The organism is Streptomyces sp. NBC_00252, from assembly GCF_036187565.1.
GTDB lineage: Bacteria > Actinomycetota > Actinomycetes > Streptomycetales > Streptomycetaceae > Streptomyces.
Genome location: NZ_CP108087.1, coordinates 4,648,290 through 4,874,616, shown reverse-complemented (window position 1 = coordinate 4,874,616; position 226,327 = coordinate 4,648,290). Strand labels below are relative to the sequence as shown.

Annotated in this window: 209 protein-coding genes, 1 tRNA gene, 5 pseudogenes and 1 riboswitch (2 of these 216 only partly in view); of the genes and pseudogenes, 122 read left to right on the top strand and 93 right to left on the bottom strand. The window is 70.8% G+C overall.

Annotated features, from left to right (window positions below; all coding sequences use genetic code 11):
• Together OHT77_RS21215 and sigJ are read left to right on the top strand one after the other, a co-directional pair.
• On the top strand, nt 1–125 hold the 3' portion of the coding sequence (locus OHT77_RS21215; protein ID WP_328830117.1) for an SDR family oxidoreductase. Its footprint begins 655 nt before the window's first position; only the last 125 of its 780 coding nucleotides appear in the window; its start codon lies beyond the left edge, outside the window; the stop codon is at nt 123–125.
• Nucleotides 122–1,111 (top strand): RNA polymerase sigma factor SigJ, encoded by a 990-nt coding sequence (sigJ, locus tag OHT77_RS21210; RefSeq protein ID WP_443048081.1) that lies wholly within the window; start codon nt 122–124, stop codon nt 1,109–1,111. Before OHT77_RS21215 ends, sigJ begins: the two co-directional genes overlap by 4 nt.
• A gap of 153 nt (nt 1,112–1,264) precedes the next feature.
• Here the strand turns inward: sigJ and OHT77_RS21205 are convergent, their stop codons facing one another.
• A complete protein-coding gene (locus OHT77_RS21205) occupies nt 1,265–1,900 on the bottom strand; it encodes a ScbR family autoregulator-binding transcription factor (RefSeq protein WP_328830115.1) in 636 nt (211 codons plus the stop codon).
• 169 nt (nt 1,901–2,069) lie between these two features.
• On the opposite strand from OHT77_RS21205, the gene OHT77_RS21200 reads away from it, so the two are divergent.
• Together OHT77_RS21200 and OHT77_RS21195 are read left to right on the top strand one after the other, a co-directional pair.
• Nucleotides 2,070–3,305 carry an MFS transporter gene (locus OHT77_RS21200; protein ID WP_328830114.1) on the top strand — a complete coding sequence of 412 codons (1,236 nt, stop codon included), beginning with the start codon at nt 2,070–2,072 and terminating at the stop codon, nt 3,303–3,305.
• A gap of 347 nt (nt 3,306–3,652) precedes the next feature.
• Nucleotides 3,653–4,102, top strand: coding sequence for a hypothetical protein (locus tag OHT77_RS21195; protein WP_328830113.1), 450 nt, complete (start codon nt 3,653–3,655; stop codon nt 4,100–4,102).
• A gap of 15 nt (nt 4,103–4,117) precedes the next feature.
• Here OHT77_RS21195 and OHT77_RS21190 read toward each other — a convergent pair.
• Nucleotides 4,118–4,447 (bottom strand): annotated as a pseudogene (locus tag OHT77_RS21190) (hypothetical protein); the annotation flags it as partial.
• Nucleotides 4,378–5,331, bottom strand: a complete 954-nt coding sequence (locus tag OHT77_RS21185; RefSeq protein ID WP_328834296.1) for an NADP-dependent oxidoreductase — start codon at nt 5,329–5,331, stop codon at nt 4,378–4,380. The gene OHT77_RS21185 and the pseudogene OHT77_RS21190, both read right to left, overlap by 70 nt.
• A gap of 168 nt (nt 5,332–5,499) precedes the next feature.
• On the opposite strand from OHT77_RS21185, the gene OHT77_RS21180 reads away from it, so the two are divergent.
• The gene (locus OHT77_RS21180) at nt 5,500–6,108 is read left to right on the top strand and encodes a TetR/AcrR family transcriptional regulator (protein ID WP_328830112.1); all 609 of its coding nucleotides are present in this window, start codon (nt 5,500–5,502) and stop codon (nt 6,106–6,108) included.
• Nucleotides 6,109–6,159: 51 nt separating this feature from the next.
• On the opposite strand, the gene OHT77_RS21175 is transcribed toward OHT77_RS21180, so the two are convergent.
• The 7 genes from OHT77_RS21175 to OHT77_RS21145 form a co-directional block, all read right to left on the bottom strand.
• Entirely contained in the window at nt 6,160–7,212 is a 1,053-nt protein-coding gene (locus tag OHT77_RS21175; protein WP_328830111.1) for an alpha/beta fold hydrolase, read from the bottom strand.
• A gap of 208 nt (nt 7,213–7,420) precedes the next feature.
• Nucleotides 7,421–7,963, bottom strand: coding sequence for a hypothetical protein (locus OHT77_RS21170; RefSeq protein WP_328830110.1), 543 nt, complete (start codon nt 7,961–7,963; stop codon nt 7,421–7,423).
• 73 nt (nt 7,964–8,036) lie between these two features.
• Nucleotides 8,037–8,723, bottom strand: coding sequence for a response regulator transcription factor (locus OHT77_RS21165; protein ID WP_328830109.1), 687 nt, complete (start codon nt 8,721–8,723; stop codon nt 8,037–8,039).
• Nucleotides 8,720–10,132: a sensor histidine kinase gene (locus tag OHT77_RS21160; protein ID WP_328830108.1), complete on the bottom strand. Its 1,413-nt coding sequence runs from the start codon at nt 10,130–10,132 to the stop codon at nt 8,720–8,722. The genes OHT77_RS21165 and OHT77_RS21160 overlap by 4 nt, the downstream gene beginning before the upstream one ends.
• 155 nt (nt 10,133–10,287) lie before the next feature.
• Complete coding sequence (locus tag OHT77_RS21155; protein WP_328830107.1) at nt 10,288–10,710, bottom strand: DUF5958 family protein; 423 nt, start codon at nt 10,708–10,710, stop codon at nt 10,288–10,290.
• Between the two features lie 297 nt (nt 10,711–11,007).
• Nucleotides 11,008–11,478, bottom strand: coding sequence for a DIP1984 family protein (locus OHT77_RS21150; RefSeq protein WP_328830106.1), 471 nt, complete (start codon nt 11,476–11,478; stop codon nt 11,008–11,010).
• A gap of 133 nt (nt 11,479–11,611) precedes the next feature.
• On the bottom strand, nt 11,612–11,944 hold the full coding sequence (locus tag OHT77_RS21145; RefSeq protein WP_328830105.1) for an EthD family reductase: 333 nt from the start codon (nt 11,942–11,944) through the stop codon (nt 11,612–11,614).
• A 193-nt stretch (nt 11,945–12,137) separates the two neighbouring features.
• On the opposite strand from OHT77_RS21145, the gene OHT77_RS21140 reads away from it, so the two are divergent.
• The 3 genes from OHT77_RS21140 to OHT77_RS21130 all read left to right on the top strand — a co-directional run bounded on the left by OHT77_RS21140 (nt 12,138) and on the right by OHT77_RS21130 (nt 13,842).
• Nucleotides 12,138–12,650: a helix-turn-helix domain-containing protein gene (locus tag OHT77_RS21140; RefSeq protein ID WP_328830104.1), complete on the top strand. Its 513-nt coding sequence runs from the start codon at nt 12,138–12,140 to the stop codon at nt 12,648–12,650.
• A gap of 68 nt (nt 12,651–12,718) precedes the next feature.
• Entirely contained in the window at nt 12,719–13,375 is a 657-nt protein-coding gene (locus OHT77_RS21135; protein ID WP_328830103.1) for a hypothetical protein, read from the top strand.
• 131 nt (nt 13,376–13,506) lie between these two features.
• Complete coding sequence (locus tag OHT77_RS21130; protein ID WP_328834295.1) at nt 13,507–13,842, top strand: DUF2516 family protein; 336 nt, start codon at nt 13,507–13,509, stop codon at nt 13,840–13,842.
• A 174-nt stretch (nt 13,843–14,016) separates the two neighbouring features.
• Here the strand turns inward: OHT77_RS21130 and OHT77_RS21125 are convergent, their stop codons facing one another.
• From OHT77_RS21125 to OHT77_RS21115, 3 genes are all read right to left on the bottom strand, one after another.
• On the bottom strand, nt 14,017–15,513 hold the full coding sequence (locus OHT77_RS21125; RefSeq protein ID WP_328830102.1) for a PP2C family protein-serine/threonine phosphatase: 1,497 nt from the start codon (nt 15,511–15,513) through the stop codon (nt 14,017–14,019).
• A 282-nt stretch (nt 15,514–15,795) separates the two neighbouring features.
• Nucleotides 15,796–16,899: a C40 family peptidase gene (locus OHT77_RS21120; RefSeq protein WP_328830101.1), complete on the bottom strand. Its 1,104-nt coding sequence runs from the start codon at nt 16,897–16,899 to the stop codon at nt 15,796–15,798.
• A gap of 227 nt (nt 16,900–17,126) precedes the next feature.
• On the bottom strand, nt 17,127–17,939 hold the full coding sequence (locus OHT77_RS21115) for a class I SAM-dependent methyltransferase (RefSeq protein ID WP_328830100.1): 813 nt from the start codon (nt 17,937–17,939) through the stop codon (nt 17,127–17,129).
• A 309-nt stretch (nt 17,940–18,248) separates the two neighbouring features.
• Between OHT77_RS21115 and OHT77_RS21110 the strand changes: the two genes are divergently transcribed.
• The 4 genes from OHT77_RS21110 to OHT77_RS21095 all read left to right on the top strand — a co-directional run bounded on the left by OHT77_RS21110 (nt 18,249) and on the right by OHT77_RS21095 (nt 22,930).
• Complete coding sequence (locus OHT77_RS21110; protein ID WP_328830099.1) at nt 18,249–18,959, top strand: LAETG motif-containing sortase-dependent surface protein; 711 nt, start codon at nt 18,249–18,251, stop codon at nt 18,957–18,959.
• A gap of 318 nt (nt 18,960–19,277) precedes the next feature.
• On the top strand, nt 19,278–20,615 hold the full coding sequence (mshA, locus tag OHT77_RS21105) for a D-inositol-3-phosphate glycosyltransferase (RefSeq protein ID WP_328830098.1): 1,338 nt from the start codon (nt 19,278–19,280) through the stop codon (nt 20,613–20,615).
• A complete protein-coding gene (locus OHT77_RS21100) occupies nt 20,608–21,129 on the top strand; it encodes a YbjN domain-containing protein (RefSeq protein ID WP_328830097.1) in 522 nt (173 codons plus the stop codon). Before mshA ends, OHT77_RS21100 begins: the two co-directional genes overlap by 8 nt.
• A 124-nt stretch (nt 21,130–21,253) precedes the next feature.
• The gene (locus OHT77_RS21095; RefSeq protein WP_328830096.1) at nt 21,254–22,930 is read left to right on the top strand and encodes a glycosyl hydrolase family 28-related protein; all 1,677 of its coding nucleotides are present in this window, start codon (nt 21,254–21,256) and stop codon (nt 22,928–22,930) included.
• A gap of 1 nt (nt 22,931) precedes the next feature.
• Here OHT77_RS21095 and OHT77_RS21090 read toward each other — a convergent pair whose 3' ends face one another.
• Entirely contained in the window at nt 22,932–23,579 is a 648-nt protein-coding gene (locus OHT77_RS21090; protein WP_328830095.1) for a class I SAM-dependent methyltransferase, read from the bottom strand.
• Nucleotides 23,580–23,588: 9 nt separating this feature from the next.
• The gene (locus OHT77_RS21085; protein ID WP_328830094.1) at nt 23,589–24,428 is read right to left on the bottom strand and encodes a helix-turn-helix transcriptional regulator; all 840 of its coding nucleotides are present in this window, start codon (nt 24,426–24,428) and stop codon (nt 23,589–23,591) included.
• A 49-nt stretch (nt 24,429–24,477) separates the two neighbouring features.
• Between OHT77_RS21085 and OHT77_RS21080 the strand changes: the two genes are divergently transcribed.
• A complete protein-coding gene (locus OHT77_RS21080) occupies nt 24,478–24,936 on the top strand; it encodes a DUF2000 domain-containing protein (RefSeq protein WP_328830093.1) in 459 nt (152 codons plus the stop codon).
• Nucleotides 24,937–25,045: 109 nt separating this feature from the next.
• Here the strand turns inward: OHT77_RS21080 and OHT77_RS21075 are convergent, their stop codons facing one another.
• Complete coding sequence (locus OHT77_RS21075; protein WP_328830092.1) at nt 25,046–26,311, bottom strand: MDR family MFS transporter; 1,266 nt, start codon at nt 26,309–26,311, stop codon at nt 25,046–25,048.
• A 169-nt stretch (nt 26,312–26,480) separates the two neighbouring features.
• Between OHT77_RS21075 and OHT77_RS21070 the strand changes: the two genes are divergently transcribed.
• Nucleotides 26,481–27,242 carry a phosphoglyceromutase gene (locus OHT77_RS21070; protein WP_266771017.1) on the top strand — a complete coding sequence of 254 codons (762 nt, stop codon included), beginning with the start codon at nt 26,481–26,483 and terminating at the stop codon, nt 27,240–27,242.
• 85 nt (nt 27,243–27,327) lie between these two features.
• Here the strand turns inward: OHT77_RS21070 and OHT77_RS21065 are convergent, their stop codons facing one another.
• Both OHT77_RS21065 and OHT77_RS21060 read right to left on the bottom strand, forming a co-directional pair.
• Nucleotides 27,328–27,507: a hypothetical protein gene (locus OHT77_RS21065; protein WP_328830091.1), complete on the bottom strand. Its 180-nt coding sequence runs from the start codon at nt 27,505–27,507 to the stop codon at nt 27,328–27,330.
• A gap of 617 nt (nt 27,508–28,124) precedes the next feature.
• Nucleotides 28,125–28,433, bottom strand: a pseudogene (locus tag OHT77_RS21060) (site-specific integrase); the annotation flags it as partial.
• A 103-nt stretch (nt 28,434–28,536) separates the two neighbouring features.
• On the opposite strand from OHT77_RS21060, the gene OHT77_RS21055 reads away from it, so the two are divergent.
• From OHT77_RS21055 to OHT77_RS21040, 4 genes are all read left to right on the top strand, one after another.
• Nucleotides 28,537–29,022 (top strand): DUF4265 domain-containing protein, encoded by a 486-nt coding sequence (locus OHT77_RS21055; RefSeq protein WP_328830090.1) that lies wholly within the window; start codon nt 28,537–28,539, stop codon nt 29,020–29,022.
• A 500-nt stretch (nt 29,023–29,522) separates the two neighbouring features.
• Nucleotides 29,523–30,215, top strand: coding sequence for a hypothetical protein (locus OHT77_RS21050; RefSeq protein ID WP_328830089.1), 693 nt, complete (start codon nt 29,523–29,525; stop codon nt 30,213–30,215).
• 30 nt (nt 30,216–30,245) lie between these two features.
• Nucleotides 30,246–31,847, top strand: coding sequence for a hypothetical protein (locus OHT77_RS21045; protein ID WP_328830088.1), 1,602 nt, complete (start codon nt 30,246–30,248; stop codon nt 31,845–31,847).
• Nucleotides 31,848–31,849: 2 nt separating this feature from the next.
• Nucleotides 31,850–32,548 carry a nucleotide-binding protein gene (locus tag OHT77_RS21040; protein ID WP_328830087.1) on the top strand — a complete coding sequence of 233 codons (699 nt, stop codon included), beginning with the start codon at nt 31,850–31,852 and terminating at the stop codon, nt 32,546–32,548.
• A gap of 78 nt (nt 32,549–32,626) precedes the next feature.
• On the opposite strand, the gene OHT77_RS21035 is transcribed toward OHT77_RS21040, so the two are convergent.
• Complete coding sequence (locus tag OHT77_RS21035) at nt 32,627–33,511, bottom strand: macro domain-containing protein (protein WP_328830086.1); 885 nt, start codon at nt 33,509–33,511, stop codon at nt 32,627–32,629.
• 119 nt (nt 33,512–33,630) lie between these two features.
• Between OHT77_RS21035 and OHT77_RS21030 the strand changes: the two genes are divergently transcribed.
• Both OHT77_RS21030 and OHT77_RS21025 read left to right on the top strand, forming a co-directional pair.
• Nucleotides 33,631–35,016 (top strand): macro domain-containing protein, encoded by a 1,386-nt coding sequence (locus OHT77_RS21030; protein ID WP_328830085.1) that lies wholly within the window; start codon nt 33,631–33,633, stop codon nt 35,014–35,016.
• Between the two features lie 289 nt (nt 35,017–35,305).
• Nucleotides 35,306–35,851 (top strand): GIY-YIG nuclease family protein, encoded by a 546-nt coding sequence (locus OHT77_RS21025; RefSeq protein WP_328830084.1) that lies wholly within the window; start codon nt 35,306–35,308, stop codon nt 35,849–35,851.
• Here OHT77_RS21025 and OHT77_RS21020 read toward each other — a convergent pair.
• Nucleotides 35,841–36,125: a ribosomal protein L7/L12 gene (locus OHT77_RS21020; RefSeq protein WP_328830083.1), complete on the bottom strand. Its 285-nt coding sequence runs from the start codon at nt 36,123–36,125 to the stop codon at nt 35,841–35,843. The genes OHT77_RS21025 and OHT77_RS21020 overlap by 11 nt on opposite strands.
• Nucleotides 36,126–36,213: 88 nt before the next feature.
• Between OHT77_RS21020 and OHT77_RS21015 the strand changes: the two genes are divergently transcribed.
• Nucleotides 36,214–36,612: a DUF3883 domain-containing protein gene (locus OHT77_RS21015; protein WP_328830082.1), complete on the top strand. Its 399-nt coding sequence runs from the start codon at nt 36,214–36,216 to the stop codon at nt 36,610–36,612.
• 124 nt (nt 36,613–36,736) lie between these two features.
• Nucleotides 36,737–37,285, top strand: a complete 549-nt coding sequence (locus OHT77_RS21010) for a hypothetical protein (protein WP_328830081.1) — start codon at nt 36,737–36,739, stop codon at nt 37,283–37,285.
• Between the two features lie 69 nt (nt 37,286–37,354).
• Here the strand turns inward: OHT77_RS21010 and OHT77_RS21005 are convergent, their stop codons facing one another.
• The 5 genes from OHT77_RS21005 to phoU form a co-directional block, all read right to left on the bottom strand.
• Entirely contained in the window at nt 37,355–38,731 is a 1,377-nt protein-coding gene (locus OHT77_RS21005; RefSeq protein WP_328830080.1) for a S53 family peptidase, read from the bottom strand.
• 187 nt (nt 38,732–38,918) lie between these two features.
• Nucleotides 38,919–39,110, bottom strand: a complete 192-nt coding sequence (locus OHT77_RS21000; protein WP_328830079.1) for a hypothetical protein — start codon at nt 39,108–39,110, stop codon at nt 38,919–38,921.
• A 150-nt stretch (nt 39,111–39,260) separates the two neighbouring features.
• Nucleotides 39,261–39,509, bottom strand: coding sequence for an SCO4226 family nickel-binding protein (locus tag OHT77_RS20995; protein ID WP_328830078.1), 249 nt, complete (start codon nt 39,507–39,509; stop codon nt 39,261–39,263).
• A 171-nt stretch (nt 39,510–39,680) separates the two neighbouring features.
• Nucleotides 39,681–39,836, bottom strand: coding sequence for a hypothetical protein (locus OHT77_RS20990; RefSeq protein ID WP_019062518.1), 156 nt, complete (start codon nt 39,834–39,836; stop codon nt 39,681–39,683).
• A gap of 122 nt (nt 39,837–39,958) precedes the next feature.
• On the bottom strand, nt 39,959–40,648 hold the full coding sequence (phoU, locus tag OHT77_RS20985) for a phosphate signaling complex protein PhoU (protein WP_266771033.1): 690 nt from the start codon (nt 40,646–40,648) through the stop codon (nt 39,959–39,961).
• A 258-nt stretch (nt 40,649–40,906) separates the two neighbouring features.
• Between phoU and OHT77_RS20980 the strand changes: the two genes are divergently transcribed.
• Together OHT77_RS20980 and OHT77_RS20975 are read left to right on the top strand one after the other, a co-directional pair.
• Nucleotides 40,907–42,160 carry a sensor histidine kinase gene (locus OHT77_RS20980; RefSeq protein WP_266771034.1) on the top strand — a complete coding sequence of 418 codons (1,254 nt, stop codon included), beginning with the start codon at nt 40,907–40,909 and terminating at the stop codon, nt 42,158–42,160.
• Nucleotides 42,157–42,837: a response regulator transcription factor gene (locus tag OHT77_RS20975; protein ID WP_009340348.1), complete on the top strand. Its 681-nt coding sequence runs from the start codon at nt 42,157–42,159 to the stop codon at nt 42,835–42,837. Before OHT77_RS20980 ends, OHT77_RS20975 begins: the two co-directional genes overlap by 4 nt.
• A gap of 97 nt (nt 42,838–42,934) precedes the next feature.
• Here the strand turns inward: OHT77_RS20975 and OHT77_RS20970 are convergent, their stop codons facing one another.
• Nucleotides 42,935–43,576 carry a DUF461 domain-containing protein gene (locus OHT77_RS20970; protein ID WP_328830077.1) on the bottom strand — a complete coding sequence of 214 codons (642 nt, stop codon included), beginning with the start codon at nt 43,574–43,576 and terminating at the stop codon, nt 42,935–42,937.
• Nucleotides 43,577–44,164: 588 nt separating this feature from the next.
• Between OHT77_RS20970 and OHT77_RS20965 the strand changes: the two genes are divergently transcribed.
• From OHT77_RS20965 to OHT77_RS20940, 6 genes are all read left to right on the top strand, one after another.
• Nucleotides 44,165–44,647, top strand: coding sequence for a CarD family transcriptional regulator (locus OHT77_RS20965; RefSeq protein ID WP_003953493.1), 483 nt, complete (start codon nt 44,165–44,167; stop codon nt 44,645–44,647).
• Nucleotides 44,648–44,979: 332 nt separating this feature from the next.
• Entirely contained in the window at nt 44,980–45,732 is a 753-nt protein-coding gene (ispD, locus tag OHT77_RS20960) for a 2-C-methyl-D-erythritol 4-phosphate cytidylyltransferase (protein WP_328830076.1), read from the top strand.
• Nucleotides 45,722–46,216, top strand: coding sequence for a 2-C-methyl-D-erythritol 2,4-cyclodiphosphate synthase (gene ispF / locus OHT77_RS20955; protein ID WP_328830075.1), 495 nt, complete (start codon nt 45,722–45,724; stop codon nt 46,214–46,216). The genes ispD and ispF overlap by 11 nt, the downstream gene beginning before the upstream one ends.
• A gap of 112 nt (nt 46,217–46,328) precedes the next feature.
• Nucleotides 46,329–47,729 (top strand): cysteine--tRNA ligase, encoded by a 1,401-nt coding sequence (gene cysS, locus OHT77_RS20950; protein WP_328830074.1) that lies wholly within the window; start codon nt 46,329–46,331, stop codon nt 47,727–47,729.
• Between the two features lie 111 nt (nt 47,730–47,840).
• On the top strand, nt 47,841–48,782 hold the full coding sequence (gene rlmB, locus OHT77_RS20945; RefSeq protein ID WP_266771041.1) for a 23S rRNA (guanosine(2251)-2'-O)-methyltransferase RlmB: 942 nt from the start codon (nt 47,841–47,843) through the stop codon (nt 48,780–48,782).
• Nucleotides 48,783–48,900: 118 nt separating this feature from the next.
• Nucleotides 48,901–50,550, top strand: coding sequence for a DoxX family protein (locus tag OHT77_RS20940; protein WP_328830073.1), 1,650 nt, complete (start codon nt 48,901–48,903; stop codon nt 50,548–50,550).
• A 144-nt stretch (nt 50,551–50,694) separates the two neighbouring features.
• Here the strand turns inward: OHT77_RS20940 and OHT77_RS20935 are convergent, their stop codons facing one another.
• The 3 genes from OHT77_RS20935 to OHT77_RS20925 form a co-directional block, all read right to left on the bottom strand.
• A complete protein-coding gene (locus tag OHT77_RS20935; RefSeq protein ID WP_328830072.1) occupies nt 50,695–51,426 on the bottom strand; it encodes a nucleotidyltransferase family protein in 732 nt (243 codons plus the stop codon).
• 96 nt (nt 51,427–51,522) lie between these two features.
• Nucleotides 51,523–51,978, bottom strand: coding sequence for a hypothetical protein (locus tag OHT77_RS20930; protein WP_266771047.1), 456 nt, complete (start codon nt 51,976–51,978; stop codon nt 51,523–51,525).
• A gap of 224 nt (nt 51,979–52,202) precedes the next feature.
• Nucleotides 52,203–53,339, bottom strand: coding sequence for an ABC transporter ATP-binding protein (locus tag OHT77_RS20925; RefSeq protein ID WP_328830071.1), 1,137 nt, complete (start codon nt 53,337–53,339; stop codon nt 52,203–52,205).
• Between the two features lie 283 nt (nt 53,340–53,622).
• On the opposite strand from OHT77_RS20925, the gene OHT77_RS20920 reads away from it, so the two are divergent.
• A tRNA-Thr gene (locus tag OHT77_RS20920) sits at nt 53,623–53,696 on the top strand.
• A gap of 47 nt (nt 53,697–53,743) precedes the next feature.
• On the opposite strand, the gene OHT77_RS20915 is transcribed toward OHT77_RS20920, so the two are convergent.
• Nucleotides 53,744–55,549 carry a helix-turn-helix domain-containing protein gene (locus tag OHT77_RS20915; RefSeq protein WP_328830070.1) on the bottom strand — a complete coding sequence of 602 codons (1,806 nt, stop codon included), beginning with the start codon at nt 55,547–55,549 and terminating at the stop codon, nt 53,744–53,746.
• Nucleotides 55,550–55,783: 234 nt separating this feature from the next.
• On the opposite strand from OHT77_RS20915, the gene OHT77_RS20910 reads away from it, so the two are divergent.
• From OHT77_RS20910 to OHT77_RS20820, 19 genes are all read left to right on the top strand, one after another.
• Nucleotides 55,784–56,170 (top strand): hypothetical protein, encoded by a 387-nt coding sequence (locus tag OHT77_RS20910; RefSeq protein WP_328830069.1) that lies wholly within the window; start codon nt 55,784–55,786, stop codon nt 56,168–56,170.
• A gap of 86 nt (nt 56,171–56,256) precedes the next feature.
• A complete protein-coding gene (locus tag OHT77_RS20905; RefSeq protein ID WP_328830068.1) occupies nt 56,257–56,415 on the top strand; it encodes a hypothetical protein in 159 nt (52 codons plus the stop codon).
• Nucleotides 56,416–57,456: 1,041 nt separating this feature from the next.
• Nucleotides 57,457–59,172, top strand: coding sequence for a 2-isopropylmalate synthase (gene leuA / locus OHT77_RS20900; RefSeq protein ID WP_443048077.1), 1,716 nt, complete (start codon nt 57,457–57,459; stop codon nt 59,170–59,172).
• A gap of 86 nt (nt 59,173–59,258) precedes the next feature.
• Nucleotides 59,259–60,029 carry a thioesterase II family protein gene (locus tag OHT77_RS20895; protein WP_328830066.1) on the top strand — a complete coding sequence of 257 codons (771 nt, stop codon included), beginning with the start codon at nt 59,259–59,261 and terminating at the stop codon, nt 60,027–60,029.
• 54 nt (nt 60,030–60,083) lie between these two features.
• Nucleotides 60,084–60,350: a phosphopantetheine-binding protein gene (locus tag OHT77_RS20890; protein ID WP_328830065.1), complete on the top strand. Its 267-nt coding sequence runs from the start codon at nt 60,084–60,086 to the stop codon at nt 60,348–60,350.
• On the top strand, nt 60,347–61,591 hold the full coding sequence (locus OHT77_RS20885) for a cytochrome P450 (protein ID WP_328830064.1): 1,245 nt from the start codon (nt 60,347–60,349) through the stop codon (nt 61,589–61,591). Before OHT77_RS20890 ends, OHT77_RS20885 begins: the two co-directional genes overlap by 4 nt.
• A 131-nt stretch (nt 61,592–61,722) precedes the next feature.
• On the top strand, nt 61,723–61,935 hold the full coding sequence (locus tag OHT77_RS20880; RefSeq protein WP_328830063.1) for an MbtH family NRPS accessory protein: 213 nt from the start codon (nt 61,723–61,725) through the stop codon (nt 61,933–61,935).
• A complete protein-coding gene (locus OHT77_RS20875) occupies nt 61,875–62,711 on the top strand; it encodes a thioesterase II family protein (RefSeq protein WP_328830062.1) in 837 nt (278 codons plus the stop codon). Before OHT77_RS20880 ends, OHT77_RS20875 begins: the two co-directional genes overlap by 61 nt.
• Nucleotides 62,708–64,507 carry a non-ribosomal peptide synthetase gene (locus OHT77_RS20870; RefSeq protein WP_328830061.1) on the top strand — a complete coding sequence of 600 codons (1,800 nt, stop codon included), beginning with the start codon at nt 62,708–62,710 and terminating at the stop codon, nt 64,505–64,507. Before OHT77_RS20875 ends, OHT77_RS20870 begins: the two co-directional genes overlap by 4 nt.
• Complete coding sequence (locus OHT77_RS20865) at nt 64,504–65,733, top strand: cytochrome P450 (protein WP_328830060.1); 1,230 nt, start codon at nt 64,504–64,506, stop codon at nt 65,731–65,733. The genes OHT77_RS20870 and OHT77_RS20865 overlap by 4 nt, the downstream gene beginning before the upstream one ends.
• Complete coding sequence (locus OHT77_RS20860) at nt 65,730–66,467, top strand: thioesterase II family protein (protein ID WP_328830059.1); 738 nt, start codon at nt 65,730–65,732, stop codon at nt 66,465–66,467. The genes OHT77_RS20865 and OHT77_RS20860 overlap by 4 nt, the downstream gene beginning before the upstream one ends.
• An 89-nt stretch (nt 66,468–66,556) precedes the next feature.
• Complete coding sequence (locus OHT77_RS20855; protein ID WP_328830058.1) at nt 66,557–67,555, top strand: TauD/TfdA family dioxygenase; 999 nt, start codon at nt 66,557–66,559, stop codon at nt 67,553–67,555.
• A gap of 48 nt (nt 67,556–67,603) precedes the next feature.
• A complete protein-coding gene (locus tag OHT77_RS20850; RefSeq protein ID WP_328830057.1) occupies nt 67,604–68,680 on the top strand; it encodes a thioesterase domain-containing protein in 1,077 nt (358 codons plus the stop codon).
• A 5-nt stretch (nt 68,681–68,685) separates the two neighbouring features.
• Nucleotides 68,686–68,916, top strand: a complete 231-nt coding sequence (locus OHT77_RS20845; protein WP_328830056.1) for an MbtH family protein — start codon at nt 68,686–68,688, stop codon at nt 68,914–68,916.
• Nucleotides 68,913–77,219, top strand: coding sequence for a non-ribosomal peptide synthetase (locus tag OHT77_RS20840; protein WP_328830055.1), 8,307 nt, complete (start codon nt 68,913–68,915; stop codon nt 77,217–77,219). Before OHT77_RS20845 ends, OHT77_RS20840 begins: the two co-directional genes overlap by 4 nt.
• Entirely contained in the window at nt 77,216–78,520 is a 1,305-nt protein-coding gene (locus tag OHT77_RS20835; RefSeq protein WP_328830054.1) for an MFS transporter, read from the top strand. The genes OHT77_RS20840 and OHT77_RS20835 overlap by 4 nt, the downstream gene beginning before the upstream one ends.
• Nucleotides 78,517–79,179, top strand: a complete 663-nt coding sequence (locus OHT77_RS20830) for a hypothetical protein (protein ID WP_328830053.1) — start codon at nt 78,517–78,519, stop codon at nt 79,177–79,179. Before OHT77_RS20835 ends, OHT77_RS20830 begins: the two co-directional genes overlap by 4 nt.
• Complete coding sequence (gene gntD, locus OHT77_RS20825; protein WP_328830052.1) at nt 79,179–80,201, top strand: guanitoxin biosynthesis L-enduracididine beta-hydroxylase GntD; 1,023 nt, start codon at nt 79,179–79,181, stop codon at nt 80,199–80,201. The genes OHT77_RS20830 and gntD overlap by 1 nt, the downstream gene beginning before the upstream one ends.
• Nucleotides 80,202–80,555: 354 nt before the next feature.
• Nucleotides 80,556–81,341, top strand: a complete 786-nt coding sequence (locus tag OHT77_RS20820; RefSeq protein WP_328830051.1) for a helix-turn-helix transcriptional regulator — start codon at nt 80,556–80,558, stop codon at nt 81,339–81,341.
• Nucleotides 81,342–81,399: 58 nt separating this feature from the next.
• On the opposite strand, the gene OHT77_RS20815 is transcribed toward OHT77_RS20820, so the two are convergent.
• A complete protein-coding gene (locus OHT77_RS20815; protein WP_328830050.1) occupies nt 81,400–81,714 on the bottom strand; it encodes a hypothetical protein in 315 nt (104 codons plus the stop codon).
• A gap of 76 nt (nt 81,715–81,790) precedes the next feature.
• Here OHT77_RS20815 and OHT77_RS20810 point away from each other — a divergent pair, with 76 nt between their 5' ends.
• A complete protein-coding gene (locus OHT77_RS20810) occupies nt 81,791–82,105 on the top strand; it encodes an NIPSNAP family protein (RefSeq protein WP_328830049.1) in 315 nt (104 codons plus the stop codon).
• Here OHT77_RS20810 and OHT77_RS20805 read toward each other — a convergent pair.
• The 3 genes from OHT77_RS20805 to OHT77_RS20795 form a co-directional block, all read right to left on the bottom strand.
• A complete protein-coding gene (locus OHT77_RS20805; protein WP_328830048.1) occupies nt 82,092–82,622 on the bottom strand; it encodes a VOC family protein in 531 nt (176 codons plus the stop codon). The two genes, OHT77_RS20810 and OHT77_RS20805, sit on opposite strands and share 14 nt — an antisense overlap.
• A gap of 81 nt (nt 82,623–82,703) precedes the next feature.
• Nucleotides 82,704–83,183 carry a GNAT family N-acetyltransferase gene (locus tag OHT77_RS20800; RefSeq protein WP_266771107.1) on the bottom strand — a complete coding sequence of 160 codons (480 nt, stop codon included), beginning with the start codon at nt 83,181–83,183 and terminating at the stop codon, nt 82,704–82,706.
• A gap of 43 nt (nt 83,184–83,226) precedes the next feature.
• Nucleotides 83,227–84,531, bottom strand: coding sequence for an MFS transporter (locus tag OHT77_RS20795; RefSeq protein WP_328830047.1), 1,305 nt, complete (start codon nt 84,529–84,531; stop codon nt 83,227–83,229).
• A gap of 244 nt (nt 84,532–84,775) precedes the next feature.
• Here OHT77_RS20795 and OHT77_RS20790 point away from each other — a divergent pair, with 244 nt between their 5' ends.
• Nucleotides 84,776–85,714, top strand: a complete 939-nt coding sequence (locus OHT77_RS20790; protein WP_328830046.1) for a LysR family transcriptional regulator — start codon at nt 84,776–84,778, stop codon at nt 85,712–85,714.
• 8 nt (nt 85,715–85,722) lie between these two features.
• Here the strand turns inward: OHT77_RS20790 and OHT77_RS20785 are convergent, their stop codons facing one another.
• Complete coding sequence (locus OHT77_RS20785) at nt 85,723–86,727, bottom strand: aminoglycoside phosphotransferase family protein (RefSeq protein WP_443048076.1); 1,005 nt, start codon at nt 86,725–86,727, stop codon at nt 85,723–85,725.
• On the opposite strand from OHT77_RS20785, the gene OHT77_RS20780 reads away from it, so the two are divergent.
• Together OHT77_RS20780 and OHT77_RS20775 are read left to right on the top strand one after the other, a co-directional pair.
• Nucleotides 86,726–87,379, top strand: coding sequence for a rhomboid-like protein (locus OHT77_RS20780; RefSeq protein WP_328830044.1), 654 nt, complete (start codon nt 86,726–86,728; stop codon nt 87,377–87,379). The genes OHT77_RS20785 and OHT77_RS20780 overlap by 2 nt on opposite strands.
• 9 nt (nt 87,380–87,388) lie before the next feature.
• A complete protein-coding gene (locus OHT77_RS20775; RefSeq protein ID WP_328830043.1) occupies nt 87,389–88,819 on the top strand; it encodes an NAD(P)/FAD-dependent oxidoreductase in 1,431 nt (476 codons plus the stop codon).
• A gap of 292 nt (nt 88,820–89,111) precedes the next feature.
• Here OHT77_RS20775 and OHT77_RS20770 read toward each other — a convergent pair whose 3' ends face one another.
• Together OHT77_RS20770 and OHT77_RS20765 are read right to left on the bottom strand one after the other, a co-directional pair.
• The gene (locus tag OHT77_RS20770; protein WP_328830042.1) at nt 89,112–90,638 is read right to left on the bottom strand and encodes an MFS transporter; all 1,527 of its coding nucleotides are present in this window, start codon (nt 90,636–90,638) and stop codon (nt 89,112–89,114) included.
• Between the two features lie 101 nt (nt 90,639–90,739).
• Nucleotides 90,740–91,705, bottom strand: coding sequence for a zinc-binding dehydrogenase (locus OHT77_RS20765; protein WP_328830041.1), 966 nt, complete (start codon nt 91,703–91,705; stop codon nt 90,740–90,742).
• Nucleotides 91,706–91,853: 148 nt separating this feature from the next.
• On the opposite strand from OHT77_RS20765, the gene OHT77_RS20760 reads away from it, so the two are divergent.
• Nucleotides 91,854–92,528, top strand: a complete 675-nt coding sequence (locus OHT77_RS20760) for a pentapeptide repeat-containing protein (protein ID WP_328830040.1) — start codon at nt 91,854–91,856, stop codon at nt 92,526–92,528.
• A 243-nt stretch (nt 92,529–92,771) separates the two neighbouring features.
• On the opposite strand, the gene OHT77_RS20755 is transcribed toward OHT77_RS20760, so the two are convergent.
• Nucleotides 92,772–93,272 carry a hypothetical protein gene (locus OHT77_RS20755; protein WP_328830039.1) on the bottom strand — a complete coding sequence of 167 codons (501 nt, stop codon included), beginning with the start codon at nt 93,270–93,272 and terminating at the stop codon, nt 92,772–92,774.
• 104 nt (nt 93,273–93,376) lie between these two features.
• Between OHT77_RS20755 and OHT77_RS20750 the strand changes: the two genes are divergently transcribed.
• Entirely contained in the window at nt 93,377–94,873 is a 1,497-nt protein-coding gene (locus OHT77_RS20750) for a M1 family metallopeptidase (RefSeq protein ID WP_443048075.1), read from the top strand.
• A gap of 102 nt (nt 94,874–94,975) precedes the next feature.
• On the opposite strand, the pseudogene OHT77_RS20745 reads toward OHT77_RS20750, so the two are convergent.
• From OHT77_RS20745 to OHT77_RS20735, 3 genes and pseudogenes are all read right to left on the bottom strand, one after another.
• Nucleotides 94,976–95,485 (bottom strand): annotated as a pseudogene (locus OHT77_RS20745) (GNAT family N-acetyltransferase); the annotation flags it as partial.
• Between the two features lie 244 nt (nt 95,486–95,729).
• Nucleotides 95,730–96,986 (bottom strand): DUF1266 domain-containing protein, encoded by a 1,257-nt coding sequence (locus OHT77_RS20740; RefSeq protein ID WP_328830038.1) that lies wholly within the window; start codon nt 96,984–96,986, stop codon nt 95,730–95,732.
• Between the two features lie 536 nt (nt 96,987–97,522).
• Nucleotides 97,523–98,098, bottom strand: a complete 576-nt coding sequence (locus OHT77_RS20735; protein ID WP_200717071.1) for a TerD family protein — start codon at nt 98,096–98,098, stop codon at nt 97,523–97,525.
• A gap of 176 nt (nt 98,099–98,274) precedes the next feature.
• Between OHT77_RS20735 and arfB the strand changes: the two genes are divergently transcribed.
• A complete protein-coding gene (gene arfB, locus OHT77_RS20730) occupies nt 98,275–98,703 on the top strand; it encodes an alternative ribosome rescue aminoacyl-tRNA hydrolase ArfB (protein ID WP_266771131.1) in 429 nt (142 codons plus the stop codon).
• Nucleotides 98,704–98,806: 103 nt separating this feature from the next.
• Complete coding sequence (locus OHT77_RS20725; RefSeq protein ID WP_328830037.1) at nt 98,807–99,748, top strand: sigma-70 family RNA polymerase sigma factor; 942 nt, start codon at nt 98,807–98,809, stop codon at nt 99,746–99,748.
• Nucleotides 99,749–99,780: 32 nt separating this feature from the next.
• Here OHT77_RS20725 and OHT77_RS20720 read toward each other — a convergent pair whose 3' ends face one another.
• The gene (locus OHT77_RS20720) at nt 99,781–100,263 is read right to left on the bottom strand and encodes a GNAT family N-acetyltransferase (protein WP_328830036.1); all 483 of its coding nucleotides are present in this window, start codon (nt 100,261–100,263) and stop codon (nt 99,781–99,783) included.
• 59 nt (nt 100,264–100,322) lie between these two features.
• The gene (locus OHT77_RS20715) at nt 100,323–100,895 is read right to left on the bottom strand and encodes a flavin reductase family protein (RefSeq protein WP_328830035.1); all 573 of its coding nucleotides are present in this window, start codon (nt 100,893–100,895) and stop codon (nt 100,323–100,325) included.
• Nucleotides 100,896–101,200: 305 nt separating this feature from the next.
• Between OHT77_RS20715 and cdgB the strand changes: the two genes are divergently transcribed.
• On the top strand, nt 101,201–102,859 hold the full coding sequence (gene cdgB, locus OHT77_RS20710) for a diguanylate cyclase CdgB (RefSeq protein ID WP_266771139.1): 1,659 nt from the start codon (nt 101,201–101,203) through the stop codon (nt 102,857–102,859).
• A gap of 115 nt (nt 102,860–102,974) precedes the next feature.
• Nucleotides 102,975–103,952, top strand: a complete 978-nt coding sequence (locus OHT77_RS20705) for a carbohydrate-binding protein (protein WP_328830034.1) — start codon at nt 102,975–102,977, stop codon at nt 103,950–103,952.
• A 62-nt stretch (nt 103,953–104,014) separates the two neighbouring features.
• Here the strand turns inward: OHT77_RS20705 and OHT77_RS20700 are convergent, their stop codons facing one another.
• From OHT77_RS20700 to OHT77_RS20690, 3 genes are all read right to left on the bottom strand, one after another.
• Nucleotides 104,015–104,944 carry a 1-phosphofructokinase family hexose kinase gene (locus OHT77_RS20700; RefSeq protein WP_328834293.1) on the bottom strand — a complete coding sequence of 310 codons (930 nt, stop codon included), beginning with the start codon at nt 104,942–104,944 and terminating at the stop codon, nt 104,015–104,017.
• Nucleotides 104,945–105,060: 116 nt separating this feature from the next.
• Nucleotides 105,061–106,260 (bottom strand): N-acetylglucosamine-6-phosphate deacetylase, encoded by a 1,200-nt coding sequence (gene nagA / locus OHT77_RS20695; RefSeq protein WP_328830033.1) that lies wholly within the window; start codon nt 106,258–106,260, stop codon nt 105,061–105,063.
• A gap of 35 nt (nt 106,261–106,295) precedes the next feature.
• On the bottom strand, nt 106,296–107,240 hold the full coding sequence (locus tag OHT77_RS20690; RefSeq protein WP_328830032.1) for an ROK family protein: 945 nt from the start codon (nt 107,238–107,240) through the stop codon (nt 106,296–106,298).
• Between the two features lie 109 nt (nt 107,241–107,349).
• Here OHT77_RS20690 and OHT77_RS20685 point away from each other — a divergent pair, with 109 nt between their 5' ends.
• The 3 genes from OHT77_RS20685 (at nt 107,350) to otsB (ending at nt 109,834) form a co-directional block, all read left to right on the top strand.
• On the top strand, nt 107,350–108,615 hold the full coding sequence (locus OHT77_RS20685) for an extracellular solute-binding protein (RefSeq protein WP_443048074.1): 1,266 nt from the start codon (nt 107,350–107,352) through the stop codon (nt 108,613–108,615).
• 61 nt (nt 108,616–108,676) lie between these two features.
• On the top strand, nt 108,677–108,928 hold the full coding sequence (locus tag OHT77_RS20680) for a DUF3263 domain-containing protein (protein WP_266771149.1): 252 nt from the start codon (nt 108,677–108,679) through the stop codon (nt 108,926–108,928).
• Between the two features lie 42 nt (nt 108,929–108,970).
• Nucleotides 108,971–109,834 (top strand): trehalose-phosphatase, encoded by an 864-nt coding sequence (gene otsB / locus OHT77_RS20675; protein ID WP_328830030.1) that lies wholly within the window; start codon nt 108,971–108,973, stop codon nt 109,832–109,834.
• 40 nt (nt 109,835–109,874) lie between these two features.
• Here the strand turns inward: otsB and OHT77_RS20670 are convergent, their stop codons facing one another.
• Together OHT77_RS20670 and OHT77_RS20665 are read right to left on the bottom strand one after the other, a co-directional pair.
• A complete protein-coding gene (locus OHT77_RS20670; RefSeq protein ID WP_328830029.1) occupies nt 109,875–111,287 on the bottom strand; it encodes an alpha,alpha-trehalose-phosphate synthase (UDP-forming) in 1,413 nt (470 codons plus the stop codon).
• A gap of 101 nt (nt 111,288–111,388) precedes the next feature.
• Nucleotides 111,389–112,333 (bottom strand): glucosyl-3-phosphoglycerate synthase, encoded by a 945-nt coding sequence (locus OHT77_RS20665; protein ID WP_266771155.1) that lies wholly within the window; start codon nt 112,331–112,333, stop codon nt 111,389–111,391.
• Between the two features lie 168 nt (nt 112,334–112,501).
• Nucleotides 112,502–112,658: riboswitch (SAM riboswitch) on the top strand.
• 17 nt (nt 112,659–112,675) lie between these two features.
• On the opposite strand from OHT77_RS20665, the gene thrC reads away from it, so the two are divergent.
• The 6 genes from thrC to OHT77_RS20635 all read left to right on the top strand — a co-directional run bounded on the left by thrC (nt 112,676) and on the right by OHT77_RS20635 (nt 119,336).
• Entirely contained in the window at nt 112,676–113,992 is a 1,317-nt protein-coding gene (gene thrC / locus OHT77_RS20660; RefSeq protein WP_328830028.1) for a threonine synthase, read from the top strand.
• An 86-nt stretch (nt 113,993–114,078) separates the two neighbouring features.
• Nucleotides 114,079–114,354 carry a MoaD/ThiS family protein gene (locus OHT77_RS20655; RefSeq protein WP_266771159.1) on the top strand — a complete coding sequence of 92 codons (276 nt, stop codon included), beginning with the start codon at nt 114,079–114,081 and terminating at the stop codon, nt 114,352–114,354.
• A gap of 452 nt (nt 114,355–114,806) precedes the next feature.
• Nucleotides 114,807–115,013: a cold-shock protein gene (locus OHT77_RS20650; RefSeq protein ID WP_019057200.1), complete on the top strand. Its 207-nt coding sequence runs from the start codon at nt 114,807–114,809 to the stop codon at nt 115,011–115,013.
• A gap of 362 nt (nt 115,014–115,375) precedes the next feature.
• Nucleotides 115,376–117,004 carry a chaperonin GroEL gene (gene groL, locus OHT77_RS20645; RefSeq protein WP_033281228.1) on the top strand — a complete coding sequence of 543 codons (1,629 nt, stop codon included), beginning with the start codon at nt 115,376–115,378 and terminating at the stop codon, nt 117,002–117,004.
• Between the two features lie 251 nt (nt 117,005–117,255).
• Nucleotides 117,256–118,386, top strand: coding sequence for an NADH:flavin oxidoreductase (locus OHT77_RS20640; protein ID WP_328830027.1), 1,131 nt, complete (start codon nt 117,256–117,258; stop codon nt 118,384–118,386).
• Nucleotides 118,387–118,466: 80 nt separating this feature from the next.
• Nucleotides 118,467–119,336, top strand: a complete 870-nt coding sequence (locus OHT77_RS20635) for a metallophosphoesterase family protein (RefSeq protein ID WP_328830026.1) — start codon at nt 118,467–118,469, stop codon at nt 119,334–119,336.
• Between the two features lie 207 nt (nt 119,337–119,543).
• On the opposite strand, the gene OHT77_RS20630 is transcribed toward OHT77_RS20635, so the two are convergent.
• Nucleotides 119,544–120,110, bottom strand: a complete 567-nt coding sequence (locus OHT77_RS20630; protein WP_328834292.1) for a hypothetical protein — start codon at nt 120,108–120,110, stop codon at nt 119,544–119,546.
• A 170-nt stretch (nt 120,111–120,280) separates the two neighbouring features.
• Here OHT77_RS20630 and OHT77_RS20625 point away from each other — a divergent pair, with 170 nt between their 5' ends.
• Together OHT77_RS20625 and OHT77_RS20620 are read left to right on the top strand one after the other, a co-directional pair.
• Nucleotides 120,281–121,348 (top strand): tyrosine-protein phosphatase, encoded by a 1,068-nt coding sequence (locus tag OHT77_RS20625; protein WP_328830025.1) that lies wholly within the window; start codon nt 120,281–120,283, stop codon nt 121,346–121,348.
• A gap of 126 nt (nt 121,349–121,474) precedes the next feature.
• Complete coding sequence (locus tag OHT77_RS20620) at nt 121,475–122,143, top strand: class I SAM-dependent methyltransferase (protein ID WP_328830024.1); 669 nt, start codon at nt 121,475–121,477, stop codon at nt 122,141–122,143.
• 37 nt (nt 122,144–122,180) lie between these two features.
• Here OHT77_RS20620 and OHT77_RS20615 read toward each other — a convergent pair whose 3' ends face one another.
• From OHT77_RS20615 to OHT77_RS20605, 3 genes are all read right to left on the bottom strand, one after another.
• Complete coding sequence (locus tag OHT77_RS20615) at nt 122,181–123,590, bottom strand: PTS transporter subunit EIIC (RefSeq protein ID WP_328830023.1); 1,410 nt, start codon at nt 123,588–123,590, stop codon at nt 122,181–122,183.
• Nucleotides 123,591–123,606: 16 nt separating this feature from the next.
• The gene (murQ, locus tag OHT77_RS20610; RefSeq protein ID WP_328830022.1) at nt 123,607–124,542 is read right to left on the bottom strand and encodes an N-acetylmuramic acid 6-phosphate etherase; all 936 of its coding nucleotides are present in this window, start codon (nt 124,540–124,542) and stop codon (nt 123,607–123,609) included.
• 159 nt (nt 124,543–124,701) lie between these two features.
• Nucleotides 124,702–125,613 carry a MurR/RpiR family transcriptional regulator gene (locus tag OHT77_RS20605; protein WP_328830021.1) on the bottom strand — a complete coding sequence of 304 codons (912 nt, stop codon included), beginning with the start codon at nt 125,611–125,613 and terminating at the stop codon, nt 124,702–124,704.
• A gap of 75 nt (nt 125,614–125,688) precedes the next feature.
• Here OHT77_RS20605 and OHT77_RS20600 point away from each other — a divergent pair, with 75 nt between their 5' ends.
• A complete protein-coding gene (locus OHT77_RS20600; protein WP_328834291.1) occupies nt 125,689–126,108 on the top strand; it encodes a hypothetical protein in 420 nt (139 codons plus the stop codon).
• A complete protein-coding gene (locus OHT77_RS20595; RefSeq protein WP_328830019.1) occupies nt 126,105–126,371 on the top strand; it encodes a DUF4031 domain-containing protein in 267 nt (88 codons plus the stop codon). The genes OHT77_RS20600 and OHT77_RS20595 overlap by 4 nt, the downstream gene beginning before the upstream one ends.
• Before the next feature lie 5 nt (nt 126,372–126,376).
• On the opposite strand, the gene OHT77_RS20590 is transcribed toward OHT77_RS20595, so the two are convergent.
• A complete protein-coding gene (locus OHT77_RS20590; RefSeq protein ID WP_328834290.1) occupies nt 126,377–127,447 on the bottom strand; it encodes a GNAT family N-acetyltransferase in 1,071 nt (356 codons plus the stop codon).
• A 73-nt stretch (nt 127,448–127,520) separates the two neighbouring features.
• The gene (locus tag OHT77_RS20585) at nt 127,521–128,183 is read right to left on the bottom strand and encodes an HD domain-containing protein (RefSeq protein ID WP_328830018.1); all 663 of its coding nucleotides are present in this window, start codon (nt 128,181–128,183) and stop codon (nt 127,521–127,523) included.
• 44 nt (nt 128,184–128,227) lie between these two features.
• Between OHT77_RS20585 and OHT77_RS20580 the strand changes: the two genes are divergently transcribed.
• Nucleotides 128,228–128,911 carry a maleylpyruvate isomerase family mycothiol-dependent enzyme gene (locus tag OHT77_RS20580; protein ID WP_328830017.1) on the top strand — a complete coding sequence of 228 codons (684 nt, stop codon included), beginning with the start codon at nt 128,228–128,230 and terminating at the stop codon, nt 128,909–128,911.
• Between the two features lie 106 nt (nt 128,912–129,017).
• On the top strand, nt 129,018–129,710 hold the full coding sequence (locus tag OHT77_RS20575; RefSeq protein WP_328830016.1) for a copper homeostasis protein CutC: 693 nt from the start codon (nt 129,018–129,020) through the stop codon (nt 129,708–129,710).
• 35 nt (nt 129,711–129,745) lie between these two features.
• Here the strand turns inward: OHT77_RS20575 and OHT77_RS20570 are convergent, their stop codons facing one another.
• Entirely contained in the window at nt 129,746–131,785 is a 2,040-nt protein-coding gene (locus OHT77_RS20570; protein ID WP_328830014.1) for a HelD family protein, read from the bottom strand.
• A 305-nt stretch (nt 131,786–132,090) separates the two neighbouring features.
• Between OHT77_RS20570 and OHT77_RS20565 the strand changes: the two genes are divergently transcribed.
• Nucleotides 132,091–132,273, top strand: coding sequence for a hypothetical protein (locus OHT77_RS20565; protein ID WP_328830013.1), 183 nt, complete (start codon nt 132,091–132,093; stop codon nt 132,271–132,273).
• 50 nt (nt 132,274–132,323) lie between these two features.
• Here the strand turns inward: OHT77_RS20565 and OHT77_RS20560 are convergent, their stop codons facing one another.
• Complete coding sequence (locus OHT77_RS20560) at nt 132,324–133,967, bottom strand: DNA repair helicase XPB (protein WP_266771187.1); 1,644 nt, start codon at nt 133,965–133,967, stop codon at nt 132,324–132,326.
• Nucleotides 133,968–134,102: 135 nt separating this feature from the next.
• Here OHT77_RS20560 and OHT77_RS20555 point away from each other — a divergent pair, with 135 nt between their 5' ends.
• Nucleotides 134,103–134,633 (top strand): NUDIX hydrolase, encoded by a 531-nt coding sequence (locus OHT77_RS20555; RefSeq protein ID WP_328830012.1) that lies wholly within the window; start codon nt 134,103–134,105, stop codon nt 134,631–134,633.
• On the opposite strand, the gene OHT77_RS20550 is transcribed toward OHT77_RS20555, so the two are convergent.
• The gene (locus OHT77_RS20550; protein WP_328830011.1) at nt 134,578–137,205 is read right to left on the bottom strand and encodes a helicase C-terminal domain-containing protein; all 2,628 of its coding nucleotides are present in this window, start codon (nt 137,203–137,205) and stop codon (nt 134,578–134,580) included. The genes OHT77_RS20555 and OHT77_RS20550 overlap by 56 nt on opposite strands.
• Before the next feature lie 811 nt (nt 137,206–138,016).
• Here OHT77_RS20550 and OHT77_RS20545 point away from each other — a divergent pair.
• Nucleotides 138,017–139,006: a hypothetical protein gene (locus OHT77_RS20545; RefSeq protein ID WP_328830010.1), complete on the top strand. Its 990-nt coding sequence runs from the start codon at nt 138,017–138,019 to the stop codon at nt 139,004–139,006.
• 60 nt (nt 139,007–139,066) lie between these two features.
• Nucleotides 139,067–139,711, top strand: coding sequence for an HAD family hydrolase (locus OHT77_RS20540; protein WP_443048073.1), 645 nt, complete (start codon nt 139,067–139,069; stop codon nt 139,709–139,711).
• On the opposite strand, the gene OHT77_RS20535 is transcribed toward OHT77_RS20540, so the two are convergent.
• Nucleotides 139,690–139,938 carry a hypothetical protein gene (locus OHT77_RS20535; RefSeq protein WP_019057238.1) on the bottom strand — a complete coding sequence of 83 codons (249 nt, stop codon included), beginning with the start codon at nt 139,936–139,938 and terminating at the stop codon, nt 139,690–139,692. The two genes, OHT77_RS20540 and OHT77_RS20535, sit on opposite strands and share 22 nt — an antisense overlap.
• 151 nt (nt 139,939–140,089) lie before the next feature.
• On the opposite strand from OHT77_RS20535, the gene OHT77_RS20530 reads away from it, so the two are divergent.
• Entirely contained in the window at nt 140,090–140,473 is a 384-nt protein-coding gene (locus OHT77_RS20530; RefSeq protein WP_019057239.1) for a cold-shock protein, read from the top strand.
• Between the two features lie 162 nt (nt 140,474–140,635).
• Here OHT77_RS20530 and OHT77_RS20525 read toward each other — a convergent pair whose 3' ends face one another.
• From OHT77_RS20525 to OHT77_RS20510, 4 genes are all read right to left on the bottom strand, one after another.
• Nucleotides 140,636–141,496, bottom strand: a complete 861-nt coding sequence (locus OHT77_RS20525; protein WP_328830008.1) for a 1,4-dihydroxy-6-naphthoate synthase — start codon at nt 141,494–141,496, stop codon at nt 140,636–140,638.
• Complete coding sequence (locus tag OHT77_RS20520) at nt 141,480–142,190, bottom strand: futalosine hydrolase (protein ID WP_328830007.1); 711 nt, start codon at nt 142,188–142,190, stop codon at nt 141,480–141,482. The genes OHT77_RS20525 and OHT77_RS20520 overlap by 17 nt, the downstream gene beginning before the upstream one ends.
• Nucleotides 142,160–142,624 carry a DUF2771 domain-containing protein gene (locus OHT77_RS20515; RefSeq protein WP_266771202.1) on the bottom strand — a complete coding sequence of 155 codons (465 nt, stop codon included), beginning with the start codon at nt 142,622–142,624 and terminating at the stop codon, nt 142,160–142,162. The genes OHT77_RS20520 and OHT77_RS20515 overlap by 31 nt, the downstream gene beginning before the upstream one ends.
• A gap of 73 nt (nt 142,625–142,697) precedes the next feature.
• Entirely contained in the window at nt 142,698–144,122 is a 1,425-nt protein-coding gene (locus OHT77_RS20510) for an MFS transporter (protein ID WP_328830006.1), read from the bottom strand.
• A 355-nt stretch (nt 144,123–144,477) separates the two neighbouring features.
• On the opposite strand from OHT77_RS20510, the gene OHT77_RS20505 reads away from it, so the two are divergent.
• The 5 genes from OHT77_RS20505 (at nt 144,478) to OHT77_RS20485 (ending at nt 151,170) form a co-directional block, all read left to right on the top strand.
• On the top strand, nt 144,478–145,404 hold the full coding sequence (locus tag OHT77_RS20505) for a DUF3027 domain-containing protein (protein ID WP_328830005.1): 927 nt from the start codon (nt 144,478–144,480) through the stop codon (nt 145,402–145,404).
• Between the two features lie 37 nt (nt 145,405–145,441).
• Nucleotides 145,442–145,996, top strand: coding sequence for a Uma2 family endonuclease (locus OHT77_RS20500; protein WP_328830004.1), 555 nt, complete (start codon nt 145,442–145,444; stop codon nt 145,994–145,996).
• A gap of 74 nt (nt 145,997–146,070) precedes the next feature.
• Nucleotides 146,071–149,196 carry a sacsin N-terminal ATP-binding-like domain-containing protein gene (locus tag OHT77_RS20495; protein ID WP_328830003.1) on the top strand — a complete coding sequence of 1,042 codons (3,126 nt, stop codon included), beginning with the start codon at nt 146,071–146,073 and terminating at the stop codon, nt 149,194–149,196.
• 125 nt (nt 149,197–149,321) lie between these two features.
• The gene (locus tag OHT77_RS20490; RefSeq protein ID WP_328830002.1) at nt 149,322–150,101 is read left to right on the top strand and encodes a calcium-binding protein; all 780 of its coding nucleotides are present in this window, start codon (nt 149,322–149,324) and stop codon (nt 150,099–150,101) included.
• A gap of 217 nt (nt 150,102–150,318) precedes the next feature.
• Nucleotides 150,319–151,170 (top strand): hypothetical protein, encoded by an 852-nt coding sequence (locus OHT77_RS20485; RefSeq protein ID WP_328830001.1) that lies wholly within the window; start codon nt 150,319–150,321, stop codon nt 151,168–151,170.
• Between the two features lie 111 nt (nt 151,171–151,281).
• Here OHT77_RS20485 and OHT77_RS20480 read toward each other — a convergent pair whose 3' ends face one another.
• The gene (locus OHT77_RS20480) at nt 151,282–153,678 is read right to left on the bottom strand and encodes an HAD-IC family P-type ATPase (protein ID WP_328829999.1); all 2,397 of its coding nucleotides are present in this window, start codon (nt 153,676–153,678) and stop codon (nt 151,282–151,284) included.
• Between the two features lie 113 nt (nt 153,679–153,791).
• On the bottom strand, nt 153,792–154,073 hold the full coding sequence (locus OHT77_RS20475) for a DUF2530 domain-containing protein (RefSeq protein ID WP_328829998.1): 282 nt from the start codon (nt 154,071–154,073) through the stop codon (nt 153,792–153,794).
• A 132-nt stretch (nt 154,074–154,205) separates the two neighbouring features.
• On the opposite strand from OHT77_RS20475, the gene OHT77_RS20470 reads away from it, so the two are divergent.
• Nucleotides 154,206–155,600 (top strand): NCS2 family permease, encoded by a 1,395-nt coding sequence (locus tag OHT77_RS20470; protein WP_328829996.1) that lies wholly within the window; start codon nt 154,206–154,208, stop codon nt 155,598–155,600.
• A gap of 19 nt (nt 155,601–155,619) precedes the next feature.
• On the opposite strand, the gene OHT77_RS20465 is transcribed toward OHT77_RS20470, so the two are convergent.
• A complete protein-coding gene (locus tag OHT77_RS20465; RefSeq protein ID WP_328834289.1) occupies nt 155,620–155,808 on the bottom strand; it encodes a ribbon-helix-helix protein, CopG family in 189 nt (62 codons plus the stop codon).
• Between the two features lie 148 nt (nt 155,809–155,956).
• On the opposite strand from OHT77_RS20465, the gene OHT77_RS20460 reads away from it, so the two are divergent.
• The 3 genes from OHT77_RS20460 to thpR all read left to right on the top strand — a co-directional run bounded on the left by OHT77_RS20460 (nt 155,957) and on the right by thpR (nt 158,518).
• Nucleotides 155,957–156,394, top strand: coding sequence for a MarR family winged helix-turn-helix transcriptional regulator (locus OHT77_RS20460; RefSeq protein WP_026150457.1), 438 nt, complete (start codon nt 155,957–155,959; stop codon nt 156,392–156,394).
• 124 nt (nt 156,395–156,518) lie between these two features.
• Nucleotides 156,519–157,790 (top strand): MFS transporter, encoded by a 1,272-nt coding sequence (locus tag OHT77_RS20455; protein ID WP_266771223.1) that lies wholly within the window; start codon nt 156,519–156,521, stop codon nt 157,788–157,790.
• 155 nt (nt 157,791–157,945) lie between these two features.
• Complete coding sequence (gene thpR, locus OHT77_RS20450; RefSeq protein ID WP_328829995.1) at nt 157,946–158,518, top strand: RNA 2',3'-cyclic phosphodiesterase; 573 nt, start codon at nt 157,946–157,948, stop codon at nt 158,516–158,518.
• 230 nt (nt 158,519–158,748) lie between these two features.
• Here the strand turns inward: thpR and OHT77_RS20445 are convergent, their stop codons facing one another.
• Together OHT77_RS20445 and OHT77_RS20440 are read right to left on the bottom strand one after the other, a co-directional pair.
• Nucleotides 158,749–159,741 carry an aldo/keto reductase gene (locus OHT77_RS20445; protein ID WP_266771229.1) on the bottom strand — a complete coding sequence of 331 codons (993 nt, stop codon included), beginning with the start codon at nt 159,739–159,741 and terminating at the stop codon, nt 158,749–158,751.
• A 217-nt stretch (nt 159,742–159,958) separates the two neighbouring features.
• Nucleotides 159,959–160,729 (bottom strand): SGNH/GDSL hydrolase family protein, encoded by a 771-nt coding sequence (locus tag OHT77_RS20440; protein WP_328829994.1) that lies wholly within the window; start codon nt 160,727–160,729, stop codon nt 159,959–159,961.
• Nucleotides 160,730–160,900: 171 nt separating this feature from the next.
• Here OHT77_RS20440 and OHT77_RS20435 point away from each other — a divergent pair, with 171 nt between their 5' ends.
• Nucleotides 160,901–161,890, top strand: coding sequence for a WD40 repeat domain-containing protein (locus OHT77_RS20435; RefSeq protein ID WP_328829993.1), 990 nt, complete (start codon nt 160,901–160,903; stop codon nt 161,888–161,890).
• A 160-nt stretch (nt 161,891–162,050) separates the two neighbouring features.
• Nucleotides 162,051–163,613 carry a cellulase family glycosylhydrolase gene (locus OHT77_RS20430; protein WP_328829991.1) on the top strand — a complete coding sequence of 521 codons (1,563 nt, stop codon included), beginning with the start codon at nt 162,051–162,053 and terminating at the stop codon, nt 163,611–163,613.
• A 31-nt stretch (nt 163,614–163,644) separates the two neighbouring features.
• Here the strand turns inward: OHT77_RS20430 and OHT77_RS20425 are convergent, their stop codons facing one another.
• From OHT77_RS20425 to OHT77_RS20385, 9 genes are all read right to left on the bottom strand, one after another.
• Complete coding sequence (locus OHT77_RS20425; protein ID WP_328829990.1) at nt 163,645–164,346, bottom strand: transmembrane-type terpene cyclase; 702 nt, start codon at nt 164,344–164,346, stop codon at nt 163,645–163,647.
• Nucleotides 164,347–164,463: 117 nt separating this feature from the next.
• Nucleotides 164,464–165,279, bottom strand: a complete 816-nt coding sequence (locus tag OHT77_RS20420; protein ID WP_328829989.1) for an acyl carrier protein — start codon at nt 165,277–165,279, stop codon at nt 164,464–164,466.
• A 258-nt stretch (nt 165,280–165,537) separates the two neighbouring features.
• On the bottom strand, nt 165,538–166,656 hold the full coding sequence (gene serC / locus OHT77_RS20415; RefSeq protein ID WP_328829988.1) for a phosphoserine transaminase: 1,119 nt from the start codon (nt 166,654–166,656) through the stop codon (nt 165,538–165,540).
• 147 nt (nt 166,657–166,803) lie between these two features.
• Nucleotides 166,804–168,024 (bottom strand): cytochrome P450 family protein, encoded by a 1,221-nt coding sequence (locus tag OHT77_RS20410; RefSeq protein ID WP_328829987.1) that lies wholly within the window; start codon nt 168,022–168,024, stop codon nt 166,804–166,806.
• A 118-nt stretch (nt 168,025–168,142) separates the two neighbouring features.
• Nucleotides 168,143–169,348 carry a cytochrome P450 gene (locus OHT77_RS20405; protein ID WP_328829986.1) on the bottom strand — a complete coding sequence of 402 codons (1,206 nt, stop codon included), beginning with the start codon at nt 169,346–169,348 and terminating at the stop codon, nt 168,143–168,145.
• Nucleotides 169,345–169,986 (bottom strand): GTP-binding protein, encoded by a 642-nt coding sequence (locus tag OHT77_RS20400; RefSeq protein ID WP_328829985.1) that lies wholly within the window; start codon nt 169,984–169,986, stop codon nt 169,345–169,347. Before OHT77_RS20400 ends, OHT77_RS20405 begins: the two co-directional genes overlap by 4 nt.
• Nucleotides 169,967–170,311 carry a DUF742 domain-containing protein gene (locus OHT77_RS20395; protein ID WP_266771248.1) on the bottom strand — a complete coding sequence of 115 codons (345 nt, stop codon included), beginning with the start codon at nt 170,309–170,311 and terminating at the stop codon, nt 169,967–169,969. The genes OHT77_RS20400 and OHT77_RS20395 overlap by 20 nt, the downstream gene beginning before the upstream one ends.
• Nucleotides 170,308–170,715: a roadblock/LC7 domain-containing protein gene (locus OHT77_RS20390; RefSeq protein ID WP_266771250.1), complete on the bottom strand. Its 408-nt coding sequence runs from the start codon at nt 170,713–170,715 to the stop codon at nt 170,308–170,310. Before OHT77_RS20390 ends, OHT77_RS20395 begins: the two co-directional genes overlap by 4 nt.
• Nucleotides 170,712–172,376, bottom strand: a complete 1,665-nt coding sequence (locus OHT77_RS20385) for a sensor histidine kinase (RefSeq protein WP_328829983.1) — start codon at nt 172,374–172,376, stop codon at nt 170,712–170,714. The genes OHT77_RS20390 and OHT77_RS20385 overlap by 4 nt, the downstream gene beginning before the upstream one ends.
• A 267-nt stretch (nt 172,377–172,643) precedes the next feature.
• Here OHT77_RS20385 and OHT77_RS20380 point away from each other — a divergent pair, with 267 nt between their 5' ends.
• The 12 genes and pseudogenes from OHT77_RS20380 to OHT77_RS20325 all read left to right on the top strand — a co-directional run bounded on the left by OHT77_RS20380 (nt 172,644) and on the right by OHT77_RS20325 (nt 188,053).
• The gene (locus OHT77_RS20380; RefSeq protein WP_328829982.1) at nt 172,644–175,469 is read left to right on the top strand and encodes an FAD-binding and (Fe-S)-binding domain-containing protein; all 2,826 of its coding nucleotides are present in this window, start codon (nt 172,644–172,646) and stop codon (nt 175,467–175,469) included.
• The gene (locus tag OHT77_RS20375; RefSeq protein WP_328829981.1) at nt 175,466–176,227 is read left to right on the top strand and encodes a metallophosphoesterase family protein; all 762 of its coding nucleotides are present in this window, start codon (nt 175,466–175,468) and stop codon (nt 176,225–176,227) included. Before OHT77_RS20380 ends, OHT77_RS20375 begins: the two co-directional genes overlap by 4 nt.
• 30 nt (nt 176,228–176,257) lie before the next feature.
• A pseudogene (locus tag OHT77_RS20370) lies at nt 176,258–176,740 on the top strand (ABC transporter ATP-binding protein); the annotation flags it as partial.
• 72 nt (nt 176,741–176,812) lie between these two features.
• Nucleotides 176,813–177,787: an EamA family transporter gene (locus tag OHT77_RS20365; RefSeq protein ID WP_401316358.1), complete on the top strand. Its 975-nt coding sequence runs from the start codon at nt 176,813–176,815 to the stop codon at nt 177,785–177,787.
• Between the two features lie 154 nt (nt 177,788–177,941).
• The gene (locus OHT77_RS20360) at nt 177,942–178,736 is read left to right on the top strand and encodes a TIGR03084 family metal-binding protein (protein WP_328829977.1); all 795 of its coding nucleotides are present in this window, start codon (nt 177,942–177,944) and stop codon (nt 178,734–178,736) included.
• Nucleotides 178,733–180,436, top strand: a complete 1,704-nt coding sequence (locus tag OHT77_RS20355) for an acyclic terpene utilization AtuA family protein (protein ID WP_328829975.1) — start codon at nt 178,733–178,735, stop codon at nt 180,434–180,436. Before OHT77_RS20360 ends, OHT77_RS20355 begins: the two co-directional genes overlap by 4 nt.
• Nucleotides 180,433–182,031: an acyl-CoA carboxylase subunit beta gene (locus tag OHT77_RS20350; protein ID WP_328829974.1), complete on the top strand. Its 1,599-nt coding sequence runs from the start codon at nt 180,433–180,435 to the stop codon at nt 182,029–182,031. Before OHT77_RS20355 ends, OHT77_RS20350 begins: the two co-directional genes overlap by 4 nt.
• An 8-nt stretch (nt 182,032–182,039) precedes the next feature.
• Nucleotides 182,040–183,890 (top strand): acetyl/propionyl/methylcrotonyl-CoA carboxylase subunit alpha, encoded by a 1,851-nt coding sequence (locus OHT77_RS20345; RefSeq protein ID WP_328829973.1) that lies wholly within the window; start codon nt 182,040–182,042, stop codon nt 183,888–183,890.
• A gap of 70 nt (nt 183,891–183,960) precedes the next feature.
• On the top strand, nt 183,961–185,091 hold the full coding sequence (locus tag OHT77_RS20340) for an acyl-CoA dehydrogenase family protein (protein ID WP_328829972.1): 1,131 nt from the start codon (nt 183,961–183,963) through the stop codon (nt 185,089–185,091).
• A gap of 45 nt (nt 185,092–185,136) precedes the next feature.
• The gene (locus OHT77_RS20335) at nt 185,137–186,705 is read left to right on the top strand and encodes a 4-coumarate--CoA ligase family protein (RefSeq protein ID WP_328829971.1); all 1,569 of its coding nucleotides are present in this window, start codon (nt 185,137–185,139) and stop codon (nt 186,703–186,705) included.
• Nucleotides 186,702–187,439 (top strand): enoyl-CoA hydratase family protein, encoded by a 738-nt coding sequence (locus OHT77_RS20330; RefSeq protein WP_328829969.1) that lies wholly within the window; start codon nt 186,702–186,704, stop codon nt 187,437–187,439. Before OHT77_RS20335 ends, OHT77_RS20330 begins: the two co-directional genes overlap by 4 nt.
• Nucleotides 187,427–188,053 carry a TetR/AcrR family transcriptional regulator gene (locus tag OHT77_RS20325; protein WP_328829967.1) on the top strand — a complete coding sequence of 209 codons (627 nt, stop codon included), beginning with the start codon at nt 187,427–187,429 and terminating at the stop codon, nt 188,051–188,053. The genes OHT77_RS20330 and OHT77_RS20325 overlap by 13 nt, the downstream gene beginning before the upstream one ends.
• Nucleotides 188,054–188,144: 91 nt before the next feature.
• Here the strand turns inward: OHT77_RS20325 and OHT77_RS20320 are convergent, their stop codons facing one another.
• The gene (locus OHT77_RS20320; RefSeq protein WP_266771263.1) at nt 188,145–189,257 is read right to left on the bottom strand and encodes a citrate synthase 2; all 1,113 of its coding nucleotides are present in this window, start codon (nt 189,255–189,257) and stop codon (nt 188,145–188,147) included.
• A gap of 172 nt (nt 189,258–189,429) precedes the next feature.
• On the opposite strand from OHT77_RS20320, the gene pdxH reads away from it, so the two are divergent.
• From pdxH to OHT77_RS20305, 3 genes are all read left to right on the top strand, one after another.
• On the top strand, nt 189,430–190,113 hold the full coding sequence (pdxH, locus tag OHT77_RS20315) for a pyridoxamine 5'-phosphate oxidase (RefSeq protein WP_405880445.1): 684 nt from the start codon (nt 189,430–189,432) through the stop codon (nt 190,111–190,113).
• Between the two features lie 337 nt (nt 190,114–190,450).
• Entirely contained in the window at nt 190,451–190,897 is a 447-nt protein-coding gene (locus tag OHT77_RS20310) for a GNAT family N-acetyltransferase (RefSeq protein WP_328829965.1), read from the top strand.
• 136 nt (nt 190,898–191,033) lie between these two features.
• The gene (locus tag OHT77_RS20305) at nt 191,034–192,455 is read left to right on the top strand and encodes a PAS domain-containing protein (RefSeq protein WP_328829964.1); all 1,422 of its coding nucleotides are present in this window, start codon (nt 191,034–191,036) and stop codon (nt 192,453–192,455) included.
• 69 nt (nt 192,456–192,524) lie between these two features.
• Here the strand turns inward: OHT77_RS20305 and OHT77_RS20300 are convergent, their stop codons facing one another.
• Nucleotides 192,525–193,280 (bottom strand): SIS domain-containing protein, encoded by a 756-nt coding sequence (locus tag OHT77_RS20300; protein ID WP_328829963.1) that lies wholly within the window; start codon nt 193,278–193,280, stop codon nt 192,525–192,527.
• Nucleotides 193,281–193,563: 283 nt separating this feature from the next.
• Between OHT77_RS20300 and OHT77_RS20295 the strand changes: the two genes are divergently transcribed.
• Complete coding sequence (locus OHT77_RS20295) at nt 193,564–194,256, top strand: metal-dependent transcriptional regulator (protein WP_019057324.1); 693 nt, start codon at nt 193,564–193,566, stop codon at nt 194,254–194,256.
• A 620-nt stretch (nt 194,257–194,876) separates the two neighbouring features.
• Entirely contained in the window at nt 194,877–195,734 is an 858-nt protein-coding gene (locus tag OHT77_RS20290) for an alpha/beta fold hydrolase (RefSeq protein ID WP_328829962.1), read from the top strand.
• 135 nt (nt 195,735–195,869) lie between these two features.
• Here the strand turns inward: OHT77_RS20290 and OHT77_RS20285 are convergent, their stop codons facing one another.
• From OHT77_RS20285 to OHT77_RS20275, 3 genes are all read right to left on the bottom strand, one after another.
• Nucleotides 195,870–197,477, bottom strand: a complete 1,608-nt coding sequence (locus OHT77_RS20285) for a transporter (RefSeq protein ID WP_328829961.1) — start codon at nt 197,475–197,477, stop codon at nt 195,870–195,872.
• On the bottom strand, nt 197,474–198,244 hold the full coding sequence (locus OHT77_RS20280) for an ABC transporter ATP-binding protein (RefSeq protein ID WP_328829960.1): 771 nt from the start codon (nt 198,242–198,244) through the stop codon (nt 197,474–197,476). Before OHT77_RS20280 ends, OHT77_RS20285 begins: the two co-directional genes overlap by 4 nt.
• A gap of 84 nt (nt 198,245–198,328) precedes the next feature.
• Nucleotides 198,329–198,991, bottom strand: a complete 663-nt coding sequence (locus tag OHT77_RS20275; RefSeq protein WP_328829959.1) for a bifunctional DNA primase/polymerase — start codon at nt 198,989–198,991, stop codon at nt 198,329–198,331.
• A 256-nt stretch (nt 198,992–199,247) separates the two neighbouring features.
• On the opposite strand from OHT77_RS20275, the gene OHT77_RS20270 reads away from it, so the two are divergent.
• Both OHT77_RS20270 and OHT77_RS20265 read left to right on the top strand, forming a co-directional pair.
• On the top strand, nt 199,248–200,633 hold the full coding sequence (locus tag OHT77_RS20270; RefSeq protein WP_328829957.1) for a transcriptional regulator: 1,386 nt from the start codon (nt 199,248–199,250) through the stop codon (nt 200,631–200,633).
• Between the two features lie 200 nt (nt 200,634–200,833).
• A complete protein-coding gene (locus tag OHT77_RS20265) occupies nt 200,834–202,561 on the top strand; it encodes a hypothetical protein (RefSeq protein ID WP_328829956.1) in 1,728 nt (575 codons plus the stop codon).
• Nucleotides 202,562–202,661: 100 nt separating this feature from the next.
• Here the strand turns inward: OHT77_RS20265 and OHT77_RS20260 are convergent, their stop codons facing one another.
• On the bottom strand, nt 202,662–203,972 hold the full coding sequence (locus OHT77_RS20260; protein ID WP_328829954.1) for an ABC transporter substrate-binding protein: 1,311 nt from the start codon (nt 203,970–203,972) through the stop codon (nt 202,662–202,664).
• Nucleotides 203,973–204,089: 117 nt separating this feature from the next.
• Between OHT77_RS20260 and OHT77_RS20255 the strand changes: the two genes are divergently transcribed.
• Together OHT77_RS20255 and purU are read left to right on the top strand one after the other, a co-directional pair.
• Nucleotides 204,090–204,590, top strand: coding sequence for an SCO4402 family protein (locus tag OHT77_RS20255; RefSeq protein WP_266771278.1), 501 nt, complete (start codon nt 204,090–204,092; stop codon nt 204,588–204,590).
• A 120-nt stretch (nt 204,591–204,710) separates the two neighbouring features.
• A complete protein-coding gene (gene purU, locus OHT77_RS20250) occupies nt 204,711–205,592 on the top strand; it encodes a formyltetrahydrofolate deformylase (protein ID WP_328829953.1) in 882 nt (293 codons plus the stop codon).
• Between the two features lie 404 nt (nt 205,593–205,996).
• Here purU and OHT77_RS20245 read toward each other — a convergent pair whose 3' ends face one another.
• Together OHT77_RS20245 and OHT77_RS20240 are read right to left on the bottom strand one after the other, a co-directional pair.
• Complete coding sequence (locus tag OHT77_RS20245; RefSeq protein WP_328834287.1) at nt 205,997–207,184, bottom strand: zf-HC2 domain-containing protein; 1,188 nt, start codon at nt 207,182–207,184, stop codon at nt 205,997–205,999.
• Between the two features lie 386 nt (nt 207,185–207,570).
• On the bottom strand, nt 207,571–208,152 hold the full coding sequence (locus OHT77_RS20240) for a sigma-70 family RNA polymerase sigma factor (RefSeq protein WP_328829952.1): 582 nt from the start codon (nt 208,150–208,152) through the stop codon (nt 207,571–207,573).
• 325 nt (nt 208,153–208,477) lie between these two features.
• Here OHT77_RS20240 and OHT77_RS20235 point away from each other — a divergent pair, with 325 nt between their 5' ends.
• A complete protein-coding gene (locus OHT77_RS20235; protein ID WP_328829950.1) occupies nt 208,478–208,864 on the top strand; it encodes an STAS domain-containing protein in 387 nt (128 codons plus the stop codon).
• A 121-nt stretch (nt 208,865–208,985) separates the two neighbouring features.
• A complete protein-coding gene (locus tag OHT77_RS20230) occupies nt 208,986–209,498 on the top strand; it encodes an EF-hand domain-containing protein (protein WP_328829949.1) in 513 nt (170 codons plus the stop codon).
• Here the strand turns inward: OHT77_RS20230 and OHT77_RS20225 are convergent.
• Nucleotides 209,477–210,994: a class I adenylate-forming enzyme family protein gene (locus OHT77_RS20225; RefSeq protein WP_328829948.1), complete on the bottom strand. Its 1,518-nt coding sequence runs from the start codon at nt 210,992–210,994 to the stop codon at nt 209,477–209,479. The two genes, OHT77_RS20230 and OHT77_RS20225, sit on opposite strands and share 22 nt — an antisense overlap.
• An 86-nt stretch (nt 210,995–211,080) precedes the next feature.
• On the opposite strand from OHT77_RS20225, the gene OHT77_RS20220 reads away from it, so the two are divergent.
• The 4 genes from OHT77_RS20220 to OHT77_RS20205 all read left to right on the top strand — a co-directional run bounded on the left by OHT77_RS20220 (nt 211,081) and on the right by OHT77_RS20205 (nt 215,295).
• The gene (locus OHT77_RS20220) at nt 211,081–212,277 is read left to right on the top strand and encodes an amidohydrolase family protein (RefSeq protein ID WP_328829947.1); all 1,197 of its coding nucleotides are present in this window, start codon (nt 211,081–211,083) and stop codon (nt 212,275–212,277) included.
• Entirely contained in the window at nt 212,277–213,410 is a 1,134-nt protein-coding gene (locus OHT77_RS20215; protein ID WP_328829946.1) for an acyl-CoA dehydrogenase family protein, read from the top strand. Before OHT77_RS20220 ends, OHT77_RS20215 begins: the two co-directional genes overlap by 1 nt.
• Nucleotide 213,411: 1 nt before the next feature.
• Complete coding sequence (locus tag OHT77_RS20210; RefSeq protein WP_328829945.1) at nt 213,412–214,314, top strand: acyl-CoA dehydrogenase family protein; 903 nt, start codon at nt 213,412–213,414, stop codon at nt 214,312–214,314.
• Nucleotides 214,315–214,824: 510 nt separating this feature from the next.
• A complete protein-coding gene (locus tag OHT77_RS20205) occupies nt 214,825–215,295 on the top strand; it encodes an ATP-binding protein (RefSeq protein ID WP_328834286.1) in 471 nt (156 codons plus the stop codon).
• Between the two features lie 339 nt (nt 215,296–215,634).
• Here OHT77_RS20205 and OHT77_RS20200 read toward each other — a convergent pair whose 3' ends face one another.
• Nucleotides 215,635–216,570: a cyclase family protein gene (locus OHT77_RS20200; RefSeq protein WP_328829944.1), complete on the bottom strand. Its 936-nt coding sequence runs from the start codon at nt 216,568–216,570 to the stop codon at nt 215,635–215,637.
• Nucleotides 216,571–216,665: 95 nt separating this feature from the next.
• Between OHT77_RS20200 and OHT77_RS20195 the strand changes: the two genes are divergently transcribed.
• The 3 genes from OHT77_RS20195 to OHT77_RS20185 all read left to right on the top strand — a co-directional run bounded on the left by OHT77_RS20195 (nt 216,666) and on the right by OHT77_RS20185 (nt 219,890).
• A complete protein-coding gene (locus tag OHT77_RS20195; protein ID WP_328829943.1) occupies nt 216,666–217,583 on the top strand; it encodes an SDR family oxidoreductase in 918 nt (305 codons plus the stop codon).
• 109 nt (nt 217,584–217,692) lie between these two features.
• Nucleotides 217,693–218,841, top strand: coding sequence for an acyl-CoA dehydrogenase family protein (locus OHT77_RS20190; protein WP_328829942.1), 1,149 nt, complete (start codon nt 217,693–217,695; stop codon nt 218,839–218,841).
• Complete coding sequence (locus OHT77_RS20185; RefSeq protein ID WP_328829941.1) at nt 218,841–219,890, top strand: Zn-dependent alcohol dehydrogenase; 1,050 nt, start codon at nt 218,841–218,843, stop codon at nt 219,888–219,890. Before OHT77_RS20190 ends, OHT77_RS20185 begins: the two co-directional genes overlap by 1 nt.
• 117 nt (nt 219,891–220,007) lie before the next feature.
• On the opposite strand, the gene OHT77_RS20180 is transcribed toward OHT77_RS20185, so the two are convergent.
• Nucleotides 220,008–221,051, bottom strand: a complete 1,044-nt coding sequence (locus OHT77_RS20180; RefSeq protein ID WP_328829940.1) for a GlxA family transcriptional regulator — start codon at nt 221,049–221,051, stop codon at nt 220,008–220,010.
• A 72-nt stretch (nt 221,052–221,123) separates the two neighbouring features.
• Between OHT77_RS20180 and OHT77_RS20175 the strand changes: the two genes are divergently transcribed.
• The gene (locus OHT77_RS20175) at nt 221,124–222,479 is read left to right on the top strand and encodes an MFS transporter (RefSeq protein WP_384870180.1); all 1,356 of its coding nucleotides are present in this window, start codon (nt 221,124–221,126) and stop codon (nt 222,477–222,479) included.
• A 3-nt stretch (nt 222,480–222,482) separates the two neighbouring features.
• Here the strand turns inward: OHT77_RS20175 and OHT77_RS20170 are convergent, their stop codons facing one another.
• From OHT77_RS20170 to OHT77_RS20145, 6 genes and pseudogenes are all read right to left on the bottom strand, one after another.
• Nucleotides 222,483–222,776 carry an SCO0607 family lipoprotein gene (locus OHT77_RS20170; RefSeq protein ID WP_328829939.1) on the bottom strand — a complete coding sequence of 98 codons (294 nt, stop codon included), beginning with the start codon at nt 222,774–222,776 and terminating at the stop codon, nt 222,483–222,485.
• 116 nt (nt 222,777–222,892) lie between these two features.
• Complete coding sequence (locus tag OHT77_RS20165) at nt 222,893–223,498, bottom strand: flavin reductase family protein (protein ID WP_328829938.1); 606 nt, start codon at nt 223,496–223,498, stop codon at nt 222,893–222,895.
• Nucleotides 223,499–223,804: 306 nt separating this feature from the next.
• A pseudogene (locus OHT77_RS20160) lies at nt 223,805–224,349 on the bottom strand (SMI1/KNR4 family protein).
• A gap of 40 nt (nt 224,350–224,389) precedes the next feature.
• Nucleotides 224,390–224,884, bottom strand: coding sequence for a nucleotidyltransferase domain-containing protein (locus tag OHT77_RS20155; RefSeq protein WP_328829937.1), 495 nt, complete (start codon nt 224,882–224,884; stop codon nt 224,390–224,392).
• 113 nt (nt 224,885–224,997) lie between these two features.
• The gene (locus OHT77_RS20150; RefSeq protein WP_328829936.1) at nt 224,998–225,801 is read right to left on the bottom strand and encodes an enoyl-CoA hydratase/isomerase family protein; all 804 of its coding nucleotides are present in this window, start codon (nt 225,799–225,801) and stop codon (nt 224,998–225,000) included.
• Nucleotides 225,798–226,327, bottom strand: partial view of an acetate--CoA ligase family protein gene (locus tag OHT77_RS20145; protein ID WP_328829935.1) — the end only. The gene runs 1,696 nt beyond the window's last position; only the last 530 of its 2,226 coding nucleotides appear in the window; its start codon lies beyond the right edge, outside the window — the gene reads right to left on this strand; its stop codon occupies nt 225,798–225,800. Before OHT77_RS20145 ends, OHT77_RS20150 begins: the two co-directional genes overlap by 4 nt.

Here is a 226,327-nt window from a genome sequence, read left to right as displayed (position 1 = left end):
CGGCGATGACGGGGGACGGGCTGTTGCCGGTCGACGACAGCGGGCCTCGGGGCGTGGAGACGTTCGACGCGTGGCTCGCCCGGTGTGTGGTGCGGGGCGGGCCGTCGTCGGTACGGGGAGGATGATCGCCGCTGTGTCCACGTCACCCGGATCGGACCGAGAGAACGATCAGCGCACGGGCCAAGGCCCGGACCCCACCCTCGGGTCGCTCATGGCCGAGCGGCGGCACCTGCTCAACCTCGGGTACCGGATGCTCGGTTCGGTGCAGGATGCCGAGGACGTCGTACAGGAGACGTACGCCCGTTGGTACGCGCTGTCCGAGGAGGCGCAGCGGGCGATCGACGTGCCGATGGCCTGGCTGACCCGGGTCGCCTCACGGATCTGCCTCGACCAGCTGGGGTCAGCGCGGGCCCGGCGGGAGCGGTACACGGGCGAGTGGCTGCCGGAGCCGGTGCGGCACGGTGCGCGGTGGGCCAGTACGGGGGGTTCGGGGGCGGACGATCCCGCCGACCGGATCACCCTCGACGAGTCGGTCAGCATGGGGATGCTGGTGCTGCTCGACTCGATAACTCCCGCCGAGCGCGTGGCCTTTGTCCTGCACGACGTGTTCGGGCTGCCGTTCGCCGAGATCGCCGAGACGGTCGGCCGTACACCCGCCGCCTGCCGCCAACTCGCCTCCACCGCCCGCCGACGCCTCGCCCACCGGCCGCCCGGCAGCAGTACGGCGGCGGAACACGGCCGCGTCGTCACGGCGTTCCGCGAGGCCTGCGAGACCGGTGACCTCGACGCGCTCGTCGCCCTCCTCGACCCGGCCGTCGAGTCCCGCAGCGACGGGGGCGGCAAGGTGCGCGCCGCCCTGCGCCCGGTCATCGGCCGCGACAAGGTCGCCCGCCTCTTCCTCGGCCTGATGCGGCGGGAACCCGAGATGGAACTCGTCGAGGACGACGTGAACGGGACGCCGGGGGTGGCGGTACGGATCGACGGGACGACGTTCGCCGTGCTCGCGGTGGGTGTGCGGGGCGGGTTGATCACCGACCTGTGGCTGGTGGTGAATCCGGACAAGTTGGGGGCGTGGAATGGGGAGCGGGGGATGGGGGGAGGGCGGGGGTGATGGGGTTGACGGGGCTGGTGGGGTTGGAGTGGGTGGGGCTGTGGTGGGCGGGGCTTTCTGAGGGTGGCGCCCGTTTGCAATCGGCCCGCGTCACCCGCTCGCCGTCGGCCCGTGGCCCGTGTCGGCCAACCCGTGTCGGCCAACCCACGTTGGTCAGCCCGTGCCGGACAGCTCCAGCTCAGGTGATCCCGCCGGAACAAGTCCCGCCACTGCCCTGGGAGTTGTGAGCCCGGGGAGGATCTGCTGCCACCACTTGGTCAGCCGGTCGTGGAGGTCGCGGCGGTCGCAGGTGACATGGGAGAGCATCTGGATGCCGGTGAAGGAACCCACGACGCTCGCCGCCACGTCCTCGGGGGTCAGCTCCGCGCGGAGTTCGCCGGCGCCCTGTGCGCGGGCCAGGTCGCGGGCGAAGACGCGCAGCCACCAGTCGTAGGCGTTGGAGTCGTGCGACTGGAACGTGCCCTGCTCGACCGTGAGCCGGATGCTCGCGCGGAAGAGGACGTCGGTGCGCAGCCGGTGGGCCAGTTCGTGGGTGAGGTCGATGACCTGCTGCATCGGGGACGCGGAGGAGCTGCGCGGCTCGGTCGGCAGTTCCAGCTGGGAGGCCATCACCCCCTGCGCGATCTCCTCCTTCGACTTGAAGTGGAAGTACATGGCGCCCTTCTTGACGCCACTGCGTGCCTGGATCTCGTTGATGCTCGCGGCCGCGTAACCACGCTCGTCAAACACTTCGGCCGCCCCCACCAGCAGCCTCCGTCGTGTGGCGATCGCCCGCTCCTGTTGCGCCATGAGGGTGTGACTTCCTTGCTTGATCCATCACTCGGAAACCAAACATACGGTGGGTATTGTACGTGGCTACAAATAGCTGTCACGTGGACTTCTCCCTTAGAAACAAACCAAACGTTTGGGTAATGTGGCCCACCGTCCACGCCTCCTCCCGTACGACCCGGAGACCTCCGTGACACCCTCGCCCCCCTCCCGCCCGGACACGGCGACGGCACCGGCCGGCGGTCCGGTCGTCGCGTCCCCGCGCCCTTCCCCCTCCGGCGGCCTCCGCGGCTGGCTCGCGGTCGTCGCCGTGGGCATGGGCGTGTTCGCCTTCACCACCACCGAGATGGTTCCGATCGGACTGCTCCCCGCCATGAGCCGCGACCTGAGCGTCTCTGAGGGCACGGTCGGCCTGTCGGTGACTCTGTACGGCGCGATCGCGGGCCTGTTCGCACCCGTGCTGACGGTGGCGACCCGCAGGCTCGACCGGCGGCTGCTCCTCCTGGTGGTCCTGAGCGTCTTCGTCGCCGGGAACGCCTTCACCGCGCTGTCGTCGTCGTACGCGGTGCTCATGGTCTCGCGGCTGCTGACGGGCTTCGCGCACGGCGTGATGTGGTCGATCGCCGCGAGCATCGCCATCCGCCTGGTGCCGCCGGGCCAGGCGGTGCGGGCCACGGCCGTCGTCTTCAGCGGCATCTCCATCGCGTCGGTCGTCGGCGTGCCGTTCGGCACCCTCATCGGCCAGTCCGACTGGCGCACGGCGTTCTGGGCGATCTCCGGAATCGGAGTCGTCATCCTCGCCGCCGTCGCGTTCCTGCTGCCGTCCCTCGAACCCCGCGCGGTGGTACGCCTGTCCGAACTGCCCAAGCTCCTGCGCTACGGCAACCTCCGCATCGCCACCCTCGTCACCGCGGCGATGGTGATCGGCCACTTCGCCGCCTACACCTACGTCGCCCCCTTCCTCGAACAGGACGCGGGCATCCCATCCGGCTGGGTCAGCGGCCTGTTGCTGCTGTACGGGGTGGCCGGCGTCGTCGGCAACTTCGCGGGCGGCGCCGCGGCGGTGCGTGCGCTGCGCACCACCACGCTCACCTGCATCCTGCTGCTCGCCACCGCCGTCGTCCTGCTCGTGGCCAACGGCCGTTGGCATCCCGGCACGATCGTCCTGCTGCTGGTCTGGGGCATCGCCTACACCGCGCTCCCGGTCTGCCTGCAGACCCTCGTCTTCGCCAGCGCCCCGCAGGCCCCCGAGGCGGCGACGTCGCTGTACATCTGCGCCTTCAACATCTCCATCGCGCTGGGCGCGCTGGTCGGCGGCTCGGTCGTGGACGCGTCCGGGCCGTCCTCGGTGATGTTCCTCGGGGCCGGATTCAGTGTGCTGGCAGCGTTGTTGATGACCCGTTATCGCGTCGGCGGGTCCGAGTAGCCGGCCTTGGGGCGGGGGCGGGGCGGGGGTCGGGGGGCCTTGTGTGCGAGTGCCGCCTCTGGTCCGCTCTGGCGAGTCTCGGGTCGGGTGGATTCTGGTCGATCCCGCTCAGGTCGGTTCCGTTCGGCTCGCTCGGGCTGAGCGGTTCGTGCTGCGCGGACTAGGAGCTGTCCGATAGCTCGTGTGGGCTGATCGGAGCCGTGGCTCAGGCGCAGATGAGTTTCTCCAAAGGAGTCGTCGGGCTCGCTGGCACTGAGAGCTGGTCGCCAATCCGCTCGCCCTTGCCTGGGTCGGTCGGTTGAGGAATTTGGTTGTGGTGGAGAAGGCGGATGCGGTGATACTCCAGCATGAGCAGAGACGCCGAGGTCATCGTGCTCGCCCGCTGGTCGGACGAGGTGATGGAACCGCTGACCCGGGACGACCCGGAACGAACGTGGCGAGGTCGCTTCGTCCCGATAGCGGGACACTGGGGTTACGAGTTCGGGTGGGCCCTGGAGTTCGAGAAAATTCGTGCCCGCACGGGCCTGCTCAGGCACCTGGAGTCGCTGCCGTGGCCGTATCCGCAGACCGTGCAAGTTCTGCTTCGCGACCAGGACGACGACTGCTTTGGGCTATGGATGTTCCAGGAGGGCCGCCTGGTGGAAGTCACCATTCCGCGCACCGAGCGTTTCCACCAACCGGCGCCGCCCAATGAGGACTTCGAACCCGACCCGGGCGTGCTGCTGCGCACCGACCACAACACGGCTCTGCCCGAGCAGACTCCGGAAGCACGCCGCGACACCCGCTCGCCCTGGTAGACCGAGTTCGACGTTTCATCTCGGCCCATAAGCTCTGAACGAGGTGTTTCGCTCCGGACGGAGCCACAGGTGGATCGCGGCCACGGTGACCGTCCCGTGGAAGGCGTAGGCCCATTTGTCGAAGCGCGTGGTGGCGGCTCGGAAGTTCTTGAGGTTGTTGATGGTTCGCTCGACCTCGTTGCGGCGGCGGTAGATCGTCTTGTCGAAGCCTGTGGGCCGGGCTCCTTGGCTGCCGCGGCGCCGGGCAGGGCGATCCGGCGTCTCTGTCCGTGTGGTCAGTCGGAGTCGGCCCCGGGTAGCAGCAGGAGTTTTCCGTGGGCGTGGCCGGTCAGGCTGATGTCGAGGGCCTTGCGCCAGTCCGTGAGGGGGAAGGTTCCGGCGATCGGCACGGTGAACCTGCCTTCGGCGGCGAGTCGTGCGAACTCGGGGAAGACGGTGAAGCGGTCCTCGTCGGTCCGTATCGCGGGGTCTTCGTGAAAGCTGTCGCGGACCCCGAGTTCCGCCGCCGCGGCCAGGTCGGAGCAGGTCAGCACCCGTTGGGGGTCGCCGTCGACGATCTCGACGAGCTGGGGCAGGGCGCTGCTGGGCGGTGCGGTGTCGAAGGCGACGTCGACCCGGCCGGCGTCGAGGGCCTTGACCCGTTCGGCCAGGCCGTCGCCGTAGCCGACCACCGTCGCTCCGAGGGCGCGCAACCGCTCGGCGTAGGTCTCGCCGGCGGTGGCTATCACCCGGGCTCCGCGGATGAGGGCGATCTGAACGGCCGCGTAGCCGATGGTGGTTCCGGCCCCGTTGATCAGGATCGTGGTGTCCTCGGTCAGGCCGAGTCGGGCGAGGTGCCAGGACGCGGTGCTCAGTGCCATCGGGAGCGTGGCGGCCTGGATGAGGTCGAGCCCCTCGGGTACGGCGAACCAGCGGTCGAGTACGGCCCGGTCCGCCGCGCCCGCGCTCGGCTGGCCTGCGAAGTCGGCGGTGCCGAACACGCGGTCGCCGACGGCCACGTCCGAGACGCCCGTGCCGACGGCCTCGACGGTGCCCGAGACATCGTAGCCGATGCCGCGCGGCAGGGTCCTCGGGAAGAGTCCGCGGCACAGGGCCCAGTCGGCCGGGGCCAGTCCGCACGCGTGGACGGCGATGCGGATGCGGTCGGGCCCCGGCTCGGGCACGGGAGCGGTCTCCAGGCGGAGGACGTCGGCGGGCTCGCCGTTCTCGTGGAAGCGGACGGTGCGCATGGTGTGCGGTGCGGAAGTGGGTGTGGGGGCGGGTGCGGCTGTGGGGTCGGATGCGGACGCGGGTGTGGGCATGAGGTCTCCTTCTGGGCTAATCGGAACGTGTTCCGTTTGGCTCGGGGTCTAGGCTAACCCCATGAACGCCCCAACCGGAACGCGATCCGTTTAGAGATGACCGCCGAACCGTCCCCGGCTGCCTCCCCGCAGCCGCGCGCCGACGCCGTACGCAACCGAGAGACTGTGCTCGCGGCGGCCACCCGCGCCTTCGCCACCTCCGACACCGAGCCGTCCATGCGTGAGATCGCCCGGCAGGCCGGCGTCGGCATCGCCACCGTCTACCGCCATTTCCCGACCCGGGAAGCGCTCGTCGACGCCGTCTACCAGGACCAGGTCGTCCGACTGACGGCCGGGGCGCGGGAGTTGCTCGCCCGCCATTCGCCCGCGCGGGCACTGCGGCTGTGGATGGACCTGTTCGGGGAGTGGGTGGCCACCAAGCACGGCATGACCGACACCCTGCTCGCCATGGTCGACGCGGGCGCGATCTCCCTCGCGCACACCCGCCAGGAACTCCTCGCGGCCATCGCCACGATCCTCGACGCGGGCGCTGCCGCCGGGGACGTCCGGGCCGACGTCCGCCCCGGGGACGTCTCCGCCGGCATCCTCGCCATGCTCGCCGTCGGTCCCCGGTCCGGCGACCCCGACCAGACCCGCCGCCTGCTCGACCTCCTCATGGACGGCCTCAGGCCGCACCGAGGTGCCGCCGACGGACTGTCCAGCTGACGCGGACTGCCGCCTGTGGAGACCCCCGAGGCTGGGACGACTGTTGTCATGTCATTCGACGCCCGACGCCTTGGTGAACCGGGTCACCAGGGAGACGAACCGGCCGGCGTCCTGGACGAGCATCGCGTGGCCGGCGGCGGGGAACATGACCCGCGTGGCGTGCTTGGCCCGGTGGGTGATGATGCTCGCGTTGCCGGGCGGGGTGATCCTGTCGAGGGAGCCGTTGGTGATCAGCATCGGGATGGTGCTGTCGGGGAGCTTGTCCCAGGTGCCCTCGAAGGACTCGTACGCCTGCCCGGCCTGGTACTGACGCAGCAGCGTCTCGTCGCCGACCTTCTCCGGCGGGAGCAGACCGAGCTGCTCGATGTACGCGGCCCGCGCGGCGGTGGCGTCGGCGGGGAAGAGCAGGTTCATCAACTGCGGGCCCGTGGTCTTGGGGCTGTTGAGCTCCTTGGCCACGGCGGCCGGCGTGTTGATGGCCTCGCTGCCGCCGAGGTCGCCGCCTGAACTCACGAGCGCGCTGATCGCACCCGGGTGGAGCGCGGCGACGGTCAGGCCGATCTCGCCGCCCATCGACCAGCCGAGCAGCGCGGGGTGTCGTAGACCCAGCGCCTTGATCAGACCGATGGTGTCGTCGGCCATGAGCGGGATGGTGTCGGGGACCGAGGTGTCGTCGCTCGTGTAGCCGACGCCGCGGTTGTCGAAGATCGTGACGTGGTAGTGCCGCCCGAGCCGGCTCAGCAGGTCGACCGTCCAGTCGCTCATCGTGCCGGTGTCGCCCATGACCATGACGAGGTCGGGGCCCGAGCCGAACTGGCGGTAGCCGATCCGGATGCCGTCGACCGGGACCTGACGCACCGGCCCGAGGAAGGCGGCCTTGCCGGTCGGGGCGGAGTGCGGGACGGGGGCGGACGCGGTGGTGGTGGCGGTCGTGGTGGTGGCTTTGGCCGTGGCATGCGTGCTCGAAGTGCTCGATGTGTTCGAGGCGCCGGTCGAGTGCCTGCCGCCGGACGAACAGGCGACCGCCGCGAGGGCCACCGTGGCGGCGACCACGGCCAGCCGGGGGCGGGTGAGGGCACGCGGGGTGCGGTGCGATGCGGACATGGGGAGCCTCCGGGCTGATGGGGTGCGGGTGGGGTGTTGAGCGAGGTGGGCGGGGTGTCGAGCGGGGGGTGTTGAGCTGGGCGCGATGTGGGTGCGGTGCGCGGTCCGGGCGGTGTGCCGCGGGCAACTGCGCAGGATGAGCGTCCTACCCGAGCTGTCGCGCGGCCCAGGCCCACGCCCAGGCCCAGGCCCAAGCCCACGCCCACGCTCAGGCGTAGACACCCGCCCGGGACGCCGTCCGCCTCGCCTCGCGGTCGGCCTGTGCCTGGAGCAGTTGGCCGCGGACGATGATCGTGCCCAGGCGGACGACGACCTCGCCGACCGCCATCAGGAGCAGGGCGACGACCCAGGCCTGTCCGCTGGTGATGTCGTGCGCGGCGGAGAAGCTGGTCAGGTGCGCGGCGCCGGAGGCGTGCGTGGACCACACCGTGAAGCCGAGGCGGAAGCTCATGCTGATGATCCAGAGGGCGGCGGCGCTGCGGGTGGCCTTGATGAGCACGTGCCCGCCGGCGTGCCGGACGCGGGTGAGCAGACCTCCGGCGAGGCCGAAGACGACCCCGGTGACGGCGAAGACCGCGGCCAGCGGTACGTCGTTGCCGGCGGTCGGGATGTCGGTCAGGTAGTTGCTCGCGGCCCAGGCGATCATGCCGAGCGGGAGCAGGATGGTGCGGGTGGTCAGCCGCTCCTCGCGCAGCTGGCGGAGGACGATGAGCAGGAGCGCGATGTCGATGAACCAGTCGGTGGTTGTCATGTCTCAGAGCTTCCGCCGACGCGCCCCGAACTCCTTCAACCCAGGGGTGTAACCCGGGTTGAGATCCCCGCCGTCACTGCTCGGTGTTGTCCACCAGGCCGAAGCGCCAGGCCCAGGCGATCAGCGCGCCGCGATCCTCCAGCGCCAGCTTGGCCAGGACGTGGTTGAGATGCGTTTTCACCGTGGCCAGGCTGACGACCATCTCGCGTGCCACCTGCCGGTTGTTCAGGCCCTTCGCCAGGAGCCGTACGACGTCGATCTCCCGCCTGGTCAGCCCCTCGGCCTCGGGCGGAAGCGCCGCCGGTGACGACGCGGGCGCGGCGGCGGGCGCCTTCGGCTCCGTCACGACGAGCTGCACGAGCCGCCGTTGCACGGCCGGGTCGAGCACGGTCCGGCCGGCCGCCACGTCCCGGACCGCGGTGAGTACGGCCTCGCCGGTCGCGTCCTTGGTCAGGTAGCCGAGCGCGCCGGCCCGCAGCGCGGGCATCACCGCGTCGTCGTCGGCGAACGTCGTCAGGATCAGCACCTGTGTCCCGAGGCCCGCCGCGAGTATCTCGGCCGTCACCTGCGCGCCGTCGAGCCCGGGCATCCGCAGGTCGACGAGGGCGACGTCGGGCCGCTCCGCCACGGCGACCCGTACCGCCTCGTTCCCGTCGCCGGCCTGCCCGACCACCTCGATGTCCGCCGCCGAGGTCAGCAGCAGCACGACCCCGTCCCGCACGACCGCCTGGTCGTCCGCGACCAGCACCCGAATCGTCACGCGTCCGCCTTCCCGTCCGCCGTCATGCCGCCGGAGTCAGTGCCAGGTGTGCCAGTGCCGCCGGAGTCAGTGCCAGGTGTGCCAGTGCCGCCGGAGTCAGTGCCAGGTGTGCCAGTGCCGCCGGAGTCAGAGCCAGATGTGCCAGTGCCGCCGGAGTCAGAGCCAGATGTGCCAGTGCCGCCTACGACAGCGCCGCCCGCTGCGGCACCATCATCGGACGCGGTGCCTTCCGCGACGCCGGCGTCCTCCACGACCGGCACCCGGAGCGCGACCCGCCACCCCGGTCCTACGGGCGCGGGTCCTGCGGTCACCGTGCCGCCGACGGCCTCGATCCGCTCGGCCATGCCGCGCAGCCCCGTGCCGCTGCCCTGCACCCCCGACGGGCCGCGCCCGGCCGGCAGCCCGTGGTCCCGTACGACGGCGCGCAGTTCGGAGCGCTCCCACACCAGGTCCACGTCGATGGCGCTGCCGGTCGCGTACCGTGCCGCGTTCGTCATGGCCTCCTGCACCGCCCGGTACACCGCGTGCCCGGCCTCGGGCGTGAGCCGACCGGCCCGGCCGCTGACACGCAACCGCGCCTCGCCCGGGAAGCCCCTGGTCAGACTGTCGACATCGGCCACGCCTCGCAGTGGTACGGAACGCAGCGCACCCACAGCCGCGCGGGCCTCCTGCACTCCGTCGCGCGCGAGTTCGGCGGCGCGGTCCAGCGGCCCGGTCAGTGTCGCCGGGGCACCGTCGCGCCGTGCGACCGCCCTGACAGCCTGCAACTGCATGGACAGTCCGGCGAGGCTGTGCGCGAGTACGTCGTGCATCTCGTGGGCGATGCGCCTGCGCTCCTCGAGGGCCGCGGCCTCCTGCCGGGACGCGCGGGACGCCTCCACCTCGGCCAGCAGCGCGACCGCGCGGTCCCGCTCGGCCTGGAGCGCGGCGTGCTCGATCGAACGGTCGGCGAGCAGCCACACCCCGACCGCCGACAGCAGGCCCGCCACGCTGCCGAAGATCACCATGACCGCGACGCCGAAGCCGACCGCGAGCAGCGCGACGCAGGCGTTGCGCACCGGCCCGGCCGGGATGCACATCGGCAGCACGGCGGCGGCGGCCAGCACGGGAACCTCGCCCAGCCCGGCGGGCACGAGAGCCATGATGGCGAAGCCGGTCCCGATGGTCAGCGCGACCCCGAACCAGGTCAGCGGCGTCGGCTCGGCCCGGCCGCTGAGCACCATCCCCAACTCCGCGCAGAGCCCCAGCACGGCGACGACGACCTTCAGCGCCGTCCCGTCGGCCGCGATCACCGAGACCACCACACAGGCGACCAGCGCACCCGCGCCGATCACGTCACCACGCTCGAAGATCCGCCCCCGCCCGGGCCCAGCCGCGGACCGGACCACGCCGGGCCACATACTCACCATCCCCCGCGCTCCGTTCCCCATCGGCACGCCCGCCACGACGCACACACGCCCGCCGGCACACGGCGGCGAGCATATACGCGGCATCGACACGGGACGTTTGCCACCGCCCGTCCCCAAAGTCCTGGCGAAAGGAGCTGACCCCGACCTGATGCTCGTCAGTTCAGGCGGAACCCACCTCGTGGGGCGTCGACAGACAGGTGATGCCATTCGTGGCCGCAACCGTCGGAGCAGAAGCGCTCCCGTCGGCGTCCGTCGGCGACGGCCAGCACCGCGATGAGCAGCCGGAACGACTTGAGGCGCTCGTCGTGGGGGGTGAGGCCGGCGATCTTCCCGAGTTGCCGGTCCATCGGCCCTCGTGCGATCAGCACCGCCGGTGTGTGCGTGGCGCGAAGTCCGGCACGTCGGACACTTTCCGGGCCGTCCTCGGTGGTGGCGCGGGCCTGAACGCAGAACTGTGAGAGGAGGCGCAGAGTGGTGGACTGCTCCTCGGCGGAGAGGCTCTCGAACCACTGGATGCCCTGAGACATCGGCCGAAGCTCCTGGGCGAGCTGGTTGAGAATGACGTAGGGATCAGCCATGCGCACACCCCCGTCGCCCTCGGTTCGCCGTCGTCCACGGTGCTGAGACGTGCAGGCCGGTGCTGCGATGTGGAGGCCCCGAACCCGCCCTCGCCGCTTCGGATCTGCACGTGGTGATGTGCTGTGCGCTGTGCACCTTTACCTGTACGCCGTGCTGAGCTGCGCTGTTGATGGGGAGTCGAACCCCGCGTTGCTCTTCACGCGCCAGGAGTGGGCCGGAAGACCGCCGGCCCTCGGTGTGTGCCCGCCTCCGAAGCTGCTACCTGCTCCACATCGCTCGCCCCGCCTGCCGGACTTTCAGTCCAGCAGGTCCACCTCCCAGTTCGTACGCTGGATCCGCACGTCGACCTCGCGGATCTCCCGCGCGAGAACATCCGCCTGACCGCGCAGTTCCGCGACCGGAAGCGCGGAGAGCATCATCAGCTCGGAGCGGAGCTGTCGGCCGTATCCCCGGTCACCGCTGCCCGCCGCCGCGTCCGCCGCCGCGGTGACCACGGAGTGACGCAACCGCAGGACGTCCCGGCGGGCGAGGGCGTCGGTGAGCGTGCCGTCGGGACCCATCTCTACGGTGGCGTTGGTGCGGTTGATCCGCCGGATCAACGTTTCGAGGGTGCTCAGCACCTCACCGGCCTCGGCCAGCAACTGGGCGGCGTCCTCGGCGGGCACCTCCCCCTCCTGGTACCGCGCACTGCTGACGACCCGCGCTCGCAACTGCTCCACACGGCGCGTCGCTTCCGCACGTTCCGCCAGTGCCTCGGCAAGCTTCACTGTCTCCCCCTCCCCTCCATGAGCTCGCCCGAGTATAGGAGGGCGACCCGGCTCGCACGCACGTGGATTTTGCTCCAGAGGGGCCCTGACCAGCCGCTGGAGTGAGAGCGGAGCGGACACGGGCCGGCCGGTGTCACACGAAGGTGACGGTGTCGTCGACGCGTGCGGAGTGGATGCCGACCGAGGTCTCACGCATGTAGCGCTCGCGCAGTTCGTGGGCCTTCTTGTAGGCCTCGGTCGACAGCGCTTCCGCCATGGCTTCCTGCGAGTCGAAGCTGATCTGGACGATGGCGTCGATCGGGTCCTCCGCCCCGTCGGCGGCGAGGTCCGTGAGGTGGAACTGCTGGTAGGCGCGAGTCTGCGGGAGCGCCTGGTACGTCGGTCCGTACTCGTGCTTCATGAAGTGCCGGAAGTCCTCGGTGGAGACCTCGGGCTTCTTCCGGATGACGGTCATCAGAGTGATCACGGCCTGTCCCTTCGCGGTGCGCACTGCGCCTCGGGAAATATCACCACAGCACCGCGTGGCGCTCCGCGCTGTGCTCAGCAGTGGCCGACCGGAACGCTCGGTGGCCAACTGGAGTCCTCCGTCACACGTGGCATGGCGCACTTTTGCAAGCAGGTGCTTGCAATAGTTAGCGGAGGTGAGGCAAGGTGGAGGCATGGCAACGCTCAACGTCGGCAATCTCGGGGAGTATCTGCGTGAGCAGCGGCGCACTGCGCAGCTGTCTCTGCGGCAGCTCGCCGATGCCGCCGGGGTGTCGAATCCGTATCTGAGCCAGATCGAGCGCGGGCTGCGCAAGCCGAGCGCGGAGGTGTTGCAGCAGGTCGCCAAGGCGCTGCGGATCTCCGCCGAGACGCTGTACGTGCGGGCCGGCATCCTCGACGCCGAGCGGGACCGGGACGAGGTCGAGACGCGTGCCGTCATCCTCGCCGATCCCACGCTCACCGAACGGCAGAAGCAGGTGCTGCTTCAGATCTACGAGTCCTTCCGCAAGGAGAACGGGTTCGAGATCGCCGAGGTGAGCGACGGCCTGGACCTCGGTCCGGGGCTCGGTCTCGGTGTGGCCGACGGCAGCGGTGCCGAACCGCCGGAGCGGACGGCGAGACCGGGCGACAGCGGTACCGGCGGCGACGGTGCAGACCACACCGGGCCGCAGGAGACCGCCGGTTGACCCGCGGACGTACACAACACAAAACCCTCAGCTGATAGCGACTGATAGCGACCGGGAGGTCCATCACCATGGCCATCACCGATGACCTGCGCAAGACCCTGAGCGATCCCACCCCCCTCTACTTCGCCGCCGGCACTGCCGACCTCGCGCTCCAGCAGGCCAAGAAGGTTCCCGGCCTGGTCGAGCAGTTGCGGGCCGAGGCGCCTGCCCGGATCGACGCCGTGCGCGGCACCGACCCGAAGGCCGTGCAGGAGAAGGCCGCCGCCCGCGCCAAGGAGGCCGGTGCCAAGGCCAAGGAGGCGCAGGAGACCTTCCAGACCAAGGTCAACGACTTCATCACCAGCCTCGACGGTGACTTCAAGAAGCTCAGCAGCAACCTCGACGCCGACCTGAAGAAGTTCGGCGAGTCCGCCCAGGACTTCGCGCTGCGCGGGGTCGGCGTCGCCGCCGAGTACGCGGTCAAGGCGCGCGAGGCGTACGAGAAGGTCGCCGAGCACGGCGAGCAGGCCGTGAGGACCTGGCGCGGCGAGGCGGCCGACGAGATCGAGGAGCTGGCCGTCGCGGTCGAGCCCGACCCCGAGCCCGTCGTGAAGCCGGTGGCCGAGCCCGTCGTGGTGAAGGCCGAGACCCCGGCCCCGGCCGCCCCGGCGAAGAAGCCCGCCGCGAAGAAGGCCCCGGCCCGCAAGACCACCACCGCGAAGAAGCCCACGCCGCCCGCGAAGTGACACGTACGGGTGATCGGTAACGGGTCGGGCACTCATGGAGTGCCCGGCCCGTTCTTCGGGTAGCGGGAATCCGGTTGCCGGTACGGTGACCGCACAGGAACTGGCCGAGTCGGGTGGTGGACGTAGTGCTGATGCAGGGCTTCGCAGGGTTCATGTGGCTGTTGAGTGTCGCCCTGATCATTTTCAGCGGCTTCGCGCTCGTCGACGCGGCCACGCGTCGTGAGGACGCCTATCGCGCGGCGGACAAGAAGACCAAGCCGTTCTGGCTGATCATCCTGGGGCTCGCCTTCGTGGTGAACCTCATCTTCAACATCCTGTCGTTCCTGCCGATCATCGGCCTCGTCGCGACCATCGTGTACATGGTCGACGTCCGCCCGGCCCTCCGCGGCCTCCCCGGCGGCGGCCGCAGCCGCAGAGGCGGCTCCAGCAGCGACGGCCCCTACGGCCCGTACAACGGCGGCCGCTGAAGCCGTACGGCGACCACCGCACCGACGCCGTACGGCGACCACCGCACCGACGCCGTACGGCGACCACCGCGCCCACGCCGTACGGCGACCACCGCGCCCACGCCGTACGGCGACCACCGCACCGACCGCTCGCCCCACCCGCCGCGCTCGCGGCGGAGCTATAGCGCTATAGCGCTACGGCGTCCGGTCCAGCATCAGCACCGCCACGTCGTCCGTCAGCTCGCCGCCGTTGAGGTCGCGGACCTCGTTGACCGCGGCCCGGAGCAGTTCCTCGCCCCGCAGGCCCTCGGCGAGCTGGCGGCGGACCATGGCCACCATGCCCTCCTGGCCGAGCCGTTCACGGCGGCCCTCACCGACCCGGCCCTCGATCAGGCCGTCGGTGTACAGCATCAGACTCCACTCCGCGCCCAGCTCGACCTGCATCCGCGGCCAGCGGGCGCCGGGCAGCAGGCCGAGGGCGGGGCCGTTGTTGTCGAAGGGGAGAAGTTCGGCCGGGCGGCCGGGGCAGGCGAGCAGCGGGGACGGGTGGCCGGCCAGGCACAGGCCCGCGCGGCGGCCGTCGGGGGCGATGTCGACCGTGCAGAGCGTCGCGAAGATCTCGTCGTCGGACCGCTCGTGCTCCAGGACCTGCTGCAGCGTGCCGAGCAGCTGGTCGCCGCAGAGGCCCGCCAGGGTCAACGCGCGCCAGGCGATGCGGAGTTCGACGCCGAGCGCGGCCTCGTCGGGGCCGTGCCCGCAGACGTCGCCGATCATCGCGTGCACGGTCCCGTCGGGGGTGCGCACGGTGTCGTAGAAGTCGCCGCCGAGGAGCGCGCGGGAGCGGCCGGGGCGGTAGCGGGCGGCGAAGCGGAGCGGGGAGCCCTCCAGGAGGGGGGTGGGCAGCAGGCCGCGTTCGAGGCGGGCGTTCTCCTGGGCGCGCAGCTTGGACTCGGTGAGCTTGCGCTCCGCGCGGTCCGAGCGCTTGCGCTCCACGGCGTAGCGGATCGCGCGGCTGAGCAGCCGGCCGTCGAGTTCGTCGCGGAAGAGGTAGTCCTGGGCGCCCACGCGGACCGCCTCGGCGCCGCGCTCGGTGTCGCCGGACGCGGTGAGGGCGAGGACGGCGTGGTGCGGGGCGAGCCGGAGTACGTGCTTGAGCACGGCGAGCTCGTCGTCGCTGCCGTCCGCCGCGCGGGTCGGGGCGGGCAGCGCGAGGTCGAGCAGGATGCAGTGCACGTCGTCGGTGAGCAGCCGCTCGGCCTCGGTGAGGTTGCGGGCGGTGCGGACCCGGATCGGTTTGCCGGTCGGGTCGAGCAGCTCGGGCACGACCGGCGAGCCGCCGGGGTCGTCCTCGATCATCAGCAGGGTGAGGTGGCCGACGGGAGCGGCGTGGGCGGGGGAGTGGGCAGGGCGGGGCGCGGCCTCGGCCGGGTCGGCCTTCGCGCCGGTCTCGGCGCCGTCGGCCTTCTCGTCGTCGGTCGTGTCCTGCGGGCGCGGGGCGTCCACGTCTCCGGAAGCGGGTCCGGACACGGTCGTGGAGCTGCCTCCGGCGCTGCCGCCGGGGCTGTCGCCCGAGCTGTCGCCGGTGATGCCTCCGGAACGGTCTCCGAAGGGTCCGCCGATCGCGGGCTCGGCCGGCGCCTGACCACTTTCCGCGGCCGGGATCGCTCTCTGCCGCGGTATGGGTGCGGGCATCGTCCTGGTTCCTTCCCTCCCCCCGAGGGCACGGCGGGGCGAGGGACCTCGACCCACCGACGGGGACCATAGCGGTAGTGGGCGCCGTAAAGGAATGGTGTGAGACAGGTCGCCTGGCAGGCGGCCACTGTCATATGCCGTGTTCCGTACGGGAGTTGGGCGAGGCGGCTCTTACCTCGGAATGACGAAGGTCACGCCGGGTGGGGGTTTGGTGCGAGGGGTGCGTGCGCTGGGTCACATGGCCCCGGTCACCGGCCGGCGTACGACCGCTGACGGGACGTATCACGCATCCGGGCGCACAACACCCAATATCGGCATGGAGCCCGCCCCTGCCACCGTGACCGTCCGCCCCGGTCGCGGGGCGTGGATGATCGCGCCGTCGCCGATGTACATGGCGACATGGCTGGCGTCGTGGAAGTAGATGATGAGGTCGCCGGGGCGCATGTCCTTCACGGCGACGTGCGGGAGCTGCTTCCACTGCTCCTGCGAGGTGCGCGGGATCGGGTCGCCCGCGCTCGCCCAGGCCTGCGAGGTCAGCCCCGAGCAGTCGTACGTCGACGGGCCCTCGGCGCCCCATTCGTACGGCTTGCCGAGCTGGGCCGTCGCGTACGCCACCGCGGCCTTGCCCGCCGAGGTCGCCTTGCCGGTGGCGTCCTTGAGGGCGCCGGAGTCGAGCCAGGCGGTCTGTGCCTTCAGGGCGGCCTGCTGCTCCAGCTTGGCCAGCCGCTCCTTCTCCTGCTTCTCCAGCTGGGACTCGAGCTTCTCGGCCGCCGCGATCTGGGTCGTGATCTTCTTCTTGGCGGTGGCCTTGGCCTGGCGGTTCTTCTCCAACTGCTGCCACTGGGCGGAGGCGTCGGCGGTGTACTGCTTCAAGTCCTGCTGGGTGCGGGTCAGTTCGGCGATCAGGCCCTTCGTGGCGCGCTGCCCCTGGAGCACCCGGCCCGTACCGTCGAGGAATGCCTGCGGGTTGTCGCTCAGCAGCAGCTGCGCCTCGTCCGGGATGCCGCCCGTGCGGTACTGGGAGCGGGCCGCGGCGCCGGCGCGGTCCTTCAACTCGTCCAGTTTCTCCTGGCCCTTGACGATCTTCTTGGCCAGCTCGACGATCTCCGCGGACTGCTTCTTCGTCTGCTCCTCGGCCGCGTTGTAGGCGTCGGTGGCGACGGAGGCGTCGTGGTAGAGGGTGTCGAGCTTGGTGCGTACGGCCTCAAGGTCCTTGTTGCTCACGGGCGTCGAGGACGCGGACGGGGTCGCCGAGGGGGTCGGCGTGGGTGCCGGGCTCGCGAACGCGGTGCCGGGTGCCGCGAGTACGGTGACCGCGCAGACGACCGCCACGGCCGTAGTGATCAGGGCCCGCCTGGCCGTGCCCCTGTCCGTCCCCGTGCTCATCCCCTGCCCCCACATCCACGTCAGCCGCCTGTGACCGCAATCTGATTGCCCGTCAGTAACTTACGGACGCCTGGGGGATCGTGCCATGTCCCTACAGAAAACGACAGAGGTAGTACTTCCCGTACTTCTCTCCCTTCCTTCCAGGTCACGCCCGGTGACGATCTCCCCGTTCGTGTGACGTACGGCCGCCGGGGATCGTTCCCCACGCACCCCACCCGCAACCGGATTCACCCGCGTGGCGTCAACGCCCCCCAGGACACGGTGACTTCGCCCTGCCGCCAGCGCACCGGTCCGTCCGTCACCGGCCAGTCCGCGGTGAGGTCCCGTACCGCGCGGATCCAGCGTTGGCGGGCGCCGTAGGAGGCGTAGGGGGCGGCGGTGGCCCAGGCGCGGTCGAAGTCGCGGAGGAAGGCGTGCACCGGTTCGCCGGGGACGTTGCGGTGGATGAGGGCCTTGGGGAGGCGTTCGGCGAGGTCGGAAGGCCGTTCCAGGGAACCGAGGCGCGCGGCGAAGGTGACCGTGCGGGGTCCCTCCGGTCCCAGCGCGACCCAGACGTGCCGTCGCCCGATCTCGTCGCAGGTCCCCTCGACGAGGAGCCCGCCCCGGGAGTCCGCTGTCGCCGGCGCGAGTCGTCCGCACAGGTGCGCCCACACCTCGGCGACCTGGGCCTCGTCGTACTGCCGCAGGACGTTCGCCGCGCGGATCAGGCACGGGCGCTCCGGGAGCGGGATCTCGAACCCGCCGTGCCGGAAGGTGAGGCCGTCGCGCTCATAGGGTTTCGCCGCGGCGACCCGTACGGGGTCGATCTCGATGCCGACGACGTGGGTGTGCGGGGCGACGGTTCGCAGGCGCGTCAGGAGTTCTACGGCGGTCCAGGGGGCGGCGCCGTAGCCGAGGTCCACGGCGACGGGGGCGGGGGTGCGGCGCAGCTCGGGGCCGTGCGTGGCCGCGATCCAGCGGTCCATGCGGCGGAGGCGGTTGGGGTTGGTGGTGCCGCGCGTCGCCGTTCCTATGGGGCGGGTCGCTGCGCGGGCTTTCATGGGTACGAGGGTATGCGGGGTGGGGGTGGGCCGGGGTGTCGGCCGGGTTGGGGGTGGGGGGTTCGGTTGTGTGCGGGGTGCGGGTTCGGTGGGGGCTGGTCGCGCAGTTCCCCGCGCCCCTTAGGGGGATGAGGTGGGCCGGGGTTTGCCTGTCTGGGGGGCATGCGCATGACCATGGCGTGACCATTCTTAGGGTCGCCCCCGGCCTTTCCTTCGCCGCGTCTTGACTCGGGGGGCCGCAACCCTGACAGGGGGCTCGCAGGTCTTGTAAGCGCGTCCGACCCCGGGCTCCCCAACGTAAGGACAAACGTGTCCCTCTCCCCCCGTGCCGCCGGAGCGGCCCGCGTCGCAGGCACCTCGGTGGCCGCGGTCGTGCTCTCCGTCGCCGCCTCGCACACCGCGCTCGCGTGCAGCATCGGTGACTTCACCGCGACCGCCCTCTGCGACGCCCACGACAACGGCGTCATCCGCGTCACGGACAAGGACGCGAGCGGCACCCCGGCCAAGATCAGCCTGTACCTCCAGCTGAGCATGCCCGGCGGGGAACGGTGGTCGGACACCCAGACCATCCAGCACCCCACCGCGGAAGGCACCAGCGTCGACCTCAACCCGCAGGGCTGGTACCCCGGCGTCTCCTACCGCGTCCACGTCCAGGCCGGCGACCAGGTCGACGCCGACATCACCCCGCTGGTGGTCATCCCGGACGTGACGTGCGGGGCGGCGGCATCGGCCTCGGCGTCCGTATCCGCCGAACCGTCGACGTCCTCGACACCCTCCCCCGCCTCTTCCACGACCCCGAGCGCCACCCCCACCTCATCCCCGTCCTCCACCGAGAGCAGCAGCCCGGTACCCGCAGCAAGCAGTGCCCCGTCCCCCGCGGGCGGCGGCACCCACCTCGCCGACACCGGCGCGAGCAACGGCACGACGACATTCGCGGGCACCGCGGCGGCCCTGCTCGTTGCGGGCGGCGGCATCGCCATCACCCTGCGCCGAAGGACGACGACACGCGGCTCCCGCTGACAGACAAACCCGGGCCCACCCCAACCCCCTAAGGGGCGCGGGGAACTGCGCGACAAGCCCCCACGCACCCGCACCCCGCACACAACCGAACCCCCACCCCCAACCCGGCCGACACCCCCAACCCACCCGTACCCCGCAAACAACCCAAGCCCCCCGGCCCCCCAACGCCCCGCCACCTCGAACAGTTGCCCGACCCCCGGCAACGTCTCGGCAAAATCCTCCGGCACCGGAATGCGACCCCCCGCCCCCGACGTTGCAGAAACCCGGAGGGACCCCACGCCCTCCCTCAGGCATGCCCGCAGCGAGGAGGAACGCCACGTGAGCCAGTACGGGAGCAGGCTCGGGCGCCGTTCCGCGGCCTCGTCGTCGCGGTTGCGGCTGCACCGCAGACCGCGCCGGGTCGCCATGCTCTCCGTACACACCTCACCGCTGCACCAGCCCGGCACGGGCGACGCCGGCGGCATGAACGTCTACATCGTGGAGCTCGCGCAGCGCCTCGCCGCGATCAACATCGAGGTGGAGATCTTCACCCGGGCCACCACCGCCGCCCTCCCCCCGGCCGTCGAACTCGCCCCCGGTGTCCTCGTGCGGCACGTCGACGCGGGCCCGTACGAGGGCCTCGCCAAGGAGGAACTCCCCGCCCAGCTCTGCGCGTTCACGCACGGAGTGATGCAGGCGTGGGCCGGCCACCGCCCGGGGTACTACGACCTCGTCCACTCGCACTACTGGCTCTCCGGCCACGTCGGCTGGCTCGCCGCCCAGCGCTGGGGCGTCCCCCTCGTGCACGCGATGCACACGATGGCCAAGGTCAAGAACGCCAACCTGGCCGACGGCGACACCCCCGAACCCGCCGCCCGCGTCATCGGCGAGACCCAGATCGTCAGGGCCGCGGACCGGCTGATCGCCAACACCGCCGAGGAAGCCGACGAACTCGTCCGGCACTACTCCGCCGACCCCGCCAAGGTCGCCGTCGTGCACCCGGGCGTCAATCTCGAACGCTTCCGCCCGGCGGACGGCCGCGCCGCCGCCCGCGCCCGCCTCGGCCTCCCGCAGGACGCCCTGATCCCCCTCTTCGCCGGCCGCATCCAGCCCCTGAAGGCCCCTGACGTGCTGCTGCGCGCGGTCGCCGTGCTCCTCGACGAGCGGCCCGACCTGCGCTCGAACATCGTCGTCCCGATCGTCGGCGGCCCCAGCGGCAGCGGCCTCGCCAAGCCGGAGGGCCTGCAGAAGCTCGCCGCGCGGCTCGGCATCGCGGACGTCGTACGGTTCCGGCCGCCGGTCGGGCAGGAGCAGCTCGCGGACTGGTTCCGCGCCGCGTCCGTGCTGGTCATGCCGTCGTACAGCGAGTCCTTCGGGCTGGTCGCCATAGAGGCGCAGGCGGCCGGTACGCCGGTGCTCGCGGCCTCGGTCGGCGGTCTCCCGGTCGCCGTGCGCGACGGCGAGACCGGCTTCCTGATCAAGGGCCACGACCCGGCCGCCTACGCGCGCGTGCTGCGCGACCTCGCCGACGACCCGGCGCGCGCGCCCCGCATGGGCGAGGCCGCCGCCCGGCACGCGCAGTGCTTCGGCTGGGACACGGCCGCCGCCGCCACGGCCGACGTCTACACGGCCGCGGCACAGGCCCACCGCCGTCACGTACGCTCGCACCATGGGTGAGTCAGCAGCGGACCAGGAGCGGGCGGCGCAGGTCATCGAGGGTTTCCTCAAGGGAGCCGAACTCGACTGGGAGAGCCCGGAGTCGGGCACGTTCGTCGTCCAACTCCCCGGTACCCGCAAGCTGTCGACGACCGTCTCCCTCCTCGTCGGCCGCCACTCCCTCTCGCTCAACGCCTTCGTCGTCCGCCACCCGGACGAGAACGAGACGGCCGTCCACCGCTGGCTCCTGGAGCGCAACCTCAAGCTGTACGGCGTGAGTTACGCCGTCGACCAGCTCGGTGACGTGTACGTCACCGGGCGGCTGCCGCTGTCCGCCGTCACCGACGCCGAGATCGACCGTCTCCTCGGCCAGGTCCTGGAGGCCGCGGACGGCAGCTTCAACACCCTCCTGGAGCTGGGCTTCGCCACCGCGATCCGCAAGGAGTACGCGTGGCGGGTGTCGCGGGGGGAGTCGACGCGGAATCTGGACGCGTTCACACATCTGACCCAGCGTCCGACCGAGCCGACCGACTGATCCCGGCTCACTTCCCTCTGTTCGGCATCTTCCGCTGCTTCGCGCCTCCGTGGCATGCTCACGGCTGACGCAGATCTGAACGTCGTTCACATCCATGAAGAGCCGCATGGGAGGGCGTACGGACATGAGCAATGCCCGCTTCACCAGACGAGCCCTGCTCGGCACCGCGACAGCCGTGGCGCTGGGCGCGGCGACCGGCGCGGCACGAGCGGCCACCGCCGCCCAAGTCCCGTCCCTCTGGCGGGAGTTCACCCGCACCCCCTACACCCATCCGCAGATCCCGTACATCGGCGGAGCGGGCGCCCGACGCCACCCCCGGCGCCCCCTCGTCCTCGACGTCCGCCGCTACGGCGCCGATGGGGGTGCCCCCGGTCGAGCGAAGTCGAGACTGGGGGAGGACGGCGTGACCGACTCCGCCCCCGCGATCAACCGTGCCATCGCTGCTGCCGGCAGGGCCGGCGGTGGCACGGTGCTCATCCCGCCCGGCACCTTCCGCATCGACGACGTGATCCGCGTCGGCCACTCCGGGGTCGTCCTGCGCGGCGCCGGCAGCGGTCGTACGAAGCTCTACGCGACGCGGAACCTGACCGAACTGATCGGCGTCTACGGTTCCCGCTACGGCGGCGACAAGTCGTCCTGGTCCTGGGCCGGCGGCCTCATCTGGCTTGCCCCGACGGCGCGTTGGGACTCCCTGGTCGCCGCGATCCGGGCGAAGGCCTGGCCCTTCGAGGGCTGGACCGGCAACAAGCGTGACGAATGGCGGCAGTTGACGACCGTCGAACCGGCCCGGCAGGGAGCCTGGACGGTGACGGTGGCGGATCCCTTTCCACTGCGGCCCGGTGAACTCGTGTTGCTCCGGCTCTCCGACGACTCCGGTCACACCCTCCTGGAGCACATGGCGGGCGGCGGCCCCGGCCCCGAGGCGTACTACTGGGACGACAAGACGAAGCTCCTGTCGTACGTCCCCTACGAATGGCCCGTCCGCGTCGCCCACGTCCACGGCCGCAAGGTGACCCTCGAACGCCCGCTGCCCTTGGACCTCCGCCCCGAGTGGAACCCCCAACTCACCACCCACGTCGAGGAGTTGACGGGTTCCGGTGTCGAAGGCCTCACCCTGGAGGCCGTCGAGACCCCGCAGCAGCCCCACCTCCTCGACAAGGGCTACAACGGCGTCGTCCTCCAATGCGCCTACGACTGCTGGGTCGACGACGTCACGGTCCGGCACGTCGACAACGGCTTCGGCCTGGTCGCGGCCTCCGCGTGCACCCTGCGCCGGACGACGGTGGCGGGCCGCGGCTCCCACCACCCCTACTTCTGCCGCGAGGGCTCGCACGACAACCTCGTCGAGGACTTCACCATCGAGCAGCGCACGGTTCCGGCCCCGGCCAACACCCAGCTCCACGGCATCAACGTCGAGGGCCTGTCCTCGTACAACGTCTGGTCGCGCGGCGACATGCGCATGGGCACCTTCGACAGCCACCGCGGCCTGCCCTTCGCCAACGTCCGTACCGACATCACGGTGAACAACGACGGCCGCCACGGCGGTGACGCCAACGCCGGGCCGCTCTTCGGCGCCCGCTTCACCCACTGGAACATCCGCGTCACCAACGGCCGCGCCGGGCTGATGAAGCTCGACCAACTCGCCCCGTACAGCGCCACGGTGGGCCTCAACACGGTCACCGAGTTCGACCAGATCGACGTCCCCGACTTCACCGGCGACCTGCACACGCGCCTTGAGCTCTACGGCACGACGGATGTCGTACGGCCGCGGAACCTGTACGAGGCGCAGCGGCGGCTGTAGGTCAGCTGCGGCGGAGGACGTCGTAGCCGATGAAGTCGAACATGCGGGTGGCGGTGGGGAGTTGGCGGGGTGCGGCGGTGAAGCGGTGGGCGCCGACGGACTGGGGGATCGACGGGTCCGACAGCCACAGGCGCTCGAAGCCGCGCTCCTCCAGCCAGGCGCAGACCTGGGGGACGAGGTCGGGGAGCAGGTCGCGGCTGCGGGTCCAGACGAGTGTGCCGCCCGTGCGGCACAGGGCGGTGCAGTGGTCGAGGACGCGTTCCACGTCGGCGTCGCTGATGTTGCCGAGGAGGCCGCAGACCAGGACCAGGTCGGCGGGGGCGAGTTCGGCGTACTGGTCCGTCGACGCGGCGTCCCCGGCGACGACTTCGACGCCGGGGAGGTCCGCGGCGCGGGCCGCGCGGATCGCCACGTCCACGTTCCGTTCGTCCAACTCGACCAGGCGGGCGCGGACTTCACGGCCGCGGGGGTGGTCGGCCAGGACGCCGATCAGGTCGCGGCCCTGTCCCGCGCAGAGGCTGAGCGCGGTGAGGGGGCCCGGCGGGGCGGTGTCGAGGGCGGCGCGGATGCGTTCCTGGATGAGGGCCAGGCGCCGGCTCAGGTAGGAGTCGGGGGAGTCGTACGCGTCGTGCCACTCATGCCAGTCCATGCGCGGAATCTAGTGACCGCGCCGACCCCTGTCGCGTGAATAACGCCCCGGCGTGACCCCGACCAACTTCCGGAAGTGGCGGGTGAGATGGGACTGGTCGTAGAACCCGGTCACCGTGGCCACCTCGCCCGGCGGGCGGCCCTCCAGGAGGAGACGGCGGGCGTGGTCGACGCGGCGGGACATCAGGTACTGGTGCGGTGCGATGCCGTACGCGCCGCTGAACGCCCGGACCAGATGGGCCGGATGGGCGTGCACGAGCCGCGCGGCCTCGTCGAGGGCGATGCCCTCGGTGACGCGCTCGTCGAGGAGTTCGCGCAGGTCGCGGGCGAGGGTGGGCGCGAAGGGGGTGGGGGCGGTGGACGGCCGTAGGTGCGCGTGCAGCCGTTCGGCGATGAGCGACAGGCGGCTCTCCGCCTCCAGTTCGTCGCCGGGGTGGTCCAGTGCGGTGTGCAACTGGCCCACGCGCAGGCGGAGTTCGGGGTCGCGGAGGTCGGGACTGTCGACGGCGGAACCGATCAGGTCGTCCGGGAGGTGCGTGCCGTCGAGATAGAGGACGCGCTTGCGGAAGCCGTGCGGGGTGGCGGGGGAACCGTTGTGCGGGACGTGCGGCGGCAGCAGGGACACGGTGTCGTGCGGGGTGCCGTGCTCGTGCCGGTCCAGGTCGTACCGTACGGCCCCGTCGTCCACGATCAGCAGCGTCCACGCGTCGTGCACGTGCATCGGGTACGCGTACTCGGTGAAGTGGGCGTGGAAGACCTCGACGACACCGGGGATGCCGGGACGCCAGGCGGAGACTTCCTGTTCGGGGCGGGACGGGCCGGCCCGTCCCGGGCCATGTTGCGGGGCCATGCAAAGAACGTACAAGACGGAGCCGGGGAGCGGTCGGCAGTCTCGACGTATGAGCACTGACACCACCGCCGGCACCGCCACCGCTGCCGCCGAACCGGTCCGCTTCGACACCAAGATCGCCGTCCTGCTGCGGGACGACCTGGAGCCCTGGCAGCGGCTGAACGTCACGTCGTTCCTGGTCAGCGGCCTGGGATCGCAGATTCCCGAGGTGATCGGGGAGCCGTACGAGGACGCCGACGGGGTCGGCTACCTCCCGATGTTCCGGCAGCCGGTGATGGTCTTCGAGGCCACGAAGGAGGTCCTGGTGGCGGCCCACGGGCGGGCTCTGACCCGTGCCCTGCCCCGGTCCGTCTTCACCTCCGACCTCTTCACCACCGGCAACGACCGGGACAACCGGGCGGCGGTGCGGGCCGTCGCCACGGCCGAGCTGGATGTGGTGGGGCTGGCGGTGTACGGGCCGCGGAACGGGGTGGACAAGGTGGTGAAGGGGGCGCGGATGCACCCGTAGACCCCCTCCTGGTCCTGCTCGGCGGCGTCGGCCTCGGGCATCCGCAGCCGCCCTTGTGCCCAGCTCAGGCCGCGCTGACCTCGGGCACCCGCGGCCGCCTATTTCCCGCTCAGGCCGCGCTGACCTCGGGCTTCGTCGCGGCGGCCGGTGCCTCCACGGCCGTAGGCACGGAGACCGGGACCCGGCGCATCAGCGCGCCGTAGCCCACCGCCGCCACCGTGCCCACCGCCGCGCACATCGCCCACAGCCATGCCGCGCCGAGGTGGTCGATGACGGCACCCGACATCAGCGGGGCGACCAGCGCGGCCACCGCCCAGGACAGGGTGTACATGCCCTGGTACCGGCCGCGCCCCTGGACCGGGGAGAGGCGGACGACCAGGCCCGTCTGGGTCGGCGCGTTGATCATCTCGCCGAGGGTCCACACGCACACCGTGAGGGCGAAGACACCGACCGAGCCGGCGAACGCGGTGAGCCCGAAGCCGTAGCCCGCGAGGATCGACGAGACCACCAACAGCCGCTTGGCGTCCCGGTGTTCGATGAGACGGGTGACCGGGATCTGCAGGACGACGATGAGGAAGCCGTTGATGGCGATCGCGGTGCCGTAGTCCGCGGGCGTGAACCCGGCCTCGCCCATCGCGACCGGCAGTCCGACCGAGCCCTGCTGGAAGACGACCGCGACGAGGAAGGACAGTCCTACGACGCTCATGAACCGCCCGTCGCGCAGCACGGTCCCGAGCCTGACGGCGTCCGGTGCCCCCTTGCCGGCGTCCGCCGCGACGGTGGGCCGGGACTCCGGCAGCCGCAGGAACACGACGACCGCGCAGACCGCCGTCATCCCGGCCTCCAGCAGGAACCCGGCGCGGTAGCTGACCTCGGCGATGAAGCCGGCGGCCATGGACGAGACGGCGAAGCCGAGGTTGATGGCCCAGTAGTTGAGCGAGAACGCCCGGACACGGTCCTCGGGGCGCACGATGTCGGCCATCATCGCCTGCACCGCCGGGCGGGACGCGTTGCTCGCCGCCCCGACCAGGCACGCGACGGCGGCGATGGAGACCGGGTCGTGCACGAAGCCGAGCAGCGCCACGGACGCGGCGGTCGCCGACTGCGCGATGAGGAGCGTGGGGCGGCGGCCGATGCGGTCGGTCAGCACGCCCGCGCCGATCGAGGAGGCGACGCCGCCGAGGCCGTAGAGGGAGGCGACGAGGCCGGCGTAGGTCGCGGAATAGCCGCGGTCGAGGGTCAGGTACAGGGCCATGAACGTCGAGACGAACGCGCCGAGCCGGTTGACCAGGGTGCTGGTCCACAGCCACCAGAACTCGCGGGGCAGGCCGGAGACGGTCTCCCGGGCGGCGCGTCTCAGGGCGGCGAGTGACATGGATCGTTCCCCCACGGTCGGACAGCTGGCGTGTAAGCGGCGATGGCCGCGAGCACAACTTACGAAGGGGAGGTCGGGGCGGACCACTCAATTAACAGAAGCCGTCAACTGTGGGACGGGGAGGCGGGCGCCAGGCGGGCGCCCGAATGCGTGGATTACGCTCTGAGGCATGGCCGACGCACCGTACAAGCTGATCCTCCTCCGCCACGGCGAGAGCGAGTGGAACGCGAAGAACCTGTTCACCGGCTGGGTGGACGTCAACCTGAACGACAAGGGCGAGAAGGAGGCGGTCCGCGGCGGTGAGCTGCTCAAGGACGCCGGCCTGCTCCCCGACGTCGTCCACACGTCCCTCCAGAAGCGCGCGATCCGCACGGCGCAGCTGTCGCTGGAGGCCGCCGACCGCCACTGGATCCCGGTCCACCGCAGCTGGCGCCTGAACGAGCGCCACTACGGCGCCCTCCAGGGCAAGGACAAGGCGCAGACCCTCGCGGAGTTCGGCGAGGAGCAGTTCATGCTGTGGCGCCGGTCCTACGACACCCCGCCGCCGCCCCTCGAGGACGGCACGGAGTTCTCCCAGTCGGACGACCCGCGCTACGCGACGATCCCGCCGGAGCTGCGCCCGCGCACGGAGTGCCTCAAGGACGTCGTCGTCCGCATGCTCCCCTACTGGTACGACGGCATCGTCCCCGACCTCCTCGCCGGCCGCACGGTCCTCGTCGCCGCCCACGGCAACTCCCTCCGAGCCCTCGTCAAGCACCTCGACGGCATCTCGGACGCGGACATCGCGGGCCTGAACATCCCGACGGGCATCCCACTGGCCTACGAGTTGGACGCGTCCTTCAAGCCGGTGAAGCCGGGGGGGACGTACCTGGACCCGGACGCGGCTGCGGCGGCGATCGAGGCGGTTAAGAACCAGGGCAAGAAGAAGTAGACCGAGCTGAAGAAGCCCCCTGCCAGCGGGTTTTCTGCTGCCAGGGGGCTTCGTCATAGGCGGGGGCCGCCTGCGGGACGTGGGACTAGGAGCGTTGGTGGCGCCAACGCCTGAAGTTCACGCGGAAGGTCATCATGAAGGCGAGCGGGAGCGAGACGACCGCTGGGACGTCCACCCAGAAGCCGTACCCGGCCTCGCTCATGCCGATCATGCAGAACGGCAGAGCGCGCGGGCAGATGTCGATGGTCAGGCCGAATCGTGGCATGCTTGTCCTCTCCAACGTATCGAGAATCTGTTCCCCAGGTTTGCGAACACGGTTGGAGATAGGGCCGCCTCCGTTGCATCGGAGGCGGCCTTTCCAATCCGCGAGCAGAACTTAACCACGGATTGTCTGACCGTCAAAATTGTCCGCGGATACCCCCAGGGGGGATCGGTCGATAATCTCGACTACATGGCCAACCTCAGTCAGGTTAAGTGCCTCGAAGGGGTGCTGCGGCGTACTTGCCGATATTGACTCCGCTCCTCCTTCCATACCCGGGCGGCCGGCCGCCCGGCCGCCCAGGCGGGAGGGCGGGAGGGCGGGAGGGCGGGAGGGTGGCCACCCACCCGCAGATGTGGGTGGCGTCGGTGAATTGCGTGTCGCAACATTGTCGGTGGACCAAAGTTCACGGACTACAGTTCACGGATGGTGATTCCAAATGCTGTGGTCGGTGAATTGCGTGTCGCAACATTGTCGGTGGACCAAAGTTCACGGACTACAGTTCACGGATGGTGATTCCAAATGCTGTGGTCGGTGAATTGCGTGTCGCAACATTGTCGGCGGACCAAAGTTCACGGACCACAGTTCACGGATGGAGCGTTTGAGGTGCATCCTTCTGTGTGTCAGGCGAAGACGGCCGCATTCGCCTTGCGGGTGCGCTCCTCGTTGGACGGCATCAGGTGCGCGTACACGCGAAGCGTCAGACCAGGGTCCGAGCGCCCAGGTGCTCAGCGAGTGCCTTGATGTTCTCCCCGGCGTCCAAGAGCACCGAGGCGTAGAAGTGTCTGAGTGCGTGCATGCCGTTCTCGCGAGACTAGACGTACGACTCCGCCAGGCTTCCGCTCGGGGATCACGCCGGCCGAGGCCAGCGCCCGCTTCCGCACCTCCTTGTTGAGGGACGTCCGCCAGACGTGACCACCGCGCGGCCCGGTGTCCTGTCGGTCGGGGCAACGGCCAACCCGTATCCAGCTCTGAACGGACGTCGCCCGTCACCCACCTGCGACCGGCACATCAGGGTTCTGCATCCTGGGAACCATGACGAACCCCGAGGGCCCTTACGTGAAGGTGCACTTCCGGCTCGAGGTCGAGGACGACTGGCCCCCGGCATCGGTGGAGAGCCTGTGGGCTGTCGACCAAGGCGACGGCACCGCGCGGCTCGACAACGTCCCCTGGTTCGTCCGAGGCGTCGCCTGCGGAGACATCGTGGCCACCGAACCCGATGACGAAGGCGTGCGATGGGCCGGCGATGTGATGCGGCGTTCCGAGAACTGCACCATCCGCCTCATCGTGTTCCGCGACGACGGTTCAGCAGCCGCACGGCAGAGCGTGATCAACGCGTTTCGCGAACTCGGAGTCAGCGGCGAGGGGATAGAGAAGTTCGGCATGGTCGCCCTGGACGTCCCGCCCACCGCCGATCTCGCCGAGGTGCAGCGGTTGCTCAACCACGGTGTGGCCAAGGAGTGGTGGGACATGGAAGAGGGATGCATCACCGCGCAGTGGCGGGCTGCCTCCGTCGGCTGATGCCGGTCACGTGACCCATAGCCGGGCCGCCCCTGGCCCGCCCGAGGTCGCTCAACGTTGGCCAAGGACGACCGACGACGACCAACGACGAGCGCCAGGCGCACAAGCCCACCGCCCTTGAGCAGCAAAAGCCCAGCTCTCCAAGACCCCCGACGACACCCAGGGCAAGAAGAAGCAACACCGCTTCCTGACCGACCCCAGACCCCCCTCCTGGCGAAGCCCCCCACCTGCGGATTCCTTCCGGTGGGGGGCTTCGTGCTGGGCGGCGGAGGGGGCGGCGGGAGGGGCCCCGGTGAACCCCCTGGGCCCCCGGAAGCGCATCGGAAGCGGATCGGTTCTGGTGGCGGAAGCGGTGATGTTGGTGGCATGCGAGGGGTCGATCAGCCCTTTGCGGGGATCTCCCGTAGCCCCGTAGCCCCGTAGCCCCGTAGCCCTGTTGGCCCGTAGGCCCGCCCCCCACGCCGCCCATCCGCTAGCCCGCCATCCCGTCGGAGCGTCCCATGAACGACCTCGGACCACCACCGCCCACTCCCGCCGTACCGAACCCCCCGACGCCCTACCGGGCCGACGGGCTGATACCGCCCGCCGGAGCTGCCCGTACGTGGGGGCTCGCCGTCATCGGGGTGCCTCTGCTGGCCGTGCTGCTGTTGGGGCTGGTCGACGGGGCCTACTCGAGTGGCGGCGGGGCGCAGGCCCGGCCGTGGAGTCCGCCGACCGCGTCGTACACGTACAGCCAGTCCGCCGCGCCGGATCCTTATGGTGCCTCCGACTCGCTCACCACCGCGCCGGACCCGTACGCCGCCTCCGACCCGGTCACCACCGCGCCCGGGACGACGGAGACCGGGGACGCCGGGGGAGGGAGCGCGCTCGTCGATCCGACGGAGGAGACGACCACTGCGGCGGCGACGCCGGAAGCGGTCGTCACCGCCTACTTCGCCGCGGTCAACAGGCGTGACTACCAGACCGCTTGGGCCCTCGGGGGGAAGAACCTGGGTGACGGCAGTTACGGCGCGTTCGCTCAGGGATACGCCAACACCCAGCAGGACACGGTGAGTCAGCTGTCCGTCCAGGGGAGCGTCGTACGACTGGTCCTCAACGCCCTTCAGACGAACGGCACTTCGAGCAAGTTCAGCGTCACCTACACCGTCGAGAACGGTGTGATCACGCACGGCACGGCAACCCCGATCGGCTGACACCCCGCACGAGTGGAGCGCTGAACCATCGTGAGCACACAGGCACCGCACCACCCCTACGCCCCCGGCCGTCCGCCCGGAGCGCCACAGACCCCCCGCGTGTACGCACGGACCAAGGCCACCCGCCTGCTGTCCGCGGGCACATACCTCGATCCCGTCTACCGCAGAGCCGTCATACGGGAGTTGCTCAAGCACCGCTTCCGGGTGGTCGCGCCGTCGTACGGCTACGACGCCGTCTCGGTCCTCGCCCACGCGCTCGCGGCCCGCCGACTGCGCCGTATCCAAGGGGGAGTTGTGGCCGGCTCGGCGGTCGCGCTCCTGCTGCTGACGATCGGCCCGCTGAGCTTCTTCATCGCCGCCCAGCTGATGTTCTGGGTGCTGTGGGGCGCCGCCTATCTGCGCCGGATCGTCACCCTGCACATCCTGATGACCCGCCTGAAGGAGACCGGCCCCGCTGGCGGTTTCGACGGCTCCTACCCCGTCGCCGGCAGACTCACCGACGCCCTGATCGGCAAGATCGACCGCGAACAGGCAGGTCAGACCGGCCTCGTCTTCTACGGCGGTTTCCGGCCCTTCGTCGGAGCGGGCGAGCCGCTGCGCGACTGGGCGAACGCCCAACTCCTGCTCGGCGCACCGAAGAACCGCCTCGCCGCCCGCAAGGAGTTCGAGGCGTCCGGGGGCGACCTCGACGAGGTGGAGCGCAAGCCCGTCCTGCCGTTCACCGTCCACGACATCACCACGTACGTCGCCCACCGGATGGGCGCGGAACTCCGCGACGAGGCCCGCTGGGACGAACGCATCGAGGGGCTGACCGTCGAGCAGCGCCGCTACACGACGGCGATCCGCACCAACGACCGTACGGTGGGAGCCGGTTGGTCCCAGCTGCCGGGGATGGACGACCTCCCGGCCATCCACTGGCGGGAGGACTACGACTCGGCCCGCGAGTACCTGTGCATCCGCGTCGGCTCCTGGAACGAGGAGCTGGTGACCTCGATCTTCGTCGGCTTCGACCTCAAGGGCGACACCCTGCACACCGAGTTCTACACCTACGTACTCGGGCCGCTGGTAAGGGAGTTCCACCTCGTCGACCGACTGCCCGACGCGTTTGACGGACGGCTCGCGGTGCGGGTCGCGTGGGACATGGTCAAGGCCGTGCCGCGCTGGTGCCTGGCTTTTGGGCTGTGGCCCCTGCGGCTGGTTCCCCGGCGCTTCCTGCCGCGGCGGGTACGGCGGTTCGTGCGGCCCGCGCGGGGCGGCTGGAGCACGGTCACGTTCACCGGAGGGAGCGCGGAGGTCGACACCAGCGAGTTCCGGCTCGGGCGCTACGCGAAGAAGTCGGTGGACTGCGGCGCGCTCACCAGCGTCCGGGAGATGGCCACCAGCGACACCTACCACCACTTCTTCCAGAAGACCGACGCCCTGAAGTACAGCCAGATCGTCGAGCGCCGGCTGCTGCACACCATCCGGCAGTTCCTGGGCGAGCACCACGTGGATCTCGCCGACCACGACCGTGCGCAGACCAACATCCTCTTCGGGGACAACGCCCAGGCGATCCTCGGCGGCCACAACGAGAACTTCGGCTACAACTACCAGCCGCCGGGCCCCAGTTCGCCCGGCAGCGGAGGAGACTAGGCATGGGCGACAGCGACAGCCATACCTTCGGGGACAACAGCCAGGTCATCCTCGGCGGGGAGAACTCGGGCTTCGGCTACAACTACCATGCGGCGCCCACGACTTCGGCCGCCGGGCCGAAGGCCTCCGGGCAGCCGTCCGCACCGCCGCCCGTCGGTCACGACCGCAGCCGTAGCGTCTTCGTCGTGCACGGCCGGGACGAAGAGGTGCGCGCGGCGATGTTCGGACTGCTGCGCAGGCTCGACCTACGGCCCCTGGAATGGGAGGAGTTGGTGCGGGCCACCGGCAGGACCGCGCCCTTCCTGGGCGAGGTCGTCATGAACGCACCGGCGCAGGCACAGGCCGCCCTGGTCCTGCTCACCCCCGACGACGTCGCCAAGCTCCACCCGCATCTGCTCGGGAACAGCGAGCGGGACGACGAGACCCAACTCACCGGCCAGCCACGGCAGAACGTCCTGATCGAGCTGGGCATGGTGCTGATGGCCTACCCCGAGCGGACCGTCATCGTCGAGGTGGGGCGGCTGCGGCACGTCGCCGACACCGCGGGCATCAACGTCATCCGGTTCGACGGCACGGAGGCCTCCCTCGCGAAGATCGCCGCCCGGCTCAGGCTGGCCGGCTGCCAACTCGACGACAACGGGCCGGAATGGCGCGACACCCGGTACTTCCGGAATCTCTCCGCGTACCGACGGCTCGCCTGAAGCACCGGAAAAGAGCGGGAATTGAGGGGGACGGGCGCTCCGGCGTCCGTCCCCCTTCCTTCTTTTCCCGCGCGCTCTTCATACGCGGTCCAGTCCGGCCGCCAGCACCCGCAGGAACGCCCCCACCTCCCGCATGTCGATCCGCTCCAGGTCGGCGGGCCGTACGATCACCCGCAACTCCCGGCAGACCGCGCCCTCCCGGGACCGCGCGATGAACGACATCAGGATCAGCCGCAACAGGCTGTCCTGGTCGAGATGGTCGAGCCGGGACAGCCCCGAGCCGACCAACGGCATGGCCACCGCCTCCAGTTGGGCATGCCGGTGCAGCGCGTCCCACAGCCGGCCGAGCCCGAGCCAGAGGTCCTCGACACTGGACGCGGCCACACAGTCGTTGCCGATACGGCTGTACGCGACGCCGAACACCAGCCTCGGCCGGGCGCCCAGGACCGCCACCGTGCCGAGCGGATACCGGTCCAGCTTGCCCAGCGGCTTGCGCTCCCGGTCCTCCCGCCCGACCGGGGTGACCCCGGCCAGCGCGGCAGTCAGGTCCGCGTCCAGCCGCCGTACATCACCCTCGTACCGGCGGAGCAGCAACTGCCCTTGCACACTGGCCGCGTTGATGACCTCGCCGGTGGCCGACGCGGTGTCGAAGGTGTCGCAGAACCCGACGACGAGATGCGCCGGCTGGTCGAACACGTCGCCCGCCTCGACGACCACCGTCAGGTCGGGGCGTCGGAAGGTCTGCTCCACCCGCGGCACCGGACGCGCCTGGCCCAGCCCCCACGCCAGGCAGGCCGCCACGGACACCACCGTGACCGTGCCGGGATCGGGAAAGCTGCGGGGGAAGAACTGCCCGACGAACTGAAGGACCGCGGAAATGCCGCCGAAAGCCACCATCGTGCTGCGCGCGAAAATCCTGCGCGCCCGCCCGGTGCCGTAGAACCGCAGAAATCTGGAAAACACGGTTCCTCCAGGACATCATGATAATCTGCTGGTCACTTATCGGTGACGCAGAGTGATGAAGCAGAGCGGCTCAGCGATACAGGAACGCGGCGGGGGCGACGCGGGTGGCCGATGGACAAGTGCGCATTCAGGTCAGAGTGCTGGGGCCGGTCCGGCTCGACGTCGACGGGATCCCGATCCGGCTGACACCGCTGACCACCCGGCTGCTGGTCCGCCTGGTGGCCGCCGAGGGCGAGGCCGTGCCGGTGCGTCAACTGCGGCGGGACGTATGGGGGTTGGCGGACGGCCCGCGCCATCTGGACCAGCGCAATCGCAACGAGGTGCAGAAGCGCGTCCTGGAACTGCGGCGCGCTCTCGACCCCGTCCAGGACGGCACCGCCGCCCGCGTCCTGCGCACCGAGCAGCAGGTCACCGTGCACGGCCCGGAGACCGCCTACCGGCTGGTGCTGCGGCCCGAGGAGCTGGACAGCGCGCGGTTCACGGCGGTCGTCCGCGGTGCGCTGCTCGCCCCGCCCGCGACCGCGGCCCATGAGCTGGCCGAGGCGCTGACCCTGGTCCGGGGGAGGCCGCTGGCCGAGGTCAACGGCGAGAACTTCGCGGACCCCTTCATCCGCCGCCTCACCGCACTGCTGGACTCCGCCCGCCGCGAACTGGTGCGCGTGCAGGCCGACTTGGGACGTCCCGACCTCGCGCTGCCGGTCGCCGAACTGATCGTCCGCGACCACCCCGACGACTTCGACGCCGCGCGCGTCCTGGACACCCTGCGCGCCGCGCTCCGCGCCCGCCACGGTGCCGAACTGCTGCGCCACAGAGTCCCGTTGCCCGGGCAGCGGGCCGATGTCGTCCTGGTCCGGGGCGACTTGTTCGAGCAGACCGACTGCAATCTGGTCGTCGGGTTCACCGACACCTTCGACACGGAGACCGACCAGGACATCGTCATCAGCCGCGACAGCGTCCAGAGCCAGCTGGTCGACCGGCTCTTCGGCGGCCGACGCCGCCTGCTGGACGAGAAGTTGAAGGCCGGGCTGCGGGGCGTGCGGGCCGTCGGCACGGAGAGCGCACGGGCCAAGCCGCGCGGCCGGCGGGTCCGTTACCCGGTGGGCACGACCGTCGCCGTGCCCGTCGACGGCCGCCGGATCTTCGCGGTCGCCTATTCGCGCCTCGGCAACGACCTGGTGGCCAGGTCCGGGAACGAGGACCTGCGGGCGAGCCTGGACCGGCTCTGGGCCTCGGTCGCCGTGCACGGCCTGTTCAGACCGGTCGCCGTCCCGCTCGTCGGCTCCGGGCTGGCCCGGGTCACCGACCTCGACCGCGGCCAACTCGTGGGCCTGATCGTCGACTCGTTCATCGCCGCGTGCCGTCTGCACCCCGCGCTCACACCCGAACTCCGCATAGTGATCCGCCCGGAGGACCTCGCCAGCACCGACCTCTCCCCGGTCGAACGCCGCTTCCACGAACTGGTCCCGGACCTGGACGACCACACGGACCACCCAACTCCAAGGTGAGACCGGGCAGTTGCGGACGACCGGCCCCCGCACCGACAGGTTCCTCCGCAGCTCCGGCTCCCCCACGCGGCACCCCCCACCGGCCCCTGGCCCGCCCCCACCCGGCCTCACCGAGCCCCAGTGCACCGCCCCACCCGCTTCCGCGGGTAGCCACCATCCGCTTCCGATCCGATTCCGACACCACGCGCGTGCCGGATCCTGGGGGGATCCACGGGTTCCCAAGCCGATGCCACATGTCACCGTCGCCCAGTAACCTGCGGCGATCACCCGTGTCCCACAGGGAGGCTTCATGGAGGCCAGCACTCTCGTCAGTCCGGTCCGCTTGTGGTCGGCGCAGGAAGTTCTGGCGCGCCCGAGCCCCGTCCCGGCGGCGGCAGGGGTCTACGGGTGGCACTTCGAGCAGCAGCCCCACCCGGACCTGGACGCCGGGCGCCTGCTCTACGTCGGGATAGCCCCGAGGTACATGGCGAATCGGACCAGCACGCAGAACCTGCGCAAGCGGGTGCGCTACCACTACCGGGGCAACGCGGCCGGCTCGACGCTGCGGCTTACCCTCGGATGCCTGCTCGGACTTGAACTGCGGCGCGTGGGCAGTGGCAAGCGGATGACCTTCGGCAAGGTCGGCGAAGCAGAGCTGAGCCAGTGGATGGCGGACAACGCGCGGGTGTCCTGGATCGAGCAGAGCGAACCGTGGACCCTGGAATCACAGCTCATCTCCCAACTCGACCTCCCGCTGAACCTCGACCAGAACCGCCACAACGCGTTTCACGGTCGCTTGAAGGAGCTACGGGCCCAAGCACGGCGGCGAGCCCGGGAGTTGCCGGTCAGCTCGTAGGTGGCTGCCATTCCCTCGTCTCCGCCGACGCCCCCGCCTCACGGAGCACCCCGACCGCCGCCTCGGCGTCCGCCTGCGGGACGCCGTCGAGCACCACGGCCGGTGCGTCCATCACCAGGACCTTGCTGCGCCAGAGGCTGAGCCCCGTCAACCGGCGTACCACCTTGGCGACATCGAGCACCCGCGCACCGGCGTCGACGACCACGACGTCGTAGTCCACGTGGTCGCAGACCAACTCGAAGTACACGATGTGCTCGGGGCCTTCGGGCACCATCACTCCCCTCCGCCGGGATTCATAGCTCCAGCTTCCCAACTCGCGGTCCCGCGCGGCACCATGGCGTCGCAGGACAACGGGGGGTGCCGTGGGGAACAAAGAGACCGAACAGGCCGCGATCACACACGTGTTGGCCCTGGAGCGGGCCGCCGGCCGCGAGCCCAGGGATGTCCGCACGTCAGGCCTGCCGTACGACGTCGACAGCGCGCCTCGCATGATCGAGGTGAAGGCGTTCAGCCGCTCGGCACGCAGCGAACCACTGCCGCTGGAACACCGCCAAGTCGAGGCCGCCCGGGCGAATCCCGATCGCTTCCACCTCTACGTCGTCGACAACCTCGCAGGCCTGGACGGACCCGAGATCGGCGTACGCGTCCTGCGCGGCGAGATCCTCCGGGCGATGATCGAGCGCTCCGAGCCGCAGCTGACCTACTGGCCCACCTTCAGGGCGGCGGAGTACGACGACGGGGAGCGCCTCCCCACCCGGTGATTTCTCGTCATTACGTAGATACGCGACGTGACCGAGCGGGAGGATGAGGCCACGGCGTAACTCGTCCGCCCAGCGGACCTGTTGCCGCCGTAGTCCACACGCACTCTCGGGGGGAAGAGCACCCATGGCGAACCAGTACCCCGGACCGCCTCCGGAACAGCCGCCCGGGCAGCCCGGGCAGAATCCGTATGCCGCGCAGCCCGGTGGTCCCTACGCCGAGGGGGCCTACGGCTATCCCACGGCCCCGGGGGCGACCCCCGTCTACGGCTACCCGCAGGCCGCCCCGCAGCCGCAGCCGTACGCGCAACAGCAACCCCAACCCGCCTTCGCAGCACTTCTGTTGACCCTCGGGGACATCGCCGTCAACGGTGACACCATCGTCAGCCCGGCCGGGCCCATGCCGCTCAGGGGTGCGGTGTGGACGGCCACCGACATGTCGCGGACGGAGGAGCGGATTCCGCCGCATGCGATCGTGCTGGCGATCCTGTTCTTTCTGCTGTGCTTCATCGGGCTGTTGTTCCTGCTGATGAAGGAGCGGGTCACCACCGGGTTCGTGCAGGTCAGCGTCAACAGCGGGGGCCGGCACCACTCCACGATGATTCCCGTGCAGTCCCGGAACCAGGTCGTGCACGTCCTCAACCAGGTGAGTTACGCGCAGTCCATCAGCATGTGAAGTGTGTGAAGCGAGTCAACACGACTACGGCCCAGGCTTGTTGGGCCTGGGCCGTCCTCGTCGGTTGGGTCAGCGCCGGCTGGCCCGTGCCAGTGCCGGGACGAAGCGCAGCGCGTCCACCGTGCCCACGCCGGTCGCCATGTCGTAGCCGTTGACCGCGGTGTAACCGGTCACGCCCTCGTACGAGTTGTTCGTGCCGTCGTTCACGTCGACGATGCCGTTGGCCTTCGCGCCGTGCCGCGCCAGCGTGTACAGCGCCGAGTTGATGTTGCCGACCCGGTGCCCCGCCGCCTGGTCCGCGAGGGCGACGATGCCCGAGAAGAGCGGGCTGGCCTCGCTCGTGCCGCCGTAGACGTCCCAGCCGACGGCCGTCGGGTCGAAGCTGGAGTACGTCCACGCGCCGCCGTTGACCGCCGCGGCCATCGAGACGTCGGGGGTGGCACGCTGGGTGCCGACGATCTTCTTCACGCCGTTCTGGAACGACGGGCGGGCGAACACGTGGGACTGGCCGCCGCCGCCCGCGCCGTAGTCGTTGTAGACGCTGTCCGGCGTGACGCGGTCACCCTTGTCGTCCAGGTGCAGCTGCGTGCCGCCGATCGACGTGACCAACGGGTCCGAGGACGGCCAGGAGTTGACCGGCTTGTCGTAGTAACCCTTGCCGTCCGCCGTGGAGTCGGTCGCGCCGCCGTCGCCGGAGGAGGCGAGGACGGTGACGTGCTTGCGGTTCGCGTCCTGGAAGGCGTAGCGCAGCTTCTTGATGCTGGAGAAGTCGCCCTGGTCGAAGCCGGGGAAGGTGTTCTCGGTGGCGCCGAAGCTCTGTGTGATGACGTCGCCGACGCCGTGGTCGATCAGCGCCTTCTCGGCGTCCATCATCTCCGGCAGCCCGGTGACGCCCTCGGTCTCCGCGACGGCCGTCTCGACCAGCACGATCTTCGCGTCGGGCGCGACCGCGTGCGCCATCTCGACGTCCAGGGTGGTCTCGCCCGCCCAGCCGGTCATGTCGGCGTTCGTCGGGTCGAAGACGGGGACCTTGCCCCACTTGACGACGTTCACCTTGGTGCTGTGCATGCCGAACTGCTTGCTGTACGTGTCGAGATCGTGCTGGATCGTCGGCGAGCCGAACGAGTCGACGATGACGATCGTGCGTCCCTTGCCCGTGATGCCCTTCTTGTAAAGGGAGTTGAGGTTGTACGCGGTGCGGTACTGCAGCGGGTTGTAGCACGCGATGCCCCACTTGGCCTCGCACTGCGCGCTGGACAGCGGGCTGGGCACGTCGCGCGCGAGGGTGTGCCCGGTGATGGCCGGGATCGCCTTCGTCTGCGGTACGGCGGCGGGCGCGGCGCCGGCGACGACGGCCAGCGGCGCGGTCGCGAGCGCGGCGGCGGCGAGGGTGGCGGTGGCGGCCGTAGCGGCGGCGAAGTTCAGTCTCGTGCGGGCTATGTGCATGAATCCCCCCTGAGTGCTGCGGAGTTCGTCCGGCTGTCAGCCGGGCGAAACGGTCTCCGCGCATCTCATCGAGTGAGACATGCACAGGACAAGACTGTTGAACTGTCGATGCCGAACCCTTTGCCCAAACAGCACCAAAGACTCGAACGGTCCTGGTGATCCGACCTGTTGACGCGGGCGAACCGCCTCAGACCGCGGAACCGGCCAGCCGCCGGAACGCCTCCGTCGTACCCGGATGCGCGATCTCGTCCAGCAGGTGCCGCCACTCGGGGTCGCCCGGAACGGGATGCGCCCGGTCCCACGCGGCCAGGAGCGGCGCGAGGGCGTTCTCGCCGGCGACCGCGGTGGTACCGGCGTTCATGAACTGCTGCGATTCCATGGGACGTTCCTTCCGGACGGAGTGCCTGCACGATCGGTCGCGAACTGCCTGACTCCTACGATGCCTTCGCCCGCCTACAGGAACCATGGAGAGCCCCACCCGATGAGGGGTGGGGCTGGCCGCACCCCGGAGGGACCCGCTCGCCGGTCCTCAGATCGAGTACGGCACCGGGTGCACCTCGTCCGCCCGGTGACCGGCGCGTTCGTGGACGCGCTGCACCGCCTCGGGCGACGGGGCCTCCGAGAGGCAGTACACGGTCCCGGTCTCCGGATCGGCCCAGGCCCGCTCGAAGTGGACGCCCTCGTCCTTCTCCACCGCGAGGTCCGCCTTGTGGGCCGCCATCAACTGGTCGGCCGTGATGCCCTTCATTCCGTGGTGTACGTCCATGTACTGAGCCATGGCCGCGCACCTCCTTCCGTGCGCTCGCCCGCTCTCTCCTTCCCTTCCATGCTGCGCCCGTACGGTCCTCCCGGCCACCGTGCGCAACGATCAGGGGAGGGGGGCCCGGACACGGCGGAGGGGCCCCGGCGCGGTGTGCGCCCGGGCCCCTCCGGTGGTGTTACGCGGCGGTCAGCCGCACTGGCACGGATTGCCGGACTGGCAGCCGCAGCCGCAGCCCGAGCCGCAGCCGCAGGCGCCGAAGAGCGGGAGACTCTTGATCTCGGCGGGCTGCTGGGTCTCGCGCTCCTGCGTCGGGTCGGGCGTCGTGGCGGGGGATTCGGCCATGGGTCCTCCTAGAGGGCTGGTGCCTTTGCCCATTGGATGCCCGCTGCGCCAGGCGCATCAACGGCGCATTGGGGCTCCCCCGCAAGCCCCCGGCCCGCGGCGCCTCGCCCCGGACCCGGGACCTACGCGCCCTCCGCCCCCGTCACCGGCTGGATGTCCGGCTGCAACTCGTCCGCGTGCTCACCCGTGACCAGGAAGACCACCCGCTTCGCGACCGACACCGCGTGGTCGGCGAAACGCTCGTAGTAGCGGCCGAGCAGGGTCACGTCGACCGCGGTCTCGATGCCGTGCTTCCACTTGTCGTCCAGCAGGTGCTGGAAGAGCGTGCGGTGCAGCAGGTCCATGTCGTCGTCGTCCGCCTCCAGCTGGAGGGCCAGGTCGACGTCCTTCGTGATGATGACCTCGGCCGCCTTGGCCATCAGACGCTGCGCGAGCTGACCCATCTCCAGGATGGTCGCGTGCAGGTCGTGCGGCACGGCGCGGTCGGGGAAGCGGAGCCGGGCGAGCTTCGCCACGTGCTGGGCGAGGTCGCCGGAGCGCTCCAGGTCGGCGGACATGCGCAGCGACGTGACGACGATCCGCAGATCCGTCGCCACCGGCTGCTGCCGGGCCAGCAGGGCTATGGCCCGTGCTTCCAGGTCGTGCTGGAGGTCGTCGACCTTCTTGTCGGCCTCGATGACGCTCTCGGCCAGCTTCAGGTCGGAGTCCAGGATGGCCGTCGTGGCGCGTCCGATCGCCGACCCGACCAGCCGGGCCATCTCCACCAGACCGTCACCGATCGAGTCAAGTTCCTCGTGGTACGCGTCCCGCATCAGGGTTCCCTCTCCTACGTTGTGCTTCGGGGGTCAAAAGGGCTCAGGGGGCTCGGTGGACTCTGGGGGCCCGGGCCCGTCGGTGTGACGTAAAACCGGCCCTTCCACCCCACGCTCCCACGTTCCCGTTCCTACGCGACGGTTTACGCCACCCCAAATGAATCAATACTGGCTCCAAGGTGAACTCTGGGCGACGAGTGTTCGAGGTCGCACTCCGATGGCTGTGGCCAGGAGGTATCCCATGCCTAACCTGGGGGCATGGACGTGAACGCGGCGGTCGCCGCAGCGGCAGCGATCGCCGGGGTACTCACCGGTGTCATCGCCATGCTGGCGTTCCGCTGGAGCGAACGCGACCAGAAGCGACCGACCAGGACCTCCCTGCATACGGACCCGGTGCTTCCGCCGGGTGTGGACACCGTGCTCTCGGTGCTCCGCTCCTCTGCCGTCGTCCTCGACGAGGCGGACGCCGTGGTCAAGGCCAGCTCGGCGGCGTACGCCCTCGGACTGGTCCGTGGCGGAAAACTCTCCGTCGATCCGATGCTCCAGATGGCCCGGGACACCCGGCGCGACGGCGAGATACGCCAGGTCGAGCTGGATCTGCCCCGGCGCGGCACCGGACGAGGGGAGGCCCTCGCGGTCTCCGCCCGGGTGGCGCCGCTCGGCTCCCGGCTCGTCCTGCTCCTCGTGGAGGACCTCACCGAGGCCCGCCGTATCGAGGCCGTACGACGAGACTTCGTGGCGAACGTCAGCCACGAACTGAAGACCCCCGTCGGCGCGCTCTCCCTCCTGTCGGAGGCGGTCATGGACGCCTCCGACGATCCTGAGGCGGTGGAGCGTTTCGCCGGCCGCATGCAGATCGAGGCCACGCGCCTCACCAACCTCGTGCAGGAGCTCATCGACCTGTCGCGGGTCCAGAACGACGACCCCCTCGAAGACGCCGAACCCGTCCGCGTCGACGAACTCGTCGCCGAGGCCATCGACCGCTGCCGGCACCAGGCCGGCACCAAGCAGATCACCATGGCCGCCGGCGGCACCGCCGACCTGCATGTCTACGGGAACCGGGGCCAGCTGGCCGCCGCCCTCGGAAACCTGGTCGAGAACGCCGTCAACTACTCGCCCGCCCGCACCCGCGTCGGCATAGCCGCCCGCCGGGTGACCGCGCCCGGAGGCGACCACATCGAGGTCGCCGTCACCGACCAGGGCATCGGGATCTCCGAGAAGGACAAGGAGCGCGTGTTCGAGCGCTTCTACCGTGTCGACCCGGCCCGCTCGCGGGCCACCGGCGGTACGGGTCTCGGGCTGGCGATCGTCAAGCACGTGGCCGCCTCGCACGGCGGGGAGGTCACGGTGTGGAGCTCCGAGGGACAGGGCTCCACGTTCACCCTGAGGCTGCCGGAGGCGGGTGCGGCCCGCGACCGTGCCCACCAGCACCCCGACCTCGACGACGAGGTCGAGGGGTCCCCTGAACCATCCCCGTACGAACCGCTTCCCGCCCCGGAGGTCCTTCCGTGACCCGAGTGCTCGTCGTCGAGGACGAGGAGTCCTTCTCCGACGCCCTGTCGTACATGCTCCGCAAGGAGGGCTTCGAGGTCGCCATCGCGACCACCGGGCCCGACGGACTCGACGAGTTCGAGCGCAACGGCGCCGACCTCGTCCTGCTCGACCTCATGCTGCCGGGCCTGCCCGGTACGGAGGTCTGCCGCCAACTGCGCGGTCGCTCCAACGTTCCGGTGATCATGGTCACCGCCAAGGACAGTGAGATCGACAAGGTCGTCGGCCTGGAAATAGGAGCCGATGACTACGTCACCAAGCCCTTCTCGTCCCGTGAGCTCGTCGCCCGTATCCGGGCCGTCCTGCGCCGCCGCGGCGAGCCCGAGGAGGTCACCCCGGCCGCCCTCGAGGCAGGTCCGGTCCGTATGGACGTGGATCGCCACGTGGTCACGGTCTCCGGCTCCAAGGTCGACCTGCCCCTCAAGGAGTTCGACCTGCTGGAGATGCTCCTGCGCAACGCGGGCCGCGTACTGACCCGTATGCAGCTCATCGACCGGGTCTGGGGCGCCGACTACGTGGGCGACACCAAGACCCTCGACGTCCACGTCAAGCGCCTCCGCGCCAAGATCGAGCCGGACCCGGGCGCGCCGCGCTACCTGGTGACGGTCCGCGGCCTGGGCTACAAGTTCGAGCCGTAGACCGCGAGCGCGTTCTTACGGGCGCTACGACGATGGGCGGGACCTCTGCGCGAGGTCCCGCCCATCGTCGTAGCCGTACGACTGCTACCGCTGACGCTCAGCCGGTCGTGGTGGCCGACTCCGTGGCCGTCGCGCTCGCGGAGGCCGAGTCGGTCGGGGTGGCCGACGTGCTCTTGCCCGGCTTCGGCGAGCCGGAGGTGGACGCGGAGGCGCTCGGGGCGGCCGAGGGCATCGCGGTCGGGCCCCACTTGGTGAAGTAGCTGTCCGCCGGGACGACGAACGCGCTCAGGCTCACGGCACCGGTCGTGCTGAGGGTGAAGGTGATCTTCTGGGCGTTGCCGTCCGGGATGCTGCCGGAGTCGCTCAGCGCGGCGGAGGCGTTGCCCTTGCCGCCCAGGACGAGCGAGCCGAAGGCCGGGACGACCAGCTTGCCCTTGCCCTTGGCGGGGGACAGCGTGGCGGAACCGGCGCCGTCCACGCTGACGGAGTCCAGGGTCTGGGGGTCCTTGCCGGTGTTGAACAGGGTCGCGGAGATGACCGCGGGGCCCTTGGCCGTGGTGTCGGGCTGGGTGATGACGAGCGCGTTCTGCACCTTGATGACACCGACGGAGACGGCCGCGTTGTCCGGCTTGACCTCCAGCGTCTGGGCGTCGTTGCCAGCACCGCACGCGGCGAGCGAGGCGATCGAGAACGCGATGGCGGCGGCGGCGAGGGCGCCGCGTCGAAGGCTGCTGCTCACGGCGGCGGCTACTCCTTGAACGTGGGCGGAGCAGGGCGACTCCCGAATAAAGCCGCCCTAAGTGTCTGTCAGCGGCCTTAGGTTACCGAGCCGTTCCCGCACCACCGCACCCGACCCTCCCCCAACCGGGTGCCCGTGTGCCACAAGTGACTCACGGGTCACTTGTGCCCGCCACTCGTCCGGCATTCACATAAGCAGCTCAGCCGTCCGCCGGCGGATTTTCCGTGAAGAATGCAGGGCGCCTCGGAGAATTGATCAACGGCCGTTCCGTGGACCTCGGTGATCAATTCCGGATTCGTCTCGTACCGGGCTCCGGCCACCGAACGGAGTAGCGGAAGTCGACCACTTGGAACCAGACATTTAGGGACGTTCGTCCGCTTGGAGGCGCCTCCGGATGTGTGTAACGTACGCGTTTCACCTCGCCCGGAGAGCCGCTCCGACCTGCGAATACCCTCTTCCGCTCGGCCTCCGCAGCACGTTCCTGTTGCTGTTGTCAAGCCCCGAGATATGCCCTGACCTGCGAAAACGCCATTCAGAACCCGCAGTTTCCGTGTTACCCTGGATAGCCACGGAAGGGGTACCTGTCACATGACGTTCAAGGTTGGCGACACCGTGGTCTATCCCCATCACGGGGCCGCGCTGATCGAGGCTATCGAAACTCGCCAGATCAAAGGCGTGGACAAGACCTACTTGGTGCTGAAGGTCGCTCAGGGTGACCTGACGGTGCGTGTGCCAGCGGACAATGCGGAGTTCGTCGGCGTGCGTGATGTGGTCGGTCAGGACGGGCTGGACCGGGTCTTCGAGGTGCTGCGCGCTCCGTACGCCGAGGAGCCCACGAACTGGTCGCGTCGTTACAAGGCAAATCTGGAGAAGCTCGCCTCCGGCGATGTCATCAAGGTCGCGGAAGTCGTCCGTGACCTGTGGCGTCGTGAGCGCGAGCGCGGACTCTCCGCAGGTGAGAAGCGCATGCTCGCCAAGGCTCGCCAGATCCTGGTGAGCGAGCTCGCGCTCGCGGAGAACACGAACGAGGACAAGGCCGAGGCCCTGCTCGACGAGGTTCTCGCGTCCTGACGCAGGCGACTGGTACGCCCTGCTCAGCACACTGAAATGCCGTGGTGCCCGATGACAGCTCCCTTGTCGCCGGGCGCTTCGGCATGTTCGGGGAGATTTTCCGACCCGCCCCCGACACCGACCTCGTCGAAGAATCCATGGACTCCGCGAACTCCGGGGACCCCGAGACTCCGACTTCGTCGAACGCCAGGGGAAACGTCCCCCGATAATGGTGTGCCGGGCCCGGGCAGCAGGCTCGACCGGTGTCACGGAAGGGTCCGGTCAAGGCGTCGCGCCCGGCACTCCTGAGGCCATACCCACGTAGGTCGAGCACACAAACCTGACAGGAACCGATGTCTGACGATTCGCGCTCTTCGCAGGCGCAGTCCTCCGTCGCCGCCGTGATTCCGGCCGCCGGACGGGGCGTACGCCTCGGACCGGGCGCCCCCAAAGCGCTCCGCGCGCTGAACGGCACCCCCATGCTCATCCACGCGATCCGGGCGCTCGCCGCGTCCCGGTCCGTGTCCCTGGTCGTCGTCGTGGCCCCGCCCGACGGCGCCGCCGAGGTGAAGACCCTCCTCGACGCGCACGCCCTGCCCGAGCGCACCGACTTTCTGGTCGTCCCCGGCGGCGACTCCCGCCAGGAGTCCGTGAAGCTCGGCCTGGACGCGCTGCCTCCCGGCTACGACGTCGTCCTCGTCCACGACGCGGCCCGTCCGCTCGTCCCGGTCGACACGGTCGACGCGGTCATCGAGGCCGTACGCGACGGAGCGCCCGCCGTCGTACCGGCCCTGCCCCTCGCCGACACGGTCAAGGAAGTCGAGCCTGCCGAGACGCCGGGCGCACCGGAACCGGTCGTGGCCACTCCGCGACGCGCCCGCCTCCGTGCCGTACAGACGCCCCAGGGCTTCGACCGCGCCACGCTGATCCGCGCCCACGAGACGGTCACCGACAACGTCACCGACGACGCGAGCATGGTCGAACAGCTCGGCCTCACGGTCGTGGTCGTCCCCGGCCACGAGGAGGCCTTCAAGGTGACCCGCCCCCTGGACCTGGTCCTCGCGGAGGCGGTCCTGGCCCGCAGGAGGCTCAACGATGGCTTCTGATGCGTACCCCCTGCCCCAGGTCGGCATCGGCACCGACATCCACGCCTTCGAGGAGGGCCGCGAGCTGTGGTGCGCGGGCCTGAAGTGGGAGAACGAGGGCCCCGGCCTGGCCGGCCACTCCGACGCGGACGTCGTGGCCCACGCGGCCTGCAACGCCCTCTTCTCCGCGGCAGGCCTGGGCGACCTCGGCCAGCACTTCGGCACCGGCCGCCCCGAATGGTCCGGCGCCTCCGGGGTCACCCTCCTGACCGAGGCCGCGAGGATCGTCCGCGAGGCCGGCTTCACGATCGGCAACGTGGCGGTCCAGGTCGTAGGCTCCCGTCCCAAGATCGGCAAGCGCCGGGACGAGGCCCAGAAGCTCCTCTCGGAGGCGGCCGGAGCCCCGGTGTCCGTTTCGGGGGCGACAACGGACGGCTTGGGTTTCCCGGGGCGGGACGAGGGCCTGATGGCAGTGGCAACAGCCCTGGTCGTGAAACACGCGTGAGTGAGCTGTCTTTTAGGGGCGCGGGGAACTGCGCGACCAGCCCCCACCGGCCCGCAGCTAACAATCGACCCAACCGTCTGAGGCACAAGGAAACGCCCACTACCCTTGTACCGTGACCATTCGCCTGTACGACACCAGCGCCCGGCAGATTCGTGACTTCACCCCGCTCACCGCGGGCTGTGTCTCGATCTACCTCTGTGGCGCCACCGTGCAGGCCGCCCCTCACATCGGCCACATCCGCTCGGGCCTGAACTTCGACATCCTCCGCCGCTGGTTCGAATACCGCGGCTACGACGTCACGTTCATCCGCAACGTCACGGACATCGACGACAAGATCATCACCAAGTCCCGTGACCAGGGCCGCCCTTGGTGGTCGATCGGCTACGAGAACGAGCGCGCCTTCAACGACGGTTACAGTGCGCTCGGCTGCCTCCCGCCGACGTACGAACCGCGCGCGACCGGCCACGTCCCCGAGATGATCGAGATGATGCGCGGGCTCATCGAGCGCGGTCACGCGTACGAGGCCGACGGCAGCGTCTACTTCGACGTGCGCTCGTACCCGGACTACCTGGAGCTGTCGAACCAGGACATCGACGACCTCCGCCAGCCCCCCGAGGACGGCATCACCGGCAAACGCGACCCGCGCGACTTCGCGATGTGGAAGGCGACCAAGCCGGGCGAGCCCGACTGGGAGACCCCGTGGGGCCGCGGCCGCCCCGGCTGGCACCTGGAGTGCTCGGCGATGGCGCACAAGTACCTGGGCCCCGCCTTCGACATCCACGGCGGCGGCCTCGACCTGATCTTCCCGCACCACGAGAACGAGATCGCCCAGGCCAAGGCCTACGGCGACGACTTCGCGCAGTACTGGGTGCACAACGCCTGGGTCACCATGAGCGGCGAGAAGATGTCGAAGTCGCTCGGGAACTCCGTCCTCGTCTCCGAGATGGTCAAGGCGTGGCGCCCGATCGTCCTGCGCTACTACCTCGGCACCCCGCACTACCGCTCGATGATCGAGTACAGCGAGGAGGCCCTGCGCGAGGCCGAGTCCGCGTTCGCGCGGATCGAGGGCTTCGTGCAGCGGGTCGTCGAGAAGGCCGGGGGCGTCGTCGAGCCCGCCGCCGAGGTGCCGCCGGCCTTCGCCGAGGCGATGGACGACGACCTGGGCGTCCCGCAGGCGCTCGCCGTCGTCCACACCACGGTCCGGCAGGGCAACAGCGCGCTGGCCGCCGACGACAAGGAAGCCGCCGTAGCGCGTCTCGCCGAGGTGCGTGCCATGCTCGGCGTCCTCGGCCTGGACCCGCTGGACCCGCAGTGGGCGGGCGAGACGGACCGCGGCGAGGACCTGCACGGCGTCGTCGACACCCTGGTCCGGATGGTCCTCGACCAGCGCGAGGCCGCCCGGGGCCGCAAGGACTGGGGCACCGCGGACGCCATCCGCGACCAGCTCAACCAGTCGGGCCTGGTCATCGAGGACGGCCCGCAGGGCCCCCGCTGGACCCTCGGCCCACGCTGACCCCACCCCGGTCAACGAAGATCGACTGTGCCGCCCGGCCTCCCGGGCGGCACACTGCATAGACGTACGTATTCACCGCACTCCACGACGGATCACAGAGACAGGTAGGTCATGGCAGCCAACAACCGCCGCATGTCCGGCAAGAAGGGCGCGCAGGTCGGCAGTGGCGGCCAGCGGCGCAGGGGCCTCGAAGGCAAGGGCCCCACCCCGCCCGCCGAGGCGCGCAAGGGCCACAAGAAGAACCGCATCGCCAACTCCAAGGCCAAGCAGGTCCAGCGCCGTCCCGCACCGCGCGGCCGCGGCGGCAAGGGCACGTCCGAGATGGTCGTCGGCCGCAACCCGGTCGTCGAGGCGCTGCGCGAGGGCGTCCCGGCGGTCACGCTCTACGTCCAGCAGTTCATCGACAACGACGAGCGGGTCCGCGAGGCGCTCCAGCTCGTCGCCGAGCGCGGCGGCGTCCACCTCATGGAGGCCCCCCGCCCCGAGCTGGACCGCATGACGAACGGCCTCAACCACCAGGGCATGGTCCTCCAGGTCCCCGCGTACGAGTACGCGCACGCCGAGGACCTCGCCAACGCGGCCTACGACAAGGGCGAGGACCCGCTGATCGTCGCCCTGGACGGGGTGACCGACCCGCGCAACCTCGGCGCGATCGTCCGCTCGGCCTCCGCCTTCGGCGGGCACGGCGTCCTCGTGCCCGAGCGGCGCGCCGCCGGCATGACGGCCGGTGCCTGGAAGACGTCCGCGGGCGCCGCCGCGCGTACGCCCGTCGCCCGCGCCACCAACCTGACGCGCGCCCTGGAGGCGTACAAGAAGGCGGGTCTCGCGATCGTCGGTCTCGCGGCCGACGGTGACACCGAGGTCGGTGAACTCGCCGCGCTGGAAGGCCCGGTGGTCATCGTGGTCGGCAGCGAGGGCAAGGGCCTGTCCCGACTCGTGGGCGAGACCTGCGACTTCAGGGTCCGCATCCCGATGCCCGGCGGCGGGGAGTCCCTCAACGCCGGTGTGGCGGCGGGCATCGTGCTCTACGAGGCGTCCCGCAAGCGTTCCTGAACGGACGTTCGGCACCGTCACCCACTCGGGGCAATCTGCGGGTCGAGGGCGAGCTTGACGCTGTCCGGACACATCCGGCAAGTCAAAGCAGTGTCCTAAACACACGTCACTCGGTTAGATGAGTGTGGACACCAGAACACCCCGCACACCCACGGGGGACCGCTCGTCGGGATTCGACGACGCTCCCGCGCTGAGCATGGTGAAGGTGCCGAGCGATCCGGCGCAGGTCATCGTCAATCATGCGAGCTTCCGCGTGCAGCTGGGCGCCTCGACGCGCACCCAAAACCCGCGCCTCGCACGGCACTTGAGTGCCGCCGAGGACACCGCCCGGATGCCCGCGGCCGGCGCGGGTGCCGCGCGCCGCAGGCCCGTCGTCTGGAGCGGCAAGTCCGCCCCGGACGACACCGGCGCCCACCGGCTCCTCCAGGCCGTGCGGGGCAGCGGCGTCCGTCACGGCGAACAGCCGGCCGGCGACGCCGGGGCCACGCAGGTCATCCCCCGTATCGAGGACGGCGGTTACGCCGCCGGCTACGACGGAGACCTGACCGCGCAGACCCTGGAAACGCCCATCGTCGGCGCCCAGCGCGGCCACGCGCACGACACCGGCGAGAACCGACTCCTGCCCCAGATGCGGACCGTGGGCAGCGCCTACGACGAACCCGCCTACGGGGACCGGGAGTTCGAGGACTTCGACGCCGACGAGTCGGACGCGCGGCGCGACCAGCGAGCCCGGCGCTACGGCAACGACCCGGTACGGCACGCCTATTACCCAGGCCGCCGGATGAACCTCGGCGTCGTCCTCCTCCCGCTCCGCATCTTCCTCGGCTTCATCTCCATCTACGCCGGCATGGGCAAGCTGTGCGACCCCGTCTACTTCGACGGCGGCAAACGCGGCTCCATGGTCAAGTGGCTCAACACCCTGCACCCGTGGGAAGTGGCCGAGCCGCTACGGCAGTTCGCGCTCCAGCACCCCGTCGGCTCCGGGCTCGTCATCGCCTTCGCACAGGTCATCGTGGGCGTCCTCACGATCCTGGGCCTGTGGCAGCGGGTCGCCGCGGTCTTCGGCGCGCTGCTCTCCGCGGCACTCATCGTCACGGTCAGCTGGAAGACCGTCCCGGCCTACGACGCCCCCGACATCATCTACCTCGCCGCGTGGTCGCCGCTGATCATCGCGGGCGCCCCCGTCTACTCCGTCGACGGCCGCCTCGCGGGCAGCGCCTGGCGCCGCCTCGGACCCCGCGCCGACATCTGGGAGCTGCGCAGTTACGTGCTGCGGCGCGGCGCCCTCGTCACGGCCGTCTCCATCGGCCTCACCCTGCTCATCGGCTCGCTGCTCGGCGGCGCGGTCCGCGACTCCAGCCGCGTGGTCGTCCCCGGCCCCGGCGAGGCCCCGCGCAACGAACTGCCGGGCACCCCGCTCCCGGGCGAACCGACCAAGAGCCGCAGCAGCAGCCCCAAGGCGTCCAAGTCGCCGTCCCAGCACGCGACGTCGCCGAAGCCGACGGGTGCCGCGACGACCCCGGGCGCGACCCGCTCCTCGTCCGGTACGGCCACCAGCGGCACCCCCAGCCAGACCCAGGGCACCGCGGGCCGCACGCAGCCCCAGCAGTCCTCCCCGGCCGGCGGCGGCCAGGCCCCCAGCACCACCTCAGGACCCACGTCCAGCGGTGGCACCAGCGGCGGCGGCACCGGCACCAGCGGCGGCTCCAGCACCGGAGGATCCTCCTCCTCCGGCCAGCCGGGCCTGGTGGGCGGCCTGTTGGGGTAGCTGGGCCGGTGGGCGGCTTGCTGAAGCAGTCGCCCACCGGCTGATCCCGGTGAGTACGGCGAAGGGGCCCGCACTTTCAAGTGCGGGCCCCTTCGCCGTCGTACTCACGACGGACCGGCACCCGAAACATGACCTGGCCGACCGTCAACGCCCCAGTGCGGCAAGCTCCTTGGCGGCTTCGGTCAGGTCCTTCGCGGTGTCGATGGCCCGCCAGTAGGCCCCCTGGGGAATCGGGAACCCGGCCAGCCTCAACTCACGCGCGAGGTGAGGGAACGTCGTCCGCTCGTGATCCCCCCGCTCCGGCAACAACCCGGCGAACTCGGGCGAGAAGACGTACACGCCCGCATTGATCGCGTACTGCGTCGGCGGCGACTCGATGAAGTCCGTGACATGCCCGAACCCGTCCGTCTGCACGGCCCCCCACGGAATCCGGGGCCGGGCCAGGGCAAGCGTGGCGACCGCGTCGCGCTCGGTGTGGAAGTCCGCCATGTCCCGCAGCGAGAACCGGGTCCAGATGTCCCCGTTCGTCGCGTACCAGGCCTTGTCCGGCCGCGGCAGACGCGCGGCGGCGTACTTGAGGCCACCGCCACGGCCCAGCGGCTCCGTCTCGACGACGGTCGTCACGTCGACCGGCAGATCGGCCGACTTCAGCCAGTCCTGCAGCACCTCCGCGAGATGCCCGCAGCTGACCACCACGTCCGTCACGCCCTCCTCGGCGAGCCAGACGAGCTGATGGCCGATGATCGGAGTCCCCGTGCCGGGGATCTCGACCATCGGCTTGGGCCGGTCGTCGGTGTACGGGCGCAGCCGGGATCCCTGGCCACCGGCCAGGATCACGGCTTGGGTGGGGCGCGACGTGGCGTTCGGATCGGTCATGACCCGAACTGTACGTGGCGGCCCCACCGCATCTTTCGGCTGCAACCGTTCCTTAATCAGCCGTTACCGACCTCCTACTCCGGGCACCGGCTCCGGTCAGCTGTGCGCGGCCATGACCCCGGAGGCGAACGCGGTGTCGCACACGGGGCGGGCGTAGGACTGGGCTCGCGTCGCGCCGTAGATACGGACCGCGGCGCGGCCCAGGGCGCGGGCGATGGAGGTGCAGTGCGTGGCGAGCGACGGGTGGCCGTTCACCGCCTCCTGGAGGTGCGTCAGGACGACGCCGGGGTTCTTGTCCTGGAGCTCCGTCATGAGCTGGTCGCGCAGGATGTCCTGCGGGGCGCGTGCGGCGGCCCGCGAGGAGGCTCCGGCGGCCGTGACGTCGGTCGCGGTGAGCATCGAGCTGGAGGGGCTCCCCGACCAGTTGACCCGGGTGACCGCGAGGGTCCCGGAGAGCACCATGACGACGGGCAGGACGAGGGCGAGCGTGCGGCCGACCCGGCGAGCGGGGCCCCGGCCGCGTCGCGGCTGTTGGTTATTGGAGTGCTTCACGCGTGTGAGGGTAGCGTCCGGTAATGATTTGGCGACATTTAGTCACCAATTCGGGGGATGGATCGGTGCCTCGAATTGGGTAAGGGGTTGACGAACGCTGCTCGAAATGACCGGTCTGCCGGGGTATTTGTCGACACGGTCGGGCGTCAGGACCCAGCAGGAAGGGCCCCGCGGCGATCCGCGGGGCCCTTCCTGGGAACGTTTGAACAGACGGTGAGTTCTGGTCAGTCGGTGAGGCGCTCGCCCGTGGAGGTCGAGAACACGTGGATCTCGCCCGGACGCGGGACCACGTGGAGCGTGGAGCCCTTCTCCGGCACCGAGCGGCCGCTGACGCGGACCACGAGGTCCTTGAGGTCGTCGTCGACCTTGGCGCTGCCGTAGACGTAACCGTCGGCGCCCAGCTCCTCGACGACGTTCACGGAGACCGCGAGACCGGCCGGGGCGTCCTCGGTGTCCTTGGTGAGGGACTTCGCGGCCTCGCCGTTGTGCTCGTCGATGTCGAAGTGCTCGGGACGCACGCCGACGGTGACCGTGCGGTCGCCCTTGTCGGCGGCGGCCTTGAGGGCCTCGCGGTTGACCGGGACGACCGAGTTGCCGAACTTCACGCCGCCGTCGGTGATCGGGACCTCGATCAGGTTCATCGCGGGGGAGCCGATGAAGCCGGCGACGAAGAGGTTCGCGGGGCGGTCGTACATGTTGCGCGGCGAGTCGACCTGCTGCAGCAGACCGTCCTTCAGTACGGCCACCCGGTCGCCCATCGTCATGGCCTCGACCTGGTCGTGGGTGACGTAGACGGTGGTGATGCCGAGGCGGCGCTGCAGCGAGGCGATCTGCGTACGGGTGGAGACACGGAGCTTGGCGTCGAGGTTCGACAGCGGCTCGTCCATGAGGAAGACCTGGGGCTCACGCACGATGGCGCGGCCCATCGCGACGCGCTGGCGCTGACCGCCGGAGAGGGCCTTCGGCTTGCGGGCGAGGTAGTCCGTGAGGTCGAGGATCTTCGCCGCGTCCTCCACCTTCTGGCGGATCTCGGCCTTGTTGACGCCGGCGATCTTGAGCGCGAAGCCCATGTTGTCGGCGACCGTCATGTGCGGGTACAGCGCGTAGTTCTGGAACACCATGGCGATGTCCCGGTCCTTCGGCGGCAGGTGCGTGACGTCGCGGTCACCGATGCGGATGGCGCCGGCGTTGACGTCCTCGAGCCCCGCGAGCATCCGGAGCGAGGTGGACTTGCCACAACCGGAGGGACCGACCAGAACGAGGAACTCCCCGTCCTCGATCTCGATCTCGAGTCCGTCTACGGCGGGCTTCTCGGAACCCGGGTAGATCCGGGTCGCCTTGTCGAACGAAACAGTGGCCATGGTGAAGGGCCCCCTTCTACCGGCAGGAACGTGCCGGACGATCCGTTGTAGGAAGGTGGTGGTGTAGTCCACGCGAGTGAACTGGGTCAGGACGGTACCCGGCGTTCGCCTGCGTGTCAGTACCTCCGGGCATGTGAACTTCGCGGAAATTTTCGACAGGGGGGTGCGGGGACCTGGGTACACTGCTCGGGCATGTGATCGCGCGGGTGGTTCCGTGCGGGCGGTACGCGTCCTGACAGTCGCGGCAGCCATGGCCGTCATGGCAGCCATGGCACACGTGCAGGCCTCCTTAGCTCAGTTGGCCAGAGCAACGCACTTGTAATGCGTAGGTCGTCGGTTCGAATCCGACAGGGGGCTCCTTCGAAGGCCCAGGTCATGTCTCTCTGACCTGGGCCTTGACGTATTCAAGCCGCGCAGGACGAAGACACCACGCTCGCCGGGGACTGCCACCGCAGCGGACCTCTGGATTCGAGTGGGGGGATCTCCGGTGCGGCGGGCTCCGCGAGCAGGTGGCGTAGCAGGTTCAGCACGGTGAACCTGGGGGTGCCGTCGGCGTCACAGCCGGCTGGGCGGACCAGGCCCCGGGTGCACAACAGGTGGATGGCGCTCAGCTCCGAGGCTCCGGCCTGATCCGGGGCGGAGACGGCCTGGGCCATGGTGAAGGGGAGCGCATGGGCGGCGAGCCGGTGCAGGATGCCGGCGTCGCGTGGGTGCAGCGATGCGACGGACGCCTCGAGTGCCGCCCGTAGAGCGGCGGTGTCGTGGCCGGGCGGGGTGGCGAGCTTGAACGGATCGCGCTGGGCCATGCTCAGGAGCTGGTCCGGGTTGTGGAGGAGGAGCCATGCGGCGGCGGCCTCGATCGCTCGGGGGATGCCGTCGAGGCGCTGGCAGACGCCGGCCAGAGCGGCCATGGTCCGGCTGTCCGCCGGGGCCTCGCGTTCGAGGGAGCCGCAGCGCGACAGCATCAGCTGCAGGGCAGGGCTGATGACCGATTCACGGCCGGTGGGGCCGACCGGACGGTCCGTCACGGACAGCGGGAAGACGGGGTAATCGGTGCCCGCGCCCCCCGTCGAGCCCTCGCGGGCCTCGCACAGGACGTGCAGTCCCCGGCACCGCGCCAGCAGGCGGCGGAGCGCCGCCTCCGCGGCGGGGCTCATGGTGACGCCGTGCACCACCAGCAGGATGTCGTCGGCGCCGAAGGCGGATGCCAACTGGTCGAGGGCGGCCTGAGGGTCGAGGGCGGCCTCGCGGTCGGGGTTGGGGTCGGACTCGGGATGCGCCTCGGGGTCGGGCTCGGCGTGGGACTCGGGGTCGGGGTTGGGGTACGACTCGGGGTGCGACTCGGGATCGGGGTCGGACTCGGGGTCGGGGTTGGCGTCGGACTCGGGGTGCGACTCGGGGTCGGGGTCGGCGTCGGACTCGGGGTGCGCCTCGGGGTCGGACTCGGCGTGGGACTCGCGGTCGGGGTTGACGTCGGACTCGGCGTGGGCCTCGGGGGCGGGGTCGGGGTTGGCGTCGGACTCGGCGTCGGACTCCGGGTCGGATTCGGGCCGCACCCCGCACGTCCTCGTCATGTCCCGGGCGCCGCGGAGCAGAGTGGCGATGTGCGCGTGCAGGGAATCCGTCGGCCTGCCGGTGGGGCCGCCCTCCGGTTCCGCCCAGACGACCGGCAGCCGGCCGGAGGCGTCCACCGCCCCGGCTACCTCCTGTATCAGCCGGGACTTGCCGACTCCGGCCATGCCGACCACTCGGATCAGGCGGTGTCCGCCGAGCTCGATCAGGCGGGTGAGGGCCTCGATGTCCCGCTCGCGGCCGATGGTCGGATCGAGGACGGCGGGTGGCGGAGCGAGGGAGGCGGCCGGTAGCCCGGGAGAGGCCTGCCCGGCGGCTGCTTCCTCGACTTTCGCCCGTTGGACTCCGGTCAGCCGCAGGCCGTCCAGCAGCAGCCTGAGCGTTTCCCGCCGGGGGTTGTGCGTGAGGTCGAGTTCGAGATCGCGAATCGTCCGGACACTGACGGTCGACAGGTCGGCGAGCTGGCTCTGGGTGACGCCGATGCGTCTGCGTGCCGCCTTGAGCACGGCCCCGAGGGTCGGAGACGTCTGGCGGTCCATGGTGGCGATGCGCTCGTCGGGGTGCTGCCTCGCATTCGGAACATCCTCGCCACTGGATCTCCTGCCGGGGATGGCCAACTGAATCTCGTCGCGCACCATCGCCACATCCTCCCGAAGTGATGTTGACTCTCTGCCTCTGTCTCTGCCTTTGCCTCTGGCTCGGAAGCCAAGTCTGCGCTGAAAGATGGTCTTCTTCGGCCATTTCTCGTCGGCATGAAGGGGTCCGGTCCGGAATATGACAGGCGTGCGGGCCGAGTCCTGTTCCGGCCGTTGCACAAAGCGTCCAGACGCATGTCGTGGTGAGGGTCGTAATGTTCCCCGATGCTCGGGAACATGTATCTCGTTCACGCGCTTCTACGCCTTTCCGATCACCCTGTGCCGGCCGATTTCGCGGCCTTCGTCAGCGGCTGCGCGGAGCCCGAGGACCGGCTCGACCACGCTGATCTGCACCCGGACGCCGAGGGCGGGCCGGTGCTCGGCCTCTTTGTGACCGCGCCTTCCATGGCCGCGGCGGAGGGCACGGCTCGGGTTCTCGTGGAGCGTGCGCTGAAGCGGCATCCAGTGCTGGACGAGGGTGCGCTCGTGCGCTGCGAGGTGCCGTTCACCCTCCCCTTCTACGAGTGGCTCGCGCTTCTCCCTGATGAAGCTGGACGGCTTATGCCAGGGCGCTTTAGGCCAGCGGAAACCGATGACAAGCCCGACACCGGTCGGGAAAAGTAATGGTCATCGGCCGAGGGACTTCCCCGAAAGGCCAACTCCCACCATCAGGGGCCCTGGTCGGCCCTGCCCTGAAACAAGGAGCTGTCATGCCTGTCACCACCGCCCTCAAGACCTCCCTCGTCGCCCTCCTGATCGTCCCCGCCGTCGCCCTCGCCGCGACCCCGCGGACGGGCTCCACCGTCGACCGCGCCGACACCGTCACGGTGACCCCGGTGGACGGCACAGACACCACCGGCTGGCAGTGACGCGGAGCCGGTTCCCCGCCGGACGACGTCCCTCGCCGGACGACGTCCCTCGCACCTGATTGCGATCCCCTGATTTTTCCCCGCGGAAGAGGCTTGTCGGATGACTGCGGAAGAGGCTTGTCAGATGGCTGGCGAGGCGAATATCGCGTTCCTCGGCACCAAGGAAAACCGGTCGACCCGGTCGAATCCCGGTCGGCATGTTTCTCCACCGACCGAACAACTCAGCCCCGCCTTTGACGAGTTGCCGACGGCCCTCGTGGTCGAGACGCGGATTGACCGCCGGACGCGGGAAAGCGCCCTCCCGACCCGCCTTTACGACGAAGCCGCCCGACAGGGTTGGACGGCCGCCTTCGACAACGCGGTCACACAGCAGCTGCACGGAATTACCCCGGGTTCCTTCGCGGGCTCCCGACGATCTGCCGGCCCTCCGCGACGACTGCCCGAAGACGATGTTCCCCGCCCTCCGCGCCGACGGGCCGTGGCGACTTGCCTCGGACCTCCCGGACCTCCCGGACCTCCCGGACCTCCCGGACTCCCCAAACCCCTCGGCCGTCACGAGGCCTTCCGTTCCCTACGTGCGCTGTCCGAGCCCCGCAGTGCTCATCGCGGAGCACGCGCCGGCGTTGGACACCATCCGGTCGGCAGCACCGGGCAGAAGCTGCCGCTCGGTCGCCGCCGCCGCTGCCGCCCCTGAGGCGTCGGTGCTCCTGAGGTCGTGACCCGTCAGCCGGCGGAGCTGCCCGGAGCAGACCGACCGGCACGGTACGGAGCTGCGCCCGGCGTCACTCGTCGCCGCCGAACCGGGACGGATACGCGCCGCCCACCGTCGCGGGTCCAACTCCTCCGCCACCACCCGTCGTCGCGGGTCCGACTCTCCCGCCACCACCCGTCGTCGCAGGTCCGACTCTCCCGCCGCCACCCGCCACCCGCCGCCACCCGCCACCACCCGCCACCACCCGCACCCCCCCCTGCAGGCCGACTCCTGGGGCGAGCGCGCCCACCACCACACGGACATTCCTTTCCGATTTAGGCAGAGGACCAATGATGTCAAGCACCCTTGCGGAACGGCCCACCCTCGCGGCCGGCACCTCCCTGACCGGCACCGTCCAGCAGCCGAGCGGTATGCCGGTGCATCGCTACAAGCCGTTCGTCGGCCCGGAGCTGCCGGACCGCCGGTGGCCGGCACGCAAGCTGCGCAAGGCTCCGCTCTGGTGCTCGGTGGACCTCCGCGACGGCAACCAGGCGCTGCCCGAGCCCATGGATCTGACGCGCAAGCACCGGCTGTTCCGGCAGCTCGTCGCCATGGGCTTCAAGGAGATCGAGGTCGGTTTCCCGTCGGCGAGCCAGGTCGACTTCGACTTCGTGCGCGAGCTGATCGAGGGGGACCTGATCCCGCACGACGTGACGATCCAGGTCATTATGCAGGCGCGTACCGAACTGATCGAGCGCACCTTCGAGTCGCTGCGCGGCGCCCCGCGCGCCGTGGTCCACCTGTACAACTCCGTCTCACCGCTCCAGCGCGAGGTGGTGTTCCACGCGAACCGCGAGCGCATCCTCGACATGACGGTGGAGGCGGTGCGGCTGATCACCAAGCTCGCGGACGAGCACGTCGGCGGCGAGATCCTGTTCGAGTACTCGCCGGAGTCGTTCACCGCGACCGAGCCCGACTTCGCGCTGGAGATCTGCGAGGCCGTCATGGACGTATGGCAGCCGGCTCAGGGACGTCCGATCATCCTCAACCTGCCGGCCACCGTCGAGTGCACGCTGCCCAACGAGTTCGCCGACCAGGTCGAGTGGATGGACCGCAACCTGAGCCGTCGCGAGCACATCAGCCTGTCCGTGCACCCGCACAACGACCGGGGCACAGGGGTGGCCGCGGCCGAACTCGCGGTGCTGGCAGGGGCCGACCGCGTGGAGGGATGTCTGTTCGGCAACGGCGAGCGCACCGGCAACGTCGACCTGGTGACGCTCGGCATGAACCTCTTCTCCCAGGGCGTCGACCCGATGATCGACTTCTCGGACATCGAGACGGTCCGGCGGGTCGCCGAGGAGTGCACGCAGCTGCCGACCCATCCGCGGCACCCGTACGCGGGCGACCTGGTGTACACGGCGTTCTCCGGGTCCCACCAGGACGCGATCAAGAAGGGGTTCGACTCGATGGAGCGGGCGGCGCGGAACGCCGGAGCCCTCGTCGACGAGACCCCCTGGGGCGTCCCGTACCTGCCGATCGACCCGAAGGACATCGGCCGTTCGTACGAGGCGATCATTCGCGTCAACAGCCAGTCGGGCAAGGGCGGGGTCGCGTACCTGCTCAAGACAGGGCACGGCTTCGACCTCCCGCGCCGTCTCCAGGTGGAGTTCTCCCGCCTGGTCCAGCGGCACAGCGAGGAGAGCGCCACGGAGGTCGGCTCCGCGCAGGTGTGGGAGCTCTTCACCCGGGAGTTCCTGGCCGAGGGCAACCGGCTGCGGGTGACCGGCGCGGCGGCCGGCGTGGTCGAGGCGGAACTCGACGGAGCCACCCGCTCCTTCCGGGCCGACGGCGGCGAGGCGTTCGCCGAGGCGCTGCGGGGCGCCGGCACGGACGTGGTCGCGCGGTCCCTCACCGTCCAGCCGGCCACCGCCGACAACTCCTCGGTGGTCGTCTACGCCGAGTGCACGGTCGGCGGGGAGAGCGTCTGGGGTGTCGGCCTCCACTCCGACGAGCCCGACGCGGCCGTGCGTGCCATCGCCTCCGCGGTCAACCGGGCCTCCAGGTAACACCGCGTCAGCCCGCGTCGGACCGGGGCGCCCGCCACGGCACGGTCCCACCCGGTGTCCGGAGTCATGAGAGAGGCGAGACAACGATGTTCAGAGATCTCCGGAAGCGTCCCGAGACGTCCCCCGACGGGCTGACCGAGGAGCTGACCTGCTACTTCCTTCACCACGCGGGTGGTTCCGCCGCCGGCTACATGCCGCTGGCGCGGACCTTCCCGCCCGGCTGGCGGCTGCGCGCCGTAGACCTCCCGGGTCGCGGCGCGGCCTCCCATCAGCCGCACTGCCGTGACGCGGCGGAGGCCGTGGAACTGCTCAAGCCCGCCATCCTCGGCGAAGTGAGCGGCCCGTACGCCGTGTTCGGGCACAGCATGGGCGCCCTGATCGGCTACGAACTCGTCCGGGAGCTGGAGCGGGCCGGTCTTCCGCCGGTGTGGCTCGGGGTGTCCGCGATGCCGGCGCCCAAGCTGGCGAGCGCCCACTTCTCGGAGCGCCGCGACCTGTGGCGGCCGGAGCAACTGATCGGCTTCGTAAGGAAGTTGGGCGGCACTCCGGAGGAGATGCTGACCGACCCCGGCACAGCGGACTGGGTGGTCGGCATTCTGCGGGGCGATCTGCACCTGGTGGACACCTACGTGTACGCGGAGGGGCCACCGGTCACGGTGCCGATGTCGGTCTTCATGGGGGCCGAGGACGAGTTGTCCCGGCCCGAGATGATCGACGACTGGCAGTCGTACTGCACTCGGCCCGTGCGGTTCCATTCGCTGCCCGGGGGCCACTTCTACCTGTTCGAGCAAGCGGAAAGCCTGGCTCGGTACATGGCCGAGGACATAGAGCGGGTCAAAGAGACCGCACTGCTGTGATCACAGTCCACCTGAAGCAAGAGATCGACCCCGACTGAGAAGGAAATGCCGGTCATGGAATCGTCACTGAAGGCCATCCATCAGCAATCCGTTCCACTGGTGCGGGACATCGCGCGGATATGGGCAGAGTTTCTCGACGGTCGCGAGGTCGAGGCGGAGGACAGCTTCTTCGAGATCGGCGGGAATTCCCTGATCGGTATCCGCATCCTCGACCGTCTGTCGGAGACGTACGGCGTCCAGCTGTCCGTGCGCGACTTCTATCTGGCGCAGACCCCGGCTCGGATCGCCGAGCTGATCGAGCTGGGCAGGGCCCGGACGTGAGGCTGAAACCGGGCACCGGCCGGGACATCGACCTCGACGACGTCGATCTGCTCGACCTGGACCTCTTCACATCGGGCGATCCGCACCAGGTCTGGGACGTGATGCGGGCCAAGGCGCCCCTGCATCACCAAGTGCTGCCGGACGGCCGGGAGTTCTGGTCGGTGACCCGCTACGACGACGTCTGCCGCGTGCTCGGCGACCACCGGGAGTTCACCTCGGAGCGCGGCACGGTGATCACCCATCTCGGGGAGGACGACGTCGCGGCCGGTGTGCTGCTGACGTCCACCGACCCGCCCCGGCACAGCGAGGTCCGCAGGCCGATCGCTCCCAAGCTCACCGCGCGGGCGGTGAAGTCCTGGGAGGACAGCATTCGGCGGGCGGTCGTCCGGTTCCTCGAACCGGCCCTGGACGGTTCCCCGTTCGATCTGGGCGAGCAGGTGCAGCGCCTGCCGGCGATCGTCACGGGTCCGCTCCTGGGGATCCCGGACAAGGACTGGGACGACCTCGTACAGCTGACGTCGATGGTGATGGCCCCTTCGGACCCGCACTTCAAGCTCGGCAGCGAAGCGGCGACCCTGGCCATCGCCCACCACGAACTCGTCGACTACGTGACCCAGTGGGTCAAGCGGCGGCGGTCGGACGGAGGCGAGGGCGGGAGTCTGCTCGACCACCTGATGAGCGTCCGCGCGGGGGACGCGCCGCTGACCGACGAGGAGATCGCCCTCGACGGCTACAGCATCCTGCTGGGCGCCAACATCACGACTCCGTACACCATTTCGGGCACGGTCCAGGCGCTCGTCGAGCACCCCGAGCAGTACGAGAAGGCCGCGGCCGACCTGTCCCTGGTGCCCAACCTCGTCGAGGAGGGGCTGCGTTGGACATCGTCCGCCTGCAACTTCATGCGGTACGCGGTGCGTGACGTCGAGATCGGCGGCGGCACGGTCCCCGCCGGTGGAGCGGTCGTCGCGTGGATCGGGTCGGCCAACCGGGACGAGTCCCAGTTCCCCGACCCGCACACCTTCGACATCACGCGCGCCAACGCGAAGCGGCAGATCGCCTTCGGCTTCGGACCGCACTTCTGCATCGGGGCGCCACTGGCCCGGATGACCCTGCGCGTCTTCTTCGAGGAACTGCTCGTGCGGTTCAGCGCGATCGAACTCGACGGCGAGCTCCAGCACTTGCGGTCGATCTTCATCGCGGGGATGACGCATTACCCCATCACCGTCCAGAAAAGGCTGTGAGGCAGTCGCCGCTTTTCTGCCTCAGCAGCTGCCGGTTTCCGTCAATTACGGGCTCTAGCCTGGTTTTCCGAGCTTCGTTTGGCAGGTCGCCGTCCTTGAATTCATTCACCCACATCCCGACCGGAGTAATGATGAAAGAAACCTCATGGGAAGCAGCGGAGAGCGCCGCATGGCTGGCCGTGCGCAATGAGCAGGGGCGGCACAGCATCTGGCCCGCCGGTCTCTCCGTGCCCCCCGGATGGAGCGAGGCCGGGTACCGCGGCGACAAGCCCGGCTGCCTGGAGTGGATATCGGAGAACTGGGCGGACCCGCGCCCGGCCGGTGTGGGCCGGGTGGCGACGTGAGCACGCGAGAAGGCGGCCGGCAGTGGCTGGTCCGCGATACCGATCCCGATGCGCGCGCTCGAGTGTTCTGTCTTCCGGTGGCCGGCATCGGTGCTTCCGCCTATCGCGGTTGGCCCACGCGGACAGGTGACATCGAGATCTGCCCCATCCAACTCCCGGGCCGCGAGAACCGGTTCAGAACCCCCGCCCACACGTCCATGGACGCGTTCGTCAAGGACGCGGCCGACGCACTCCAGCCGTACCTGGACAAGCCCTTCGGCTTCTTCGGCCACTGCTTCGGGGCGCGTCTGAGCTACGGCCTCTCGGTCGAGCTCGCCGCCCGCGGCGGTCCGCTGCCGCAGCGGATCTTCGCCTCCTCCTGCCTGGCTCCGCACCGCGGCGGCTACTTCGGCGGCGGGCGCTCCGGTCCCTTCACTCCGGAGACCACGGACGAGGAGTACATGGAGGAGCTGCGCCACGGCTGCGAGCTGCGCGGTGAGCCCACGCCCCCGGACGAACTGCTCGGCCTCTCCATCCAGGTGCTGCGCGCCGACATCGCGCTGACCTGCGGCTACCGGCCCCCGGCTCCCGGCAGCACCCCCTTGAACGTAACCACCATCTCCTGGACCGGGGACACGCACATGCGCCCCGAGGAGATGGACGAGTGGTCGGCCTACGGGGACGTGCACCAAGTCCTGCTGACCGGCGACGACTTCACCCACCGATCGGCACCGGCGGACCTGCTTCAGGTCATCGCGGACGGTCTACCCGAACGAACAGGAGTGCTCACACCGTGAACACGGACCGCACGGCCCTCGGCCTGCCCCTCACCCTCACCGAACTCTTCGCCCGGTCGGCCGCCGCGCACGGCGACTCCCCGGCGGTGTCGGACGACTCCGGCCGCCGGCTCACCTACGCCGAACTCGACCGCGCGTCGGCCGAACTGGCCCAGCGCCTCGTCGACGAGGGCGTACGCCGCGAGGACCGGGTGGGCATCCACCGCGAGCGCGATGTCGACCTCGTCATCAGCATCCTCGGCGTACTGCGAGCCGGCGCGGCCTACGTGGCCGTGGACCTGCGTTACCCGAAGGCCCGGCGCGAACTCATGCTCCGCGCCGCCGACGGCCGCGTCACCCTGGTCGGCCCCGGCGAGCGGGAACAGCTCGGTGACCATGTGCGCACCCTGGTCTGGGAGTACGACGCCGAGCGCGCCCGGGCCGGCGCGCCGAAGGCCGGCCTTCCCGAGGCCGCCCCGCAGGACGCGGCGTGCGTGCTGTTCACCTCCGGCTCCACCGGCATCCCCAAGGGTGTCGTGGTCGAGCACCACAACCTCGTCCACTTCGCGGTGAATCCGCTGCTGCCGGAGCTCAGCCCCGCCGACCGCGTGGCCCAGATCGCGAACATCTCCTTCGACACCTTCCACTGGGAGCTGTGGAGTTCGTTCTGGGCCGGCGCCGAGATCGTCATGATGCCCTCGGTGCCCGACCTGGTGAAGGGCGACCCCGGCCGTGAGCTGCGCCGCCGCCGGATCACCGCGCTGCTCTCGCCGACCATGGCGTTCAACCACATCGCGGCCGAGGACTCCGACGTGTTCTCCTCGCTCCGCGTGCTGCAGACCGGTGGCGACGTGGTCCGTCCCGCCGCCTGCCGGGATGTGCTGGCGAGCAAGTTCGCGGGCCAACTGGTCAATCTGTACGGGCCTACCGAGGGCACCACCGCGGCCACCGCGTACACCATCACCGACGTGGCGCCGGACGCGACGAGCGTGCCCATCGGCGCGGGCCTCGCCGGTGTGCAACTCCACGTCCTCGACGCGGAGTTGAGGCCGGTCCCGCAGGGCACACCGGGCGAGCTCCACATCGGCGGAGCCGGCGTGACCCGCGGCTATCTGCACGATCCCGCACGGACGGCGGAGCGGTTCCTCCCCGACCCGTTCGGCACCCCCGGATCCGTGATGTACGCGACCGGCGACCTCGTCAGCAAGCGCCCCGACGGCGTACTGGACTACCTCGGCCGCAACGACGACCAGGTGAAGATCCGCGGCTACCGGGTCGAGCCGCGCGAGGTGGAGCGTGCGCTGCTGGCGTGCTCCGGTGTTCTCGACGCCGCCGTGCTGCCGCAGGGCGAGGGCCAGGACAAGCGGCTCGTCGCGTTCGTCGTCTCCCAGGGCCGGACCACCATGCCCGAGGTGCGCGCCTACGCCGAGTCGACCATCCCGGACTACCAGGTGCCCTCCGAGTTCGTCCAGGTGCCGGAGATCCAGTCGACCCCGCACGGCAAGCGGGACACGGCGGCGCTGCTGGAGCTCCTGGGCGACCGGGACCGGCGCCGCAGCGACTACGTGGCACCGCGCACGGACAGCGAGCACTACCTCACCAAGGTCTGGGAGGAACTGCTCGGCACCGAGCGGATCAGCGTCAACGACGACTTCTTCGAGCTCGGCGGCAACTCGATGCTGGCCTTCCGCATGAGCCGCCGGATCAGCCGGGACCAGGCGGCGGGCATCGGCCTGGAAGACGTGCTCGGCAACACCGTGCTGGCCGACATGGCGCTCGCCCTCGACGCGTCGCAGAGCAAGGAGCAGGTCGCATGACCCAGATGCTGGAGTCGGCCGTGGACATCGACCTCAACGACACCGAGGCCTTCGTCACCGGCGACCCCCACGAGCTGTGGGCGCGGCTGCGCAAGGAGGCCCCGGTCCACTGGAACCCCACACCCGAGGGCGGGTTCTGGGCCCTGACCAAGTTCGACGACGTGCTGATGGCCTTCCGGGACACCGAGACGTTCAGCTCGGAGCACGGCACCGTCATCGGCGGCTCGTTCCGCAACGAGGTCGACACCGCCTCCGGGCGCATGCTCGTCACCTCCGACGCGCAGCGCCACCGTCAACTGCGCCGCCGGATGCACCGGGTGTTCTCCGCCAGGATGATCGAGCGGGTGTCGGAGACGGTCCGCGAGCGGGTCGCCGTGGTGCTGGACAGGATGTGGGCCGACGGCGGCGGCGACTTCGCCACCGACGTGGCCCGCGAGCTGCCGGCCGGCGGTCTGATGGCCCAGCTGAACATCGGGCACGCCGACGCGCTGCACCTGCTGCGCCTCACCCAGACCATGATCGGGTACCGGGACGAGGACCACACCCTCGGCATCGCGCACGAGGGGCTGCGGCTCGCGACCGCCCAGGCGGACATCTTCGACTTCTTCCTGGACCTGATCGCCGAGCGCCGGGCCGAACCGGGCGACGACGCGGTGAGCACCCTGCTGCAGCCCGAGCCGGGTGAGCGTGAACTCGACGAGGACACGCTCCTGTTCAACCTGATGAACCTGGCCATCGGCGGCAACGAGACCACCCAGCACAGCGCCAGTGGCGGTCTGCTCGCGCTGATGGACGACCCGGCGCAGTGGGAGGGCCTGCGGGCGGACCCGAAGCTGGTCGGCACCGGACTCGAGGAGTTCGTCCGCTGGACGTCCACCGCCTCCTACGTGCAGCGGCAGGTCACCAGGCCCGTCGTGGTGCGCGGTGTGGAGCTGGCGGAGGGCGACTCGGTCACGCTGTGGACGGCGTCCGCCAACCGCGACGAGGACCAGTTCCCCGACCCGAACGGGTTCGACCTCGGCCGTACCCCGAACCGTCATGTCGGCTTCGCCAGCGGACCGCATCACTGCATCGGTGCCGCGATGGGCCGTACCGCGCTCGCCGCCCTGCTCCAGGGGCTGCGGGAGCGGCCCGGCCGGCTGGTCCCGGCCGGCCCGACCGTGCGGCTGCGGTCGAACTTCATGCTCGAGTACAAGAGCGTTCCCGTCGAGGTGACCGCGCCATGACCGCCTGGACCCTGCACCCCGTGCCGGCCGATGGCGACTACCTGGTCTTCGGCGTGCCGTACGCGGGCACCGGAGCGGCCTCGTTCAAGGCGTGGCCGCGGGAGCTCGGCGCGGGCCGGTTCTGCGCGGTGCAGCCGCCGGGCCGTGAGAACCGGTTCGGCGAGGACCACGTCGGCAGCCACCAGGAGTTCGCCGAGGGCCTGGTGGCGGAGATCGCCGACCAGCTGGACCGGCCGTACGCACTGATCGGTCACTGCGGTGCGGTGCCGTTCCTGCTGCAGACCGCCGCGCACCTGGAGAAGCAGGGCCTGCCGGCTCCCCGGCGGCTGTTCGCCTCCGGGTGGGGCGCCCCGCACAAGGGGCTCTACGGGAAGCTCAACTTCGTCGACCTCGACGAGGTCGACATGACCGCCGAGATCGAGGAGCGGTGCACGGCGCTGGGCCACCGACTGCCGCCGGAGTTCCTGGAGATCGCCGCGGAGACCCTGCTCGCCGATGTGCGGCTGCAGCGCGGCTACCGGGCCGAGGCACTGCCCAGCCGGAACGTCCCCGTCTCGGTGATCGGCTGGACCGAGGACGCGGTCGTCCCCGAGGCCGACGTATGGCCCGGATGGGACGAGTGCGCCTCCGCCACCTACCACGTCCTCGCGGGCGATCACTGGGAGTTCCTCCGCTTCCCCCGGGAACTGCGCGACCTCGTCGAGCGCGACATGTCCGCCGCGACCACCCAGTAGCCGGCTCCTGCGGCTGCTGCCTGCCCGACATCACGCATACGAACGCGGCCGTTCCGCATCCAGGCTGCGCAGACCGCAAAGGATCTGACATGCCCCTCAACCTGTTGAGACATCGAACCCCCGAGGTCGTCGACCGGACGCGCGTCACACTGACCGACCAGGAACGCACCGAGGTGCACGCCCTGGCGGCGGAACTGCGCCGGCATCCGGCCGGCGGGCAGGTCGACGATCCCCGCTGGCTGGCGCAGGCACGGCTGCACAGCTGCCGGCTGCCGGTCCGGCTGCTGGAAGCCCTGCGTGACTACCGCTCCGAACCCGGCCCCGACGGAACCCTGTTGATCAGGAACCTCCCCGTCGACGCGGAGACCCTGCCCGACACCCCGTCGGAGCCGGACTCGGTGGAGCGCGGAGACACGGTGCCCGCCACGACGGCGATGCTGATCGGCCAGCAGCTCGGCGACGTGTTCGCCTTCCGCGACGAGAAGCGCGGCGCGCTGGTGCACAACGTCGTGCCGGTCCCGGCACTGGCCGCCTCGCAGAGCAACGGCGGTTCCGTCGAGCTCGAACTGCACAACGAGAACGCCTTCCACCCGCACCGGCCCGACCTCATCGGCCTGCTGTGCCTGCGCAGCGACCACGAGGGAACGGCTGGCACCCTCTTCTCCTCCATCAGGAAGGCGCGGGTGCTGCTCGACGACGCCGACCTGGCGATCCTGCGCAGCCCGCGCTTCGTCACCGAGGCACCCCCGTCGTTCCGCGCGGGCGACACGACCACCGCGCACCGCGTCCTGAACGGCTCGCTCGACGACCCCGACATCCAGGTCGACTTCAACGCGACCAGGGCGGTCGACGACGAGGCCGGCACAGCGCTGCGCCGGCTCGGCGACGCCCTGGCCGAGGTGGCGTCGGAACTGGTGCTGCGGCCGGGCGACATGGCGTTCCTCGACAACCGCCTCGTGGTGCACGGCCGAACCGAGTTCACCCCCCGCTACGACGGCAACGACCGCTGGCTGCACCGGGTCTACGTCCAGCTGGACGGACGGGCCGGCCTGTCGCACCGGATCGGCCCGGGGCCCGTTCTGGCCTAGGGCAGCTCCGACCCTGGCCCCCATGAGACCTCCGAAAGGACACAGCACATGAACGCAGCTCAGACGGCTGCCATCCCGTCGGCCGAACCGGTGCGACCCAGCCTGGTGCGACAGATCCTCCTGGACATCTGGTCCACCACGCTCAAGCACGACGTGACAGTCCACGACAACTTCTTCAAGGCCGGCGGCGATTCACTGACGGCCCTCGTCACCATCGAGCAGATCAACCAGCGCCTCGGCTGGCGGCTCAACATGGGCGACCTGATGCGGTTCCAGACCATCGCCGCCCTCAGCGAGGAGAAGGCGCAGCCGCAGGCCGCGAACAACGAGACCGCGCTGATCCGGATGAGCAACCAGGGTTCGCGCACCCCGATCGTCTTCGTCCACGGCGGGCACGGCATGGTCGACGGCTACGGCCGGCTCGTCCGTGAACTGGCCGCAGACCGAGCCTGCTACGGGCTGCAGTCCCCCTTGCTGGTCGAGGGCGCCGGGAGCGTGCCGGACGACATCCCGGGGCTCGCCGCGCTCTACGCGGACGTGCTCCAGGACGAGTTGGGCGAGGACGAGTTCCATCTCTTCGGCGCCTGCGGCGGCGGCGCGCTCTGCCTGGAACTCAACCGCATCGCCGCCGACCGCGGACTCACCGTCGGCCGGACGATCGTGGTCGACGGCTACATCGAACCGGACCCAGACCCCGCGATGTCCGAGGACGAGCTGATCGTGGACTTCTACGAAGGCCTCCTGCGCATGGCGGGCGCGACGGGACAGTACCCGGCGATGACCCCGCAGGACGCCGACCTCGAACTGGCGCTGCGGAACTCGGCCGCCGCCATGTTCGGCACCGGCCTGGGCTTCGACGAGCGCGCCGAGGCGTTCTGCCGCCGCCTCTACACCGCCTACGTCAGCACCGCGCGGGCGCTGGAGTCGTACCGTCCCGAACCCGCCGACGTCGACCTGCTCCTGCTCCTCGCGAAGGACAACTACACGCTCGACGGCTGGAGTTCGGTCGTCAAGGGAGAGCTGACCGCGGAAGTGCTCGACTCCGACTTCTACGGCCAGCGGCTCTGCATCGAAGAGGCCCCGTACCTCGTGGGCCGCACCGTCGACTACCTGGGCGAGAGCTGATCAGCATGGACAGCACAGCCACCAACCCGTTCGAGGACACCACCGGCGTGTACCTCGTGCTGCGCAACACCGCGGGCCAGTACTCCCTGTGGCCGGACTCCGTCGAGGTGCCCCCCGGCTGGCACCCCGTCTTCGGGCCCGGACCGAGGGCGGCCTGCGCCGGGCACATCGAGCAGAACTGGACGGACCTGGCCCCCGTGCGCCGGGGCGCCGAGGCGGGAGAGCTGGCGACATGACCACGCAACTGGAGCGCTTCGTCCCGCACGCCCGGGGCGCGGAACCGACGGCCGGTCTCGTCGCCCGGTTCGAGGAACAGGCGGCCCGTGCCCCGCACGCACCGGCACTGATCGCCGGCGACACCGTCGTGACGTACGGCGAACTCGACGACCTGGCCGACCGGGTGGCGGACCGGCTGACCGACCGGGGTGTGCGGGCGGAGGACGTCGTAGGGGTCCTCCTGCCCAGCTCCCCCGACCTGGTCGCCGCGCTTCTCGGCACCCTCAAGGCCGGGGCGACGTATCTGCCGCTGGACCCCGGCTACCCGCCGGACCGGCTCGCGTACATGGTGGCCGACGCCGCACCCCGGGCACTGATCACCACCCGGGAGGCGGCGGCCGGACTCGACCTCCCGACCGGCGCGGACCCGGGCGCGGTGCTGTACCTGGACCAGCGGGAGGACCGGCAGGACGCGGTCCCGGCCGGCCGGACCCGTAGCGGCTACGACCCGGACCGCGCCGCCTACACCATCTACACCTCGGGCTCCACGGGCCGCCCCAAGGGCGTCGTCGTCACGCACCGTTCGCTGACGAACTTCCTGGACTGCCTGACGGACCGCTTCCAGGTGCACTCCGGTGACGTGGCGTTCTCCACCACCTCGATCTCCTTCGACATCGCCGGGCTGGAGCTCTACCTGCCGCTCGTCAACGGCGCCGTGGTGCACCTCGTGCCGCGCGACACCGCCGTGGACGGAGTCGCGCTGCGCCGCCGCCTGGCCGAGGCCCGGCCCACGCTGGTGCAGGGCACTCCCGCGCTGTGGCAGCTGCTGCGCGAGGCCGGCTGGAACCCGGCCGAACTCCCGGGCACCGCCCGCCTGTTGTGCGGAGGCGAGGCGCTGCCGCAGGACCTCGCCGACTTCCTCGCCGCGGGCACAGCCGAGGTGTGGAACCTCTACGGCCCCACCGAGACCACCATCTGGTCGCTGCTGGCCCCGGTGGTCGAGGGGGAGCCCGTCACCATCGGACGCCCGCTGTGGAACACCGGAGTCCACGTCCTGGACGAACGCCTGACGCCGGTGGCGCAGGGCGGGACGGGCGAGCTGTACCTTTCCGGGGACGGGCTGGCCCGCGGCTACCGCGGACGCGGCGCGCTCACCGCGGAACGCTTCGTGGCCTGCCCGTTCGGCGCCCCCGGCAGCCGTATGTACCGCACCGGAGACCTGGTGCGACAACGCGCCGACGGCACGCTGGACTTCGTCGGCCGCGTCGACGAGCAGGTGAAGATCCGCGGCTACCGCGTCGAACTCGGCGAGATCGAAGCGGCGCTGCGCCGGCTCCCGCAGGTCGCCCAGGCCCGCGTCGTCATGCGCGAGGACATCCCGGGCGCGGCCCGACTGACCGGGTACGTCGTGCCGGCCGCCGGCCACACGCCCGCACCGGACGAACTGCGCCACGCCCTCGGCGCCTGGCTCCCGCCGTACATGGTGCCCGCCGGCATCGGGGTCCTCGACCGGTTCCCCCTGACCCCGGCCGGCAAGGTCGACCGCAAGGCCCTGCCACCGGTCGACCTCGCCGCCACCGGTACGGGCCGAGCCCCCGCCACCCCGCAGGAGCGGGCGCTGTCCGGGCTGTTCGCCGAGGTGCTCGGCCTCGACGACGTCGGTGCCGACGACAACTTCTTCGACCGGGGCGGCAACTCGCTCCTCGCCACCCGCCTCGTCTCCCGCATCCGGGCCGGACTCGGCGTCGAGCTGCCGATCCGGGCCGTCTTCGACGAGCCCACCCCGGCGGCCCTCGCGCTGCGGCTCACCGACGCCGAGCAGGCCAGGCCCGCCCTGCGCACGATGGACCGCGCCGCCTCGCTGCCGCTGTCGTACGCCCAGCAACGCCTGTACTTCCTCCACCGGATGGAAGGCCCCAGCTCCACCTACAACCTGCCCCTCGCGGTGCGGCTGACCGGCGACCTCGACCTGGCGGCCCTGCGCGCGGCCGTCGCCCACCTCCTGCGGCGGCACGAGAGCCTGCGCACCCGGTTCGTCGACGGGCCCCTCGGAGCCGAGCAGCTGGTGGTGGACGCCTCGGACGACGCCGTGACGGCCGCCGCCGACATCCGCGTGCACGAGATCACCGACCAGGAACTTCCGGCCGCCGTCGACAGCGCGGCCGGACACCTCTTCGACCTCACCACCGACATCCCCGTACGCGTCGACCTGTTCCGCACCGGCGCCCACGAGCACGTGCTGCTGCTGTGCATCCACCACATCGCCAGCGACGGCTGGTCGCTCGCCCCGCTCGTGCGCGACCTGTGCGACGCGTACACCGCCCACCAGACGGCAACCGCTCCTACGACGCCGCCGCTGGAGGTCCAGTACGCCGACTACACGCTGTGGCAGCGCGAGCTCCTCGGATCGGCCGACGACACGGACAGCCTGATGGCGCGGCAGCTCGGCTACTGGCGCGAGCAACTCGCGGGCGCACCCGAGCTGTTGGAGCTGCCCGTCGACCGTCCGCGCCCGGTCTCGGCGACCTACCGGGGCGACGTGGTCCCCTTCGAGGTGCCGGCCGCGCTCGCGGACCGGCTGACGAAACTGGCCAAGGACGAGGGCGTCAGCCTGTTCATGGTGCTCCAGGCGGCCCTGGCCACCCTGCTGACCAAGCTCGGCGCCGGCACCGACGTGCCCCTGGGGGGCGTCCTGGCCGGGCGCGCCGACCGTGCCGTCGACGACAACGTCGGCTTCTTCGTCAACACGCTGGTGCTGCGCACCGACACCTCGGGGGACCCCGCCTTCACCGACCTGCTGGCCCGGGTCAGGACCTCCAACCTGGCCGCGTACGAGAACCAGGACCTGCCGTTCGAGTACCTCGTCGAGGTGCTGAACCCGACCCGCGGCACCAGCCACCACCCGCTGTTCCAGGTGATGCTGGTGCTCCAGAACAACGTGGCCCCGCAGTGGCGGCTGGGCGGCCTCGCGGCCACGCACGAGGTGGTGCCGACCCGGACCTCGAAGTTCGACCTGACCTTCGAGCTGACCGAGCGGTTCACCGCGGACGGACAGCAGGACGGGCTCAGCGGCGAGATCGAGTACGCGACCGACCTGTTCGACCGCTCCACGGCCGAGACCCTGACCGAACGGCTGCTGCGGGTGCTGCGGTCGGTGGCCGACGACCCGGCGCGCCCGCTGGCGTCCATCGACGTCCTCGGCGCGGCCGAGCGGCGCACGATCCTGCACGAGTGGAACGACACCGGCCTCGAACTGTCCGGCGCGGCCTATCCGCAGCTGCTGGCCGAGCAGGTGGCCCGTACCCCCGACGCCGTCGCCCTCGTCCACGAGGACACCGAGCTGACCTTCGCCGAACTGGACCGCAGGTCGAACCGGATCGCCCACTGGCTGATCTCCCGCGGCGTCGGCCGCGACGACGTGGTCGGCCTCGCGATGCGGCGCGGCCCCGACCTGCTGTGCGCACTGCTCGGCATCCTCAAGTCGGGCGGCGTGTACCTGCCGCTCGACCCGGACTACCCACCGGACCGGCTGGGTTTCATGATCGAGGACAGCGCTCCCGTCATGATCCTGACCTCGAGCGACGTCGTCGCGAAACTGACCGACGAGGCGCAGCGGTTGCCACGCCTGGAGTTCGACGACGCGGACACGGCGGGCGAGTTGGCGCGCTGCCGCGAGGACGCGCCGACGGACGCGGACCGCCGCTCACCGCTGCGCCTGGACGACCTGGCCTACGTCATCTACACCTCCGGCTCCACCGGGCGCCCCAAGGGCGTCGCCGTCACCCACCGCGGAATCCCCAACCTCGCCCACAGCTACCTGGAGCGGTTCCGGCTCCGACAGGGCTCGCGGTTCCTGCAGTTCTCCTCGATCAACTTCGACCCGACGTTCTGCGAGCTGTGCTGCACCCTGCTCGCCGGCGCGACCGTCGTGCTCACCTCGCCCGACGAACTGCTCTCCGCCGACCGGCAGCGCGAAGTGACCAGCCGCTACCGGCCGACGCACATCACCTTCTCGCCCACCATCCTCAGCGGCATGGCCCAGGACGCGCTCGCGGACTGCGGCAACGTGATGGTCGCCGGTGAGGCCTGCCTGCCCGCACTGGCCGCCGCCTGGGCGCCGGGCCGCCGGATGATCAACGCGTACGGGCCGACCGAGGCCACCGTCGACACCCTGTACTGGGAGTGCGGCAGCGGCCCGGACGGCTTCGAGGACGCGTCGGTGCCGGTGGGCCGCCCGCTGAGCAACACCGAGGTGTACATCCTCGACGCCGCGCTCCGCCCGGTGCCGCCGGGTGTCACCGGCGAGCTGTACATCAGCGGCGACGGTCTGGCGCGCGGCTATCTCGGCAGGCCGGCCCTGACCGCCGAACGGTTCGTGGCCTGCCCGTTCGGCGCCCCCGGCAGCCGGATGTACCGCACCGGGGACCTGGCCCGCTGGCGCGCCGGCGGTGCCGACGGTGTCGTGGACTTCGTCGGCCGCACCGACGACCAGGTCAAGATCCGCGGGATGCGCATCGAACTCGGCGAGATCGACGCGGTGTTGAAGGACCACCAGGACGTGGCGCAGTCCGTCGTCGTCGTCCGCGAGGACACCCCGGGCCACCAGCAGCTCGTCGGCTACGTCGTCCCCCGGGCGCACGGCGCGGCCCACGACATCGAGCACGTCGACAAGTGGCACCAGATCCACGAGCAGGGCTACAGCGAGCAGCGCGACCTCGGCACCGAGCAGGACTTCACCGGCTGGAACTCCAGCTACGACAACGAGCCGCTGCCACTGGACCACATGACGGAGTGGCAGGCGGCCACGGTCCGGCGCGTCCTGGACCTGGAGCCGGCCAGAGTGCTGGAGGTCGGCGTCGGTTCCGGCCTGATCCTGCGGCCGGTCGCACCGCACTGCACCACCTACACCGGTGTGGACTTCTCCGACGCCCTGATCCGGACCCTCGGCAGGGCGATCGAGGGCAGCGACCTGCACGACCGGGTCGAGCTCCACACCATGGCCGCCCACGAGGTCGGCGCGCTGGCGCCCGCCCGCTTCGACACCGTGGTGATCAACTCGGTGGCGCAGTACTTCCCCAGCGTCGACTACCTGATCGACGTCGTGCGCCAGACCATGAAGATGCTCGCTCCCGGCGGGCGGATCCTGCTGGGCGACATCCGCAATCTGCGGCTGCTGCGGGCCTTCGTCACCGCCATCGTCCTGCACGACGGCGCGGAGGCCGACGAGTCCCTGGCCACGGTGCGGGACATCGTCACCCACCAGCAGGAGCTGGAGAGCGAGTTGCTCCTCGATCCGGCCTTCTTCACCCGGATCGGCGATCTCGTCCCGGACGTCGTCGGCGTCGACGTACAGCTCAAACGGGGCTCCTTCCACAACGAGTTGACGGACTTCCGCTACGACGTGGTCCTGCACAAACGGGGAGCGGACCTCGTGTCGCTCGCCGACGTGCCCGCCCGGGAATGGAGCAGCGCCGAGGACATCGCCACCCACCTGAACACGGCCCGGCCGCCCGCCCTGCGCGTCACCGGTGTTCCCAACGGCCGGGTGACGGCTCAGGTGGCGACCGCGCAACGCGTGGCCTCCGGGGCCGACACGCTCGTACGCGACCTGCCCGCAGCCACCGGCCTACCGCCCGGGACCGACCCCGAGACCCTGTGCGAGCTCGGCGCCGGACTCGGCTACACCGTGCACCCGACCTGGACCGACACCGAGGAAGGCGACCGGTTCGACGTGGTGTTCCTCGCCGAAGGGCGGGCCGCCGGACAGGGGCTGACCGATGTGTTCCTGGCCTCGGACGACGACGAACGTCCGCTGTGGCAGCTGGCCAACGACCCGCAGGCCTCCGACCGCGGCCGTCTCCTCGCCACCGAACTGCGCCGCCACGCGGCACGCCGGCTGCCGGACCACATGGTGCCCGCCGCCGTCGTCGTCCTGGACGCGCTGCCGCTGACGCCCAACGGCAAGCTGGACACACGGCAGTTGCCCGCACCCGAGTTCGGCTCCCGGGCGGGGCGGCCGCCGGCCACCCCGCAGGAAGCCGCGCTGGCGGCACTCTTCGCCGACGTGCTCGGCCTGGCCTCGGTCGGCGCCGACGACCGCTTCTTCGACCTCGGCGGCGACAGCATCCGGTCCATCCAACTCGTCGGCAGGGCACGCGCCGAGGGGTTCCGGATCACCCCGCGCGATGTCTTCCACGACCAGACGGTCGAGGCCCTGGTGGCGCGGGCCGCCCAGAACGCCGAGGCACACCCGGCGGACGACGACGCGGTCGTGGACGTCGACGCCTGGGAGAAGATCCTGCGCACCCCGGACCCGGCCTACCCGGTGTCCGACGCCTCACCCGCCACCGACCGGGGGCGCATCACCCGGCGCGTCACCGGCAGGGACGCCGAACGGCTCCTGACCGGTCTGCCGCGCCTCTACCGCTGCGGACCCGAACACATCGCGGTGGCCGCACTCGCCCCCGTGCTCGTCGAGTGGCGCCGCACGCACCTGCCCGAGGCCGGAGCCTGGCTGCGACTCGACCTGGCCACCGCGAGCCTGCCGACCGCACACCCGGTACGCCTCAACCCGGGCGTCCCCGACCTGGACAAGGCGCTGGCCGAGCCGCGGGAGCTGGCCCGGGTGCTGAAGCGGGTCAAGGAGCAGGTGCGCGCCGTACCGGAAGGCGGCCGGGACTACTCCGCGCTGCTCGCCGACCCCGCGACCGCACCACGACTGTCCGCGTACGGCGCCTCCCAGGTGCGCTTGCGTCTGCTGCCCGCCGGTCCAGCCCCTGCCGACGGCGACGTGCGCTTCGGGGACGACGGCACCGAACACACGCTCAGCATCGACGTCAGGCAGGCCGATGACGGCACGGCCCTGGACACCGTCTGGTCCTGGGACGCCACACGGTTCCCCGAAGCCGCCGTGGCGGCGCTCGCCGACCGGTGGGCGACCTTCCTGGTCGCGCTGGCAGAACTCGCGGAGCATCCGGAACTCGGTGGGCTGACCCCCTCGGACGTCGCCCTGGTCAAGGCCAAGCAGTCGACCATCAACCAGTTGGAGACCGACTACCCGGGCCTCTGCGACATCCTGCCGCTCACCCCGCTCCAGCAGGGCTTCCTGCTGTACAGCGCCGCCGACCACCACGGCCCCGACCCCTACCAGAGCCAGACCCTGTTCGAGCTGGACGGGCCGCTGGACCCGGAGCGGCTGCGACAGGCGGCACACGCACTCCTGATGCGGCACGACAACCTGCGCGCCGGCTTCACCCACCGAGGCCTCCAGGCTCCGGTGCAGGTGGTGCAGGACCGGGTCGAGGTGCCGTGGACCGTGCACGACCTGTCCCGGCTCGCACCCGCGGAGCAGGAGCGCCGGGAGGCGGAGATCCTCGCCGCGGACCGGGCCCGACGCTTCGACCTGTCGGCGCCCGTACTGATGCGCTTCACCCTCCTGCGGCTGGGCGCGGAACGGCACCGGCTGCTCGTCGGCGACCACCACATTCTGCTCGACGGCTGGTCCAACTCACTCGTGTGGCAAGAGCTGTTCGCCCTCTACCGCGGCGAACGGCTGCCGGCGGCACCGCCGTTCCGCGACTACCTGGCATGGCTCGCGTCCTGCGACCGCGACGCCGCCGCGTCGGCATGGCGAGTCCATCTGGCGGACCTCGACGGCCCGACCAGGGTCCACGCGGCCAGGCCGGCCCCGGACGTCCCGCTGCGCACCCTGAACGCCAACCTGTCACCGGAGCTGACCAGTTCACTCCAACACCGGTGCGCACAGGCCGGGGTGACGCTCAACACGGCCCTCCAGACAGCGTGGGGCATCGCGCTCGGCCGGCTCACCGGCCGCGACGACGTGGTGTTCGGCAACACCGTCTCCGAACGTCCGGCCGACCTCGACGGCGTCGAGTCCATGGTCGGACTCCTCCTCAACACCGTGCCGCTGCGCGTCCGCATCCAGCCCGGCGAGCCCGTCGCCGACACCATGGCCCGGGTGCAGGAATCGCAGCTGGACATATTCCCGCACCGCTCCCTCGAACTCACCGAAATCCAGCGGCTGCTCGGGGCGGGCGAACTGTTCGACACCTGCTACGTGTTCCAGAGCTACCCCGCGGATTCCGCCGAGGAAAGCGAGATCGGCGGACTGCGGGTGCGTGAAAGGGAACTCGGCGCCAAGGGACTTCCGCATTATCCGCTCGGCATCACGGTGACTCCGCGCCGACAGCTCGGCTTCACCGTCGGATACCACCCTCAGGTGTTCGACGACGACCAGATCCACGAGATCAAGGAGTCCATCATCAGTACTCTCGAAACGATCACGGCAGGGGAAGACCGATGAAGAACTTCCTGACAATGGTCCGCGGACTCCCGTTCGCCATGAAAGTCCTGCTGGCCTCCACCGCCGCGCGCAGCCTGAGCTTCTTCGCGATCCTGGCCTACATGCCCATCTACCTTTACGACACGGTGGGCATGAGCGGTGCCACCGTCGGCTATGTGATCGGCGGCAGCGTACTGGTCGGCACAATGGCGAGCGTCTACGGCGGCTATCTCGCGGACCGGGTCACCAAAATCAACCTGGTCATCCTGCTGGATCTCGCGATCATCCTGCTCTACCTCAGTCTGACGGTGATGCACGACCCGTTCACCGTTACCGCCGTCCTGTTGCTGACGAATATCGCCTCCTCTTCCATGGGCGTCGCCGGCAGTGCCCTGCTCTCCGATCTGGTGCCACCCGAGAACCGCACCAAGGTGTTCTCCCTGCGCTATTCGCTGCAGAACATCGGGGCGGCGGTGGGTCCCTTCCTGGGCGTTGCCGCAGTCGCGGTCGGATCGGGCGGGCCGTTCATTCTCAGCGTCACCGTGATCGGTGCCTCCCTGCTGCCGCTGGTGATGTTCCGCTCCCGGTTCGTGTCCACCGGAAAGGGTGCGCCGGCACCGGCTGCGGCGGAGGAGCAGAGCGCGGAAGAGCAGGCCGAGGAAGAGACCCCCACATTCCGTCAGGTGCTCAAGGTGATGGGCGCGGACCGGCGGCTGACCTACTTCACCATCGGTGGAATTCTCAGCATCGTCGTGTACGGGCCGCTGCTGACCTTCATGTCGCAGTACCTCGTCCTGGTGGAGGACCGTGACACCGCCTACCGGCTGGTCGCCTACATCTCCGCCGCCAACGCCGTCGCGGTCATCGGCGCCCAGTACGCCCTCGGCAGCCGCCTGAAGCCGGACAACCTGCTGAAGTGGCTGACCGTCGGGATCGGCGCCTTCGTCATCGGGCTGTTCGCGATGTCGCTCTCCACGAACGCGGCCATCATCGTCATCGCCGTGGTGGTCTTCAGTCTCGGCGAGGTCATCGTGGTGCCCGCGGAGTTCACGTTCATCGACTCCATCGCACCGGAAAAACTGCGCGGCAGCTATTTCGGCGCCCAGAACCTCATCCATGTCGGCATCGCCCTGGGACCGATCCTCTGCGGTTTCCTCCTCGAGCACTTCGCGCCGGCCGCCATGTTCTACGTCCTGATCGCGGTCGTGGTCGTCAGCCTCTGGTTCTACGTCATCGGGTGCCGGGCCACGGCGACCGTCAGCGAACCGGCGCAGGCGAAGGCACAGGCGAAGGTAAAGGTCAAGGCGGTGAGTGAGACATGAGCTTCGAGGAGATAACGCAGAAGTCGTACTGCCCTTTCGCCAAGCAGTCGAAGATGGGGCCCGGGATCACCATCCGGACCACGGACGTCGAGAGCGAACTGGCAGGGCACCGCGCCATCATCTCGGACTTCTTCCGCACGGCCGCCGAACGCTCACGCGACGGCATGATCATCACCTTCGAGGACACGTCGGTCGGTATCACACTGGACGCGCTGGTGGATCTCACCCGGCGTTTCTACACCGTGCTCACGGAGCTGTTCTCAAGCGTCTACGTCCCTGATGATCCGCAGCCGGACGAACGCTGGTACGCGATGATCGAAGGCGAACTCTTCTTCCTGGTCTCCTTCGCTCCCTGCTATCCGGAGACATCACCGCGATACACCTACGGCGACCGTCGGACCTATTTCCTCCTGCAACCCGCCAGCACTTTCGAGCGGCACGCGAAGGCCATCGACCGGCAGCGGACAGGAATCGGCCGCGCTTTCCACGCGGTCGGCAAACCGTACGACGTGCGACTGGCCAATGTGGAGAACGACATGTTCAAGGCCGTCATGCCGATCGGTGCTCTTGGCCGGCACATCCCCTGGTGGATCCCTGCGGGCGACACGGCGAAACAAAAGGCTGACAGCAACCATTCGACATCAGAAGCGAGGCGTTAATGAGTCAGTACCGCGGCATTCTGAGCTACGAACTCTCCGCCGAGGAGATATCTTCCCTCCAGCAGTTGCTCTCCGACCCGAGCGTGGCACAGCACGACCCCGGTGAGCAGGCGTTCTACGACAACGCCTGGGAGCTGGTGTCGCACGTGCCGGTCGGCCTCCGTCGGTTCCTGGAGGAATTCCGGCGCAATGACGCGGCCGCCGGCTTCCTGCTGAGCGGCTTCGGCGTCGACGACGCAGCCGTCGGCCCGACGCCCCGCAACTGGGCCGAGGGCGCGGCCGCCGGACGCACACGCCGAGAGGAGCTCTTCCTCGCCTTGATGGGCCAGTGCCTCGGCGAGGTGTTCAGCTGGCCCACACTCCAGTCCGGACGACTGATCCAGAACGTGCTGCCCATCGCCGGCGAAGAAGGCGAGCAGAGCGGACACGGCAGTGACGTGCTCCTGGAATGGCACACCGAGGACGCGTTCCATCCCTACCGCTGCGACTACCTGGCCCTCTTCGGCATCCGCAACCACGACCGGGTACCGACGACACTGGCCTCGATCCAGGAAGTGAAGCTGTCGGCGGACACCCGCCAGGTGCTGTCCGAACCGCGCTTCTACATCCTCCCCGACGACGAGCACCTGCGTCAGCTCGCCGTCCAGCGGCCCAACGACCCCGGCCTGCTGCGGATGCGCGCGATGAGGGACAACCCCGAACCCGTCGCCGTGCTCTTCGGCGCCGGGGACTCTCCGTACCTGCGCATCGACCCGTACTTCATGCGCTGCGTCGACGGCGACGCCGTGGCGGAGACGGCGCTCAAGGAGCTGGTGATCGAGCTGGAACGTGTGCAGCAGGACGTCGTGGTGGAGGCGGGCACCCTGCTGGTCGTCGACAACTACCTTGCCGTGCACGGTCGTCGAGCGTTCACGGCACGCTACGACGGAGCCGACCGCTGGCTGCAGAAGGCGGTCGTCGCACGTGATCTCCGTAAGTCGCGGTCCGCGCGGGACTCCGCCGCGGGACGCCTCCTGGTCTGACCGCCGTCGGCCGGTCCTCGCGCAGGCGTGCGAGGACCGGCCCGCTGCGCGGGAAAGGCGACTCTTCTGGAACCTGGAACACACCGGTACGCTCCGAGTGAGAAGAGGTAATTGAACTCAATAAGCTCTAAGGGGGACAGGGTGTTTGACGTGCTGGGTATCGAAGGGGAAACGGCGACGATTTATCGCACGGTGCTGAGCAATCCGAACAAGGGATTCGAAGAGATCAGGGAGATGACCGGTCTTTCCGAAACCGTTCTCCGTGCCCACTTGGACCGATTGAGCGAACTCTCGCTGGTCCGGCTTCCGCCGGGTGATTCAAGGACGTTTCGCGCGGTCGGGCCGGAAGTCGGGATGAAATTGCTCCTGGCGCGTCAGGAGGCCCGGCTCGCCGCCGAGAAGAAGCGCACCGAGGACGTACGGCTCGCCGTCGAAAGCATGGTGGCGGAGTTCGCGCAGCGCTCCGGGGGAGCGGCGAGCGCGATCGAGCAGGCGACCGGCATCGACGAGATCCGCGACCGGATCAGCCTGCTCTGCCACGAGGTGCGCACCGAGGTCATGGCGTTCGCCCCCTCCGGGGCCCAGACCGTCGAGAACATGGAGGCGGCCCGGCCCCAGGACCTGGAGCTGCTGGAACGCGGCGTACGGATGCGCACCCTCTACCTCGACAGTCTGCGCAACAGCCAGCCGACCGTGGCCTACGCGACCTGGCTGACGAGCCGAGGGGGTCAGGTGCGCACGGTCCCCACCCTCCCGGTGCGACTGCTGATCGTCGACCGGGAGACGGCCGTCATTCCGACGGACGCGGAATCGAGCGCGGACGGTGCCCTTTTCCTCAAGGGAAAGGGAGTTCTCGCGGCCCTTTGTGAACTATTCGATTCGGTGTGGCAGCGAGCCGTCCCGCTCGGTGATGTGCGCGACGAAACCGACGTGCACCGGCCGAGTGCGGTGGAGGTGGAATATCTACGGCTGCTCTCCGACGGTCACACCGACGAGGTGATCGCCAGGCGCCTCGGAGTTTCTCCCCGCACCGCTCGCCGAATGGCCGCCGAGGTCATGGAGAAACTGGGTGCACGGAGCCGGTTCCAGGCCGGAGTGAAAGCGGCCCAGCGCGGCTGGCTGACCGCCGTCGGAGTCTGACAGGACAAGGAAGTCGCATCGCACCTGGGAAATGCTCCAGAACTGCTGGAGACCGGGCTCAGTACGAGTCGTCGTCGGAGTCCATGAGGTCGTGATCGTAGAGATCATCGTCTCCGGGCAGCGGCGGCAGCACCATGGCACTGGGCAGCGGCCCCTGGTCCTGCTGGCGTGCGTAGCGGTGCGTACGGACCCGCAGATGCATCTTCCGCTCCTGCGCCTTCAGCCGACGCCGCTCCCGCCGACCGGCTTCGTCGTCGTCCAGTTCCTGGGTGAGCCGGCGATTCTCCCAGTACTCACGCTCCTGGTCGGCCACCTCCTCCCCGGGAGAAGGGACACCCTCACGGTCACCGTCGTCGTCCAAGGGGGCTGTCATGCAGGCGAGATTACTGCAGTTCGGAGTCCCTCCACAGGCCGCCTTCGAGCCCGGACGCATGCTGCATCATGTGGGCGTGATCACCATTCATCTGAAGTACGAGATCGACGCCGACAAGCTCGAGGACTTCGAGGAATACGGTCGCCGCTGGGTCGGGCTCGTCAACCGGTTCGGCGGGACGCACCACGGCTACTTCCTGCCGAGCGAGGGCGACAGCGACATCGCCTACGCCCTTTTCTCCTTTCCCAGCCTCGCCGCCTACGAGCAGTACCGCACCGACAGCATGACCGACCCGGAGTGCCAGGACGCCTTCGAACTGGCCCGCAGCACCCGCTGCATCAAGCGGTACGAGCGCCGCTTCCTGCGACCGCTCGACGTCACGTCGACCTGACGGGTGCGCTGCTGCGCCCGCCGGGTCGCCCGCTGAGCTCGGCGTCCAGCGTCTCCTGTGCCACGCGCATGGCCCCGGCGTACACGGGGTCCTGCAGCCGCTGCCACATGTCGGCCTCGGAGACGTCCTCGACATGGCTGACGACCCACCAGATGTTGCCGAACGGATCCTTGATACGTCCCCCGCGCTGCCCGAAGGCGTCGTCCGCCGGAGCGGTGACCACCTGGCCACCCGCTTCGACGGCCCGCGAGAACGTCGTGTCCGCGTCGGCGACGAACACCCGCAGCAGGCTCGGCATGACGGGCCAGTCCGCGTGCCGGTCGAAGGCCAGCACCACGGTGTCGCCGACGCGGATCTCCCCATGCCCGATCAACCCGTCCTCGGTCACCACCCGCCCGAGCTCCGCACCCCCGAACGCCCGCGCGACGAAGTCGAGGAACGCCCCCGTGTCATCGGTGACGACCCAGGGAGCAACGGTGGTGTAGCCCGCCGGCGCGGCGCTGGCCTGCTCGGACATCACGGTCCCTTTCGCTGAAGTCGGTTGACGACAGCGACGTTAGACGGCGGATAGGCCAGTTCCTGTCCTAGATGTCGTCGGTCACCGGGGCTGGCCCAGCTTCCGCAGCGCCTCGTCCGTCAGTCGGTACACCGTCCACTCGTCCTGGGGGCGGGCGCCCAGCGCCTCGTAGAAGTCGATCGCGGGGCGGTTCCAGTTGAGGACGGACCACTCCAGGCGTTCGTAGCCGCGCGCCACGCAGATGCGGGCCAGTTCGGTGAGGAGGGCCTTGCCGTGGCCCGCGCCTCGGGTGGTGGGGCGGACGTAGAGGTCCTCCAGGTAGATGCCGTGGACTCCGCGCCAGGTCGAGAAGTTGAGGAACCACAGCGCGAAGCCGACCGGTTCGCCGGTGGTGTCGTCGGTCGCCAAGTGGGCGTAGGCGCCGGGGTGTTCACCGAAGAGTGCCTCGTGGAGCTGCTCCGGGGTCGCTCTCGCCTCCTGGGGTTCCTTCTCGTAGGCGGCGAGTTCGCGGATCAGGGCGTGGATGACGGGGATGTCGGTGGGCGTCGCGGTGCGGATCATGGGGGGAGGCTAACCGGGGCAGGGTGGCCCGAGCGCCGGATTTTCAGGCGCCCTCGACCGCGTCCGGCACCTCGGCGGCCGGCTCCCGCGACTCCCGCTCCTTCAACTCCCTTTCCCGCGGCTCCTGTTCGTCCCGCTCGGTCGCTCCTCGCCGGGGCAGCAGCAGCGGTGACGCCAGCAGCAACACTCCGGCGACCGCGATCGCCGTCCGCGGTGTCGTGACCGCCGCCAGCACTCCCCACAGGGCGGTCGTCGCCGAGATCGCCGCGCTCGTGCTGATGGACCAGGCCGTGAGGGTGCGGGCGACCCGGTCGGGGGCGGTCTGTTCGAGGCGGGCGGTGGCGAGGAGGGGGTTGAAGACGCCGATGCAGGTCACCATGGCGAGTTGCAGGGCGGCGACGAGGAGCATGCCGGGGAGTCCTGGCGTGACGAACGCCAGGCCGATCGGCCAGCAGGCGCGGAGCGTTCCGGAGGTCCGCAGCACCCGACGCCTGCCGAACCGGGCCGCGAGCGGGCGGGCCAGGCGGGAGCCGATGAAGCCGCCCGCGCCGGAGGAGGCCGCGAGGACGAGGGCGAACTGCCAGGGCGAGAAGCCGAGTCGGCCCAGCAGGAGGACGGCGAGCAGCGGCTCGGCGGCCATGATCAGGCCGTTGACCGTCATCGCGTTGAGGAGCAGCGGACGCAGGGTGGGGTGGGCGAGGATGTAGCGCCAGCCGTCGAGCAGATCGCCCGCGCGCAGCCGGGGCCCGCCGGTCCGCTCGGGGCGCGGTTCCGTGCCGCCGATGGCGCGGATGCCGAGCGCCGACAGCAGATAGCTGACCGCGTCGGCCACCACCGTCGTCACCGGTCCGAACAGCCCGATCGCGGCGCCGCCGAGCGGCGGCCCCAGCATCGTCGAGGTCCAGGTCGTCGACTCGAAGCGGGAGTTCGCGACCAGCAGGTCCTCCGGCGGGACCAGCGACTTCAGGTACGAGCCGCTCGCCGCGTTGAACGCGATGTTCGCCGCGGCGACGACGACCGACACGACGAGGAGCTGCGCGAAGCTGAGCAGCCCGCACGCGAACGCCACCGGGACCGTCAGCAGCGCCCCGAACCGGATCAGGTCCATCGCGATGATCACCGGCCGCTTGCGGCGGAACTCCACCCACGGCCCCAGCGGTACGGCGACCAGCGCGCCCACCGCCCTGCCCGACGCGGCCAGCACGGCCACCTGGGTCGGGCCGGAGTGAAGTACGAGGATCGCGATGAAGGGGAACGCGCCGAAGCCGAGCCCGGTGCCGTACGAGCTGACCGCGAACGACGCCCACAGCCAGCCGAAACGGCGTCCCAGCGCCCGTCTGCCCGCCATTCGTGCCCCACCCGTTCCGCGTTCCGCTGGTTCGCTCGTGCCTGCTCGTTCGCCCGCGCCCGCCGATCCGGACCCGGGCCCCGACCTCGCCCCGACCCCGGCGTCCAGGCCACCGGCATCAAAGCGAGTGCCGGACCCCGGGATCAAACAACCGACGCGCCGGAGAGCCACAACCCGGAGTTGTGTCTGCTGCTCATCGGCTTCCCGCGGCCCGTTGTCAGTGGCCGCCAGTATCGTCGCAGGCGTGGATCTCGACGCCGTACGCACCTTCGTGGCCATCGCCGACGCGGGCCGTTTCCAGGATGCGGCCACGGAGTTGTCGATCACCCAGCAGGCCGTCTCCAAGCGGGTCGCCGCGCTGGAGCGGGCCGTGGGCGTGCGGCTCTTCGCGCGGACTCCGCGCGGGGCGGAGCTGACCGTCGACGGGCGGGGGTTCCTGCCGCACGCACGGGATCTGCTGCGTGCCGAGGCGCGGGCGTTCGCCTCCGTGCGGCCCGGGCACCGGGCGCTGCGCGTCGACGTGATCGGGCGCGGGCTCGCCCCGGCCGCGCTGCTGCGGGACTTCCACCGGGCCCGCCCCGAGATCGAGCTGGACGTCGTGACGCTCTTCGACGCCGACGCGGCCGTCGACGCGATCCGCTCCGGCACGGTCGACGCGTCCTTCCGCGCCGTCACGATGACCGGGCGCCGGCTCCCCGACGACATCGAGGTCAGCCGCGCCTTCGACGAACCCGTCCAGCTCCTCACCGGACCGGCCCACGCCCTCGCCGGCGCCGGGACCGTCACCCCGGCCGACCTCGTCGGGCACCGGATCTGGATGCCCGGCCTCGTCCCGGGCACCGAATGGGCCGCGTACTACGACGCACTCGCCGCCGCGTTCGGACTCACCATCGAGAGCAACGGACCGGACTTCGGGGTGGAGCCGCTGCTCGACACCATCGCCGGGTCGCGTTCGCTGGCGACGTTCGTGGGGGAGCAGACCCGGCTGGTCTGGCCCGCCCACCACGACCTGCGCCGGATCGCGGTCCGGAATCCGACGCCGGTCTATCCGCACTCCCTCGTCCGCCATCGCGACAATCGGCACCCCGCCCTTACCGCCCTTCGCGATCACCTCGGCACGACCACGGAGGCCGACCCCGCCGACGCCGGGACCGCCGAGACCTGGACGCCTGCCTGGGCGTGACGGTCCGGTCAGTGCAGGTCGCGCAGCCTTCGTGCGATCTCCAGGTGATCCGGCGCCGGGGCGCGGCCGTCCGCCAGCGACCACAGCGCGTTCTGCAGCACCCGCCCCAGCGTCCAGGCCCGCGCCCGCGCCCGGTCGAGACCGATCACGTCGGTCATCGCGTCGAAGCGCCAACGGATTTCGTCGGGGTCGAAACGGTTGTCCAGCGCCGGGAAGAGTTCGAAACCGGGGTCGCCCGCGAGGGGCTTGGGGTCGATCGCCAACCAGGGGCCACGGTCCTCGGTGGCGGTGGCGGTGGCGGTGGCGGTGGCGGTGGCGGTGGCGGGAGCTGTGTCTGTGCCGCTTTCGGTTGCGGGCCGGGTGCCGAGCACGTTGTCGTAGTGCAGGTCCCAGTGCAGCAGCCGGTCCCCGGGCTCGTCCGCGACCTCGCGCACCGCCGCCGCGCAGTCCTCGATCAGGCGTCGGTCCGCCGGGTCGGGGAGGTGGGGGAGGGCGGACGGTGTCTGCTCCAGCATGGCCGCCGCGATCGGGCCGAGACGCCGGTGCAGTTCCGGTGGTGCGGATACCGCGGTCAGGCGGGCCAGCAGACGGGCGATCACGAGGGCCGCGGCCCGGGAGTCCGGTTCGTGGGTGAGGGCACGGGACGCGTCAAGGCGCTCCAGGAGCAGGGTGCCGGTTCCGTCGTCGTACTCAAGAAGCCGTACGGCGCCGTCGCCGCCCCAAGTTCGCAGGGCGATCGGCTCGCCTGCGGTCTCCTCGTCGAGGTACTGGAGTTTCAGCGCGGCCCGGGTGCCGTCGGCGCGCAGGACCGGCAGGACCAGGGCGCACATGCCGTACATCGAGGGGCCGTCGAGCCGGAGTGACCAGCGGTCCAGGAAGCCGGCCGCGCGGTGCGGGAGTTCCGCCACGAAGGCGCGTCCCGCCGCTCCGTTGAACCTCTCCTGGGAGGTGACCAGCGCGGCCGGGATGTCGATCACGGCTCCGACCATACTTGCGTGCGTGAATCGGCTCATGCGAATTACCCGGGGCCTCCACAGGGTGTGGGCGTACGTCCGCAGCGCCCCCGGCACGTATGTCTGGCTGGGGATCCTCTTCGTCACCACGGTCGCCATGCACCACATGTCGCCGGATTTCGAACAGGACTTCCTGCGGCAGCGGTCCACCAACATCCACGAGCTGTCGAACAAGCCGGTGCGGGTGCTGTTCGCGAGCGCGATGTGGATCGACGGGGGCCGCTGGGTGCCGTACGCGGTGCTGTACACGGTGTTCCACGCGCAGGCCGAACGCTGGATCGGTACGGCGCGGTGGCTGATGGTGTGTGTGGCCGCGCATGTGCTGGCGACGCTGATCAGTGAGGGGGCGCTGCTGTGGGCGATCAAGAACGACATGGCGCCGGAGTCCGCCGTTGACACCCTTGACGTCGGGGTGAGTTACGCGCTCGCCGGGGTCGTCGGGGTGCTCGCGTACCGGATCGCGGTGCCGTGGCGGTACCTGTATCTGGTGGCCGTGCTGGCCGTCTACGGGGTGCCGCTGGCGACCGGCCGTACCTTCACCGATCTCGGGCATTTCACCTCCGTGGTGATCGGGCTCGCGTGTTATCCGCTGGTCAGAGGGTGCGGAAAAGCATGGAATCCGAAGGAGACAGTGGCCGCGCTCAGGGGTTAGCGTCCGGTCATGAGCAGCTCGGTGAGCGGTGGGGCGGACGGTGCCCTGAACGGTGTCGTGAACGGTGGCGTCTCCTTCTGGTACGCGGACGACGGCATCCCTGTGCGGCGGGAGCCCCTCGGTGGTGACGCCTCCGCGGATGTCGTGATCGTCGGGGGCGGGTACACCGGGTTGTGGACCGCGTACTACCTGAAGAAGGCGGCGCCCTTCCTGCGGGTCGTCGTCCTGGAGCAGAAGTTCTGCGGCTACGGCGCTTCCGGGCGGAACGGCGGGTGGCTGTACAACGGGATCGCCGGGCGCGACCGGTACGCGAAACTTCATGGGCGGGATGCGGCCGTGCGGCTGCAGAAGGCCATGAACGACACCGTCGGCGAGGTCATCGCGGTGGCGGAGGCGGAGGGGATCGACGCCGACATCCATCGGGGTGGGGTGCTCGAAGTCGCTTGTACGCCCGCTCAGTTGGCCCGGCTGAAAGCCTTTCACGAGCACGAGCTGTCGTACGGCGAGACCGATCGGGAGTTGTACGGGGCGCGCGAGACCGGTGAGCGGATCCGGGTCGCGGACGCGGTTGGTTCCACGTGGACGCCCCATGGTGCTCGGCTGCATCCCGTGAAGCTGGTGAAGGGGCTTGCCGCTGCGGCCGAGGCGTTGGGCGTCGTTATCCATGAGTCGACGCCGGTTACGGAGATCCGGCCCAAGCATGCGGTGACGCCGTACGGGACCGTGCGGGCGCCCTATGTGCTGCGGTGTACCGAGGGGTTCACCGCGAGTCTCAAGGGGCAGCGGCGGACCTGGCTGCCGATGAACTCGTCGATGATCGCCACCGAGCCGCTCACCGACGCGCAGTGGGAGGCGGTGGGGTGGGACGGGCTGGAGACCTTGGGGGACATGGCCCACGCCTATATGTACGCGCAGCGCACCGCCGACGGGCGGATCGCGTTGGGTGGGCGGGGGGTGCCGTATCGGTTCGGGTCGAAGACCGACAACGACGGGCGGACGCAGGCTTCCACGGTCGAGGCGTTGCGGGAGATTCTCGTGCGGTTCTTTCCGGCGCTTGCGGGGGTGCGGGTTGCGCATGCGTGGTCGGGGGTTCTTGGGGTGCCTCGGGACTGGTGCGCGACGGTGACGCTGGATCGGGCCACGGGGCTGGGGTGGGCCGGGGGGTATGTCGGGTCCGGGGTGGCCACGACGAACCTCGCTGCGCGGACCTTGCGGGATCTGGTGCAGGTGGATTCCGGGCAGGCGGGGGCCACTGAGCTCACCGGGTTGCCTTGGGTGGGGCATGAGGTGCGGAAGTGGGAGCCGGAGCCGTTTCGGTGGTTGGGGGTGCAGGGGATGTACGCGACGTATCGCGCTGCGGATCGGCGGGAGTCGGAGGGGTACGGGGTGTCGTCTTCGCGGTTGGCTCGGTGGGCGGATCGGGTGGCTGGGCGGGGGTGACACGTTGTCAGGTGCGGGCCGGTGGGGGCTGGTCGCGGCCACGCGGCGGAGCCGCACATCGACACCGCCCCGCGCCCCTGGGTGAGTGGGGGTGCCGCCTCGTGGCTGGGTGCCCGTGCGTCGTGGTTCGTCCGTGCTGCGTTGTGGGTCGGCGCCGCGCCGGGGGGTCTCCGTCCTCGGATCGGCGCGGCAACGTTTCTTGAGAGTGCGGCGAGTTGAGCGCCGACCGCTGCGGGCGGACACCCCCCGACACGTCGCCTTGCCGCCGTACGTGGCGTGCGGGACGTTCGGGTCAGGTCGCCGACCTTGATTCCGGTGCCGGGGTCGAATCCTGGGTCGGGGATTGGGCCGGTGGGGCGTGCTTCGGGGCTCGGGCTGTGACCATCAGGCCTGCTACCAGGCCTGCGAGGAGCATGACGGCTACGGCCCACCAGATGGCGACCGTGTAGCCGTGGACGATGCCCTTGCTGGTGACGAGGGCCTTCTCGGCGGGGTTGTGGAGGTGGGCGACGATGTAGGCCGTGCTGCTGGTGGTGGCGATCGTGTTGAGGAGGGCCGTGCCGATCGAACCACCCACCTGCTGGGCCGTGTTGACGGTCGCCGAGGTGACGCCCGAGTCCTGCGGGGCCACGCCTGCTGTGGCGGTGGCGAAGACCGGCATGAAGATGAGGCCCATGCCGAGGCCCATCAGGATCAGGCCGGGGAGCAGTTCGGTGGTGTAGTCCGAGTTGACCGTCAGGCGGGTGAAGAAGGACATGCCCGCGGCGGCCAGTACCGCGCCCGGGACCATCAGGGTGCGTGGCGGCACGTGCTGCATCAGGCGGGCCGAGATCTGGGTCGAGCCGATGATGATCGCGACCGTGAGGGGTAGGAAGGCCATGCCGGTCTTCACGGGCGAGTAGTCGAGGATGACCTGGAGGTAGTAGGTCATGAACAGGAACATGCCGAACATGCCGATGACCGCGAGGCCCATCGTCAGGAAGCAGCCGGCGCGGTTGCGGTCCTTGACGATGTGGAGGGGCAGGAGGGGACTGGGCGCCCTGTTCTGCCACCAGACGAAGGCGACGAGGAGTACGACGCCTGCCGCGAACAGGCCCAGGACCAGGGGGTCCGTCCAGCCGCGCGGTTCCGCCTCGCTGAAGCCGTAGACGATCGCCACCAGTCCGCCGCAGCCCAGGAGGACGCCGGGCACGTCGAGGCGGGCGCCGCTGTGGCCCGGGCGGTCGTGGAGCAGGGCGAAGGCGCCGAAGACCGCGATGATCGCGATGGGGATGTTGACGTAGAGGCACCAGCGCCAGTTCAGGTACTCCGTGAGCAGCCCGCCCGCGATGAAGCCGATCGCCGAACCGCTGCCCGCGAGTGCGCCGTAGATCCCGAAGGCCTTGCCGCGTTCCTTCGGGTCCGTGAACGTCGTGGTCAGGAGGCTGAGCGCGGAGGGGGCCAGTACGGCGGCGAAGACGCCCTGGAGGGCGCGGGCGCCGAAGAGCATGCCCGAGCTCGTGGCCGCGCCGCCCAGTGCGGAGGCGCCCGCGAAGCCGATCAGGCCGATGATGAACGTCCGTTTGCGGCCCACCAGGTCGGCGATCCGGCCGCCCAGCAGGAGCAGGCCGCCGAACGCGAGGGTGTACGCCGTGATGACCCATTGCCGGTTGCCGTCGGACATGCCCAGATCGCGCTGTGCGGAGGGGAGTGCGATGTTCACGATCGTCGCGTCGAGGACGACCATGAGCTGCGCGAGAGCGATGATCACCAGGCCCCACCAGCGCCGGGGATCGGGCTCGTCCGTCGCGGCTGATTCACCTGTTCGGGTGACACTCATCTGGCCAGAAGACCATGAATCGGTATCTATCGCATCCTGAATCGTATTCGTGTGTGCGTTCGGATGCGGGTTCGCGGGTGGGGTGGATGCGTTGGGGGTGGTCATGGTTCCAGCACCACCTTTCCGGTTGTCCGCCGGGTTTCGAGTGCGTGGTGGGCGTCTGCCGCCTTGGGCAGGGGGAAGCGGTCTACGGCCGGGCTGAGGCGGCCTTCCGCTGCTGCGGTGAGGGCGCGCAGCTCCAGGGTTCGGATGGGGCTCGGGCCGCCGGCCTTCTGCATCATCGCGGGGCCGAGGGTGTGTTCGGACCGGGTGGCGGTCGTGTACGGCTCGCCGCTCGACCAGCCGAAGACGAGGTGCCGGCCGTCCTCCCGGAGGAGGCCGGTCGCCTCGCGTGCGATGTCGCCGCCCACCCCGTCGAACACGACGGTTGCGCGCCGGTCGCCCAGCCAGGCCCGTACCTTGGCGGGCCACTCGGGGGCTGTGTAGTCGACGGCGAGATCGGCGCCGTTGGCGTGTACGAGGGCGACCTTTTCCGGGCCGCCCGCCAGGCCGATGACGGTGGCGCCGGCGTGCTTGGCGTACTGGACTAGGAGGGTGCCGAGGCCTCCGGCGGCGGCCGGGACGATCGCCAGGGAGTCGGGGGTCAGGTCGGTGAACTGCACGATTCCCATGGCCGTACGGCCCGTTCCGATCATGGCGACTGCCTGTGCGAAGTCGAGGTTCGCCGGGATCTCGTGGACGCGGTCGACGTCGACCACGGCCAGCTCCGCGTATCCGCCCGGCGCGAACCCGAGGTGCGCCACCACCCGCTTTCCGAGCCACAGCCCGGCGACCCCGTCCCCGAGCGACTCGACGACACCGGCGACCTCGCGGCCGGGGATGGTGGGGAGGGCCGGGAGTTCGGGGAGCGGGCCGCGTTCTCCCTTCCGTAGAACCGTGTCCAGGAGGTGAACTCCCGCCGCGGCCACCGCGATTCGCACCTGGCCGGGGGCGGGGGTGGGGTCGGCGGTGGGTTCGTAGGTGAGGTTCTCGGCGGGACCGAAGGTGTGGAGTCGGACGGCGTGCATGGGACCCCCAGGGTGACGAGCGTGTTCCGGTTGCTGTGGCTTGTGCGGATGGGCGGGCTTGCGCGGGTCCTCACTCTTCGACCTCAAGCGTGCTTGAGGTCAAGTGGTGGCCGTCCTCGTTGTCAGTGGCGGGGTGCAGGATGGGGGTATGGCGAGGAGAGCGGCGACGGGCGGAGTGAAGGGGGCGCGGCGGCCGGAGGTGCGGTTGCCCGTTCTGGAGGCTTACGAGGGTGGGGAGTTGGAGCCCGACGGGGACTATGACGGGCTGGACTTCCGCGACCAGGACTTCGTGGGGCAGGACGGCGGGGGCGCCCGCTTCATGGACTGCGCGCTGACGGGATGCGCGCTGGACGAGACCCGGCTGCACCACGCCCGCGTACTGGACTCCGTCCTCACCGGCATACGGGGCGTCGGCACGGACCTCGCGGAATCGACCCTGCGTGACGTCGAGGTCGTCGACGCGCGGATGGGCGGGGTCCAGTTGCACGGTGCCGTGCTGGAGCGTGTGGTGATCCGCGGCGGCAAGATCGACTACCTGAACCTGCGCAAGGCGAAACTCCGGGACGTCGTCTTCGAGGGGTGCGTCCTCGTCGAGCCCGACTTCCTCGATGCCCGGCTGGAGCGCGTCGAGTTCGTGGACTGCGCGTTGAAGGGCGCGGATTTCACCGGCGTGACCTTCACTGACGTGGATCTTCGGGGGGCCGTGGAGCTGGAGATCGCGCGCGGGGTGGAGCGGTTGTCCGGGGCGGTGATCAGCATGGGGCAGCTGCTGGATCTGGCGCCGGTGTTGGCTGTGCAGATGGGGATTCGGGTGGAGGGGTGAGGGGGTGGGGAGCGCCCAACGGGGACAAGGGGGGAGGGGCTAGGGGTTCTTTGCGGGTGTTTCTTGGTGCACCCCTCAATTCGGGCCGGCATCATTCAGCCCGTCCACTTCTCAACCCAGCCCCGCATTGATCAGCCCGTCCGGCGTTTGAGGACGAGGCCCCTTCAGGGCCGATGGGGGTCTGGGGGCGCAGCCCCCAGGGACGGTGCCGTGAGTGCCGGGCAACCATCAAGCTCAGGGCGTTCAGGCGACCCTCGGAAACTTCGCCTGGAGCGTCCAGATCGCCGGGTTTTCGCCCAGCGCCTCGTGCATATCGACCAGGTCCGCGATCAGGTCATGGAGGAAATCCCGCGCCTCACGCCGAAGGTCGGCGTGGGAGAAGGTCAACGCCTCCTCATCCCCCCGCATCCAGTCCGCCTCGACATCCACCCACCCGAACCGCCGCTCGAACAACATCCGATCCGTCGACTCGGTGAAATCCAGTTCCGCCCGCTGCGGCCGCGACGCCCGCGACCCCGCCGGATCCTGATCGATCCGCTCCACGATGTCGCACAGCGCCCACGCGAAGTCGAGCACCGGCACCCATCCCCACGCCGTGGACACTTCCCGGTCCGCCTTGGTGTCGGCGAGGTAGACGTCACCGCAGAACAGGTCGTGCCGCAGCGCGTGGACGTCCGCGCGGCGGTAGTCGGTCTGCGGGGGGTCGGGGAAGCGGTTGGAGAGGGCGTAGCCGATGTCGAGCACGTAGGAGATGGTGTCACGGTCGGGGAGACCCAAGGTCGGCCGGAGTCTCCGGTGGCCGGGCCACCGCCCGGAGCGACGCCCCCCGAGCTCATAGGATCGCGCACGTGTCCAGATCCGCACGGCTCGCCCCGACTGTCACGCCCTCTCTGCGCACCCTCACCGTCGCCCTCTCCCTCACCCTGACTCTCAGCCTGACGGCGTGCAGCGGATCGGGCGGGGTTCACGCCACCTCCGGCAGCGCGGGCGTAGGCGACCCGTACTTCCCGAAGTCCGGCAACGGCGGCTACGACGTCACCCACTACGACCTGACCCTCGCCTACACCCCCGACGCGTCCGACGCGTCCGCTACCTCCGAAACCCGCGACAGCGCCACCGCCCCCACCCTGACCGCCACCGCCACGGTCACCGCCCGCGCCACCACCCCCCTCGCCACCTTCGACCTCGACTTCCAGGGCATGAAGGTCAACTCCCTTACGGTGGACGGCAAAAAGGCCTCCTGGACCCGTAGCGGACAGGAACTGAAGGTCCGGCCGTCCGCTGCTCTCCGCAAGGGCAGGACGTTCCGGACGACGGTCCACTACTCCGGCACCCCCGAGACGATCACCGACCCCGACGGTTCGGACGAGGGCTGGCTGCCCACGGCGGACGGCGCGCTCGCGCTCGGCGAACCGACCGGCTCGATGGCGTGGTTCCCCGGCAATGACCACCCGTCCGACAAGGCGACGTACGACATCACGATCACCGTCCCGAAGGGCCTCCAGGCGGTCTCCAACGGCGAGTTGAGAAGCGAGACGACGACCGGGACCGCCCGCGCGACGACCTACAGCTGGCACACCCCGCAACCCATGGCGACCTACCTCGCCACCGTCGCGATCGGCCACTACGACATCACCCGCACCACCACGAAGAACGGCCTCCCCGTCTACGTCGCGGTGGACCCGCAGGAGGCCGCCGCGAGCCGCAAGGTGCTGGCCGGGCTGCCCGAGATAATGGAGTGGGAGGAGTACAACTTCGGCCCGTACCCCTTCTCCTCCACCGGCGCGATCGTCGACCGCGGCGGCGACGCGGGCTACGCGCTGGAGACGCAGAACCGCCCGTTCTTCCCCGGCGCCCCCGACACCGCCACCCTCGTCCACGAACTCGCCCACCAGTGGTACGGCGACTCCGTCACCCCGAAGACCTGGCGGGACATGTGGCTCAACGAGGGCTTCGCGACCTACGCGGAGTGGCTCTGGGCGGAGGACCACGACGGCGACACCGCCCAGCAGACCTTCGACGCCCTCTACAAGGGCACCTACTTCGACGACAAGGCGGACGGCGACGCCGTCTGGGCCTTCCCGCCGGCCACCCCGACCTCCGCCGCCCACATCTCCGACAGCCCCGTCTACGAACGCGGCGCGATGGTCCTCCACAAGATCCGCCGCACGGTCGGCGACGCCCGCTTCTACGACATCATCCAGGGCTGGGCAGCCACCCACCGCCACGGCAACGCCGACACGGCGGACTTCACGGCCTACGTCGAGAAGATGGCCCCGGGCAGGGACTTCACCGGAATCTGGAAGAACTGGCTGTACGGGCACGGGAAACCGGCCCGCCCTTGACCGACCCTCCTGACCTTGACCGGCCCTCCTGACCTTGATCGACCCTCCCGACCTTGATCTACGGGACCGGCCGACCGGGCCGCGCGAGGTCACGGGTCAGCGGAGCCGCTTGCGCAACACCGTGCAGGGGCGACCGAGTCGGCGGTCCTCGCGGTGGTCGATGACGTCGTAGCCGAGGGTGGTCCAGAAGGTGAGGGCGTCGGGGTTGTTGTCGAGGACGGCCAGGCGTACGGCGGTTCGGCCTGAGGCGCGGAGACGGGTCTCGACGAGGGACGCCAACTGTCGGCCGTAGCCGTGCTGTTGCTGGGTCGCGTCGATCATCAGGAGGCCGATCCAGGGGTCGCCGTCGGCCGGGTCGGGGTGGGTGGCGAGGGTGATCGCGATTCCGATCAGGTGTCCGGCGCTGCGGGCGAGCAGGACCTCCACGTCCGGGTCGGCCAACTCGTCGGCCAGCGCGGTCGCGACCTGTTCCGGCCGGATGTCCGCCGGGTCCGGGAAGTCGCCGCTGAGCGCGTGGAACGCGTGGTTCGAGGCGTAGAGGGCGGTCAGCTCGGTGAGCAGCTCACCGGGGAGCGCACCGGCCTCGGTCGGCGTGAGCGGTTCGAGGAACATGGGGGCACGCTAGGGCCTGTCCGGCGGATCCTGTCGCAGACGCGGGGCCTGGCACGCACATCTGCCGCGTTGTCGTCGGTTGCCGACGCTCCGCGTCGCCGCCCTCCTCCGCCTTGCAGCTGCACGCACCAGGCCCCGCTCACCGGCACTGATCAGTCACCGCGGATTTCCAGCGACCTGATCCGCCGGACAGGCCCTGGCCGCCGGGGGCTCCGCCGGGCTTCAACCGGAACCGTTCGCCGGCCTAGCGGAACGGGATGTTCAGCCACGGGCTGCCCGCCTCCGTCATCAGGATCCGGTGCGCCGACACCATGTCCTGGTACCAGTCCCCGAACTCCTCCTCGTCGAAGTGGAGGCAGCGGCCGAGGATGTAACCGGCGGAGAAGTCGGGCCAGGAGCGGTAGGCGAGGGCGGCGGCCCGGCCCGCCCGGGCCACGGCCGACTCGGTCTCCTGGAGGGTCGCGAAGCGGGCGCCCAGGCCCCAGCGGGCCATCTTCGAGGCGCGGCCCAGGTCCCAGGCCTCGACCGACGTGACGTAGCGGTTCTCGTCGAGGATGCCGTCGGCGCGCATACGGGCCTCGTAGCGGGTGATACGGCCGATGAGGCTCTGTACGCCCGCTATTCGCGCCTCGGTCTCCGACTCCGGGCGCGGGTCGGTCTTCGTGACGCCGTCCTCCGTGATCACCGTGGCGCCCTCGGAGTCGGCCCGGATGACCGTGGCCACGGCCTGGCGCCAGTAGCCGATGTCGACGTGGCCGCCGAAGTCGCGGGCGATCGTACGGCGCAGGCTGAGCGCGAACTCCCATACGGAGCTTGACGCTTCGCAGGCGAGCAGGTTCCGCAGGTGGTACTGCCACTCGGCGCGGGTCGTGATGCCCCACCACTCGCGCAGCCGCCGGCGCTCACCGTCGTAGCCGTGTCCGTGCCAGGCCGGGGCGTTCCAGAGGGAGCCGTTGCTGACGCAGAGGAGCGCTCCGCAGGCCAGGCCGTGGGCGACCGGGCCGTGCAGCACACCGCCCACGTGGAGTGCGCGCAGGCGCATCGCGGCGGACGGGATGTCGGGGCGGTTCGCCGCTCGCGACCAGTCCGTCGTGCCGGGTGGGCCGTAGGGGAGGGCCAGTTCGCAGGGGGTGCCGGGGTTGACGACGATCGTGGGCGGGTCCTGCGGATTCCAGACCTCCGCGATCCAGCGCAGTGACGCGCCCGAATACACCAGATCGTCGGGGCGCGGTGCGGGCAGCACGCCGTCGGTGAAGAGCTCCCAGTACCTGGCGCCGGTGCGCTCGTCGCGGGTGAACACCCGGTGGACGCGCTCCGGTTGGGCGTCGTAGGCCTCGCGTGACATCTGGTAGTAGAGGCGGACGCGGGACAGCACGTCGTAGTACGCCGTCCAGTCGCCGCGCGCCCGCGCCTCGACCAGCGCGTGCTCCGTGTCGGTCGGCGGGGTCCACGCGGGAGGCGGCGGCGGCCCGAAACCGACGGGGGAGGATCCGAACGACATAGGGCTCGCTGTCCTTCCAGGGTCAGGCCGACGACGACACACCAGGGCGACCACGGCGACCGTGACCGACGGCCATGGGGACCACGACCGAGGGCCACGGCGACCACGACCTACGACCACGGCCATGGCGACCGCGACCGAGGGCCACAGCGACCGCGACCTACGGCCACGGCCATGGCGACCGTGACCGCCGACCGCGTCGACCGATGGCCACGACAGGGCCGACCGGACAACCGGCCGACCACGGCAACCGGGCCGACCCAGCCGATCGGGCCGACGTAGCCGATCTAGCTGGCCGAGCCGACCTAGCCGGCCGAGCCGACCTAGCCGACCCAGCCGACCCAGCCGATCGGGCGGATCGGCGGATCAGGTCGGTCAGATCAGCACCGCTGCTGATCCCGGCACATTGCCATACGTGGCTGAGACCTCCCTGAGCAGCCCCGCCCCCTGTGTTCTCCGTCTCCCGGTCATGCCGAAGCCCCCGGCCGCAACCGCAGCCAGGGGCCTCACCTACGGCACTACAGGCGGTGCGGGGCTCAGACGTTGACGCCGAAGTCCTGCGCGATGCCGACCAGGCCCGAGGCGTAACCCTGGCCCACCGCGCGGAACTTCCACTCCGCGCCGTTGCGGTAGAGCTCGCCGAAGACCATCGCCGTCTCCGTCGCCGCGTCCTCGGAGAGGTCGTAGCGGGCGATCTCGGCGCCGCCGGCCTGGTTCACGATGCGGATGTACGCGTTGCGGACCTGGCCGAAGTTCTGCGAGCGGGTCTCCGCGTCGTAGATCGAGACCGGGAAGACGATCTTCTCGACGTCGGCGGGGAGGCCGGCGAGGTTGACGTTGATCGCCTCGTCGTCGCCCGCGCCCTCGCCCGTGCGGTTGTCACCGGTGTGGACGATCGTCTGGTCCGGGGTCGACTTGTTGTTGAAGAAGATGAAGTGACCCTCCGAGTAGACCTTGCCCTCGGGGTTGACCGCGATCGCCGAGGCGTCGAGGTCGAAGTCCGTGCCGGTGGTCGTGCGGACGTCCCAGCCGAGGCCTACGGTGACGGCGGTCAGGCCCGGGGCCTCCTTGGTGAGCGAGACGTTGCCACCCTTGGACAGGCTTACAGCCATGGTTGGGAGTCCTTCCCTCGTTGCGGTGCGGGCTTCGTACTGAGGACGAAGCTACCGGTACCACTATGAACGCCAAGAGGGGTACCGAAGGTTCCAGGTGACTTTACTTTCTTTACCCGCAACTCCCGGGGTAATTGGAGTGACGTGGACCGGACAGACGCGCGACCATGGGGGACATGTCCGGTCCCTATGCCATCCGCGGCTCCGTCTCCCTGCCCGAGGCCGAGCTCATGTGGCGTTTCTCGCGGTCGTCAGGGCCGGGTGGGCAGCACGTCAACACCAGCGACTCCCAGGTGGAGCTGCGGTTCGACCTGGCCAAGACCGAGGCGCTGCCCCCGGTGTGGAAGGAGCGCGCGCTGGAGCGGCTCGCCTCGCGGCTCGTCGACGGCGTCGTGACCGTACGGTCCTCCGAGCACCGCTCCCAGTGGCGCAACCGCGAGACCGCCGCCGTACGCCTCGCCGCGCTGCTCGCGGAGGCCACCGCGCCGCCGCCGAAGCCGCGCCGGGCCACCCGGATTCCGCGCGGTATCAACGAACGCCGGCTGCGCGAGAAGAAGCAGCGGTCCGACACGAAGCGCGGGCGGAACGGGCGGGACTGGGGGTAGTTCCGCTCCCCGTCGCCGTCCGCGCCGGGTGCCTGGTGTCACATTCCTCTGTCGTCCTTCGTCCAGTCGGTGAAGGGGCGGACGGCGACGAGGAGCATGACCCATGGGCGACTTCGAATTCCCCGAAAAGAACGGGCCCGTAGAGAACGAGCCCGAAGGGAACGAGCCCGAAGGGAACGGGACCGAAGAGAACGGGAACGGCACGGAAAGCGGCGGCGAATTCCTCGCCGCCCGATTCGAATCCCATCGCCCCCGCCTCCGCGCCGTCGCCCACCGCATGCTCGGTTCCGCCGCCGAGGCCGACGACGCCGTGCAGGAGGCCTGGTTCCGGCTGAGCCGTACGGACGCCGGGCGGGTGGAGAACCTGGGCGGCTGGCTCACCACGGTCGTCGGCCGGGTCTGCCTCGACATGCTCCGCTCCCGCACGTCGCGGGCCGAGGAACCCCTCGAAGCCGACGCCTCCGTCCCGGCCACCGCGCCCGGCCCGGAACAGGACGCCCTCCTCGCCGACTCCGTCGGCAGCGCGCTGCTCGTCGTCCTGGAGACCCTCACCCCCGCCGAACGCCTCGCCTTCGTGCTGCACGACCTGTTCGCCGTCCCGTTCGAGGAGATCGCGTCCATCGTCGGCCGTACGCCCACGGCGGCACGGCAGTTGGCGAGCCGGGCCCGCCGCCGGGTGCAGGGCGCTCCCGCGCCGGACGCGGATCTCGTACGGCAGCGGATGGTCGCCGACGCCTTCCTCGCGGCCGTCCGCGAGGGCGACTTCGACGCGCTGGTGAAGGTGCTCGACCCGGACGTCGTCGCCCGCTCCGAGGGTGCCGTGACCGCGGGCGCCGCAGCGGTGGCGAAGGGCGCGACGGGCTTCGCCCAGTACGCCCGCTTCGCCCGCCCCGCCCTGGTGGACGGCGCCACCGGCATCGCCCTGATAGTCGACGGCCGCCCCGAACGCACCCTGGCCTTCACCTTCGTGGGCGACCGCATCGCCGTGATCGACATCGTGACGGAGCCGGAGAAGGTGGCGCTGCTGGACGTGCGGTTTGTCTGATGCGACTGCCGCATCCTCAACATCGTGCGCGGCTAAGGCAGTTGCAGCACGCCCACCGTCTCGCCCTCGCTCAGCTCACCGGTGGGCCGGAACCCCAGCCCCAGATAGAACTTCGCCGGGCCCGACGGACCCTCGTGCCACGTCACGTACAGCTCCGTGCCGCCGCGCCGCCGGATCTCCGCGGCGACCGACTCCACGGCGAACCTGCCGTAGCCGCGGCCCTGTTGGTCCGCCGCGATGTTCAGCCGCCACAGGCCGGAGCGGATGACGGAGCCGTCCTGGTGCCAGTCGATGTCGAAGAAGGCCATGAGGAAGCCGACGGGCCGGTCCTCGTCGACGATCAGGCGGGGCCACGCGGTGCCTTGATGGACGTAGGCCTCGGCGAGGGACTTCATGACGGGGGAGACCGCGAACTCCTGGTCCGGGCGGACCTGGATGCCCACGGCGGCCTCGAAGGTGGCCGGTGTGATCTCTTCGAGGCGCGGTCCGGGCCCGGGGGCGGGGTTCGTCGTCATGCGTGCACGGTAGGCGGGGGATCTCCGGCGGGCCACCGAATTGGCCGGCGCCCCGTCCGCTACCCCAACTGCCGGTACCGGCCCCGGAAGTACGACAGCGGGCCGCCCTCCGCGCTTCCCACCTCCGCCGTGAGCACCCGCCCGATCACCAGGGTGTGGTCGCCCGCCGGAATCCGCTGTTCGGTGCGGCACTCAAGGGTGGCGAGGGCGCCGCGGACCAGGGGGGCGCCGGACGCCTCTCCGCGGGCGTAGGGGATGTCGTCGAAGAGCAGGCGGTCGCTGATGCGGCCCTTCATGGCGAAGCGGCCCGCGATGTGGCGCTGGCTCTCGGAGAGGACGGAGACGGCCCACAGGGGCTGTTCGTCGAGGAGGTCGTCCATGCGGGAGCCGTTGCGGAGGCTGACCAGGACGAGGGGCGGGTCCAGGGAGACCGACATGAAGGCGGTCGCCGTCATGCCCACGTCCTCGCCGACCGGAGCCTGGGGGTCGTCCGGGTCGTAGGGCTCCTCGTGCGCGGTCACCAGGACCACGCCCGCGGCCAGCCGGGCGAGGGCGGCGCGGAACTCGTCGTTGCTCACCCCCACAGCATGCCCGGAGGGAACGGTCTTGGAGATCGGGGCGGTCTTCAGCACGCCTGAGACGCTAGCCTCCGGCCACCGCGCACCGCATCGGACCTGCGGCCCAGTCGGGTCCTAGGTCCAATGGCCCACGCGGCGGAACATCGTCGTGCATCATGTCCACACACCCACAAAGTTTGCGTTCAGTAAACGCACAGGGAAAAAGCAGAAACTCCTCTCAATTGCTCATCTTCTGCTGTGACTTGAGTCACAAGGGGTACTAATTGTTGACCCTGTGTACCGAGTGGGGAGCGCGCTGTGATTCAGTGGCGGGGAAGATGACCCTTGATTCACTGCGAGGTCTCGGGGGGAGGGCGAGTATGGAGACCGAGTCGGAGCCCTACGTCCGTCTTGCGACCCTGCGACAACTGCACACGGTCATGGCGGACATGAACACCGCCCGCAGCCTGGCGGACACCCTGCAGACCGTCGCCGACGGCGTCGTCAACGGTCTCGGGTACGAACTGGCCTGCGTCAACCTCGTGCGCCCCGACGGCGACCTCGTGGTCGCCGCCTTCGCGGGCAACTCCGCCGCCGAGGCACTCATCACCGGCCGCGTCGGCTCCCGTGAGTCCTGGGAGCGCCGCCTCGGCATGGGCGAGTCCTGGGGCGACCTGCGCTTCATCCCGCACACCGAGGGCTGGGTCCTCGACGAGGACGACGTCCCGCAGTGGTACACCGACGGCCCCGCCCCCCGCTTCGAGGACGAGTGGCACCCGTCCGACCGGCTCTTCGCGCCGATGTACACCCCCGGCGTCTCCGGCGGCTCGTGCGGCGAACTGATCGGCGTCCTCTCCGTGGACCGCCCGCGCAACGGCCGGCGACCGGGCGCGTGGGGCCGCGAGGCCCTCCAGATGTACGCGTTCCAGGCGGCCATAGCGATCAGCAACGCCCGGCTGCGCGCCAACATGCAGCGCGCCCTGGTCCGCCTCGAGCGCGAGCAGCAGGCGCTGCGGGCGAGCGAGGAGAGCTTCCGGCAGGCCTTCGAGTACGCCCCCTCCGGCATGGCGATAGCCGAGATGGGCGGCGACCAGCACGGCCGAATACTGCGGAGCAACGACGCCCTGTGCCGCCTGCTCGGCCGCCCCGCGTCCGCGATGCGCCGCTACTCCTTCTCCGACCTCGTCCACCCCGAGGACATAGGCACCCTGCTCAGAACCTCGGCGGAGGGCGGGCGCGCGGAGCTCCGCCTGGGCCGCCGGGACGGCACCTACGTCTGGGTCTCGCTCCGCAACTCCGTCGTCGCGGACGCCGCCGACGGGCCGCGCTTCCTCCTCTCCCACGTCGAGGACATAGAGGACCGCAAGCGCCGTGAGCTGCAGCTCGCCCACCGCGCCGCGCACGACGCGCTGACCGGCCTGCCGAACTCGGCGGAGCTGCGCACCCGCCTCTCCGCCCGCCTCTGCCAGCGCCCGCAGGCCACCCACCCCGGCGAGATCGAGTCCATCGACGCCGCGTACGGACATCCGGCCTACGACGCGAACGGCCACGGCTTCGACTTCCGGCCCGGCGCCGACCTCCTCGACGCCTACGACCACCACGTCCACACCGTCGCCCCGGAGGGCGAGCGGGACGACGGCACGAAGGGGCTCGCGGTCCTCTTCTGCGACCTCGACGGCTTCAAGTCGATCAACGACCGGTTCGGGCACAACGCGGGCGACGCCGTCCTCATCGAGGTCGCGCGGCGGCTCGGGCGGGCCGTGCGCGACGGCGACACGGTGGCCCGGCTCGGCGGTGACGAGTTCGTCGTCCTGGCCGACGGGCTCGGCCGGGCGGACGCCGCCGACCTCGCCGTACGTCTGCGGAACGAGATCATCCAGCCCATCCGGGTCGACGGGCGGGCCATGCGGGTGGGGGCCAGCTTCGGTATCGGGTGGGCCCACTGCGGGATGACGGCGGACGAGGTGCTGAAGTCCGCTGACGAACGGATGTACATCGAGAAACGATCTCGTCCCAAACAGCACAGACGCGCGGGATGATCTCCAGGTCAGCGGTCTGATGCGGTCGGAGTCACCCGTTTGGACGACGCGGAGCGGGTAGGCTCGCAGTTCTGCTGACGTATCTGCACCCGCACCTGTTGAGGAGTACCTAGGGATGACGCCCGGCAACAACGGCGCGAGCACGCCCGAGGACGACGACCCGTTCGGCTACCTGTACGCCGACGGCCAGGCCGCCGGAGCCCAGCCGCCGTCCGGTGGTGGTTACGGCTACCCGGGCTCGGTCAACCGTGTGCGCCCGGTGGGCGAGCGCCAGTACGGCGGCCAGCAGGCCGCCGCGGCGCCCACTGCCCAGTACCAGCAGCCGTACGGCCAGACGGTCCCGCAGCAACAGTCCTACGGCGCCCAGCCCAACGCCCACTACCAGGCCCCGGAGACCTTCCCCGGCGGCCCCCCGGCCGGCCAGCAGCCCCCGTCGTACAACCACAGCGGCGGCACCGGCGGCCGAGGCAGGGGCCCCAACACCAAGGGCCTCCTGATCGGCGCGATCGCGGTCGTCGCCGCGGTCGTCATCGGCATCAGCGTGGCGATGATGAACGGCAACGACGACAACAAGACGAACGACCAGGCGGGTTCGACCCCGTCGGCGTCCCAGAGCGCGTCGTCGAGTCCGTCGGCGAGCAGCAGCGCGTCCAGCGGTCTGGAGACGCAGACCATAGACGCCAAGGCACTCAACCTCCAGGGCGGCGCGACCCTCGCATCGGACGTCAAGGGCGCCGACGCGGCCGGCGGTGTCTATGTGACGGGCCTGAACACGGTCGGCGCGTCGGTCAGCTGGCAGGTCAACGGCATTCCCTCGGACGGCACGTACACGGTCTTCGCGCACTACAGCTCGACCAGTGACGACCAGCACATGACGCTGAGCATCAACGGCAAGAAGTTCGGCAGCCCCTTCAGCCTGAAGAACTACGCGAAGGCCGCCGACGGCGACTTCACCAAGGGCTGGACGACCAGCTTCGCCTGGCCAAGCCTCACCAAGGGCAGCAACACCCTCACCCTGTCCTGCGAAAACGGCGACAACTGCAACGTCCTCCTGGACCAGCTGTGGGTGAAGCAGGGCCAGGTCAAGAAGTAACCCGGGGGGCGTCACGCCCCCGGCGATGTTCGACGGTCCTCGGTCAACGTTGGTCGGTTGTTTCAGGCCGCGTTGGCCTCCCCCGTCACCCTCACCCGCTCCAGCAGCTCCTCGTACGCCGTGCGGTCGAACTCGCCTGCCACCGGGGCCAGTACGGTTGCCGCGGACAGGGCGACCGCTCGTGAGAGGCGGTCAGGCCAGGGCAGCCCTTCCAGGAGGCCTGAGAGCAGGCCTGCGACTGCGGAGTCGCCTGCGCCTGTTGGGTTGCCGGGGATGTGGGTGGGTGGGGTTGCCTGCCAGGTGCCTTCCGGGGTTGTTGCCAGGAGGCCCTTCGGGCCCAGGGAGGCGACCACCGCGTGGGCGCCTCGGCGGCGGGTGTCGCGGGCGCCGCGCAACGGGTCGTGGGAGCCGGTGAGTTCGGCGAGTTCGTCGGTGTTGGGCTTGACGATGTCGGGGCGGGCGGCGACTCCCCGGCGGAGCGGTTCGCCGCTGGTGTCGAGGAGGACGGGGACGCCGGCGGTTCGGGCCGTGCGGATCAGGCCCGCGTACGCGCCCACCGGGAGTCCGGGAGGCAGGCTCCCGCACAGGGCCACCGCCGAGACGCCGGGCAGCAGGGACTCGTAGGCCTTTTGGAAGGTCGACCATTCCGCCGAAGTGACCGTCGGGCCGGGCTCGTTGAGTTGAGTCGTGTCACCGGTCAGCTCGTCCACGACCGCTATCGTGCGGCGGGTCGTGCCGGCGACCGGTACCAGCGCGTCCGATATGCCGGGGGTGCCGGTGAGTTGGGACCGCAGCTCGCGTCCCGTCGCGCCACCCGTGAAGCCGGTGACCGTCACCTCGTGGCCCAGGGCCGCCAGCACCCGGGCCACGTTCACGCCCTTGCCGCCCGGCCGTTCGGTCACCTCGGACACGCGGTGCGAACCGTGCGGTCGCAACTCCCGTACCCGATAGGTGATATCGAGAGCGGTGTTCAGCGTGACCGTGAGGATCACCGTGCCGACCTCCCCCGAAGTGTGTGCCGCCGCCGTCCGGTTCGGACCGATCATGCCAAAGAGGCGGCGGCCCGCCCAGCCTCCCGGGCCGGCCGCCGCCTCAACGGCAGTGCGAATCAGCCCAGTTGGGGATCCACCACCCATTCACCGCGCCGCATCACGCCCTTGAGGTCGAACTCCGAATCCAGCAGCACCAGGTCCGCGTACTTGCCCGGCTCCAGCGAGCCGACCTCGTCGTAACTGCCCAGCAGCCGCGCCGGGTTGGCCGAGATCGCCGCGACCACGTCCTCCACCGGCAGCCGGTCGACGGTCACCGCGCGCTTGAAGGCCCGGTCCAGCGTGAGCGTCGACCCGGCGATCGAACCGCCCTCCACCAGCCGCGCGACCCCCTCGCTCACCTCGACCTCCAGCGGGCCGAGCATGTACCGGCCGTCCCCGAAGCCCGCCGCGTCCATCGCGTCGGTGATGAACGCGACCCGCTCCGCACCGGCGTGGTGGAACGCCAACTCCAGTGCCGCCGGGTGCAGATGCGTACCGTCGTTGATCAACTCGACGGTGATGCGCCCGTCTTCGAGCAGCGCCGCGATCGGACCGGGCTCCCGGTGCCCGAGCGGCGGCATCGCGTTGAACAGGTGCGTGGCGACCGTCGCGCCCGCGTCGATCGCGGCCACCGTCTGCTCGTACGACGCGTCGGTGTGGCCGATCGCCGCGATGACGCCGAGCTCGGTGAGCAGCCGTACGGAGTCGAGGCCGCCGGGGAGTTCGGTCGCCAGGGTGACCATCTTCGCGTGGCCGCGGGCCGCGTCGACCAGCTTGCGGACGTCCGCGGGGTCGGGGTCGCGGAGCAGGGCCTCGGAGTGGGCGCCCTTGCGGCACGGGGAGATGAACGGGCCCTCGAAGTGGATGCCCGCGAGGTCGCCCTGCTCGGCCAGTTCGGACAGGAGGCCGGCGCGCTGGGCGAGGAAGTCCATCTCGCCGGTGACCGTCGAGGCGACGACCGTCGTGGTGCCGTGGAGGCGGTGGGTGTGGATGCCCTTGAGGACGTCCTCGACGGTGCCGGAGGTGAAGGAGGCTCCGCCGCCGCCGTGGTTGTGGATGTCCACGAACCCCGGGACCAGGGTGTAGCCGGTGACGTCGACGACCTGGGCGTTCTCGGGGGCGGCGCCGGTGATGCGGGTGCCGTCGATGATGAGCCGGCCGTTTTTGACGGTGCCTGTGGGCAGGACGAGGTCGGCACCGGACAGGATCAGGGGCACATGGGCCGTTGCGGGGTGCGGGCTCGTTGTGGCTGGTCGCGCCCCGCGGCGGAGCCGCATGTCGGCACTGTCTCGCGCCCCTGAGGTGGGTGCCATCAGCGTGCTACCTCCGTGCGGTCGGTTGAGTTGAGGAGATCCCAGGCCAGGAGGCCTGCGCCCAGGCATCCGGCCGTGTCGCCCAGGGCCGCCGGGACGAGCGACGGCAGTTTCTGGAAGGTGATCCGGCGGCGGACCGCTTCGCGTAGCGGTGTGAACAAGGTTTCCCCCGCCTCCGCCAGGCCGCCACCGATGATGATCGTGCGGGGGTCCAGGAGGGTGAGGGCGGTGACGAGGCCGTCGGCGAGGGCGTCGATCGCCTCGTGCCAGACGGTCGTGGCGACCGGGTCGGCGGCGTCGACGGCCTTGGCACAGTCGGCCGCGTCCGCCGAGGGGTTGCCGGAGGCGGTGGCCCACGCCTCGGTCACCGCCGCCGCCGACGCGTACCGCTCGAGGCAGCCGGTCTGGCCGCAGGGGCAGCGCAGGCCGCCGGGGCGTACGACGATGTGGCCGACCTCGCCCGCGAAGCCGTGCGCGCCCGCCTCCACCCGGCCGTCGATGCCGATCGCGCCCGCTATGCCGGTGCCCAGCGGCACGAACAGGAAGCGGTCGGCGCCCTTGCCCGCGCCGATGCGGCCCTCGGCGAGACCGCCGGTGCGCACGTCGTGGCCGAGGGCGACGGGGACCCCGCCGAGCCGGGTGGCGAGCAGATCGCGCAGGGGTACGTCGCGCCAGCCGAGGTTCGCGGAGTAGGCCGCGATGCCGCGCTCGGCGTCGACGATGCCGGGGACGGCGACACCGGCGGCGGACGCGGGCTCGCCGTACTGCTCCTCGCCGTACGCGCGCAGCTCGGCGGCGAAGCCGAGGATGTGCTCGACGACCGCGTCCGGACCGCGCTCGCGGCCGGTCGCCCGGCGGGCCCGGTGCAGCAACTCGCCCTCCGCCCCGACCAGGGCGGCCTTCATCCCGGTGCCGCCCACGTCGAGGGCGATGACATGTCTCACGGGGGACAGTGTGGCCCGTCTACCCGCGAGAGGTCTAGTCCACTCACGTGGTGTAGACCTTATGGGTTCACAGAGCGAACGTCACGAGAGCAAAGGTGGGGATGCGGCAGTGCAGCGGCGTAGGACAGGAATGATCGCGGCGACGTCCGTTCTGGGCATGACGGCGGTCCTCGGCGGCTGCGGCCTCGGCGGGGGATCCGGTGACGTGACCCTCCGGCTGGTCGCGGCGGACTACGGCGACTCCGCGTCGAACAGTTCGCGGAAGTACTGGGACGGGGTCGTCAAGGCGTACGAGGCGAAGCACAAGAACGTCAAGGTCGAGGTCAGCGTCTACTCCTGGAACGACGTCGACCGCAAGGTCAAGGAGATGGTCGCGGCCGGCAAGGCGCCCGACATGGCGCAGATCGGCGCGTACGCGGACTACGCCGCCGCCGGCAAGCTGTACTCGACGGCCGAGCTGCTCTCCATCCCCGTGGAGGCCGACTTCCTGGAGCCGCTGCTGGACGCGGGGCAGGTGAACCACATCCAGTACGGCATGCCGTTCGCCGCGTCCACGCGCGTCCTCTTCTACAACAAGACCCTCTTCACCGCCGCCGGGCTGACCCCGCCGAAGGACTGGAGCGAGCTGGCCGCCGACGCGCAGGCGCTGAAGGCGCGGGGTGTGAAGTACCCGTTCGCGCTGCCGCTCGGCTCGGAGGAGGCGCAGGCGGAGACGATGCAGTGGCTGCTCGGCGGGGGCGGCGGCTACACCGACGACATCGGCACCTACACCCTGGACTCCAAGCAGAACGTCGCCACCTTCACCTGGCTGCGCGACAACCTCGTCGCCAAGGGCCTGACCGGGCCGGTCGCGCCCGCCAGGCTCAACCGCGCGGACGCGTTCGCCGCCTTCGCCAACGGTGACGTCGGCATGCTCAACGGCCACCCGACGCTCATGCAGCAGGCCACCAAGAAGGGCGTCAAGTTCGGCACGGTCCCCATGCCCGGCCGCAACGGCAAGGCCAAGTCCACGATGGGCGTCGCCGACTGGATGACCGCCTTCAAGAAGAACGGCCACCGCGAGCAGATCGGCGACTTCCTCGACTTCGTCTACAGCGAGAAGAACGTCCTCGCCTTCTCCCGCGAGTACGACCTCCTGCCGGTGACCAACTCCGCCTCCCAGACGATGGAGGAGTCGAAGGAGGACAAGGATCTGCGGCCGTTCCTCGACGAGCTCCCGCTGTCCACGCTCTACCCGGTCGGCAACACCTCCTGGGCCGCGGTCAGCTCCGACATCAAGCAGCGCATAGGCCAGGCGGTCGCCGCGAACGGCAGCCCGGCCGGCGTACTGGGGCAGCTGCAGGCGGCGGCGTCGCTGGCGGAGAGCGGGAAGTAGCGGGAAGCGGCGGCGGGCGGCGCCCGGGGCCGTTGTCAGTGGCGGGAGCTACCGTGCAGGCATGGAGAAGGACAGGCCCGCCCGGCTTCCCGCGCTGAACCGGAGGGAACAGGACATCCTCGCGCTGGAGCGCCGGGGCTTCCCCGGCCCCGGCGTGAAGGAGCGCGCGATACGCGAGGAGCTGGGCCTGGCCCCCGTGCGCTACTACCAGCTGCTGAACGCCCTGCTGGACGACGAGCGGGCCCTGGCCCACGACCCGGTGACGGTGAACAGGCTGAGACGGGTCCGCGAGACAAGGCGTACGGAGAGGTAGCAGCAGGTGTGGGCCCCGGCCCCGCCCGGATAGGGTCGACGTATGGGCAGCCCTCAGGACTCCACCGATCCCTTGGCCGTACTGCCGACCCCCGTCACCCGCGCCGGACGCGAAGGCCTGGCGGCGATCCTCGCCGAACCGGCTTCCGCGGTGGTCGGGCTCGACTTCGACGGCACCCTCGCACCGATCGTCCCGGACCCCGAGCAGGCCCGGGCCCACCCGGGCGCGGTGCGCGCGCTGGCCGCGCTCGCCCCGAAGGTCGCCTCCGTGGCCGTCGTCACCGGCCGCCCGGCCGGCGTGGCGGTGCGCAACGGCGGCTTCGCGGGTGTGCCGGGCCTGGAACACCTGGTCGTCCTCGGTCACTACGGCGCGGAGCGCTGGGACGCGGTGACCGGTACGGTCACGGCCCCCGCCCCGCACCCCGGTGTCGCCGCCGTCCGTGCCGAACTCCCGGGTTTCCTCGACCGGATCGGCGCCTGGCAGGGCACCTGGATCGAGGAGAAGGGCCGCGCGCTCGCGGTCCACACCCGCAGGGCCGAGGACCCGCAGGCCGCCTTCGAGGCCCTCCGCGCCCCCCTCACCGACCTCGCCGCCCGCAACGGCCTGATCGTCGAACCCGGCCGCCTGGTCCTGGAGTTGCGCCCGCCCGGCATGGACAAGGGCGTCGCCCTCACCGACTACCTCCGCGAGACCGGCGCCGGGTCCGTCCTCTACGCCGGCGACGACCTCGGCGACCTCCCCGCGTTCGCGGCCGTCGAGAAACTCCGCTCGGACGGCATCCCCGGCCTGCTGGTGTGCAGCGGCAACGACGAGGTCACGGAGTTGCGCGAACGGGCGGACCTGGTGGTGGACGGCGCGGCAGGGGTCGTGGAACTGCTGTCGGCGCTCGCGGCACACCTGGGGTGAGGGGCGCGGCCGGGGACCACCTGCGGTCGCCCGGCCCCGCTCAACTCGGCTGGCCCCGCAGCGCGTTCAGCTGCTCCAGGAACCACTGGGCCGGGGGCAGGGCCGTGGCCGCCGCCGTCAGTCTCTTGGTGCGCTCGGCGCGTTCGCCGGCCGGCATGGTCAGCGCCTCGTGCAGGGCGGCGGCCGTGCCGATCACGTCGTACGGGTTGACCGGGATCGCGTCCTCGCCCAACTCCTCGTACGCGCCCGCCTCCCGGGACAGCACCAGCACACAGCCCTCGTCGGAGACGACCGGGACCTCCTTGGCGACGAGGTTCATGCCGTCGCGGATGGGGTTGACGAGGGCGACGTCGGCGAGGCGGTACGCGGCCAGGGAGCGGGCGAAGTCGTCCTTGACGTGGAGGACCACCGGGGTCCAACCCGACGTCCCGTACCGGGAGTTGATCTCGTCGGCGACCCGCTGCACCTCGGCCGTGTAGTCGCGGTAGACGGCGAGGTCCTGCCGGGACGGGTAGGCGAACGCCACATGGACGACCTGCTCCAGCAACTCCGGGTGGTCGTCGAGGAGTTGGCGGTACGCCAGCAGCCCGCGCACGATGTTCTTGGACAGCTCGGTGCGGTCGACCCGGACGATGGTCCTGCGGCCCGCGCCGATCTCCTCGCGCAGGGCCACGATGCGCTCCTCCACGTCCGCCTCGTGCGAGCGGGCCCGCAGGAAGTCGGCGTCGGCGCCCAGGCCGTGGACACCGATCCGGGTGTCCCCGACGCCCCCGGCGAACTCCGTACAGCAGGCCGTGAACGCGTCCGCCCAGCGGTGGGTGAGGAAGCCGAGCCGGTCCGCGCCGAGCATGCCCGTCAGCAGTTGCTCACGGATGTCGTCCGGCAGCATCCGGAAGTAGTCGGCCGGCGCCCACGGCGTGTGCGAGAAGTGGCCGATGCGCAGGTCGGGGCGCAGCTCGCGCAGCATCCCCGGGACCAGGCACAGGTGGTAGTCCTGCACGATCGCGACGGCCCCCTCGGCCGCCTCCTGGGCCAGCGCCTCCGCGAACGCCCGGTTGTACGCCTCGTACGACGCCCACTGGCGCCGGAACTCCGCGTCGAAGACCGGCTCGAGCGGGGTCTGGTACAGCATGTGGTGGACGAACCACAGCACGGAGTTGGCGATGCCGTTGTACGCGTCGGTGTGCACGTCGGCCGGGATGTCCAGCATCCGTACGCCGTCCTCGCCCACCCCCCGCCGCACCGCCTCGCGGTCGCCGTCGGAGAGCGCCGAGCACACCCACAGCGCGTCGGCGTCCGGCCCGATGGCCGAGAGCCCGGACACCAGCCCGCCGCCACCGCGCTTGGCGCGCAGCGAACCGTCGTCGCCCACCTCGTAGGAGACGGGACCGCGATTGGACGCGACGAGCACCTGAGCAGCACCGCGAGGGGGAGTGGAAGCCGTGGAAGCCATACGCCACAACCTAGCCCGGCCCGGAAACGCTCAAACGTACGGACGGCCGTTGGCGGACCGTATGAGTCCGTATACGACCGTCCGTGACCGTCTGCGCCCGGTTATGCGACCTTGCGGGACTGGTATTCGGTGATGTCGACCATCGGGGGCCGCTCCTCCGTGTCGACGGAGTAGGTGCGCGGCTCGAATCCGTCCGGGCCCCGCTCGAACTGCGTCAGGGACGGCCGGATGAGGTGGCCGCGGGCCAGCCGGAGCTGGGCCGTGCGGTAGATCTGCGCGGCCATCCGGCCCAGGGCCTGCCCGTCCTGGTGCCGGTGCTTGCGGACGCCGACGTCGACCTGGGCGAGGGCGTCGAGGCCCACCAGGTGCAACGCGTCGACCAGCATGCCCAGTTCGACGCCGTACCCGACCGGGAACGGCAGCTGCTCCAGCAGCGAGCGGCGGGCCGCGTACTCGCCGCCGAGCGGCTGCACGAAACCGGCCAGCTGCGGCCAGTGCATGTTCAGCAGCGGGCGGGCCATCAGCTCGGTGACCCGGCCGCCCTGTCCGGCAGCGCCGCCGAGCGGGCGGTCGTACATCGCCTTGACGAGGTCGACGCCGGGATCGGTGAGCAGCGGGCCCACGATCCCGGTGACGAAGTCCGAGGAGAACTCCTTCAGGTCCGCGTCGACGAACGCGACGATGTCACCGCTCGTCACCAGCAGCGAGCGCCACAGCACCTCGCCCTTGCCGGGCACGGCGGGGATGCGGGGCAGGATGTCGTCACGGTGCACGACCCGGGCGCCCGCCGCGGCGGCCACCTCGGAGGTGCGGTCGGTGGACCCGGAGTCGACGACGACGATCTCGTCGACGAGCGGGACCTGCTGCATGAGGTCGTGACGGATGATCGCGACGATCTCGCCGACCGTCGCCTCCTCGTTCAGCGCGGGCAGCACGACGGAGACGGACTGCCCCGTGCGGTGCTTGGCGGCCAGGATCTTGTGCAGCGGCCGGTCCGTCAGGGACCAGGAGCGAGTGCTCAGCCAGTGCTCGACATCTTTCAGCACGTTGCGCGGCTCCTCTACGTTCTCTCGGCGAGAAGGGGTCACACGGTGTGTGTGATCCGTCTCGCGGTTCGGACGGCTCTCTTCAACTGTCCTGGCCTTCGGTTACAGTCTTGAACAACGCTGATGACCATCGCATGTCGGGGGCCGTCGGCGTACACAATCGAATACCGCTCATCCAGAGGGGCAGAGGGATACGGCCCGATGAAGCCCCGGCAACCCTCCAGCCGGTCTTGGCACTCAGCTGCACGCTGACGTGGTGAGGCTCCCGGCTCGGGAAGGTGCCAAATCCGTCTCACGGCGAGATGCGTCGTGAGGAAGATGAGGAGAAAGGGCCTCCCCTCCATGGCTGCGCAGACTGTCGCAAGCACCACGAACTCCGCGAACCCGGACACGATCCCCGCGAACACCGTCGATCTCGGCCCCGCCGCCGCGCTGTCCTGCCGCGAGTGCGGCCACCGCGTCCCCCTCGGCCCGGTCTTCGCCTGCGAGGAGTGTTTCGGCCCGCTGGAGATCGCCTACGACTTCTCGTCCTACGACACCGAAGAGCTCCGCAAGCAGATCGAGGCCGGCCCCGCGAACATCTGGCGGTACGCGCCCCTGCTGCCCGTCCCCGCCGACGTGGCCGACAAGCCGAACATCAACCCCGGCTGGACCAAGCTCGTCCAGGCCGACAACCTCGCCCGCGAACTGGGCGTCGACGCGGGCAAGTTGTTCGTCAAGGACGACTCCGGCAACCCGACGCACTCCTTCAAGGACCGCGTCGTGGCCCAGGCGATCGAGGCGGCCCGCGCCTTCGACTTCACCACCCTCTCCTGCTCCTCCACCGGCAACCTCGCCGGCGCCGTCGGCGCCGCCGCCGCCCGGGCCGGCTTCCGCTCCTGCGTGTTCATCCCGCACGACCTGGAGCAGGGCAAGATCGTCATGGCCGCGATCTACGGCGGCGAGCTCGTCGGCATCGAGGGCAACTACGACGAGGTGAACCGCTTCTGCTCCGAGCTGATCGGCGACCCGGCCGGGGAGGGCTGGGGCTTCGTCAACGTCAACCTCCGGCCGTACTACGCGGAGGGCTCCAAGACCCTCGCGTACGAGATCTGCGAGCAGCTGGGGTGGCGGATCCCGGACCAGCTCGTCGTGCCGATCGCCTCCGGGTCGCAGCTCACGAAGATCGACAAGGGGCTCCAGGAGCTGATCAAGCTCGGGCTCGTCGAGGACAAGCCGTACAAGATCTTCGGCGCGCAGGCCGAGGGCTGCTCGCCGGTGTCGGTCGCCTACAAGGCGGGGCACGACGTCGTACGGCCGCAGAAGCCGAACACGATCGCCAAGTCGCTGGCGATCGGGAACCCCGCGGACGGTCCGTATGTGCTGGACATCGCTCGGCGGACCGGTGGGGCGGTCGAGGACGTCAACGACGAGCAGGTCGTCGACGCGATCAAGTTGCTTGCGCGGACCGAGGGGATCTTTGCCGAGACCGCGGGTGGGGTGACCGTGGGGGTGGCGAAGAAGCTGATCGAGAGCGGGTTGCTGGATCCGACGCTGACCACTGTCGTGTTGAACACCGGTGATGGGCTCAAGACGTTGGATGCGGTTGCCGGTACTGGGCTCACCGCGACCATCCGGCCGAACCTCGAGTCGTTCAGGGAAGCTGGACTCGCGTCCTGAGCGTCGTTCTTTGACTGCGGGCCCGTGGGGGCTGGTCGCGCAGTTCCCCGCGCCCCTGAGGGCATCATCTGACCGGAGGTTTCATCGTGAGCGTTAGTGTCCGCATCCCTACCATTCTCCGCACCTACACCGGTGGGCAGGCCGAGGTGACCGCCGAAGGTGGCACCCTCGCCGAGGTCATCAGTGACCTCGAGAAGAACCACGCCGGGATCTCCGCCCGGGTGCTGGATGATCAGGGCAAGCTGCGGCGGTTCGTCAACGTGTATGTGAATGACGATGACGTGCGGTTCGAGCAGGGGCTGGAGACGGCCACTCCGGACGGGGCCGGGGTGTCGATCATTCCGGCCGTCGCCGGTGGCTGAGCGGTCGTTGATCGGCGCCGAAAATTACCCTCGGTAACGCCGATTACCAAGAGTTCATCGAATTGCCCCCTCCGTGAGAGAAGCGGAGGGGGCAATTCTGCATGGTTGAGCGGGGTACAGTTGGGGAACGCGCTCCACTCCGCATGCCGGACGCATATGAGTACCCGCTCCGCGTGCGATGAGAAGCAGCCAAAGTGTGCATTCCTTTTGCGCGTTATGTTCTCTTTGTGGAGCCCGACTTGCCCTGAAGTCGGGCGAATTCTCCGTATATTCCCGACCGGTCCTGCCCGGAATTCTCGTCTGATTGACCTGTTGCAGACGGCAGTTGGACGGATACATTCGGCCGCGGTCGACGCGTTCCGGCGCACGCCCCCAATCCTGTGGGGGGTGAGGTCTGACCCGGATCCGCGAAGTGCGGGTCCGTGCAAGGGCCAGTAATAGGGGAGTTAGGCATGGCTCAGGGCACCGTCAAATGGTTCAACGCGGAGAAGGGGTACGGCTTCATCGCGGTCGACGGTGGTGCGGATGTTTTCGTCCACTACAGCGCGATTCAGATGGACGGCTACCGCACCCTGGAAGAGGGTCAGCGGGTCGATTTCGAGATCTCGCAGGGTCAGAAGGGGCCGCAGGCGGACATGGTCCGGCTCGCGACCAGCTGAAGCACGCGCCGACGAACAGCAGCGACGTTCTTCGTTCCTCACCGAAGGGCTCGTACTCCTGGGGGGTCACCTCCTGGGGTACGGGCCCTTCGGCATGTCCTGAGCATGCCTCGCGCGGGTGACGCGCGGGTCCCGCGCGTCCCGCTGGGAAGGGGCCCAGAACTCGGGAGCCGCTTGCACTCGACCATGCCGAGTGCTAATCATTGGCGTTAGCACTCTGAAGGTGAGAGTGATAACGAAGGACCGGGTCGGTGAGGCCCGCAGGCCAGGTGGTGCAAGGAACCACGAGGCAGGCAGGCCGTCCGTCGCGGGCGCCAGCGCGGTCCGGAGCAATCCACCCCAGTCCGGGAGGACCACTTCACATGGCCAAGATCATCGCGTTCGACGAGGAGGCACGGCGCGGTCTCGAGCGCGGGATGAACCAGCTCGCCGACGCCGTCAAGGTCACCCTTGGCCCCAAGGGCCGCAACGTCGTCCTCGAGAAGAAGTGGGGCGCCCCCACGATCACCAACGATGGTGTTTCCATCGCCAAGGAGATCGAGCTCGAGGACCCGTACGAAAAGATCGGCGCCGAGCTGGTCAAGGAAGTCGCCAAGAAGACGGACGACGTCGCCGGTGACGGTACGACCACCGCGACCGTCCTCGCCCAGGCCCTCGTCAAGGAGGGTCTGCGCAACGTAGCCGCGGGCGCCAACCCGATGGCCCTCAAGCGCGGTATCGAGAAGGCCGTCGAGGCCGTCTCCGGTGCCCTGCTGGAGCAGGCCAAGGACGTGGAGACCAAGGAGCAGATCGCTTCCACGGCCTCCATCTCCGCCGCCGACACCCAGATCGGCGAGCTCATCGCCGAGGCGATGGACAAGGTCGGCAAGGAAGGCGTCATCACCGTCGAGGAGTCCCAGACCTTCGGGCTCGAGCTCGAGCTCACCGAGGGTATGCGCTTCGACAAGGGCTACATCTCGGCGTACTTCGCCACCGACATGGAGCGTATGGAGGCCGTCCTCGACGACCCGTACATCCTGATCGCCAACTCGAAGATCGCCAACGTCAAGGACCTGCTCCCGCTCCTGGAGAAGGTCATGCAGTCGGGCAAGCCGCTGCTGATCATCGCCGAGGACGTCGAGGGCGAGGCCCTGTCCACGCTGGTCGTCAACAAGATCCGCGGCACCTTCAAGTCCGTCGCCGTCAAGGCTCCGGGCTTCGGTGACCGTCGCAAGGCCATGCTCGGCGACATCGCCATCCTCACGGGCGGCGAGGTCATCTCCGAGGAGGTCGGCCTCAAGCTGGAGAACGCGACCGTGGATCTCCTCGGCCGCGCCCGCAAGGTCGTCATCACCAAGGACGAGACGACGATCGTCGACGGCTCGGGCTCGGCGGACCAGGTTGCCGGTCGCGTCAACCAGATCCGCGCCGAGATCGAGAACAGCGACTCGGACTACGACCGCGAGAAGCTCCAGGAGCGCCTCGCCAAGCTCGCCGGCGGCGTCGCCGTCATCAAGGCGGGCGCGGCCACCGAGGTCGAGCTCAAGGAGCGCAAGCACCGCATCGAGGACGCCGTTCGCAACGCGAAGGCGGCCGTCGAGGAGGGCATCGTCGCCGGTGGCGGCGTCGCGCTCATCCAGGCGGGCCACGTCTTCGAGAAGCTCGAGCTCGAAGGTGACGAGGCCACGGGCGCCGCGATCGTGAAGCTGGCCCTCGAGGCCCCGCTGAAGCAGATCGCCGTCAACGGTGGCCTCGAAGGCGGAGTCGTCGTCGAGAAGGTCCGCAACCTGCCCATCGGTCACGGCCTCAACGCCGCGTCCGGTGAGTACGTGGACATGATCGCCGAGGGCATCATCGACCCGGCGAAGGTCACGCGCTCTGCCCTGCAGAACGCCGCGTCCATCGCCGCGCTCTTCCTCACCACCGAGGCGGTCATCGCCGACAAGCCCGAGAAGGCCGGTGCCGGCGCGGGCGCCGGTGGCGGCATGCCGGGCGGTGACATGGACTTCTGATCGACCTCTGGTTGATCAACGGTCTTACCGAGGGCGGTACTTCCTGTTCCGACAGGGGGTACCGCCCTCGGGCATGTCCGGGGGCGGGTGCCTTCCGGACCGGTGTCTTCCGGGGTCGGCGTGGCCGGGATCACAGGGCGGGGTGCCGGGCGGGCGGAATGAGGGGCTTGGCCGTGGGGTTGTCGTTGACGCATGATCGATGCATACGCACATACCGACTGGTACCCAGTAGTTACGAGGAGCCCCCACACGTGTCTACGACCGCCCCCGCCTCCCGAGCCGCCGACATCCTCGGCCGCCCGATCACCCTCAACGGCCTGACCGTCCCGAACCGGATCGTGATGGCGCCGATGACCCGGCAGTTCTCGCCGGGCGGCATTCCCGGTGATGACGTGGTGTCGTACTACTCCCGCCGCGCCGGTGCGGGCGTCGGCCTCATCGTCACCGAGGGCACCTACGTCGGCCACGACTCGGCCGGCCAGAGCGACGACATCCCGCGCTTCCACGGCGCGGAGCAGCTCGCGGGCTGGGCGAAGGTGGCCGAGGGCGTGCACGCGGCGGGCGGCACGATCGTGCCGCAGCTGTGGCACATCGGCATGGTCCGTGAGCAGGGGCAGCCGCCGTACGTGGACGCGCCTGCGGTGGGCCCGTCCGGGCTGCGGATCGGCAGTGACGAGGTCACCGGCAGGGCGATGACGCAGCGGGACCTCGACGATGTCATCGGGGCGTTCGCCGAGGCGGCCGCGGCGGCCGAGCGGATCGGGTTCGACGGGGTCGAGCTGCACGGTGCGCACGGGTATCTCCTCGACCAGTTCCTGTGGGCGGGCACGAACCGCCGTACGGACGCGTACGGGGGTGACGCGGTGGCCCGTACGAAGTTCGCGGCGGAGATCGTGGCGGCGGTCCGGGAGACCGTGTCGCCGGAGTTCCCGATCATCTTCCGGTACTCGCAGTGGAAGCAGGAGGTGTACGGGGCCCGTCTCGCGGAGACCCCGGAGGAGTTGGAGGCGATCCTGACTCCGCTCGCGGCGGCCGGTGTCGACGTCTTCCACGCGTCCACTCGGCGTTACTGGGTTCCCGAGTTCGAGGAGACCGGGTCCGAGCTGAACCTCGCGGGGTGGACGAAGAAGCTCACCGGGAAGCAGACCATCACCGTGGGGTCGGTCGGGCTCGACGGGGACTTCCTCAAGGGGTTCCGTGGTGAGGGGGCTCCGGTCAAGGGGATCGACGACCTGCTGGACAGCCTGGAGCGGGACGAGTTCGACATGGTGGCCGTGGGCCGGGCGTTGCTGCAGGATCCCGAGTGGGCGGCGAAGGTGCTCGCGGGGCGGGTCTCCGAGTTGGCGGCGTACGACGCGGCGGCGTTGAAGTCGCTCAGCTGAGCCTCCAGTTGTGAGTTCGGGGTGGTGGGGGTGCCCGGGATCTGTCCGTGCCCCCCTGACTCCGGCTAGCGTTCGCGCACATGAGGATCCTGCACCTGTCCGACACCCATCTGGAGCGCACCGACGCCCCCAACCGTCACGGCATCAACGCGACGGACTCGCTTCGGCTGATGCTGGGGGAGCTGCGGCATCAGCGGGGGGTGGACGCGGTCGTCGTGACGGGGGACATCGCCAACGACGGGGCCGTGGAGGCGTATGCGGCCGTGAAGGAGCTGGTGGGCGGGTTCGCCCGGCTGATGGGCGGGGTGCCGGTCTTCTACACGACCGGGAACCACGACGAGCGGGAGGCGTTCGGGAAGGTGCTCGGGAGCGGGCACGCGACCCCGGACGCCGTGTTTCCGGCGGAGTTCGGGTGTGCCGCCGTCAGTACGGTCGGCGGGTACCGGTTCATCACGCTGGACTCGCTCGTGCCGGGGGAGGTGTACGGGCAGCTCAGCCCGGCTCAACTGGACTGGCTGGGCGAGGAGTTGAGGACGCCCGCCGAGCACGGGACGGTGCTCGCCTTCCATCATCCGCCGATCTCCCTCGACACGCCGATGCAGCGGGCCTTCGGGCTCACGAACCCGGGGGAGCTGGCGGACGCGATCCGGGGGAGCGACGTCCGGGTCGTGCTCACCGGGCACTTCCACCTCCAGCTCTTCGGCTTTCTGGAGGCGACACCGGTGTGGGTCACGCCCGGGGTCGTCAACCGGATCGATCTCACCACCGCCTACGGCACGGAGCGGGCCGTGCGCGGTGCCTCCGCCTCGCTCGTCGAACTGGGCGGGGAGACCGGGCCGTTGTTCCACACCTTCCACGCGCGGGATCCCCGGGCGCACGAGACCGTGTACCAGCTGGACGCGGAGCAGGTCCGGTCGGTCGTCGAGCGGCATGCGCCCAACGGGGCGTAGGGCGGGCTGTGTTGGCGAAGTGGTGCGGGAAGCGGGTATAGTAGATCTTGAGCCCGTCGCCGTAACTCCGGTCGGCTGGTGCTGCGTTGGTGGTCCAAGGAAAGACGCCCCGCTTCCCGCGGGGAAATGCAGGTGCAAGGCCTGCCCGGCGCTCCGATGAAGTCCCCGTCCCGCATCGCGCGGGGCGGGGACTTTGCTGTGCGGGTGCTAGAGGTTGCCCAGCGGTTCGATGTCCACGTGCACCGGGGTGCCCCAGACCCGCAGCACCTCGTAGTCCGTGAACTCGTGGACGAGGCGGTACGCCATCGCCGGCCGGGAGCCCCGACGTTGGGCCGTGAGGTACAGCTCGGCCTCGTGGCGGTCGCGGCGCGGGGTGCCGCAGAGCTGCCAGGCCTGGCCGTTCCAGAGTTCGGGGAGCCAGCGCTGCTGGGCCTGCGGGCGGTCCTCGCGGACGCCGTAGCGGGACGGGGTGGTGTCGGTGGGCCGGGGCGCCGCCGGGCCGTTGAACTCGGAGCGGCGGGCCGAGCGGCGGCGGGTCTCGCAGAGCAGGCAGAGGTCCGGGGCGCTCTCGTCGACCGGGCCGTTGGGGTGCTCCAGGCAGCGCGTGGTGGGCGCGGAGCCGCTGACGCTGTCGTCCAGCAGGTCCAGGGCGCGCTTGAGGTCCGCCTTGACCTCGTGCAGCCGGGCGTCGGGGGTGTCGGACGTGAGCGCCTCGCCGTGCTCGCCGAGGAGGCGGAGGGCGCGGCCTAGGGCGGTCTGCTGGGCGTGGTTCATGGTTCTGTCGACCATAGTCTGCTTTGCCGCGCCGGGGGCGGAGGGGGCTGCGCCGTGGAGGGGCAGGGTGGGCGCGTTGCGCACTGGTGGCACAAACTGCCATCCATGCAGAAGGAGCCATTCCCCTTCCGTTCACCCGGGCGTCGGTGAGTGCACACAGCATCCACCGCATGAACAAGCTCACGCTCGCCGGTGCCGCCCTGGCGCTCACCGCCGCATCCGTCTCCCTCGCCGCGCCCGCCGCCCTCGCCGCACCCGCCCGGCACACGGCCGCGACCAGCCGTATCCCCTTCACCGCCGCGACCGTCACCGCGAACGACGACGGCTCGTACCGCGTCGTCTGGACGGCCCCCGGGGTGCGGTCCGTGACCGTACGGGCGAACGGGCATGTGGTCGCGCGGGGCGGTGCCCGGGGTGACGTGACCGTGCGGGGGCTCGCCGCCGCCGACCGGCAGTGGTTCGACCTGGTGCCCGCGCGCGGGGGTTCGCTGCGGCTCGCCGACCGGCTCGTGAAGCTCGACGGGGCGGTCAACTTCCGTGACGCGGGCGGCTATCGGACCGCCGACGGGCACTGGGTGAAGATGGGCGAGATCTACCGCTCCGACGCCCTCGACAAGCTCACCGCCGCCGACCTCGCGAAGCTGAAGCGGCTCGGCATCCGCGTCGACTACGACCTGCGGACCGCCTCGGAGCGTACGGCCGCGCCCGACCGGGTGCCGTCCGGTGCGCGGTATGTCGTGGCGGACGTGCTGGCCGGGTCCTCGACCATGACCAGCATGCCCACGACCGAGGCGGCGGCCGTCCGGATGATGGTGGACGGCGAGAAGTTCATGGTCAGCGGGGACACCGCGCGGGCCGCCTACGGCACCGTGTTCGCCGGTGTCGCCGACCCCTCGCGGCGCGCGCTGCTCTACCACTGCACCGCGGGCAAGGACCGCACCGGCTGGTCCAGCGCGGCCCTCCTCACGGCGCTGGGCGTGCCGCGCTCGACCGTGATGGCCGACTACCTCGCCAGCAACACGTACCGCGCGGCGGCCAACGCGGCCACGCTCGCCGCGATGCCGCCGGCGCAGGCCAAGGTGTACAAGCCGCTGCTCGATGTGCGGCCCGAGTACCTCGACTCCGGCTTCCAGGAGGTCAGTACGGAGTACGGGTCGTTCAACTCCTATGTGAGGGACGGACTGGGGATCGACGCGAAGGAGTTCCGGCAGATCAAGAAGGACCTGCTGGTCGGCTGATCCACGACGGCGTACGGCTCCGGCCCCCGGCGGGCGGGGTCACGGCACAGGTAGTGCGCGCGAGGGTAAAGGAGCGGAACCGTGAAGCCCGCCTGCTCCGAACCACCACCGTGATCGACTGACTCCATGGCCCTGATCCCGCCCCGCCTCCTCCGAGCCCTGGAGTCCTTCAACTCCGCCCACCCCTGGAGCCACAACGCGTACTACCACCCGTGGCTGCTACGGCAGTTGCCCCGCGGCTTCGGACGGGCCCTGGACGTGGGGTGCGGGACCGGTGACCTCGCACGGCTGCTGACCGTACGGACCACGGATGGAATCGAGGGCATCGACTCCGACCCCGAAATCATCCGCAGGGCAAGGGTGTTGACCCCGCCCGGTGTCCCCGTGGTCTTCACCGTCGTGGACGCCCGGGACGGGATACCCGCCGGCCCCTACGACGTCATCACCTGTGTCGCCGCCCTCCACCACCTCCCGTTCGCCGAGACGCTGACCCGCTTCCGCGATCAACTCGCCCCGGGCGGAACCCTCGTGGTGGTCGGCTGCGCCCGCGAGGCGGATGCCGTCGACTCGCTCCTCGGCGCCGTCTCCGTCGCCCTGAACGTCGTCACGGGCTGGCTGAAGAACCGGGGCCGTAGGGCCGTGTCCCGTCCGGTGGCCATGACCGCCGTCACCCGGCCGCCGGAGATGACCTTCGCGGAGATCCGCCGCGAGGCGATCCGGGTCCTGCCGAGGGTCCGGCCCCGGCGGCGGTTGTTCTGGCGGTACACGCTGGTGTGGCGGAAGGGGGCGGTGTGAGGGGGCTTCGGGATGCCCTCGGCGTCGGGCGGTCGCGTCACGTGGTTCGTGCCGGGGCTCGGGTGCCGGAGGTGTCCGACCGCGTGGGGGCGATTCCGGTGAGGCCGAAGGCGTACGTCGCCAGGAAGCCGACCAGGTAGCCGGTCAGCAGGCCCCCCGCGTAGATCACCGCCGTCGTTCCCAGTCCCCGGTTTCCGGCCAGCAACGGGAACAGGGCCCACCCCGACGGTCCGATCGCCGTCGCCCCGACCTTGTCGCCCAGCATCGCGAAGAACCCGACGAACGCCCCGCCCGCCGCCCCGCCCGCGCAGGCGGTCAGGAAGGGGCGGCCGAGGGGGAGGGAGACGCCGTAGATGAGGGGTTCGCCGACGCCCAACAGGCCTGCCGGGAGGGCGGACTTGATGGTCGTGCGGATCGAAGTGTCGTGGCGCAGGCGGAAGTAGACCGCGACCGCCGCACCCACCTGGCCCGCGCCCGCCATCGCGAGGATGGGCAACAGGACGGTGTAGCCCTGCTGTTCGATGAGGGTGGTGTGGATGGGGATGAGGGCCTGGTGGAGGCCGAGCATCACCAGGGGGAGGAAGAGGCCGCCGAGGACCAGGCCCGCGAAGGGGCCGGTGGTGGCGAGGAGCCAGTTCGACGCGGTGCCGATCGCGGTGGAGATCTCGCCGGCCGCGTACATGAGGCCGTAGAGCGTCGCGAGGCCCGCGACGAGGACCGTCAGGGTCGGGGTGAGGAGGACGTCGAGGGTCGCGGGGACCCAGGTGCGGCACCATTTCTCGATGTACGTGCCGAGGAGCGCGGCCGCCAGTGCGCCGAGCACTCCGCCCTGGCCGGGGGAGAGGGCGACCCCGAACGCCGTCACCTTCGCGACCCCGGGGTAGACGACGACCGCCGCCACCGCCCCGCCCAGCACCGGCGTCCCGCCGAACTCCTTCGCCGTGTTGTAGCCGACGAACACCGCGATGAGGGAGAGGAACGCGGAGGGGATGACGGCAAGGGCGCCCGTCACTCCCGGGAGCCAACGCAGGTTGATCAGCAGCCCGTTGAGGCCCGCGAGCACCCCGCAGCCGATCAGGGCCGGGATGAGCGGGACGAAGATGTTCGCGATCCGGCGGAGGAGCAGCTTGCCGGGCGTGGCGTTGCGCGCCCGCTGCTCCGCCTTCAACGCGGAGCCCCGAGCGGCCAGTTCACTCGCGCTCCCCACCAACTTCTCGAATTCCGGGGTCACTTTGGCCACCACCCCCGGCCCCAGCACGATCTGGTAGGTGTCGTCGTCCACGACCCCGAGCACGCCGGGCTGCGCCCGCAGCGCCGCCTCGTCCACCAGCGAACGGTCGGCCAGGCCGAGGCGCAGGCGGGTCATGCAGTGGGCGACGGAGGTGACGTTCGCGGGGCCGCCGACGAGGGGGAGGAGGGCGGCGGCGGTGTCGTACGGAGTATCCACACCCTGAGCCTGCTGGTCAGCCGCCCGCCGCCGCGAGCGCCGCGCGCAGGCGGCCGCCGGACTCCTCCAGAAGGCGGGCGGCCGTCGGGCCGTCGACCCCGGCGAGGACCACGAGGATCGCGTTCTTCACCTCGCCGTCGGTGGCGGCGAGGGCGCGCTCGATCTCCGCGTCGTCCGCGCCGGTCGCGAGGGCGACGATGCGGCGGGAGCGGGCGCGCAGCTTCTCGTTCGACGCGCGTACGTCGACCATCAGGTTTCCGTAGGTCTTGCCCAGCCGGATCATCGTGATCGTCGACAGCATGTTCAGGACGAGCTTCTGTGCCGTGCCCGCCTTCAACCTCGTGGATCCGGTGAGGAGTTCGGGGCCCACGACGACCTCGATGCCGTGCTCTGCCGCCGCGGCGAGGGCGCTGTGTTCGTTGCAGGAGAGGCCGATGGTGAGGGCGCCGGTGCGCCGCGCTTGCTCCACGGCTGCGATCGCGTACGGCGTGCGTCCGGAGGCCGAGATCCCGACCACCGTGTCGTCCGGGGTGAGGGTGAGCGCGTCGAGGTCAGCCTGGGCCAGGTCCCGTGAGTCCTCGGCGCCCTCGACGGACGTCACCAGGGCGTCCGGGCCACCCGCGATCAGGCCTACGACCTGGGAGGGGTCCGTGTTGAACGTCGGGGGGCACTCGGACGCGTCGAGTACGCCCAGGCGTCCTGCGGTGCCCGCGCCCATGTAGATCAGCCTGCCGCCCCTGCCCATGCGCTCCGCCACGGCGTCGATCGCTGCGGCGATCTCGTGCAGGCGGTGCGCCACCGCTGTGGCGACCGTGGCGTCCTCGGTGTTCATCAGGCGCGCGATGTCGAGGGTGGGGAGCTGGTCGATACCGGCGAGTTCCGGCCGGAAGGCTTCTGTGGTGAGTGTCTCCAACTCGGCGCGGAGATCACGGGGGTTGGACGTCGAGGTCATGGAGAAGCGGCTCTTTCTGTTGTTCCTTGCTACGGCCCGCGCCCCTGAAGATGTCGGGCTTGTCGTCGCGCACTTGGAAGTGCCGCTGGTGCCACACCCCCTAGGGACGCGGGGAACTGCGCGACCAGCCACAACGCGCCCGCAGACGACAACGCACCTCTAACGCCTATGTCGATGCGCCAGCGCCTCATAGGACGCCGACAACGCGGGTGCCGCCTGTTCGTACGTCCGTTGCGCCACCCCGATGAACAAACAGTCCACCACCAGCAACTGACTCGTGCGGGACGACATCGCCGCGGGCCGAAGCTCACTCTCCCGGGCGGTGGATGTCGTGAGTATGTGATCGGCGTACTGCGTGACCGCCCCGTCCGGTCGCCCGGTGATCGCCACGGTCGTGGCCCCGCGCTCGAAGGCCACCCGCAACGGCTCGATGACGTCACCGGTGGACCCGGAGTGGGTGATCGCGATGGCCACGTCACCGGCCTTCAACTGCACCGCGTTGGTCACGGCGAGATGCGGGTCGCTGTGGGCGTGGGCTATGAGCCCTATCCGCAGCAGCTTCTGGGCGAGGTCCTGCGCCACGAGCCCGGACGCCCCGACGCCGTAGATGTCGGTACGGCGGGCCCCGGCAAGCGCGGTGACGGCCGCGCCGAGCTGGACCGTGTCGAGCCCGGCCGCCGTGTCCGCGAGGGTCTGCTGCTCGTCGTAGGCGAGTTTCGCGACGACGTCGGCGATCGGGTCGTCGACGGCGATGTCGGTGGTGAGCGCGGGCGCCCGCCCGGACTGCTGCTGCGCGGCGAGCCCGGCGAGGGCGAGGCGCAGGTCGCGGTAGCCGGGGTAGCCGAGGAGGCGGGCGGTGCGGACGACCGTGGCCTCGCTGGTGCCGGTGCGTTCGGCGAGGCCGGTGACCGTGAGGGCCGCGCAGCCCGCCGGGTCGGCGGCGACGGTCTCGGCGACGCGCTGCATGGAGCGGGTCATGGAGGGGGCGAGGGTGCGCACCTTGGCGGCCAGGGCGGCGGGTGGCGTACTCCCGGAGGCGCTTCCGAAAATTTCCTTCACTTCCTGGGTCACCCTTGAAAGATATTTTCGTCCGGTGGTCGGGTCAAGAGTGCGCACAATGGGTGCATGGACCCCGACAACGACCCCATGGACGAGCCTGTGGACGGCCCGACGGACGGCCCGACAGACGGCCCCCGTGACGAGCCCGTCCCCATAAGCGCCCTGGAGCAGGCGCTGCACGCCGCCCGTGCCCTCGTGCTCGCCGATCTGGCCGCCCGCGAGGTCGTCGCCGCGGACGTGGTGTCCATGGTGGAGGAGTCCATCGTGCAGCGGCGCTGGTGGGTGGAGCAGTGGCCGGAGGGCGTGGCGTACGTCGCCGGACTGGTCGCCCAGGACGTGCAGGACGCGCTGCTGGAGGCGTACGGCCGCTGGCCGCTCTGCCCGGTCTGCGCGGCCGGCGACCCGCACGCCCTGGAGATCGAGCCGGAACTCGGACCCGACCCGCACTGGGTCTGCCACCAGGCGGGCGTGAAGGTCGCCGCCGTCGGGAACCTGGGCTCCCTGTGACCGTCTACATCGACCCGCCCACCTGGCCGGGGCACGGCCGCCTCTGGTCGCACCTCGTCAGCGATGTCTCGTACGACGAACTCCACCTGTTCGCCGAGGAGTTGGGCGTACCGCGCCGGGCCTTCGAGCGCGATCACTACGACATCCCGTCGCATCGTTACGCGGACGCGGTGGCCGCCGGCGCGGTGGAGGTGCGCAGCCGTGAGGTGGTGCGGCTGCTGACCGCGTCGGGGCTGCGGAGGCCCAAGGGACGCGCGGGGTAAGGGAGTTACTCGGGGCGGCTCAACTCGTAGGCGAACTCGCCCTCCACCTCGTCCTCGCTCACCTTCCTGAACCCGGCCCGGGTGACGACCGCCTGTGACGCGAGGTTGTCCCGCTCGATCGTCGCGAAGACCGTGCGTACGTCGTCGCGGGCCAGCGCCCAGGCCGAGAGCGCGCGGAGCGCCTCCGTCGCGTAGCCGTGGCCGCGGGCGCCCGCCGCCAGGTCGTAGCCGACCTCCACGCGGCCCTCCTCGTCGGGGAGGCCGTGGAAGCCCAGGCCGCCGACCGCGCGGCCGTCCTCGCGGCGGACGAGGGTGAAGACGCCGAACTCCGGGCGGTGGACGCCCGATCGGTAGGCCTTGAGCAGGAAGGTCGCCGCCTCCCGGGTGCCCGTGTACGGGCCGCCCTCGATCCACTCGAAGCCGCCGTCCCCGCCGCCGACGAGGTCGGTCGCGGACGCGGGGGTGATGCCCTGGAGGGTGAGGCGGTCGGTGTCGTGGACGAGGTTGTTGTGCCAGCGCCAGTCGGTGACGGGGTCGCGGCCGGGGAGGTCGCCGCGGCCGGTGGCCCACAGCAGGGTGAGCCACGGGGAGGCGTCGGGGCGGACGTGCGGGAAGATCCGGGTGAGGACGAACTCGGCCAGTTCCGGGTCGGGTCGGTAGGTGAGGCCCAGGCCCTCGGCGATGTCGTGCGTGTGCAGCAGCACCTCGGCTGTGCCCATCGCGGCGAAGCCCTCGCGGTTCGCGCTGCGGAACGGGTACGGGTGGAAGGCCCGCACCTCGCGCGGGGTGGTGCGGACGGCGGCGGCGAGCAGCGCGCCGGTCGTCCAGATCACCTCAAGCACACCGGAGTTGTCGGTGCCGTCGTCGAAGGCGATGTCGAAGGGGAAGTACGCGTTCTGTGCGCGACCGGCCAACTGCCCCGCGTACGCGATGAGATCACCGGCGATGTGCTCGGCGGTGTACCGGCAGCTCCACTCCAGCCGGCCCGCCGTGGCCTTCTCCCAGTCCGGACCGCGCCAGTCCGCGCCGGTCGCCGTGCGCAGCAGTGCGACGCAGCCCTCGACGGCCTCTTCCAGCTTGTCCGCGCCCGCGTTTGCGCCCGTGTCTCCGCCCGTGGTCCCCATGCGGGGGAGCATACGGGCCGCGACCTCATCCGGCAGTCGGGTCCGCCGAGGCCAGGAGATCCAGTTCCGACGTCAGGTTGTAGCGCGCCGTGGCCTCCCACTCCTCGGCCCCGTGCGGCGTCCTGAACAGCCTTGGAAGAGCCAGGAGTTGGCGCAGGATGGCCGAACGGCCCTCCCTGAACGCCTCGTTGGGGACGAACGCGTACTCCTCCCGGACCGCCGCCGTGTAGGCCGCGTACGCCGACGGGGGTGCCGCCAGGATCGCCAGGTCCGCGTCGCACAGGACCTGGCCGTCGCGGTCGTCGTCCGCCGGGGCGTGCGTGACGGTCAGGCGGACCAGGCGGGCCACCTCGGCCGTCCTCGCCTCCGGTACGCCCGCCTCCGTCAGCGCGCGTTCGGCCAGCCGCGCGGACCGCTCCTCGTTCTCGGAGCGGTCGGGGAGGTAGACCGCGTCGTGGAACCAGGCAGCGAGCCGTACGACGTCCGGGTCGGCGGCGTGCTTCTCCAGCACGTCGATGTGGTCGAGGACCGAGGTGAGGTGGGTGAGCGTGTGGTAGTGGCGCTGGGGTTCCTGCCAGCGGGCGAGGAGGTTCTCGGCGTACGGCGACGGGTCGGGACCGTCGGCGGAGGGGCGGGCGCCGTCGAGGGCGCGGGTCCAGCGGGCGCGGAGAGCGTCGAGATCGGGCATGCCCCGTATTTTCCTCCCGGGGCCGCGCCCCTAGCGTGGAACGCATGACTTTCGCCGACACAGCACGCGACGTACGCGATCCCGAACTGCCCGGACGGCTGCTCGTCACCGAGCGCGACGCCCTGATTCCGCTGCTCCGTTCCCGACCCGACGCCGATTTCGCGCTGGCGACCCTCGCGTGTCCCGGCTGGACCGTGCGGGACGTGCTCGCGCACTGCGCGGCCGCGCTGACGCGGGTGGTGGAGCGGCGCTTCGAGAAGGGCGTGTTCTCGCCCGAGGCCAACGACCGGGACATCGCCGAGCGGGCCGACTGGACGAACGCGCGGGTCGTCGACGAGCTGGAGCGCGGGATGACCGAGGCGGGGGCCGCGATCGCCCGCGCGGGCGGTCCGCTGGACGCCGTCGCGCTGGGGGAGTGGGTGCACGCCGGTGACGTACGGGACGTGCTCGGTGTGCCGGGCGCCTACGGGGGCGAGGGGCTGGAGTCCGCTCTCGCCCTTCTCGGCGTCGTGACCCGGCAGAGAAACCACCGGCCGCTGCACGCCGACCTCGACGACCTGGACGATCCGCTGCTGCTGGGCGATCTGTCGGGCGAGCTGACCCCGGCGCGCTACATCGGCGACGCGCCCACGCTCGTACGGCTGTACTCGGGACGGCCCGTGCCGGACGGGACGGGGTACGAGCTGGCGGGGGCCGATCCCGCGGAGCTGAACATCTTCGGCGGGTGATCCGGGGCCGGCGCCGGGGGTGATCTCGCGGGCCCCGATCTTCACGCGTACCCTGATATTGGACTAGACCTGTAGCCGCTCCAGGGAACACGACGGAAGGGGTCCTATGAGCACGCGTGCAGTCCTGGAGGTGATCGCCCTCGGCGCCGAGGACGCGGTCGCCGCTCAGGCCGGAGGCGCGGACCGTCTCGAACTGGTCACCGACATGGCGGCCGACGGGCTCACCCCGCCGGTGGAGACGTTCGCCGCCATCCGTGCCGCCGTCGACATCGACCTGCGCGTGATGCTGCGCCTCGCGGACGGGTTCGCCGCGGGCGACGTCGACCGGCTCGTGCGGATCGCCGGGGAGCTGCGGGCCGCCGGAGCCGACCAGTTCGTGCTCGGGTTCCTCGGCCCGGACGGCGGCGTCGACCTGGACGCCGTGGAGCGGGTCGTCGCCGAACTGGACGGCTGCGCCTGGACGTTCCACCGCGCGATCGACCGCGCCGCCGACCGCGACGCCCTGCGCAAGCAGCTGGCCGACCTGCCCGGCCTCGACGCCTACCTCACCGCCGGTGCGGCCGACGGCGTCGACGAGGGCTTGGCCACGCTGCTCCGCGAGGCCGCGCTGCACGGCGAACCGGGCTACGAGCAGCGCCTCCTCGTCGGCGGCGGCCTGCGCCTCGACCACGTACCGACCCTGATCGCCGCGGGAGTCGACGCCTTCCACATCGGCGGCGCCGCCCGGCCCGAGGGCTGGGAGCGGCCGGTGTCGGCGGCGGCCGTGGGCGAGTGGCGGGCGGTCCTCGACGGAGCCTGAACCGCCCGGCCCGGTGTGCGAACCGCCCTTGTCGCTCAGGCGAGTTGGGCGGGGAGCGGCGCCGTGTGCGTGACGATCAGGCCCGACACCGCTCGGGTCAGCGCCACGTACAGGCGCCGCAGGCCGGTGCGTTCGTCCGGCTCGCCGTCGACCACGGCCTGCGGCTCGTCGAGCACCACGTAGTCGTACTCCAGGCCCTTGGCGAGCGAGGCCGGGACGAGGGTCAGCCGCGTGTCCACGGTGGTCTCCTCGCCCGGGTCGATGTAGCCGATGCCCGCCGCGGTGAGGGCCTCCGCCAGCTCCGGGATCCTGGCGTCGGCGGCGATCAGGCCCGTCGAGCCCTCGTTGCGCAGCAACTCCTCGCAGGCGGCGACCACTTCGGCCGTGCCGGCCGTCTCGCGGAGGTCGAAGAAGCCCGGGTTCTCACGGACCGAGGCCACCGGGGTCAGGCCGGGCGCGATGTGCGGGAGCAGCCGGGAGGCGTATGTGATGACGTCCGTCGGCACACGGAAACCGGCCGTCAACTCCTCGATCACCCCCTCCGACTTGCCGAGGTGGGTCAGCGCCTCGTCCCAACTCCGCGTCGCCCAGGGCGTGGTGCCCTGCGCGAGGTCGCCGAGGACGGTCGCGGAACCGGTGGTGCAGCGGCGGCCGACCGCGCGGTACTGCATGGGGGAGAGGTCCTGCGCCTCGTCGAGCACCACATGCCCGAGCGAGTGCGTCCGCTGCACGAGGTCGGTCGCCTCGTCGATCAACACCGCGTCCGCGGCAGCCCACTTGGCGGCCCTGACGCTCCGCACCGGCTTCGCCCAGAGGATCGTCTTCTGCTCGTCCTCGTCGAGGATGCCGTCCGCGTGCGCGGCGAGGAAGTCCGCGTCGGTGAGCAGCCGCAGCACGAGCTTCGCCGGCTCGACCGGCGGCCACACCGCCTTGACGGCCGCCTTCACCGCGGTGTTGCGGGCCACCGCGTCCTGCACCCGGTCGTCCGGCGCCTCCCCGGACCGCTCCATCTGCACCAGCACGGCATGCGCGATGCGCTGCGGCAGGGCCTCGCGGGCGGCGCCGTAGCGGATGTCCCGGTCCAGCAACTCCCGCACGATGGATTCGAGTTCGTACGCCGGGACCCGCCAGCGGCGCGAGCCGCGCACCACCATCACCGGCTCGGCGGGCATCGTGACGTGCGAGTAGACGGCCCGGCGGAGGACCTCGGCCATGCGGGCGTCGCCCTTGATGACGGCGGCCGGTGCCTCGTCCGTGCCGCGCACCTCGACATGGGCGACCAGGTCGTCGACCGTTCCTTGACGGACCGTCAACTCTCCCAGGGCGGGCAGGACTTGCTCGATGTAGTGCAGGAAGGACTTGTTCGGCCCGATGACGAGGGTGCCGGTGCGGGCCAGCCGCTCGCGGTGGGCGTAGAGGAGATAGGCGACCCGGTGCAGGCCGACGGCCGTCTTTCCGGTGCCGGGGCCTCCCTGCACACAGACCGTCCCGCCGAGACCGGACCGTACGATCTCGTCCTGCTCGGGCTGGATGGTCGCGACGATGTCGCGCATCGGGCCCACGCGCGGGCGCTCGATCTCCTGCTGGAGCAGCTTGCTGGTCGCGGCCGCCTCGGCCGGGTCCATGAGGTGCTCGTCCTCGTACGCCGTGAGGTCGCCGCCCGTGTACCCGAAGCGGCGGCGCAGCGAGACGTCCAGCGGGTCCTTCTTGGACGCCCGGTAGAACGGCTGCGAGACCGGCGCGCGCCAGTCGATGACCATCGGGTCGCCTTCGGCGTCGTGCACATGGCGGCGGCCGATGTAGAACTGCTCGCCCTCCGCGCCCTCGGCCTGCTCGGCGCCCGGCGCGTGCAGATAGGTGAGGCGGCCGAAGAACAGCGGGGTGTCGCTCAGGTCGGCCAGCGCCTTGATGCGGTCGTCGATCTGGCGGGCGAGGACCTCGGCGTTGACCCAGTTCGCCGTGACGTCCCTGATGTCGAGCGACTCGGCGTCCTCGCGCATGGCGCGCAGCGCGGAACGGGAGGAGGCCAGGTGGGAGCGTTCGCGGGCGAGCGGATCGTCGGTGGGCGTGGACAAGGGGGTGCCTCCGGAGGGCCTGCTGGTGCGGCTGCTGGGTGGGTGCTCGGTGGGTACCGACCGGTTTCCGTCCGGGCGGTGGCACTCCCTGCGGGGAGGCGGGCAAGAGCGGAGATTCTAGGTCAGCGGAAGCGGGGGAGGCGAATGGTTTTACGGCCGCGTTGACGCCGCCGCGCGCTGTCCCCTAGGGGACGACCCCTCCACCCAGCAGGGGAACGGGTCAGCCCGGAGGCGTAGAAGGGCGGCTTGGAGGTTGGCTCTCTGGACCGATGCCGACCTTATGTCCCAAGACGCACCATGGAGACATGAGCGCAGCAACCATCACCCCGATCCCCGCCCGCCCGACCGGCGCGACACCGGTCACCGGCGGCAGCCACCCCCACCGCCTCGGCAATGCCCTGCGCGCGATAAAAGTGTTCGCGGAGGCCGCGTTCAGCGTGGTCGTCCTCGGTGAGTACGGCGAGGAAGCGGGCGTTCGCCGTAAGTGACCGCCCGCACCGCCCGCTTCACCCGCCGCATCCGTGCTTCGGCGTGACGCTCAGTTCTCCGCGAGGATCTCGTCCGCGTCCATGATCCGGTAGGCGTACCCCTGTTCCGCCAGGAAGCGCTGGCGGTGGGCGGCGAAGTCCTGGTCGATCGTGTCGCGCGCGACGACCGAGTAGAAGTGCGCCTGGTGCCCGTCGGCCTTCGGCCGCAGCACCCGCCCGAGCCGCTGGGCCTCCTCCTGACGCGAACCGAACGTGCCCGACACCTGGATCGCGACGGTCGCCTCCGGCAGGTCGATCGAGAAGTTCGCGACCTTCGACACCACGAGCACGCTGATCTCCCCCTCGCGGAACGCTCCGAAGAGCTTCTCCCGCTGCGCGTTCGAGGTCTCGCCCTTGATCACGGGTGCGTTCAAGTGCTCGCCCAGCTCGTCGAGTTGGTCGATGTACTGCCCGATGACGAGGATCTGCTGACCGGCGAAGCGCCGCACGATCGCCTCCGTGACCTTCCGCTTGGTCGCGGTCGTCGCACAGAAGCGGTACTTCTCCTCGGCCTCGGCGGTGGCGTACGCGAGCCGCTCGGAGTCCGTGAGGTTGACCCGGACCTCGACACAGTCGGCGGGCGCGATGTAGCCCTGCGCCTCGATCTCCTTCCAGGGCGCGTCGAACCGCTTAGGCCCGATCAGCGAGAACACGTCCGACTCCCGGCCGTCCTCACGCACGAGGGTCGCGGTCAGGCCGAGCCGCCGCCGCGCCTGCAGATCGGCGGTGAACTTGAAGACCGGCGCGGGCAGCAGGTGCACCTCGTCGTAGAGGATGAGCCCCCAGTCGCGGGAGTCGAAGAGCTCCAGGTGCGGGTACACACCCTTCCGCCGGGTCGTCAGCACCTGGTACGTGGCGATGGTGACGGGCCGGATCTCCTTGCGCGTCCCGCTGTACTCCCCGATCTCCTCCTCGGTCAGCGAGGTCCGCTTGATCAGCTCGTGCTTCCACTGCCGGGCGGAGACGGTGTTGGTGACGAGGATCAGCGTGGTCGACTTGGCCTGCGCCATCGCGCCCGCGCCGACGAGCGTCTTCCCGGCGCCGCACGGCAGGACGACGACACCGCTGCCGCCGTGCCAGAAGTTCTCCACGGCCTGCTTCTGGTACGGGCGCAGCGCCCAGCCGTCCTCGTCCAGCTCGATCGCGTGCGCCTCGCCGTCGACGTACCCGGCGAGGTCCTCGGCCGGCCAGCCCAGCTTCAGCAGCACCTGCTTGATCTGCCCGCGCTCGGAGGGGTGCACGGCGACGGTGTCGGGGTCCAGGCGGTTGCCGACCAGCGGGGCGATCCGCTTCGACCGCAGGATCTCCTCCAGCACCGGCCGGTCCGTGGTGGTGAGGACGAGGCCGTGCGCGGGGTGCTTGCTCAGGGTCAGCCGGCCGTACCGGTCCATCGTCTCGGCGATGTCCACGAGCAGCGCGTGCGGCACGGGATACCGGCTGTACTCCACCAGCGCGTCCACGACCTGCTCGGCGTCGTGCCCGGCGGCCCGCGCGTTCCACAGCCCCAGCGGGGTCACCCGGTAGGTGTGGATGTGCTCCGGCGCCCGCTCCAGCTCGGCGAACGGCGCGATGGCGCGCCGGCAGTCGTCGGCTCGCTCGTGATCGACCTCGAGGAGAAGGGTCTTGTCGGACTGGACGATGAGGGGGCCATTCACGCGCGACTGCCTTTCTGCGGGCCTCGGCCGGGCCTGGAGGACTCGGGACGGCCAAACGTCCAGTGTGCACTACCGGCCGGAGATCACGGCGGGGTCTGGGAGGGTGGGGGCTCGGGCGAGCGGAGGGTGGGGGCCGTGGGTGAGCTGGTGGACCGGGTGGACGAGCAGGACCGGGTGCTCGGGATCGTGGAGCGGGGGGAGGCGATCACGCGGCAGTGGTTGCACCGGGTGGCGACGGTCGTGTGCCGGGACCAGGAGGGGCGCATCCTGGTGCACCGGCGGGCCGCGGACATGTCCCGGTTCCCGGGTCAGTACAACTGGCTGATCGGGGGCGGTGTGGAGGCCGGAGAGTCGTACGAGGACGCGGCGGCCCGTGAACTCACCGAGGAACTCGGGGTACGGGCGCCGGTGCGGTTCGCGCTCAAGTTCCTGTGCCGGGGGGTGATCAGCCCGTACTGGATCGGCATTCATGACGCAGTGGTCGACGAGGACATCAGCCCCGACCCGGACGAGATCGCCTGGCACGCGTGGGTCACGGAGGACGAACTGCGGGAGATGGCGGGCAGACCGACCTTCGTGCCGGACGGCGCGGAGGCGCTGGCCCGCTACCTCAGTCCTCGGCCAGTTCCGCCACCCCCGTCACCCGGTGCAGCGGGTACGTCCTGACCTCGTCCGCCGTGTGGTCGTACGCCGTGACGAAGCCGCCCTCCACGCGGATGGGGGCGATGACGCGCTGGCTCGCGGCGCCCTCGGCGTTGACGTAGCCGATCCAGAGGGTGGTGCCGGTGAGGACGGCGGCCTGCACGGTGGCGAGGGTCTCGGCCGAACTGGTGCGGGGGAGTTCGCCGTTGGGGGGCGTGGTCGTCTTGAGGGGGGTCGTCGAGGCGCGGTCGCCCGCCCTGATCGCGCGGATCGCCGCCGACAGGAGAGTCGTGTCCGGGGTCGGCGGGCCGTCCGGCACCGGGTCAGGGGCCGTGCGGGGCGGGGTGCGGCGGGCGTGGGCCCGGGTGATGACGACATCGCCCTCGGCGGACTCGGCGGCCGGCGCGAAGCCCATCGCGCGCAGCCCGTCGAGCAGCGCCGCCGGGTCCGCCTGCGCGGCCAGCACGGTCGGGGCGAGGCGGCGCAGGCGCAGGCTCGCCGAGCGCTTGTCCGCGAGGATCTCGCTGAGCACCGCGTCGTCGTCGCAGCGGACGTACGCCGAGGCCGCGCCGATCCGCAGATGGCCGTGTCTGCGGGCCACGTCGTCGATCAGGTAGGCGAGGGGCTGCGGGACCGGCGTACGGGAGTGCGCGGTGAGGAAGTCGTGCAGGTCGGACGCGGAACGGCCCGCGTCCAGCGCACGGCGCACCGAGCCCGGCGTGAAGCGGTACACCGTCGCCCCGCCCTTCGACTCCACGTCCGCGAGCACGTCCAGCATGTCCGCCAACGGCCGCTCCAGCGGGCCGGGCGCCACCGCCGTCAGGTCGGCCTGGAGCAGGACGTGGTCCAGCGGTTCGGGGAGCAGCGGGGCCAGGATCCGCGCGGCGGCGGCACTCGCGGCGGCCTGCTCGGCGGGGGAGAGGGGGTCCGCGTGAGTGGGCGGACGGTGGTGATGGACGGGGAGCTTGTCGCCGGGGCCGGAGGGATCGGGGGAGGAGACCGAGGGGTCGGAGGGGTCGGCGCCATCACCCGCCCCCACCGACTGCAGCCCCAGCAACGCCCGCCCCTGCCGGGACAGGGCCCCCCGCCCCGTCACCCCCAACATCTCCGCCTCACCCAAGGTCCACCGGGCAAGCCGACTCCGCAGATCGTCGTCCCCCTGGGCACCAGCACCCGCACCCGCACCGGAACCCGCACCCTCAGCACTCCCGGCACCCCCGGTACTCCGCTGCCCCCCACCCGCCCCCCGCACGGGCCGCTCCCACCGCAACCGCGCCAGCACGGACTCCGCGGACGGTGACGCGCCCTCGGGCAGTCCGGCGAGCAGCCCGAGCACCCGGTGCCGTACCTCCGGAGCAGCCGAGCGGTCCAGGCCGGGGCCCAGCGCGGACAGGGTCCGTTCCTTCGCGTCCCGGCCGCCGACCAGGCCCGAGGTGCGGGTCGCCGTCAGCCAGGCCTCCGCGAGCCGGGCCCAGCGCTGGGCGGCGGGCTGGTCGAGCCACTCGTCGTAGGCCGGGGTCGCCGCGTAGCGTTCGTCGGCTTCGCCGTCGGAGGCCAACAGGCCCGCCGCGTAGGCGAGTTCGACCCAGAACGCGGCGACGGGCTCGGCCACGTCCAGGGCGACCGCCGTCCGCTTCAGGTCGCGGACGCTGAGGCCGCCCGCGCGCATGACCGCGGGCCCGCCCTCGTCCCAGTCCTTCAGCAGCTCCTCGACCGTCGCGAGCGCGGTGTACGCCTGCCCGGCCGCCGTCGTGTCCACAACCTGTGGACGGTGCGTCGCCTTCGCCTCGACCGCGGGCGCCACCGGCTCGACCTCGCGGTGCGCGCGCCCGGCCCGCAGATGCAGGGCCACTTCACGGGGGAGTACGACCGTGCCGGGCGCCGTCGGCAGCAGCAGACCCCGGTCGATGAGCCAGCGCAGCCAGGGCGCGGGGTCGGCGGTGACCTGGCCGTACGGCGGGCCCCAGACCAGCCGGTTGAGCACCTCGAGCGACTCCTCGGGGGCGCCGGCGAGGAGCGTCTTCATCCGGCGCCGGGCCGTGAACAGCTTGGTCAGTGACGCCACCGCGGACACCGGGTCGTGGGTGGAGGGCAGGCCCGCCGCCGTCACGATCTCCTGGACCCGGCCCGGCGACATGCCCGCCGTGGCCTCCGCGACCGTGGGCCCGAGACCGGTCGGCGACGGGTGCTGCGGCGACGGCGCCAGCAGCTCGCGCGCGGTCCGCACCAGCCGCAGCCGGTCGTCCGCGCCCCACACCAGCGCCTGTTCGCGCAGCGCGGCGAGGGCGCGCGGCAGCGCGTGCACAACCGCGGGGTCGCGGCGGTCGCCCGCCATCAGCGCGAGCAGTTCGTCGTACGACGCCGGGTCCGACGCGACGGCCAGTGCCTCCGCCGTCTGCAGCGCGAAACGGTCGAGGCGCTCGAGGGCGCGCACGACCGACCCGCGGGTACCGGCCCGGGTCGCGAGCTGGGTGAGGTCGGTGGGGACCGGCGTGATGAGGTCGGGGCGGCTGCGCAGCAGCGCGGCAAGGGAGGCGTCGTCCCTGGTTCGGAGGGCCTCCGCGAGCGAACGGGGCGGCGTGGCCGGGGTGCTCATCCGACCCACGGTAGCGGGTACGGGCCTCGGCCCGGTGTCCTCCGCCCCGAGGTGAGCACACCGCGACGACCCGCGTGCGCACGGTACCCGCCTGCCGGCGAACGACCCGTGAGCGTTCGAAGACGTCCCACCCCGGGCACGGCGACGACGATCACCCCCTCCCCGGCCACCGAAAAGCCCGGCTCGCCCGCGACGGCCCCGGCCTCCCGGCTGGGGCCCCTACGCGGTCGACCCCGCCTCGTATCCGGGACGGCGGCGACGATCCCCCCACCGTCCACCGAGCACACCCCGCTCGCCGACGGCGGCCACCTCCCGGACGACCGCCCGCATCCGGTACCGGCCCGTCGGTGAGCGGTCGAGGGCGTCCCACCCGGGGCACGGCGGGGGCCCCACGCGACCGACGCCTCTCCCCCGGCACCCGGGCCCGGCGGCAGAGCCGTCTCCCCACCCGGCCACCGAGCACCCCCCGCTCACCGACGGCGGCCACCTCCCGGACGACCGCCCGCATCCGGTACCGGCCCGTCGGTGAGCGGTCGAGGGCGTCCCACCCGGGGCACGGCGGGGGCCCCACGCGACCGACGCCTCCGCCCCCCCCGACACCTGCGCGCGGCGGCAGCATCGTCTCCCCGCCCGGCCACCGAGCACACCCCGCTCACCGACGCCGACCACCTCCCGCCCGATCCGCCCGCAACCGGTACCCGCCCGCGCCCGGACCCGCCGTGCGCCCCCGACGCGCGGCCGACGGGAGGGGCGACCTGCGCTACGGTCGTTGCGGCGGGGTATCCAACGCACCCGCCCCGGAGGGGACTTCGTGGGTATCGAGAGCGACCAGGTCGTCTACGAGTATCTGAGCCGCGTCGGTGACGTGGCGCAGCAACGGCAGCTGCCCTCGGTCACGCGCATGCGGCTCGTGTCCGAGCTGCGCAACGAGATCGACCGGCGCCGGGCAGGGGCCACCGTCGACACACCGGCCGCCGTGCAGCGCATCCTCAAGGGCCTCGGCACCCCGGACGAGATCGTCGCCGCGGCCGGCACCGGCGCCGGTGTCCCCCGGGCGCCGACGCCCTCCGTCCCCGTACAACGCGACCACGAGGACGATCTACGGCCCAAGGGACTGCGCCGGGTCGTACCGCTGCCGCGTACCCGCCTCACCAAGGCCGCACCCGCGGCCGAGCCCGAGGACGGCCCCTCCGCGCCGCATCTCGCGAGCGCGTCCGAGCTGGGCGCGAGCGTGCTGCAGCCGGACTGGTGGCGGGTGGAGAACGGCAACGGGTTCGCGCTCGGCGACAGCGTGCCCGGCTTCACCGGCGGGATCGAGATCCCCGAACTCCTCAAGCCCCCGCCGCCGAAGGAGACCCCGAAGGAGCCGGCGAAGGCACCGGAGACGGTGGTCGCGCCGGTCATCGAGCAGGTGCCGGAGACCCCGGCCCGCCGGCGCCGCATGGTCCCGCGGCTCCCCGTCGGCCGCTGGTCCAACCCGCTGCTCCTGATCGCCGCCGCGCTGCTCGTCGTGGGCGCGGTGCTCGGCAACTGGTTCGCCCTGCTGCTGGGTTGGCTCATCGCGTACGCGTCCCGGCGGCTGTCCGACGCCGAGACCAAGGCGGCGGTGATCGGTCTGCCGACGGCGGCCGTCGTGGCCGGGATCGTCTGGCTGTGGGGCCGCAACGACGGCCGCTGGGGCACGCCCATCGCCCAGGGCCACATGAACGACGCGATCTCCGAGACCTGGCCGTGGGTGGTCCGGGGGGCCGCGGTGGCGTCGGCGCTGTTCCTGGTGTGGCGGTCGCAGCGGCGGAGGTAGGGCGGCAGCGGACAACGGGGCCCGGTGGGATTGTCGTAGCGACTGGGCACAATGGCCCATATGACCTCGCGCGCCCAGAACTCCGTCCCGCCCGCCCTGACCGTCGGTTTCGACCTCGACATGACCCTCATCGACTCCCGGCCCGGCATTCACGCCTGCTATGTGGCGCTGGCGGAGCGGACGGGGACGTACATCGACGCCGATCTGGCGGTCACCCGGCTCGGGCCGCCGCTCGCGGACGAGTTGATCAACTGGTTCCCGGCGGACGACCTGCCCGCCATGGCCGACCTGTACCGCGAGATGTACCCGTCGCTCGCCATCGCCGCGACCCCCGCGATGCCCGGCGCCCCCGAGGCGATCGCGGCCGTGCGGGCGGCCGGCGGGCGGGCGATCGTCGTCACCGCGAAGTACGAGCCGAACGCGAAGCTGCACCTCGCGCACCTCGGTATCGACGCCGACGCGGTGATCGGCAACCTGTGGGCCGAGCAGAAGGCGGAGGCGCTGCGGGAGGAGGGCGCGAGCGTCTACGTCGGCGACCATGTCGGCGACGTGCGCGGCGCCCGTACCGCCGGGGCCCTCGCGGTCGCGGTGGCGACCGGACCGTGCGACGCCGACGAACTGCGGGCGGCCGGGGCGGACGTGGTCCTCGGCGATCTCACCGAGTTCCCGCGGTGGCTTTCGGACTACCTTCCGGCGCGCGCCTGACGGCGGCCCGCGGCGACCGACTGGAGCACGCCTCCGGCGGCGAGCAGGAATCCGACGCCCATGAGCATGCTCAAGAGGTACATGTACGTCGGAAAAGGCGTCGTGTGGAGCAGCAGCGGTACCACGGTGACGAGTGTGGCCACCGCGCCGAGGAAAAAGACGATGGCACCGGCACGGATGAGTCGGTCACCGGCCGCGGCGGAATTCGTTTGGGTTTTGTCGCGCACTGGACCAGGGTAGTTCCCTGCGCAAAGGAACAACCCGGCGACGTCTTGTCACCGGCCTGAAGACCATTAGCCTTGGTACCGGCGGGTCCCGACGACCCGCCGGTCTGCTATCCGAAGCAGTTTTCCGACGAGTACGAGGACGAGGACAGACGTGCCTACCGGCAAGGTCAAGTGGTTCAACAGCGAGAAGGGCTTCGGCTTTCTCTCCCGTGACGACGGCGGTGACGTCTTCGTCCATTCCTCGGTTCTGCCCGCCGGAGTTGATGCCCTGAAGCCCGGACAGCGCGTGGAGTTCGGGGTCGTCGCCGGTCAGCGCGGCGACCAGGCCCTCTCGGTCACTCTGCTCGACCCGACCCCGTCGGTGGCGGCGGCCCAGCGCAAGAAGCCGGACGAACTGGCCTCCATCGTCCAGGACTTGACGACCCTCCTCGAGAACATCACGCCGATGCTGGAACGCGGCCGCTATCCCGACAAGCCCGCGGGCGCGAAGATCGCGGGCCTGCTGCGGGCGGTCGCGGACCAGTTGGACGTGTAGATATCCGGGAGATTCAGCGGATCCGAGTGAGGGGGCTTCTCGACTCAGGCCGGTATGGGGCAGCCCGTCCGGCGTTTGAGGACGAGGCCCCTTCAGGGCCGATGGGGGTCTGGGGGCGCAGCCCCCAGGTACGACGCCACCAGTTCAGGGCCACCGGGAAGCTCAGGGAAACGTGAGCGCGTCCGGTCCCAGCGCGGGCACGAGCCCTTCGGCCGCCGCCCGTGTCAGCAGCCCCCGGATCGCCGCGTACCCGTCGCCCCCGAGATCCGCGGTGAACTCGTTGACGTAGAGCCCGATGTGCTGGTCGGCGACGCCCGGGTCCATCTCCTGGGCGTGCTCCATGACGTACGGCCGGGAGGCCTCGGGGTCGGCCCAGGCGGCCCGGACGGACTCCCGGATCGAGTCGGCGAGCAGGTTCAACCGCTCGGCGCCCAGCGACCGTTTGGCGATGATCGCGCCCAGCGGGATCGGCAGCCCGGTCGTGGCCTCCCAGTGCTCGCCCATGTCCGCGAGCTTGTGCAGCCCGTAGTTCTGGTACGTGAAGCGCGCCTCGTGGATGACGAGTCCGGCGTCGACCTTCCCGTCCCGCACGGCCGGCATGATCTCGTGGAACGGCATGACCACGATCTCCCCGACCCCGCCCGGAATCGTGTCCGCGGCCCAGAGCCGGAACAGCAGATACGCCGTCGACCGCTCACTGGGCACCGCGACGGTACGGCCCGTCAGGTCCCCGGGCCCCCGGGTGAGCACCAGCGGCCCGCAGCCCCGGCCCAGCGCACCCCCGCACGGCAGCAGCGCGTACTCGTCGAGCACGTACGGCAGCACGGCGTACGACACCTTCAGCGCGTCCAACTCACCGCGTTCGGCCATGCCGTTGGTGATGTCGATGTCCGCGAAGGTCACGTCGAGCGCGGGCGCGCCCGGCACCCGGCCGTGCGCCCAGGCGTCGAAGACGAACGTGTCGTTCGGGCAGGGCGAGAAGGCGATCTGCAGGGGCTCGGTGGGTTCAGCGGCTGAGGTCATGCCTGTTCCAACTCTCCAGTACGGTCGCGGACTTCCCGAATCCCGCCGTGAGTGCCGCGAGCGCGTCGCCGATCCGCCAGGCGGTGCGGTCGCGCGGGCCGACGGGGTTGGAGACCGCGCGCAGTTCCAGGACGGGGACGCCGTGGGCGGCGGCTGCCTCGGCCACGCCGAAGCCCTCCATCGCCTCGGCGAGGGCACGGGGGTGGCGGGCGCGGAGTTCGGCGGCGCGGGCGGCCGTTCCGGTCACCGTGGAGACGGTGAGTACCGCTCCGGTGCGGGCGCCGGTCGCGGCCGCGAGCTCTCGTACGAGTGCATTCGGCGGACGGTGGGTGACGGTGCCGAAGCCGAGTTCGGTGACCGGCAGGAAGCCGTCCGGGGTCTCGGCGCCCAGGTCGGCGACGGTGATCTCGTCGGCGATCACGAGGGAGCCGACGGGCGCCTCGGGCTGGAAGCCGCCGGCGATCCCGGCGGAGACGACGAGGGCGTAGGGGGTGCCGGCGAGGGCGGTGGCCGTGGCGGCCGCGGCAGCGGCGGGGCCCACCCCGGCGGCGATGACATCGACGACGCTGTCCCCGGTGAACGCCCGTGCCACCGCGTCCCGTTCGGCGGGGACGGCGGTGGCGACGAGGATCCGTGCGGAGGACGGTGTGGACGCGGACGTGGTCAGGAGTCCTTCTTGAACTTGAAGGACCACAGGCCCTTGACCGTCTTGTCGCCCTCCTTGATGGAGACGACGGTCGAGTTGCCGGTCGCGCCGTACTGGGTGTTGAAGAACACGCTGCCGGGGATCGTGCGGTACGTCTTCTTGCTGGAGTCGGTCAGCGGCTGACCGTTCATCAGGATCGTCCAGCCGTTGTCGGCGATCTTCGGGTCGACGCCGAAGCGCACGGTGTCGTCCGGGTCCACCGAGATCGACGTGGAGGCCTTCAGGCACTTCGGCAGGTCGGCGGTCTTCACCGCGTCGCCGTCGTTGTAGCAGGTGGCTTCCGTGTGGACCGAGTTCCTCCCGACGGTGATCGTCGAGATCGGCGTCGGCTTGTCGCACGCCGACAGGACGAGCAGTCCGGCGGAAACGGCGCCGGCGGCGGCGACGGCGCGGCGGCGTCGCACAGCGGATTGCATGGTCATGGGGCGAAGGCTATCGGGCCCGTCCAGTCCTCCCCCCACCTGGGGTGCGGCGTGCCGGGCCGGGTGCCGCGGGTTAGGCCACTCGCGGGCTTCCGCTGCCGCCGTGCCGGGCCGAGGCGAGCAGCCCGCGCAGGGTGGTCAGCCAGCCCAGGGCGATGACGGCGGCGGCGAGGGTGAAGCCGAGGGTGCCGTTCAGCGGCATGACGATGCCGATCGCGCCGCCGAGCACCCAGGCCATCTGGAGCATCGTCTCGGAGCGGGCGAACGCCGAGGTGCGCACCAGCTCGGGCACGTCCCGCTGGATCAGCGCGTCCAGGGACAGCTTGGCCAGCGCCTGGCAGAACCCGGCGGTGGCGGCGAGGCAGGCCACGAGTACGGCGCCGAAGAAGATCGCGGCCGTGATCGCGGCGCCCAGGACGAGGGCGACGACGGTCACGATGATGAGTTCCGGGGCGCGTTGCCGCAGCCAGGAACCGACCGCCGTACCGAGCGCGTTGCCCACGCCCGCCGAGACCGCGACGATGCCCAGCGACACGGCCGCGCTCTGCCCGGTCATCGGATGCTCGCGGAGCAGGAACGCGAGGAAGAAGGTCAGGAACCCGGAGAGCCAGCGCAGCGCCGCGTTGGCGCCCAGCGCGTGGGTGACGGCGATGCCGACCGTGCGCAGCCCCGGCCGCTTGACCTCCTTGGGGTGCGGGCCGTGCAGATGGTCCTTGTCGGCCGCGAGCAGCGCCGTGTCCTCGCCCTTGGCCGAGTCGACCTTGGGGTCGAGGAAGAAACACAGGACCGTGCCCGCGACGAAGATCACGAAGGCGCCGTAGAGCGGCCAGGGGTCGCCGATGGCGTGCAGGCCGCCGGCGACGGGCGCGGCGACGCCGGTGGCGAGGAGGCCGGCGAGGGTGACTCTGGAGTTGGCCTTCACCAGGGAGATGCGGGGTGGCAGCAGCCGGGGCACCACGGCGCTTCTGACGACGCCGTACGCCTTCGAGGCGACCAGGGCGCCCAGCGCGGCCGGATACAGCTCCAGGCTGCCGCTGGCGACCGCGCCGGAGATGATCAGTGCGAGGAGGGCGCGGGCGAGCATCGCGGCGGCCATCGCGGCGCGCCGGCCGTGCGGGAGTTTGTCGAGGAGCGGGCCGATCACCGGCGCCAGGACGGTGAACGGCGCCATGGTGATGGCGAGATAGAGGGCGACCCGGCCCCGGGCCTCGTCGGTCGGTACGGAGAAGAAGACGGTGGACGCGAGGGCGACCGTGATCATCACGTCGCCGGCGCCGTTCACCGCGTGCAGTTCGATGAGGCGGCCGAGGCCCGACTCGCCCGCGCCGTGCGCGTGGGTGGCCTTGCGGATGCCGCGGGCGGTACCGGTGACGGGGAAGTGCAGGGCACGACCCATCGCGCGGACGGAACCGCTCATCCGGCCCGAACCGCCACCTCGGATGTTCCCCTTCGTGCCACCGACACCGGTGGCACCTTGGGGCGACCTCGCGGCTGCCACCCCGTCATAGTGCCCCGAGAACGGCGCGAGTATCGCGGTTACCGCGCGTATGGAGGCGTACTTGGGTGGATTCCGAGCCGACGCACAGGTCTCCGGGAGCCCGTCGGTGTGGGCGCATGGCGCGGGAGAAGGTAGCGTGCGTAGCGCGCCGTGGCGATTGTTCTCGGCCGCGCGCCTCTCGGCCATCCCGCAGAATGGATGGTGTAGGCGTGCCCGAGCGCGATCGGGTGCGGACGTCGACGCGGCCTCTCACCAGTGCCCCCAAGGGCCTGGTACATGTCTTTCAGCCGCTCCGTCCGCTCCCTTCGCCGCAACAGGCGCACCCGTGAGACGGCGTAGGAGAGAAGCGATACCTGTGAGCGCAGCGACCACGCGAAGCCGCACCCCCGACCGCCTGTGCGCCGAGGCCGTCGACCTCGCCCGTGCCGCAGCCGAGGAGGCTGCCGCGCCCGGCGTGGTCGGCGAGCATGCCGGCTTCGAAGCCGACGGCGACCGGGTGGTCACGCACTTCTTCGAGTGCAAGGAGTTCGGCTACCGGGGCTGGCGCTGGGCGGTGACGGTCGCCAGGGCGTCCCGCGCGAAGCTGGTGACGCTCGACGAGGTCGTGCTGCTGCCCGGCCCCGACTCCCTCCTGGCCCCCGAATGGGTCCCGTGGAGCGAGCGCCTCCGCCCCGGCGACATGGGCCCCGGCGATCTGCTCCCCACGGACGCGGAGGACCTCCGCCTGGAGCCCGGCTACACCGGCGAGGACGAGCCCCCGCCGAACTCCGCCGTCTCCGAGGAGATGGCGGAACTGGTCGAGGCGGAGGACGCGGAGGTGACGGCGGGAGCGCCGTCGGCCCTGCCCGTCGTGCCGACCCGCGGCTCGATCGCCGCGGTCGCCGAGGAACTGGGCATCCGCCGCGCCCGCGTCCTCTCCCGTTACGGCCTCCATGTCGCCGCCGACCGCTGGGAGGACGGCTTCGGCCCGAAGACCCCGATGGCCCAGGCGGCCCCGGCGGCCTGCGTCAGCTGCGGCTTCCTCGTCGCCATCGGCGGCTCCCTCGGCCAGGCCTTCGGCGTCTGCGCCAACGAGTTCTCCCCGGCGGACGGCCACGTCGTCTCCCTGGCCTACGGCTGCGGCGGCCACTCGGAGGCAGCCGTCATGCCCAAACCGCCCCAGCCCCCGGCCCACGTGATCGACGAGACGGTGGTCGACCCGTTCCCCCTGCGCCCTTCGCCGGACTCGGGGTCGGTGCCGGTGGGGGCGGACCCGGAATCGGCGGAGCTGGGGCACTCGTAGGGCCGTATTCTGACGGCAGACGGGAAGGAGCAGCGCCATGAGCATCGACTCGACGATTGCGCGTACCGAGTTCCCCGAAGGACACGTGGTTTTCTTCGGAATCGACGGGAAGATCATCTTGACGCCGCGGAGTTTCGAGCACTCCAGCACCATCCGGTCGATGCAGATCGACTCGCTCTCCCTCGGCCGTCACGCGAAGGTCGCCTCCGACGTGTATATCGATTTCCCAGCCGACGAGAACTCCGCCCCCGACTTCGCCATCCTGCGCGAGGACGCCCGCCGTGATGGCGCGCGCTACAGCTTCGAGGACGTCCTGCTGATCTCCGAGGTCGTCTCGACCTCGTCCGTCCGCAAGGACTACGACGACTGCACCGCGAAGTACGGTCGCTACGGCATCCCCGTCTACCTGGTCGTGGACCCCTACGCGCGGGAAGTGGTCCTCCACACCCAGCCGACCGGCACGGGCTACATCGCTGCGCACACTCACAAGTACGGCACCGGCAAGCTCCCCATCCCGCTGGCCGACGGCCGCACCTTCACCCTCGACCTCGACCAACTCCCTCTTCCGGAGCCCGAGGCGGGCGCTCGCTGACGGGGGCGGGCGGGACGGACGGGCATCGACGCGCGGTACCTTCGTCGCGACGTCGATGAGGAGAGTGAACGTACGTGAGTAAGTTCGTGCGGCCCGCTGCCGAGGGTGCCGACCCGTTCGGGACCGCCCGTCTGCGGCGTGGGGTGCTCGATGCCTGGGCGACCAGCCCGGCCCGGTTCCGGGAGGACGCCAACGCCGAGGAGGACCTCGTCCTCGGCGGGTACCGGGACCGGCTCGTCGTCGAGCTCGCGCAGAACGCCGCCGACGCCGCCGCCCGCGCGGGCGTGGCCGGCCGGCTGCGGCTCACCCTCCGCGACGGCGTGCTGTGCGCCGCCAACACCGGCGCCCCCCTCGACGCCACCGGTGTCGAATCCCTCGCCACCCTCCGCGCCTCCGCGAAGCGCGACGCCGGTGACAGCGCCGTCGGACGGTTCGGCGTGGGCTTCGCCGCCGTCGTCGCCGTCACCGACGAACCCGCCGTCGTCGGCCGCCACGGCGGCGTCCGCTGGTCCCTCGCCGAGGCCCGCACCCTCGCCGACGACACCGCCCGGCACAGCCCGGGCCTCGGCACCGAGATCCGCCGCCGCGACGGCCACATCCCGCTGCTGCGCCTCCCGTTCGCCGCCGAGGGCACCGCCCCCGACTCCTACGACACCGTCGTCATCCTCCCCCTGCGCGACACCGCCGCCGAGGACCTCGCCGAGCGCCTCCTCGGCGCCGTGGACGACGCTCTCCTGCTCGCGCTCCCCGGGCTCACGGAGGTCGTGGTCGAGGTCGGCGACCAGGCACCCCGCACCCTCACCCGCCGCACCGACCGCACCGACACCGTCGTGGACGACAGCCGGGACGGCAGCACCCGCTGGCGCACCGTCGCCGCGCACGGGGAACTCGCCAAGGACCTGCTCGTCGACCGGCCCGTCGAGGAACGGCTGCGGCCCTACTGGTCCGTCACCTGGGCCGTGCCCGTCGACGAGGACGGAACACCCGCCCGCCCCCGCACCAGCCCCGTCGTGCACGCGCCCACCCCCAGCGACGAACCCCTGGGCGTACCGGCCCTGTTGATCGCCTCGCTGCCCCTCGACACCACCCGCCGCCACGCCGCGCCCGGCCCGCTCACCGACTTCGTGGTGGAGCGCGCGGCGGACGCCTACGTCGAACTCCTCGCCGCCTGGCGGCCGGTGACCGCCGGCATCATCGACCTCGTGCCTGGCCCACTGGGCAAGGGGGAGCTGGACGGCACCCTGCGCCAGGCGATCCTGGCGCGCCTGCCGCGCACCTCCTTCCTCCCGCCCGCCCTCGAACCCGCCGCCGACGACACGGAGTTGCCCGAGGCGCTCCGGCCCCGGGACGCCGAGGTCGTCGAGGGCGCGGGCGCCGACACCGTACGCGTCCTCGCCGAGGTGCTCCCCACGATCCTGCCCGCCGGTCTCGAACGACGCGTGGAACTACGGACGTTGGGCGTCGCCCGCGTCCCCCTCACCGACGCCGTCGACCGGCTGGCCGGCCTGGAGAAGGACCCGGAGTGGTGGCGGCGGCTCTACGACAGCCTCGCGGGCGTCGACCCCGACCGGCTCACCGGACTGCCCGTGCCGCTCGCCGACGGCAGGACGACGATCGGGCCGCGCCAGGTCCTCCTCCCCACCCCCGACTCCGCCCAGGTGGAGCCCGAGGTCCTCGCCCGCCTCGGCCTCAAGGTCGCCCACCCGGACGCCGCGCACCCCCTCTTGGAGAAGCTCGGCGCCCTGCCCGCGACCCCCCGCGCGGTCCTCACCACTCCCCAGGTACGGGCCGCCGTGGCCGCCTCCCTCGACGAGGAGGGCGGCGCCATGTGGGACGAAGTCGCCCCGGACAGCGACGAGTTGGCGGACACCGTGCTCGCCCTGGTCCGGGACGCGGGCCTCGAACCCGGTGACGAACCCTGGCTCGGCGCCCTCGCCCTGCCCGACGAGGACGGCGAACTCGCCCCCGCCGGTGAACTGGTGCTGCCCGGCAGCCCGTTCGCGCAGGTCATGCGGGAGGACGAACTCGCCTTCGTCGACGCCGAGTTGGCCGACCGCTGGGGCGAACAGCCGCTCGCCGCCTGCGGAGTCCTCGCCACCTTCGCCCTCGTCCGTGCCACCGACGTGGTCCTCGACCCGGACGAACTGGAGCCCCGCGACAGCGACTTCGCGGAACCCGACGACCCGGGCCTGCTGGACTCCGTAGACGTGTGGTCGGAGGACGTCCTCGACCGCTTCCCGGACACCCCCGTACCCCCCGTCGCCACCGAACTGGTCGCCGTCCGCGACCTGGACCTCGTCGACGACGACCGCTGGCCCCAGGCCCTCGCCCTCCTCGCGCAGCCCCCGCTCCGCGACGCGATCACCCAGCAGGTCCGCATCCTGCTGCCCGACGGCACGCACGAGGTCGTACGCCCGTACACGGCCTGGTGGCTGCGCGGCCACCCGGTCCTTGACGGCCGCCGCCCGGCGGGCCTGCTCGCGGCCGGCGGCGACCCGCTCCTGCGCGGTCTCTACGACGAGGCCGACGCGACCGGCTTCGACGACGAACAGGTGCTCCGGGCCCTCGGCGTCCGCACCTCGGTCGCCGCCCTCCTCGACGAGCCCGGCGGCGCCGCCGAACTCCTCGACCGCCTCGCCGACCCCGAACGCGAGGTCACCGGCGCCCAACTGCACGCCCTGTACAGCGCGTTGGCCGACCTCGACCCGGAACAGGTGACCCTCCCGGACGACCTGCGGGCCGTCGTCGACGGCGAGGTCACGGTCGTGGACGCGGCCGACGCCGTGGTCGTCGACTCACCCGACCTGCTCCCCTTCACCACCGGCGTCCCCCTCCTCCCCGTCCGCCCGTCCCGCGCCGCCGAACTGGCCGACCTCTTCCAGGTCCGCCGCCTCAGCGAGTCGGTCACCGGCGAGGTCACCTCCGAGGGCACCGAACACGACGTACCGGACTCCGTCCGCGTCCTCCTCGGCCCGCTCACTCCCGCGACCTACGTCGAACACGACGAACTCGTCGTGGACGGCACCGAGATCGACTGGCGCCGCAACCGGGACGGCGTCCTGCACGCCTCCACCCTGGAGGGCGTCGCCGCAGGACTCGCCTGGGCGGCGGGGCAGTGGCCCCGGCGGTTCGAGGTGGCGGCGCTGCTGGAGGACCCGTCCAGGACGGGGGAGCTGGCTCGGGACCGGTGGTTCGACTGAGCCGGGGCGTGATCTTCACGACTCTCGCGGAAATCTTCTACGAGTCGTACAACCATTCCCTTCCGTCGCGCATCTGATCGTCCGGGCCGACTGGCTCCACGACCACTTCTGTAACTGGGGAATCCATGCGCATGCGTGCCACCCTCGGCGTCCTCACCGGCGCCCTGGCCCTCTCGGCCCTCGCCGTACCTGCCGCACAGGCCGACGAGGTCCACGGGGACACCACGATCTCGGGCGTCGTGGTGAATGGCAGTAAGCCGGTCGTCGTCGCGGCGACCGCGAAGAAGACCATCACCGTCAGCTTCACCGCCAAGGACGCCTCCGGCGTCGGCTGGGCGCAGGCGATTCTGTACCACGGTGCCACCATCGACTCCTCCGACACCGGTGCGGTCGCCAACAGCAGCAACAACCGCGCCACCTGCACCAAGGTCAACGCCACGACCTCGACCTGCAAGTCGACCTTCGACCTGCAGTCGGGCGAGAACGCCTTCAACTTCGCGGCCGGCAGCTGGAAGGTCTGGGCGATCGCCACGGGCAAGGACAACGACTACGTCCAGAAGGACAACGCCAAGACCTTCCAGGTCCAGCGCCTGTCCAAGCTCACGGCGGACGCCGCCCCGGAGCCCGTGAAGAAGGGCAAGACCATCACGGTCAGCGGCAAGCTGACCCGCGCGAACTGGGACGCCGGCACGTACTCCGGCTACTCGACCCAGCCGGTCAAGCTCCAGTTCCGCAAGAAGAGCTCCAGCACCTACACCACGGTCAAGACCATCAAGACCAGCTCCAACGGCAGCCTGAAGACCACCGTCAAGGCGACGGTCGACGGCTACTTCCGCTACAGCTTCGCGGGCACCTCGACCACCCCGGCGGTCAACGCCACGGGTGACTTCATCGACGTGAAGTAAGCCGTCCCCGGTCCTGGTGGAGGGCGGAATCCCCACTCTCCACCAGGACTTCGCAATCCCCGTACAAAATCTGCCTCAGGCGTACAACCCTCACCACCCGTCGCAGATCAGATGACGTGAGCCAACAGGCTCCGCCATCACTTGGGCCCCGGCGCAGACGACGAGCCGTATGGAACGACCAGCGCGTCGGGGCCCCCTTTCTCCACTTGGGGAACGCATGCGCATACGCGCCACCGTGGCCGCCGTCTCCGGCGCCCTGGTTCTCTCCGCCTTCGCCGTACCGGCCGCGCAGGCCGCCGACGCCCCGTCCGGCAAGGCCGCGTTCGGCGCCGCCACCGCCGACGGCCCCGCGACCGCCGCCGCCACGCTCAACGTCACCTTCTCCAAGGTGAAGGTCAACAGCGGCAAGGCCGTCGTCGTGGGCGCCACCGCGAAGGTCGCCATCCCGGTCACCTACACCGTGACGCACGCCGCGAGCCTCGACGTCAGCGCCGACAACTTCGCCAGCGGCCCGCTCATCTACCGCGGCTCCTCGGTCACCACCCCGACCAACGAGCTCATCAGCGACGACCCGGGCACCTGCACCGCCGCCTCGACGACCGTCCTGAACTGCAAGGGCACCATCTACGTCCGCCCGTCCGACGGCGACGTGGCGAACGCCGACGCCGGCACCTGGAAGGCGGGCGGCCTCGCCATCACCGCCGACGGCGCCCTCAAGACCCAGGGCGACCAGGGCAACGTCCCGGTGACCCGCCTGGCCAAGCTCACCGTCAACGCCGCCCCGGAGCCCGTCAAGAAGGGCAAGACCATCACGGTCACCGGCAAGCTGACCCGCGCGAACTGGGAGACCAACACCTACGCCGGCTACTCCACCCAGCCGGTGAAGCTCCAGTTCCGCAAGAAGAACTCCACGACGTACACCACGGTCAAGACCATCAAGACCACCACCAACGGCAGCCTCAAGACCACCGTCAAGGCCACGGTCGACGGCTACTTCCGCTACGCCTTCGCAGGCACGTCCACCACGTCCCCGGTCAACGCCACGGGCGACTACGTGGACGTCAAGTAACGACAGCCAAAAGCAGCTGCCCGCGCCCCGAAGCCGGGTCGCGGGCAGCTGCTTTTAAGGGGCGCGGGGAACTGCGCGACCAGCCCCCACCGGCCGGCACCCGAAAAACCCTCACACCACCGCCCGCCGATCAACCAGCCGCCACACCACTTCCAGCACCACCCCCGCCACCACCGAGATCCCCACAGCGATCCACGGCATGGTCACCCCCACCAGCTTCAGGGCGAAGAAGTGCTGGAGCCAGGGCACGATCAGCACGACGACGAACGCCGCCCCCATGGACGCGACCAGCGCAATCCGCCACCACGTGTACGGCCGCGCGATGATCGCCAGCACCCACATGGAGATCAGGAACAAGGTCAACGTCGCCGCACTCGTCTCCGCGGCCAACGACCCCTTCCCCACGTAATGGTGACGGGCGATCAGATACGTGACGAAGGTCGCCGCCCCGGCGATCACCCCACCCGGAATCGAATACCGCATCACCCGCCGCACGAAATGGGGTTTCGCCCGCTCCTTGTTCGGCGCCAGCGCAAGGAAGAACGCCGGAACCCCGATCGTCAACGTGGACAACAGCGTCAAGTGCCGCGGCAGGAACGGGTATTCGACCCGCCAGCACACCACCAGCACAGCCAGCAGCACCGAGTACACGGTCTTCACGAGGAACAGCGTCGCCACCCGGGTGATGTTCCCGATCACCCGCCGCCCCTCCGCCACCACCGAAGGCAGCGTGGCGAAGCTGTTGTTGAGCAGCACGATCTGCGCGACCGCCCGAGTCGCCTCGGACCCGGACCCCATGGAGACCCCGATGTCGGCGTCCTTGAGGGCGAGGACGTCGTTCACCCCGTCCCCGGTCATCGCGACGGTGTGCCCGCGCGACTGCAACGCCGCCACCATGTCCCGCTTCTGCTGCGGAGTGACCCGCCCGAACACCGTGCCCTCGTCCAGGGACTTCGCCATCTCCTCCTGATCGGCGGGGAGTTGACGGGCGTCCACGACCTTCCCGGTGAGCCCCAGCTTCCCGGCCACCGCGCCGACGGACACCGCGTTGTCCCCGGAGATGACCTTCGCGTGCACATCCTGGTCCGCGAAGTACGCCAGCGTCTCCGCCGCGTCGGGCCGCAGCCGCTGCTCCAGCACCACCAGCGCGGTCGCCGACGCCTCCCGCGCCACCTCGGGATCGTCCAGTTCCCCCGAGACCCGCGCCAGCAGCAGCACCCGTAGCCCCTGCTCGTTCAGCCGCCCGGTCTCCGCGAGCGCGGGGTCGTCGTCGCCCAGCAGCACGTCCGGCGCCCCGAGCAGCCACGTGCTCGTCTCCCCGTCGCTCTCGCTGAACGACGCCCCGCTGTACTTCCGCGCCGACGAGAACGGCAGCGACTCCACGCACCGCCATTCCCCGCTGTCCGGATAGGCGTTGATGATCGCCTGCAGCGACGCGTTCGGCCGCGGGTCCGACTCCCCGAGCGCGCCGAGGACTTTGCGGACGTACGCCTCGTCGGCCCCGCCCAGCGGGCGCAGCTCGGTGACGTCCATGCCGCCCTCGGTGAGCGTGCCGGTCTTGTCGAGGCAGACCGTGTCGACGCGGGCGAGCCCCTCGATGGCGGGCAACTCCTGCACCAGGCACTGTTTCCGGCCAAGCCGGATGACGCCGATCGCGAAGGCCACCGAGGTGAGCAGGACGAGCCCCTCGGGGACCATCGGGACGATCCCGCCGACGGTCCGCGCGACGGAGTCCTTGAACCCGTGCTGTTTCACGACGAGTTGGCTGATGACCAGGCCGATCGCGGTCGGGATCATCATCCACGTCACGTACTTGAGGATCGTGGAGATACCGGTGCGCAGTTCGGAGTGGACGAGCGTGAACCGGGAGGCCTCCTCGGCGAGTTGGGCCGCGTACGCCTCGCGCCCCACCTTGGTCGCCTCGAACGCGCCGCCGCCGGCGACCACGAAACTCCCCGACATCACCGGGTCCCCGCGCCGCTTGACGACCGGGTCCGCCTCGCCGGTGAGCAGCGACTCGTCGATCTCCAGGCCGTCGGCCTCGACGCACTCCCCGTCGACGACGACCTTGTCACCGGGCCCGATCTCGATGAGGTCCCCGAGCACGATCTCGGAGGTGCTCACCTCCACGGCGGCCCCGTCCCGCCGTACCGTCGGCTTGGCCTCGCCGATCACCGCGAGGGAGTCGAGGGTCTTCTTCGCCCGCCACTCCTGGAAGACACCGATCCCGGTGTTGGCGATGATCACGTACCCGAACAGGCTGTCCTGGACCGGCGCGACGAACAGCATGATCAGCCAGAGCACGCCGATGATCGCGTTGAACCGGGTGAAGACGTTCGCGCGGACGATCTCGGCCAGGGAGCGGCTGCTGCGCACCGGGACGTCGTTGACCTCCCCGCGCGCCACCCGTTCGGCGACCTCGGCGGTGGAGAGCCCGCGCGCCCGCGCCGCCGGGATGGGCACGGGGTGCACAGGATCGAGTTCGGCGCCCGCGTCGGTGTGCGTCATGCATTCGACGGTACGTGCGGTTTTACGGCTTCACCCGCCGAGTGCCCGGAAGATCCGACCAGGGGAGGACGGCGGGCGGGGCGGGCTGACGCCCCGGGTGGAGAGGGGCCTCATCACTCCGCAGCAGCAGCGGGGCCCTGTGCAGCGGCCTCGGCCGCCATGCGCTTGAGCGCCGCGTCGCGCCCCCGGACGTACCAGATGCCGATCAGCCCGAGGCCGCTTCCGGCCAGGCAGGTCCACAGCCACCACAGATGGCCGTGGTCGTCGAACCAGCCGTAGAAGGGGAGCTGGGCCAGGAAGAGGACGAACCAGAGGATCGTGCCGCCGATGATGGTCGGGACGATCGGGCCCTCCAGGGGCTCCGGTGCCTCGTGTGTCGGTGTCCACTTCGCCATGGCCCCAGCTTACGAGGCGGCACAAGGTCCGGGGATCCCGGCGTGTCTACGCGCGGAGATAGCGCCTGACGTCTTCATATGTTCATACTGAAACGGTTTCCGTCTGTCCACTTCTGCTCGTAGGAACCTCCAATGCCGACCGCGCTCGACCGTTACTTCAAGATCTCCGAGCGTGGCAGCTCGCTCCCCCGCGAGATCCGCGGCGGCTTCGCCACCTTCTTCGCGATGGCGTACATCATCGTGCTCAACCCGATCATCCTGGGCAGCGCGAAGGACATGTACGGGCACCACCTCGACAACGGCCAGCTGGTCACCGCGACGGCCGTGACGGCCGCGTTCACCACCATCCTGATGGGCGTCATCGGCAACGTGCCGATCGCGCTGGCCGCCGGACTCGGCGTGAACTCCGTGGTCGCCCTCCAGCTCGCGCCCCGGATGTCGTGGCCGGACGCGATGGGCATGGTCGTGCTGGCCGGTCTCGTCGTGATGCTGCTGGTCGCCACCGGGCTGCGCGAGCGCGTGATGAACGCGGTGCCCTACGGACTGCGCAAGGCCATCTCGATCGGTATCGGCCTGTTCATCATGCTGATCGGGCTCGTGGACTCCGGGTTCATCTCCCGCATCCCGGACGCCGCCCAGACCACCGTCCCGCTCCAGCTCGGCGGTGACGGTCACCTCAACGGCTGGCCGGTCCTCATCTTCATCCTCGGCGTGCTGCTCACCCTCGCGCTGATCGTCCGCAAGGTCCCCGGCGCGATCCTGATCTCCATCGTCGCGATGACGGTCCTCGCGGTGATCGTGAACGCGGTCGCGACGATCCCCTCCTGGGGCCTGACCACCCCGAAGTGGCCCGGGAACCCGGTCGCCACCCCGGACTTCGGCCTGATCGGCAAGTTCAGCCTGTTCGGCGGCTTCTCCAAGGTCGGCGTGCTGACCGGCATCCTCTTCGTCTTCACGGTCCTGCTGTCGTGCTTCTTCGACGCGATGGGCACGATCATGGGCATCAGCGACGAGGCCAAGCTGACCGACGGCGAGGGCAACATGCCCGGCATCAACAAGGTCCTCTTCGTCGACGGCATCGCCGTCGCGGCGGGCGGCGCCAGCTCCTCGTCCGCGACGACCTGCTTCGTGGAGTCCACGGCGGGCGTCGGCGAGGGCGCGCGCACCGGCTTCGCGAACGTCGTCACCGGCGCGCTCTTCGCCGTCGCGCTGTTCCTCACGCCGATCGCCACCATGGTCCCGTCCCAGGCGGCCACCCCCGCGCTGCTCGCGGTGGGCTTCCTGATCCTGTCGGGCTCGGTCAAGGAGATCGACTGGGCCGACTACACGATCGCGATCCCGGCCTTCATCACGATGCTGATGATGCCGTTCACCTACTCGATCACCAACGGCATCGGCATGGGCTTCATCACGTTCGTGGTGCTGCGGCTGGTGGCGGGCCGGGGCCGGGAGGTCCCGGTGCCGATGTACGTCGTGGCGGCGGTGTTCGGCTTCTACTACCTGATGCCGGCGCTGGGTCTGACCTGATCCGCGCCTCTACGGGCCGTCACGTGACGCCGTAGAACTTGTCCGTCTCCTCGACGGCGGTCTGGAACCGTTCGTCGAAGTCGTCCCGGATGAGCGTCTGGACCACATAGTCCTGGACGCTCATTCCCCTTTTCGAGGCATGGTCGCGGAGCCGTTCGAGCAGCTCCCCGTCTATCCGCAGGCTGAGCACGCTGGTCCCCATGAACACGAGGGTCCGGGGCGGCTCCGGACGGCGCGGGACGTTCCGCGTCGACATCACTCATATGGGTGACGTAAGGGTTCAGTGGCCAGGGTCACGGGCATCCCGGCGTGTCGCCATTGGTCTTTAGCGAGAGTAATGAGTTACGCTAAAGAACATGCCGGACCTTACCCATGGCGACGACGCTGCCGCTGTGAACTCCCTGCGATCAGCCGTGATGCGGTTGTCCCGTCGACTCAAGCACCAGCGGGTCGACGAGTCACTGAGCCCCACCGAGATGTCGGTGCTCGGCACCCTGTCCACCTGCGGCAGCGCGACCCCTGGCGAGCTCGCTCGCAAGGAGCATGTGCAGCCGCCCTCGATGACCCGCATCGTGGCGCTGCTCGAAGCGAAGGGTCTGGTCCAGCTGGAGCCGCACCCCGAGGACCGGCGCCAGAAGGTCGTCACCAAGACCCCCCAGGCCGAGGCGATGCTCGAAGAGAGCCGCCGCAAGCGCAACGCGTTCCTGGCCGGCCTGGTCGACGGCCTCGACGAGGACGAGTGGGCGAAGATCGTCGCCGCCGCCCCCGTGCTGGAGAAACTCGCACACCTGTAATACACGTTCTCTGTAGGAGGCGACTTTTTTGAGTTCGGGACCCGGAGCAGACTCCGCCCCCGCGCCAGCCACCCCCGACTCCCCGCCCACCCCTGATGCCGCCGGAAGCACCGGCAAGTCCTCGATGTTCAGCTCGCTGAAGATCCGGAACTACCGCCTGTTCTTCATCGGCCAGGTCGTCTCCAACACCGGCACCTGGATGCAGCGCATCGCCCAGGACTGGCTGGTCCTCAGCCTCACCGGCTCCTCCGCCGCCGTAGGCATCACGACCGCCCTCCAGTTCCTGCCGATGCTGCTCTTCGGGCTCTACGGCGGTGTCCTCGTCGACCGGCTGCCCAAGCGGCCCACCCTGCTCGTCACGCAGTCCGCGATGGCCCTCACCGGCCTCGCCCTCGCCGCTCTCACCCTCTCGGGCCACGTCGAGGTCTGGCACGTCTACGTCGCCGCCTTCGCCGTCGGTCTCGCCACGGTGGTCGACAACCCGGCCCGGCAGTCCTTCGTCTCGGAGATGGTCGGCCCCGACCAACTGCAGAACGCGGTCAGCCTGAACTCGGCGAACTTCCAGTCCGCCCGCCTCGTCGGCCCCGCCGTCGCGGGCGTCATGATCACCGGTGTCGGCACCGGCTGGGCGTTCCTCTTCAACGGCCTGTCCTTCGTGGCCCCGCTGGCCAGCCTGCTCCTGATGCGCAACCGCGACCTGAAGGTCGTCAAGCGCGCCCCGCGCGGCAAGGGCCAGCTCCGCGAGGGCCTCCAGTACGTGGCCAAGCGCCCGGACCTGATCTGGCCGATCGTCCTCGTCGGCTTCATCGGCACCTTCGGCTTCAACTTCCCGGTGTGGCTGTCGGCCTACGCGGACGACGTCTTCCACGCCGGCGCCGGCGGGTACAGCCTCTTCAACACCCTGATGGCGGTCGGCTCCCTGATCGGCGCCCTGCTCGCCGCCCGCCGCGGCACCACCCGCCTCCGCGTCCTGATCGCGGCGGCGGCGGCCTTCGGCCTGCTGGAGATAGTGGCCGCGGTGGCCCCCTCCTACTGGCTGTTCGCCCTGCTCATGATCCCGATCGGCATCGCCGGCCTGACGGTCAACGTCACGGCCAACACCGCCGTCCAGATGGGCACCGACCCGGCCATGCGCGGCCGCGTCATGGCCCTGTTCATGATGGTCTTCATGGGGGGTACGCCGCTGGGCGCCCCCATCGTCGGCTGGATCACGGACGCCTACGGCCCCCGGGTGAGCTTCGCCCTCGGCGGCGTCATCGCGGCGGCCGCGGCCGCCACGATCGGCCTGGTCCTGGCCCGGATGGGCGACCTGCGCCTGTCCTTCGGCTGGAACCACGGCCACCCGAGCGTCGCCTTCGTACCCCGCGAGCGGGAACAACTGGCCACGGTCGCCTGACAGGTGGAGCCCGGCCCGGAGCGTGTGCGTGTCACGCCCTCCGGGCCGACACCTGTCCCGGCCACCGGTCCTGCCCGACGATGAACGCCTCGGTCGCCTTGAGCGTCGAGCCAGGGGCACCCACGGTGAGGAGGGAGGGATGGAAGGCTGCCCCCATGAGACTCTTCGCGGCAGTCCTGCCACCCGAGGACGTACTGACCCAACTCGGCTCGGCCGTCGACGCGTTGCAGACCCTCCCGGGCGCGGACACGCTCCGCTGGACCGGCCGGCCGGGGTGGCACTTCACGCTCGCCTTCTACGGCGAGGTCGACGAGGACGTCGTACCCGAACTGTCCGCCCGGCTGGAGCGGGCCGCGCGGGCGACCGGGCCGTTCGGGCTGGCCGTGCGCGGGGGCGGCGAGTTCGGGCAGGGGCGGGCGCTGTGGGCCGGGGTGGAGGGGGACGTCGAGGCGCTGCGGCTGCTCGCCGGCCGGTGCGAGGGGGCGGCGCGGGAGGCGGGCGTGGCGATGGGGGAGCACCGGCGTTATCGCGCGCACCTGACCGTGGCGCGGAGCCGGGAGGCGGTGGACGTGCGGCCGTACGTCGAGCGGCTCGACGGATTCGCCGGGCGGCCGTGGACGGTGGGCGAGCTCGTGCTCGTGCGCAGCAACCTGCCGACGTCGGGTGTGCCCGGCGCGCAACCCCGGTACGAGGCGGTCGGCCGCTGGGTGCTGGGGGCGGGCGGTTAGGCTCGGGTACGTGGACCCCAAAACCCGGAACCGGATCATGGCCGGTGTGCTTGTGCTGTTGTTCGTTGTCGTCGGGCTCGCGGCGGCCCTCGGGAAGTGAGGGCGGGGCGCGGGGGACGGCGCGATCGTTGCCGGGTGCGCGTCCGCGCGGGCTGGTCGCGCCCACGCGGCGGAGCCGCACATGTCATCGCCCCGCGCCCCTGAAAAAAGGGGGCGCTGCCCCTGGCCTGCTACCAGGCGAAGGCTTCCGGTGACGGGCCTGGGCCCGGGAAGATCTCGTCCAGGGACGTGAGGAGTTCCTCGCTCAGGTCCAGTTCCACGGCGCGCAGCGCGCTGTCGAGCTGTTCGGCGGTGCGGGGGCCGACGATCGGGCCGGTGACGCCGGGGCGGGTGAGGAGCCACGCCAGGGCGGCCTCGCCGGGCTCGATGCCGTGCTTGTCGAGGAGGTCCTCGTAGGCCTGGATCTGGGCGCGCGAGGTCGGGTTGGCGAGGGTGTCCGCGGCCCGGCCGCTCGCCCGGCGCCCGCCCGTGACCTCCTTCTTGATGACCCCGCCGAGGAGTCCGCCCTGCAGCGGGGACCAGGGGATGACCCCGAGGCCGTACTCCTGCGCGGCCGGGATGACCTCCATCTCGGCGCGGCGCTCGGCGAGGTTGTACAGGCACTGCTCGCTGACCAGGCCGATGGTGCCGCCGCGGCGGGCGGCGATCTCGTTGGCCTGGGCGATCTTGTACCCGGGGAAGTTCGAGGAACCGACGTAGAGGATCTTGCCCTGCTGGATGAGGGTGTCGATCGCCTGCCAGATCTCCTCGAAGGGGGTGGCGCGGTCGATGTGGTGGAACTGGTAGATGTCGATGTAGTCCGTCTGCAGGCGCTTGAGGCTGGCGTCCACGGCCCGGCGGATGTTCACCGCGGAGAGCTTGTCGTGGTTGGGCCAGGCGTCGCCGTCGGCGGCCATGTTGCCGTAGACCTTGGTCGCGAGGACCACCTTGTCGCGATGGACGGGGCTCTTGGCGAACCAGCTGCCGATGATCTCCTCGGTGCGGCCCTTGTTCTCACCCCAGCCATACACGTTGGCGGTGTCGAAGTAGTTGATACCGGCGGCCAGCGCCGCGTCCATGATCCCGTGACTGTCCGCCTCGTCGGTCTGCGGACCGAAGTTCATCGTCCCGAGAACCAGTCGGCTGACCTTGAGGCCTGTGCGTCCGAGCTGCGTGTACTTCATGAGTGTCTAGCCAACGACTTCGAGTGCGCTCTATGCAAGGGGGGTCGGTCGCGGGGGAGCGAGTCGGTCGTGAGGACGAGGTCGACCACCCTTCCGGTCAGGTCGACCGCGGTACCGAAGTCCACCCGCACGGGGTCGGCGCAGTCGCCGTCCACGGTGACCGGGAGACGCGGAGATCACGCCGACTCACCGACCGGCTGAAGACCGCCCCCAGCCCTCAGCGCCAGGCGGATCGCCGCGACGAGGAGTGGGTCGCCCGGTATCGCTCGAAGTCGCGGGCCGTCTCCCCGTCGTCCTCGGTCGTGCCGTCGCCCTCGTCGCCGTACTCACCCCCCACCCCCCACGCCTGATGCATCGCCCCCGCGAACGCCCCCGCGATCTTGTGCTCGCCGGCCGCGTTCGGATGGGTCCCGTCGTACGTGTCGTGGTCGACGTCGTACGACTCGGGGAGGGAGGCCAGGAGAAGCGGGGAGCGCCGTTCGTCGAGGTCGGCGACCGCCTTCGCCTGGAGTTCGTTGAAGAGGGCGACCTCGGTGGCGAAGGGGACGTCCGTGCGGGCGCGGACGTTCGGGATCACCGGCAGGAACACCATGCGGACGGTGGGCTTCGCGGCGCGGGCCTCGGCGATGAAGGAGCGCAGGTTGTCGGCCGTCTGCCCCGCGTTCGTGTAGAAGCCCAGGTCGATCAGCCCGAGGGAGACGAGGAGCACGTCCGCCCGGTGCGCGCGCACCGCCTCGCCGATCAGCGGGGCCATGTGCAGCCAGCCCTCACCCCAGCCCGCCAGGTGGAAGTGCGGGAAGTCGGGGTCGGCGTACTCGTACGACGTGGGCGTGTCCGTCGCCTTGTCGTACAGCGCCTCGCGCGGGCCGACCACGGCGAACGGGCCGCCGTAGGTCGCGCGCAGGTGCTGCCACATCCGGTAGCGCCATGTGTGTTCGCCCGCGCTCCCGATCGTCATGGAGTCGCCTACGGGCATGAACCTGAGCATCCGCTCATGATGGACGATCAACCGCCGGGCGACGGAACGAGCGGGGTGTGAGGCCCACCACGCCCACCACGCCCGGCATACGCACTACGCCCACCCTGCCCGGCACACCCACCGCTCACCGCCGCACCGGCCCGCCCGCTGCCCCGCCAGGCGGGATGGCAGGCTTGCCCCATGCGTCGCTTCCTCGCGTTCCTCGGCGCCGGCTTCCTCGTCGGCGCGCTCGCCCTGCCCGCAACCGCAGCACCGGCCGTCGCCGACGACGGAGGCAAGGGCGACAAGGGGTTCACGATCTCGGACTCCCGCATCACGGAGTCCAGCGGCCTCGCCGCCTCGCACCTCCACCCCGGCATCTACTGGACGCACAACGACAGCGACGACGGCCCGTACCTCTACGCCGTCGACAGCAGCACCGGCAGGACGGTCGCCACGGTCACCTTCAGCGGTGTCGGCAAGCCCCGCGACGTCGAGGCGATCTCCATCGGCCCGCACAACGAGATCTACGTCGGCGACATCGGCGACAACCTCGACGGGACCTGGCCGTACGTCTGGATCTACAAGCTGCCCGAGCCGAAGGTGCTCAAGGACCAGACGATCCGGGCGAAGCAGTACGTCGTGAAGTACTCCGACGGCGCCCGCAACGCCGAGTCGCTGGTCGTGCACCCCAAGACCGGCCGCGTGTACATCATCGACAAGAAGGAGGACGGCGGCCACCTCTTCGAGGGCCCGGCCACGCTCTCCACCTCCGGCACCAACTACTTCAAGCCCGTCGCCGCCGTGGACCTCTGGGCCACCGACGCCGCGTTCTCGCCGGACGGCCAACAGCTCGCCGTACGCGGCTACTTGGGCGGCATCTACTACGACTGGAACGGCGGGAGGATCAAGCGGGTGGGGCGCCTCGACGTACCGCTCCAGGGCCAGGGCGAGTCCGTCAGCTACTCGGCCGACGGCACGAAGCTCATGTACGGAAGCGAGGGCACCGACAGCCCGGTGCAGGCCGAGGACGCCCCCGGCGGCGGTTCTGGTTCCGCCAAGTCCCCCTCGGGCGGCGGGAGTTCGGCGAGCGGTGACAGCTCGAACAACAACGTCAAGGTGGGCGCGGTCGCCGTCGTGGTGGTCTGCGGCGCGCTCTTCGGTCTACGGCGCCTCACGCGCCGGCGCTGAACTCCCGCGCCGTTTCCACAGGTTCTGTCGGTGGCTGTGGACGACTGACGACGTCCGTTGCCTTGACGTGTCCATGTGACGTGGCTTCCATGGAGGTTGTCGGGTAGTGGGAGCGCTCCCATGAGTTCCGGACCCGCGCCTCCCGAGAGGAAGCAGCGACATGTTCCGCAGCTTGAGAAGAGCGCTGGGGGTTGTTGCCGCGGCGCTGTTGCTGCCGCTGGCCGGCGTCCATGTGGCACAGGCGGATGTGGCACGTACGGCGACGGGTGCGGCGAGCGCGGCGGGTGCGACCGCCGCCGCCCCCGGCGCCGGTTACTGGCACACGAGCGGCCGCCAGATCCTGGACGCGGCGGGCCAGCCGGTCCGTATCGCCGGGATCAACTGGTTCGGCTTCGAGACGGCCAACTACGTGGTCCACGGCCTCTGGTCACGCGACTACAAGAGCATGATCGACCAGATGAAGTCGCTGGGCTACAACACCATCCGCCTCCCCTACAGCGACGACATCTTCAAGTCCGGCACGGTCCCCAACAGCATCGACTTCTCCAACGGCAAGAACACCGACCTCCAGGGCCTCAACTCCCTGCAGATCATGGACAAACTGGTCGCCCACGCCGGCCAGGACGGCCTGAAGGTCATCCTCGACCGGCACCGCCCGGACGCGTCGGCGCAGTCGGCGCTCTGGTACACGGCGGCGGTACCGGAGTCGACCTGGATCGCCAACCTCCGCGCCCTGGCCACCCGTTACGCGGGCCAGTCCACGGTCGTCGGCATCGACCTCCACAACGAGCCGCACGATCCGGCGTGTTGGGGCTGCGGTGACGTCGCGACGGACTGGCGGCTGGCGGCGCAGCGGGCGGGCGACGCGGTGCTGTCGGTCAACCCGGACCTGCTGATCTTCGTGGAGGGCGTGCAGACGTACAACGGCGTCTCCGGCTGGTGGGGCGGCAACCTGATGGGCGCGGGCCAGTACCCGGTCCAACTGAGCGTCCCCAACCGGGTCGTGTACTCGGCCCACGACTACGCGACGAGCGTGGCCCAGCAGCCCTGGTTCAGCGACCCGAGCTTCCCGGCGAACATGCCCGGCGTGTGGGACAAGTACTGGGGCTACCTCTTCCAGCAGAACATCGCGCCGGTGTGGGTGGGCGAGTTCGGCACGACGCTGGCCTCGACGGTGGACCAGAAGTGGCTTACGGCACTGGTGAGTTACCTCCGCCCGACCTCGACCTACGGCGCCGACTCCTTCTCCTGGACCTTCTGGTCCTGGAACCCCAACTCCGGGGACACCGGCGGAATCCTGAAGGACGACTGGCAGACGGTGGACACCGTCAAGGACGGCTACCTGGCCAGCATCAAGGCCCCGGCCTTCCCCGGCACGGGAACGGGCGGCGGCGGAGACGGAGGAGGGGGCGGCGGGTCCACGGCCGCCTGCGCGGCGACGTACACCACCACCAGCGACTGGGGTTCCGGCTTCAACGCGTCCGTGACGGTGAAGAACACGGGGGCGTCGGCGCTCAAGTCCTGGCAGGTCAAGTGGACTTGGCCCGGATCCCAGCAGATCACGAACATGTGGAACGCGACGTACACCCAGAGCGGGACGAGCGTCACCGCGGTGAACGCGGACCACGACGGGGCTGTGGGCGTGGGGGGTTCGGCGAGTTTCGGCTTCGGGGGTGCACCTGGGGGCGGGACGGCACCGACGCTGAGCTGCACGGCGACGTGAGGGGTTGAGAGGGGCCGGTCCGGGCTGTCGCTCAGGAGGACGGCTCGGCCGGTCCGGTGTGCGTGGGCAGCGGGTGGACGGCGTTCGTCGGCTCGTCGAGGAGCGTGGGGAGGGAGAGGCGGCCTTCCTCGCGCCTCGTGCCCACGCACAACCACACGTACACCAGGTCGAGCACGCTGCACATGATGCCCAGCCCCAGCAGGAAGCCGTCGTGCTGCATGGCGCCGAAGAGGATCGTGGGCGCGAGCGTGCCGAGCCACTTGGCCACCGCGATCGTCACCGACTGCCCGCGCGGCCCGCGTCGGGCGACGAACATCGCGATGAACAGGGCCGACATCAGCAGGTTCTGGAGGAACGCCGAGTACCCCGCCCCGTCCTCCGCGCCGAACTTCCCCAGGAACAGCCACTGCACGGCGAACGACATCCCGAACAGCAGCACGCTCAGCCCGGCGAACAGTCGTGGCGTCACGAACGACGGGAACTCGGCGCGGCCGTACCGGAAGAACGTGTACACGATCACGGCGTCGGCGATGCCCCACACCAGGTTGATACCGCCCTGCACCGACGGGTCGAAGACCAGGTTGTGCACCGCGTAGGTCCACTCCCAGGCGAAGTTGAGGCCCAGGGCCACGGCCGGCATGGCGTAGGTGCGTGCGCGGAACCCGAGGCGGATCGCCTCGACGTACACGATCGTCCAGGCGATGCCGCTCGCCAGGGTGAGGGTGATGCCCATGCGCGTCTCCCGTCGCGGGTCCCTGAGGGGTCGTGCGGACGCTAACAGACGGCGCCCCCTCCTCACCGTCCCCCGCGGCACGGTTGAGCAAGGGGGCGCCCGCCCTCGGCTAGCCCATCAACTCCCGGCGGGCAACGACGTGTTGGTGATCGGCAGCTTCTGTGTCGCCCCGGCCACGTACAGGTCCGTCGGAGCCGTGCGCAGCACGAACGTGTCGTCGTAGGACGAGACGCGGACCGACAGGACGAAGAAGCCGTCGTCCTCGGCGGTCACCTTCACGTGGGACTGCTGCTCCCAGTACGTCTGGAGGAAGATCTCCGTGCCCTGCGGCTCGACGCCCTGGGGGAGGGTGACCTTGCCCTGGACGGTGAGGATGTCGCCGGCCTTCACCTTCTTCTTGTTGACCGAGTAACTCACCGTGCTGGTACGGGCCTTGGTGGCGACCGTGGTCTCCGCGAAGTAGCCGTCCTGCGGGGTGTTGAGGTCGCCGTCCTCGTCGTAGAGGGCGGTGATGTGCACAGCGCGCTGGACGTTGAGCAGGCTGCTGCCGCCCTCGTGGTCGATGTCGACGTCCGGGACCGTGAACTTCCCGTTGGCGTCGGTGACCGGCTTGCCGAGGTCGCGGGGCTCGTAGTAGTTGGGGTCGATCGGGTCGCCCCACGGGTTCCAGGTCGTGAACTGGACGACTTCCTGGAGGGTGACGGGGATGTTCGCCGCCGGGGTGCCGTCGGCCTTGGTGACGGTGCCGGTGACGTCGACGTGCCGTTCCTGGTAGTTGGTGCTTGCCGGGTTCGTCGTCACGGTCAGTACGTACGCGTCGCCGGGCGCCGCGTCCGAGGGGGCCGCGGAGGCGGCGGGCGCGGACAGAGCGCCCGCGGCGAGCAGCAGCGCGGCGGTGGCGGCGAGCCGCGTCGGCAGGGACTTCCTGGGCATGGGGCAACTCCAACTTCGGTCGGGAGTCGAGGAGTTGCGCCGCAGGTGTGCGACGCACCGGGTTCGACCGGCCGGGTCGGGCAGGAGTTGTTCCCTGTACGTCCGCTGTTACGCGGCTGTGGCGTACGGGTGTTTTGTCCGGGTTACTCGTTCACCTGGACTTCGGCCCAGGGCCGCTTCGCGGTGCGGACCGGGGTGCCGACGCGAAGGCGCCCCGCGGAACTTCCCGCGGGGCGCCCTCCGTCGTCGTGGAAACGGCTACAGCTTCTCGATGACGTAGTCGACACACTTCGTCAGGGCCTCGACGTCCGCCGGGTCGATCGCCGGGAACATCGCGACGCGGAGCTGGTTGCGGCCGAGCTTGCGGTAGGGCTCGGTGTCGACGATGCCGTTGGCGCGGAGAACCTTGGCGACGGCCGCCGCGTCGATCTCGTCGGCGAAGTCGATCGTGCCGATGACCTGCGAACGCTTGGTGGGGTCGGACACGAACGGAGTGGCGTACTTCGAGTCCTCCGCCCACGTGTACAGACGGGTCGACGAGTCCTTCGTGCGGGCCGTCGACCAGTCCAGGCCGCCCTGGCCGTTGATCCACTCGAGCTGCTCGTTGAGGAGGAACAGGGTGGACAGCGCGGGGGTGTTGTACGTCTGGTTCTTGCGGGAGTTGTCGATCGCCGTGGGGAGGCTGAAGAACTCCGGGACGTGGCGGCCGGACGCGTGGATGCGCTCGGCGCGCTCGATCGCGGCCGGCGAGAAGACGCCGATCCACAGGCCGCCGTCGGAGGCGAAGGACTTCTGCGGGGCGAAGTAGTAGACGTCCGTCTCGGTGATGTCGACCGGGAGGCCGCCCGCGCCCGACGTGGCGTCCACGAGGACGAGCGCGCCCTCGTCGGCGCCCGCGACGCGCTGGATCGGGGCCGCGACACCCGTCGACGTCTCGTTGTGCGTGAACGCGTACACGTCGACGCCCGCCTCGGCGGCCGGGTCCGGGTGCGTGCCGGGGTCGCTCGCGATGACGGTCGGCTCGGCCAGCCACGGGGCGAGCTTGGCCGCCTTGGCGAACTTCGAGCTGAACTCGCCGAAGTTCAGGTGCTGGGACTTGTTCTCGATCAGGCCGTGGGTCGCGACGTCCCAGAAGGCCGTCGAACCGCCGTTGCCGAGGACGACCTCGTAGCCCTCGGGGAGCGAGAACAGCGCGGAGACGCCCTCGCGGACCTTGCCGACCAGGTTCTTGACCGGGGCCTGGCGGTGGGAGGTGCCGAGCAGAGACGTGCCGGTGGCGGCCAGGGCGTCCAGCGCCTCCGTCCGCACCTTGGAGGGGCCAGCGCCGAAACGTCCGTCGGCGGGCTTGATGTCAGCGGGAATCTGGATATCAGCCACGAGCGGGAGCGTATCTCCTCGGCGAAACGGGACGGAAACGCGTCCGTTCGATGAGACGACCGCTCCGGCTCGTGGACGGAGAGTGAGCTACGACGATCTACGACCGGTCCATGACGGCTACGGCGATCTACGGCGATCCACGGCGAGTTACGGCGTCAGCCGGACCGGCAGCTCGTAGATGTCGTTCTGCGTCACCACCGGCTTGTTGCGCAGCTCCGACGCCGGGACCGCCAGGTCGAGGGCCGGGAACCGCTCGTAGAGCGCCGGGAGGGCCACCCCCGCCTCCAGCCGGGACAGTGCCGCGCCGGGGCAGACGTGCGGGCCGTGGCCGAAGGAGATGTGCCGGTTCTCGCTGGTGCGGGTGATGTCGAACTCGCCCGCCGTCGGCCCGTGGGCCTCCTCGTCGCGGCCGATCGCGGCGTACGACACGATCAGCGCGTCCCCGGCCGGGAGGGTCCTGTCGCCGACCTGGACGTCCTCCGTGGCGAAGCGGATCAGGACGTGCGAGGTGGGCGTCGAGTGGCGCAGGGTCTCCTCGATCACCGAGGACCAGTCGGCCTCGCCGGCCAGCACCAGGGCGCGCTGGACGGGGTGCGCCGACAGGTTGACGACCGTGTTGACGATCAGCGAGATGGTCGTCTCATGGCCGGCGGCGACCATCAGCTGGAGCGTGGAGACGATCTCCTCGTCGGTGAGGTGGTCGCCGTTCTCGGAGGCCAGGATCAGCGCCGAGGTCAGGTCGTCGCCGGGTTCGGCGCGCTTGGCCGCGACCGTGTCCGCCATGATGCCCGCGAGTTCCGTGAGCGTCGCGATGACCTCCGCGGGCGGGGTCTGCGTCGAGAAGAACTTCTCGAACAGCTCCTTCAGGCGCGGGAGCCGCTCCTCGGCGATGCCCATGAGGTCGGCGATGACGTACATGGGGAGCGGGTAGGCGAACGCCGCCTTCAGGTCCACGACGTCCCCGTCCAGGCCGTCCAGCAGCCCTTCCGTGAACTTCGCTATCCGCTCCCGCATCTGCTCCACCCGGCGCGGGGTGAGCGCCTGCGCGACCAGCGTGCGCATCCGGCGGTGGTCGGCGCCGTCCACGGTCAGCATCGAGCGGCCCGGGTTCGCGAGCCCGATCAGCGGCCAGTCCGCGGGGATCTCACCGCGCTGCCAGGCACCCCAGACGTTGATGTCCTTCACCAGCCGCGGATCCGTGAGCAGCTGTTTCGCCTCGGCGTGCCGTGTCACCGCCCATACGGGCACGCCACCGGGCAGCTCCACGGCGGCCAGCGGACCGGCCGCGCGCAGCCTTGCGCTCTCGCCGTCCAGGTCACCGACGAACGGGTCGAGGACGATACGGGTCTCTTCGGTACCGGTGCTCATACAGGTGCCTCCAAGGGCAGGGGTGGGGTACCGCGTCCTCCCGGGGTCGTGGTCAACTCCCGGGCCCCCGGCGGGCGTTGTGGTGCCGCCGGGGTGACGCAGGATCGGGTCCGGAAGCTCAGAGCGCGGGCACGGGGGTGAACCGCACCGGCAGTTCCGTCAGCCCCCGCAGCCACGGCGAGGGCCTGCGGGTGAGGGACTCGGCGGGTACGGCCAGGTCGATGTCCGGCAGCCGGTCGAGGACGACCTCGATGCCGGTCCGCGCGATCACCTCGGCGACCTCCTGCGCCGGGAACGGGCACCGGTGCTCGCCGTGCCCGAAGGAGAAGTGCGCGTTGTTGCCGCCGGTGAGCGCGGCGCCGTCGGTGCGGACCTGGGGGTCGGAGTTGGCGCCCTGGAGGCCGAGGAGGAGCAGGTCGCCCGCGCGGATGCGGCGGCCGGCGAGCTGGGTGTCGCGGGAGGCCCAGCGCCCGGCCACGTTCTGGGTCGGGGTGTCCTCCCACAGGACCTCGTTCATGGCCTCGGCGACACTGTTGCGGCCGCCGAACAGCGAGGCCGCGAACCGGTCGTCGGTCAGCATCAGCCGCAGCGAGTTGCCGATCCAGTCGGCGGTCGGCTGGTGGCCGGCCGCCATCATCACCATCAGGTCCTGGGCGATCTCGACGTCGTTGAAGCCGGACTCGTGGGTCAGCATCCGCGACACGACGTCGTCGGCCGGCTCGTCCTTCCGGTCGGCCAGCAACCGCCCCATGGACGTGGCGAGATGGGTCTGCCCGGCGATCGCGCGCTCACGTCCGTCGATCATGTCGTTGAGCGCGGTCACCAGGCCAGGACCCTGCTCGTCCCGGAAGCCGTAGAGCCGCGCGAGGACGCGTACCGGCAGCAGCATCGCGTAGTCGCCGACGATGTCCGTCTCGCCCTTGGCGCAGATCCCGTCGATCAGTTCGTCGGCGAACTTCTCGGTGTACGACCGGAGTTCGGACGGGTCCACCGCCTCCAGGGCGTCGCTGATCATGCCGACGCGCTCACGGTGCCGTTCGCCGACCGTGTAGAGGATCGACGGCTGCTTGCGGCCGATCATCGGGAGCAGCGGCCAGTCGTCGGGGATGTCGTCCCACTGGTTCCACAGGTCGGAGTCACGGCTGAACAGCACCGGATCGCCGGTGACTTGGTGCAGCTCGCGGTAGCCGAGCACCAGCCAGGCCGGGATGTCGCCGTCGAGCACCACGGGCGTCACGGCGCCGTGCTCGCGCCGCATCTCCCGGTACAGCTGCGCCGGTTCGGTCTGGAACCTGGGTCCACTCAGCGGTACGGGCGCGGTCACAGGGCCAACTCCTGGTGGGGGGCGGGGACTTGGGTGTCGTGGCGGCCGCTCTGCGGGCCGTGGTGGTTCCTGACGTGCTCGACCAGGGTGATCAGGACCTGCTTCGCGGACGCGCGGGAGCGGGCGTCGCAGTCCAGGAGGGGGACGTGCGGGTCGAGGTCGAGGGCCTCGCGGATCTGCTGCGGGGCGTAGGTGGGGCCGCCGAAGTCGTTGCAGGCCACGATGAAGGGGGTGCCGTGGTGTTCGAGGCGGTCGATGGCGTACCAGGAGTCGCCGATCCGCCGGGTGTCGACGAGGACGACCGCGCCGAGCGTCCCGGAGAAGAGCCGGTCCCAGAGGAACCAGAACCTCTCCTGGCCGGGGGCGCCGAACAGGTACAGCACATTGCGGGCGTCGAGCGTGATGCGGCCGAAGTCGAAGGCGACCGTGGTCGCGGACTTGCCGCGCACCTCGCTGATGTCGTCGACGGCCTCGCCGGCCTTCGTCATCGTCTCCTCGGTGTTGAGGGGACGTATCTCGCTGACCGAGCGGACCAGCGTGGTCTTGCCGACGCCGAAGCCGCCGACGACCACGATCTTCAGGCCGTTGTCGGCGGTGGCACCCAAGGGGGTGCGCGCGTCAGAGGTTGCGGAGTCCAACGAGCACCTGTTCCAGGACGTCGGGATCGAGAACGGCCTTCCGCGGATGGCGGGCACTGACCCGGCCGGCCGCGAGAAGGTCGGAGAGGAGGATCTTGGTGATGGACACCGGGAGCTTCAGCTCGGCCGCCAACTCGACGACGGCCGTGGGGTGTTCGGTGAGCCGCAGGATCGCCGCGTGCTCCGACTGCATACCGGCCACCGGGTCGCACTCGGCGACCACGAGGGTCACCAGGTCGAACGGGTTGTCCGGTGCGGAGCGGGCGCGGCCCCCGGTGAGCGTGTAGAGGCGGTCGGGTGAGTCGTCCCTGCCGGGGCGGCTCATGACGTACGCGGTTCCGCGCGCAGGTGCTCGCCGAGCTGTTCGACCAGCTCGCTCATGTTGTGTCCGATCAGCCCCGCGTCCGCGTCCTCGGTGGTGACCAGCGCCAGGTGGGCGCCCTCGCCGGCCTCGACGATGAACAGGACCCCGCCGTAGAACTCCGTCATCGCGGAGCGCACGCCTCCGCTGCCGTCGCCGAACTCCACCGAGGCGCCGTGCGACAGCGACTGGATCCCCGCGGCGATCGCGGCGAGCTGGTCGGCCTGGTCGACGGAGAGTTCGGGGGTCCGGCACAGCTTCAGGCCGTCCCTGGACAGCACGAGCGCGTGCCGCGCGCCCGGGGTGCGCTCCAGGAGGCCCTCGATGAGCCAGGTGAGCTTCTCGTCGGCGGTCGTCGTGCCGGTCATGAGGTGGCGTTGCCTTCCGGGTGGGAGGGGGAGGTGACGGGTTCCGCGGCTGCGGAGGTGTCCGGGTCGGGTGTCGCGGCGCGTACGGCCTGGCGGAAGCTGTTGAAGCGGGCGGTGCGCGCGAGGGTGTCGTCGGCGGAGGGCGCGGGGCGGGCGGTCTCGGGGGCCGGGGACTCGGCACGCGCGCGGGACCGCTCGGCCTCGGCGAGCGCCTGACCCCGGCGGCGCTTGGGCAGGCCTTCGGGCAGGGTGCTCGCGGTGTCCGGCGCCGGGTCCGAGAGGGCGCCCCGGTCCGGGGACTCGTGCGTGGGCACCGGATCCGGGTCCAGATCGGCGAGGGTGCGCCCGGCGGCGTAGGACATCCACGGCTGCTCCACGGCCGCGGGCTCGCGAACGGCCGCCGCGGCAACCGGCGTCGACGCCTCCGGGAGCGGGAGGGAGTCCTGCGGCGCGGGGGCGTCCTGAGGTACGAGGATGTCCTGCGGTACGAGCATCAGGACGCCGGTGCCGCCGCGCGCGGAGGGCCGGTACGACACCTTCAGGCCGTACTTGCGGGCCAGCCGGCCGACGACCGCGAGGCCGAGCCGGGTGCCGGTGAGACCGCCGAGTTCGACGGCGTCACCGGACACCGCCCGTTCGGCGCGCCGGAGTTGGATGTCGCCCATGACCAGGCCGCTGTCCTCCACCGAGAGGATGACCCCGGCGGGCACTTCTTCCACGTAGACATGCACTTCGGCGCTCGGCGGCGAGAAGTTCGCGGCGTTGTCGAGGAGTTCGGCGAGCGCGTGCATGACGCCCTCGGCCGCGTGCCCGGCTACGGCGGCGTCGCTGGCGGAGTGCACACGCACCCGCTGGTAGCCGCTGATCCGGCCCATCGCGCCGCGCAGGATCGACTCCATGGCGATCGGGCGGGCCCAACGGCGGCCGGAGCGGGCGCCGGTGAGGACGGCGACGGAGTCGGCGAGACGGCCCGCCTGCGCGGTGCGGTGGTCGAGGTGGAGCAGGTCGGCGAGGACGTCCTCGTCCGAGTGCCGCTCCTCCATGGCGCGCAGGTCGGCGAGCATGCCGGTGGCCAACGCCTGCATCCGGGCCGCCGCGTTGGCGGTCGCGGAGAGCGCGGCGGCACGCTCGTGGGAGTCGCGGCGGGCCCGCTCGGACAGCTGCCTGTTCTCGGCGGTCAGCCGGGCGCGCTCCAACTCGGCCTCCTCCGTGAGGCGGGCGCGCTCCTCCGCGAAGGAAGTCGTCAGCCGCAGCCGCTCCTGGGCGAAGTCCGAGGTCAACCGGGCGCGTTCCTGGGAGAGTTCGGCGGTCAGCCGGGCCCGCTCGTGGGTCAGCTCCTCGGTCAGCTGCACCCGCTCGCGGTCGAAGTCCGTGCTCAGCCGGGCCCGTTCCTGCATCAGGCGCCCCGCGTCCAGCGTGACGGCCTCGAGCCGACGGCGGGTGATACGGGCCGTCTGGTACGCGTGCGTGGCGATCGCGACGGCCGCGCACAGCAGCAGCGCACCGGCGGTCGCCGCGCACGCGACCGCGAGGCGCTTCGCGTCGGGGGTCACATAGACCGCGCCGACGACCGCGACCGCGGCCAGGACGGCGGTGAGCACGGGAACGGGGGCGACGGTGCGGAAGGTGGGGCGTTCGCCGGGAAGCATGGGGGCGGTCATGAAGGGGGTCCTCGGTCGGGTCCTCGGGCGTCTTTGGTCGTGGTCCTCAGTCGTCCTCGGTCGTGTCCTCGGGGGGTGCTCGTCGGGTTCCTGGGCGAGAAGCGACACCGGGTGCTCAACTGACGTTCACTATATGAGAGTTAGTGATCGAACTGGGGAGGTTCCGGGTGCGATTGCAGAATCGGTACCCTGCGGGTGCCAAGTTTCCCGGAACGTTTCACCAGATGCCGGACGGTCACTGTCAGTGGCCGGGTGCATGCTGGGGGCATGGCGGATCTTCAGGCGGAACTGGCGGGTGTGCGGGCCGAGCTGCGCGGGACCGTCCGGGGCGAGGTGGGTTTCGACGTCACCTCCCGGGCGCTGACGACCATGGACGCGTCGAACTACCGACGCGTCCCGCTGGGCGTCGTCGCGCCCCGTGACGCCGACGACGTGGCGGCGACGCTGGCCGCCTGCCGGGCCCACGGGGTGCCGGTCGTCGCGCGCGGCGGCGGCACCTCGATCGCAGGTCAGGCGACCGGCACGGGCGTGGTCCTGGACTTCACCCGCCACATGGACGGCCTGGTGTCCCTCGACCCCGAGTCCCGCACGGCCGTGGTCCAGCCCGGCCTGATCCTCGACCGCCTCCAACAGGCCGCCGCCCCCCACGGGTTGCGCTTCGGCCCCGACCCCTCGACCCACAGCCGCTGCACCCTCGGCGGCATGATCGGCAACAACTCGTGCGGCTCCCACTCGGTCGCCTGGGGCACCACGGCGGACAGCGTGAGCGAACTGTCCGTGATCAGCGCGCGTGGCGACCGTCTGCGCCCGGGCCGCGACTGGGCGGGCGCCCCCGAGGGTCTACGGCCCCTGGTCGAGGGGGAGTTGGCCCGCCTGCGCACGGGCTTCCCGGACCTCCCGCGCCGCATCTCGGGGTACGCGCTGGACGCCCTCCTCCCCGAGAACGGCGCGGACGTGGCCCGCTCCTTCTGCGGCAGCGAGGGCACCCTGGGCATCGTCACGGAGGCGGTCGTCCGTCTCGTCGAGGCGCCCCGCGCGCGTGCGTTGGCCGTACTGGGCTACGCCGACGAGAGCGCGGCGGCGGAGGCGGCGGCGGGCCTGCTGGTGCACGGCCCGCTGACGGTGGAGGGCATGGCGGCCGACCTGGTCCGCTCCACGGCCGACCTCCCCCGGGGCGCGGCCTGGCTGTTCGTCGAGACCGGCGGCGACACGGCGGCGGAGGCACGCACGCGTGCCGAGACGATCGTCCGCGCGGCCGACGTCCTCGACTCCCTCGTGGTGACGGACCCTTCAGGCCAGCGCGCCCTGTGGCGCATCCGCGAGGATGCGAGCGGTACGGCGACGCGGATGCCGGACGGTTCTGAGGCATGGCCGGGCTGGGAGGACTGCGCGGTGCCGCCGGCACGACTGGGCGCGTACCTGCGGGACTTCAGGGGCTTGCTGACCGCGCATGGCCTACGGGGCACGCCGTACGGCCACTTCGGGGACGGCTGCATCCATGTCCGCATCGACTTCGACCTGTTGACGGAGGCGGGGATCGCCCGCTTCCGGGGCTTCTCGGAGGAGCTGGCCGAGTTGGTGACGGCACACGGCGGCTCGCTCTCCGGGGAGCACGGGGACGGCCAGGCGCGGGCGGAGCTGCTGCCTCGGATGTACGGCGCCGAGATGGTGACCCTGTTCGAGCGGGCGAAGGGGGTGTGGGACCCGGACGATCTCCTCAACCCCGGGATGCTGGTGCGGCCGGCCCCGCTGGACACGAACCTCCGCTTCTCGGTGCTCCCGCGCGAGCCGGTGGACGTGGTGTTCGGGTACCCGGCCGACGGCGGGGACTTCTCGGCGGCGGTGCGGCGGTGTGTGGGGGTGGCCAAGTGCCGTACTCCCGAGGCCGCCGGAGCGTCGGTGATGTGCCCGTCGTTCCGGGCGACGGGCGAGGAGGAGCACTCCACGCGCGGGCGGGCCCGACTCCTGCACGAGATGCTCGCGGGCGAACTGGTCACCGACGGCTGGCGGTCGACGGAGGTCCGCGACGCGCTGGACCTGTGCCTGTCCTGCAAGGGCTGCCGCACGGACTGCCCGGTCGGGGTCGACATGGCCACGTACAAGGCGGAGTTCCTGCACCACCACTACGAAGGCCGCCGACGCCCCGCGGCGCACTACGCGATGGGCTGGCTGCCGCGCTGGCTGCGGCTGGTGGCGCGTACGCGCACGGCGTGGCTGGTCAACTCCCTCGCCTCGGTGCGGCCGTTGGCGGCGGTGGCGAAGCGGCTGGGCGGGATCGCGGCGGAGCGGGAGATTCCGCGGGTGGCGGGGACGACGTTCACGCGGGCGTGGCGGCGAGGAGCGCGGAAGGGGGCGAGGACGCCGGGCCGGGGCCGGGTCTTCCTCTGGCCGGACACGTTCACGGAACACCTCTCGCCGACGGTCGGACTGGCGGCGGTACGGGTGCTGGAGGCGGCGGGTCTTGACGTACTCCCGATCCCGCCGGGGAAGCCGGTGTGCTGCGGCCTGACCTACGTGTCGACGGGCCAACTGGACCGCGCGCGTGCGGTGATGCGCGGGACGCTGGACGCGATGAACGGACTTCTGGAGGGTGCCCCGCACGTGGTCGTCCTGGAACCGAGCTGCGCGGCGGCCCTCCGCACAGACCTCCCCGAGCTGCTCCCCGACGACCCCCGAGCGCCGCGCCTCTCCGCCGCCGTCCTCACCTTCGCCGAGGCCCTGGAGCGCCTGGCCCCCGACTGGACCCCGCCCCGCGTCGACCGCCCGGCGGCCGGCCAGACCCACTGCCACCAGCACGCGATCCTGGGCGACACCCCGGACCGCCGCCTCCGCGAGGCAGCGGGCCTGACGGGCGAACTGGCGGGCGGCTGCTGCGGTGTGGCGGGCAACTTCGGCTTCGAGAAGGGGCATTACGCGGTGTCGGCGACGTGCGCGGAGGAACAGCTGCTGCCGTCGGTGAGGCAGGCCCCGGAGGACGCGGTGATCCTGGCGGACGGCTTCTCGTGCCGTACGCAGCTGGAGCAGCTGGCGGGGGTGCGGGGGAGGCACCTGGCGGAGGTACTGGCGGATGCACTGGAGGGTGAAGGCAAGTGACCGACGAACTGACCCGGGTGGCCGTCCTGTCCGACATCCACGGAGTGCTCCCGGCCCTGGAGGCGGTCCTCGCCGAACCGGAGGTGGCCGCCGCCGACCGCATCGTCCTCACCGGCGACATCACGGCGGGCCCTCAACCGGCCGAAGTGGTCGACCTGTTGCGTGCCCAGGCCGACCGGGTCCTGTGGATCTCGGGCAACGCGGACCGCGAACTGGTCGAGTACCGCAGAGGCGAACGCGACGAGATCCCCGACCCGATCGCCCCGTACGCGGCGACCGCCCTCCGCCCGGACCAGGTCGACTTCCTGGCCGCGCTCCCCACATCCCTGACGCTCCCGATCCGGGGCCTGGGCAAGGTCCTCTTCTGCCACGCGACTCCCCGGGACGACGAGGAAGTCGTCCTGGTCGACTCCCGCCCCGCCCGCTGGGCGGAGGTCCTGACCGGCCTGGACGACGACATCCGCACGATCGTCTGCGGCCACACCCACATGCCGTACCTCCGCCTCGCCCACGGCCGCCTGATCGTCAACCCCGGCAGCATCGGCATGCCGTACGGCCGCACCGGCGCCCACTGGTGCCTCCTGGGCCCGGGCACGGACCTGCGCGTCACGTCGTACGACATCCCCGCGGCGATCGACCGTCTGGTGCGGGATTCCGGCTACCCGGAGATCGCCGAGTGGGCGGACTACTACCTCAACGCCCGCGCGTCGGACACGGAGGCCCTGGAGGTGTTCGGGCCGAGGGACGGACGGGAGTGACTGCCCGGGCCGGCGGCCCACCAACTCGGCGCCGTCGTGGACGCGGCCGTCGCGGCCGACGCCCACGAGTTCGTCCTCCGCCTCCCCGACGGCTACGACACGAAGGTCGACCCCCACTCGGCCCGCCTGTCCGGCGGTCGGCTCCAGCGGCTGGCGATCGCGCGGGCGATCCTGCGGGACGCACCGGTTCTGCTGATGGCGCGGGGCGGGGCGTACTCGCGACTGCACCGCTCGCAGAACAACGCGGTGATGGACACCGGAAAGTTGAGGCTCCCGTCGTTCGCGGAGGCGGGGTTCGGTCACGGCTACCCCACGGCGCCCGTCTTCGCCGGGACCTCGGCACCGCAGCCGTACGTGCCGACGTACGAGACGGAGTACGGGCCCCCGCTCGGGCGGCCGTATCAACCGGCCCACCCGTGGACCGAGTGTCCGGAGTACTCCGATCCCCTCTTCGGGCCCCTGCCCGCCACCCTCCCCGACGGCCGGCCGCTGTTCCGGGACCAGGCCGAGTGACAGCTGCATAAAGAGTTCACACACCTGTCGAAGTCCATTACCATGGACCGAGCAGTGCATCGTGATGGACGAATGCGCGCTGAGCCGAGCCCTGGAAGCCCCGTGAGCATCCCCAGTACGTCGACCAACGCCCCCGCGGCCACCCCGGCCGCCGGCCCGACCGCCGACCTGGCCGTCACCCCTGGCCGCAGGGGCTCCCTCGGGCCGGTGGGGCTGGTGCTGGCCGGGGGGATCTCGGTGCAGTTCGGTGGTGCGCTGGCGGTGACGCTGATGCCCAGGGTGGGGGCGCTGGGTGTGGTGACGCTGCGGTTGCTGGTGGCCGCGGTGGTTCTGCTCGTGGTCTGCCGGCCCAGCGTGCGGGGGCACTCGCGGGCGGACTGGGGCACGGTCGTCGTCTTCGGCATCACCATGGCCGCGATGAACGGCCTCTTCTACCAGTCACTGGCCCGCATCCCCCTGGGCCCCGCGGTGACCCTCGAGGTACTGGGCCCGCTCGCCCTCTCCGTCCTGACGTCCCGGCGCGCGCTGAACGCGGTCTGGGCGGGTCTGGCCCTGGCGGGCGTCTTCCTCCTCGGCGGCGGAGGCTTCAGCAGCCTGGACCCGGTGGGCGTGGCCTTCGCCCTGGGGGCCGGCGCGATGTGGGCCACGTACATCATCTTCAGCGCTCGTACGGGGCGGCGCTTTCCGCAGGCCGACGGGTTGGCACTGGCGATGGTCGTGGCGGCGCTGGCGTTCCTGCCGCTCGGTGTCGTGGAGTCGGGCACGAAGCTCCTGAACCCGGCGACCGTCGCCCTCGGATCCGCCGTGGCCGTTCTGTCCTCGGTGCTTCCCTACACCCTTGAACTCCTCGCCCTGCGCCGCCTCCCCTCCTCCACCTTCGCCATCCTCATGAGCCTCGAACCGGCGGTGGCCGCTACGGCGGGCTTCCTGATCCTCCACCAGGCGCTGTCCGTCCCTGAATCGATGGCGATCGCGCTCGTCATCGCGGCGAGCATGGGAGCGGTACGGACGCAGGTGGGCCGGGGGAAGGCGAAAGTGAAGGCGTAGGTGACCGCAGGGCCACCCGCGGCCAAGAAGCGGGCGCTCCGACGTCCGCCCCGCAGCCCGGGGTCACGGCAGCCCCCTCGGCGGCACCCGACCTCCGCCGATTAATAATGCAAGCACGCTTGATTGTTTCTGGTGCCCCTGCCATGCTCCCCCCATGTCCGATCCGACGCGCGTGTTCGACGATCTGCGTGAGGAGGGCGAGGAACTCGACCGGCTGGTAGCCGAGTTGGGCCCGGAGGACTGGGCCCTCGAGACTCCCGCCGCACGCTGGACCGTCGCCCATCAGATCGCCCACCTGGCCTGGACCGACCACTCCGCCCTGCTAGCCGTGACGGATCAGGAAGCGTTCCGCGGGCTCGTGGAGAAGGCGCTGGCCGCTCCCTCGACGTTCGTGGACGACGGGGCGGCGGAAGGGGCCGCGAAGGCACCCGGCCGGCTTCTCGACGACTGGCGGGCCGGGCGGGCGGCCCTGTTGGACGCCCTGTACGCCGCACCCACGGGGACTCGTTTCCCTTGGTACGGGCCGCCCATGTCGGGTGCGTCCATGGCCACCGGGCGCCTCATGGAGACCTGGGCCCACGGGCAGGATGTCGCCGATGCGGTGGGCGTGGTGCGGCCGCCCACGGATCGGCTTCGGCATGTGGTCCGCATCGGTGTACGGGCCCGGGACTTCGCCTTCGGTGTGCACGGGCTTCCCGCGCCGGGTGAAGAGTTCCGGGTCGAACTCCGCGCCCCGTCAGGGGAGTTGTGGAGCTACGGCCCCGACGACGCCCCGCAGCGCGTCACCGGCCCCGCTCTCGACTTCTGTCTCCTCGTCACCCAGCGCGCCCACCGCGCCGACCTCGCCATGGAGGCGACGGGCCCCGACGCCGACCGGTGGCTCGACATCGCTCAGGCCTTCGCGGGGCCGGCCGGCACCGGGCGACCGCCGAAGGGAGGCAGGCCATGAGCCCCACCGTCGCCCCTCTTCGGATCGGGAACGCCTCCGGCTTCTACGGCGACCGGTTCGACGCCCTGCGCGAGATGCTCACCGGAGGACAGCTGGACGTCCTCACCGGCGACTATCTCGCCGAGTTGACCATGCTCATCCTCGGGCGGGACCGGCTGAAGGACCCCGGCGCCGGGTATGCCCGCACCTTCCTCCGGCAGCTGGAGGAGTGTCTCGGGCTCGCCCATGAGCGCGGGGTGCGGATCGTCACCAACGCCGGGGGGCTGAACCCGGCCGGACTCGCCGACGCCGTAAGGAAGTTGGCCGATCGGCTCGGGGTTCCCGTGCGCGTCGCGCATGTCGAGGGGGACGATCTCGCCGCCCGGTATCCGGATGCCCTGGCCGCGCATGCCTACCTCGGTGGGTTCGGGATCGCCGCCTGTCTTGAGGCGGGCGCCGACATCGTGGTCACCGGGCGCGTGACCGACGCCGCGCTCGTCACCGGGCCCGCTGCCGCGCACTTCGGATGGGGGGCCGAGGACTACGACCGGCTCGCGGGTGCCGTCGTCGCCGGGCATGTGCTGGAGTGCGGGACCCAGGCGACCGGCGGCAACTACGCCTTCTTCACCGAGCACCCGCCCGAGAAGCTCCGGCGGCCCGGCTTCCCGCTGGCCGAGGTGTACGAGGACGGTTCCTCCGTCGTCACAAAACACCCCGGTACAGGGGGAGTTGTCGACGTCGGCACCGTCACCGCCCAGCTTCTCTACGAGACGCACGGCGCCCGGTACCCCGGACCCGACGTCACCGCTCGGCTCGACACCGTCCGGCTGAGCGGGGACGGTGACGATCGGGTCCGTATCGACGGGGTGCGCGGGGAAGCGCCCCCCGCCACCCTCAAGGTCGGGCTCAACCGGCTGGGCGGGTTCCGCAACGAGGTCGCCTTCGTGCTCACGGGGCTGGACATCGAGCGCAAGGCCACCCTCGTGCGGGAGCAGCTGGACCTCGTGCTCCGCGACGCCAAGTCCCGGCCGTCCGAGGTCCGTTGGGATCTCGCCCGGACCGATCACGCCGATGCCCCCACCGAGGAGACCGCCAGCGCGCTGCTGCGGCTCGTCGTGCGGGACGCCGATCAGGATGTTGTCGGGCGGTCCCTGAGCGCCGCCGCCGTCGAGCTCGCGCTCGCCAGTTACCCCGGCTTCCATGTGCTGACCCCACCTGGAAAGGGAGCGCCCTATGGCGTCTTCGATGATGTGTACGTCCCCCATGGTGCCGTCGACCATGTGGCCGTCCTCCACGACGGGCGCCGGATCGCTGTGGCCCCGGCCCACGACACCCTCGTACTGGAAGACGTTCCGGAACCGGCCCTCCCCGAGCCTCCGCCGGACGGGCCCACGGCGCGGGCGCCCCTTGGTCTGGTCGCCGGGGCCCGCAGCGGGGACAAGGGAGGGAACGCCAATGTGGGGGTCTGGGCGCGTACGGATGAGGCGTGGCGTTGGCTCGCCCATGCGCTGACCGTCGAGCGGTTCAGGCAACTGCTGCCGGAGACCGCCGAGTTGGAGGTCACCCGGCATGTGCTGCCCAACCTCCGCGCCCTCGACTTCGTCGTCGTGGGGATCCTCGGCGAGGGTGTCGCCGCTCAGCATCGTTTCGATCCGCAGGCCAAGGCCCTTGGGGAATGGCTGCGGTCCCGTCGTCTGGACATACCGGAGGTCCTCCTGTGACCGTCCTCCCGACCGCCCTGGACACCAACGGTCCCGACTACGCCGCCCACCGCGAGGCCATGCTCGCCAAGCTCGCCGACCTCGACGCCGAGCACGCGAAGGCCCTCGCGGGCGGCGGGCCGAAGTATGTCGAACGGCACCGCAAGCGCGGCAAGTTGCTCGCCCGTGAGCGGATCGAGCTGCTCCTCGATCCCGACACGCCCTTCCTCGAACTCTCCCCGCTCGCCGCCTGGGGCAGCGACTACGCGGTCGGCGCCTCCCTCGTCACCGGCATCGGGGTGGTGGAGGGCGTGGAGTGCCTGATCACCGCCAACGACCCGACCGTGCGCGGCGGAGCCAGCAATCCCTGGTCGCTGAAGAAGGCCCTGCGGGCCAACGACATCGCCCTCGCCAACCGGCTGCCCTGCATCAGCCTCGTCGAGTCCGGGGGTGCCGATCTGCCGTCCCAGAAGGAGATCTTCATCCCCGGGGGCGCCATCTTCCGTGATCTGACCCGGCTTTCGGCCGCCGGCATCCCGACGATCGCCGTCGTCTTCGGCAACTCCACCGCCGGCGGCGCCTACATCCCCGGCATGTCCGACCACGTGATCATGGTCAAGGAACGCGCGAAGGTGTTCCTCGGCGGCCCGCCGCTCGTGAAGATGGCCACCGGCGAGGAGAGCGACGACGAGTCCCTCGGCGGCGCCGAGATGCACGCCCGCGTCTCGGGCCTCGCGGACCACTTCGCCGTGGACGAGCAGGACGCGCTGCGGCAGGCGCGCCGCGTCGTCGCCCGCCTCAACCACCGCAAGGCGTACGGCGATCCGGGCCCGGCCGAGCCCCCCAAGTACGACGAGGACGAGCTGCTCGGCATCGTCCCGGGGGACCTCAAGACCCCCTTCGATCCCCGCGAGGTCGTCGCCCGTCTCGTCGACGCCTCCGACTTCGACGAGTTCAAGCCCCTCTACGGCACGAGCCTGGTGACGGGTTGGGCGGCTCTGCACGGCTATCCGGTCGGCATCCTGGCCAACGCCCAAGGCGTCCTCTTCAGCCAGGAGTCCCAAAAAGCCGCCCAGTTCATCCAGTTGGCCAACCAGCGCGACATCCCGCTGCTCTTCCTGCACAACACCACCGGCTACATGGTCGGCAAGGAGTACGAGCAGGGCGGCATCATCAAACACGGCGCGATGATGATCAACGCCGTCAGCAACAGCCGCGTACCGCACCTCTCCGTCCTCATGGGCGCCTCGTACGGCGCCGGGCACTACGGCATGTGCGGCCGCGCCTACGACCCCCGCTTCCTGTTCGCCTGGCCCAGCGCCAAGTCCGCCGTCATGGGCCCCCAGCAGCTCGCCGGGGTGCTCTCGATCGTCGCCCGGCAGTCGGCCGCGGCGAAGGGGCAGCCCTACGACGACGACGCGGACGCGGCGCTGCGCGCCATGGTGGAGCAGCAGATCGAGTCCGAGTCCCTGCCGAAGTTCCTGTCGGGGCGGCTGTACGACGACGGCGTCATCGACCCGCGCGACACCCGCACCGTCCTCGGCCTGTGCCTGTCCGCCCTCCACACCGCGCCCTACGAGGGCGCGCGCGGTGGCTTCGGCGTCTTCCGGATGTGAGGGATCACGTGATTTCGACAGTACTGGTCGCCAACCGGGGCGAGATCGCCTGCCGGGTCTTCCGTACCTGCCGTGAACTGGGCATCCGTACGGTCGCCGTGCACTCGGACGCCGACGAGCACGCGCTGCACACCCGCCTGGCCGACGCGGCGGTACGGCTGCCGGGGTCGACACCCCAGGAGACCTATCTGCGCGGGGAGTCGATCGTGAAGGCGGCCGTCGCGGCAGGCGCCGACGCCGTCCACCCCGGCTACGGCTTCCTCTCCGAGAACGCCGACTTCGCCTGCGCCGTCCTCGCCGCCGGCCTGGTCTGGATCGGCCCCCCGCCCGAGGCGATCGAGGCCATGGCCTCCAAGACCCGCGCCAAGCACCTCATGGGCATCCCCTCCCTGGACCACGTCACCGAGAACGACCTCCCGGTCCTGGTGAAGGCGGCGGCGGGCGGCGGCGGTCGCGGCATGCGAGTCGTACGACAACTCGCCGACCTGGACTCCGAGTTGACGGCCGCCCGCGCCGAGGCGACCAGCGCCTTCGGCGACGGCGAGGTCTTCGTCGAGCCCTACGTCGAGGGCGGCCGGCACGTCGAGGTGCAGATCCTCGCCGACACCCACGGCACGGTCTGGTCCCTCGGCACCCGGGACTGCTCCCTCCAGCGCCGCCACCAGAAGGTGATCGAGGAGTCCCCGGCACCGGGCCTCACCGACCAACTGGCCCAAGAACTAAGCGAGTTGGCCATCCGCGCCGCCCGGGCGGTCGCCTACGAGGGCGCCGGCACCGTCGAGTTCCTCATCTCCCCCGACAACAAGGCCCACTTCCTGGAGATGAACACCCGCCTCCAGGTCGAACACCCCGTCACAGAAGCCGTGTTCGGCATCGACCTGGTGGCCCTGCAACTACGCGTCGCGGAGGGCGAGCCCCTCGACAGCGACCCCCCGCGCCCGCAAGGCCACGCCATTGAGGCCCGCCTCTACGCGGAGGACCCGGCGACCGACTGGACCCCCCAGACCGGCACCCTGCACCGCCTCGCCGTCCCCAACGGCGTCCGCCTGGACACGGGTTACACCGACGGCGACGAGATCGGCGTCCACTACGACCCCATGCTCGCCAAGGTCATAGCCCACGCCCCCACCCGCGCCGAGGCCCTCCGCAAACTCGCCGGAGCCCTGGACCGGGCGACGATCCACGGCCCCATCACCAACCGCGCCCTCCTCGTCAACTCCCTGCGCCACAAGGAGTTCACGACGGCCCACATGGACACGGGCTTCTACGACCGCCACCTTCCGGACCTCACCCACCAGACCCCCGACCCGCACGCCCCCCTCGCGGCAGCCCTGGCGGACACCCACGGTCGCTCCCGCTTCGGGGGAGCCTGGCGCAACGTCCCGTCCCAGCCCCAACTGAAGCGCTACGCCATGGCAGGCGAGGAGCACGAGGTCCACTACCGCCACACGCGGACGGGCCTGACGGCGGACGGGGTGCGCGTAGTGCACGCGGACGCGCGCCGAGTCGTACTCGAAGTGGACGGCGTGCAGCGGAAGTTCGAGGTCGCGAGCTACGGCGACGACCAGGTGTACGTGAACGCGACGACCCTGACAGCCCTGCCCCGCTTCCCCGACCCGACAGCCCAACTGGCCCCCGGCTCCCTCGTCGCCCCCATGCCCGGCACGGTGGTGAGAGTCGCCGAGGGTCTGACGGTGGGAGCCCAAGTGACAGCGGGCGCGCCCCTGTTGTGGCTGGAGGCCATGAAGATGGAACACAAGATCACTGCCCCGGTCACGGGCAGACTCACGGTCCTCCACGCCGGTTTGGGCCACCAGGTGCAGGTCGGAGCTCTGTTGGCGGTGGTAGAGCCCACCTGAAAGGGCCCGGGACTGTATCGACAGGCGGCTACCGCCGCGCGAGCGCGACCAGCCATGACGAGGGAGTCACATGCCCACCACCGAAACCGAAGAACACAAGGCCCTGCGCCAAGCCGTCTCCGCCCTGGGCAAACGCCACGGCCGCACCTACGACAGGGAGCAGCTCTGGTCCGAGGCGGCCAAGCTCGGCTACCTGGGCGTCAACCTCCCGGAGGAATACGGCGGCGGAGGAGGTGGCATCTCCGAACTCTCCATCGTCCTGGAGGAGTTGGGCGCGGCCGGCTGCCCTCTGCTGATGATGGTCGTCTCGCCGGCGATCTGCGGCACGGTCATCGCCCGCTTCGGCACAGAGGCCCAGAAACAGACCTGGCTCCCCGCGCTGGCCGACGGCACCCGAACCATGGCGTTCGGCATCACGGAACCGGACGCGGGCTCCAACAGCCACCGCATCACCACCACGGCAAGAAAAGACGGCACGGACTGGCTCCTCACCGGCCGCAAGGTCTTCATCTCCGGCGTGGACCTGGCCGACGCGACCCTGATAGTCGGCCGCACGGAGGACTCCCGAACCGGCCGCCTCAAGCCCTGCCTGTTCATAGTCCCGCGAGAGGCACAGGGTTTCACCCGCCGCCGGATAGACATGGAACTCCAGGCGACGGAGAAGCAGTTCGAACTGACCCTGGACGACGTACGACTCCCGGCGGACGCCCTGGTCGGAGACGAGGACGCGGGCCTGCTGCAGCTCTTCGCCGGTCTCAACCCCGAACGCATCATGACCGCCGCCTTCGCGATCGGCATGGGCCGCTTCGCCCTGGCCCGAGCGATCGAGTACGCCCGCGACCGCACCGTGTGGGACGCCCCGATCGGCGCCCACCAGGCGATCGCGCACCCCCTCGCCCAGGCCCACATCGACCTCGAACTGGCCCGCCTGATGATGCAGAAGGCGGCATACCTCTACGACGCCGGAGACGACGTCGGCGCGGGCGAGGCCGCCAACATGGCCAAGTACGCGGCCGGTGAGGCGTGCGTGCGGGCCGTGGACCAGTCCGTGCACACCCTCGGCGGCAACGGCCTCACGCGCGAGTTCGGGCTCGCCTCGCTGATAACCGCCGCGCGCGTGGCTCGTATTGCTCCGGTGAGCCGGGAGATGATTCTCAACTACGTCTCCCACCAGACCCTGGGCCTGCCCAAGTCGTACTAGCCCCAAGCCAGTACAGGCCCGCGCCAGTCCGCGCCAGGAGGAACCATGTTCCGCAGCGAGTACGCAGACGTTCCGGCCGTAGAACTGCCCATCCATGACGCGGTGTTGGCCCGGGCGGCCGAGTTCGGGGACGAACCCGCGCTGGTCGACGGCACGGACGGCACCACGCTCACGTACACCCAACTCGACGCGTTCCACCGGCGGATCGCGGCCGGCCTCGCGGACGCGGGGGTGCGCAAGGGGGACGTGCTCGCCCTGCACAGCCCCAACACGGTCGCTTTCCCCCTGGCGTTCTACGCCGCGACGCGCGCGGGTGCCTCCGTCACGACGGTGCACCCGCTCGCCACGCCGGAGGAGTTCGCCAAACAGCTGCGGGACTCCGAGGCCCGCTGGATCGTGACCCTGTCGCCGCTGCTCGCCGCGGCCCGCCGGGCGGCCGAACTCGCGGGCGGCGTCGAGGAGATATTCGTCTGCGACAGCGCGCCCGGCCACCGCTCCCTCGCCGACATGCTCGGCTCCACGGCCCACGAGCCGGTCGTCGACATCGACCCCGCGACGGACGTGGCGGCCCTCCCGTACTCCTCGGGCACGACGGGCACCCCCAAGGGCGTGATGCTCACGCACCGTCAAATAGCCACGAACCTGGCCCAGTTGGAGCCCGCGGTCCCGACCGGCCCCGGCGACCGCATCCTCGCCGTGCTGCCCTTCTTCCACATCTACGGCCTGACGGCCCTGATGAACGCCCCCCTGAGGCAGGGCGCGGCGGTCGTGGTCCTCCCGCGCTTCGACCTGGAGCCCTTCCTCGCGGCCATCGAGAACCACCGCATCACCGGCCTCTACGTGGCCCCGCCGATCGTTCTGGCCCTGGCCAAGCACCCGGCGGTCGCGCAGTACGACCTCTCGTCCCTCAAATACATCATCAGCGCCGCCGCCCCCCTCGACGCGCACCTCGCCGCCGCCTGCTCACAGCGGCTGGGCCTGCCGCCCGTGGGCCAGGCGTACGGCATGACGGAACTCTCCCCGGGCACCCACGTGGTGCCCGTACGGGACATGCCCACGGCGCCCCCGGGAACCGTCGGCAAGCTCATCGCCGGCACCGAGATGCGGGTCGTCTCCCTGGACGACCCCGACAAGGACCTCGGCGTCGGTGAGGCGGGCGAACTCCTCATCCGTGGGCCCCAGGTGATGAAGGGCTACCTCGGCCGCCCCGACGAGACCGCCGCGATGATCGACCCGGACGGCTGGCTGCACACCGGGGACGTCGGCCATGTGGACGACGGCGGCTGGCTGTTCGTCGTCGACCGGGTGAAGGAACTCATCAAGTACAAGGGCTTCCAGGTCGCCCCCGCCGAACTGGAGGCCCTGCTGCTCACCCACCCCGGCATCGCCGACGCGGCCGTCGTGGGCGAGTACAACGACGACAACAACGAAGTGCCGCACGCCTATGTGGTCCGCCAGCAGACGGCCCTGGACCTCTCGCAGAGCGAGGTCCTGATGTACGTCGCCGAACGCGTCGCCCCGTACAAACGCGTCCGCATCGTCACCTTCATCGACACCGTCCCCCGAGCCGCCTCCGGCAAGATCCTCCGCCGGGAACTGCGAGGCCGCGCATGACCCTGATCGGACGTACCCGCACCCGTGGCGTCGAGACCCTGAGCCTCGACGCACCCGAGACCAGGAACGCGCTGTCGGCGTCGCTGGTAAGCGAGTTGGCGGACGCGCTCACGGACTGCGCGAAGGACGCCGACGTACGCGCGATCGTCCTCACCCACACCGGCAACACCTTCTGCGCGGGCGCGGACCTGCGGGATCCCCCGCCCCCGGAGTCCCTGGTGGCCCTGCTCCGCCAGATCGTCGAACTCCCCAAGCCGGTCGTCGCCCGGGTGACGGGCCACGTAAGGGCAGGCGGCGTAGGCCTGTTGGCGGCCTGCGACATGGCGGCGGCGTCGACCGCGTCAGCCACCTTCGCGTTCACGGAGGTACGCATCGGGGTGGCCCCGGCGGTGATCTCCCTCCCGCTGCTGCCCCGCACGGACCCGCGCGCACTGGCCCGCTACTACCTCACCGGCGAGCGCTTCGACGCGACGGAAGCGACCCGTACGGGTCTGCTGACGGCGGCGGGAGAGGACGTGGACGAGGTACTGGCCCCGATCCTCGACGGCCTGCGCCGGTCCGCTCCCGAGGCCCTGGCCGAGACGAAACGGCTGCTCACGGCTAGGGTGCTGGAGACCTTCGACCGGGACGCGGCCGACCTGACCGCGCTCTCGGCACGGCTGTTCGGCTCCGCGCAGGCCCGCGAGGGGATGACAGCATTCCTCGAACGACGGGATCCCGCATGGGTGGTGTGAGCGCGACGACGGCGCCGGGCGGGGTCGACCGCAGACCCAAGCAGGACCGCAGCAGGGCCACCCGCCAGCGCCTCCTGGAAGCCGCCGTGTCCTGCCTCGCCGAACACGGCTGGGCGGGCTCCACGGTCTCCGTCGTCGCCGAACGCGCCGGCGTCTCCCGAGGCGCCGCCCAACACCACTTCCCGACCCGCGAGGACCTCTTCACGGCAGCCGTCGAGTACGTGGCCGAGGAACGCTCCACGGCCCTCCGCGCCCTGTTCCCCGAGGGCGCGACAGACCGCCACGCCGTACTCGAAGCCCTGGTCGACCTCTACACGGGCCCCCTGTTCCGAGCCGCCCTCCACCTCTGGGTAGCCGCCTCCAACGAGGAGCAACTCCGCCCCCAGGTAACAGAGTTGGAGGCGAAGGTGGGCCGCGAGACCCACCGCATCGCCGTCGAACTACTGGCCGCGGACGAGTCCCACCCCGGTGTAAGAGAAACAGTCCAGGGCTTCCTGGACATGGCAAGGGGCCTGGGCCTGGCCAACCTGCTCACTGATGACAGGGCAAGGAGGGAGAGGGTCATAGCCCAATGGGCAGCCCTCCTGGAACACGCCCTGGGGGAACCCACCTAGGGGCGCGGGGCTGTATCGATGTGCGGCTCCGCCGCGTGGGCGCGACCAGCCACATCCGCCCCGCACTCGCCCACGCACCCCCAGCCCCTCCTCAGTGGGCGATATCCGCATACCCGACGATCGACTGAGGCCCACGAGACTCCGGCCCCACATACCGAGCAGACGGCCGCACAAGCCGCCCCGTCCGCTTCTGCTCAAGAATGTGCGCCGACCACCCCGCCGTACGCGCACACGTGAACATCGACGTGAACATATGCGCCGGCACCTCGGCGAAGTCCAGCACGATCGCCGCCCAGAACTCGACGTTGGTCGCCAGCACCCGATCAGGCCGCCGCGCGTGCAACTCCGCAAGCGCCGCCTTCTCCAACGCCTCGGCGATCTCGAACCGCGGCGCCCCCAACTCCCGCGCGGTACGCCGCAGTACACGGGCCCGGGGATCCTCGGCCCGGTACACCCGGTGCCCGAACCCCATCAACCGCTCACCCTTGTCCAGCGCCTGCCGCACATACGCCTCGGCATCCCCGGTCCGCTCGATCTCCTCGATCATCCCGAGCACCCGGGACGGCGCACCCCCGTGCAGGGGACCGGACATGGCCCCGACCGCCCCGGACAGCGCGGCAGCGACATCGGCCCCGGTGGAGGCGATGACCCGGGCCGTGAACGTGGACGCGTTCATCCCGTGCTCGGCAGCGGACGTCCAGTACGCGTCGACGGCGGCGACGTGCTTCGGGTCCGGCTCCCCGCGCCACCGGATCATGAACCGCTCGACAACGGACTGCGCCTTGTCGATCTCGCTCTGCGGCACCATCGCCCGCCCCTGCCCGCGCGCGGACTGCGCGACGTACGACAGTGCCATCACGGCCGCCCGGGCGAGGTCGTCGCGGGCCTGCTGCTCGTCGATGTCGAGGAGCGGCTTGAGGCCCCACACGGGCGCCAGCATGGCCAGCGCGGACTGGACGTCGACCCGGATGTCCCCGGAGTGCACCGGGATCGGGAACGGCTCGGCGGGCGGCAGCCCGGGGTTGAAGGCGCCGTCGACGAGCAGCCCCCAGACGTTGCCGAACGAGACGTGACCGACCAGATCCTCGATGTCGACGCCCCGGTACCGCAGGGCGCCGCCTTCCTTGTCCGGTTCGGCGATCTCCGTCTCGAACGCGACGACTCCTTCGAGTCCGGGAACAAAGGAGGGGTCGAAGTCGGACATCAGGCGGCTCCTCATGCTGTGGCTCCACGGTCGCGGGGGACTCGCGGGCCGAAGGTAGAGACATCAGCACCATAACGCCGAGTGCCATACAAGGGGAGGGTGTACGGCACTCAGTGCCACCAGAACGCGCGACCGTACCCGGCCTTGAGGTGTCGTACGGCAGGATGACCGCGTGACCGACCGCGATGCCACCGCCGACCGTGATCCCCGCCTCGACCCCGCCGCGATGCGCAAGCAGTACCGCGTGGCAGGGCTCGACGAGAAGGAGCTGGCCGGCCGCCCGATGGAACAGTTCGGCCGCTGGTTCGAGGAGGCGGTCGTACAGGGACTCGTCTACGAGCCGAACGCCATGGTCGTCTCCACGGCCGACGCCGACGGCCGCCCCAGCTCGCGCACGGTCCTCATGAAGCACTACGACGACCAGGGCTTCGTCTTCTACACGAACTACGACTCCCGCAAGGCCCGCGAACTCGGCGCCAACCCCTACGTCTCGCTGCTCTTCCCCTGGCACCCGATGGCCCGCCAGGTCCTGGTCACCGGCATCGCCCGCCGCACCGGCCGCGACGAGACCGCCGCGTACTTCCGCACCCGCCCGCACGGCTCCCAGCTCGGCGCCTGGGCCAGCACCCAGTCCTCGGTGATCCCCTCACGGGTCGAACTGGAGTCGTCGTACGAGGAGTTGGCGGCCCGCTATCCCGAGGGCGAGCAGGTGCCGGTCCCGCCGCACTGGGGCGGTTTCCGCATCGCTCCTCAGGCGGTCGAGTTCTGGCAGGGCCGGGAGAACCGCCTCCACGACCGCCTCCGGTACACCGCCCAGCCGTCCGGCAGCTGGCATGTGGAGCGCCTGAGCCCCTGACGTGCGGCACCCGGGAAACGCAGCGACCCGCGAGCTCAGGTCCCTCCGCCTGACGGCGGGGGAGCCGGCCGGACGTACCGGCGAGCTCGCGGGTCGGGTGACTGCGTTGGGTTAGGCCGGTTGCGTGCAACTCTCACACGCTGGTCCGGCGCCGAACCGAGTACGACGGCGGGCCACTAGCCCGCAGCCACCTCTTCCGTCCGGTTTCCATACATCTGCCGAACCACCTCCTTTCCGAAGTACCGCCACCCTAAGAACCCTCCGCCGCAGGATCAACCGCTTTTACGAGCCCTGAACGCACTGGACGCGAACCCGCTGGTCACCTAGGTTCCGGCCCATGACCGACCTGCGCATCGAGCTGGTGGAACCGGACGCGGAGCACGCGCTCCAGGACTGGCGCCACGTCCACAACCTGATCGTGCCGCCCGCCGCGATGGACCTCGACGAGGTCCGCGACCGGAGCGGGCGGAACAGGCTGGAGAACGCGTACCTGGGGGACACCCTCGTGGGCTGCTCCACCGTGCGGCCCCCTCAGGGGGAGGACGCGGTGGCGACCGTCATCGCGCGCGTGCTGCCCCGGTTCCGACGCCAGGGTCACGGGACCGCCCTCTACGACAACGGCCTCGCACACGCGCGTGCGCTCGGCGCCGGCGCGGTCGAGACCGTCCTCCTGGCCGCCAACACCGACGGCGTGCGGTTCGCGGAGGGCCGCGGGTTCGTGGAGACCGAGCGGTATGTGCTGGACGGCGAGAGCGACTTGTGGATCACTATGCGATTGGCGTAGGGACGGTTTGCCGTCGTACAACGATTCCTTCAATCTTGCGGGAACTCGGTGTGTGCTGCGTCACGTTCGAGTTGAATGAGGGGGAGTGAGTGAACCGACGCGTCGTGTCCGCGGACGCAGCCTGCAGGGGGTCCAGGTGAGTGCTTCCCGGCGTAGTGGGACCACCGACGAGTTGGGTCCCGACGAGCCCGAGCGGGACGGCGGGCCCGAGGGCGTCGGTGGGTCGGATCTGTTGGCCGCGTTGCTCGACGGCATGGACGCGGCACTGTGTGCCTTCGACGCGGACGGGGTGCTGACGCACTGGAACCGCGAGGCGGAGCGCATCCTCGGCTGGACCGCCGCCGAGGCCGTCGGGCGGCACGGGCTGGCCGGCTGGGCCGTCCGCACGGCGGACGCCGAGGAGGTCGAGGCGCGGCTGATGTCCGCGATGCAGGCCCCCGGGAGGCAGGTCAACGAATTCGCCCTTCTCACGAAGGACGGCGGGCGCGTGCTGGTGCGGACCCAGTCCGCCGCCGTGCGCGGACCCGACGGGAAGCCCGCCGGGGTCTACTGCGCCTTCAGCGAAGTGCATGCCCAGATCGACCTGGAGCGGTCGATCGCCCTGAGCGAGGCCCTCTTCGAGGACGCCTCCTGGGGCGTGGTCCTGGTCGACGCCGACCTGCGGCCCGCCGTCGTCAACTCGCATGCCGCGCGGGCGCTCGGCACCGGGCGCACCTCCGTCCTCGGCCGTCCCCTCGGCGAACTGCTCGCCCAGGGCGTCGAGGAGCTGGAGGCCGCCCTCACCCACGTGCTCGCCGAGGGCGCGCCGCCCGCGCCCGCGGAGATCTGGGTGAGCGTGAGGACCCCGGAGGGCAACCTGCGGCGCTGCTGGCGCAGCGGGTTCCTGCGGCTGGCCTCGCCGCTCACCGAGGAGCCCGTGCCGCTCGGCGTCGGCTGGCTCTTCCAGGACGTCACCGAGGCCAAACAGCTCGAACAGGAAGCCTCGTTGCTCCGCTTCCGCGCCCAGCAGCTCCACCGCGCCGCCCGTGCCGCCGCCGAGTGCGAGGACCCGCGCGACGCGGCGACCGTCCACCTCGACTTCGCCCTCGCCGGCTTCGCCGACCACGCCCTCGTCGACCGGGTCGCGGGCGGATCGTTGAACGATGGTGAGGGCCTACGGAACGGCACGACAGCCGTACGCCTCATCCGCGTCGCCGCCACGCCCACGGGAGCGCCCGGTCCCAGCCTCCTCAGCGGCGCGGCCGGTCTGCCCGTGCGCTACGGAGAGGGCCATCCTGCCCTCCAGTGCGTCGATCGCGTCGGCTCCGTACGGGCCAGCATCGGCACCGCCCCGCCCGAGCAGGCCCGCGAGTGGGCCCGCGTCCGCCAGTGGCCCACGGACGCCGTGCACGCCCTGTGCGCGGTCCTGCGCAGCCGGGGGCGGACCCTGGGCGTCGTGACGTTCCTGCGGGGCGCGGGGCGCAGCCAGTTCGAACGGTCCGACTCGATCTACGCCGAGGACGTCGCCGTACGGATCGCGGCGGCGCTGGATCTCGCGGAGCGGATCGGCGAGAAGTGAGCGGGCGGCCAGGCCGAGGGCCCGCTCAGCGGCCGGGGAAGAGCACCCGGCGGCCGTAGAAGAGGCTGCTCAGTACTGGTAGAAGATCCGGTCGCGGTACTCCTCGAAGACGCGGCCGTTCCACTCGTGGCCGCCGTCGACGTTCCCGGAGCGCAGCAGGGGCGGCTCGATGCCGCGGTCGGCCAGGGTCGCGGCCGCCGTTGCCATGACCGCCTGGAGGAGGGCCGTGGTGACGGCCGTGGAGGCGGGGGCGAAGGGGGCCGGGATGGTGTCGAGGGTGAGTTCCGCGTCACCGATCGCGATCTTCGAGTCGAGGACGACGTCGCAGTGGTCCTTGAGGTACGTCCCCGAGGTGTGCCGTGAGGTCGTCTCCGAGGCGTACGCCACCGACGTCACGCCGATGACCCGCACGCCCAGGGAGCGGGCCTTCATCGCCATCTCCACGGGGAGCGCGTTCCGCCCCGACAGCGAGATGATCACCAGGGCGTCGCCCTCCCGCAGCGGCGAGGTCTCCAGGACCACGCTCGCGAGGCCGTCGACGCGCTCCAGGGCGGAGCCCAGCGTGGCCGGCATGACATCGACGCCGACGACTCCGGGAACCGTGAGCAGGTTCATCAGGGCGAGCCCGCCCGCGCGGTAGACGACGTCCTGGGCCGCGAGCGAGGAGTGCCCGGCGCCGAACGCGAACAGGCGCCCGCCCCCGGCCACGGTGTCCGCGAGGAGCGTGCCGGCCGCCCGGACGGGCTCGGCCTCTTCGTCGCGGACCCGCTGGAGCAGGGTGATCGCGGCGTCGAAGAACTGGCCGGCCGGCGTACGGTCGCTCATGCGGAAGCCTCCTCGGTGAGGGTGTGTCGCGGATCACCGTGCGGTCTGGACCATCGGGATGTCAATACGGCGACCATGGCGATCCCGGCCGCCGCGGAGCCCGTGCCGGGCCCGCCGCGGAGCAGGCGCGGAGCACCCTGGGAGGGGTGCCGAGGGCGGCCGTGACCGGCCGGTTTCGGCGGCGCGGCACGGTTGTCAGTGGTATGCGTCAGAATTGAGTCCAGGGCCAGCGCACGCGCCGCGGAGCCGTCGAGCTTCGGGCAGAGGTAATCGAGGGGCACGTATGTCCGGACTGATCGACACCACGGAGATGTATCTCCGCACCATCCTCGAGCTGGAGGAGGAAGGTGTGGTCCCCATGCGCGCCCGCATCGCCGAGCGGCTCGACCAGAGCGGGCCCACGGTGAGCCAGACGGTGGCGCGCATGGAGCGCGACGGCCTGGTGGCCGTGGCCAGCGACCGCCACCTGGAGCTGACCGACGAGGGCCGTCGGCTCGCCACCCGCGTGATGCGCAAGCACCGGCTCGCCGAGTGTCTGCTCGTCGACGTGATCGGCCTGGAGTGGGAGCAGGTGCACGCCGAGGCCTGCCGCTGGGAGCACGTGATGAGCGAGGCTGTGGAGCGCCGCGTCCTGGAGCTGCTGCGCCACCCCACGGAGTCGCCGTACGGCAACCCGATCCCCGGCCTCGAGGAGCTGGGCGAGAAGGACGGCGCGGACCCGTTCCTGGACGAGGGCATGGTCTCGCTGGCCGACCTCGACCCGGGAGTCGACGGCAAGACCGTCGTCGTACGGCGGATCGGCGAGCCCATCCAGACGGACGCCCAGCTGATGTACACGCTGCGCCGCGCGGGCGTGCAGCCCGGCTCGGTGGTGAGTGTGACGGAGTCGGCGGGCGGGGTGCTGGTGGGCAGCGGCGGCGAGGCGGCCGAGCTGGAGTCGGAGATCGCGTCGCACGTGTTCGTCGCCAAGCGCTGAGCTGCGGCTCGTCCAACTCCTGGGGCGCGACGGGTAGTTGCGGCATCGCGGCGGGGCCGTCGGCGATCCCGGCGAATCCAGGATTCAGTGCGCCGAATCGCAGCGCTCGGACGTTTCGCGTGCCAGGCTGTCGCGTGAGGCATATGACCGTGAGGGGGCGGGAGGATGTGCCGAAGACGTGGAGAGGGCCCCGGCGCCGCACGGCGCCGGGGCCTGTCCTCCCCTGTGCTGACCCGGAGCCCCGAGCTCTCAAGGTCATTCCCCTCGGACCGTTTTCCCCGAGCGGTCCGCCTCCCGCAGAAGATCTCCCCTCGGCGGCGGCGATCATTCCTGGCGCCGGGTCACTCGAACGAGGGGTGTTGCGGCCGCGGACGGCATTTTCGAATTCGTATTCGATAACCTGCGGGGGATGAAACGCGCGGGGCGTGCGCTGTAGGAAGAAACACGGCACCCGGCGCGCGGCGGGGGAGCAGGGCAGCGGTCAGAAGCGCGGAACGAGGGCAGAAGAGGAGAGACACAAGCACCGAGCAACGGCACAAGCGGCAGAGCGTGGTTCACAGGACCGGGGGCTCGAAGCGGGAGCGAGCGGTCCGTGCGGAGCTAGGGGGGTGCCAGGACCAATGGCGCGGCGCATCGACGTGACCGGAGCAGGCGGCGTACGCCTGGCCGCATGGGAGTTCGCGGACCCGCCCAAGTCGGGGGAGATCGAGCGAGCACCCGGAGTTCTCTTACTGCACGGCCTGATGGGCCGTGCCTCGCACTGGGCGTCCACCGCCCGCTGGCTCTCCGAACGGCACCGTGCCGTCGCACTCGACCAGCGCGGCCACGGCCGCAGCGAGAAGCCGCCGCGGGCGGCCTTCACCCGCGAGGCCTACGTCGAGGACGCGGAGGCCGCGCTGGAGCAGCTCGGGCTCGCGCCGGTCGTCCTCATCGGCCATGCGATGGGTGCGCTGACGGCGTGGCAGCTCGCGGCGAAACGGCCCGATCTGGTGCGGGGGTTGATCATCTGCGACATGCGGGCGTCCGCGCTGGGCGCGGCCTCGCAGCGGGAGTGGGCCGACTGGTTCAAGTCGTGGCCCGTTCCCTTCGCCACGCTCGCGGACGTCCGCAAGTGGTTCGGCGAGGACGATCCGTGGGTGGAGCGGCCCCATCCCTCACGGGGGGAGTTCTACGCCGAGGTCATGCAGGAGTCCGCCGACGGGTGGCGGCCGGTGTTCGAGCCCGAGCAGATGCTGAAGTCCCGGGAGACGTGGGTGTACGACGCGCACTGGGAGGAGCTGGCGCAGGTGCAGTGTCCCGCGCTGGTGGTGCGGGGGCTGGACGGGGAGTTGGGGCGGGCTGAGGCGCAGGAGATGGTGCGGGTGCTTCCGCGGGGGGAGTACGCGGAGGTGGCTGATGCCGGGCATCTTGTGCACTATGACCAGCCGGTGGCCTGGCGGGCGGCTATTGAGCCGTTTCTTGACGGGGTGCTGGTGTGAGATCGCCTAGGGGGGTGGGGGGTCTGTCGGGGGGCGGGTGCGGGTGCGCTGTGGCTGGTCGCGCCCACGCGGCGGAGCCGCACATCGACACAGCACCGCGCCCCTGAGGGGAGTGCCCTGCCCGGTGCTTGGAAGTCACCCCTTGCTGACCGCCGCCAGGATTTCCGGGAGGCGTCTTGCTGTTCCGGGGGCTGCCAGGCGTAGGCCCGCGTAGGTCAGGGCCGCTCCGTATGCCGCCCCTGCGGGCAGCAGTGCCCAGCTCCATTGGTCGCCGTCCGCGCTGACGTTCGCCCAGATGGTGAGGGCGATGACGGGGGAGCAGAGGAGGGCCGCGGAGATCATGCCGCCGAAGATGGAGATCCAGGCGAGGCCGGCCTGGCCGGGGGCGACGTTCTTGTGGGTGCCCTGGGGGATGGAGTAGGGGAAGCGGGCCGAGGTCCAGGCGCCGGTGGCGAGCATCGCGCCGAGGAGGGCGAAGGACAGGCCGAGGACCTCGGGGAGCCGGTGCCAGTCGCCGAGCAGCGCTGTCGTCAGGATGGTCACGAGCGCCGTGTACGGCAGGGTGATCACCAGCAACGCCAGTGCGCGTGCCCGGAGTTCGACATAGGCGTCCCGGGTCGTGGAGATCGTCATCGCGACCATCCAGAACGCGGACGTGTCCTGGCCGAACTGGTTGTACATCTGGATGCCGAGCATCCCGGCCGCGAAGCACGCGAAGTACACCGAGCCGGTGCCCTGCAACGCGTTGAACACCGGCACGATCAGACCGATCGCCAGTGACGTCACCCAAGCCGCCTTGGTCTTGGGGTCGCGCCACACGTACCGCAGGCTGCGTTCCATGACCGTCCCCGTGCGGCCCGAGGGGAGGAGGCGGGAGAGTCCTCCTGCGGATGCCTTCTCCTTCGCCGCCGGTTCCGCGGACTGGATCGTCGAGCCGTCCGGTGCCGTCATCAGCTTGGTCAGGCTGCCGGACCAGAGGGCGACCAGGGCCGCCAACGCGGCCACGGACAGCACGAGTTGGGCGGCTGCCAGGCCGTAGGAACCCTTGCTCACCGAGTCCACCGCGCCGACCGCCGTCGCCGGTGGCACCCAGCGCAACACCTCTGCCGCCGGGTCGAGTTGGGACAGGCCGTTCGAACCGAGGTGCTGCACACCGAAGTTGACCACCTGCGCGCCGACCGCGATCACCAGCCCGCTCAGCACCGCGAGGTCGCGGCCCTTGCGGCTGGTCAGCAGGCGGATGTTGGCGGCGGCGACCGCCCGGGCGAGGGCCACGCAGATCAGCAGCGCGAGGGCGACCGCCACCACCGCGGTGACGTAGGCGGCGGCGCCGTGCGCGACCGCGATCACCGAACCGAGCAGCAGCACCAGCGTGAACACCGGCCCGATGCCCACCAGCGAGGCCGCCAGCAGCGCCCGTACGAGGGGCTGGGGCCGAAGGGGCAGCATCACCAGGCGAGTTGGATCGAGGGTCTCGTCGCCGGAGGGGAAGAACAGCGGCATCACCGCCCAGCCCAGCCCCAGTACGGCGACGAGGAGGACGACCACGGAGACCGCGCTCGCGTCCCCGCGCAGCGCGATCAGCCCGATCAGCTGGAGCGCGGCGATCAGCAGCGCCACGACCGCCGACGCGACGTACGCGGCCCGGCGGCCACCGGACTGCCGGAGGCCGTTGCGGAGCAGGGACAGCTTCAGGCGGACGACGACCGGGGTGATCGAGGCGGGTGCCGTGGTGTCGGTCATCGGGTGCCGCCGCCCAGCCAGTCGAGGTCGGAACCGTGGTCGCGGGCGCCGGCGCCGACGAGTTCGAGGAACGCCTGCTGGAGCGTGGGGGATTCACCGCGGACCTCGGCGAGCGTGCCCTGTGCGCGGATGCGGCCGGCGGCCATCACGGCGACCCAGTCGCAGAGGGACTCGACGAGTTCCATGACGTGGGAGGAGAAGACGACGGTGGCGCCGGAGGCGGTGTAGCGCTCCAGGACGCCCCGGATGGTCTGCGCGGAGACCGGGTCGACGCCCTCGAACGGCTCGTCCAGGAAGAGGACTTCGGGGTTGTGGAGGAGAGCGGCGGCGAGCCCGATCTTCTTGCGCATACCGGTCGAGTAGTCGACGACCAGCTTGTGCTGGGCCCCGGCCAGGTCGAGCACGTCGAGGAGTTGAGTGGCCCGCTTGTCGACCTCGGCACCGGGCAGCCCCCGCAACCGCCCGCTGTACGCGAGGAGTTCACGCCCGGACAGCCGCTCGAAGAGCCGCAGCCCCTCCGGCAGCACCCCGATCCGCGCCTTCACGGCCACGGGGTCCTGCCACACGTCGTGCCCGACGACCGCGACGCTCCCCTGATCGGGCCGCAACAACCCGGTCACCATGGAGAGGGTGGTGGTCTTCCCGGCCCCATTGGGCCCGACCAGCCCGATGAACTTCCCCGCAGGCAGCTCAAGATCGATCCCGGCGACAGCAACCTGCTGCCCGAACCGCTTCCAGAGCCCACGCACACTCACAGCCGACGTCATGCCGTGCAGCCTACGGTCAGGTGCCCCACCCAAGGGGCGCGGGGAACTGCGCGACCAGCCCCCACCGAACCCGCACTCGCGCGACTACCGATCCCTCCCACACGCATAGGCGAGCGGCGAGATCAACTCCTCCGCATCCGGCAACCACCGATTCGCCGCAGTCGGCCGACAGGCCCACTGCACAGCCCCCCGGGACCCGAACCGCGTAGGCGGCGCAGCCACATACGCACCCTCACCCAGCACCACCAGATCAAGAGAAGCAGGCGCCCACCCGATCCGCCGCACCAGATCCGGCACCTTCACCGAAGCCCCGGGAAGAACGAAGAACTCCATCCGCCGTGCGGGCGTCAACGTCACAGGCCCCAGCGTCAGTTCCATCCGCTCCATCCGGGCGAGCGCGAGAAACCCCGAACTCTCCGGGACGGAAATCGCGTCGAACGTCCGCCCCGTGGGCAGCAGAATCGAGGACGCCGGCTGCTTCTGCCACATCCGCCGCGCGACCGTCGCACTGCCCGTCGCCTGGGTCGCCCAGTCCTCACGCGCCGGGTGTGCGCCGGGTGCGGCGCACGCGGTGTCGCCACAGGAGCAGTGCTGCACCCCGTCGACGGCTTCCAGCCAGGTGCCGGGGAAGACGTCCCAGTGGCGCTCCTCGGCGTAGCGTACGGCTGTCTCCAGCAGCGATTCCCCGCGCTGCTTCGGAATCTGAGCGGCTTCGGTGCCCGCGATCGTCTCTTCCACGCCCAACACAACTCCCGCACCCACCTGGAGTTACGGGGGTAGCGCGCGCGGGGGAGGGGCATCGATTCCGCAACTGGGGCGCATGGAGGCATGTGCGGGGGCGCGCGGGAGGAACGACGGCGGTAGCTGGGTAGCCACGTGTGGGGCGGGCACCAGCTTTTACCCCGGCATTCTTCGCATGCTTCGCATTTTCGCCACGTTCGCTGGGCATTGATCTTCACGGCCGGATCTTTTCGCTTCAGGGGTTGTTCCCAGGGGGTACGCCATGGCCGCAAGGCCACTTGTCGCGCGGCAGCCGAACGAACGGCTGCAGGCGCTCATCCAGGAGGCGGGGTGCTCGAACGCCGGGCTGGCCCGCCGGGTCAACATGTGCGGCGCCGAGCACGGTCTCGACCTGCGCTACGACAAGACGTCCGTGGCCCGTTGGCTGCGGGGACAGCAGCCGCGAGGGCGGGCGCCGGCGATCATCGCCGAGGCGCTGGGCCGCAAGCTGGGCCGTACGGTCACGATCGACGAGATCGGCATGGCCAACGGCAAGAACCTCGCGTCGGGCGTGGGCCTGCAGTTCTCGCCGACCGTCCTCGGGGCCATCGAGCAGGTGTGTGAGCTGTGGCGCAGCGACGTGGGGCGGCGGGACTTCCTGTCCGGTTCGTCGGTCGCCGCGTCCGCGCTGGTCGAGCCGAGCCGTGACTGGCTGATCTCCTCGCCGGACTCGCAGGTCGCCCGTGCGGCGGGGCCGAGGGTCGGGCAGTCCGACGTGGCGGCCGTGCGCGCGATGACGCAGGCGCTGAGCGACCTGGACCACCAGTACGGCAGCGGGCATGTGCGCCCGGTCGTCGTGCACTACCTCAACAGCGTCGTCTCCGGGCTGCTGGCGGGGTCGTACCGGGAAGCCGTGGGGCGTGAACTCTTCGCCGCCGTCGCCCGGTTGACGGAACTCGCCGGCTACATGGCCGTCGACACCGGTCAACCCGGCCTGGCGCAGCGGTACTACATCCAGGCGCTGCGGCTCGCGCAGGCGGCGGGGGACCGGGGATACGGCGGCTATGTGCTCGCCGCGTCCATGAGTCACCTGGCCGCGCAGCTCGGAAACCCGCGTGAGATCGCCCAGTTGGCGCGGGCGGCGCAGGAGGGGGCACGGGGGCGCGTGACCCCGCGGGCCGAGGCGATGTTCTACGCGGCGGAGGCGCGCGGGCACGCCCTGATGGGGGACGCGCGGTCCGCGCAGCTCGCGTCGGGGCGCGCGGTGAGCGCGCTGGACGCGGCTGATCCGTCGTCCGGTGACGACCCGGCGTGGATCGGGCACTTCGACGAGGCCTATCTCGCCGACGAGTTGGCGCACTGCCACCGCGACCTGGGCCAGGCCGAGGCGGCGGCGCGGTGCGCGCAGGAGTCGTTGGACGGGCACCCGGAGTCGCGGGCGCGACGGCGGGCCATCGGATATGTGCTGCTGGCGAGCGCGCAGGTGCAGCAGCGCGAGGTCGAGCAGGCCTGCAACACGGGCCTGAAAGCGGTGGAGTTGCTCGGTTCGCTGCGGTCCAACCGGGGCGCCGAGTATCTCGACGACTTCCAGCAGCGGCTCGAACCGTACCGGGACGAGCCGGTGGTAAGGGAGTTCGGGGCGCGGATGGAGTTGCAGGCCGCCGCGTGAACGGCGGGGGGACCGGCAGGTGAACACCGCTCCGGTGCGGAAAGGAGTGCGGACAGCGGCACTTGGAGCGGATGCGGGTCAGGGACTGTTACCGCCGTCACAAGAGGGCAGGTCCAGTCCAGTGCTGCGTGGCACCGGGCTCGGGGTACCCGGTAGCGTGAGCCGACGATCCCGTAGGTCCCCCATTCGTAGGAGTCCCGGTGACGCAGAGTGGACAGGGCGAGGAGCCCTCGGCGCGGCCCGCGCGCGAAGGCATCGTGCTGCCCTCCGACGGAGGTGAACCCCTCCTGCCGGGTATGACGGGCGGACGCGGTAACCAGCAGTCGGCCGGGCAGCCGTCGATAGCACCCCCGACCAGCGGTCAGTCCTGGGGCGGGCCCTGGGGCCCGGACCAGCACGACCAGCAGCAGCACCAGAGCCCGGCCCCGCCGCCGGGCCAGGGCTGGGGCGAGCAGCAGCAGTGGGGTGCCGCCCCCGAGCAGCCCGCGTGGGGCGCCCAGGACGGCATCCCGGGCCGGCCGGGCGCGCTGCCCGAGGAGAGCGCCCAGCACGCCGCCTACGGCGTGCAGCAGCAGTCGTACGCCCAGGAGTACCCGTCGGGGTACGCCCAGGAGCCCGCGGCCGGGTACGTCGGCGCGGGCTACGCGGCCGAGCAGCCGCCCGCGATACCCCAGGGCGCCGCGCAGAACTACGGCTACGGATACGGCGGTTCCGCCTCCGAGGGGCACCAGCCGTCCTCCAGCCCCTTGCCTGCCGCATTCCCGAGCGCCCCGCTGCCGCCCGCCGACGAGGGGGCCACGCAGTACATCCCGCCGGTGGCCAACGTGCCCGGTGACGAAGGCGCCACCCAGTTCCTGCCGCCGGTGCCGGCCGCGCCCATGGACGAGGGGGCGACGCAGTTCCTGCCGCCCGTCACGTCCGGGGCGCTGCCGCCCGAGGTGCCCGCCGGGCCGATGCCGCAGGACGCCCACCCCGACGCGCAGCCCACGCAGTTCCTGCCGCCGGTGCCCGCGCAGGGTGCCGCTCCCGGGTACGGGGTGCGGCCGGGCGGGCCGGACGACCGGCAGCCGCCCGCCGAGTTCGACAACCTCTTCCGCAGCGACGCCGGGGGCGAGCAGGCCGCCGGGTCCACCCAGCAGATGCCCCGCTTCCAGCAGCCGCCGCGCGCGGAGCAGCAGGGACAGCAGGGGTACGGTCAGGGTCAGCCGCCGTACGGGCAGCAGGGGTACGCACAGCCGTCGTACGCACCGCCCGGGGACGGCGGTGGCCGACGCGGCGCGCAGGGCGATGACGGCGGCCGGGGCGGGCGCCGTTCGCGGGTGCCGCTGATCGCCGGGGTCGGGATCGGCATCGCGATCCTCGGGGTCGGCGCCGGGGCGCTGCTCAGCGGGGGCGGCGGCAAGAGCGACGACAACAAGACGGTGGCCGCGACGTCGGCCGCCACGGACGGTTCGTCCTCGTCGGGCACCGACGCGGCCAAGGAACAGGCCGTGGCCCTGGACAAGTTGCTCGCCGACAGCGGCAGCAGCCGTGCCTCGGTGATCAACGCCGTCGGCAATGTGAAGGCCTGCAACAAGCTCGGCGAGTCGGCCTCCGACCTGCGGGACGCGGCCAAGCAGCGCGGCGAACTGGTGACCAAGCTGTCCCAGCTCAGCGTGGACAAGCTGCCGGACAACGCGGCCCTGACGACCGCCCTCACCAGCGCGTGGAAGGCGTCGGCCTCGGCCGACAACCACTACGCGACCTGGGCCGACCAGGCCGCCGGCAAACACGGCTGCAAGAAGGGCCAGGCCCGCACCACCGCCCAGACCGGCGCGGGCAACGCGGCAAGCGGCGTGGCCAGCAACCAGAAGGTCAAGGCCGCGGCCCTCTGGAACACGATCGCGAAGACGTACGGCCTGACCCAGCGCCAGCCGACGCAACTCTGAGGCATGGCGGGCGCGGGCCCTCGGAAGGGACCCGCGCCGGCCCCCTGATCCGGATCCGCCAACCCAGATCCGCTAGCCCAGATCCGCTAATCCAGGTCCGCTAATCCAGATCCGCGCTCTCCAGCGTGCTCGTCATGTCGAAGAAGCCTTTCTTCGCCGAGACGAGGACTCCCTTGCGGACGACCTGGAGGGTCACGCTGGCGTTCACCAGCCGGGACAGGCCTACCGACGCGAGGTTGTCGTCGCGGGAGCTCCACTGGAGGGTCGGGGTCAGGTCGCCCGTGTTGACCTTCACGCCGTCGTCGAGGGCGCGGCGCACGGTGTCGGAGGTGACGTCGCCGCTGCCGAGCGAGTTCACGACGGCCTTGAACGCGGTGTACGCGATCCAGGTGGTCTGCACGCCCGCGTCCGCGGGGTCGATGCGGTTGTCGCCGAAGGCCACCTCGTTGACGGCCTTCTTCATCGGGTCCCAGCGCGCGTCGCTCGCCACCGGGTACCAGCCCGTGATGTACGACCCCTCGTACGGCCCGGACTGCCCGCCCGTCGAGTTGATCTCGGTCTGGTCGACACTGCCGAGCACGGTCGCGGCGTGCACCGCGGGATAGTCCTGGCGGTCGCGCCGGAAGGAGTCCATGAAGGTGTCGGTACGGTCCCCGAGCGAGGGCACCACACAGCCCTCCTTGCCCGAGCCGCTGGTCGCGCTCTCCAGCGCCCGCGTCGACTGGCTGGAGTACTCGGTGGCGTCGTCGGCCGCGAGCTGGTCGGTCGCCGCCGCGTGCCCGCCCGCCGCGAGCCCGGCGTTGAGCAGCGGGGGCAGGTCGTCGCCCGCGATGGAGTCGGGCCGTACGAGGGTCACCGGGCCGCAGGCCGGGCCGAGTTCCTTGCCGAGGCCAGCCAGGAGCGCGGGCTGGCCGCCGTTGACGGGGTAGGACAGGGCGCGGGTGAACTCCTCGGTGGTGACGCCGTAGCCGCCTATGTAGGGGATGCCGGCGCCCTCCAGCGGGGCGAAGAACGAGTCGCTGAACTCGCTGTAGGAGCCGACGACCGCGACGACGTTCTTCGCCACGGCCTCCCGGGCGCACTTCGCCGCCGACACGTTCGTGTTGTGGTCGTTGCAGGTCAGGACCTTGAGCTTGCGGCCGTTGATCCCGCCGTGCTTGTTGATCCACTTCGCGTACGCCGTCGCCATGGCGGGCATGCCGGGCTTGTTGGTCGCACTGGTGTCCCACGGCGCCCACGTCATGACGGTGATGGAGTCGCCCCCGGAGCCCCCCGTGACACCGGGGATGACCCCGCAGCCGGCGAGGAGGGACGCACACGCCCCCAGGGCCGCCGCCGACAGGGCGGTTGCTCTGACGGGCCGGGTGAGGGTGGGGAGGAAGGTGCTGCGGTTGCGTCGCCTGCCGGTCATGTCCACACACGCTTCCGCCACACCGCTAACCAAGGAGTGACTCGGGGTCAACGGATGGTGACGTGGGGGTGAATTACGGGGGGTGTTCCTGTGCGTGTGACGAGGAACGTACGATCGATGACCGTGCAAGGTTCGGAGAACTCTTCCCGTCGCCCCCGTCGCTCCTCCACCATGGGCGGCATGCCACTGAACGACATGCCCTGGTGGCGCTGGCGCAGCAACGTGCGTTCCGCGCTGCACATGCTCTCCGACCCGGCGTTCCAGCAGAACGTCTGGCTGGCAGGTGTCGACGGGTACGGCGACGTCACCGACGCCGTCTACCGACTCGTCGAGGACACCTGGCTCGACAACTGGTCCGCCGAGAAGTACGTCGGCACGATCTTCCGTGACTCCCAGGAGGCGGCGCTCGTCGACACCGCGGTGCTGCGTGTTCTGCGGATCATGCACCAGGTGGGTCCCGACGCGCAGGTCTCCGCGTACGTCGACCACCAGGCTTGGCCGGAGGCGGTGCGGGCGGCGCGGGACGCGCATGTTCGGATGGCGGTGAGTGACGGGGAGGATCCGGATGTGCCGCCGCGGACGCTCGAGGTTTTGCAGATCATGACGCGGTCTGCGTAAGGGCGGGGTGCGGTCGTCCGTGAGGGCGGGTGCGTGGGGGCTGGTCGCGCAGTTCTTTTCGTAGGTCCGGGTGGCGGACGGCGATGTGTCCGGTCAGGGGGATATGGGACCCTGTCCGGCATGAACGCGCAGTCCACCCCCGCCGCGGCAGACGCCGACCAGTACGTCCTCACCCTGTCGTGTCCCGACAAGCAGGGCATCGTGCACGCCGTGTCCAGCTACCTCTTCATGACCGGCTGCAACATCGAGGACAGCCAGCAGTTCGGCGACCACGACACGGGGCTGTTCTTCATGCGCGTCCACTTCTCGGCGGAGTCGCCGGTGACGGCGGAGAAGCTGCGGGCGAGTTTCGCGGCGATCGGTGACTCGTTCCACATGGACTGGCAGATCAACCGGGCCGCGGACCGGATGCGGGTCGTGCTCATGGTCAGCAAGTTCGGGCACTGTCTGAACGACCTGTTGTTCCGGGCGCGGATCGGGGCGTTGCCGGTGGAGATCGCGGCGGTGGTGTCCAACCACACGGACTTCGCTGAGCTGGTGGAGTCGTACCACATTCCCTTCCACCACATTCCGGTGACGAAGGAGAACAAGGCGGAGGCCGAGGCGCGGGTGCTCGACCTGGTCCGTGAGGAGAACGTCGAACTCGTCGTCCTCGCGCGGTACATGCAGGTCCTGTCCGACGATCTCTGCAAGGCGCTCAGTGGGCGGATCATCAACATCCACCACTCCTTCCTGCCGAGCTTCAAGGGTGCGAAGCCGTATCACCAGGCTCATCTGCGGGGTGTGAAGCTGATCGGGGCGACGGCGCACTATGTCACCGCGGACCTCGACGAGGGGCCGATCATCGAGCAGGAGGTCGAGCGGGTGGGGCATGACGTCACCCCGGACCAGTTGGTCGCGATCGGCCGCGATGTCGAATGCCAGGCGCTGGCGCGGGCCGTCAAATGGCACGCGGAACGCCGAATCCTCCTGAACGGCCGCCGGACGGTCGTCTTCGCCTAGGAGCGCGCCGGGTTGCCGATTCGTCGGCGGCTGCGGCTGCGTTGTGGCTGGTCGCGCAGTTCCTCGCGCCCCTGAGGGGGTTCGGGTTCGGGGTGTGTGTGAGGTGCGCGCGGGTTCTCGCGTTCCTGAGGGGGTTCGCCTGCGGGTGCGTCGTGGCTGGTCGCGCCGTTCCCCGCGCCCCTTCGTAACCCAGGCCCCGTTTCAGGGGCGCGGGGAACGGCGCGAGCAACCACGAACTACCCGCACCCGCCCCCAAACGGAAGCTGTCTTAGGGGCGCGGGGAACTGCGCGAGCAACCACCGACCACCCGCACCCGCCCCGCAACCGAACCCCCTCAGGGGCGCGGGGAACTGCGCGACCAGCCCCCGCTCACCCGCGCCCCCCGACGAACCCGCAACCCACCCCTACATCCGGCTCAACGACGCCGTGGCGAACAGCACGTCCCGGATCGCCTCCCGGTCACCGAGCTGCCCTGCAGCCGCCTCCTCCGGAGAAACGTGGCCGGCAGCCAGATGGCAGAACTCGACGCCGTCCAGGGCGATATGGGCGACTTCCCGCTCGGCCGACCCCACCGCGCCGGGCGAGTCGAGGGAGATCAGCCACTCACCCCCGCCATGCCCCTCGATCTCCAGCCGAAGACTCCGCCCAGCCTCACCCGCCCCGACGAGATGCCGCCCGCTCACCGGCGAAGCCAACCCGTGCTGCCGCCGTACAGCCAGCACGGAGGGCAACATACGCGCGGCGAGATCGATCATCCGGTTGAGATAGCGCGGGGACGGCGGCTCGTACGGATAGTCGACCGCGTCCGCGATGTCCTCCGCGTGGACCCAGCACTCGAAGGCCCGGTCGAGCATCGCATCGTGCAGCGGAAGCTCGAAGTCGCCGTAGGACACGGCCAGTCCGCCGGTGCTGCCGCCGGTGAAGGACACCGTGCGGACGATGTTGTGGCTCTGCTCGCGCCACGGCGAGCGGATGGACCGGGTCGGCGGGAAGTGCGACGACCTCCAGTACGCCTCGGTACGCGCCGCCGGCGTCGACGGCTTCGCGGTCTCCCCGGTCAGCGGGTCGTCGAGGCCGAGCGCCGCCGCGACCAGGCCGTCGACGGTCAGCAGATGCGCGATCACCCCGGCGACGGTCGTACGACGGCTCGTCGGCCCCACGCCGTCGAACCACCGCAGCCGCACGGGCGCGTGCCACTCGGCGTCACCTATGTCCTGGAGCAGCGCGTCCAGCCGCGCCGTCTCCGCGTCGTACGGCGTCGCCCACTCCGGCACCGGAATGCGCGGCGGCCGGCGATCGAAGGACCCGGTCAGGACACGCGTCCGCAGCCCGGGGTCGAGGTCCAGCGGCTCGACGGGGTGCAGCAGCCCGACCGCACCGCGCAGCCGCAGCGCCTCGTCCGCGCAGGCCCCGCACTCGCCGAGGTGTTCCTCCACGGCCGTCGTCTCGTCCGCCGAGCACGCGGCCAGCGCCCACGCGCCGAGCAGCGCCTTCAGCACCCGGTGTTCCAGCACCAGCGGCACGGGCCGGGAGGCGGCCGCGTCGAGGTCGGGCAGCGGACGCCCGCTGTCCTCGACGGAGGCCCGGGGCATCGGAATGCGCGGCGGCTCACCGTCCCCTTCCCCGCTCGCGGCACCGCTGTTCGCGAAACCCCCGCCGCCGGGGCCACCGGCCTCGCCCCGTGAGTCCTCACCGCTCCCGGAACCACCGGAACCGCCGCTGCCGCCCGGTCCACCCCGCGTGCCGTCGCCGTCGTCGTTCACCGAACCGCCGTTCCCGGAGCCGTCGTTCAAAGGGCGGCCGTGCTCAGGACCACCAGGCCTGCCGGACTCACCCGCCCCACCCTGCGCGGGCACGACCCCCTCGCCTTCGCCGAACCCGTCGTACTCCTGGTGCCGTTCGTGCCGTTCGTGCCGTTCGTGCCGTTCGTGTCCCCCGTGCCCCTCGTAGCTGTCGAATTCGTCCCGCCAGGCGTCGCTCACGTGCCACCCCTCGCTCCCGGCGGCGCGCCGGCGTCGTGGGCGGTGGACAGGAGCTGGAGGCCGAGCCGGAGGCGGCGGCGGGCCTCGTCCTCGGTGACGCCGAGGTCGACGGCGGTCTGGCGGTAGTCACGGCGCTGGAAGTAGGCGAGGTCCAGGGCGGCCCGCAGCGGGGCGGGCATGGACGTGACGATGTAGTCGGCGCGGGCGGCGACGGAGGCGCGGCGGACCTTGCGCTCCAGCTCCTCCGCGGAACCCTCGCTCTCGCGGCCCTCCCGCGCGAGCGCCGCCGTTTCCGTGGCCCGCAGCCGCTGCACGGCGAGCCGGTGCGTCAGCGCGGCCACCCAGGAACGCAGCGGGCCCTGCTTGGGGTCGTAGGCGTCGGGGTGTTCCCAGACGTGGGCGAAGACCTCGCGGGTGATGCCGTCGGCCGCGCGCTCGTCGCCCAGGACGCGGTGGGCGAGGGAGTGCACGAGGGAAGCGAAGCGGTCGTACAGCTCACCGAGGGCCGCCGCCTCGCCGCGCGCGAGCCGCTGCTGCATCTTGCGGTCCCAACGGGGCGGTGCGTCCTTCGTCGCCATGCGGCCCCCTTCACCGTGCCTGTGCCCGAGTCAAGCGTGCGCTCACCGTCTCTTCGAATGTAGTGGGCACGTCTGACAGCGCACCCCCCATTCTGCAATTGCACGCCCCCGAAGCGACGCAGGTGGTAGCGGATCTGCGCCTACCCTGCCCACACCTGATCGAACAGGATCGAAGCCGACTAAAACAAGCCTCTTCCGGCCGGTTTCCGTTTCTGCCCCGGTGTTTCAGGGAACGGCCGCTGGGCAGCCGCGCTGGAAGGAAGCGTAGGTACGGCTTCCGTTTCCGGACGGTTTCCGGGAGTTCCGGCTAGCGAAAGGCGCGACGGTGGCCTTCAAAGTGAACGACGGCGAGCGCGGCGGCTGGTCCGTACTCCTCGTGTCCGGCGAACTGGACCTGGTGACCTCGCCGGTGCTGCGTCAGGCGGTGCACGACGTGGTGGCCGAGGGGCAGCACAGCCTGGTCCTCGACCTCTCCGAAGTGCTGTTCTGCGACTCCAGCGGGGTCGGCGTGCTGATCGCCGTCCGCCGTCTGATCCGCTCCTGCCAGGGCCATCTGCGCGTGGTCCTGCCCGCGCAGGGGGCCGTCGACGGCTCCCATGTGAACCGGGTTCTCGGCGCCCTCGGCGTGCGTCGCCTCTTCGACGTCTACCCCGATGTGATGACGGCCACAGAGGACGATCCCGAGGACGCGGCGGACCCGCTTTCGGCGTGACGTCGTTGTTTCGGAATTTCCCCGGTCGTGGTGCAAGCGTCGTTTTCCGCTCCCGGACCCGCCTCGGCGTCGTACGCTCCCTGGCAAGCGCACCCCACATGAGTAAGGCGGCCCGAAAGACATGGTCAGCACCGAGTACGAGCGACGGATCGCGGCCCGGTTCGCCACCTTCGACCAGGATGGCAACGGGTTCATCGACCGGGAGGACTTCAACTCGGCGGCCAAGGCGCTGCTCGCGGAGTTCGGCACGGCGGCCCGCTCCGACAAGGGGCAGGCCCTGTACATCGGCGCGGAGGCGTTCTGGCAGGGCATGGCCGGCATCGCGGACCGGGACGGCGACCAGCGCGTCAGCCGCGAGGAGTTCGTCAACGGCGCGGTCAAGCGGCTGCGCGACAACCCGGAGCGCTTCGCCGAGATCGGCCGCCCCTTCCTGCACGCGGCCCTCGACGTCGCGGACCCGGACGGCGACGGCTCGGCCACGATCGCGGACACCGTGCGCGTCCTCAAGGCCCTCGGCGTGCCGGACGACGTGGCCGCGATGGCCGCCGACGCCCTCGACACGGACAGCGACGGCAAGGTCGGCGAGGCGGAGATCGTCTCCTCCTTCGCCCGCTACTTCACCGTCCCCGAATAACGCTCCCGCAGCTTGTACTTGAGCACTTTGCGCAGGGTCTCGTTGCGCGGAAGGGCGTCCACGATCTCGAGCCGCTCCGGCAGCTTGTGCACGGACAGCCCTTCCGCGCGGAGATAGTCCGTGACGATGGCGAGGGTCAACTCCCCTGCCCCCGGCGGTTGTTCGACCACCGCGCACACCAACTCCCCCCGCTCCGCGTCCGGCAGCCCCACGACGGCCACGTCCCCGACGTCCGGATGCGCGGCGAGCAGATCCTCGATCTCCTTCGCCGAGATGTTCTCCCCCTTGCGGATGATCACGTCCTTCAGCCGCCCGGTGAGAATCAGATGCCCGGTGCCGGTCAACAACCCCAGGTCACCGGTCCGCAGGAAACCGTCCCCGTCGAACGCCTCGGCGGTCTGCGCCGGGTCCAAGTACCCCTGGCACACGGCCTCCCCGCGCAACCGCACCTCCCCGCCCGCCGCGATCCGTATCTCCATCCCGTCCGGCGGCCGTCCCTCGGTCGTCGCGAGATTCTCCACGGTGTCGTCGGGCGCCCCCATCGTGATCATCGGCACCTCGGTCATGCCGTAGCCGTGGGTGAGCTGGACCCCCATCTCGCGTACGACGGAGTGGTAGACCTCCGGCGGCTTCGGCGCACCACCGCCCGCGAGCAGGCGTAGCGAGGGGATGACCTTCTCGCCGGGCTGCTTGCGCTGCTCGGCAAGGAACATGGAATAGAAGGCGGTCGAGCCGCCGGCCACCGTCACCCCGTGCTTGCGGTACCCCTCCAGCGCGTCCGGCAGCGCGAAGTGCTCGAACATCACCGCGGGGAAGCCGTACAGCAGCAGCATCACCGTGTAGTCGGGCCCCGCTATGTGCGCGTACGGGAAGGCCATCGAGCCCACGTCGTCGGCCGTGAGGTGGAGCGCGTGGGCGAGGCAGGAGCCGCCCGCGATCAGTGAACGGTCCGTGTGCAGCACGCCTTTGGGGTCGGAGGTGGTGCCGGAGGTCCAGTAGATCCAGCGGACGGAGGTGCCGTCGGTGGGCGGTGCGGGGAGCAGGGCCGGGTCGCCGTCCGGGAGTTGGGCGTCGTCGTACGCCTCGAAGATCCCCCGTGCTCCCAGCCGCCGCGCCATCTCCCGGTGGTCGAAGCCGCGCCAGACGCCCGGTACCGCGAAGTACTCGGCCTTCGACTCCCTTAGCGCGAAGCCGACTTCGCGGTCGCGGTAGAAGGGGATCACCGGGGTCTGCACGGCGCCCAGGCGGGCCAGGGCGAAGGAGAGCAGGGCCGTCTCGATGCGGGTGGGGAGCTGCCAGGCGACGACCGTGCCGGGGCGGACACCCATGCCGTACAGGCCGGCCGCCACCCGCTCCGAACGGTCGCGCAACTCCCCGAAGCTCAGGGTGCGGTCGTCCTGGAGGAGGACCGGGCGGTCGGGGGTGAGGTCGGCGCGGCGGGCGACCAGGTCCCAGAGGGTGCGGGAGGAACTCAGGGAGTGCGCCGTCTCGTTCATGGTTCCCCTCCTTGGCTGACGACTCGTCAGGTGACATGCTATCTGACGGGTCATCAGATAAGTACCGTCCCGGCGGAGGGGAACCCATGACCACCGAACTGCCCCGCATCATCAGCGTCGACGACCACGTCATCGAACCCGCGCACCTCTTCGAGACCTGGCTGCCGAAGAAGTACCGCGACCGCGGCCCGCGGCCGCTCACCGCCGGAATCGGCGAACTCGCCTACGTGGCAGGCAAATACCAGATCACGATGGACCCGGAGGGCCCGCCCACCGACTGGTGGATCTACGAGGACCTCAAGTTCCCGTACAAGCGCAACATCGCCGCCGTCGGCTTCGACCGCGACGACATGACCCTGGAGGGCATCACCCGCGAGCAGATGCGCCCCGGCTGCTGGGACCCGGCCGAGCGGCTCAAGGACATGGACCTCAACCACGTCGAGGGCTCGCTCTGCTTCCCGACCTTCCCGCGCTTCTGCGGCCAGACCTTCGCCGAGGCCCACGACAAGGAGGTCGCCCTCGCCTGCGTCCGCGCCTACAACGACTGGATGGTCGAGGAGTGGTGCGGCGACAGCGGCGGCCGGCTCATCCCGCTCTGCCTGATCCCCTTGTGGGACGTGGAGTTGGCCGTGGCGGAGATCCGCCGCAACGCGGCACGTGGCGTACGGGCGATGACCTTCTCGGAGATCCCCACCTACCTGGGACTCCCGTCCATCCACTCCGGCTACTGGGACCCGTTCTTCGCCGTCTGCCAGGAGACGGGCACGGTCGTCAACATGCACATCGGCAGCAGCTCCCAGATGCCCGCCGCATCCCCGGACGCGCCCCCTGCCGTACAGGCCTCGCTCTCCTTCAACAACGCGATGGCCTCGATGATGGACTTCCTCTTCAGCGGCGTCCTGGTGAAGTTCCCGACCCTCAAACTCGCCTACTCCGAGGGGCAGATGGGCTGGATCCCGTACGCCCTGGAACGCGCCGACGACGTCTGGGAGGAGCACCGCGCCTGGGGCGGGGTGCGGGACCTGATCCCCGAGCCGCCGTCGACGTACTACTACCGGCAGATGTTCTGCTGCTTCTTCCGCGACAAGCACGGGGTCGCCTCGCTGGACGTGGTGGGCCGGGACAACGCCACGTTCGAGACCGACTACCCGCACGTCGACTCAACTTTCCCGCACACCAGGGAAGTTGCCCTCGACCATGTGAAGGGCCTCGACGACGAGACCGTCTACAAGCTGATGCGGGGCAACGCGATCCGCATGCTGGGCCTGGATCTCGACAAGTGATGGACCTGTCGTACACGGCTGAGGAGGACGAGTTCCGGGCGCGCCTGCGCGAGTGGCTGGGCAAGGTGCTCCCCACCCTCCCCGCGAAGCCGTCCCCGGACGACTGGCCCGGCCGTCGCGCCTACGACCTCGGCTGGCAGCGGATGTTGTACGACGCCGGGTACGGCCATGTGCACTGGGACGCGTCCCCGACGACCCGGCTGATCTTCCTCGAGGAGACCGAGAAGGCGGGCGCGCCCTACGTGGGGGCCAATTTCGTCGGGCTGTTGCACGCCGGGCCGACGATCGCCGCCGAGGGCACGCCCGAGCAGCGGGAGCGATGGCTGCCGCCGGTGCTGCGCGGGGACGAGGTGTGGTGCCAGGGGTTCAGCGAACCCGAGGCCGGTTCCGACCTCGCGGCGCTGCGCACGCGCGCGTGGCGGGACGGCGACGACTACGTGGTGAGCGGTTCCAAGATCTGGACCTCGCACGCCGAAGTCGCCGACTGGTGCGAGCTGTTGGTCCGCACGGATCCCGCGGCGCCGAAGCACCGGGGGATCAGCTGGCTCGCGATGCCGATGTCCGCGCCGGGGATCACCGTACGGCCGTTGCGGACGCTGGCCGGGTCCGCGGAGTTCGCCGAGGTGTTTCTCGACGAGGTGCGGGTGCCGGTCGGGAATCGGGTGGGGGACGAGAACGACGGGTGGCGGGTGACGATGGTGACCCTCTCCTTCGAGCGCGGAACCGCCTTTGTGGGGGAGGTCGTCGCCTGCCGTCGGGTGTTGGGGGAGCTGGCGGCGGAGGCGCGGCGGAACGGGTGTTGGGACGACCCGGCACTCAGGCGTCGGCTGGGGCGGTTGAACGCGGAGTTCCGGGCGCTGTGGCGGCTCACCCAGTGGAACGTGAGTGAGGCCGAGGCGAGCGGGGGAGTGCCCGGGGTCGGTGGGTCGGTCTTCAAGCTGCGGTACTCGCACGCGCGGCAGGAGCTGTACGACGTCGCGGCGGATGTCCTCGGCCCCAACTCCCTCGATCTGGAGCGGCCTTGGGTGCTGGGCCGGCTGTCCTCGCTCTCGTACACGATCGCGGCCGGTACGTCGCAGATCCAGCAGAACATCGTGGCCGAGCGGATTCTCGGGTTGCCGAAGGGACGCTGACGTGCGGTTTCAACTCACCGATGAGCAACAGGCGTTGCGGGCTGCCGTACGGGATGTGGTCGGTCGGTTCTTGTCCGCCGGCCCGTCGTGGCTGGTCGCGGCCCGCGGCGGAGCCGCCAAGGGACACAGCCCCGCGCCCCTTGTCGACCGGGGTCTGTGGTCGGCCCTCGGGGAGCTCGGGGTGTTCTCTCTGCGGTTGCCGGAGGCGGAGGGGGGAGCTGGACTCGGGCTGCCCGAGGCCGTGTTGGTGTTCGAGGAGCTTGGGTGGGCGTTGGTGCCGGGGCCGTTGGTGGCCACGCATCTCGCGGCCGGGGTGGTGCCCGGCGCGGCCACCGGGGAGGCGGTTGTCGCCGCCGCCGACGGCAGCCTCGTGGAGTGGCTGGACGAGGCCGATGTCGTGATGCCGGGGGCCGAGGGGGCCGTGGCGATGCGGTCGGTGGATCCGTTGACGCCGGTGCACCGGGTGCCGGCTCCGGCGCGGGTCGAGCCTGTCGCCGTGCTGCTCACCGCTGCCGAGCAGCTGGGTACGGCCGGGCGAGTGTGTGGGCTCGCGGTGCAACACGCCCGGACTCGGGAGCAGTTCGGGCAGCCGATCGGGGCGTTTCAGGCCGTCAAGCACTTGTGTGCGCAGTCGTTGGTGCGGGTGGAGGTGGCCCGGGCGGCTGTGTACGCGGCGGCCGTGACGGGGGACGCGGTGGACATCGCGGCGGCCCGGCTGCTCGCCGACGAGGCGGCCGTGCGCGGGGCCCGGGACTGTCTGCAGGTGCATGGCGGGATGGGCTTCACCTGGGAGTCCGAGGTCCATCTGCACCTGAAACGGGCGTGGGTGAGGGCTCGGCGTGGTGGCGGGGGCACGGAGAGTGAGGAACTGCTCGCGGCGGATCTGGCGGGGCGCGCGAGCTAGCGGGGGCGCCTGCCTGCGGGGATCGGAAGGGGCTCGACAACGGTGTCGCGGATCGTGGCATGTCGCAATCACAGAGCGTTGATATCGGGTTGTGTCCTACGCGTGACTTGTCACGGCCTGGAGTCACCCGGGGGCTCCGGTACCTTGTGTGGGATGCGAGTGGTTCAAGGTGCGAGCCATGCCGGTGTTGCCTGTGAGGCGGCGCCGGATCAGGCGGTGCGCTCCGCAGCTCGTACGGCAGAACGGGCCTTCACCCCTGCCTGTTCGACTCCCCGCGACGAGCGTCGCACAGTATCCCGCACACGTACTCCTTCGCGCTGGAATATGCCCGAAGCGCTTGTTGGGGTGACTGAACGTCAACCATGCTGTCTCGCAAGGGATTCACGTTCCGTGACCCCGGTTCTGGCCGTTGTTCTGGCCATGCAGGAAATGGCTACGATCGTGGCCCTCGTGAGGCGCGAGGCTAAGTGTCCGCCGGTTCGGATGGTGTGAGCGGTGCAGGTGCTTCAAGTGCAGCTGGAGATCCGGCCCGACCCCGCAGAGGTGGGGCGAGCCCGACGGTGGGCGCGTTCGCGCCTCGCCGGGTCCGGGATAGAGGCCGACGAACCGCTCGCCGAGACGCTGATCCTGCTCGTCTCCGAACTCGTCACCAACGCCGTCGTGCACACCGGCTGTCCGGCCGTGCTGCGGCTCTCGCTGCCGGGGGTGGCGACCGAGTCGGCGACCGTACGGCTGGAGGTCGCCGACACCAGCTGCAAGGCGCCCGTGCCGCGGTGCGCCGAGGGTGACGAGACCGGCGGCCGCGGCCTGGCCCTCGTGGACGGCCTCGCCGACCGCTGGGGCTGGAGCGCCGAGGGCACCGGCAAGCGCATCTGGTGCGAGCTGGACCGGGACAGCGAACCCCGGGAGGCCGCGTTCGGGGGCGGTGTCACGGCGTACGAGGGCTTCGAGTTCGAGGGCTTCGCGTACGAGGCCGTGTAGGTGCTGTCTGCAAGTGCCGGGTGGAGATGCGCCGGGGTGTGCTTCCGTGCGCGCCCGGTGACAAAGCGGGCCTAAGGCACATTTCCCCGGATGGGCGTTGACGCGACGTGACCATGTGGTCACGCTTGTGGGCAGCGATTCGCCGCGAGGGGACGACGAGGGCTTCGGTGACGGGGGTCCTCGGCGAGTGTGGGTCGTGTTCGGCGTGGGTCTCCTCGGGGCGGGGGACCAGGACGGGTACGCCGGAGTCGGATGGCGGCACGCGGTGCCGTGCTCGGGGCGGGCAGCAGCGGGCCGCCATCCGACCGTAAGTCCGGCCCTCGTCAAAACCGGACTGCCCTAGAGGATGGCGATCGGGGCCACCGGGGTTCCCGTGGCGCCCACGAAAGGTTCGGGCATCGCCGAGAGGAAGAACGCGTAGCGGTTTTCTTGTCCACAGGCTGTGGACAACTCTTCGAGATTCCAGTTCTGGCCCTGCAGCATCCCCATCTCGACGAGATCGAGCGCGTGCACGGGCAGCCACAAGTCCGCTATTTCCGGCGGAAATATCTCAAAGGTGAGGGTGTCGTTGGCGACCGCCGCGACATCGCGCGCGTGGAACCATTCCGGCGTACGGACCGACAGCCCCGGTGACGGATAGCCGTACCCCTGCTTGTCGCCCGTCAGATACACCTGCACCTGCCCGGTCCGTACGAGCACGATGTCGCCCGCGCGGACCTGCGTGCCGGCCAACTCCTCGGCGGCCTCCAGGTCTTCGGGCGTGACGGCGTGCCCGCCCTCCAGCCGGTCGACGCCCCGCGCGCGTGCCACGTCGAGCAAGACCCCGCGCGAGACGATGTGCCGGGCCTTGTCGATCCCGCTGAACTCGGCGCCGCCGTGCGGGGTCACGGTGCCGGCCGGGCGGCCGTTGTAGAGCTTCCCGGAGTGCGAGACGTGGGTCAGCCCGTCCCAGTGCGTGCCGGCCTGCAGTCCCATCGTCACGGCGTCGTCGCTGCACGCCACCGTGCCCGGGCCGAAGAGTTCCTGGTTGATCTGCACCATCGCGTGCAGCGGGTTGATCCGGCCGGGGATCATCCCGGTCTGGACGCCGTCCTGCTGGAGCGGCAGGGCGAGGGGGACGCGGCGGCCGGTGCGGATCTCGGCGGCGGCCGCTCGGACCACCTCGTCGGTGATCAGGTTCAGCGTGCCGATCTCGTCGTCCGACCCCCAACGGCCCCAGTTGTTCACGCGCTTGGCGATGTCGTGGAACTCCGGACCAAGTGTCGGCGCTGACATCGGGGCCTCCCCGGGGCTTGTCTCCAGGCATCTGACGGGTCGTAGAATCTGAGTCGAATCTAACGGACCGTCAGAAACTGCGGGAGGGGCCGGACATGGGGAACTTCTTGGCAGGCAAGGTTGTCGCCGTCACGGGGGCGGGGCGGGGGATCGGACGGGCCGTCGCGCTCGCGGCCGCCGCCGAGGGGGCGCGGGTCGTCGTCAACGACTACGGCGTCTCCATGGACGGGGCCTCGCCCACGAGTGAGATCGCCGAGGGAGTCGTCAAGGAGATCCTCGCGGCGGGGGGTGAGGCCGTCGCCGTCGCCGATGACATCTCGACGATGGCCGGTGGGCAGCGGGTTGTCGATGTCGCGGTGTCGACGTTCGGGCGGATCGACGGAGTGGTGTGCGTTGCCGGGATTCTTCGGGAGCGGATGCTTTTCAACATGTCCGAGGAAGAGTGGGATCCCGTTCTCGCCACGCATCTGAAAGGGACGTTCACTGTTTTCCGGGCGGCTTCCGCGGTGATGCGTCAGCAGCGGGGCGGCACGTTGATCGGGTTCACCAGCGGGAATCACCAGGGGTCGGTTTCCCAGGCCAATTACAGCGCGGCCAAGGGCGGGATCATCTCGCTGGTCCGGAGTGCCGCGCTCGGGCTGAACAAGTACGGGGTCACCGCCAATGCGGTGGCTCCCGTCGCTCGGACGCGGATGTCTGCGAACGTTCCCATGGAATTGGCGGAGATCGGGTCGCCGGAGGATGTCGCCGCGCTGGTTGTCTATCTGCTGTCCGAGCGCGCTCGGGACGAGGGGATCACCGGGCAGGTCTATACCGTCGCCGGGCCGAAGATCGCGGTGTGGGCGCAGCCGCGGGAGCTGCGGGCGGCGTATGCGGATGCCTCCGGCGGGTGGACGGCCGAGAAGATCGCGGAGTTTCTGCCGGGGTCTGTGGGCGTGGATCCGATGCCGATGCTTTCTCGGTTGCAGGAGATGGAGCGGGCCGCGCGGGGTGGGGAGCGGCCTAACGCCTAGTGGGGTGAGGGGTGCGGTTGTGTGGCGTGTGCGGGTGCGTTGTGGCTTGTCGCGCAGTTCCCCGCGCCCCTGGGGTGGGTGAGCTGGCCTGTGTTGGAAGGGGACCCCTGTGGAATTCGGGTTTGCTGCCGAGGACGATGTGTTCCGGGCGGAGGTTCGGGCGTGGCTTTCCGAGCATGCTGATTCCGATCCGGATCGTCGGGTGTGGGAACGGACGCTCGGCAAGAGCGGGTGGATCGGGCTGGGTTGGCCGGAGTCCGGGTACGGGAATCGGACGGGGACCCTTACTCAGCAGGTCGCCTGGGCCGAGGAATACGCGCGGTCGGGGGCGCCGCCTCGGTCGGGGCATATCGGGGAGAATCTTCTTGCCCCGACGCTCATCGCGCACGGGAGCGAGGAGCAGAAGGGGCGATTTCTGCCTGCTGTTGCCGCCGGGGACGAGTTGTGGTGTCAGGGGTACAGCGAACCCGGGGCCGGGTCCGATCTGGCGGGGGTGCGGACAGTTGCCGTGCGGGACGGCGGGGAGTACCGGGTCAGCGGGCAGAAGATATGGACCTCGCTCGCTCATGAGGCCGACTGGTGTTTTGTGCTGGCTCGGACCGAGGCGGGGTCACGGCGGCACCGGGGGTTGAGTTTTCTGCTGGTGCCGATGGACCAGCCGGGGCGTGTCGAGGTGCGGCCCATACGGCAGTTGACCGGGACCAGCGAGTTCAACGAGGTGTTCTTCGACGGGGCACGCGCGCGTGCCGAGCATCTGGTGGGGGGTGAGGGGGAGGGATGGGCGGTCGCCATGAGCCTGCTCGGGTTCGAGCGGGGCGTGTCCACCCTGGCCCAACAGATCGGGTTCGCAAGGGAGTTGGGGCGGGTCGTCGAGGCCGCCGTTGCCTCGGGGGCCGTGGCTGATCCCGTCCTGCGTGACCGACTCGTGCGGCAGTGGGCCGAGTTGCGGGCCATGCGGTGGAACGCGCTGCGGACGCTCGGGCGGGCCGGTGACGCCGGGGCTCCCAGTGTGGCCAAGTTGCTCTGGGGCGGGTGGCATCAGCGGCTCGGGGAGCTGGCGATGCAGGTGCGGGGGGCCGCGGCGACGGTCGGGCCGGTGGACTGGACGCCGTCCCTGACGTACGAACTCGACCTGATCCAGCACCTGTTCCTCTTTTCGCGGGCCGACACGATCTACGGCGGCTCGGACCAGGTTCAGCGCACGATCATCGCCGAGCGGGTGCTCGGTCTGCCCAGGGAACCCAAGGGGGTCGTCTGATGCGCGGTGTGGTCTTCGACGGCAAGCAGCTCCAGGTCGTGGACGATCTGGAGGTACGGGAGCCGGGGCCCGGGGAAGTGCTGGTCGCCGTCTCGGCGGCCGGGTTGTGCCACAGCGATCTCTCTGTGGTGGACGGGACCATACCCTTCCCCGTTCCTGTGGTGCTGGGGCATGAGGGGGCCGGGGTCGTCGAGGCGGTGGGGGCGGGCGTCACCCATGTCGCGCCCGGGGATCATGTCGCGCTGTCCACGCTCGCCAACTGCGGTACCTGCGCCGAGTGCGACCGGGGGCGGCCGACCATGTGCCGGCAGGCCATCGGGCGGCCGGGGAAGCCGTTCACGCGGGGCGGGAAGCCGGTGTACCAGTTCGCGTCCAACTCCGCCTTCGCCGAACGGACCGTGGTGAAGGCCGTGCAGGCCGTACGGATACCGAAGGACATTCCGATGGCCTCCGCCGCGCTCATCGGGTGCGGGGTGCTGACCGGGGTCGGTGCGGTTCTCAACCGGGCGCGGGTCGGGCTGGGGGAGAGCGTCGTCGTCATCGGGACGGGTGGGATCGGGCTCAATGTTCTCCAAGGGGCCCGGATCGCGGGGGCGTTGACGATCGTCGCCGTCGATGCGAATCCCGGGAAGGAGGCTGTGGCGCGGGAGTTCGGGGCCACGCACTTCCTCACGTCGGCGGAAGGCGTGCGGGAGATTCTGCCCGACGGGGCGGACCACGCGTTCGAGTGCGTGGGGCGGGTCGAGTTGATACGGCAGGCCGTGGATCTGCTGGACCGGCACGGGCAGGCGGTGCTGCTCGGTGTGCCGCCGGCCACCGCCGAGGCGTCCTTCCTCGTGTCGTCCATGTACTTGGACAAGTCGATCCTCGGGTGCCGGTACGGGTCCTCGCGGCCGCAGCGGGACATCGCCCTCTACGCCCAGCTGTATCGCGAAGGGCGGTTGCTGCTCGACGAGTTGGTGACCGAGACGTATCCCGTCGAGGACTTCGAGAAGGCGGCGGGGGACGCGGAGGCGGGGCGGGTGGCTCGGGGGGTGCTGACGTTCTGACGGGTGCGGGCGGGAGCACGGGGGGTGCTGAATCGTCGGCGGCTGCGGGGGCGTTGGGGCTGGTCGCGCAGTTCCTCGCGCCCCTTGGGGGGCTGCATCTTGCCGGGGTGCCGTCGGTCAGTTGAGGGTGTCGACCGGGCCGTAGCGCGCTGAAGCGGTGTTGGCTCCCGTTCCCGTGCGGAACGTGCGGCGGTATCCCGTCGGGGTGACCCCCAGGGCCGTCTGGAGGTGCTGGCGCATGGACTGGGCCGTGCCGAAACCGGCGTTCGTGGCCACCTGGTCCATGGAGAGGTCGGTGGATTCGAGGAGGTGCCGGGCGCGTTCCACGCGTTGCTGGGTGAGCCACTGGCCGGGGCTGACGCCGACCTCCTCGCGGAAGCGGCGGGTGAAGGTGCGGACGGACATCGCCTCCTGCTCGGCCATGTCCCGGAGTTGGAGGGGCTCGTGGAGGCGGCCCAGGGCCCAGGCGCGGGCGGCGGTCGTGGTCGCGACCTGCGGGTCCGGGACCGGGCGGTGGATGTACTGCGCCTGGCCGCCGTCGCGGTGGGGCGGTACCACCGTGCGGCGGGCGACGTCGTTGGCGACGGCGGTGCCGTGGTCGCGGCGGACCATGTGCAGGCAGAGGTCGATGCCGGCGGCGACACCGGCCGAGGTGAGGACGTCGCCGTCGTCGATGAACAGGACGTCCGCGTCGACCTCGATCTGCGGGAACAGCTCCTGGAAGCGTTCGGCTTCGGCCCAGTGCGTGGTGGCGGGGCGGCCGTCGAGGAGACCGGCGGCGGCGAGGACGTAGACGCCGGTGCAGATGGAGGCGAGGCGGGTGCCGGGGCGGATGTGGGCGAAGGCGGCGGCGAGTTCGGGGGTGAGGACGCCGTCCTCGAAGACGGGACCGAGTTCGTACGACGCCGGAACGATCACCGTGTCGGCGGTGGCGAGGACCTCCGGGCCGTTCGGGACGTGGATGGCGAAGTCGGCGTCGGTGTCGACCGGGCCGGGCGGGCGGACCGAGCAGGTGACGACGTCGTAGAGCAGCCGTCCCTCGGCGTCCCGGGGGCGGCCGAAGATGCGGTGCGGGATGCCCAGCTCGAAGGGGAGGAGGCCGTCGAGGGCGAGGACGACGACGCGGTGGGGGCGGAACTCCGGCTCGGGCTGTCGGCTCATGGCCCGATTCTACCGAATGCTGTCCTTCGGGCCAGTGGCTCGGGAGGGGGCGGATGGCCGAAGCTCATTGACGTGACGCAGACAACCGATGCCACGCCCGGTCCCGGCGCCGCCGAGGAGCCCGGCTCCGGAGCCGCCCCCGCGCCCGGTGGACCCAGCCGTCGTAGCCGTACGCGGATCAACCGCGCCTGGTTCGTCGCGGCGGTCACGTTCGTGACGATCATCGGCGCGGCGGCGTTCCGTTCGCTGCCGGGGCTGCTGATCGATCCGCTGCACCAGGAGTTCGGGTGGTCGCGCGGGACGATCGGGGCCGCGGCCTCCATCAACCTCGCGCTGTACGGGCTGACGGCCCCCTTCGCCGCGGCGCTGATGGACCGCTTCGGCATCCGGCGGGTGGTCGCGGTCGCGCTGACCGTGATCGCGCTCGGGTCCGGCCTGACGGTGTGGATGACGGCGCCGTGGCAACTGCTGCTGTGCTGGGGCCTGTTGGTGGGTCTCGGCAGCGGTTCGATGGCGCTCGCGTTCGCCGCGACGGTCACCAACCGCTGGTTCACCGCACGGAAGGGCCTGGTCACCGGCATCCTCACGGCCGCCTCGGCGTCCGGCCAGCTGATCTTCCTGCCGCTGCTGTCCTGGATAGTCGAGGAGCACAGCTGGCGCCCGGCCGCGGTGACCGTGTCCCTCGCGGCGCTCGCGGTGGTGCCCTTCGTGTGGCTGCTGCTGCGGGACCACCCGGCGGACGTGGGCGCGAAGCCGTACGGCGCGACGGAGTTCGTGCCGAAGCCGGAACCGGTGACGGGCGCGGCCCGCCGTACCGTGGCGGTGCTGTTCAAGGCGGTCCGCACGGGCCCGTTCTGGCTGCTGGCCGGGACCTTCGCGATCTGCGGGGCGTCCACGAACGGGCTGGTCCAGACCCACTTCGTGCCCGCCGCGCACGACCACGGCATGCCCATCACGGCCGCGGCCTCGCTGCTCGCGGTGATCGGCGTCTTCGACGTGGTCGGCACGATCGCCTCCGGCTGGTTCACCGACCGCTTCGAACCCCGCCGCCTGCTCGCCGTCTACTACGCCCTGCGCGGCATCTCCCTCCTCTTCCTCCCCATGCTGCTGGCCCCCACCGTCCACCCGCCGATGCTCTTCTTCATCGTCTTCTACGGCCTCGACTGGGTCGCCACGGTTCCGCCGACCCTCGCCCTGTGCCGCGAGCAGTACGGCGAGGACAGCGCGATCGTTTTCGGTTGGGTCCTCGCCTCCCACCAGATCGGCGCGGCCCTGGTCGCCTTCCTGGGCGGGGTCGCCCGGGACGCGTTCGGGTCGTACGACATGGTCTGGTACCTCGCGGGGGCGCTGTGCGCGGTCGCGGCGCTGATGGCGCTGGTGATCCGGCGGCGGCCGGTCGTGCGGGCGGGCGCGGTCGCGGTGGCGTGAGGGCTACGGCGCGGAGCTGATGTTGCCCTTCTCGTCCACGGTGTGGGTCTCCCAGTACGTGTCCCACTTGTCCTCGACGTGCTTCGGCATCTTGCCCTTCGGGTACCGCGTGTAGCCGCTCGGCGGGTTGTCGCCGTTCTTCACGCAGGCGCCGCCCGTGGTGCTGTTCACGGCCACGACCGGGTACTCGCCCTCACTGCACATGGCGTCGGCGGTGGAGAACGAACAGGCGGACAGCAGTCCGGCGGCGGATATCAGGACGGATGTGAGAACGGCTGCTCGCGTGTGCTTGCTCATGGTGGAGGTCCCCCGGTCGGATGCTCGAATCGGTCTGAGAGCAAGACTGTCGGAGGCGCGGCGGACCTTCATGAGTACGCGGGCTCAGAACCGGAGCGCGGGTTACTCAGGAGCGCTCAGAGGAACCGGCCCCGATGGAACAGCAGGGGCGCTCCGTCACCCTCGTCCGCACCCAGCGCGTCCACCCGGCCCACCACGATCAGATGGTCGCCCCCGGTGTGCACGGCGTGGATCGTGCAGTCGACCCAGGCGGCGGCGTCGGCGAGGCGGGGGGAGCCGGAGACGGGGGAGGCGTCGTACGGGACGCCCGCGAACTTGTCGGTGCCGCTGACCGCGAAGCCGCGGCACAACTCGCCCTGGTGGGCGCCGAGTACGTTGACGCAGAAGGCGCCGGCGCGGGCGATGCGCGGCCAGGTCGTGGACGTACGGCCGACCATGAAGACGACGAGCGGCGGGTCGAGGGAGAGGGCGGAGAAGGACTGGCAGGCAAAGCCGGCCGGGCCGGGTTCGCCGGGGCCCGCGGGGGCGGTGATCACGGTGACGCCGGTCGCGAACGTGCCCAGTACGCGCCGGAATTGACCCTGGTCGACCGGTGCCCGCTCGTCGTCCGTGACGCACCGAAGCTCCGGCCGCGGCAGCGCCTCGACAGGCTGCGCGGCCGGAGCGCTTCCGGCCGACCTGAGGTACCGGACGGCTGCTGCTGCCGCCCCTGCGTGTCCCATCACCACCCCATTGAAGCTGACGGATCATCAGATAGGAAGGGGTACGACACCCTCCGCATCCGATCCGGGGTGCCGACCCGAGCCGGGCCCGAGTCGGCTCCGAGGCGCCCCCGGATCGGCTCTGTGCTGGGCGGATTCAGGGACTGGCGGTCAGGTCGTGGGGGTCGCGTCGCCTCATGGACCCCCCGGGTCACCTCCCGCTCGCCGACTCCCGGCAGTGCTGTTCGGAACGACTGCCGCCGGTACTCCCGGACTACGACGGGCTGTTGGACTGACGCGCACAACGCCCCGGTTCCCGCGTGGAGGTCACCGGATCAGCTTCACGATGACCTCGTCGAAGCCGGGGAACTCCCCCGCGGCCTGCGCGATCACGACGGCCGCGGTCGTACGACGCTCGGGCGCGAACCGGGCTGCCACGGCGGCCAGTTCAGGGACGGGGCGTGAGGCCACGTCGGGTGTGAGCCGTTGCTCGGTCTCGTAGGAGGCGGCCGCTTCGTACGGGCCCGAGCCGTCGGCCAGCAACCACAGGAAGGCGTCCAGATCGCGGGCGACGACCCCGATCTCCCCTTCGGACCCCAGGAACACGACGGGCTGCTCGACCAGCGGGCGCCCCGGGCGGACCAGCCAGAACGCGGCATACCCCCGGTCCCGTCCTGCCCGAACACCCGGAAGCCGTCCCCGTCCACCTCGCCGTTGCCGGTCCACGCCCGGAACCAGTCGGTCGTCTCGTCGGCGGACAGGAACGCCTCGAAGGGCTCGAAGTCGACGTCGTCCTCGCCGCGAAGGTCGAGCCGTACCGCCATGGCGGCGGCGAGCGGGGCGGGGAACCGGCGGTCCTCGTTCGGTGTCACGCGAACAGACTAGCGACGCGACCAGGGCGGCGGGCGTGCGTCAGAAGTGGGTGGTGATGCCGAAGGCGCGGCGCAGTTGGGCCATGTCGTGGTGGTCGTGGGGGGTCGGGTCGTAGCCCTGGTGGAAGTGGACCTGTTGCTCGGCGGAGAGGCAGGGGACCGGTGTGCCGTTGATCGTGCCGGTGACGAAGCAGGTGGTGGGATAGGTGAAGGGGTGCTTCGGGTCGGGGGAGGCCTGGGTCGCGGAGCCGTCGGCGGTGAAGGTCAGGGGGTGGAGGTCCAGTTCGCGGCCGTCCGGAGCCGTCATGACGAAGCGGATCGGGCGCCAGTCCAGGGTCTCGACGAAACCCTCGGCGGAGAGGGCCGCCAACACCTCGGCCTCCTGGTCGCGGCGGTGCATCAGGTCCAGGTCGCGATGGTCCCGGGTCTGCTCGCCGATCAGGGCGTCGATGCCCCAGCCGCCGCCGATCCAGACGTCCGCCTCCGCTCGGCGCAGCAGCTCCAGGACGAACAACACCTCATCGGCACGCGTCACTTGGGACACGCTAGAAGCGACCACCCCGGACACGCCAACCCTTTGAACATCCCTCCGGTGGAGTCCCTTGAACGGCCCTTCGACTGACCCCGTTGAGCCGCCCCTCCCCCGTCTCACCGCCCCCGGTACTCCGGGCTCCGCCGTTCCACGAAGCTCGCCACGCCCTCCTGGGCGTCCTCCGTCGTCATGTTGATCTCCTGGGCCGTCGCCTCCGCCGCGAACGACGTGGTGCGGTCGGAGTCCAGGGATGCGTTGACGAGCTGCTTGGTGAGGGCGAGGGCTCGGGTCGGGCCGGTGGCGAGGCGTTCCGCCCATTCGCGGGCCGTCTTCTCCAACTCCCCGTCCGGTACGACCCTGTTGACCAGGCCGAGCCGTTCCGCCTCCGGTGCGGTCAGCGCGTCGCCGAAGAACATCAGCTCCTTCGCGCGCTGCGGGCCGACGAGGCGTGGCAGCAGATACGCGCCGCCGCCGTCCGGGACCAGGCCGCGTCGGACGAACACCTCGATGAACCGCGCGGACTCCGCGGCCAGGACGAGATCGCAGGCCAGGGCGAGATGCGCGCCGAGCCCCGCCGCCGTGCCGTTGACCGCGGCGATCACCGGTTTCTCGCAGTCCAGGACGGCGGCGATCAGGCGTTGCGCGCCCAGGCGGATCATCCGGGCCACGTCACCGGCGACTCGTTCGGCACCGGTCGACGCGCCCCCGCCCCGCAGGTCCGCGCCCGCGCAGAAGCCGCGCCCGGTGCCGGTGAGGACCACCGCCCGGATCGCCGGGTCGGCCGACGCGTCGCCCAACAGCCCGATCAGGACGTCCCGTTGGGCCGGGGTGATCGCGTTCAGGGCCTCGGGGCGGTTGAGGGTGAGGTACGCGACGCCGCCCGCGACCGTGTGCATGACCTCGGCCGTCGGAGCGCTCATCGGCACACCGCCAGCGCGTCCAGCGCCACCGCGCCCTGTCCCCGGGGCAGCACCATCAGCGGGTTGATGTCCAACTCGGAGAGCACATCGCCCAGTTCGAGCGCCATGCGCTGCACCCGCAGGATCACCTCCACCAGGGCGTCCAGGTCGGCCGGCGGGCGCCCCCGCACCCCGTCCAGCAGGGGGCGGCCGCGCAGCTCACCCAGCATGTCCCGCGCCGCCTCCTCCCCGAACGGCGGCACCCGTACGGCCACGTCCCGCAGGACCTCCACCAGCACTCCGCCCAGCCCCACCGTCACCGTCGGCCCGAAGAGTTCGTCCTGTGTGACGCCGACGACCATCTCGACGCCCCGCTCGACCATCTGGCACACGAGGACCCCGTCCAGCGTCACGTCCTCGTACCGCGCGATGTCCGTCAACTCCCGGTACGCGTCCCGGACCTGGCTCGCCGAGGTGAGTTCCACCTTCACCAGGCCCAGTTCCGTCTTGTGCGCGATCTGCCCGCCGGACGCCTTCATCACCACCG

Excerpts from the sequence above, each read along its gene's own strand:
- OHT77_RS20180 (WP_328829940.1), bottom strand. The coding sequence starts at position 221,051 with ATGAGCCGACAGCCCGAGCCGGAGTTCCGCCCCCACCGCGTCGTCGTC.
- OHT77_RS20270 (WP_328829957.1), top strand. The coding sequence starts at position 199,248 with ATGGCCGCAAGGCCACTTGTCGCGCGGCAGCCGAACGAACGGCTGCAG.
- OHT77_RS20420 (WP_328829989.1), bottom strand. The coding sequence starts at position 165,279 with ATGCCCAGGAAGTCCCTGCCGACGCGGCTCGCCGCCACCGCCGCGCTG.
- OHT77_RS20460 (WP_026150457.1), top strand. The coding sequence starts at position 155,957 with ATGCCGGACCTTACCCATGGCGACGACGCTGCCGCTGTGAACTCCCTG.
- OHT77_RS20770 (WP_328830042.1), bottom strand. The coding sequence starts at position 90,638 with ATGAGTGTCACCCGAACAGGTGAATCAGCCGCGACGGACGAGCCCGAT.
- OHT77_RS21075 (WP_328830092.1), bottom strand. The coding sequence starts at position 26,311 with ATGTCACTCGCCGCCCTGAGACGCGCCGCCCGGGAGACCGTCTCCGGC.
- OHT77_RS20805 (WP_328830048.1), bottom strand. The coding sequence starts at position 82,622 with ATGTCCGAGCAGGCCAGCGCCGCGCCGGCGGGCTACACCACCGTTGCT.
- OHT77_RS20860 (WP_328830059.1), top strand. The coding sequence starts at position 65,730 with ATGACCGCCTGGACCCTGCACCCCGTGCCGGCCGATGGCGACTACCTG.
- OHT77_RS20165 (WP_328829938.1), bottom strand. The coding sequence starts at position 223,498 with ATGGGACACGCAGGGGCGGCAGCAGCAGCCGTCCGGTACCTCAGGTCG.
- OHT77_RS20355 (WP_328829975.1), top strand. The coding sequence starts at position 178,733 with ATGAGCCCCACCGTCGCCCCTCTTCGGATCGGGAACGCCTCCGGCTTC.
- OHT77_RS21185 (WP_328834296.1), bottom strand. The coding sequence starts at position 5,331 with ATGCGCACCGTCCGCTTCCACGAGAACGGCGAGCCCGCCGACGTCCTC.
- OHT77_RS20200 (WP_328829944.1), bottom strand. The coding sequence starts at position 216,570 with ATGTCAGCGCCGACACTTGGTCCGGAGTTCCACGACATCGCCAAGCGC.
- OHT77_RS21100 (WP_328830097.1), top strand. The coding sequence starts at position 20,608 with ATGGGTGAGTCAGCAGCGGACCAGGAGCGGGCGGCGCAGGTCATCGAG.
- OHT77_RS21070 (WP_266771017.1), top strand. The coding sequence starts at position 26,481 with ATGGCCGACGCACCGTACAAGCTGATCCTCCTCCGCCACGGCGAGAGC.
- OHT77_RS20890 (WP_328830065.1), top strand. The coding sequence starts at position 60,084 with ATGGAATCGTCACTGAAGGCCATCCATCAGCAATCCGTTCCACTGGTG.
- OHT77_RS20435 (WP_328829993.1), top strand. The coding sequence starts at position 160,901 with ATGCGTCGCTTCCTCGCGTTCCTCGGCGCCGGCTTCCTCGTCGGCGCG.
- OHT77_RS20845 (WP_328830056.1), top strand. The coding sequence starts at position 68,686 with ATGGACAGCACAGCCACCAACCCGTTCGAGGACACCACCGGCGTGTAC.
- OHT77_RS20565 (WP_328830013.1), top strand. The coding sequence starts at position 132,091 with ATGAGCGCAGCAACCATCACCCCGATCCCCGCCCGCCCGACCGGCGCG.
- OHT77_RS20220 (WP_328829947.1), top strand. The coding sequence starts at position 211,081 with ATGACCACCGAACTGCCCCGCATCATCAGCGTCGACGACCACGTCATC.
- OHT77_RS20170 (WP_328829939.1), bottom strand. The coding sequence starts at position 222,776 with ATGAGCAAGCACACGCGAGCAGCCGTTCTCACATCCGTCCTGATATCC.
- leuA (WP_443048077.1), top strand. The coding sequence starts at position 57,457 with ATGATGTCAAGCACCCTTGCGGAACGGCCCACCCTCGCGGCCGGCACC.
- OHT77_RS21005 (WP_328830080.1), bottom strand. The coding sequence starts at position 38,731 with ATGCACATAGCCCGCACGAGACTGAACTTCGCCGCCGCTACGGCCGCC.
- nagA (WP_328830033.1), bottom strand. The coding sequence starts at position 106,260 with ATGCGGCTCCGCCGCGGGGCGCGACCAGCCACAACGAGCCCGCACCCC.
- ispD (WP_328830076.1), top strand. The coding sequence starts at position 44,980 with ATGTCTGACGATTCGCGCTCTTCGCAGGCGCAGTCCTCCGTCGCCGCC.
- OHT77_RS20410 (WP_328829987.1), bottom strand. The coding sequence starts at position 168,024 with ATGAGCACCGGTACCGAAGAGACCCGTATCGTCCTCGACCCGTTCGTC.
- OHT77_RS20470 (WP_328829996.1), top strand. The coding sequence starts at position 154,206 with ATGCCGACCGCGCTCGACCGTTACTTCAAGATCTCCGAGCGTGGCAGC.
- OHT77_RS20290 (WP_328829962.1), top strand. The coding sequence starts at position 194,877 with ATGGCGCGGCGCATCGACGTGACCGGAGCAGGCGGCGTACGCCTGGCC.
- OHT77_RS20965 (WP_003953493.1), top strand. The coding sequence starts at position 44,165 with ATGACGTTCAAGGTTGGCGACACCGTGGTCTATCCCCATCACGGGGCC.
- OHT77_RS21050 (WP_328830089.1), top strand. The coding sequence starts at position 29,523 with ATGAACGACCTCGGACCACCACCGCCCACTCCCGCCGTACCGAACCCC.
- OHT77_RS20800 (WP_266771107.1), bottom strand. The coding sequence starts at position 83,183 with ATGATCCGCACCGCGACGCCCACCGACATCCCCGTCATCCACGCCCTG.
- arfB (WP_266771131.1), top strand. The coding sequence starts at position 98,275 with ATGTCCGGTCCCTATGCCATCCGCGGCTCCGTCTCCCTGCCCGAGGCC.
- OHT77_RS20630 (WP_328834292.1), bottom strand. The coding sequence starts at position 120,110 with ATGAACCACGCCCAGCAGACCGCCCTAGGCCGCGCCCTCCGCCTCCTC.
- OHT77_RS21000 (WP_328830079.1), bottom strand. The coding sequence starts at position 39,110 with ATGGAATCGCAGCAGTTCATGAACGCCGGTACCACCGCGGTCGCCGGC.
- OHT77_RS20705 (WP_328830034.1), top strand. The coding sequence starts at position 102,975 with ATGACGCCCGGCAACAACGGCGCGAGCACGCCCGAGGACGACGACCCG.
- OHT77_RS21010 (WP_328830081.1), top strand. The coding sequence starts at position 36,737 with ATGGCGAACCAGTACCCCGGACCGCCTCCGGAACAGCCGCCCGGGCAG.
- OHT77_RS21025 (WP_328830084.1), top strand. The coding sequence starts at position 35,306 with ATGGAGGCCAGCACTCTCGTCAGTCCGGTCCGCTTGTGGTCGGCGCAG.
- OHT77_RS20740 (WP_328830038.1), bottom strand. The coding sequence starts at position 96,986 with ATGTCGTTCGGATCCTCCCCCGTCGGTTTCGGGCCGCCGCCGCCTCCC.
- OHT77_RS20820 (WP_328830051.1), top strand. The coding sequence starts at position 80,556 with ATGAAATTGCTCCTGGCGCGTCAGGAGGCCCGGCTCGCCGCCGAGAAG.
- OHT77_RS20150 (WP_328829936.1), bottom strand. The coding sequence starts at position 225,801 with ATGAGCGCTCCGACGGCCGAGGTCATGCACACGGTCGCGGGCGGCGTC.
- OHT77_RS20780 (WP_328830044.1), top strand. The coding sequence starts at position 86,726 with ATGCGAATTACCCGGGGCCTCCACAGGGTGTGGGCGTACGTCCGCAGC.
- OHT77_RS20785 (WP_443048076.1), bottom strand. The coding sequence starts at position 86,727 with ATGAGCCGATTCACGCACGCAAGTATGGTCGGAGCCGTGATCGACATC.
- OHT77_RS20215 (WP_328829946.1), top strand. The coding sequence starts at position 212,277 with ATGGACCTGTCGTACACGGCTGAGGAGGACGAGTTCCGGGCGCGCCTG.
- OHT77_RS20650 (WP_019057200.1), top strand. The coding sequence starts at position 114,807 with ATGGCTCAGGGCACCGTCAAATGGTTCAACGCGGAGAAGGGGTACGGC.
- OHT77_RS20280 (WP_328829960.1), bottom strand. The coding sequence starts at position 198,244 with ATGACGTCGGCTGTGAGTGTGCGTGGGCTCTGGAAGCGGTTCGGGCAG.
- thpR (WP_328829995.1), top strand. The coding sequence starts at position 157,946 with ATGAGACTCTTCGCGGCAGTCCTGCCACCCGAGGACGTACTGACCCAA.
- OHT77_RS20940 (WP_328830073.1), top strand. The coding sequence starts at position 48,901 with ATGAGTGTGGACACCAGAACACCCCGCACACCCACGGGGGACCGCTCG.
- OHT77_RS20240 (WP_328829952.1), bottom strand. The coding sequence starts at position 208,152 with ATGGCGACGAAGGACGCACCGCCCCGTTGGGACCGCAAGATGCAGCAG.
- OHT77_RS20490 (WP_328830002.1), top strand. The coding sequence starts at position 149,322 with ATGCGCATGCGTGCCACCCTCGGCGTCCTCACCGGCGCCCTGGCCCTC.
- gntD (WP_328830052.1), top strand. The coding sequence starts at position 79,179 with ATGAGTCAGTACCGCGGCATTCTGAGCTACGAACTCTCCGCCGAGGAG.
- OHT77_RS20185 (WP_328829941.1), top strand. The coding sequence starts at position 218,841 with ATGCGCGGTGTGGTCTTCGACGGCAAGCAGCTCCAGGTCGTGGACGAT.
- OHT77_RS21160 (WP_328830108.1), bottom strand. The coding sequence starts at position 10,132 with ATGGTGAGTATGTGGCCCGGCGTGGTCCGGTCCGCGGCTGGGCCCGGG.
- OHT77_RS20865 (WP_328830060.1), top strand. The coding sequence starts at position 64,504 with ATGACCCAGATGCTGGAGTCGGCCGTGGACATCGACCTCAACGACACC.
- OHT77_RS20320 (WP_266771263.1), bottom strand. The coding sequence starts at position 189,257 with ATGTCCGACTTCGACCCCTCCTTTGTTCCCGGACTCGAAGGAGTCGTC.
- OHT77_RS20245 (WP_328834287.1), bottom strand. The coding sequence starts at position 207,184 with ATGCCCCGGGCCTCCGTCGAGGACAGCGGGCGTCCGCTGCCCGACCTC.
- OHT77_RS20915 (WP_328830070.1), bottom strand. The coding sequence starts at position 55,549 with ATGGTGCGCGACGAGATTCAGTTGGCCATCCCCGGCAGGAGATCCAGT.
- OHT77_RS21180 (WP_328830112.1), top strand. The coding sequence starts at position 5,500 with ATGACCGCCGAACCGTCCCCGGCTGCCTCCCCGCAGCCGCGCGCCGAC.
- OHT77_RS20525 (WP_328830008.1), bottom strand. The coding sequence starts at position 141,496 with ATGACCTCAGCCGCTGAACCCACCGAGCCCCTGCAGATCGCCTTCTCG.
- OHT77_RS20325 (WP_328829967.1), top strand. The coding sequence starts at position 187,427 with ATGGGTGGTGTGAGCGCGACGACGGCGCCGGGCGGGGTCGACCGCAGA.
- OHT77_RS20395 (WP_266771248.1), bottom strand. The coding sequence starts at position 170,311 with ATGAGCCGCCCCGGCAGGGACGACTCACCCGACCGCCTCTACACGCTC.
- OHT77_RS20440 (WP_328829994.1), bottom strand. The coding sequence starts at position 160,729 with ATGCTCAGGTTCATGCCCGTAGGCGACTCCATGACGATCGGGAGCGCG.
- thrC (WP_328830028.1), top strand. The coding sequence starts at position 112,676 with ATGGCTGCGCAGACTGTCGCAAGCACCACGAACTCCGCGAACCCGGAC.
- OHT77_RS20500 (WP_328830004.1), top strand. The coding sequence starts at position 145,442 with ATGAGCATCGACTCGACGATTGCGCGTACCGAGTTCCCCGAAGGACAC.
- OHT77_RS21090 (WP_328830095.1), bottom strand. The coding sequence starts at position 23,579 with ATGGACTGGCATGAGTGGCACGACGCGTACGACTCCCCCGACTCCTAC.
- OHT77_RS20260 (WP_328829954.1), bottom strand. The coding sequence starts at position 203,972 with ATGACCGGCAGGCGACGCAACCGCAGCACCTTCCTCCCCACCCTCACC.
- OHT77_RS20575 (WP_328830016.1), top strand. The coding sequence starts at position 129,018 with ATGAGCACGCGTGCAGTCCTGGAGGTGATCGCCCTCGGCGCCGAGGAC.
- OHT77_RS20670 (WP_328830029.1), bottom strand. The coding sequence starts at position 111,287 with ATGGCTTCCACGGCTTCCACTCCCCCTCGCGGTGCTGCTCAGGTGCTC.
- OHT77_RS20625 (WP_328830025.1), top strand. The coding sequence starts at position 120,281 with ATGAACAAGCTCACGCTCGCCGGTGCCGCCCTGGCGCTCACCGCCGCA.
- OHT77_RS20725 (WP_328830037.1), top strand. The coding sequence starts at position 98,807 with ATGGGCGACTTCGAATTCCCCGAAAAGAACGGGCCCGTAGAGAACGAG.
- OHT77_RS20990 (WP_019062518.1), bottom strand. The coding sequence starts at position 39,836 with ATGGCCGAATCCCCCGCCACGACGCCCGACCCGACGCAGGAGCGCGAG.
- phoU (WP_266771033.1), bottom strand. The coding sequence starts at position 40,648 with ATGCGGGACGCGTACCACGAGGAACTTGACTCGATCGGTGACGGTCTG.
- OHT77_RS20285 (WP_328829961.1), bottom strand. The coding sequence starts at position 197,477 with ATGACCGACACCACGGCACCCGCCTCGATCACCCCGGTCGTCGTCCGC.
- OHT77_RS21130 (WP_328834295.1), top strand. The coding sequence starts at position 13,507 with ATGCAGGGCTTCGCAGGGTTCATGTGGCTGTTGAGTGTCGCCCTGATC.
- OHT77_RS20910 (WP_328830069.1), top strand. The coding sequence starts at position 55,784 with ATGTATCTCGTTCACGCGCTTCTACGCCTTTCCGATCACCCTGTGCCG.
- OHT77_RS20925 (WP_328830071.1), bottom strand. The coding sequence starts at position 53,339 with ATGGCCACTGTTTCGTTCGACAAGGCGACCCGGATCTACCCGGGTTCC.
- OHT77_RS20830 (WP_328830053.1), top strand. The coding sequence starts at position 78,517 with ATGAGCTTCGAGGAGATAACGCAGAAGTCGTACTGCCCTTTCGCCAAG.
- OHT77_RS21040 (WP_328830087.1), top strand. The coding sequence starts at position 31,850 with ATGGGCGACAGCGACAGCCATACCTTCGGGGACAACAGCCAGGTCATC.
- OHT77_RS20850 (WP_328830057.1), top strand. The coding sequence starts at position 67,604 with ATGAACGCAGCTCAGACGGCTGCCATCCCGTCGGCCGAACCGGTGCGA.
- OHT77_RS21205 (WP_328830115.1), bottom strand. The coding sequence starts at position 1,900 with ATGGCGCAACAGGAGCGGGCGATCGCCACACGACGGAGGCTGCTGGTG.
- OHT77_RS20775 (WP_328830043.1), top strand. The coding sequence starts at position 87,389 with ATGAGCAGCTCGGTGAGCGGTGGGGCGGACGGTGCCCTGAACGGTGTC.
- OHT77_RS21170 (WP_328830110.1), bottom strand. The coding sequence starts at position 7,963 with ATGACAACCACCGACTGGTTCATCGACATCGCGCTCCTGCTCATCGTC.
- OHT77_RS20995 (WP_328830078.1), bottom strand. The coding sequence starts at position 39,509 with ATGGCTCAGTACATGGACGTACACCACGGAATGAAGGGCATCACGGCC.
- OHT77_RS20600 (WP_328834291.1), top strand. The coding sequence starts at position 125,689 with ATGGACGAGCCTGTGGACGGCCCGACGGACGGCCCGACAGACGGCCCC.
- OHT77_RS20310 (WP_328829965.1), top strand. The coding sequence starts at position 190,451 with ATGACCGACCTGCGCATCGAGCTGGTGGAACCGGACGCGGAGCACGCG.
- OHT77_RS21135 (WP_328830103.1), top strand. The coding sequence starts at position 12,719 with ATGGCCATCACCGATGACCTGCGCAAGACCCTGAGCGATCCCACCCCC.
- OHT77_RS21155 (WP_328830107.1), bottom strand. The coding sequence starts at position 10,710 with ATGGCTGATCCCTACGTCATTCTCAACCAGCTCGCCCAGGAGCTTCGG.
- OHT77_RS20335 (WP_328829971.1), top strand. The coding sequence starts at position 185,137 with ATGTTCCGCAGCGAGTACGCAGACGTTCCGGCCGTAGAACTGCCCATC.
- OHT77_RS20455 (WP_266771223.1), top strand. The coding sequence starts at position 156,519 with ATGTTCAGCTCGCTGAAGATCCGGAACTACCGCCTGTTCTTCATCGGC.
- OHT77_RS20360 (WP_328829977.1), top strand. The coding sequence starts at position 177,942 with ATGTCCGATCCGACGCGCGTGTTCGACGATCTGCGTGAGGAGGGCGAG.
- OHT77_RS20760 (WP_328830040.1), top strand. The coding sequence starts at position 91,854 with ATGGCGAGGAGAGCGGCGACGGGCGGAGTGAAGGGGGCGCGGCGGCCG.
- OHT77_RS20340 (WP_328829972.1), top strand. The coding sequence starts at position 183,961 with ATGCCCACCACCGAAACCGAAGAACACAAGGCCCTGCGCCAAGCCGTC.
- OHT77_RS20840 (WP_328830055.1), top strand. The coding sequence starts at position 68,913 with ATGACCACGCAACTGGAGCGCTTCGTCCCGCACGCCCGGGGCGCGGAA.
- groL (WP_033281228.1), top strand. The coding sequence starts at position 115,376 with ATGGCCAAGATCATCGCGTTCGACGAGGAGGCACGGCGCGGTCTCGAG.
- OHT77_RS20895 (WP_328830066.1), top strand. The coding sequence starts at position 59,259 with ATGTTCAGAGATCTCCGGAAGCGTCCCGAGACGTCCCCCGACGGGCTG.
- OHT77_RS21055 (WP_328830090.1), top strand. The coding sequence starts at position 28,537 with ATGACGAACCCCGAGGGCCCTTACGTGAAGGTGCACTTCCGGCTCGAG.
- OHT77_RS20300 (WP_328829963.1), bottom strand. The coding sequence starts at position 193,280 with ATGAGCGACCGTACGCCGGCCGGCCAGTTCTTCGACGCCGCGATCACC.
- OHT77_RS20855 (WP_328830058.1), top strand. The coding sequence starts at position 66,557 with ATGCCCCTCAACCTGTTGAGACATCGAACCCCCGAGGTCGTCGACCGG.
- OHT77_RS20475 (WP_328829998.1), bottom strand. The coding sequence starts at position 154,073 with ATGGCGAAGTGGACACCGACACACGAGGCACCGGAGCCCCTGGAGGGC.
- OHT77_RS20980 (WP_266771034.1), top strand. The coding sequence starts at position 40,907 with ATGGACGTGAACGCGGCGGTCGCCGCAGCGGCAGCGATCGCCGGGGTA.
- OHT77_RS20425 (WP_328829990.1), bottom strand. The coding sequence starts at position 164,346 with ATGGGCATCACCCTCACCCTGGCGAGCGGCATCGCCTGGACGATCGTG.
- ispF (WP_328830075.1), top strand. The coding sequence starts at position 45,722 with ATGGCTTCTGATGCGTACCCCCTGCCCCAGGTCGGCATCGGCACCGAC.
- OHT77_RS20380 (WP_328829982.1), top strand. The coding sequence starts at position 172,644 with ATGGCGGATCTTCAGGCGGAACTGGCGGGTGTGCGGGCCGAGCTGCGC.
- sigJ (WP_443048081.1), top strand. The coding sequence starts at position 122 with ATGATCGCCGCTGTGTCCACGTCACCCGGATCGGACCGAGAGAACGAT.
- OHT77_RS21080 (WP_328830093.1), top strand. The coding sequence starts at position 24,478 with ATGAGCACTGACACCACCGCCGGCACCGCCACCGCTGCCGCCGAACCG.
- OHT77_RS21175 (WP_328830111.1), bottom strand. The coding sequence starts at position 7,212 with ATGTCCGCATCGCACCGCACCCCGCGTGCCCTCACCCGCCCCCGGCTG.
- otsB (WP_328830030.1), top strand. The coding sequence starts at position 108,971 with ATGGGCAGCCCTCAGGACTCCACCGATCCCTTGGCCGTACTGCCGACC.
- OHT77_RS20485 (WP_328830001.1), top strand. The coding sequence starts at position 150,319 with ATGCGCATACGCGCCACCGTGGCCGCCGTCTCCGGCGCCCTGGTTCTC.
- OHT77_RS21115 (WP_328830100.1), bottom strand. The coding sequence starts at position 17,939 with ATGAAAGCCCGCGCAGCGACCCGCCCCATAGGAACGGCGACGCGCGGC.
- rlmB (WP_266771041.1), top strand. The coding sequence starts at position 47,841 with ATGGCAGCCAACAACCGCCGCATGTCCGGCAAGAAGGGCGCGCAGGTC.
- OHT77_RS20905 (WP_328830068.1), top strand. The coding sequence starts at position 56,257 with ATGCCTGTCACCACCGCCCTCAAGACCTCCCTCGTCGCCCTCCTGATC.
- OHT77_RS21020 (WP_328830083.1), bottom strand. The coding sequence starts at position 36,125 with ATGGTGCCCGAAGGCCCCGAGCACATCGTGTACTTCGAGTTGGTCTGC.
- OHT77_RS20680 (WP_266771149.1), top strand. The coding sequence starts at position 108,677 with ATGGAGAAGGACAGGCCCGCCCGGCTTCCCGCGCTGAACCGGAGGGAA.
- OHT77_RS20795 (WP_328830047.1), bottom strand. The coding sequence starts at position 84,531 with ATGGCGGGCAGACGGGCGCTGGGACGCCGTTTCGGCTGGCTGTGGGCG.
- OHT77_RS20225 (WP_328829948.1), bottom strand. The coding sequence starts at position 210,994 with ATGAACGAGACGGCGCACTCCCTGAGTTCCTCCCGCACCCTCTGGGAC.
- OHT77_RS20880 (WP_328830063.1), top strand. The coding sequence starts at position 61,723 with ATGAAAGAAACCTCATGGGAAGCAGCGGAGAGCGCCGCATGGCTGGCC.
- OHT77_RS20835 (WP_328830054.1), top strand. The coding sequence starts at position 77,216 with ATGAAGAACTTCCTGACAATGGTCCGCGGACTCCCGTTCGCCATGAAA.
- OHT77_RS20735 (WP_200717071.1), bottom strand. The coding sequence starts at position 98,098 with ATGGCTGTAAGCCTGTCCAAGGGTGGCAACGTCTCGCTCACCAAGGAG.
- OHT77_RS20515 (WP_266771202.1), bottom strand. The coding sequence starts at position 142,624 with ATGACCATGCAATCCGCTGTGCGACGCCGCCGCGCCGTCGCCGCCGCC.
- OHT77_RS20230 (WP_328829949.1), top strand. The coding sequence starts at position 208,986 with ATGGTCAGCACCGAGTACGAGCGACGGATCGCGGCCCGGTTCGCCACC.
- OHT77_RS20195 (WP_328829943.1), top strand. The coding sequence starts at position 216,666 with ATGGGGAACTTCTTGGCAGGCAAGGTTGTCGCCGTCACGGGGGCGGGG.
- OHT77_RS21095 (WP_328830096.1), top strand. The coding sequence starts at position 21,254 with ATGAGCAATGCCCGCTTCACCAGACGAGCCCTGCTCGGCACCGCGACA.
- OHT77_RS21085 (WP_328830094.1), bottom strand. The coding sequence starts at position 24,428 with ATGGCCCCGCAACATGGCCCGGGACGGGCCGGCCCGTCCCGCCCCGAA.
- purU (WP_328829953.1), top strand. The coding sequence starts at position 204,711 with ATGAACGCGCAGTCCACCCCCGCCGCGGCAGACGCCGACCAGTACGTC.
- OHT77_RS20815 (WP_328830050.1), bottom strand. The coding sequence starts at position 81,714 with ATGACAGCCCCCTTGGACGACGACGGTGACCGTGAGGGTGTCCCTTCT.
- cdgB (WP_266771139.1), top strand. The coding sequence starts at position 101,201 with ATGGAGACCGAGTCGGAGCCCTACGTCCGTCTTGCGACCCTGCGACAA.
- OHT77_RS21065 (WP_328830091.1), bottom strand. The coding sequence starts at position 27,507 with ATGCCACGATTCGGCCTGACCATCGACATCTGCCCGCGCGCTCTGCCG.
- OHT77_RS20255 (WP_266771278.1), top strand. The coding sequence starts at position 204,090 with ATGACCGTGCAAGGTTCGGAGAACTCTTCCCGTCGCCCCCGTCGCTCC.
- OHT77_RS20385 (WP_328829983.1), bottom strand. The coding sequence starts at position 172,376 with ATGACCGCCCCCATGCTTCCCGGCGAACGCCCCACCTTCCGCACCGTC.
- OHT77_RS21140 (WP_328830104.1), top strand. The coding sequence starts at position 12,138 with ATGGCAACGCTCAACGTCGGCAATCTCGGGGAGTATCTGCGTGAGCAG.
- OHT77_RS20390 (WP_266771250.1), bottom strand. The coding sequence starts at position 170,715 with ATGACCGGCACGACGACCGCCGACGAGAAGCTCACCTGGCTCATCGAG.
- OHT77_RS20540 (WP_443048073.1), top strand. The coding sequence starts at position 139,067 with ATGACCTCGCGCGCCCAGAACTCCGTCCCGCCCGCCCTGACCGTCGGT.
- OHT77_RS21125 (WP_328830102.1), bottom strand. The coding sequence starts at position 15,513 with ATGCCCGCACCCATACCGCGGCAGAGAGCGATCCCGGCCGCGGAAAGT.
- OHT77_RS20765 (WP_328830041.1), bottom strand. The coding sequence starts at position 91,705 with ATGCACGCCGTCCGACTCCACACCTTCGGTCCCGCCGAGAACCTCACC.
- murQ (WP_328830022.1), bottom strand. The coding sequence starts at position 124,542 with ATGACCTCGACGTCCAACCCCCGTGATCTCCGCGCCGAGTTGGAGACA.
- OHT77_RS20620 (WP_328830024.1), top strand. The coding sequence starts at position 121,475 with ATGGCCCTGATCCCGCCCCGCCTCCTCCGAGCCCTGGAGTCCTTCAAC.
- OHT77_RS20935 (WP_328830072.1), bottom strand. The coding sequence starts at position 51,426 with ATGACCGATCCGAACGCCACGTCGCGCCCCACCCAAGCCGTGATCCTG.
- OHT77_RS20720 (WP_328830036.1), bottom strand. The coding sequence starts at position 100,263 with ATGACGACGAACCCCGCCCCCGGGCCCGGACCGCGCCTCGAAGAGATC.
- OHT77_RS20445 (WP_266771229.1), bottom strand. The coding sequence starts at position 159,741 with ATGAAGTACACGCAGCTCGGACGCACAGGCCTCAAGGTCAGCCGACTG.
- OHT77_RS20635 (WP_328830026.1), top strand. The coding sequence starts at position 118,467 with ATGAGGATCCTGCACCTGTCCGACACCCATCTGGAGCGCACCGACGCC.
- OHT77_RS20365 (WP_401316358.1), top strand. The coding sequence starts at position 176,813 with ATGCGCGCTGAGCCGAGCCCTGGAAGCCCCGTGAGCATCCCCAGTACG.
- OHT77_RS20550 (WP_328830011.1), bottom strand. The coding sequence starts at position 137,205 with ATGAGCACCCCGGCCACGCCGCCCCGTTCGCTCGCGGAGGCCCTCCGA.
- OHT77_RS20430 (WP_328829991.1), top strand. The coding sequence starts at position 162,051 with ATGTTCCGCAGCTTGAGAAGAGCGCTGGGGGTTGTTGCCGCGGCGCTG.
- OHT77_RS21120 (WP_328830101.1), bottom strand. The coding sequence starts at position 16,899 with ATGAGCACGGGGACGGACAGGGGCACGGCCAGGCGGGCCCTGATCACT.
- OHT77_RS20295 (WP_019057324.1), top strand. The coding sequence starts at position 193,564 with ATGTCCGGACTGATCGACACCACGGAGATGTATCTCCGCACCATCCTC.
- OHT77_RS20330 (WP_328829969.1), top strand. The coding sequence starts at position 186,702 with ATGACCCTGATCGGACGTACCCGCACCCGTGGCGTCGAGACCCTGAGC.
- OHT77_RS20580 (WP_328830017.1), top strand. The coding sequence starts at position 128,228 with ATGACTTTCGCCGACACAGCACGCGACGTACGCGATCCCGAACTGCCC.
- OHT77_RS20585 (WP_328830018.1), bottom strand. The coding sequence starts at position 128,183 with ATGCCCGATCTCGACGCTCTCCGCGCCCGCTGGACCCGCGCCCTCGAC.
- OHT77_RS21195 (WP_328830113.1), top strand. The coding sequence starts at position 3,653 with ATGAGCAGAGACGCCGAGGTCATCGTGCTCGCCCGCTGGTCGGACGAG.
- OHT77_RS20480 (WP_328829999.1), bottom strand. The coding sequence starts at position 153,678 with ATGACGCACACCGACGCGGGCGCCGAACTCGATCCTGTGCACCCCGTG.